Genomic DNA, 230,686 nt, shown 5'->3' on the forward strand with positions numbered 1-230,686 from the left:
GGTCGTAGAACGGCCGGGCGTTGGCGCGCAGCCACATCGCGACCGGGTCGAACGCGTCGGACATCGCGACCGTCGAGACGGGCAGCCCCTCCGGGACGGCCCCGATCGACTGCTGCATCATCGCCCGCACCGAGTCGACGGCGGGCGGCGAGGTGTCGTACACGTCGAGGCCGATGGCGAGGTACGGCGCCCCGAGCGCGGGCTGGACCCAGGCCCGGCGCAACGAACGCACGGCCGGGGTGAGATGCGCGTTCTGGGTGATCAGGGCGTAGAACTGCGGGATCTCGATGCCGGGTTCGGAGAGCCGGAGCGGGCCCGCGGGCTGGCGTTCCAGGCCGGTGGCGATCCGGCGCAGATCGAGCCAGGGGATGCCGAGGCCGCCACCGGGAGCGTGCGGATTCAGCCAGAGACCGAAGTGGTCGGGGTAGAGGGTGCGGGCCACGTCCAGGCTGTCGACGACCTCGTACGAGCGGTTCCAGCCGCTGGCCGACAGCTCCTGGGCGGAGGTGACACAGGGCGCGTAACCGAAGCCGTCCACCTGCATGTTGCCGTACTGGGCGTCCGGGGAGCCGGACTGGCCGTGCCAGAGGAGCATCCACACCTGGCCGGACGAGGGGGTCGCGAGCGCGCGAAGGAGCGCCTCGTAGGCGTCGTAACGCCCGGGCGTCACCTGGCGCAGCATGTGCTCGACCTGCCCGGCCGCGGCCGTGCCCGACGCGCTCACCCTTCAACCGCCCCTTCGCGAACAAATCACGACGAACTCATCCAATACGCCTCAGGCGTCGGTGAGAACGTGCGTCAACACCTCGACCGGGCCATGAAACCAGCTTATGCGGCGAACGTCCTCCGCCGGGGGACGCCGTCGCGTGCTCCTTTCCGTCACGACGGACGGCCGTTCAGTGACCTGCCTGGTAGAAGGGCCGGACCTGGGCGCGCATCCAGTCGCCCACCGGGTCCTGGGTCACGTCGAGGAGGACCAGGTTCACCGGGATGTTCATCGGGACGCGGCCGAGGGCCCGGCCGAGGGCGTCGAGGGGGAGGGTGCGGGCCTCGCCCTCCCACAGGGAGAGTTCGACGCCGATGAACATGACCGGGGCGTCGCCCTCGATGCTGGCCAGGCAGCGGCGGGCGCTCAGCACGACGCCGGTGCCGGCGAACTCGGCGGAGGCCGCGGCGAGGAAGTCCACCGGGTCCTCCTGCCAGTCCGGTTCGAAGAGCCGCACCCGGCCGCCGCTCGCCGGTCCGTCCAGCGGGGTCCGCCCGGCCCGGCAGAGTTCGGCGACGGCGATCGGCGGCAGGGGCACGCCGACCACGCCGTCCGGGTTCACCGCGATGCCGACCTGCGGCGGGAGTCCGCGGGCGAACTCCGCGGCGGGCGCGATGGTGAACGACATGTGGCCGCCGGTGACCTGCCGGAACTGCTCCTCCGAGCTGAAGACGGGCACGTACACCTGGCCTTCGAGCTCCATCGTGGGCAGATCGAGCGGGCCGCTGTCGGGGCCGCCGCCGCTGGGCAGCGGCACCCAGACGAAGCTGCGGCCGAGCACCTCGACGATGCGGGCGCCCGCCGAGGCGGCTCCGCCCATGCCGAGGGCGGCGGACAGCACCTCCTCCAGCTCGTTGCCGGGCCAGCCGCCGTGCGGATGGGGGTGTGCCTGTGCCGGGAAGTCCATCTGTCTCTACCGCCTGCTTCGAACCACTGTTCCGGCTGGAAAGGTTAATGGGACGACACGGCCGGTCAGTGGCCGAAGTCGATCCTGCGCAGCACGTCGGCCGCCTCCCGGTCGATGAGGACCGCGGAACCGCAGCCCTCGGGAACGTCACCGCGCTCCACGGAGCGCAGCAGCCGGGCGACCGCGCCGCGGTGGCGGGCGAACGCGTAGCGCGAGACGCCCCGGCCGCGCTCGCGCTGGCCGTCCAGCGCGGTGTCCGGCGTGACGTCGAGCAGCAGCAGGTGCAGCGCGCCTCCCCGGCGGCGCGCCGCGCGGCCGAGCCAGCGGCGCACCCAGGCCTGGGTGCCGCAGTCGTGCACGACGACTCCGCCGTCGCCGCGCAGCGCCCGGCGCAGGCCGGCGTAGTGCGCGAGGCGGACCAGGGGGCGGTAGACCGCGTACGGCAGCAGGCGGGCCATCCGGCCGTCCCAACGGTCGCGGGTGTCCTGCGAGTCGACGCGCGTGCCCTCGACCGCCCGCCGCATCAGGGTCGACTTGCCGCTGCCGGGCAGTCCGGTGACCACGACGAGGTCGCGGGTGCCGAAGCGCAGACCGTGCGGGCTGTGCCCGGCACGGTCCCTCAGGTCTCGGACGACGGCCGCCGGGAGCGGGCCGCACGCCTCCCGGGCCGGTGCGCCGGTCTGCTCGGGCAGCGCGAGACCCGAGGTCGTCGCGTACACCGTGGTCCTGTTCACCGTGGCCGTCCTCCCCTTGGATGTGGAGTCCCATCCCCGTCGAGTGTAAAGAGAAGGTAATGCGCGGCGCTTCCCGTTTCGGTGCGCGGACTGCCACAGCACGGTTACAGATGCGGACTGCCCTGATCGGACGGGGCGTGCAATGATGGCCGCGCCAACTGCATACCGGCCGCTTGAATCCGCGCGGGAGAGTCCTGGGTACGTGTACCCGGGCGCCGAAGGAGCAAGTCCCTCCCTTGAATCTCTCAGGCCCCGTTACCGCGCGGGCGAGGCACATCTGAAAAGCGGGCCGCTCTCCGTGGCTCCACCCAAGGTGCAAATCAGGACCACCGTTTCGCGGGGTCGTGATGAACCTCTCAGGTTCCGATGACAGATGGGGAGGAACGACCTCGCCGTCATGCCTTGGGAGCCCCACCGATGAGCAGCACCACCCCCCGCCTCACCGCGCTCGACGCCCTGCACCGCTCGCTGGGCGCGACGATGACCGACTTCGCCGGCTGGGACATGCCGCTGCGCTACGGCTCGGAGCGCGACGAGCACCTCGCCGTCCGCACGAAGGCCGGCCTCTTCGACCTCTCGCACATGGGCGAGATCACCGTCACCGGCCCGCAGGCCGCCGAGCTCCTCGCCTTCGCGCTGGTCGGCAACATCGCCACCGTGGGCGTCGGCCGTGCCCGCTACACGATGATCTGCCAGGAGGACGGCGGCATCCTGGACGACCTGATCGTCTACCGGCTCGCCGAGCACGAGTTCATGGTCGTAGCGAACGCCTCCAACGCCCAGGTGGTGCTGGACGCGCTGACCGCACGCGCCGCCGGTTTCGACGCGGTGGTGCGCGACGACCGTGACGCGTACGCCCTGATCGCCGTGCAGGGACCCGAGTCCCCCGGCATCCTCGCGTCGCTCACCGACGCGGACCTGGACGGCCTGAAGTACTACGCGGGGCTGCCGGGCACCGTCGCCGGTGTGCCGGCGCTGATCGCCCGCACCGGCTACACGGGCGAGGACGGTTTCGAACTGTTCGTCGCGCCCTCCGACGCCGAGAAGGTGTGGCAGGCGCTGACCGACGCGGGCACCCCCGTCGGGCTGATCCCGTGCGGCCTGTCCTGCCGCGACACGCTGCGCCTGGAGGCGGGCATGCCGCTGTACGGGCACGAGCTGACGACCTCGCTGACCCCCTTCGACGCCGGCCTCGGACGGGTCGTGAAGTTCGAGAAGGAGGGCGACTTCGTGGGACGCGCCGCGCTCCAGGAGGCCGCCGAGGGCGCCGAGCAGAACCCGCCGCGGGTCCTGGTCGGCCTCGTCGCCGAGGGGCGTCGCGTGCCGCGCGCCGGGTACCCGGTGGTCTCCGGCGGCCAGGTCGTCGGAGAGATCACCTCGGGCGCCCCGTCGCCCACGCTGGGCAAGCCGATCGCGATGGCGTACGTCGACGCCGCGCACGCCGCGCCGGGCACCACCGGTGTCGGTGTGGACATCCGGGGCACCCACGAGCCCTACGAGGTCGTGGCGCTGCCCTTCTACAAGCGCCGGAAGTGACACTGGTCCGCACCGGCAGGCCGTGACACCGGCCCGCACGGACCACGGGCGTCGCGGCTCTCCGCGGCGCCGGACGGCACCCCCGGACGGGCTCGTCCGGGTGACGGACTCCCCCTTTCATCAGCACTCCCCCGCGTACAGGAGAATTCAGGCCATGAGCAACCCCCAGCAGCTCCGCTACAGCAAGGAGCACGAGTGGCTGTCCGTCGCCGAGGACGGCGTCGCGACCGTGGGCATCACCGAGTTCGCGGCCAACGCGCTCGGCGATGTCGTCTACGCCCAGCTTCCCGAGGTCGGTGACACGGTGACCGCGGGCGAGTCCTGCGGCGAGCTGGAGTCGACCAAGTCGGTCAGCGACCTGTACTCCCCCGTGGGCGGCGAGGTCGTCGAGGCCAACCAGGACGTGGTGGACGACCCGTCGCTGGTGAACTCGGCCCCCTTCGAGGGCGGCTGGCTGTTCAAGGTCCGCGTCGCCGACGAGCCCGAGGACCTGATGTCCGCCGACGAGTACGCCGCCTTCACCGCCGGCTGAGGAGTCACCGCATGTCGCTTCTGAACACCCCCCTGCACGAGCTGGACCCGGACGTCGCGGCCGCCGTCGACGCCGAGCTGCACCGCCAGCAGTCCACCCTGGAGATGATCGCCTCGGAGAACTTCGCTCCGGTCGCGGTCATGGAGGCCCAGGGCTCGGTCCTGACGAACAAGTACGCCGAGGGCTACCCCGGCCGCCGCTACTACGGCGGCTGCGAGCACGTCGACGTGGTCGAGCAGATCGCCATCGACCGGGTGAAGGCCCTGTTCGGCGCCGAGCACGCCAACGTGCAGCCGCACTCGGGCGCCCAGGCCAACGCGGCGGCGATGTTCGCGCTGCTCAAGCCGGGCGACACGATCATGGGTCTGAACCTCGCGCACGGCGGGCACCTCACCCACGGCATGAAGATCAACTTCTCCGGCAAGCTCTACGACGTGGTCGCCTACCACGTGGACGACGAGACCGGCCAGGTCGACATGGCCGAGGTCGAGCGCCTCGCCAAGGAGTCGCGTCCGAAGCTGATCGTCGCCGGCTGGTCCGCGTACCCGCGTCAGCTCGACTTCGCGGAGTTCCGCCGGATCGCCGACGAGGTCGGCGCGTACCTCATGGTCGACATGGCGCACTTCGCCGGCCTGGTGGCCGCGGGCCTGCACCCGAACCCGGTGCCGCACGCCCACGTCGTCACGACGACCACCCACAAGACCCTCGGCGGCCCCCGCGGCGGCGTGATCCTCTCGACGGCCGAGCTGGCCAAGAAGATCAACTCCGCGGTCTTCCCGGGTCAGCAGGGCGGTCCGCTGGAGCACGTGATCGCGGCCAAGGCCGTCTCCTTCAAGGTCGCCGCCACCGACGACTTCAAGGAGCGCCAGCAGCGCACGCTGGACGGCGCGCGCATCCTGGCCGAGCGCCTGGTACAGGACGACGCGAAGGCCGTGGGCGTGGACGTGCTGTCCGGCGGCACCGACGTGCACCTGGTCCTCGTCGACCTGCGCAACTCCGCGCTGGACGGGCAGCAGGCCGAGGACCGGCTCCACGAGGTCGGCATCACGGTCAACCGCAACGCCGTCCCGAACGACCCGCGCCCGCCGATGGTCACCTCCGGGCTGCGCATCGGCACGCCGGCGCTCGCCACCCGCGGGTTCACGACCGAGGACTTCACCGAGGTCGCCGACGTCATCGCCGAGGCGCTGAAGCCGGCCTACGACGCCGAGGCCCTCAAGGCCCGGGTGTCCGCTCTGGCCGACAAGCACCCGCTGTACCCCGGCCTGAAGTAGTTTCGTACGCTTCAGGCCGTACGTTTTTGTTCGTACGTTTTCACGGCGTACGGTTTTTGTTCGTACGGTTCGTTCCGTACGGGCGTCCGGGGCACCGCGCACACTGGAAGCAGCGCGGTGCCCCGTCCCATGCAGTCCCGCACCACCCCCGCCGGACAACGGCGTCCGGCGAAACCACCAAGGAGTTCCCCGTGGCCATCTCGGTCTTCGACCTGTTCTCGATCGGTATCGGCCCGTCCAGCTCCCACACGGTGGGCCCGATGCGCGCCGCACGCATGTTCGCCCGGCGGCTGCGCAACGAGGAGCTGCTGGCCCCGGTGACCTCGATACGCGCCGAGCTGTACGGCTCGCTGGGCGCGACCGGCCACGGGCACGGCACGCCCAAGGCGGTGCTGCTCGGCCTGGAGGGAGCCTCGCCGCGCACGGTCGACGTGGAGGGCGCCGACGACCGCGTGGAGCAGATCAAGGCGTCCGGCCGGCTCAGCCTGCTCGGCGAGCACGAGATCGACTTCTCCTTCGACGACGACCTGATCCTGCACCGCCGCAAGGCCCTGCCGTACCACGCGAACGGCATGACGATCTTCGCCTACGACGCCGCGGGCGACCTCGTCCTGGAGAAGACGTACTACTCGGTCGGCGGCGGCTTCGTGGTCGACGAGGACGCCGTCGGCGAGGACCGCATCAAGCTCGACGACACCGTCCTGAAGTACCCGTTCCGCACGGGTGACGAGCTGCTGCGGCTGACGAAGGAGACCGGCCTGTCGATCTCCGCGCTGATGCTGGAGAACGAGCGGGCCTGGCGCACCGAGGACGAGATCCGCGAGGGGCTCCTCGCCATCTGGCGCGTCATGCAGGCGTGCGTCTCGCGCGGCATGGCCCGCGAGGGCATCCTGCCGGGCGGCCTCAAGGTCCGCCGGCGCGCCGCCCACTCGGCCCGCCAGCTCCGCGCCGAGGGTGATCCGCTGGCCCACGCGATGGAGTGGATCACCCTCTACGCGATGGCGGTCAACGAGGAGAACGCCGCGGGCGGCCGGGTGGTGACCGCCCCGACCAACGGCGCGGCCGGCATCATCCCGGCGGTGCTGCACTACTACATCAACTTCGTGCCGGGCGCCGACGAGGAGGGCGTCGTGCGGTTCCTCCTCGCGGCGGGTGCCATCGGCATGCTCTTCAAGGAGAACGCGTCCATCTCCGGCGCCGAGGTCGGCTGCCAGGGCGAGGTCGGCTCGGCCTGCTCGATGGCGGCCGGCGCGCTCGCCGAGGTGCTCGGCGGCAGCCCCGAGCAGGTGGAGAACGCCGCCGAGATCGGCATGGAGCACAACCTCGGCCTGACCTGCGACCCGGTCGGCGGTCTGGTGCAGATCCCCTGCATCGAGCGCAACGGCATGGCCGCCGTGAAGGCCGTGACCGCCGCGAAGATGGCGATGCGCGGCGACGGCTCCCACAAGGTCTCCCTCGACAAGGTCATCAAGACCATGAAGGAGACCGGCGCCGACATGAGCGTGAAGTACAAGGAGACGGCCCGGGGCGGGCTCGCGGTGAACATCATCGAGTGCTGATCGCGTACGCCGGGTGCGGGTCGCTCCTCCGTGCGAGGGTGACACGGGTGAAGTCGGGGAACTCGAAGGGCAGTTGTTCCCCACGAAACCCGGGCACCACTCTGTGTGGCCCGCCCCCTGCACGGAGGCTCCCCCCATGCTGCGAGGCATCGACGTCAGCGCCTACCAGTCGTCCGCGTACGGAACCGACGGTCTGTCGTTCGTCTTCATCAAGGCGACCGAAGGCCGCTCGTACGTCAACCCGAAGCTCGCCGCCCAGGTGAAGACGGCCCGCGACGCCGAGTGCGTCGTGGGCTTCTACCACTTCCTGTGGCCCGGCGACATCACCGCCCAGGCCGAGTACTTCGTCGGCAAGGCCCCCGAGAAGGCGGGCGACCTGCTCGCCGTCGACTGGGAGACCACCGGCGAGGGCACCCACGCGAGCAACGCGGAGAAGGACCGCTTCATCCGCAAGGTCAAGGAGCTGCGCCCGCACCACCGGGTGGTGCTCTACACGAACCGGAACTTCTGGCTGAACATCGACACCACCTCGTACGCCGGCGACGGTCTCTGGATCGCCGACTACGTCTCCGCGGGAAAGCCCCGCATCAAGGCGAAGTGGCGCTTCCACCAGTACACGTCCGACCCGGTGGACAAGAATGTGGCGGACTTCGCGAGCAAGACCGCGCTGCGCACCTGGGCCGGCGGGGCGTAGCCGAGCGGAAGGAAGAGAGCGGACACATGGGCGGGACGGTCGCTGCGGTCAGCAGCAACGGGACGTACTCCTTCACCAAGCCGAACCGGACGGGCGTCACACTCCTCGCCGGGCTCGGCGTGGAGGGCGACGTGCACGCCGGGACGACGGTCAAGCACCGGTTCCGGATGCTGAAGGACCCGTCGCAGGTGAACCTTCGCCAGGTGCACCTCATCCACGAGGAGCTGTTCGACGAGGTGCGCGCGGCGGGTTTCGAGGTCACCGCCGGTCAGCTCGGGGAGAACGTCACCACCCGGGGCGTCGACCTGCTCGGGCTGCCCACCGGGACGCGGCTGCACCTGGGGGCGGAGGCCGTCGTCGAGGTGACCGGGCTGCGCAATCCCTGCGCCCAGATCGACACCTTCCGAAAGGGCCTCATGAAGCAGGTCGTCGGGCGGGACGAGGACGGGACGGTCCGCTTCAAGGCGGGGATCATGAGCGTCGTCCTCACCGGCGGGCCGGTGCGGCCCGGCGACTCCGTGACGGTGGAGCTGCCGGTCGGGCCGCACCGGCCCCTGGAGATCGTCTGACCTCCGGCCCGTGCCGGTGGCGCGGGTCAGCCGCGGAAGTCCGCCGGACGCTCCCGGGGCGCCTCGGCCAGGGCCTTCGTGACGGCGTCGACGCCCTCCTGGAGGCCGTAGACGGGCGTGCCGGGCTGCTGGCGCCAGGAGTCGTCCAGGCCGCCCGCGTCGACGGTGTCGAAGCCGATCTCGTCGATCAGGTCGCGCACCCGCTGCTTGGCCGCGGCGTCGTCACCGGCCACCGGGAGCGCCAAGCGGTCCGGTGCGCCGGCCGGGCGGGCGCGGTCCAGGATGTCCTGGGCGTAGGTGCCGTTGAAGGCCTTCACGACCGTGTGGCCGATCTGCTGCGCGGTCCAGCGGCTCTCGGTGAGACCGTCGTCCTCGATCGCGTCGATCCGGCCGTCGCGCTGCTGGGGGTAGTAGTTGCCCGTGTCGATGACGGCGACGCCCTCGGCGGCTCCGTCCAGGATGCCGTCGGGCAGGTTCGGGACCGCCTTGAGCGGGACCGTGACGACGACGATCTCGGCGCCGCGTGCCGCCTCCTCGACCGTGACGGGGGTCGCCCCGGTCTCCTCGGCGAGCGCGGTGAGCGTCTGGGGGCCGCGGGAGTTGGCGACGGACACGTCGTGCCCGGCGGCGGTGAACCGCCGGGTGAGGTTGCCGCCGATGTTGCCCGCGCCGATGATGCCGATCTTCATGAGAGACAGACCCTTCCGGGGTTGATGCTCCTGATGGGGATCAGCAACCCCGGGGACGGATGCCCTATTCCGGGCTGTGCGGCATCCGGGTGAAGAGGCCGAAAACACCACGCTCTCCGGCTGCTTCGGACCGCACCGAGGACGGCCCGCCGGGGCGGGTGACGCCGAAGGGGCGCCCGCCGGGATGACCGGTGGGCGCCCCTTCGGGGAGCGTCACTTGTTCAGGTGGACCCAGAACTCGTCGAACGAGAGGAGCTTGTCGCCGTTGAGGTCGCGGGCCGCGATGATGACCTCGGCCACCGACTCGGTGACGTTCCAGTCGCCGCCCTGGGCGAGCGCGGTCTTGAACTCGGCCGCCGTGATGAATCCATCACTGTCCGTGTCGATCCGCTCGAACTGCTTGCGTGCTTCCTCGATGTCGGCCACCCGGTCCGCCCCTTCGTCGTGCATCACTGCGTGCGTCACTGCGTTGTGTACGGAGGTCAGATTAACGGTCCGCGCGGGCCCGTAGTGCGGCGACCACCCAGGCGGACTCCGCCCGGTGCGCCGACGGTGAGGAGGCCGGTGCCGTCGTCGGTCAAGTCTGCGAGTCTGGGCCTTCCAATGGGTGGAGACTCAAGCGTCGAGGGGGCGGTCGTGGCCGGCACCGCACACGGGCTGGGGACCGTCGTGGCCGCCGCGGCACGGGGGATCTTCCCACCGCCCGACGGCTCCGTCACGGTCGTGCCGCAGCAGTGCGCGCGCGACGCCGGGGTCCTCGCCTTCACCGCGCACTCCGTGGTCTTCACGGACGAGGACGAGGGCTGGGTGCGCGCGACGCTGGCCGCCGTCGGCTGCGATCCGCTCGCCGCGGCCATGAACCCCCGGTTCCTCGCGGCGCTCATGGAGCGGACGGGACGCGCGCACGACACCGTCGACGTGATGTCCGTCGCCGCCCCGCTGTCCGGTCCGCCGCCCCTCGTCCTCACGGAACTGTCCGGTTCCGGCCATCCACGGGTCGCCGCCGCGCTCGGGCGGCGGGACGGTGTACGGGCCTGGGCGGCGGACGGCGGGACGGTCGTCCTCGGACACGGCGTCGGGGGCCGCCTGGAGGCCTCGGTCGAGGTGGCCGAGGACGTACGGCACCGGGGGCTGGGGCGGGCGCTCGCGACGGCGGCGCGGCACCTCACCGGCGAGCCGGTGTGGGCGCAGGTGGCGGCGGGGAACGCCCGCAGTCTGCGGGCGTTCCAGGCGGCCGGTTTCCGTCCCGTCGGGGCGGAGGCGCTGCTCACCGCGGTCTGAGCGGGCACCCGGGCGGGGGCGCCGGCTCCGGCGGTGCCGGGGGACGTGGGTCAGTGCCAGGGCTCGTAGTACGGATTGCTCTGGCAGTCGCTCATGATCTCGGTCCGGGTCCGCTTGTCGACCGGGCAGACGCCGACGACGTACTGGCGGGCGATACCGCCGGGGAAGGCCACCTCGTCCTGGCCGGCCCGGCGATGGGTGTCGCCGATGGTCTTGTTCACGTCGACGCCGCCGGGAGCGTCGATGTAGTAGTTGAAGCCCGCCGTGTTCCCGGCCTTGTAGAGATCGTGGTCGTACGTCGCCGCCACGTACGGCGAGGGCTGGTCGGCGCGGGTGTACTGCTCGATGTCGTACTGGCCGCCGACGACGTCCTTCGGATAGAAGCCCTGCTCGAAGACGGTCGCCGGGCCCCGGGAGTCGCTGCGGTACAGGGTGTCGCAGGTCCTGCGCCAGACCGGCTCCGGCGTGATGCGCCCGACGTCCACCCGCCGGTCGGCGGCGGCCTTGACCGGGTCGGTGAACTGGGGGCAGCTCGGGGCCGCGGCCCGGGTGGCGGGGGCGGCCGGGGCGGCGGGCGTCGCGGCGGTCGTCGCGAGGACGGCCCCGAGGGACAGGACGACGGCGGCGGCCCGCCGCCGCGGGCGATGGATGATCATGGGGAGCACGATCTCCGTTCCGCGGGGGCGGGCCGTGGACCGTCACCCGTACGACGGCGTGTCAGCTCAAGCGGGTCAACAGGCGCCGTTCTAGCGGAAGATGCCGGTGTGGCCGAGCGAGTAGCGGCCGGGCTGGGGGTACACGGCGAGTCCGTGCGGGCCGCTGCCGACGGGGATGCGGGCGAGCTGCACACCGGTGCGGGTGTCGATCGCGTACACCTCGGCGTTGTAGCGGCCGGAGAGCCACAGGACCTTGCCGTCCGCCGAGACGCCGCCCATGTCCGGGCTGCCGCCGTCCGGCAGGCGCCACTTCTTGGTGAGCCGGTTCTGGGTGAAGTCGAAGATCGAGATGGTGCCTTCACCGCGGTTGGAGATGTACATCTCGCGGGAGTCGCGGCTGACGTAGAGACCGTGGGCACCCTTGCCGGTGTGCAGCAGCGTCGGCTCGGTGAACTTGTCGCCGTCCAGGACCCACACCCCGTCGGCCATCATGTCGGCGATGTAGAACTTCTTGCCGTCCGGGGAGATCTTCACGTCCTGCGGCATCGCCCCCTGGAACGGCAGCTTCTGCTGGGCGACCACCTTCATCTTCTCGGTGTCGACCTTCAGCAGTTCGCCGCTGAACTCGCAGGACACGATGAAGTACCTGCCGTCCGGGGAGAAGTCGGCGTGGTTGACGCCGTAGCAGCTGACCGGCTCCGTCTTGACGCGCTTCATCGTGTGCGCGTCGCGGAACACCAGCTCGCGGTCGAGCGAGGCCATCACGATGGCGTACTTGCCGTTGGGCGTGAAGTACAGGTTGTACGGGTCGTGCACGTCGACCGGCTTGCCGGCCTTCCCCGTCTTCGGGTCGATGGGCGTGAGGCTGTTGCCCTTGTCGTTGTTGACCCACAGGGTCTTCATGTCCCAGGAGGGGACGACGTGTTGGGGCTGGACCCCGACCTTGATCGTCTCGATGACCTCGTACGTCTTCGGGTCGATGACCGTGACCGTGTTGGACTCGGTGTTCGGCACGTACACCCGGGACGGGAAGTCCTTGACCACCGGGGAGAGCCGGCCCGGGCGGTCCGCCGCGTAGACGTCCGTCGGGTCCAGCAGCGGGGGCATGCCGGGCAGGCCCTCGGGCGTCTTCTTCTTCACCGGGGCGGGCTGGACGGCGGCCTTCGTGCCGAGGGCCTCGTCGGCGTGCTTCCCGCCGGAGACGCCGCAGCCCGCGAGGGCGGCCAGCGCGGCGAGGGCGGCACCGGCGGCCAGCACGCCCCGCAGGGAGGAGTGCACGGGGGTGCGCAGGGGGGAGCGCGGGAGGGAGGGGGGCGTCGTCAGCATCAGCTCAGCAACTCCGTTGTGGTGACCGGGCGCAGGCCGCGCCGGTCGAGCTCGTGCAGGAGGTCGGGGAGGGCGGCGACCGTGTCGGCGTAGCCGAAGTGCAGGCTCACCACGGAGCCGGGGCGGACCGTCGCCAGGACGTTCCGGGTGACCGCGGCGGCCCCCGGCGACGTGAAGTCGAGGGAGTCGACGTCGTAGGAGAGGGTGTGCGGGTAGCCGGCGTCCTGCGCGAGGCGCTGGACCAGGGCGGAGGCCCGCGGGCTGCGGGAGGGCCGGAACCAGGTGCCGATCGAGCCGGTCAGCCGCTTCAGCCGGTCCGCGCAGCCGCGGATCTCGGCGGCCGCCTCCGTCTGCGACATCGCGTTGATGTCGAGGTGGTGGAGGGTGTGGTTGCCGAGGTCGTGGCCGCCGTCGAGGATGCGGCGGGCCATGCCGGGGTGCTCGTCGAGCCAGGTGCCCACGGCGAGGACGGTGACGCGGACGCCGGCCTTCTCGGCCTCGCCGAGCACCGACGTGGCGATGGCGGGGTCGCCCTGGCCGTGGAAGGTGAGGGCGACTTTCGGGGGGTTCGTGCGGGGGCCGTGGGTGATCTCGGAGGGCTGGGCGGGGAAGCGGCGGGGGGCGGGGGCGGGGGGTACGACGGGTGCGCTCGGCGCGGCGGGGGGTGTGGGGGGTGTTGTGTGGGGCCGGCCCCGTGCGGCGTCTGGGGTCGCGGGGGCGGCGCAGCCTGCAGTGAGGGTTCCTGCGGTGAGGGTTCCTGCGGTGAGCGCTAGTCCCGTGAGCAGGGCCGCGCGCCGGGGTGGAGCGGGTGCGGGGTCTTCGGCGGGCGTGGTCACCGGACCATTTAAGGGTGAATCACCCCGGAAACCGACGATTGGTCCGTCTGCGGGCGGCTGCGCGCCGGGCGTTCCGGGTGCCTCCGGCTTCGGCACCGGCTCCAGCTCCGGCCCCTGCCTCGGCTCCTGCCTCGGCTACGGCTCCGGTCCGGTGGGTGGGTGGGGCGGGGCCGTGCCGGTACATCCGCCCGTCGCCGTTGCATCAGACGTGGGTCGAGAGCCGGGAGCTGCTCGATCCGGGCGTAAGCGACGGGCATCTGATGTACCGGCACGGCCCCTCACGCCGGATGCCGTCTGCGGGCAGTACGTGGCTGAGGAGAATTCTCAAGGGCTCGGGAAATTCAGCCCCTCCGGCGCTCGGGAAATTCAGCCCCTCCGGCCCTCGGGAAATTCAGCCCCTCCGGCGATTGAGGAGCGGGGTCTGGGGCGGAGCCCCAGGGATGGGAAGGGTAGGGGCGGAGGGGGCGAAAGAAGGGTGTGGGGCGGACCGGAGGGGGGATCGGGTGGAGGATTCGAGGAGGCGGCGGGGCCAACATCCCCTGGTTTTGGATCAATCCGGTCGGTCTGCGATAGTCAGCGATGCGACCTCCACCCATTGACCCGGGCCATGGTTGTCGTCGGCACCGCGGATCACACCCCATTCGTTCCGCGGAGCCCCGAAGCCCCGGCTGCCCAGCGGCCGGGGTTTCCGCGTACGAGGGCCGGGCTAGCGGTCGGCGACGCGCATCTCGAACCAGGTGGTCTTGCCGCGGGGCAGGAGATCGACGCCCCAGCGGTCGGAGAGCTTGTCGACGAGGAAGAGACCGCGCCCGCTCAGGTCCAGCTCCTGGACCGGCAGGAGGCAGGGAAGGCCGCGGGAGGGATCACGCACCTCCACGCGGATCCAGCCGCGACGGCGGCGCATCCGGAGTCCGAAATGGCGGGCGCCGGTGTGCCGCACGGCGTTGCCCACGAGTTCGGAGACGAGTAAGACCGCGTCCTCGGTCATCTTCGGCGAGAGGCCCCAGTGCCGCAGCACCACGACCTGGGTGAGCCGCCGCGCGGACGCCGCGGACTCCGGACGGGACGGCAACTGCACCTCGGTCTCGGTGGGATTTCCGAACAACTCCAGTGCCCTGAGCGCCCGTTCGTCCTCGACCGCAGGTGTCCAGCGTGCCGCGGTCGCACTCCCGTGCCGCCGCGGCTGTTCGATACCCTCCAGCCCCGCCATGCCCCCATCATGGCTGCCCGGACCTCGCTTGGGGGCCGTTCCGGAGGAATACGCCCCCCGGAACGGGACATTCCGACACGGCTGATCGGCATATGCCCATGGCATTTCGGAGGGGTGGACACCCCATCTGACCTGCACGCGAAGGGCAGTTGGAGGCAATACCCGGCGACCGCCGACAAGGTGCGCTTAAGGTTGCCTTAAGGCTGGCATAAAACGCTCCATCGGGGGACGCCGGGTAAGACACCGCGTCAACTGCAAGTGGATCAGCGGAATTTCCGGGGTGACGTTCGCCCTCCGGTCAGAGGAACTTCGCCTTGCCCGGACCCTCCTCGACGAAGCTCCGCATCCCGCGCTCCCGGTCCTCCGTCGCGAACAGGCCCGCGAACCAGTTCCGTTCGATGGCGAGTCCGGTCTCCAGGTCCGTCTCCAGGCCCGCGTCGACGGACTCCTTGGCGGCGCGCAGCGCGATCGCCGGGCCCTGCGCGAGCCGGGCCGCCCACGCGTGGGCGGCCGTGTAGACCTCGGCCGCGGGGACGACCCGGTCGACGAGGCCGAGGGTGAGCGCCTCGTCGGCCTTGACCATGCGACCGGTGAAGATGAGGTCCTTGGCCCGGGAGGGTCCGATCAGCCGGGACAGGCGCTGGGTGCCGCCGGCGCCGGGAATGACGCCGAGCAGGATCTCCGGCTGGCCCAGCTTCGCGTTCTCCCCGGCGATGCGGTAGTCGGCGCAGAGGGCGAGCTCGCAGCCGCCGCCCAGCGCGTAGCCGGTGACGGCGGCGACGACCGGCTTGGGGATGCGGGCGACGGCGGTGAAGGAGTCCTGCAGGGCCCGGGACCGGACGACCATCGCGGCGTGGTCCATGGCCTGCATCTCCTTGATGTCCGCGCCGGCCGCGAACACCTTCTCCCCGCCGTAGAGCACGACGGCACGGACGTCCGTGCGGGTCGCGGCCTCCTCGGCGAGCTCCTTGAGACGGTCCTGCGTCGCGACGTCCAGGGCGTTCATGGGCGGGCGGTCCAGGCGGATGGTGCCCACGCCTTCGGCCACTTCGAGATGCACAGTCATGCAAGCAGGTTAGTGGCGGTTAACGCCGACGGGCCGGGTGTGCTGGGTCACAGCACACCCGGCCCGCCGAAGACCGGTTACTTGGTCCAGTCCGACCAGGACATGTTCCAGCCGTTGTAGCCGTTGTCCGGGGCGACCGTCTTGTCGTGCGAGTTCTTGACCACGACCACGTCACCGGTGATCGAGTTGTCGAAGAACCAGGCTGCCGCCACCTTGCCGTCGTAGCCGCCGCGCACGTCGCGCAGGCCGATGCAGCCGTGGCTGGCGTTGTAGTTGCCGAAGGCGTCGCCGCCCCAGTAGTTGCCGTGGATGAACGTGCCCGAGTTGGTCAGGCGCTGGGCGTGCGGCACGTCCTTGATGTCGTACTCGCCGCCGTAGCCGACCGTCTCGCCGTTCATGCGCGTCACCTTGAGGCGCTCGCTGATGACCATCTTGCCGTTCCAGGTGTCGTAGCCCGGCTTGCCCGTGGTGACGGGGATGGTCCTGAGGACCTTGCCGTCCCGCTTGACGGTCATCTTGTGGGTCTTGACGTCGACGGTGCTGACCTGGCTGCGGCCGATCGTGAACTTCACGGTCTTGGCCTGCTTGCCGTAGACGCCGGGGCGGCCTTCGACGCCGTCGAGGTCGAAGGTGACGGTGACCTTCGTGCCGGCCGCCCAGTACTCCTCGGGACGGAAGTCGAGGCGGTCGTTGCCGAACCAGTGGCCCTGGACGTCGACCGCGGGCTCCGTCTTGATCCTGATGGCCTTCTCGACGTCGCCCGGGTGCGTGATGCCCCGGGTGAAGCGGACCGAGAAGGGCATCCCGACGCCGACCTTGGAGCCGTCCTCCGGCGTGTAGATGCCGACGAACGTGTTCTTCGGGGTCAGCGTGGTGAACGCCGACTCCTCGGCGGCCTCACGGCCACCGGAGTCCTTGGCCACCGCGTGGACCGTGTACTTGGTGGCCGCGGCCAGGTGCGACGCCGGCGTCCAGGTGGCGCCCCCGTCGGTGATGCTTCCCTTGACAGCGTTTCCCTTGGTGTCCTCGACGCGGACCTCGGTCAGCTTGCCCTTGGCGGCGGTGACCTTGAGCGCACCGCTCGTCTCCACGTCGCCCGCGCCGTCCTTGGGCGCGATCTTCACCACGGCCTGCGAGACCTTGGTGTCGGCCGTGCCGCTCGATCCCTTGCCCTTGCCGTCGCCCGAACCGGCCTCCCGGTCCGAGCCTCCTCCCCCGCCGCACGCGGTCACCGCGAGCAGCAGGACTCCCAGCAGCAGGGCCAGGACTCCCTTGCTCCGGTGGGTCCGTGCGCCAACCGACGCCCCCGATATCGGTCGCCCGTTCAAGTCGTTCTCCCCTCGCACGGCCTGATCAGGCCCGCACTCCAGCGCGTCCCACGCGCGTATCGCGCTAATTAATCACACGGCCTGGAGCGATGGCTCCCCGGGAATGTCACTGTTCAGTCCCAACTTCGGCCGTGCGGGGCGCCGCTGGAGTCCATCGTGCGCATACCCGCACAGGGGCTCACTTCACCGCCGGAAGCCCGCCTTCCACTCTTTCCAGTTCATGTTCCAGCCGCCGAGCCCGTTGTCGGCCGCGACCTGCTTGTCGTTGCTGTGCACGACCTCGACGACGTCGCCGACGAGGCTGCGGTCGAAGAACCAGCCCGCGGGGGTGTCGGAACCGCCTCCCTTGACGTCCCGCAGGCCCACGCAGCCGTGGCTGACGTTGGTGTGCCCGAAGGCGTCCGGCGCCCAGTAGTTGCCGTGCAGGAACGTCCCGGAGTCGGTGAGGCGCATCGCGTGCGGGACGTCCGGGATGTTGTACTCGCCGCCGAAACCGACCGTGCGGCTGTTCATCCGGGTCACCTCGAGCATCTCGGTGACGACCATCTTCCCGTTGTACGTGGTCGTCCTGGGCGCCCCCGCGGTGATCGGCACCGTGGCGAGCAGGGCGCCGTCGCGGCGGACCTGCATGGTGTGCGCGCGGGCGTCGACGAGGGAGACCTGACTGCGGCCGACGGTGAAGGCGAAGGTCTTCGACTGGAGTCCGTAGACGCCGGGTGCCGCCTCCACGTCGCGCAGGCGCAGGTCGACGGTGACCTTCGTGCCGGGCTTCCAGTACGTCTCGGGGCGGAAGTCGACGCGGTCCTTGCCGAACCAGTGCGGGCGGATCTCGACGGCCGGGCTCGCCTCCACCCGGATGGCCCGCTCGACGGCGGCCCGGTTCTCGATCTCCCGGTTGAACTCCAGGGAGACGATCATTCCGGTGCCGACGGTGGACCGGTTCTCCGGGGTGACATAGCCGATGAAGCGCTCGTCGGGGACCTCCGTGGTGAAGGTGGTGTGCCGGGCCGAGCGGCGTCCGTGCCCGTCCAGAGCCACCGCGTCGATGGTGTACTTGGCGGCGAGCGCGAGCCGCGGGTCGTCCGGTTTCCAGGACAGGCCGTCGTCGGAGATCCGCCCGGACACCGGGGACTCCTGGGCGTCCTGGGACTTGACGACCCTCACGGACTCCAGGCGACCGCCGGGCACCCGTACCGTGAGGGGCTGCCGCGGGCGGACCCCCTTGGCGGTGTCGTCGGGCGTGATGTGGATGACGTCCTCGGGCGAGCGGGGTTTGCCGAACGCCTCACCGATCCCTTTCGAGATCCCGTCGGAGGAGCAGCCGGCGGCTCCGGCCAGCAGACCGGCCCAGGTCAGTACGGCGGCCAGCGCGGCCCCTGCGCGCCGCGCGCGCGTCGGTACGTGGTTCACAAGGGACCCAACGACGGCGCCCCGCCGGGGAAACGTGAGTGCGAGCCACGCGGTGGGCAGAACAGTGGGGAGGACGACGCGACAAGGAGCTGCGGCCGGGACGCCGTACGCCCCTTTTCGTTGCGTTCCACGAGCCGCGGGAGGCTGATCGGTGTCGAGCGCACCCGAGCAGGAGGCAGTCCACCAGGGACATGCCGCTGAACTGCCCATGCAGACCGCCACGGAACCGGCGGGGCGGTCCACAGCCGTGCCCGCGACCACGGAGCCGGAACCGGCCGCTCCCGCGCCGAACGGTGCCCGGCGCCCGAAGGCGACCGCCGTCTCCGTGTGGCCGGGTGCCCCGACTCCGCTCGGCGCACGCTTCCGGGTCGGCCCGGACGGCACCACCGGCACCAACTTCGCGCTGTGGGCGGGCGGGGCGGAGGCCGTCGACCTGTGTCTCTTCGACGAGGCGGGCTCCGAGACGCGCGTCCCGCTCACCGAACTCACCCACGAGATCTGGCACGGCTTCGTCCCCGGCGTGCTCCCCGGCCGCCGCTACGGCTTCCGGGTGCACGGCCGCTGGGACCCGTGGACCGGCGCCCGCTGGAACCCGGCGAAGCTGCTCCTCGACCCGTACGCGCGCGCGGTGGACGGCGACTTCACGCTGCCTCCCGAGGTGTACGGGCACGTCCGGGACTGGCCGCAACAGCACGTCGCCGACACCGTGCGCGACGACCGGGACTCGGCGCCGTTCGTCCCCAAGGGCGTCGTCGTGCAGGACGACGACGACTGGGCCGACGACCACCGCCCGAAGACCCCCTGGGCCGACTCGGTGATCTACGAGCTGCACGTCCGCGGATTCACCCGTCTGCACCCCGGAATCCCCGAGGAACTGCGCGGCACCTACGCGGGACTCGCGCATCCGGCCGCGATCGAGCACCTGGTGAGGCTCGGGGTGACGGCGGTGGAGCTGCTGCCAGTGCACCAGTTCGCCCACGAGGACCATCTGCTGCGCCGGGGCCTGAAGAACTACTGGGGCTACAACTCGATCGGCTACTTCGCCCCGCACGCGGGCTACGCGGCCTCCGGGACGACGGGCCAGCAGGTCGGCGAGTTCAAGCGGATGGTGCGCGCGCTGCACGCGGCCGGCATCGAGGTCATCCTCGACGTGGTCTACAACCACACCGCGGAGGCGGGCGAGCTGGGCCCGATGCTGTCGCTGCGCGGCATCGACAACCGCGGCTACTACCGGCTCCAGTCCGACGCCCGCCGTTACGCCGACTACACGGGCTGCGGCAACACCCTGCACGTCGTGCAGCCGCAGGTGCTGCGGCTGATCACGGACTCGCTGCGGTACTGGGTGACCGAGATGGGCGTCGACGGCTTCCGTTTCGACCTCGCGGCCGCGCTCGCCCGGTCCATGCACGACGTCGACATGCTGTCGCCGTTCCTCGCCGTCATCGCGCAGGACCCGGTGCTGCGCCGGGTCAAGCTGATCGCCGAGCCGTGGGACGTGGGCTCGGGCGGCTACCAGGTGGGTGCCTTCCCGCCGCTGTGGACGGAGTGGAACGACCGCTACCGCAACGCCGTACGGGACTTCTGGCGCGGTGCCCTGCCCGACGTGCGGGACCTGGGGTACCGGCTGTCCGGGTCGAGCGACCTGTACGCCTGGGGCGGCCGGCGCCCGTACGCGTCGGTGAACTTCGTGACCGCGCACGACGGTTTCACCCTGCGGGACATGGTGTCCTACGAGCGCAAGCACAACGAGGCGAACGGCGAGGGCAACCGGGACGGCACGGACGACAACCGCGCCTGGAACGGCGGGGTGGAGGGCGAGAGCGCGGACGAGGGCCTCCAGGCGCTGCGGCGGCAGCAGTTGAGGAACCTGCTGACCACCCTGCTGCTGTCGACCGGTGTCCCGATGCTGGTCGCCGGCGACGAGTTCGGGCGGACCCAGCGGGGCAACAACAACGCGTACTGCCAGGACAACGAGATCAGCTGGGTCGACTGGACGCAGTTGGAGGACCCCGGCTGGCGGGCGCTGTTCGAGCTGACGTCCCGGCTGATCGCGCTGCGGCACGAGCATCCGGTGCTGCGCCGGCGGGCGTTCTTCTCCGGGCGGGCCCATTCGGCCGACGGGCTGCGGGACCTGGCCTGGTTCACCGCGCGGGGCACCGAGATGACGGAACGCGACTGGTACGCGCCCGCCGCGACGGTCGGGATGTACCTGTCCGGGCGGGACATCCCGGGCCGGGACGCGCTGGGCGTCCCGGTGACCGACGACAGTTTCCTCGCCGTGCTGCACGCCGGGGACCGGCCGGCCTCCTTCGAACTGCCGGGGCTGCCGTGGGCCGCTCGCTACGAGGTGGTCGTGGACACCTCGCGGGAGGAGCAGGGCGAGGCGCCCGGTGTCGTGCACCGGGCGGGGACGGCGATCACGGTGCCGGGGCGGTCGGTGCTGCTGCTGAAGGTGTGCTGAGGGTGCGCAGAGGAGCGCGTGCCGGAGCGGCGGGGCCGTCTCGGGCCGGGCCCCGTCAGCCGAGGATGCCCCGGTCGTAGGCCCGGGCGACCGCTGCCGCGCGGTCCTTGACGCCGAGCTTGTTGTACAGGTGGGTGAGGTGCGTCTTGACGGTGGCCTCGCTGATGAACAGCACCCGGGCGATCTCGCGGTTGGAGGTGCCCCGGGCGACCAGCGCCAGCACCTCGCGTTCGCGGGCGGAGAGGGACTCGGCGGGCGCGGGGGCGCGCACCGCGGACACCAGACGGGAGGCGACCGCCGGGGACAGCACGGTGCGGCCCTCCGCCGCCGCGCGGACGGCGGTGAACAGCTCGTCGCGGGGCGCGTCCTTGAGGAGGTAGCCGGTCGCGCCCGCCTCGATGGCGGGCAGGGTGTCGGAGTCGGTGTCGTACGTCGTCAGGACGAGGACCTTGGCGCGGGCGCCGCGGCGGGTGAGTTCGGCGATGGCCTCGACGCCGTTGCCGCCGGGCATCCGCAGGTCCATCAGGACGACGTCCGGGTCGAGGGACGCGGCGAGCGCCACCGCCTCCACCCCGTCCGAGGCCTCGCCGAGCACCGTGAAGCCGGGGGCGGACTCGAACATGCCGCGCAGTCCGTCGCGTACGACGGGATGGTCGTCGACGAGGAGGAGGGTGATCACGGCGTCGGAGCGGCGGGCCGCGGGGTCATCGGTCATGGCGCACCAACGGTACGCGAGCGGAGACCGCCGTGCCGTGTCCCGGCTCGGACTCGACGGTGAGGGAGCCGGCGATGCGTTCGGCGCGGGCGCGCATGCCGTCGAGGCCGAACCCTCCGGTGCCGGTGCGGGCGGGGACGGCGAGCGGGTCGAAGCCGTGTCCGTCGTCGCGGACGTCGAGGGTGACCTCGTCGACCATGAAGCTGAGGGTCACCCCGACCCGGCCGGCGCGGGCGTGCCGGGAGGCGTTCGAGAGGGCTTCCTGAGCGATCCGCAGGAGGGTCGCCGAGACCTCGTCGTGGAGCTGCTCGGCGACGCCGGTGACGGTGAACTCGGCCCGGACGTCGTTGCGTTCGCCCCATTCGGCGACGGTCTTCTTCAGCGCCTCGGGCAGGCCGTCGTCGGCCAGGGCCACGGGGGCGAGGTTCTGCACGGAGCGGCGGGCCTCGCCGAGGCTGTGCCGGGCGAGGTCGGCGGCGCGGGTCACGTGGTCGCGGGCGGCGGCCGGGTCCGGGGTGCCGGAGACGACCTGGAGCTGGGCGATGATGCCGGTCAGGCCCTGCGCGATGGTGTCGTGGATCTCGGCGGCGAGCCGGCGGCGCTCGTCCGCGACTCCGGCCTCCCGCGCCTGGACGAGGAGTTGGGCGTGCAGGGCGGCGTTCTCGTCGAGGGCCTGCTGCAACGCGGTGTTCGTGCGCTCCAGTTCGGCGATGGTGGCGGCCTGGACGAGGGCCCGCTCGTTCTCCTTGGCGTTGAGGTGGCCCATGATCGCGGCGAGGGTGACGTTGACGGCGAGCAGCCCGCCGAACACGGCCCAGCCGACGGCGCCGTGCGGCGGCAGCCCGCCGGACTGCGATCCGGCCACCACGACGACCGCGGCGATCACCCCCACCCGCACCGTGCGGCGGGGCAGCAGCCGCTCGACGTCGAAGTAGGAGGCGGCCGCGTAGAAGGCGTAGAACGGGTTGGTCAGGGCGAGGACGAAGGCGATGGCCCAGCGGATCCAGAAGTAGCCGATGCTGGCGGGGGTCGGGCCGGGTCTGCTGCGCATCGCCCGGATCCACCAGAGCTGGAGGGCCAGCGCGGCGAGCACCAGCGGTACGCCCACGTACCAGTCCGTGCTGTTCATGCCGACGACGCCGGCCGTCGCCACGGAGAGGACGACGGCGACGCCGAGCAGGCCGAGGGGGCCGTAGCGGTGGAAGCTGGCCCAGCGTTCCTCCACGGTCCGTGCCGCGGCGGCCGCGCTGTCCTGTCGCGGTGCGCTCGTCATGCGTTCAGTCTGCACGGCTTGGAGGTCCGTCACGGTCACTCCCAGCGGAACCAGCGCGCGGCCCCGGCCGACAGCAGCACCGTCCAGGCGACGAGGACGCCCAGGTGGGACCAGCCCGGCCAGTGCCCCGCGGCGGCCTGGTTCAGGGCCTGGGCGGCGGCGCCGAACGGCGTGTACCCGACGATCCGGGCGAGGGTGTCCGGCATGGCCTGCACCGGCAGCCAGACACCGGCGCAGAACATCATCGGGAAGAACACCGCGGACCCGATCGCGCCCGCGATCTTCGTCGTGCGGGACACGGCGGAGACCACCGCGCCGAGCGCGAGGGCGGCCAGGACGGCGAGGACCAGCGCGAGGAGGTAGCCGCCGGCCTGCCGGGGCAGGGTCACGTCGAAGACGAGGCGGCCGACGGTGAGCGCGAGCAGGGCGGAGACGAGTGCCGCGCCGCCGAACACCAGCATCTGCGCGGACAGCAGCGCGGCGGGCCGTACGGGGGTGGTCGACATGCGGCGCAGGATGCCGCGCTCGCGGTAGCCGGTCAGGGACTGCGGCATCGACTGGAGACAGCCCACGATCAGACCGAGCAGGACGGCGACGGGGACGTAGGCGTCGATGGGGCGCAGGCCGCCGAAGGAGGGGTCGGGCTGCCGGAAGGAGGGGATCGAGCCGAGGATCGCCAGCAGGAGGGTGGGGAAGAGCAGGATCCAGAAGATGGCGCCGGGTTCGCGGCGGAAGAGCCGGATCTCGGTCCGGACGACGGCGGTGTTCAGTCCGCCGCGGATACCGGATCGCAGGTCCGCGCGGGTGCCGGGGCGGGCGAGTGCGGTGCTCATGCTGCTGCCTCCGTCAGGTCCAGGAACGCGTCGTCCAGGGTGGCGTCGGTGACGCGGAGTTGGTGGGCGGTGATGCGGTGGCGGGCGAGGAGGGTGATCACGGCGTTCACCGTCTCGTCGGTGCCGGACAGGGTGATCCGGCCGTCCTTGTCCTCCACGGAGGCGAGCGCGGGCAGCGCGGCGAGGTCCCGCTCGTCCAGCGGCGCCGACGGCGTGAAGCTGATGACGGTCGAGCCGTTCGAGCGGCGGATCAGCCCGGCCGGGGTGTCCAGCGCGGCGACCCGGCCCTTGTCGATGACCGCGATCCGGTCGCAGAGCCGCTGGGCCTCCTCCATGAAGTGGGTGACGAGGAGGACGGTGACGCCCTGCGCGCGGATGTCCTCGATGAGTTCCCAGGTGTCGCGGCGGGCCCGCGGGTCGAGCCCGGTGGTCAGCTCGTCGAGGACGACGACGCGCGGGTTGCCGATGAGCGCGAGCGCGATGAACAGGCGCTGTTTCTGGCCACCGGAGAGTTTGCCGAACCCGGTGGTGAGCCGGTCGGTGAGGCCGAGGCGTTCGGCGAGCGGGCGCCAGTCGGCGGGGTGCGGATAGAAGGCGGCGTACAGCTCCAGTGCCTCGCGCACGGTGAGCTTGGCCTGGAGTTCGCTCTGCTGGAGCTGGGCGCCGAGGACGCGGCTGGTGGCCTCGCGGTCGGCGAAGGGGTCGAGCCCGGTGACCCGGACCCGGCCGGCGTCCGGGACCCGCAGGCCCTCGACGCACTCGACGGTGGTGGTCTTGCCGGCGCCGTTCGGGCCGAGGATCCCGAAGATCTCGCCCTCCTCGACGGTGAAGGAGACACCGTCGACGACGGCCCGGCCGCCGTAGGACTTGCGCAGTCCGCTCACTTCGATGACTGACATGCTCCGAGCCTCCCGCCCGGACCCCGGCCGGCACATCGGCCATCGCGCTCGAAGCGGCATCAGCCGATCGGTTGATGCGGCACTACGACCCGGGCGCGGGACCCTGGCCTCGGGCCGGGCCGTCCGGGGCGTGGGCGCACGTGCCGTGTCCGGGCGTGAGCGGACCCCGGGGGCCCGGAGGGCACGGACGCCGAGAGTCCGGATCGTTCCGGTGCGGCCAAAACTCGGTGGGCACTGTCAGTGCCACTCCGTAGGCTCGCCCGTGATGGGAACCACAGATGCAGTCACCACGGACCTGCCCGACCGATCGACCGTGCGCAGCCTGCTGCGCCTGTGGCCGTATGTGCGGCCGGTGCGGACCCGGCTGTTCGTCGCGGCGTTCGTCGCGGTGGTGGCGTCCTGTCTCGCGCTCCTGTTCCCGCTGGTCCTGAAGTGGATGGTGGACGGCCCGATCTCCGGCCGTGACCCCGCCGGCGTCTGGCTCGGGGCGTTGTGGCTGCTGCTCCTCGGCATCGCCGAGGCCGTCCTGTTCGGGCTGCGGCGGTGGCTGGTGGCCCGGCCGCTGGCGGGCGTCGAGGCGTCGATGCGGGCCGATCTGTACCGGCACCTGCAGCGGCTCCCGGTCGCCTTCCACGACCGCTGGGCGTCGGGCCAGCTGCTGTCCCGGGGGACCACGGACCTGATGCTGGTCCGCATGTTCCTGGCGTTCCCGCTGACGTTCCTGCTGGTGAACTCGGTGACGATCCTCGCGGGCGTCTCGATCATGCTGGTCCAGCAATGGACCCTGGGGCTCGTGCTGCTGGCCCCGGCGATCCCGGTGATGATCGTCTGCTGGCTCTTCGAGCGGCGCTACTCGGAGGTGGCGCGGAAGGCGCAGGACCAGGTCGGTGACCTCACGACGGTGGTCGAGGAGAGCGTGCTCGGCATCCGGATCATCAAGGGGTTCGGGCGGCACCGGAGCCAGGCCCGCGCGTTCCGCGACCTGTCCGGGACACTGCGGGGCACGGAACTGGCCAAGGCCCGGCTGCTCGCGTCGATCTGGGCCGTGATCGTCACCCTGCCGGAGCTGGCCATCGGCGCCGCCCTGGTGCTCGGCACGGTCCAGGTCGCCGACGGCGACCTGTCCGCCGGAACGCTGGTCGCCTTCCTGTCCACCGCGCTCGCGCTCCGCTGGCCCGTCGACTCCATCGGTTTCCTCCTCGCGATGAGCCAGGAGGCGGCGACGGCGACCGAGCGCTACTTCGAGGTGATGGACGCGGAACCGGAGTCGTCGCTCACGCCCGCGCCGAGCGCGCGAACAGCCGCCGTCGGGACCGCGGGAGGCCCCTCCCCCTCCACGGAACGGGCGGGAAGGCCCTCCGTCTCCGCCGAGCCGGACCAGGGCCCGGCACACGCGCCGGAGCCGGCTCCCGCCGCCGGCGGGCGGGACACCTCGGCCCCCGCCAAGGCACCGGCCACCGCACCCACACCCACACCCGCCGTCGCCGTCGCGACACAGGACGTCCCCGTCCCGGTCGGCACGCCGGTCATCTCGCCCGCGCCGGAATCGGGTTCAGCACCTGGCCCGGCACCGGCGGACGTCCGCGTCGGGCGCGGAGGGGTCCCCGGACCCGCGCACGCACCGGTCACCGTGCCGGTGGCGGGCGGCGGCGCGGAACCGGCGCACGGTTCCGGGACCCCGCTCGCAGAGGGCGGGCTCCGGTTCGAGGGGGTCGCGTTCCGGTATCCGGACGCCGCCGCGGACGCCCCGCCGGTCCTCGCCCGCGTCGACCTGCACATCCGGTCCGGCGAGAGCATGGCTCTGGTGGGATCGACCGGGTCGGGCAAGACGACGCTCACCGCGCTCGTCCCCCGGTTGCACGAGGTGACCTCGGGACGGATCACCCTGGACGGCCGGGACGTCACCGGCATGCCCCGCGAGGAGCTGCGCGAACTCGTCGCCGTCGCCTTCGAGGAGCCCACCCTCTTCTCGGCCACCGTCGGCGAGAACGTGCTCATGGGGGCCGCGGACACCGCCGGCCAGGACGAGCTGGACCGCGCCCTCGCCGTCGCGCAGGCCGACTTCGCGCACTCGCTGCCCGAGGGCACCGCGACACAGGTCGGGGAGCAGGGGCTCAGCCTCTCCGGCGGCCAGCGCCAGCGCCTCGCACTGGCGCGGGCGGTGGTCGGAAGACCCCGCTTCCTGGTCCTCGACGACCCGCTGTCGGCCCTGGACGTGCACACGGAGGCGGCTGTCGAGGCGGCCCTGCGCCGGGTGCTGGCGGAGACGACCGCGCTGATCGTGGCGCACCGCCCGTCCACGGTCCTGCTGGCCGACCGCGTCGCGCTGCTCTCCGGCGGCCGGATCACCGCGGTCGGCACCCATCACGAACTGCTGCGCACGAACGCCGAGTACGCCCACCTGATGTCGGGCGCAGAGGAGGACGACCGATGACCGCGGCGCCCACGACCACCGCTCCGGACCGGGAACCGGACGGAGCGCCGGACGAGGCACCGGACGACGGACCGCTCGCGGTACGGACGGGCCGGCGGACCGAGCCGCACCAGGACCCGTTCGACCGCGACACGCTGCCCACTCCCCCGGGTGCGACGGCGGCGCTGCTGCGGTCGCTGCTCGTGCCGCTGCGGACCCGGGTGGTCGTGACGACGGTCCTGCTGCTGCTCCAGCAGGCGGCTGTGCAGGCCGGGCCGCTGCTCGTCGCGTACGCCATCGACCGCGCCGTCCCGGCGTTCCGGCACGACGACCACGGGCCGCTGATCGCCGTCGGCGTCGCCTACCTGCTGTGTTCGGCGCTCTCCGGCGGACTCCAGTGGGCGTTCATCATCGCCTCGGCCCGGGTCAACCAGGACGTGCTGCTCGATCTGCGCGGCCGGATCTTCCGGCACGCCCAGGCGCTCAGCGTCGACTTCCACGAGCGCTACACCTCGGGCCGGCTGATCTCGCGCTCCACGACGGACGTCGAGTCGCTGCGCGAACTGCTGAGCGAGGGGCTCCAGGAACTCGTCACGGTCATCCTGTCGTTCGTCTACATCTCGGCGATGCTGCTCTGGCTGGACGCGGGCCTCGGGGCGGTCGCGGTGGCCTCCTTCGTCCCGCTGTACCTGCTCATCCGCCGCTACCAGCGGCGGGCGGGCAGGATCTTCGCCGTCCGGTCGACCACGATCGCCTCGGTGATCGTGAAGTTCGCGGAGACGATGAACGGCATCCGGCCGGTCCGCGCGTTCCGGCGCGAGGCGGCCAACGACGACGCTTTCCGGGTGCTCAACGAACGGCACGAGAAGACGAACGGCGACGCCCTGCTGGAGATGGCCCGCTATGTCGTCGGCTCCCGTCTCGTCGCCAACACGGCGGTCGCGGGCATCGTGCTGTGGGGCGCGTACCGGGTGGCGTCGGGTTCGCTGGCGCTCGGCGTGCTCGCCGCGGCGGTCCTCTATCTGCGCCGGCTGTACGACCCCATCGACCGCCTCGGCATGTTCCTGAACTCCTACCAGTCGGCGGCGGCCTCGCTGGAGAAGATCGCCGGTCTGCTGGCCCAGACGCCGTCGGTGCCGGAGCCGTCCGTGCCGCGCCCGCTGCCCGCGCTCGCCTCCGAACACCCGGGCCGCGAGGTCGCCTTCGACGAGGTCCGCTTCGCGTACCGCACGGGTGGCGAGGTCCTGCCGACGTTCTCGCTGGCACTCCCGGCGGGGCAGACCGTGGCCGTGGTCGGTTCGACCGGCGCGGGCAAGTCGACGCTGGCGAAGCTGCTGGCCCGGTTCTACGACCCGACCGAGGGGCGGGTCCTGCTCGACGGTGTCGACCTGCGCGAGCTGTCGGTGCCCGAGCTGCGGCGCGGGGTGGTGATGGTGACGCAGGAGGCCTTCCTCTTCTCCGGCACGGTCGCCGAGAACATCGCGATCGGGCGCCCCGAGGCGTCCCGCGAGGAGATCGAGCAGGCCGCGAAGGCCATCGGGGCGCACGAGTTCATCAGCGAGCTGCCCGACGGCTACGACACGGACGTCCGCAAGCGGGGCGGCCGGATCTCGGCCGGGCAGCGTCAACTGGTCGCCTTCGCGCGGGCGTTGCTCGCCGACCCGGCAGTGCTGATCCTCGACGAGGCGACCAGTTCGCTGGACGTGCCGGGTGAACGGGCGGTGCAGCGCGCCATGTCGACGGTGCTGCGGGGCCGTACGGCCGTGGTCGTCGCGCACCGGCTGTCGACCGTGGAGATCGCCGACCGGGTGCTGGTGATGGAGCACGGGCGGATCGTCGAGGACGGCTCGCCCGCCGAACTCGTCGCGGGCACCGGGCGGTTCGCCGATCTGCACCGGGCGTGGCGCGACAGTCTCGTATGACGGCGGACCTGCGGGCCGAGGGGGACGGATGATCGACGCGTACGCGGATCCGGGGACACCGGAACGGCGGGGCGGCTGGCGGTACCTGTGGTGGCTGGTCGTCCGCCAGGCGGGCCGCTCGGCCACCGGGGCGGTGATCGCGACGGTGTGGATGGGGCTCCTGGCCCTGACGCCGTATCTGCTGTCGCGGGCGATCGACGACGGTCTGGAGCCGGGTGACGGGACGGCGCTGGCCGGCTGGACGGCGGCGGTGCTGGGCGCCGGGGTGTTCAACGCGTGGCTGGGTGTCGTCCGGCACCGCACGATGACCAAGGTCCGGATGGACGGCAACTTCCGGACGGTCAAGGTGGTGGTGGAGCACGCGGTCCGGCTGGGGGCGGCGCTGCCGCGGCAGGTCGGGGCCGGTGAGGTCGTGACGATCGGCGTGGGTGACGTGCAGACGATCAGCATGTCGCTGACCGTCGTCGGGCCCGGGGTCGCCTCGGTCGTGACGTACGGGGTGGTGGCCGCGCTGCTGCTGTCCGTGTCGGTGACGCTGTCGGTGGCGATCCTGCTCGGGGTGCCGCTGATCGCGCTGCTCGTCGGGCCGCTGATGGGCCGCCTCCAGGGCACCGAGACGGACTACCGGGAGCGGCAGGCCGTGCTGACGGCGCGGATCGGCGATCTGGCGGGCGGTCTGCGCGTCCTCAACGGGCTGGGCGGGAAGGCGCTGTTCGCGGACGCGTTCCGTCGCGACTCGCGGCACCTGCGCGACCAGGGCTACCGCGTCGGCGCGGTGACGAGCTGGATCCAGGCTCTCGGTCTCGGGCTGCCGTCCCTGTTCCTGGCCGTGGTGACCTGGCTCGCGGCCCGGCTCGCCGCGCAGGGCGCCATCAGCATCGGTGAACTGGTGTCGGTGTACGGCTATGTCGCGGTGCTGGTCCTGCCGGTGTACTTCTTCATCGAGGCCGGCTACCAGCTCTCCCGGGGCGTGGTCGCCGCGCGGCGGGTCGTACGGTTCCTGTCCCTGGAGCCCGACCGCGCTCCCGCGGACGCGCTGGACGCCCCGGTGTCCCCGGCCGTGCTGCACGATCCCGCGTCCGGGGTGCGCGTCGTGCCGGGACGGCTGACGGTCCTGGTGGGGGCGCGGTCCGCGGAGTCGGAGGCCGTGCTGGACCGGCTCGGCCGGTACGCGCCGTCGGACGTCACCTGGGGCGGTGTCCGGCTGGACGAGGTCGCGCTGGATCAGGTGCGGGAGCGGATCCTGGTGGCGGACAACGAGGCCGACCTGTTCGCGGGCACGCTGCGCGAACTGGTCGGCGGGCGCCGGGACCGCGCCGAGGACGTGATCGCGCGGGCGGTGCGCGCGGCCTCCGCCGACGACATCGTCCTCGGGCTGCCGGAGGGGCTCGGCTCGGCCGTCGACGCGGGCGGCCGCAGCCTGTCCGGCGGCCAGCGGCAGCGGGTGAGGCTGGTGCGGGCCCTGCTCGCCGATCCGGAGGTGCTGCTCGCCGCGGAACCGACCTCGGCGCTCGACGCGCACACGGAGGCGGCCGTCGCGCGACGCCTGCGGGCCGAACGGTCCGACCGCACCACGGTGGTGACCAGTACCTCGCCGCTCGTGCTGGACCGCGCGGACACCGTCTGTTTCCTGGTGGACGGCAAGGTGGCGGCCACCGGGACCCATCGCGAACTCCTCGGCGCGGAGCCGGGATACCGGGCGCTGGTGGCCCGCGACCTGGCGGCGGACGACGGATCGCAAGCGGCCGGGGACCGGGCCGACGCCGTGCGGGCGGACGGGGCCGCGGGACGGGTCCCCGGCGTGAGGGAGCGGGGCGCGACGCCGGCCGGCACCGCATGCGGGGGCGCCGGAGAGACCGAGGGAGTCGTTCGATGAGCACCCACCTGCCCGTCGCGGGACGGGCCGACGTGCGGCGGGCCACGGTCCGGCTGATCCGCGAGGACGGCAGGGTCTTCGCGGCGGTCCTCGCGCTGAACGCGCTGGCCGCCGTGACCGGCCTGGTGGGGCCCTGGCTGCTCGGCCGGATCATCGACGACGTGCGGCGCGGCGGCGGGGTGGAGGTGGTGGACGGTCCGGCGCTCGTGATCCTCGTGGCCTCGCTCGCCCAGGTGCTGCTGGCACGCTGGGCCCGCCTGGCCGGGTACCGGTTCGGGGAGCGGACGCTCGCGCGGGTGCGGGAGGAGTTCGTGGAGCGGACGCTGACCCTGCCCGCCTCGGTCGTCGAGCGGGCCGGCACCGGGGATCTGACGGCGCGCGGCACCGCCGACGTGACCCTGGTCGGAAACACGCTGCGCGACGCGATCCCCCAGCTGCTGATCTCCGGCGCGCAGGCGCTGTTCATCCTGGTCGCCGTGTTCGCCATCGACCCGCTGCTCGGCGGCTGCGCGGTGCTGGGGCTCGCCGGCATCTGGGCGGCGCTGCGCTGGTATCTGCGCCGGGCGCGCACCGCCTACCTCGCCGAGGGTGCGGCCACCTCGCAGATCGCGGAGATCCTCGCGGCCACGGCGTCGGGTGCGCGCACGGTGGAGGCGTTCGGGCTCGGGGAGCGCCGGATCCGGGCGGGCCGGGACGCGCTGGAGGAGTCGCGCCGCAGCCGGATGCGGACGCTGTTCCTGCGCAGCGTGTTCTTCCCGGCGGTGGAGGTCTCGTACGTCCTGCCGGTGGTCGCCGTGCTGCTGGTGGGCGGCGCGCTGCACGCGCGGGGCGTCCTGAGCCTCGGGACGGTGGTCGCGGCGACGCTGTATCTGCGCCAACTCGTCGAGCCGCTCGACACGATGCTCAACCAGGTCGAGCAACTGCAGAGCAGCAGTGCCTCGTTCGCCCGGGTGGAGGGGCTCGCCGGTGCTCCGCGGGCGGTGCGGTCGGGTGCGCCGGCTCCGGCGGACGACCGGATCGACGTCGCCGGTGTGCGGTACGCGTACGACCGCGGGGGCGAGGTGCTGCGCGGGGTGGACCTGACGGTGCGGCCCGGGGAACGGCTGGCGGTGGTGGGTCCCTCGGGTGCGGGGAAGTCCACGCTGAGCCGGCTGCTGGCGGGTGTGGACGCGCCGGGCAGCGGGACGGTGACGGTCGGCGGGGTGCCGGTCGTCGCTCTCGACCCGGAGCAGTTGCGCCGGCAGGTCGTCCTGGTCACCCAGGAGCACCACGTGTTCCTGGGCACGGTCCGGGACAACCTGCTGATCGCCGAACCGGCGGCCGGGGAGGCCGCGTTGTGGGCGGCGCTCACCGCGGTCGGCGCCGAGGACTGGGCCGGGGAGCTGCCGGACGGGCTGGACACGGAGCTGGGTCCCGAGGCGGTCCCGGTGGACGGTTCGCGCGCGCAGCAACTGGCGCTGGCCCGCGTGGTCCTCGCCGATCCGCACACCCTGATCCTCGACGAGGCGACGGCGCTGCTCGACCCGGCGACCGCGCGGCACACGGAGCGTGCGCTGGCCGCCGTGCTGGAGGGCAGGACCGTGATCGCCATCGCGCACCGGCTGCACACCGCGCACGACGCCGACCGGGTGGCGGTGATGGAGGACGGGCGGCCGACCGAGCTGGGCACGCACGACGAACTGGTGGCGGCCGAGGGGGCGTACGCGGCGCTGTGGCACTCGTGGCACGGGGACGGGCGGGACGCCGCCGGTCACTGACGGGGCGCGTGCGGCGTACGGGCGCGTGAACTCCGTGTCGCGCGGGGCGGAAGTCCGTCCCACGGTCCGACGGACAGTCCGTATACCGAACATGACGAACCGGACAACGAACCGTTTCCGGCCAAAGTGCTGACGCGGTCCTGACAGAAAGCGTCATCCCCTGCCACTCTTCCCACGGCTGCTTCACAGCAACCCCACAGCTCCGTCAGCTGTGACGCGCCGGCACGACCCCATTGCACCTGGTTCCGCGTAAAGCCCAGTTCTGCCCGGACGGGTCTTCCTTCGTCCGGTCTCCCCTGGCCGCGCGACCCGCGGCCACGCAGAAGGAGTCAGTGTTGAGTAGCAGCTCCTCCCACAGACGCACCTCCCACACCACCAAGCGCCGCGTCGCCGGTGTCGCCCTCGTCGGCGTCACCGCCCTGCTGGCCGCGGCCGTCCAGTCGGGCGCCGCGAACGCCGCCCCCGAGCAGGCACCTCGGACCGGCAAGATCAATCCTGGTGCCGTCGCCATGAAGCTCACCGCCTCGCAGCGCGCCGAGCTGATACGCGACGCCAACACCGCCAAGGCCGCCACCGCCAAGGACCTGGGACTCGGCGCCGACGAGAGCCTCGTCGCCCGCGACGTCATCAAGGACCACGACGGCACCGTCCACACCCGCTACGAGCGGACGTACGAAGGGCTGCCGGTCCTCGGCGGAGACCTGGTCGTCGACACGGCCAAGTCCGGGAAGACCGGGCACGTCTACCGGGCGACGAAGGCCTCCCTCAAGGTCTCCACGCTCAAGCCCGCGATCGCCGCCGCGACGGCCGAGAAGCAGGCGCTGTCCGCCGCCCGGGCCGCCGGCTCCAAGAGCACGGACGCCGACCGCGCGCCCCGCAAGGTGATCTGGGCGGCGAGCGGCAAGCCGACCCTCGCCTACGAGACGGTCGTCGGCGGCCTCCAGGACGACGGCACCCCGAACGAGCTGCACGTCATCACCGACGCGGCCACCGGCAAGAAGCTCTACGAGTGGCAGGGCATCAAGACCGGTATCGGCAACACCCAGTACAGCGGTCAGGTGAGCCTGACGACCACGCAGTCGGGCTCCAACTACACGCTGACCGACGGCGCGCGCGGCGGCCACAAGACGTACAACCTGAACCACGGGACGTCGGGCACCGGCACGCTGTTCTCCCAGACGAGCGACACCTGGGGCAACGGCACCACCTCGAACGCCGCGACGGCCGGCGCCGACGCGCACTACGGCGCCGCCGAGACGTGGGACTTCTACAAGAACACGTTCGGCCGCAGCGGCATCAAGAACAACGGGGTGGGCGCCTACTCCCGGGCCCACTACGGCAACTCGTACGTGAACGCGTTCTGGGACGACAGCTGCTTCTGCATGACCTACGGCGACGGCTCCGGCAACGCCGACCCGCTCACCGCGCTGGACGTCGCGGGCCACGAGATGAGCCACGGTGTCACCTCCAACACCGCGGGCCTCAACTACTCCGGCGAGTCCGGCGGCCTGAACGAGGCGACCTCCGACATCTTCGGCACCGGCGTCGAGTTCTACGCGAACAACTCGACCGATGTGGGCGACTACCTCATCGGCGAGAAGATCGACATCAACGGCGACGGCACGCCGCTGCGCTACATGGACAAGCCCAGCAAGGACGGCGGCTCCAAGGACTCCTGGTACTCGGGAGTCGGCAACGTCGACGTGCACTACTCGTCGGGTGTCGCCAACCACTTCTTCTACCTGCTGAGCGAGGGCAGCGGCGCCAAGGTCATCAACGGCGTCAGCTACAACTCGCCGACGTCCGACGGGCTTCCGGTCACCGGCATCGGCCGGGACAAGGCGCTGCAGATCTGGTACCGCGCGCTCACCACCAAGTTCACCTCGACCACCAACTACGCGGCGGCCCGCACCGGCACGCTCGCGGCGGCGGGTGAGCTGTACGGCACGACCAGCGCCGAGTACACGGCGGTGGCGAACGCCTGGGCGGCCGTGAACGTCGGGACGCGTCCCGGCGGTGGCGGCGGTGGCGGTACGTCGTTCGAGAACACGGCCGACGTATCGATTCCGGACAACGGCGCGGCGGTCACGTCGTCCGTCACGGTCAGCGGCCGGACCGGCAACGCCCCGTCGAACCTCGCGGTCGCGGTCGACATCGTGCACACCTGGCGCGGTGACCTGGTGATCGATCTGGTCGCCCCGGACGGCTCCACGTACCGTCTGAAGAACTTCAGTTCGTCCGACTCGGCGGACAACGTGAACACGACCTACACGGTCAACGCGTCCTCCGAAGTCGCCAACGGGACCTGGAAGTTGAAGGTCCAGGACCAGGCGGCCCAGGACACCGGCTACATCAACAGCTGGAAGCTGACCTTCCCGTAGACCGCTGACGGGCCGCGCGAGGCAGCGCGGAACCCCACGAGACAGGACGCCGCCCCGGAGGTTCGACTCCCCGGGGCGGCGCCCTCTTTTACCCGTGCGGGAGTTTGCTTTGACCTTGCCTTGAGGGGGAGTTGAGCGTCACCCGTACCCCCTCAGTGTTCACCTGATCGACGATTTTCGGCCAAGGTCTTTAGGCCCTCCTGACATGTACGCGCCCTGAGTGGCACGCTTCCACCGCACGGCTCACCCGCACCGCAACTTCACAATCGTCCGTCCGGCATCCCCAAGCCGTTCGGACGCCCCCACGAGAAGGAGCTTGCGTGACCCCCCTCTACGCGCGTCACAAGCGCACCACTCTGGCCATCGCCACCGCTGTCGCCGCCGGAGCCCTGCTCGCCACCGGTATGACCACCGGTGCCGCCGCCCAGACCGCGGCGCTTCCCACCGGCAAGACCACCCCCCTCGCCGGCTCGCCCGTCCAGCTCTCCTCCTCCGCACGCACCGCGCTCATCCAGAAGGCCGACGCCGCCACGGCGGAGACGGCCCAGGAGATAGGTCTCGGCGCCAAGGAGAAGCTGGTCGTCAGAGACGTCGTCAAGGACGCCGACGGCACCGTCCACACGCGGTACGAGCGCACGTACAACGGACTTCCGGTTCTCGGCGGCGACCTCGTCGTGCACGAGACCAAGGCGGGGAAGACCGAAGGCGTCACCAAGGCGACGAAGGCGGCCATCAAGGTCTCCTCGCTCAAGGCGGCGGTCACCACCGCCAAGGCCGAGAAGCAGGCCCTCACCGCCGCCAAGGACGCCGGCTCGGACAAGACCGCGGCCGACCAGGCTCCCCGCAAGGTGATCTGGGCCGCCACCGGCAAGCCGACCCTCGCCTACGAGACCGTCGTCGGCGGCCTCCAGGACGACGGCACCCCGAACGAGCTGCACGTCATCACCGACGCGGCCACCGGCAAGAAGCTCTACGAGTACCAGGGCATCGAGACCGGTACCGGCAAGAGCCTCTACTCGGGCACGGTCACGCTCAGCACCACGCTGTCGGGTTCGACGTACAACCTGACGGACGGCACGCGCGGCGGCCACAAGACCTACAACCTCAAGCACGGCACGTCCGGCACCGGCACGCTGTTCACCGACGCCGACGACGTGTGGGGCACCGGCGCCGCGTCCAGCTCCACCACGGACCAGACCGCCGCCGCGGACGCCGCCTACGGCGCCCAGGAGACGTGGGACTTCTACAAGAACACGTTCGGCCGCAGCGGCATCAAGAACAACGGCGTCGGCGCCTACTCCCGCGTGCACTACGGCAACTCGTACGTGAACGCGTTCTGGGACGACAGCTGCTTCTGCATGACGTACGGCGACGGCTCGGGCAACACGCACCCGCTGACCTCGCTGGACGTGGCGGGTCACGAGATGAGCCACGGTGTCACCTCCAACACCGCGGGTCTCAACTACTCGGGTGAGTCCGGCGGCCTGAACGAGGCGACCTCCGACATCTTCGGAACGGGCGTCGAGTTCTACGCGGCGAACTCCACCGACGTGGGCGACTACCTCATCGGCGAGAAGATCAACATCAACGGCGACGGCACGCCGCTGCGCTACATGGACAAGCCGAGCAAGGACGGCGGCTCGAAGGACTCCTGGTCCTCCACCGTCGGCAACCTCGACGTGCACTACTCGTCGGGTGTCGCCAACCACTTCTTCTACCTCCTCTCGGAGGGCAGCGGCGCCAAGACGATCAACGGGGTCAGCTACAACTCCCCGACGTCCAACGGCACCACGGTCACGGGCATCGGCCGGGCCAAGGCGCTGCAGATCTGGTACAAGGCGCTGACGACGTACATGACGTCGACGACCAAGTACGCGGGCGCCCGCACGGCCACGCTCTCCGCGGCGTCGGCCCTGTACGGCTCCACCAGCACGGAGTACAAGACGGTCGCGGCCGCCTGGTCCGCCGTGAACGTCAACTAGCGCACCGGCAGATCGAACGAGGCGGCACCCGGGGCGAGGACTCCCCCGGGTGCCGCCTTACTCTTGCCCCCATGCCCTACACGTACGAGGACGTGGGCGCGACCCGCGAGGACCGCTGCCCCCCGGGCTTCCACCGCATGCACGTACGCTCCCGGATCGGCGAGGGCGAGGCCGTCTTCCGCCGCGCCTCCGAGGCCCTGATGACCTGGGAGATGCACCGCACCATGGGCGTCGGCATGGTCTCCGACGCCGACCGGGCGGCACCCGGCGTGGACGTCACGGTCGCCATCGGCCCGATCAAGGCTCCCTGCCGCGTGGTCTGGACGGCCGAGGAACCCCGGCGCACCGCCTGGGCCTACGGCACGCTCACCGGCCATCCCGAATGCGGCGAGGAGGCCTTCGTGGTCTCCCGCACCGGCGACGGCACCGTCTGGCTGACGGTCACGGCGTTCAGCCGCGCGGTCAAGTGGTACGCCCGGGCCGGCGGAGCCGCGACCCGAGGCCTGCAGCACGCCTACGCGCAGCGTTGCGGAAAGGTGCTGCGCCGGCTGTGCGAGGGGCTCGACAGCTGAACCCCGCCCCGGCCGCCCGGACCCCGCGACCGGACGCGGTCCGCCGGGGCTCCGGCGGGCCCGTGACGCCCCCGGCTCAGCGCATCAGCAGCCCCGCGCCCTCGCCCGGCTCCTCCGACGGCACGGCCACCAGGCCCAGTTCCGCGCCGGAGGCCAGCAGCCGGTGCGCCGGCAGGATGCGGACCGTGTAGCCGAACGGACCGGTGCGGTCGAGGGACAGCGGGCCCTCGTACACCCAGCGTCCCTCCAGGTCGGAACCGCCGGCCGGCTTCAGCGGGACGCACACGGCGTCCGCGATCCGGTCGTCCGTGCCGACGCGGCCCGCGACGGCCTGGACCTCCACGTCGTCCGGGGAGAGATCGCCGAGCCCCACGCGGACGCGCAGCGACAGGCTGGCGCCCAGTTCCGCGGTCGTGGTGGCCGAGGTCGCCTCCAGATGGTCGACCGTCACCTGCGGCCAGGCGGAACGGACCCGGGCCTTCCAGCCGGCCAGCTCGCGTGCCGCGTCCGCGGTGAGTGAGCGGTGGGCGTGCGCCGCGGGGGCGTACAGCCGCTCCACGTACTCGCGGACCATCCGGCCGGCCAGCACCTTCGGCCCGAGATGGGTCAGCGTCTGGCGGACCATCTCGATCCACCGGTCGGGCAGACCGTGCCCACCGCGGTCGTAGAACCGGGGGGCGACCCGCTGTTCGAGCAGCTCGTACAGCGCGTTGGCCTCCAGCTCGTCACGGCGGTCGTCGTCGGTCGCGGTGCCGTCCGCGGTGGGGATCGCCCAGCCGAAGTCGGGCCGGAACCACTCGTCCCACCAGCCGTCCAGGACCGAGAGGTTGAGACAGCCGTTGAGCGCCGCCTTCATCCCGCTCGTGCCGCACGCCTCCAGCGGGCGCAGCGGGTTGTTGAGCCAGATGTCGCAGCCCGGGTAGAGCTTCTGCGCCATCGCCATGCCGTAGTCGGGCAGGAACACGATCCGGTGCCGCACCCGGGGGTCGTCGGCGAACCGGACCAGCTCCTGGATCAGCCGCTTCCCGCCGTCGTCGGCGGGGTGCGCCTTGCCGGCGACGACGATCTGGACGGGCCGCTCGGGGTGCAGCAGCAGGTCCATGAGCCGGTCCCGGTCGCGCAGCATGAGCGTCAGACGTTTGTACGAAGGGACACGGCGCGCGAAGCCGATGGTGAGGACGTCCGGGTCCAGCACCCCGTCGATCCAGCCGAGTTCCGCGGTACCGGCGCCGCGCTGGCGCCAGGACGCCTGGAGCCGCTCGCGCACCTCCTGCACGAGCTGCTCCCGCAGCACCCGGCGCAGGTCCCAGATCTCCTGGTCGGCGATCTCGGCGACCGCGTCCCACCGGTCCGAGCCGCCGACGGTCAGCGCGTCCTCGGTGCGCTGCGCGCCGATCTGCCGGGCGCCGAGCCGGAAGACCTCGGGGGCCACCCAGGTCGGCGCGTGCACGCCGTTGGTGACGGAGGTGATCGGCACCTCCTCGGCGTCGAACCCGGGCCAGAGTCCGGAGAACATCTCCCGGCTGACCTGGCCGTGCAGCAGGGAGACCCCGTTGGCGCGCTGGCCGAGGCGCAGGCCCATCACGGCCATGTTGAACAGGTTCGGCTCACCGCCGGGGTAGGTCTCCATGCCGAGGGCGAGGATCCGCTCCACGTCGATGCGCGGGAGTTCCGCGTCGGCACCGAAGTGGCGGGCGACCAGCTCGCGGTCGAAGCGGTCGATGCCCGCGGGGACCGGGGTGTGGGTGGTGAAGACCGTGCCGGCCCGGACCGCCTCCAGGGCGGAGGCGAAGTCCAGCCCGGCGTCGCCGAGTTCGGCGATCCGTTCCAGCCCGAGGAATCCGGCGTGGCCCTCGTTCGTGTGGAACACCTCGGGCGGCGCGTGCCCGGTCAGCCGGCAGTACGTCCGGACCGCACGCACCCCTCCTATGCCGAGGAGCATCTCCTGGAGGAGCCGGTGCTCACTGCCGCCGCCGTACAGCCGGTCGGTGACACCGCGTTCGCCGAGGTCGTTCTCCTCGACGTCGGAGTCGAGCATGAGCAGCGGTACGCGGCCGACCTGGGCGAGCCAGATCCGGGCGTGCAGCGCGCGGCCGCCGGGCAGGGCGAGGGAGACCTGGGCGGCGGTGCCGTCCTCCTCGCGCAGCGGGACGACGGGCAGTTCGTTGGGGTCGAGGACCGGATACTGCTCCTGCTGCCAGCCCTCGCGGGACAGGGACTGGCGGAAGTAGCCGTGCCGGTAGAGCAGGCCCACCCCGATGAGCGGGACGCCCAGGTCGCTGGCCGCCTTGAGATGGTCGCCCGCGAGGATGCCGAGGCCGCCCGAGTACTGCGGGAGGGCCGCGGTGATGCCGAACTCGGGCGAGAAGTAGCCGACGGCGGCGGGCAGGTCGGAGGTCTGCGTCTGGTACCAGCGGTCGCCGGTCATGTAGTCCCGCAGGTCGTCGGAGACCTCGGCGAGGCGGCGCAGGAAGCGGCTGTCCTCGGTGAGCTCCGTGAGCCGGGCGGCCGACACGCTGCCCAGCAGTCGTACGGGGTCGCCGTCGGAGGCTGCCCAGCGCTCCGGGTCGACGGACTGGAAGAGGTCACGGGTCTCGGCATGCCAGGACCAGCGGAGGTTGCGTGCCAGGTCACTGAGGGGGTGAAGGGGTTCGGGGAGCACTGGTCGGACGGTGAATCTGCGGATCGCCTTCACGGATTCCACCTTCACGGAGGACGTACGCGGCAGAGGACCGCACGGCGTTGTGCGGCCTTCGTCACCCACGACGGTAGCGGCGGGGGTGCCTTCGCGACACGGCGCATCGCGGCACGCCCCCGGATCCGTCCGACTGTGTGACATCGGCGGAAACTCGCCGCAACCTTCACGGGGCCTCCCTGTTCGGTATGGCCGATTCCGCCCTCCTGGGCGGCCTTGTGGTGCTTCGCCCCGTCGGGAGAGGCTCGCCAGGTGACGTACGGCCGGGTCCTGTCCGCGAGGGCGGCCCCGGACCCCGTACGTCGATGTGAGGAGGGGAACAGCAGTCATGGCACGGACGAGGAAGTGGCGGCTGCGCTGGGGGGCGGGTCTCACCGCCGTCGCGACGGCCGCGGTGCTTTCGGCCATCGCCCCACCGGACCGGGCGTTCGCCGAGGGGCGGGTCCTCGGAGCGGGGGATCCCGGCTCCGTCAGCGGGAGCTACATCGTGACGCTGACGAGCGGTACACGCGCTCCGTCGGCGGCGGGCGCGGACATCGCCGAGCAATACGGGGCGAGAATCAGCCACACCTATGGCACGGCGCTCAACGGCTTCGCCGTACGCGTCGACGAGAGACGGGCCCGGCGGCTCGCCGCCGATCCCCGGGTGGCCTCCGTCGTCCAGGACACCCGGGTGGCCCTCGAAGGCACCCGGACGTACCCGCCCTCGTGGGGCCTGGACCGGATCGACCAGCGGAACCGGCCGCTCGACGGGCGGTACACGCCCTCCGGGCCGGCGGGCGCGGGCGTGACGGCGTACGTCATCGACACCGGCATCCGGATCACCCACCGGGACTTCGGCGGCCGGGCGAGCTACGGATGGGACTTCGTGGACGGCGACCGGACGGCGCGTGACGGCAACGGCCACGGCACCCATGTGGCCGCGACCGTCGTCGGCCGCCGGTACGGCGTCGCCAAGAAGGCGAGGGTCGTCGCCGTCCGTGTCCTGGACGACCGGGGGGCGGGCACCACGGCTCAGGTCATCGCCGGGATCGACTGGGTCACCCGGCACGCCCGGAAGCCGGCCGTGGCCAACCTCAGTCTCGACGGGTACGGCAACGCCCAGCTGGACGCGGCCGTCCGCAACTCCATCGCCTCCGGCGTGACCTACACCGTCGCGGCGGGCAACGACGGCCGGCCGGCCGCGCGCTACTCCCCCGCGCGGGTCACCCAGGCGCTCACGGTCGGTGCGAGCGACCGGACCGACGCGCGGGCGCGGTTCTCCAACACCGGTCCGGCGGTGGACCTGTTCGCGCCGGGGGTGGCAATCACGTCAGCTTCGTACACGAGCGACACGGGGAAAGTGGCCTATTCCGGCACCTCGATGGCGAGCCCTCATGTCGCGGGCGCCGCCGCCCTGTATCTGTCCGGCCATCCGCGGGCCACTCCGGCTCAGGTCGCGAAGGCGCTGATGAAACAGGCCGTTCCGGGGAAGTTGTCAGGTGTCGGCCCCGGTTCACCGAACAAACTGCTGAACGTCGGGTGACGGCGGCGGGATGCTGGTACAACCAGGGTGATTCGGCCACACCGCACCGGCCTCGCCTGCCCGGGACGAGGCCGGTCTTGTGTGTAGACATACGCGTGAGTAGTTAACAAAGTGCCGGAATGCTCACCCGCATAGGGTGGGAAGGCTCCTCCGGTACACCTCGCAGGTCCACCTCCCCACACCCCCATCCGCCCACCCACGTTGACGCGGACAGGAGCGGTCATGCCCGCCACGCACCACTCGTCGCCACCCCCGACGACCACCTCCGAGAAGCCCCGAAAGCGCAAGACCGAACCCCGTCCCCGCACCGAGGAGAAACCCGTCGCCGCCTCCGAGGCCGCCGGCCCCGCCACCGAGGACGCGGCCACGCCCGTCGTCCCGGACAGCACGGTCCAGGACACCACGGTCCAGGACACCGTCGCCCCGGTGCCGGCGGCGTCCGCCGCCCGCACCTCCTCCCCTCGGGCGTCCGCCCCGCGCAAGGCCGCCGCCTCCGCGTCGGGCGCACCGGCCAAAAAGTCGGGCACACCGGCCAAGAAGAAGAGCAGGTCCGCCGTCCCGGCGACCCGGGTGGGCGACTCTCCCGTGACCGCCCCGCTCGCCCCGGTGACGGCCGTCGGGCGCATCCCCGTCCTCGACGTCCGGCCGATGGTGCTGGGCGGCCGCCGGCCCGCGAAGGCGGTGACCGGCGAGGAGTTCGAGGTCTCGGCCACGGTGTTCCGCGAGGGCCACGACGCGGTCGCCGCGAACGTCGTCCTGTACGACCCCGAGGGCCGCCCCGGTCCCTGGTCGCCGATGCGCGAGCTGGCTCCCGGCACGGACCGCTGGGGCGCCCGTGTGAGCGCCGGCCGGGAGGGCCGCTGGACGTACACGGTGGAGGCGTGGGGCGACCCCGTCACCACCTGGCGGCACCACGCGGGGATCAAGATCCCGGCCGGTCAGGACACGGAGCTGGTGCTGGAGGAGGGCGCACGGCTGTACGAGCGGGCCGCCGCCGGCATCCCGAAGGGGACGAAGGGCAAGCGCGCCCGGGACACGGTCCTCGCCGCCGTCGACGCGCTGCGCGACCCCGACCGTCCCGTCGCCACCCGGCTCGCCGCCGCGCTCACCCCCGAGGTGGACGAGGTGCTGGCCCGTCATCCGCTGCGCGACCTGCTGACGTCGTCCGAGCCGTTGCCGTTGCTGGTGGAGCGGGAGCGGGCGTTGTACGGCTCCTGGTACGAGTTCTTCCCGCGCTCGGAGTCCGGGCAGTTGGATCCGCCGGTGCACGGCACGTTCCGCACCGCGGCCGAACGGCTGCCCGCCATCGCGGAGATGGGCTTCGACGTCGTCTACCTCCCGCCGATCCATCCCATCGGCACCACCTTCCGCAAGGGTCCCGACAACACCCTGTCCGCCGCCCCCGAGGACGTCGGCGTGCCCTGGGCGATCGGCTCCCCCGAGGGCGGCCACGACGCGATCCACCCCGACCTGGGCACCCTGGAGGACTTCGACGCCTTCGTGGCCCGGGCCGCCTCGCTGAACCTGGAGATCGCGCTCGACTTCGCGCTCCAGTGCTCGCCGGACCACCCGTGGGTGGAGAAGCACCCGGAGTGGTTCCACCACCGCTCCGACGGCACGATCGCCTACGCGGAGAACCCGCCGAAGAAGTACCAGGACATCTATCCGATCGCGTTCGACAAGGACATGCCGGGCCTGGTCACCGAGACGGTGCGGGTGCTGCGGCACTGGATGGACCACGGCGTCCGCATCTTCCGCGTCGACAACCCGCACACCAAGCCCGTCGTCTTCTGGGAGCGGGTCATCGCGGAGATCAACGCGACCGACCCCGACGTGATCTTCCTGGCCGAGGCGTTCACCCGGCCCGCGATGATGCGCACGCTGGGGGCGGCCGGTTTCCAGCAGTCGTACACCTACTTCACGTGGCGCAACACCAAGCAGGAGCTGACGGAGTACCTCACGGAGCTGTCCGGTGAGGCGGCCGCGCACATGCGGCCCAACTTCTTCGTCAACACCCCTGACATCCTGCACGAGTTCCTCCAGCACGGCGGCCGGCCGGCCTTCGAGCTGCGGGCCGTGCTCGCCGCGACCCTGTCCCCCACCTGGGGCATCTACAGCGGCTTCGAGCTCTGCGAGAACGTCGCGCTGCGGGCCGGGAGCGAGGAGTACCTCCACTCGGAGAAGTACCAACTGCGCCCGCGTGACTGGGAGTCGGCGGAGCGCGAGGGCCGGAGCATCGCACCGCTGGTGACGCTGCTCAACGCGGTCCGCCGGCGCAGCCCCGCCCTGCGCCAACTGCGTGACCTGCACTTCCACCACGCCGACCAGGACGCGGTGATCGCCTACTCGAAGTCCGTCAGTGACGCACGTGGTTCGAACACGGTTGTGGTGGTGGCGAACCTCGATCCCCGCCACACCCAGGAGGCCACGGTCTCGTTGGACATGCCGACGCTCGGCCTGGACTGGCACGCGTCCGTGCCGGTGCGCGACGAGCTCACCGGCGAGACCTACAACTGGGGCAGGACCAACTATGTGCGCCTGGAGCCCGGGCACCGGCCCGCGCACGTCTTCACCGTCCTGCGACCGTCCTCACCGCTGATCGGAGGGTCACCCACCACATGATCGTCAATGAGCCCGTCCCGGATACGTTCGAGGACACCCCGGCCAAGGACCGCGATCCCGAGTGGTTCAAGCGCGCCGTCTTCTACGAGGTCCTGGTGCGCTCGTTCCAGGACAGCAACGGCGACGGCGTCGGAGACCTCAAAGGCCTCACCGCCAAACTCGACTACCTGCAATGGCTGGGCGTCGACTGCCTGTGGCTGCCCCCCTTCTTCAAATCCCCCCTGCGCGACGGCGGCTACGACGTCTCCGACTACACCGCCGTCCTGCCCGAGTTCGGCGACCTCGCCGACTTCGTGGAGTTCGTCGACGCCGCCCACCAACGCGGCATGCGCGTCATCATCGACTTCGTCATGAACCACACCAGCGACCAGCACCCGTGGTTCCAGGAGTCCCGCGCCAACCCCGACGGCCCCTACGGCGACTACTACGTCTGGGCCGACGACGACAAGCAGTACCAGGACGCCCGGATCATCTTCGTCGACACCGAAGCCTCCAACTGGACCTTCGACCCGGTCCGCAAGCAGTACTTCTGGCACCGCTTCTTCTCCCACCAGCCCGACCTCAACTACGAGAACCCGAAGGTCCAGGAGGAGATCATCTCCGCGCTGCGGTTCTGGCTGGACCTGGGGATCGACGGGTTCCGGCTGGACGCGGTCCCGTACCTGTACCAGGTCGAGGGAACCAACTGCGAAAACCTTCCTGCGACCCATCAGTTCCTCAAGCGGGTCCGCAAGGAGATCGACACGCACTATCCGGACACGGTGCTGCTGGCGGAGGCGAACCAGTGGCCCGAGGACGTCGTCGACTACCTCGGCGACTTCCCCTCCGGCGGCGACGAGTGCCACATGGCGTTCCACTTCCCCGTCATGCCCCGCATCTTCATGGCCGTGCGCCGTGAGTCCCGCTACCCCGTCTCGGAGATCCTCGCCAAGACGCCGGCGATCCCGAGCAACTGCCAGTGGGGCATCTTCCTGCGCAACCACGACGAGCTCACCCTCGAAATGGTCACGGACGAAGAACGCGACTACATGTACGCCGAATACGCCAAGGACCCGCGCATGCGGGCCAACATCGGCATCCGCCGCCGCCTGGCCCCCCTGCTCGACAACGACCGCAACCAGATCGAACTCTTCACCGCCCTGCTGCTCTCCCTGCCCGGCAGCCCGATCCTCTACTACGGGGACGAGATCGGCATGGGCGACAACATCTGGCTCGGCGACCGCGACGCCGTGCGCACCCCCATGCAGTGGACCCCCGACCGCAACGCCGGATTCTCCTCCAGCGACCCCGGCCGCCTCTTCCTGCCCACGATCATGGACCCCGTCTACGGCTACCAGGTCACCAACGTCGAAGCGTCGATGTCCTCGCCCTCCTCGCTGCTGCACTGGACCCGCCGCATGATCGAGATCCGCAAACAGAACCCCGCCTTCGGACTCGGCTCCTACACCGAACTCCAGTCCTCGAACCCCGCCGTGTTCGCCTTCCTGCGCGAGGCCCCCTCCAACGAGGACGGAACGGACGACCTCGTCCTGTGCGTCCACAACTTCTCCCGCTTCGCCCAGCCCACCGAACTCGACCTCCGCGAGTTCACCGGCCGCCACCCCGTCGAACTCATCGGCGGCGTCCGCTTCCCCGCCATCGGCGAACTCCCCTACCTGCTCACCCTCGCCGGACACGGCTTCTACTGGTTCCGGCTGCGGACGGACGCGGTCTAGAAGCTGCGGGCGGGGCGGTTTCCACCGCCCCGCCCGGGGCACCCATCAGGAACACCCCCGACTCGCCCGGTATCCGGGAACCCGGGCACTGGGGAAAGGACGCGACGCCCATGTCGGAAGCCGTAACCCACTCCGCCCCGGCCCCGCTCGCACGCCCCGAGTTGCTCGCGTCGCTCGATCCACTGCTGCGGGAATGGCTGCCCCGGCAGCGCTGGTTCGCGGGCAAGGGGCGTCCGGTGACCGGGTTCTCGCTGGTGGCCGCGGTCGAACTGCTGCCGCCCACGTCCCCGTTGGGCCTGATCCATCTGCTGGTGCGCGCTCATCAGCCGCTCACCGCCGCGCACGGCGCGTCCCCGCAGCCCGGGGACTGCTACCAACTGCTCATCGGTGTCCGCGACGTGCTGCCGCCGCATCTGGCGCCCGCGCTGATCGGCCACCTGGAGGACGGGCCGCTGGCCGGCCGCACGGTGTACGAGGCGCTGTACGACCCGCGCCCCGCCGGTGTCCTCCTGGAGGCCCTGCGCAGCGGTGCCCGCGTCGGCGACCTGCGCTTCGAGCGCGACCTCCGCCAGGAGATACGTGAGGACCTCGTTCCGCGCCTGGTCACGGCGGAACAGTCCAACTCCTCGATCGTGTACGGAGATACGTTCATCCTGAAGGTGCTGCGCCGGATCGTTCCGGGGGTCAATCCCGACCTGGAACTCCCGCTGGCGCTGGCCCGCGAGGACTGCGCACGGGTCCCGGCGCCCGCGGCCTGGATGCTCGCGGACCTGGACGCCGAGACGTATGTGCTCGGTGTCCTCCAGCCCTTCGTGCAGGGCGCGACGGACGGCTGGGAGCTGGCGCTGCGCGAGCTGGCCAAGGGCGAGGACTTCACCGCCGAGGCACGGGCGCTCGGCCGGGCCACCGCCGAGGTCCACACGTCGCTCGCCCGCGCCCTGCCCACCGTGACCCTGGGCCACCGCCAGATGGCGCCGCTCGTCGACACGATGACCGAGCGCCTGGCGGCCGCCGCACAGGCGGTCCCGGCCCTGCGGCCCTACGCGCCCGGCCTGCGCACCGCGTTCGAGGCGCTGGCGGACCTGTCCGCGGAGGGCCACACCTGGACCGCGCAGCGCATCCACGGCGATCTGCATCTCGGCCAGTGCCTGCGCTCACCCGACGGGGAGTGGTCCCTCATCGACTTCGAGGGCGAGCCGTCCAAACCCCTCGCCGAACGCCGGATGCCGCAGCCCCCCGCCCGCGACATCGCGGGCATGCTGCGCTCCTTCGACTACGCGGCCCACTCGCTCCCCCCGGCCGCCGGCTCGTCGCGGACGGAGGGCACCTCCGAGCCGCCGGCCTCCGGATGGGCCGACGCCTGCCGGGCCGCGTACTGCGCCGGCTACGCCGAGGTCTCCGGACTCGACCCGCGCACGGATCCCGTCCTGCTGCGCGCCTTCGAGACGGACAAGGCGGTGTACGAGGTCGTGTACGAGGCCCGGCACCGCCCGGACTGGCTGCCGGTTCCGCTGGCGGCGGTGCGGCGGCTCGCCGCGTCGTCCTGAACACCCCTGTGCGTGACTCCGTTCCCCCTGCCGAGGAGGCCCCTCCCGTGACGCCCCGCCCCCCGTCCGACGACAGTCCGAAGAAGAACGGCTCGAAGAAGCCGGATGCCGGGAAGAAGACGGCGGCCGGGAAAGCGGTGTCCGGGAAGACCGGCACCGGCAAGAAGTCCTCCGCCACCAAGGGCTCGAAGAAGGGCGTGAGCGCGGTGGCGAGGATCCCGGACTCCGCGCTCCCCGAGAGCGGCCCCGACCTGCCGGCCGCCGCTTCGGACTCCCTCGACGCCGGCCGCGGCCTGCCGGACAGTGGTCCCGCTCTCCCGGCGGAGCCCCCCGGCTCCGGCTCCGGCTCCGGCTCCGGGGACGCGGTTCCCGTCTTCGCCGGGCTCGACGCGAGCGACCGTGACCGGCTGCTCAGCGGCACGCACCACAATCCGCACGGGGTGCTGGGGGCGCACCCGCTGCCGGGCGGCGTGGCCTTCCGGGTGTTCCGCCCGTACGCGCTCGGCGTCACCGTCGTCACCCCGGACCTGCGGGCCGAACTCCAGGACGACGGCGGCGGGTTCTTCTCCGGACTGCTGCCGCTGCGGGCGGTCCCGGAGGCGTACCGGCTGCTCGTGACGTACGAGGACACGGTGGTGGAGGCCGAGGACGCGTACCGCTTCCTTCCCTCGCTCGGCGAGCTGGACCTGCACCTGATAGGCGAGGGCCGGCACGAGGAACTGTGGAAGGCGCTCGGCGCGGAGCCGATGGAACAGCAGGACGTCGCCGGAACACGGTTCACGGTGTGGGCCCCGAACGCGCAGGGGGTCCGGGTCGCCGGCGCCTTCAACTTCTGGGACGGCACGGGGCATCCGATGCGCTCGCTCGGTGCCACCGGGGTGTGGGAGCTGTTCGTGCCCGGGGTCGGTGAGGGCGAGCTGTACAAGTTCGACATCACGCGTCCCGACGGGTCCCACACGCTGCGCGCCGACCCGATGGCCCGCCGTACGGAGGAGCCGCCCAGGACCTCCTCGGTCGTGCACGCGTCGCACCACGTCTGGCAGGACGCCCGGTGGCTGGAGAAGAGGTCCGAACGGCCCGCCCACGAGGCTCCGTTCTCCGTGTACGAGGTCCATCTTCCGTCCTGGCGCCCCGGGTTGTCCTACCGCCAGCTGGCGGACCAGCTTCCCGCGTACGTCGCCGACCTGGGCTTCACGCACGTCGAGCTGATGCCCATAGCCGAGCATCCCTTCGGCGGTTCGTGGGGCTACCAGGTGACCGGCTTCTACGCGCCGACCGCGCGGCTGGGCACCCCGGACGACTTCAAGTACCTCGTCGACGCGCTGCACCAGGCCGGCATCGGCGTCCTGATGGACTGGGTGCCGGCGCACTTCCCGCGCGACGACTGGGCGCTCGCCGCCTTCGACGGACGCCCGCTGTACGAGCACGCCGACCCGCAGCGCGCCGACCATCCGGACTGGGGAACCCTGGAGTTCGACTACGGCCGGCGCGAGGTCCGCAACTTCCTCGTCGCCAACGCCACCTACTGGTGCGAGGAGTTCCACATCGACGGCCTCCGCGTCGACGCGGTGGCCTCCATGCTCTACCTCGACTACTCCCGCGAACCCGGCCAGTGGAGCCCCAACGAGCACGGCGGGCGGGAGAACCTGGACGCGGTGGCGTTCCTCCAGGAGATGAACGCCACCGTCTACCGCCGCAACCCGGGTGTCGTCACCGTGGCCGAGGAGTCGACGGCCTGGGACGGGGTCACCCGGGCCACCCACCACACCGGTCCCGGCGGCTTCGGCGGGCTGGGCTTCGGGCTGAAGTGGAACATGGGCTGGATGCACGACTCGCTGGACTACGTGGCCCACGAGCCGGTCCACCGGAAGTACCACCACAACGAGATGACGTTCTCGATGGTGTACGCCTACAGCGAGAACTACGTGCTGCCGATCTCGCACGACGAGGTCGTCCACGGCAAACGCTCGCTCGTCTCCAAGATGCCCGGCGACTGGTGGCAGCAGCGCGCCACTCTGCGCGCCTATCTGGCCTTCATGTGGGCCCACCCCGGCAAGCAACTCCTCTTCATGGGGCAGGAGTTCGCGCAGGGAGCGGAGTGGTCCGAGGTGCACGGGCCGGACTGGTGGCTCCTCGACCCGGCGTACGGCGCCGAGGCCGATCACCGCGGGGTGCGCGACCTGGTCCGGGACCTCAACACGGTCTACCGCGACGACCCGGCCCTGTGGGAGCGGGACACCGATCCGTCCGGGTTCGCCTGGGTCACCGGTGACTCCGCCGACGACAACGTGTTCGCGTTCCTGCGGCACGCCGCCGACGGCACCCCCCTGCTCGCCGTCTCGCACTTCTCCCCCGCCGTGCGCCACAACTACCGCCTCGGCGTCCCCGAGGACATCCCCGCCTGGCACGAGGTCCTCAACACCGACACGCTGCGCTACGGCGGCAGCGACGTCACCAACCCGCACCCGGTCAAGCCGGAGCCCACGGCCTGGCACGGCCGCCCGGCCAGCATCCAGCTGACCCTGCCGCCGCTCTCGACGGTGTGGCTGCGGCCGGCCTGACCGAACGCGGCGCGGCCCCCGGCGGTGTGACCGCCGGGGGCCGCGCCGTGCGGTGCCCCGGATGCGCCCGGTACTCGGTCCGGTCGGGCGCTCACTCCAGCCCGGCGTCCCGGAGCGAGGTGGGCAGCTCGCCCGTGTGCAGGATGCCCAGGGACTGGGTGGCCCGGGTCAGCGCCACGTACAGGTCGCTCGTGCCGTACGACGCGGGGTCGACCACCAGCACGGAGTCGAACTCCAGCCCCTTGGCCTGCCGGGGGTCGAGGAGGACCACCGTGCGGGTCAGGTCCGGCTCCTCGCCCGCCGTGATCCCGTCCAGCCGCCCGGCGAGCGCGGTGTGCAGGGCGCGCGGCGCGATCACCGCGAGCCGCCCCTCGGCCGGGGTCAGTTCGCCGACCGCCTTGGCCACGGCGCCGGGCAGGTCGTCGCCGGCGTCGCGGGCCCAGGGCCGCACCCCGGTGGAGCGGACGGAGCGGGGCGGTTCGAATCCGGGACGCTCGGACCGCAGCACCCCGGCGGCGACGTCCATGATCTCGGACGGTGTGCGGTAGTTGACGCCCAGCCGGGTGTGCTCCCAGCGGTCCCCGACGTACGGGGAGAGGATCTCCTCCCAGGAGCCGACGCCCGCCGCCTCCGCGGTCTGCGCGGGGTCGCCCACGAGGGTCATCGAACGGGTGGGGGTGCGCCGCATCAGCAGCCGCCACGCCATCGGCGACAGCTCCTGCGCCTCGTCGACGATGATGTGCCCGAAGGCCCAGGTCCGGTCGGCGGCGGCCCGTTCCGCGGCGCTGCGGTGGTCGTCCTCCTCGTGCCGTTCGGCCATCCGCTCGGCGTCGATGATGTTGTGCGCGGACAGGACCTCGGAGTCCTCCTCCTCCTTGTCCTCGAACTCGTACGTCCGCGAGGCGTAGGAGACGTCCAGCACGCCCTGGGCGTACGCGATCTGGGTGCGGCGCTCCTGGTCGGCGAGGGCCCGGGTGATCCGGTCGTCCTCTCCCAGCAGTTCGGCGGCCTCGTCGAGGAGGGGGACGTCCGCGGCGGTCCAGTCGTCGGGTCCGGTGACCGGGCGGCGGATCGCCGCGGCGTCCTCGTCCGTGACGTGGCCGCGCGGATCGGCCAGCAGGTCGGCGACGAGCCGCTGCGGGGTCAGCCTCGGCCACAACTGGTCGATGGCCGACCACACTTCGGGGTTCTCGGCGAGTTCGTCCCGGATCTGGGTGATGTCGCTCGGGTCGAGCAGGTTGGAGCCGTCGAAGGGGTCCGTGCCGATGCGTTCGGCGAGCATGTCGGTGAGGGTGTTGAGGATGTGCCCCTCGAAGTGCTCGCGGGCCACGTTGTGCGGCAGGTCCGCGGCGCGGGTGCGGTCCCGGGCGACCTGGACGAGACCCGCGTCGAGCATCAGGATGTCCCGGTCGTGCTCGATGGCGATCACCGGGTCGGGAAGCGCCTGGCGGTCCCGGACCGCGCCGGCGAGGACCTCCGCCATCGCGGCGCGGCCCTTCACCGCGGCGGCCTCGGGGGTGTCGGCGGCGGTCGCGTGGACACCGGGGAAGAGTTCGCCGACGGTCGAGAGCAGGACGCCGGTCTCGCCGAGCGAGGGCAGCACCTCGCCGATGTAGCCGAGGAAGGCGGGGTTGGGACCGACGATGAGGACGGCCCGCTTCGCGAGCAGTTCGCGGTGTTCGTAGAGCAGGTAGGCGGCACGGTGCAGGGCGACGGCCGTCTTGCCGGTGCCGGGGCCGCCCTCGACGACCATGACGCCCCGGTGCGGGGCGCGGATGATCCGGTCCTGTTCGGCCTGGATGGTCTGCACGATGTCGCTCATCCGGCCGGTGCGGGCCGAGTTGAGCGCGGCGAGCAGTACGGCGTCACCGGTCGGGTCCTCGTGTCCGGTGCGCTCGCGGTCGCCGAGGTCGAGGATCTCGTCGTGCAGGTCGGTGACGTGCCGCCCGTCGGTGGTGATGTGCCGCCGGCGGCGCAGGCCCATGGGGGTGTGGCCGGTGGCCAGGTAGAAGGGGCGGGCGACGGGGGCCCGCCAGTCGATGAGGATCGGGGTGCGCTCGGTGTCGTCGGCGCGGATGCCGATGCGGCCGATGTGGTGACTGACCGCGGGGGTGGACGCGCCCTGTTCCGGGGACAGGTCGATCCGGCCGAAGCAGAGCGAGCCGTCCACGGCGTTCAGCGCGGCGAGGAGACCCGAGCGCTCGGCGACCAGGACGTCCCGTTCGAGGCGGGCCTGCATGGGCGTGTTGCCCTGGGCGAGGGCGTCCTCGACGGAGGCCTCGGTGACACCGCGCAGGGCGTCCACGCGCGCGTACAACCCGTCGATGAATTCCTGCTCGTGCCGCAGTTCATCATCGGGGAATTCTGTGTGTGAGCCCTTGTTTGACAATTCCGCTCCCGCCCGGATACACTCTGCATCGTGAACTTCTTTGTGACTTGAGGTTCCGAAGTCGCAAAGCATTGAATATACGCAAAAGAATCCCCCGGGCGCAATTGCCCAGGGGATTTTCTGTGTTCCGGGTGGGATGTGCCGACGGGCTCAGAGCGCGTCGGACACCTCCTGGAGCAGGCGCCGCTTCGCGCGGGCGCCCACCATCGACTTCACCGGTTCCCCGTCACGGAAAACCATGAACGTCGGCATCGAGAGCACTCCATAGGCGAGTGTCGTCTCCGGATTGGTGTCCACGTCCAGCTGGACGACGCGGAACCGGTCGCCCTCCTCGAAGGCCAGCTCGCTCAGCACCGGACCCATCTGCCGGCACGGCGGGCACCAGTCGGCGGTGAACTCCACCAGCACGGGCAGATCCGCCCCGATCACCTCCGCCGCGAAGTCCTCGTCCGTCACCTCGGTCACGCCTGCCGCTCTGATCATCGCGTCCGCCCTCCCAGCTCGCATACGGGTTCCGGACCGCCCGGAACCAGCGCGTCGGCCGCCAGCTCGTCACGGGCCCGCTCGGCCCGCGTCAGCTGTTCGCCGACCTGTGCCCGCACCGACCGCAGCTCGCCGATCAGTGCGTCGAGCTCGCCGAGCTTGCGGCGGTAGACCTCCAGGGAGGCGGGGCACGCGTCGCCCTCGGGGTGCCCGGCCCGCAGACACTCCACGAAGGGCCGCGTCTCCTCCAGGTCGAACCCGAAGTCCTGGAGCGTCCTGATCTGCCGGAGCAGTTTCAGGTCGTCCTCGCCGTACGTCCGGTACCCGTTCTCGCCGCGCCGCGCGGGCAGCAGCCCCCGCGACTCGTAGTAGCGCAGGGTCCGTGTGGTCGTCCCGGCCCGCGTCGCCAGCTCGCCGATTCGCATGACCCGACGGTAATCCTTGACGCCGACGTCAAGGCAAGCCCTCGTGGGCGGGCCGCCCGGCGTCAGGGGGCGGCGGGTGGCAGCAGCGGTTTCCGGTCCACCGGGGACGACAGGACGATCGACGTCGTCGTCCGCCCCAGCGCGGAGGCCTGTTCCAGGACGGCCTCCAGATGGAGGGTGTCCTCGACGGCGGCCTTCAGGATCCAGCAGTCCTCGCCGACGACGTGGTGGGCCTCGATGATCTCGGGCCGGGCCAGCAGTTCCCGGGTCCGCGGGTGCCCGAGCGTGTAGCCGCCGTGCGGGTTGACGCGGATGAAGGCCTGGATGCCGTAGCCGAGGCGGGACGCGGACACGTGGGCGGCGTAACCGGTGACCGCGCCCGAGCTCTCCAGTCTGCGGACCCGCTCCGCGACCGCCGCCGGGCTGAGCATCACGCGGCGGCCCAGCTCGCTGAGCTTGATGCGGCCGTCGCGCTGGAGCAGTTCCAGGATCTGCCGGTCCAGCGCGTCGAAGCCCACCGGCGTTCCGGTGGCGGCGGCGCGCGCCTGCCGTGGTTCTTTCGGTGTGACCGCCGGATCTCCCACGTCTCCCCCTTCAAGCGTTCCCCCCGGGACGGGAGAATTATGACCACGGACGGAGCGACGGCGGTCGACCGGTCCCCGGCGCCCGGTACGCGGCCATTGACGCAGGGCGCGTGGCCGCTTGGCACTTGGCACTTGGCACTTGGTGAACTGCGGAACGGGAATGCGGAGGCGGCATGCGGGAGATCTGTGTCATCGGCGGGAACCGGTATTTCGGAAAGCGCCTCATCGGCCGGCTGACGGCCGCGGGAGACCGGGTCACCGTCGTCAATCGCGGCTCGTCGGCACCGCCCGCCGGGACGGTCCATCTGATCGCCGACCGCGACGACGAGGACTCCCTGGAGAAGGCCCTCGGGTCACGGACGTTCGACGTCGTCGTCGACCAGGTCTGCTACACCCCGCGGCAGGCGGAGATCGCGCGCCGGGTCTTCGCCGGGCGCACCGGCCGGTACGTGATGACGTCCACCGTCGAGGTGTACGAGGACGAGGACACGGCGGCCCCGGTGGGCGAGGGCGCCGTGGATCCCCGCCGAGTCGCCGTGGACCACGACCTCCCCTGGGACGACCCGGAGTTCCTCGACGCGCACTACGGCGAGGGCAAGCGGCAGGCCGAGGCGGTGTTCGCGGCCGACCCGGACTTTCCCCATGTGGCCGTGCGCGTCGCCCATGTCCTCGGGGGTGACGACGACTTCACCGGCCGTGTGGACCACTACGCCGAGCGGATCCGCACCGGCGAGGCGATCGCCGTGCCGCCCGTCAACCGGCCGGCGACCTACATCCACGTCGAGGAGATCGCCGACTTCCTGTTCTGGACCGTCGGGGAGACCTTCACCGGCCCGGTCAACGCCGCCTCCCACGGGTCGCTGACCACACGGGAGCTGTGCGACGCGATCGCCGCGCACCTCCCGGACGGGAAGGTGCTCCTGCGGGCCGTGGAGGCGGGCGAGGTCTCCCCCTTCTCCTTCAGCCGTTCCTACGGCATGGACAACTCCCGCGCCACGGAGCTCGGTTTCGCCTTCGGCGACGCGCGGGAGTGGCTCGCGCGGGCCGTCGCGGAGACCCTCGGCACGGGCGACTGACCCGCCGCGGGCTCCTCGGCGGCCGTCCGGTCGACGCGAGCGCCCCGGCGGCGAGGGGGTCACACCATGACGCCGGCCGACTCCTCGATCTCCAGGAGCGAGGCGCTCTGCCGTTCCGCCTCGAAGGCCCGGTGTCCCCCGCGCAGGCCGAACAGGCGTTTGGCCAGGGCGATGTAGAGGACGGCGAGGATGTTCAGGACCAGGGTGGCGATCTTCAGCCAGCTGATGTGCTCGGTGAGTTCGTAGACCTCCAGGGGGAGGAACGCGGCGGTGGCGACCACCGTGAGGTACTCCGCCCAGCGTTTGGCGTACCAGAGGCCGACCGCCTCGACGATCTCGATCAGGGCGTAGACGAGCAGCAGGACCGCCACCAGCAGCAGCGTGGAGTGCTTGTAGCCGAACGTCTTCTGGATCGTGCCGACCACCGGCGAGTGGTCGAGGTCGTAGTGGAAGTGCCGGAACACGGGCCGCAGGACGTCCAGGTACTCGTCGAAGAGCCGGCGCACCGCGTCCTGGCTGTTGCTGAACCTCCACACGGCCACGGCGACCAGCACGATGAACACGCCGCGCACCGCCCGCTCGATCGCCAGGAAGCGCAGGATGAAGAGGTCGCGCAGCACCTTGCCGCGCGGCACGAGCGGCGCCTCGGCGGCGGGGCCCGAGCCGTGCGGGTCGCCGAGCGCGAAGTCGCCGCAGCGCAGGCAGCGCCAGGCCTCGCCGAGCCCCGTGTCGGCCCGCAGCCGCTCCCGCAGCGCCCCCTCGACGGGCGCGTACGTCACATGCCCGCGCCGCGCACAGGTACGCCGGTCCCAGTCGATCTTCATGCTCGCCGTCCTCCACAGAACGTGCCGTGCCGTGCCGGTCTGTCCGGCACGGCACGCTAGTGCACGGTGTACGAGACGACAGCCCGGGGGCCGCGGTTCCGGAGCGACGGGGTCAGCGGCCCGCGCGCCCCGCCAAGGCGGTCGCGTCCGGCGACTCGGCGAGGTCGACTCCGGCACCGTCCTCGACATCGACATCGACATCGACATCGACATCGACTCCGACTCCGACTCCGGCTCCGGCTCCGGCTCCGGCTCCGGCTCCGGCTCCGGCTCCGGCTTCGGCTCCGGCTCCGGCTCCGGCTCCGGCTCCGGCTCCATCCTCGGCTTCGGCTTCGGCAGGTGCTGCGGAATCCGCGCCGGTCTCCGTGCCCGTGCCCGCGTTGCCGTGCTCCCCCGACCCGGTGCCCGGCTCGGAGCCGGTCTCGGCGTCGGTCTCGGCGTCGGTCTCGGCGTCGGTCTTCGCGTCGGTCTCCGGGTGTCCCTTGCGGGGCAGCAGCACGGCGACCAGGACCGTGCCGACGCCGAGGATCAGTGCGCCGACGAGGCTGGTGTGCGCCACCGCGTCCGAGAAGGACGAGCCGACCGCGTCGGTCATCTGCCGGGCGCCGTCGGCGAGTTGACCGGCCTGCGCCTTCAGCTGGGCGGCCTGCCCGGCGTCCGTCGTGTGGGCCGCCTGCTCGCCGAGCTGACGGGCCTTGTCGCCGATGCCCTGGGCGACGGCGTATCCGGCGCCCACCGAGTCCTGGGCGGTGGACAGCGCGTCCGCCGGCAGCTTGCTGCCCGCCGTCGCGTCCGTGAGGTGCGCGGAGTACGAGCCCGCCAGCACCGAGCCGAGGATCGCGATGCCGAGCGAGCCGCCGAGTTCCAGCGAGGTGTCGTTGACCGCGCCGCCGACGCCCAGTTCCGCCTCGGGGAACGCGCCCATGATGGCGTCCGTGCAGGGCGACAGGGCGAGCCCGATGGCGAGGCCGAGGATGACGAGCGGCAGGACGAAGTCGCCGTACGACGAGGCGGCGTCGACCCGGGTGAGGAGAGCGAGGGCCGCCGTCCCGCCGACCATGCCGGCGGTGACCGTGATCCTCATGCCGACGCGCGGGGTGAGGTAGCCGGTGAGTGCCGAGCCCACGAAGACGGCTCCGGCCAGCGGCAGCATCCGTACGCCGGTGTCCAGGGCGTCGTAGCCGAGGACGAACTGGAGGTGCTGGGTCAGGTAGTAGAAGGCGCCGAAGACGGCCAGGAAGAAGAGGGCGACGGCGAGGTTCGAGCCGGCGAAGCGGCGCTGCGTGAAGCGTCGTACGTCGATGACGGGGCGCGGGTGGCGCAGCTCCCACAGGACGAACAGGAGCAGGCCCGCGCCGGCGACCACGGCGGCGGAGACGGCCTTCACTCCCCAGCCGAAGTGGGGCCCCTCGATGATCATGTAGACGAGGGAGCCGATCCAGACCACGGAGAGCAGACCGCCGACGTAGTCGATGCGGTGGCGGTGCGCGGCGCGGGACGGCGGGACGAGGACGAGGGCGCCGACGATGGCGAGGACGGCGATCGGCACGTTGATGAGGAACGTCGACGACCAGCCGTGGTGCTCCAGGAGGGCGCCGGCGACCAGCGGTCCGGCGGCGATGGCGAGTCCGGCGGTGGCCGTCCACAGGACGATCGCCTTGGCCCGCTCGGCGCGCGGGAAGGTCGCGGCGAGCAGGGAGAGCGTCGCGGGCATGATCAGCGCGGCGCCGACACCCATCACGGCGCGGGCGGCGATGACGCCCGTGGAGCTGTCGACGAGCGATCCCGCGACCGCGCCGCCGCCGAAGACGACCAGTCCGAGGACGAGCGCGCCACGGCGGCTGTACTTGTCGCCGATCGCGCCGAGCAGCAGCATCAGCGCGGCGTAGGGCACCGTGTAGCCGTCGATGACCCATTGCAGGTCGGCGCTGGACAGGCCGAGGTCCTGGGTCATGTCCGGGGCCGCGACGGTGAGGGCGGTGTTCGCCATCACGATGATCAGCAGGCTCAGGCAGAGCACGAGCAGTGCCCACCAGCGCCGGGCATAGGGCCGGTCCATCCTCTCGACCGGTTCGTTCATGACGAGACGCATGGCCACGGTCGCCCTCCTCCATCGTCCGGAACGGGGATCGGCCCGCGCCGGGACTTGCACAGTGGCGTGCAATTACACAACCATGTGCAATGTACGAGGTTGCACAGCGCTGTGCAAATCAGGAGGTGGAGCCATGACGACCGCAGAACCTGAGGGCGCCCGGGAGCCGGGCAGAATGGCAGCCATGACCACGGGTAACCCGAGCCGCGCCGATGTGAACCGCCGCCGCATCCTCGATGTCGCGCTGGCCGAGCTGCTGCGCGACCCCGACGCGTCCATGGACCAGATCGCCAAGGCGGCGGGCGTCGTACGGCGCACGGTGTACGGACACTTCCCCAGCCGGGAGGCGCTGGTCGGCACGCTGACCGACGAGGCGGTGGCCGCCGTGGCCGCGGCGCACGCGGCGGGCCGTGAGGGGGTCGCGGACCCGGCGGAGTCCCTGGCCCGCTCGACGCTCGCCGTGTGGGAGATCGCCGACCGGTACCGGCTGCTGGTCGCGCTCGCCCAGCGGAGCGTCACCATGCAGGGCATCCGCGAGCGGCTCACGCCGGTCCGCGAGGCCTGCGCGGAGATCCTCCGGCGCGGCCTGGAGGAGGGCGTGTTCGTGTCGCCGCTGCCGCCGCACGCGCTGGCGTACGTGCACGAGCAGACGCTGTTCGCGCTCATGGAGGCGGTGAACGACGGGCTGCTGGCAGCACAGGAGGCGGGCCGCTCCGCCGCGGTCACCATGCTGGCCGCGGCGGGCGTACCCGCCTCACGCGCCACCGCGCTGGTGGCGGAGCTGAGCGACTGAACGGGCCGGGGTCAGGGGTCCCGTCCCGTCCGTCGCCCGGCCCGGAACCGGCCTGCCGGGCCCGCGGGGGGGGGTGCGGCCCGGCCGGCCGGCGTCTGGCGGACCGGCGTGCGCCGGTCCGGTGGGGGGTGGTGGTGTCCGCGCCGGAGGTCCGGCGTGGGCCGGTCCCGGGCGGAGCGCTCTACGCCTTGGCCAGTTCCTTCTCGCCGCCCTGTTCCGGTACGTCCGGCGCGTCGGCGGCGTCATCGGCCGTACCCGACTCGTCGAGCAGGGTCTTCTCGTCGAAGGGCAGCCGCCCTGCGAGGACCTCGGCGACCCGCTCCTTGTCGATCTCGTTCGTCCAGGTGCCGATCAGGACCGTCGCCACGGCGTTGCCCGCGAAGTTGGTCAGCGCGCGCGCCTCGCTCATGAAGCGGTCGATGCCGACGATCAGGCCGACCCCGTCCACCAGGGCGGGCTTGTGCGACTGGAGGCCTCCGGCCAGCGTGGCGAGACCCGCGCCGCTGACGCCCGCGGCGCCCTTGGAGGCGACGAGGAGGAAGAGCAGCAGCGGGATCTGCTCCCCGATCGACATCGGCGTGCCCATCGCGTCGGCGATGTACAGCGACGCCATGGTCATGTAGATCATCGTGCCGTCGAGGTTGAAGGAGTAACCGGTCGGGACGGTGATGCCGACGACCGACTTGCCGACGCCCAGGTGCTCCAGCTTCGCGATGAGGCGCGGCAGGGCGGACTCGGAGGAGGACGTGGACAGGATCAGCAGGAACTCGCGGCCCAGGTACTTGAGGAACGTGAAGATGTTCAGGCCCGTCACCACCCGCAGCACCGTGCCGAGCACGAGGAACACGAAGAGGAAGCAGGTGACGTAGAAGCCGAGCATCAGCACGGCGAGGCTCTTCAGCGCGTCGACGCCGGCGGAGCCGGTGACGGCGGCGATGGCACCGAAGGCGCCGAGCGGGGCGGCCCACATGACCATCGCGAGGATGCGGAAGACGAGCCGCTGGATGTGTTCGATGCCGCGCAGCACGGGCTGCCCGGCCGACCCCATCGCCTGCAGGGCGAAGCCGGTGAGGAGCGCGACGAGCAGGGTCTGCAGGACCTGGCCCTCGGTGAACGCCGAGACCATGGTGGTCGGGATGATCGAGAGCACGAAGTCCACCGGCGGCAGCGCCTCCGCCGACACCTGGCCCTGGCCCGCCTCCTTGACCGCGTCGGTCATCGCGAGGCTGCTGCCCGGGTCCAGGATGTTGCCGACGACCAGGCCGATGGCGAGCGCGACCAGGGACATCACCAGGAAGTAGCCGAGCGCGATCCCGCCGACGGCGCCGACCTTCGCGGCCTTCCGTACCGAACCGATGCCCAGCACGATCGTGCAGAAGATGATCGGCGAGATCATCATCTTGATCAGGTTCACGAAGCCGGTGCCGATGGGCTTGAGCTCGACCGCGAAGTCGGGGGCGATCAGGCCCACGGCGATACCGAGGATCACGGCGCCGATCACGGCGAGGTACAGATAGTGCGTGCGGTCCCGTTTGGCGGCGGGTGCGGCAGGTGCCGTCTGCGATGTGCTGGCCACGGCTGCCCTCCTTGACGACGTCATCGGCATCATCCGGCGTGCGGCTCACGTCCGGCGGTACCCGGCGTGCGGCTCACGTCCGGGGGTCCGGGGGCGTGGGCTCCCGGGGGGATGAGGGGACTATCTCCCGGCGTGTGAGGGCGGTCACCCTTCCGTTCATTGAGTTCACGCCGCGCCGCCGGGCGATTTCACGCCGCGCGGACCGCGCGGGGCCTGCCCGGTGGAGCACCCGCGCGGGCGAGGCACACTGAACGGCATGCGCCTTCCCCGCGTCCCGCGACCCCGCAGCCTCGCCGGCCAGCTCTTCGGCATGCAGGCCGTGCTGATCGCGGTCCTCGTCGCCGGATACGCGCTGTTCACGTACGTCAGCGACCGCAGCCAGGCCGAGGAGGCCGCGGGCCGGCAGGCCATGGCGGTCGCCCGCTCCGTCGCGGACGCCCCGTCGGTCCACGAGGCCATCGGCACCGCCCACCCGACCGAGCGGCTCCAGCCGTACGCCCTCCAGGTGCAGCGGGACACCGAGGTCGACTTCGTCACGATCATGGATCCGCGGGGCATCCGCTGGACCCATCCCGACGAGACCCTGATAGGACGGCACTTCCTCGGGCACATCGGCCCGGCCCTCGCCGGCCGCTCCTTCACGGAGACGTACACGGGCAGCCTCGGCCCCTCCGTGCGCGCCGTCACCCCGATCCGGGTCGACGGCGGGACCATCGGCCTGGTCAGCGCCGGCATCAAGGTGGAGGCGATCACCAAGCGTGTCCAGGACCAGGTCACGGCACTCATCGGGGTCGCGGCGGGCGCGCTGCTGCTCGGCGGCATCGGAACGTACGTCATCAACGCCCGGCTCCGGCGCTCCACCCACGGGATGAACGCGGGCGAGCTGAGCCGTATGCACGACTACCACCAGGCCGCGCTGCACGCGGTGCGCGAGGGTCTGTTGATGCTGGACGGGCAGTTCCGGGTGGCGCTGATGAACGACGGCGGCCGGGAACTGCTCGGCGTCACGGACGAGGTGGTCGGCCACTCGGTCGCCGGCCTCGGGCTGCCCGCGCCGCTCACCGGCGCGCTGCTGTCGGCGGAGTCCCGTGTGGACGAAGTGCATCTGACGGACACCCGGGTCCTCGTGGTGAACACCTCGCCGGTGTCCGGCGGGGAGCGCCGGGGCACCGTGGTGACGTTGCGCGACGTGACCGAACTCCAGTCACTGACGGGCGAGTTGGACTCGGAGCGGGGCTTCACCCAGGCTCTGCGCTCGCAGGCGCACGAGGCGGCGAACCGGCTGCACACGATGGTCTCGCTGATCGAGCTGGGCCGCGCCGAGGAGGCCGTCGACTTCGCCACCGCGGAGCTGGAGCTGGCGCAGGCCCTCACCGACGAGGTGGTCTCCGCGGTCAGCGAACCCGTCCTCGCGGCGCTGCTGCTGGGCAAGGCGGCCCAGGCGAACGAGCGCGGGGTGGAGCTGGTGGTCTCCGAGGACAGCGGCATCGACGACGGGCTGCTCCCGGCCTCGCTCTCCGCCCGCGACCTGGTCACGGTCCTCGGCAATCTGATCGACAACGCGATGGACGCCGCGCAGGGCACGACCCGCGCACGGGTCACGGTGACGGCGTTCACGGACGACGCGGTGCTCGTCCTGCGGGTCGCCGACACCGGTTCGGGGGTGGACCCCGCCCACGCCGAGCAGGTCTTCCAGCGCGGCTGGTCCACGAAACCGGCGGGCCCCGCGGGCCGCGGTCTCGGCCTGGCCCTGGTCCGCCAGACGGTCCTGCGCCACGCGGGCACCCTCACGGTCCGGGAAGCACCGGGCGGCGGAGGGGAGTTCGAGGCCCACCTCCCCCTGCCGACCGCACCCACCGACCCGGGCACGGGCGCCGTCGCGACCCCGCCCGCCGAGGTGGGCACGGGTACCGTCCCGGCTGCGCCGCCCCACGCCGGCACGGGCGCTGTCCCGGACCCGCCCGCCCATACAGGCGTGGGCCCCGTCCCGGTCGCGCCCGCCGACACGGAGAGGGATTCCGTCCCGGGCCAGGACCCGGAGCCGGGCCCGCACCTGGTCCCGGAGTCAGGACCGCCCGCCCCGGAACCCGGCTCCGTGCCGCATCAGTCCATCCACCCCGGCCGGCCGACGCGGTCCGCCCTGCACGGAGGCGACGTATGACCGATCCGATCCGGGTGCTCGTGGTCGAGGACGATCCCGTGGCCGCCGACGCGCACCTCATGTACGTGGGGCGGGTGCCCGGCTTCACGGCTGTCGGCAAGGCGTACACGGGAGCCGAGGCGCGTCGCGCGCTGGACCGTACGCCGGTGGACCTGCTGCTGCTCGACCTGCACCTGCCGGACGGGCACGGTCTCCAGCTCGCCCGTTCGCTGCGGGCCGCCGGGTACCACGCCGACGTGATAGCGGTGACGTCCGCGCGGGACCTGGCGGTCGTACGGGAGGGTGTGTCGCTCGGGGTCGTGCAGTACGTGCTGAAGCCGTTCACCTTCGCGACCCTGCGCGACCGGCTCGTCCGGTACGCCGAGTTCCGCGCCGCGGCCGGTGAGGCGAGCGGCCAGGACGAGGTGGACCGGGCGCTGGCGGCCCTGCGCGCGCCCGGGCCCGCGGCGCTGCCCAAGGGGCTGAGCGCGCCGACCCTGGAGCGCGTGACCGTCACCCTGCGGGACTGCGCCGACGGCCTGACGGCGGCCAAGGTCGCCGAGGCCGTCGGCATCTCCCGGATCACGGCCCGCCGCTACCTGGAACACCTGGTGGAGGCGGGCCGGGCCGCCCGCGCCCCGCAGTACGGGACGGTGGGGCGGCCGGAGTTGCAGTACCGGTGGGTGAAGAAGGGCTGACGAGCCGGAACCTCGTCTCCGCGGGCCCGTCAGCCCGCTACCGCCTCAGCCGTTCGGCAGGATCACGGCGCGCCCGTTGATCTTCCCGGCGTGCAGCCGCTCGTACGCGAGGGGCGCCTCGTCGAGCGAGTACGTCTCGGTGTGGACGGAGACGGCGCCGGCCCGGGCGAGGTCGAGGACCTCGATGAGTTCACCGCGGGAGCCCCAGTAGGGCGCGGTGACGGACACCTCGAAGGGCAGCGAGCCGAACCCGACGGGCAGGGCGCCGCCGCCGATGCCGACGATGCTGATGTCGCCCTCGACGGCGGCGACGGCACCGGCGGTGCGGACGGTCGGCTCGGCGCCGACGAAGTCGAAGACGGCCTGGGCGCCGAGACCGCCGGTGAGTTCGCGGACCTTCGCGGCCGCTCCGGCGTCGGAGAGCACGGCCTCGTGGGCGCCCACCGTGCGGGCGAGCGCGAGCTTGTCCTCGCTGACGTCGAGGGCGATCACCCGGGCGGCCGTCATCGCGCGCAGCAGCTGGATGGCGACGTGCCCGAGGCCGCCGGTGCCGATGACCACCGCGGTCGAGCCGGGCGTCAGCTTCGGCAGGGACCGCTTGATCGCGTGGTACGGGGTGAGGCCGGCGTCGGTGAGCGGGACGGCCGCGACCGGGTCGAGGCCGTCGGTCGGTACGAGGTGCCGGGGGTCGTCGACGAGGAGGTACTCGGCCATCGCGCCGGGGGCTCCGAGTCCCGGCGGGCGGATGCCGAGTTCGTCGGCGCGCAGGCAGTAGTTCTCCTTGCCCTCCGCGCACTTGGCGCAGATGCCGCAGCCCCACGGTCCGTAGACGGCGACCTCGTCGCCCACCGCGACCCCGCTCACGCCGTCGCCGAGTGCGGCGACCGTGCCGGCGCCCTCGTGCCCGAGGGTCAGCGGCAGGGCGTACGGGAAGTTCTCGGCGGGCCAGCTCATGACGGCGATGTCCGAGTGACAGACACCGGCGGCGGTGACCTTCAACAGGACCTGTCCCGGGCCGGGTTCGGGATCGGGGACGGTGACCACCTCGGGGGCGGCGCCGATGGTGCGGTACTGGAGTGCCTTCATGTCGTTTCTGCTCCTCTCGAACGGCTGGGTGCGGCTCAGACGGCGGTGTAGGCGCCGTCGACCAGGTGGTAGCTGCCGTGGACGAAGGAGGCGCGGTCGGACAGCAGGAAGACGATCAGCTCGGCGACCTCCTCGGGGCGGCCGAGCCGTCCCGCCGGGTGGAGTCCGACGAGTCCGTCGTACTGCGCCCGGTCCATGCCCTGGAGCAGGGGGGTCTCGATGAAGCCGGGGCCGACCGCGTTGATCCGGATGCCCGAGGAGGCGTACTCGGCGGCGGCCGTCTGCGTCAGCCCGATCACGCCGTGCTTGGCGGCGACGTACGCGGAGGATCCGGCGGAGCCGACCGAGCCGAGGATGGAGGAGACGTTCACGACGGCACCGCCGCCGGCCGCCTGGAGGGCGGGGATCTCGTGGCGCAGCGAGAAGAAGACGCCGTCGAGGTTGGTGCGGACGACGCGGTTGTACGCGTCGATGTCGTACGCGCCGGTCGGGACGACGGGGCCGGCCACGCCGGCGTTGTTCACGGCGAGGTGGAGCGCGCCGAAGGTGTCGACGGCGAAGGCGACGGCGGCCTCGACCGACTCGGGGCGGGTCACGTCGACGGCGACGGCGGCGGCCTTGATGCCCTCGGCGCGCAGGTCGGCGGCGGCCTGCTCGGCGCCCTCTTCGTTGTGGTCGGCGATGACGACGGAGGCGCCGCCGAGGCCGAGCCGGCGGGCGGTGGCGAGGCCGATGCCGGACGCGGCGCCGGTGACGAGGGCGGTGCGGCCGGAGAACTCGGTGGCGGCGTCGGCGAGGCCGGCCGGGGTGGAGGCGGGGGTGGTGCTCATGGTGCTGGTCACTTTCCTGATCCGGGGTGGGTGGCGTGGGAGGCGGCCAGTGCGGCTTCTCCCATCAGCGCGTCGTAGGCCTGCTCCACCAGGGAGGCCAGGTCGGCGGCGGCCGAGTCGGTGGGGGCCGTGGCGTCGCGCGCCCAGGCGCGCAGCGCGGCGGTGAGGACACCGGCGGCGGCGTCGACGACGACGGCCGGGCGCAGGTCCCGTACCTCGTCGGTGCCGAGCCGGGCGGCGATGATGCGGATCGACTCCTCCTGGGCGTCGACCCGGATGCGCTCGTAGGCGGCGAAGAGCGCGGGTTCGGTGTCCACCAGGGCGAGCAGCCGGCGCATGTCGGGGCGCAGGTGCCGGGCCGGGTCCGTCTGGTCGGCGAGCCAGTCGGCGACGGCGCGGCGGTACGCGAGGAGCGGCGGTTCGGCGGCGGGCCGGGCGCGCAGGCAGGCGTTGATGCGGTCGCCGTCGCCGCGGACGAAGTCGAGGGCCGCGTCCTCCTTGCCGACGAAGTGGCGGCTGAAGGTGCGGCGGGTGACGTCGGCGCGGTCGGCCACGGCGGAGACGGTCACGCTCTCCAGACCCTGGTCGAGGATCAGCTCGATCGCGGCCGTGGCGAGGGTGTCGCGGGTGCGGCGGGCCTTGCGCCGTCGCCGGTCCTCGACGTCCGCCCCGGCGGGCGCGGTGCCCGGGGTCGCCGTCGGCTCCGTTGCCTCGATGTCTCCCATGCCGTCGACCGTACACCCGAAAATGTCTCAGTGGGACATGAGACGCAGTGGGACATGAGTCTCATGGGGACGCCGGGCTGGACCTGATCGTCGGGGAGCTTCGCGGCCCTGGCGGGCCACCACCGGGGCCCTGACGGGGCGGGAGCGGGGCCGGGGTGGGGCCGGGGTGGGGCCCGGGCGGGGCCGGGGCCGGCCTCCGCGGACAACAACGTTGTCATGTTGGTGACTTGGGCTGTTGCACGGCCATTGACCCCCGATCCGGCGCCCCCTTACGTTCACCGGCAGACAACTCGGCCCTCAATGACGTAGGCCCTGCAGGAGGTCGTGCCCGTGCGCCCCACCGCCGCCCCCGTACTTCTCGCCACGCTCCTCGTCGCGACGACCCTCACCGCGTGCGGGTCGGGATCGGGAAGCGATCCGGACACCGTGAAGGTGTCGTTCAAACAGTCCACGGACAACTCGGTCCGGGTGATGGACACCTACCTGGGCGAGATGAAGAAGCAGTTCGAGAAGGCGAACCCCGGGAAGAAGGTCGAACTCGTCCCGATCAAGGCCCCGGACTCCGAGTACTACACGAAGCTCCAGCAGATGCTGAGGTCGCCGAAGACCGCCCCGGACCTGGTCTACGAGGACACCTTCCTCATCAACTCGGACATCACCAGCGGGTACTTGAAGCCGCTGGATCCCTATCTGGACAAGTGGTCCGACTGGGGCCAGTTCATCGACACCGCGAAGGCGGCGGCCAAGGCGCAGGACGGGAAGACGTACGGCGTCCCGGACGGCACGGACACCCGCGGCCTCTGGTTCGACAAGGGTGTCTTCGCGAAGGCGGGGCTGCCCGCCGACTGGCAGCCGAAGACCTGGGACGACGTCCTCGACGCGGCCCGCACCATCAAGAAGAAGGTCCCCGGCGCCACCCCGCTGAACGTCTACACCGGCAAACCCGCAGGTGAGGCGGCCACCATGCAGGGCTTCGAGATGCTGCTCTACGGCACGGGCGACGGCACGGCGGACCCGCTGTACGACACCGCGTCGAAGAAGTGGGTCGCCGGCAGCCAGGCCTTCAAGGACGCGCTCACGTTCGTGGAGACGGTCTACAAGGAGAAGCTCGGCCCCGACGTCACCGACGCCCTCGACCCGAACTTCGCCACCAGCGTCCGCGGCGACCTGCTGCCGGGCGGCAAGCTCGGCATCGACCTCGACGGCAGCTGGCTCCCTCAGGACTGGCTGAAGGGCTCCGGACACGAGTGGCCCGCATGGTCGCGCAAGCTCGGCCTCGCCCACATGCCCACCCAGCACGGCCAGGCCCCCGGCAAGGTGAGCATGTCCGGCGGCTGGACCTGGTCGATCCCGTCCAAGGCCGGCAACCCCGCCCTGGCCTTCGAGTTCATCAAGACGATGCAGACGAAGGCGAACGCCCAGAAGTGGTACATCGCCAACTCCGGCATCGCGGTCCGCAAGGACGTCGCCGCCGACCCGGCCTACACCCAGGCGCAGCCCGGCATCAAGTTCTTCACCGACCTCGTCGCCAGCACGCACTACCGGCCCGCCTACCCGGCGTACCCGAAGGTGTCGACCGCCATCCAGGAGGCGATGGAGAGCGTCACGACCGGGGACAGTTCCGTCGACAAGGCGGCGAGCACCTACGACGAGGAGCTGAAGTCGGCCACCGACGACCAGGTGACCCGCAAGTGAGTGTCACGACGAAGGCGGCACCCCCACCGCTCCGCCGGCCGGCCCCGAAGGTCGCCTCCCCTCACCGGGGAGGCCTCCTCCGCTCCGCCGGCCGGGCCCTGCCGCTCACCCCCGCGGTCGTCCTGCTGCTCCTCTTCCTCGCCGGCCCGATCGTCTACTGCGCCTACATCGCCTTCACGGACCTGCAGTTGACGGGTCAGGCGCACTCCTCGTTCGTCGGGTTCGACAACTTCAGGGAGGCGTTCCGCGACGACGCGTTCCTCAACGCCGTATGGCTGACGCTGGTGTTCACGGTCCTGTCGTCGCTGGTCGGGCAGAACACCCTGGGCCTCGCGCTCGCCGCACTGATGCAGCGGGCGTCGAAGCCGGTGCGCACGCTGGTCGGGGCGGTCGTCATCACCGCGTGGGTGCTGCCCGAGGTGGTCGCGGGTTTCCTGCTCTACGCCTTCTTCCGCCGCGAGGGCACCCTGAACGCCATCCTGGACTGGCTGCATCTCCCGTCCCAGAACTGGATGTTCACGCTGCCGATCCTCGCCGTGTCGTTCGCGAACGTGTGGCGGGGCACGGCCTTCTCGATGCTGGTCTACTCGGCGGCCCTGAACGAGATCCCGAAGGAGATCACGGAGGCCGCGGAGGTGGACGGCGCGGGCGGCTGGCGGCGGATGTGGCACATCACCCTGCCGATGATCCGCCGCTCGATCGGCACCAACCTGATGCTCAACACCCTGCAGACGCTGTCGGTGTTCGGGCTGATCTGGGTGATGACGCGGGGCGGCCCGGGCGACCGCAGCCAGACCCTGCCCCTGTTCATGTACGAGCAGGCCTTCCAGAACAGCATGATCGGGTACGGCACGGCGGTGGCCCTGCTGCTCCTGGTGGTGGGCTCGCTGTTCTCGCTGGTGTACATGCGGCTGCTGCGGACGGAGGTGTGACATGGCCGTCCTGACCCGCAGCGTACGGCCGAGGTCCCGCCGGTCGGCCCGGCGGCTGGCCGCGGACGCCGGACTCCTGGTGGTGACGGCCGCGTTCGCGCTGCCGCTCGCGTGGGTGGTGCTGTCGTCGCTGGACGCGCACGCCGACCTCAGGGTGAAGGTGCCGGACGGGGTGACCCTGTCGAACTTCGACGCCGTCATGACGTCGGACATCACCTTCACCCCCCTGCTGAACAGCCTGATCCTCTGCGGTGGCGGCACCCTGCTGACGGTGGTGTGCGCGGCGCTCGCGGCCTACCCGCTGTCCCGCTTCCGGTCGCGGCTCAACCGGCCCTTCCTGCTGACCGTCCTGTTCGCGACGAGCCTGCCGATCACCGCGATCATGGTGCCGGTGTACGCCCTGTTCGTACAGGTGAACCTCATCGACACCATGCAGGGCACGATCTTCTTCTTCGCCGCCTCCCAACTGCCGTTCGCCATCTGGCTGATGAAGAACTTCATGGACGGCGTCCCGAAGGAACTGGAGGAGGCGGCCTGGACGGACGGGGCGTCCTCCCTGCAGTCCCTGATCCGGATCGTGCTGCCCCTGATGGGCCCGGGGGTGGCGGTGGTGACGGTCTTCTCGTTCGTGATGATGTGGGGGAACTTCTTCGTCCCGTTCATGCTGCTGCTCACCCCGGACCAGATGCCGGCGTCGGTCAGCATCAACGAGTTCTTCGGCAACCGGGGCACGGTGGTCTACGGGCAGCTCGCGGCGTTCTCCGTCATCTACTCGACGCCCGTGATCCTGCTGTACGTCCTGGTGGCCCGACGGCTGGGCGGGGGGTTCGCGCTCGGCGGCGCCGTGAAGGGATGACACTCGTCGGACCGCCCGTACGAGGCACACCGGCCGGAACCGTAGGTTCCTACGATCCGTGATTGTGGCCGAACAGACCGTAGTCAGAGCGGTCCGGGGCCCATACCTTGTGCGCGTGCACCGACCGCAGGCCCAACAGCCCACCCCGCCCTTCAACGCCCTCGCCGCCCGCAGACTGCGGGCGGCGCTCGGCATGGGGCCCGAACACGTCGCCTACGGACTGCGAGCCTCCTACGGGCTGCCGTACGCGACACCCGATCTCATCACCGCGTGGGAGCGCGGCACCATGGCACCGAGCAGCCCGGAACTCACCGCCCTCGCCGGGGTGTTGTGGTGCTCACCGGGTGAACTCATCGGCGCCCCGCGCACCTTGCGCGAACACCGCGTCGCCCGCGACCTCGCCCAGGAGGACGTCGCGCGGGCCGTCGGACTCGAACTCCTCGCCTACCAGCGGATGGAGGACTCCGGCACCTGGCGCGGCACCGAGCGCCAGTCGACCGCGCTCGCCGACGCGCTCGAACTGTCGCTGCCCGACTTCGTCACCGTGACGGGCCGCGACGGCAAGCTCGCCGACCTGCTGCGCAGCGCGGTCACCACGCGCTGGCAGGCGTACGTACGGCCGGTCGCCAAGACCGTGCCCCTGGACCGGCAGCTCCTGGAGGACACACTGCAGGAGCTGCACACCGACTACCAGGGGCAGATGGTCGCCACGCTCAGCTGGAGCTCGGGGCCGGCCGCGGCCGACTCCGGCGAGTCGGGGCGGGACTACCTCGACCGGATCGTCGACCACTTCTGGTCGACGATCCGCGCGAACACGTACTGACACGAACACGTATCGGCACGTACCGACACGTAGCGACACGTGCTGACGCGTACCGACACATCGGAACGACGCGCCGTGCGCCACGAGCCGCACGCGACGGGCCACGCGCCACGGCCACAAGCCGCGCGCCGCCCGCCCCGCGGGATCCGATCCGATCCCCCGGCGGGGACTAGAACACCGACTCGGCCTCGTCCATGCGGTCCTTGGGGACCGTCTTCAGCTCGGTCGTCGCGTCCGCGAGCGGCACCATCTCGACGTCCGTACCGCGCAGCGCGGTCATCCGGCCGAACGCTCCGCTGTGCGCGGCCTCCACGGCGTGCCAGCCGAAGCGGGTGGCGAGCACACGGTCGTACGCGGTCGGAGTGCCGCCGCGCTGGATGTGGCCGAGGATGACCGGCTTGGCCTCCTTGCCGAGGCGCCGCTCCAGTTCGTACGCGAGGGCCGTGCCGATGCCCTGGAAGCGCTCGTGGCCGAACTTGTCGATCGCGCCGTGGCCGTAGTCCATGGTGCCCTCGGCGGGGTGGGCGCCCTCAGCGACGCAGATGACGGCGAACCGCTTGCCGCGCGCGAAGCGCTCCTCGACCATCGCGACCAGGTCGGAGGGGTCGAAGGGGCGCTCGGGCAGGCAGATGCCGTGGGCGCCGGCCGCCATGCCGGACTCCAGGGCGATCCAGCCGGCGTGCCGGCCCATGACCTCGACGACCATCACGCGCTGGTGCGACTCGGCGGTCGTCTTCAGCCGGTCCATGGCCTCGGTGGCGACGCCGACGGCGGTGTCGAAGCCGAAGGTGCGGTCCGTCGCGGAGATGTCGTTGTCGATCGTCTTCGGGACGCCAACCACGGGCAGACCCGCGTCCGACAGCATCCGCGCGGCGGTGAGGGTGCCCTCGCCGCCGATCGGGATGAGGACGTCGATGCCGAACTCGCGCGCCATGTCCTGCGCGTTCTCGCAGGCCTCGCGGAGCCGGTCGCGCTGGAGCCGGGAGGAGCCGAGAATGGTGCCGCCACGGGCGAGGATGCCGCTGACCGCGTTGAGGTCGAGCGTGCGGTAGTGGCCGTCGAGGAGGCCGGCGTAGCCGTCCTCGAAGCCGATGACCTCGTCGCCGAAGTTGGTGACCGCTCGGTGCACGACCGACCGGATCACTGCGTTCAGGCCAGGGCAGTCGCCGCCTGCGGTGAGAACTCCGATGCGCATCGTGCTGTGTCTCCTGCTCGCTGCTGGTACGTGTGAGCCAGTCCGATTGTTCCACGCCCCGGGGGGCGCCGCCGATCCCCCCGGCCCCACGGAGGCCGTGCGGGCGCCCGGTCCGGCTCGACCAGGGCGTTTGTACGGGCGGGCGCCTTAGCCAGCGCCAGAGGTATTGTCAAGAGGGTTCTGCTCACGTTGGTGGGCCCCTTTGCGAGCCCAGCGCACCGCCTGGCGCCGAGACGGATGGAGAGCACGCGTGACGCGCAGCGTGTACGTGACCGGGATCGATCGCGGCGACGGCCGCCAGGTCGTCGAGCTGGGGGTCATGGAGCTCCTGACGCGCCAGGTCGACCGCGTGGGCGTCTTCCGTCCGCTCGTGCACGACGGTCCGGACCGCCTCTTCGAACTGCTGCGGGCCCGCTACCGCCTCGCACAGGACCCGGCGACGGTCTACGGCATGGACTACCACGAGGCGTCCGCGCTCCAGGCCGAGCAGGGCACCGACGAGCTGGTGTCCACGCTCGTCGACCGCTTCCACCTGGTCGCCCGCGACTACGACGTCGTCCTCGTCCTCGGCACGGACTTCGCCGCCACCCAGCTCCCCGACGAGCTGGCGCTGAACGCCCGGCTGGCGAACGAGTTCGCCGCCTCCGTGATCCCCGTCGTCGGCGGCCGGGGCCAGACCGCCGAGTCGGTGCGCGCCGAGACCCGCAACGCCTACCGCGCGTACGACGGGCTGGGCTGCGACGTCCTCGCGATGGTCGTGAACCGGGTGGAGCCGGAGGTCAGGACCGAGGTCCTGGAGCGGCTCGGCACCCGCCTGCCGGTGCCCTGCTACGTGCTGCCCGACGAGCCCGCGCTGTCCGCGCCGACCGTCGCGCAGATCACCCAGGCACTCGGCGGCGAGGTGCTCCTCGGCGACGACGCCGGACTGTCGCGGGACGCCCTCGACTTCGTGTTCGGCGGCGCGATGCTGCCGAACTTCCTGCGGGCCCTGACTCCGGGATGTCTCGTCGTCACCCCCGGCGACCGCGCCGACCTGGTGATCGGCGCCCTGGCCGCGCACAGCGCCGGCACCCCGCCGATCGCCGGCATCCTGCTCACCCTGAACGAGCACCCCAGCGACGAGATCCTCACGCTGGCGACGCGCCTCGCGCCCGGCACCCCGGTGGTCTCGGTGGCCGGCACCTCCTTCCCGACCGCGACCGAGCTGTTCTCACTGGAGGGCAAGCTGAACGCGGCCACCCCCCGCAAGGCGGAGACCGCGCTCGGCCTGTTCGAGCGGTACGTGGACACCTCGGACCTGCTGAAGCGGGTGTCCGCGCCGAGCAGCGACCGGCTCACCCCGATGATGTTCGAGCACAAGCTGCTGGAGCAGGCCCGCTCCGACCGGCGCCGTGTCGTGCTGCCGGAGGGCACCGAGGAGCGTGTCCTGCACGCCGCCGAGGTGCTGCTGCGCCGGGGTGTCTGCGACCTGACGCTGCTCGGTCCGGCCGAGCAGATCCGCAAGAAGGCCGCCGACCTCGGCATCGACCTCACCGCGGCCCAGCTCATCGACCCGCAGACCTCCGACCTGCGGCACTCCTTCGCGGAGAGGTACGCCGAGCTGCGCGCCCACAAGGGCGTCACCGTGGAGCTGGCGTACGACGTCGTCGCGGACGTCAACTACTTCGGCACGCTGATGGTGCAGCAGGGCCTCGCCGACGGCATGGTGTCGGGGGCCGTGCACTCGACGGCCGCGACCATCCGGCCCGCCTTCGAGATCATCAAGACCCGGCCCGACTCGAAGATCGTCTCGTCCGTGTTCTTCATGTGCCTCGCCGACAAGGTCCTCGTCTACGGCGACTGCGCGGTGAACCCCGACCCCGACGCCGAACAGCTCTGCGACATCGCCATCCAGTCGGCGGCCACCGCCGAGCAGTTCGGCGTGGAGGCGCGGATCGCGATGCTGTCGTACTCGACGGGCACCTCGGGCACGGGCGCCGACGTCGACAAGGTGCGCGAGGCGACGGACCTGGTGCGGCTGCGCCGCGGCGACCTGCGGATCGAGGGACCGATCCAGTACGACGCCGCCGTGGAGCCGTCGGTCGCGGCGACCAAGCTGCCGGAGTCCGAGGTCGCGGGCCAGGCGTCCGTACTGATCTTCCCGGACCTCAACACCGGCAACAACACGTACAAGGCCGTGCAGCGCTCCGCCGGCGCGATCGCGGTCGGCCCGGTGCTCCAGGGACTGCGCAAGCCCGTCAACGACCTGTCGCGCGGTGCGCTCGTCCAGGACATCGTCAACACCGTCGCCATCACGGCGATCCAGGCCCAGACCCCCGACCAGAAGGCTCCCGCGCAGTGACTGCCGAACCGTCCCCCGCCCCCGCCGCGTGCGGCGAGGCCCGCCCGGCCTCCTCGGCCACGCGTGTCCTCGTCCTCAACTCCGGCTCCTCGTCGGTGAAGTACCAGCTCCTCGACATGCGGGACAGCTCCCGGCTCGCCGTCGGCCTGGTGGAACGCATCGGCGAGGGCACCTCGCGGCTCCGGCACACCGCGCTCACCACGGGCGAGACCCGTGAGTCGGCGGCCGAGTTCGCCGACCACGAGGCCGCGTTGAAGGCGGTGGCCGCGGAGCTGGCGAGCGACGGGCTCGGCCTGGACTCCCCCGAACTCGCCGCGATCGGCCACCGCGTGGTGCACGGCGGCAGGACGTTCACGGAGCCGACGGTCGTCGACGACGCGGTCCTCGCGGAGATCGAGCGGCTGATCCCGGTGGCGCCGCTGCACAATCCGGCGAACCTCACCGGCATCCGCACCGCGATGGCGCTGCGTCCCGACCTGCCGCAGGTCGCGGTCTTCGACACCGCGTTCCACACGACGATGCCGGAGTCCGCGGCGCGCTACGCGATCGACGTACAGACCGCCGACGAGCACCGCATCCGCCGCTACGGCTTCCACGGCACCTCGCACGCCTACGTGTCGCGGGCGACGGCCGAACTGCTCGGCAAGGCGCCCGAGGAGGTCAACGTCATCGTGCTGCACCTGGGCAACGGCGCGTCGGCGTCGGCGGTCCGGGGCGGCCGCTGCGTCGACACCTCGATGGGCCTCACGCCGCTGGAGGGGCTGGTGATGGGGACCCGGTCGGGCGACGTGGATCCGGCCGTCATCTTCCATTTGAAGCGTGTTGGGAACATGTCCACGGACGAGATCGACACTCTTCTCAACAAGAAGAGCGGTCTGATCGGCCTGTGCGGCGACAACGACATGCGGGAGATCCGCCGCCGTGTCGACGAGGGCGACGAGCAGGCGCGGCTCGCCTTCGACATCTACATCCACCGCCTGAAGAAGTACATCGGCGCCTACTACGCGGTGCTCGGCCGGGTGGACGCCATCGCCTTCACCGCCGGTGTCGGCGAGAACGCGGCGCCGGTCCGGGAGGCCGCGATCGCGGGCCTGGAGGAGCTGGGGCTCGTGGTCGACGGCGACCTGAACGCCGTACGCGGGGACGAGGCGCGACTTATTTCGCCGCCCTACGCGCGGGTAGCGGTCGCCGTGGTGCCGACGGACGAGGAACTGGAGATCGCCACACAGACGTATGCGCTGGTCGGAGAGGGTGCTTCCTGAGCGGGCCGCAAGGCCACGCCTGAGCGGCCGCCCGCCCATTTGTATCTTCCGCCAGACGGAATATTCCGCAGCGAAACAAACCGATAGGATCGCCCCATGCGCCGTTCGAAAATCGTCTGTACTCTCGGCCCCGCGGTCGACTCCCACGAGAAGCTGGTCGCGCTGATCCAGGCCGGCATGAACGTGGCCCGATTCAACTTCAGCCACGGCACCCAGGCAGAGCACCAGGGGCGGTACGACCGGGTCCGGGCCGCAGCGGCCGAGACCGGCGTCGCCATCGGCGTGCTCGCCGACCTCCAGGGCCCGAAGATCCGCCTGGAGACCTTCGCCGAAGGCCCCGTCGAACTGCAGCGCGGTGACGAGTTCGTCATCACGACCGAGGACGTCCCCGGCGACCGCCACATCTGCGGCACGACCTACAAGGGCCTGCCCGGCGACGTCTCGCACGGCGACCAGATCCTCATCAACGACGGCAACGTCGAGCTGCGGGTCGTCGAGATCGACGGCCCCCGGGTCAAGACGGTCGTCATCGAGGGCGGCGTGATCTCCGACCACAAGGGCATCAACCTGCCCGGCGCGGCCGTGAACGTGCCGGCGCTGTCGGAGAAGGACATCGAGGACCTGCGCTTCGCCCTGCGGATGGGCTGCGACATGGTCGCCCTGTCCTTCGTACGCGACGCCGACGACGTGAACGACGTCCACAAGGTGATGGACGAGGAGGGCCGCCGGGTCCCCGTCATCGCCAAGGTGGAGAAGCCGCAGGCGGTCGAGAACATGGAGGGCGTCGTCACGGCGTTCGACGCCGTCATGGTGGCCCGCGGCGACCTGGCCGTCGAGTACCCGCTGGAGAAGGTCCCGATGGTGCAGAAGCGCCTCGTGGAGCTGTGCCGCCGCAACGCCAAGCCGGTGATCGTCGCGACCCAGATGATGGAGTCGATGATCACCAACTCCCGTCCCACGCGCGCCGAGGCGTCCGACGTCGCGAACGCGATCCTGGACGGCGCGGACGCGGTCATGCTGTCCGCCGAGTCCAGCGTGGGCGCGTACCCGATCGAGACCGTGAAGACGATGTCGAAGATCGTCGTCGCGGCCGAGGAGGAACTGCTCTCCAAGGGTCTGCAGCCGCTGGTCCCGGGCAAGAAGCCGCGTACGCAGGGTGGTTCGGTCGCCCGTGCCGCCTGCGAGATCGCCGACTTCCTCGGCGGCAAGGGCCTGGTGGCGTTCACGGAGTCCGGCGACACCGCGCGCCGCCTCTCCCGCTACCGCGCCGCGCAGCCGATCCTGGCGTTCACCACGGACGAGGGCACGCGCAACCAGCTGTCGCTGAGCTGGGGCGTCGAGTCGCACGTCGTGCCGTTCGTGAACAGCACCGACGAGATGGTCGAGCTGGTCGACCGCGAGCTGCGCAAGCTCAAGCGGTTCAACGAGGGCGACGTCGTCGTGATGACCGCCGGTTCGCCCCCCGGCGTCCCCGGCACCACCAACATGGTCCGGGTGCACCACCTGGGCGAGGTCGACCACGCCTGACCCCGCCTCCGCACAAAACGCCGAGGGCGCCCCCTGTCGGACAGGGGGCGCCCTCGGCGTCTTGTGCGGCTCGCGCGGCTCCCGGACGGGTTCCGAACGGGTTCCGGACGACTCAGCCGGTCGTGTACTGGTGCAGTCCGGGGATGGTCAGGGTGCCGCCGAACTGGCCCGCCTGGACGACCTTCACCTTGGTGAAGTAGATCAGCGGGATGTTCAGCGGCGGAGGGTTGTCCGGGTCGAACGTGATCGGGATCAGACCGAGCAGATTCCCGGAGATGCTCTCCGTGTACATGATCGTCTTGCCGTCGCGGATGGTGGACGTCGAACCCTTGGCGGCCTGCACGTGGTACGTCTTGCCGGCCTGCTTGTCGTCCACCGTCTGGTGCAGGTCCCCGATGTCCGTGCCGTCGGAGATGACGTACTTGAGGACCTTCTTGACCGTGCCGTCGGCGGTCCTCACCTTGACGACGCCCTGGTAGTCGGCGCCCTTGAGGAGCAGGGAGCTGGCGTTGAGGTACCACGGGTCGTCGGGCAGGGTGACCGGGTTGTCGACGCCGCCCTCGTCGTCGGTGGCGACCGGACAGTCCTTGGGATCCGTCGTGGAGCTCGCGGAGGGACTGGGCGTCACCCCGGCGTCCTCGGCGGCCTTCTTGACGGCGTCGGTGGTGTCCTTCGCCGCCTCGGAGGCCGTGTCGGTGGTGTCCTTGAGGGTGTCCTTGACCGTGTCGGTGACCTTGTCGGTCGTGTCCTTCACGGTGCCGGAGGAGCTCTTGTCGTCGGGCGAGGCGGTCGTGCCGGCCCCGTCACCCTTCTCGTCGCCCGCGGAGGCCGACGCGGAGGGAGCAGGGGTGGCGCTCTCCTTCTCGTCGGGCGTCAGGATGTCCTTGATGGCGTCGCCGATCCCCAGGGGGTCGAGCGGGTTCTTCGTCTTGGACGCCGTGGGGGCCGGAGTGGCGGCGCTGTCGGCCGACTTGTCCGACGTGCTCGGTGCGGAGGACGACGCGGAGGGGGTGGGTTCGGCCTTGTCGTCGGAACCTGAATCCGGCGAAGAGGTCTTGCCCGAGTCCGTGGAGTCCTGCGCGTCCGAGGACGCGGAGGGGGTCGGTGTGGCCGTGCCGGACGACTCGCTCGCACTGGCCGAGGGGCTCGGCGACGCCGATTCCGACGCGTCCTTCTTGTCGTCGGCGCCGGTGACGGCCTCGACGCACGCCTGGTACTCGTCGGCCGTCAGGCTCTTGGCCGTGGAGTGGTCGTCCGCCTGGGCGAGTGTCGGCGTGAGGCCCATTCCCATGAGGACCGCGGTCGGCATCGCGGCTATGGCTATCGCCTTGCCGGCGGGCACGTGGAACCTGGTGAACAGCGGCTTCCTGGGGGCCGCGTGGCGCGGCCCGGTTCTCACACGGGACTCGTCCACCTCAGTCCCGTGGGTCACCTTGTCAGCCGGCACTGTGCCTCCCGTTCGCCCCGTTGCTCGGGCTCGTTCCTGACAGATCGTTCGGGTCGTCCACAGCGTTCGCGGTCACGGCGGGTCCGGCCGGCTCGGCCGCCACGCCCTGCGGCACGTCCCGCTCGGCGAAGGAAGCCGGCGCGGCGTACGCCTCGTCGGGTTCACCCGGAACCCAGGAGACGGCCATGGCACCGCCGATCAGGGCGAAGAGGAAGCCGACCAGGAAGCCGCCCAGGTTGGACACCGGGATGGACACCAGGGCGAGGAGGATCGCCGCGACTCCGGCGAACGTCCGGACGTGCTTCTGGAACCAGAGACTGATCCCGAGCACCACGAGGAGCACGCCGATGATGAGGGAACCGGCGCCCGCGGTGGTGGACATCGCCAGCGTCAGGTGCCCGAGCTGAAGCTTCGCGTACGGGAAGTACGCGATGGGGACACCGCCGAGCACGATGAACAGGCCGGCCCAGAACGGGCGGTCGCCCCTCCATGTACGGAAGTTCCGCCGGAACACCTGGAGGTAGTGCTCGTCGTTCTGGCCGGGCGCGGCAGGAGTCTCGGCGCTCATGGAAAACAGCTCCCTGGAACGGCTTTGCTGTGAGAAGTACACATGTTCGCTCCGCCTATGCGTGCGGAGCGGGGCGGGCGAAGCGGCCGAGGCCCCTGTCGCCCGCCCCAGGCGTGCCTAGTAGCACTCCTTGACGCCCTTGGCGACCGACATCTTCAGGCCGCTGAGCTTGAACGTGCCCGCCGTGGTGGCCCACGCCGTCTGCTTCACGTCCGTCAGGGTGGCCGAGTCGGCCTGCTGGGCGAACCCGTACGGGTTGGCCGTCTCGCCGCTCTTGAGCCCCGGGCCCTTGCTGGCGTCCTTGGCGGCAACACCGATGTCGATGCCGCGGAACGTCGCGTTGGCCTGGAGGTCCTCGACGTCGATGTACAGGTTGTCCGCCTCGACCGGCGTGTCACCGCCGCCGGCCTTCAGCACGAGGCTGACGGAACCGAGCAGCGGGATGTCCGGGGTGACGACGGACTGGCACATGTTGGTGATCTTGGCGTTCTTGAACGCCGAGACCGCGACGGGGTGAGCCGTCTTGTTGCCGTCGAGGGTGTAACCCGAGTCGATGGCTCCGTACTGCGAGAAGCCCGTACCGTCGAGCCGGTCAGCAGACACCTTGAACGACTGACCGGAAACGCTGAACGACGCGGCGAGGGCGCCCTGCGCGAGGGCGACACCTATCGCTGCCGTGGCGGCCACCGAAGGCACCATCACGACCGCGAACCGCTTCCATCTGGTCCCGCCACGCACCTGGGACTCCATATTTCCTCCTTCTCGGACGTACATCTCCTGGCCCTGACTGCCCCTTTCGGCGGCTCAGCCGGGCAGGGATGGGAGAAGTGCTACGTCCTCGGGAAGGAGAGCGCCTGTACCCGGAGGTGCGACTGCACCCGAATCACCGGCGATCACCCCCGAGCGACAACCACTGGTCGCGCCTGACACACATCACGCACAACCTGCTGGACAGGCTCCACCGGACGGCGGAGACCCCCCTGCCCAAGAGCCGACAGCACTGCCTTCGGCTCTACTCGGTGGGGACCCAGGGAATCCGCTGCCCCGACTGGCGGGCGGGGTACGGGAATGGACCGAGCGTCGCCGATCGTGGTCCATTCTCGCCGCCCGCACAAGGGGGTTCGTTACTCGCTAGTAACGGCGGGATAACCGAAGGACGACCGGCCGGTGTCGGTCAGCGACTCAGGGTGCCCTCTAAGGGGGTCACAGAGTGGTTGATTGGCGGACGGAACCAGACAGTTCAACGCCCTCGACTTACTCGGAGTAACAGCGGCCGCGTTTACCAAGTTTTGGTAAAGCGCGGCCACTTGCCCCTCTGTCGGCCAATGTTTCACGCGGGCATCACAGGCCCTGACGTTTAGGGACTGGTCAGAACAGGGCCCTCGCGAGGGCCCTGCGCGCCGCGATCACGCGGGGGTCGTCGCCTCCGACGACCTCGAAGAGTTCGAGCAACCGCACCCGTACGGCGTCCCGGTCGTCGCCCGCCGTCACGCGCACGGTGTCGATGAGCCGCCCGAAGGCGTCCTCGACGTGGCCGCCCACCAGGTCCAGGTCGGCGCCCGCGATCTGCGCGGCGACGTCACCCGGCTTCTCGGCGGCGTCCTTGCGCACCTGCTGAGGGTCGAGGCCCTGCACCCGCTGGAGCAACTCGGCCTGGGCGAGTCCCAGTTTGGCCTCGGTGTTGGCCGGGTCGTCGCTCAGGACGTTCCGGTACGCCTGCACGGCGCCGCCGAAGTCGCCCGCGTCCAGCGCCTGTACGGCGGCCTCCAGCAGGGCGTCGTAGGGCCCGGCGGGCATCTCCGGGGCCTCGGGGGCGCTGCCGGGCTCCGCGTCGCCGTCGACCGTCAGGCCGGTCAGACCGAACCGCTCCTCGGCGACCTGGACGAGCTGGTCCAGCGTCCCGCGGATCTGCGCCTCGGCGGCAGCCCCCTGGAAGAGCGGCAGCGCCTGGCCGGCGACCACCGCGAAAACGGCCGGGATCCCCTGGACCCCGAACTGCTGCATCAGCATCTGATTGGCGTCGACGTCGATCTTGGCGAGCAGGAACCGGCCGTTGTACTCGACGGCCAGCCGCTCCAGGAGCGGGCTGAGCTGCTTGCAGGGCTCGCACCACTCGGCCCAGAAGTCGATGACGACCGGCACCTCGGTGGAACGCTGCAGGACCTCGCGCTCGAATCCCGCCTCGTCGACGTCGATGACGAGGCTCGCGGGAGTGACGGCCCCGCCTCCGCCGCCCTGGCGGGCCGCGTCGGCGCGCGCCTGCTCCGCCTTCGCCTTGGCCTCCTGGGCCGCCTTCACCGCGGCGAGGTCGACGACTCCGCTCATGGACATGTTCCGTGGCTGCATGAGTACATCCTCCCCCTTCCTCGCGCACGTGTGAAAAGCCGTGTGAAAAGCATGCTGAAAGCCGGTCCCCGTCCGGCCTGTTCGGCGCCGGGTCCCCACCTGGCGCCCTGTGCGGTTGTCGCCGCGTTCGAGCTTTCGCTACGAGTCGTAGCGTAACTGTCCCGGGGCACGCCTGTCCGCCGTCCCCCGGTGATCTCCCTCACGGCTTCACACAACCGCCGGATATCGCCGGTGAGGCGGCCGGATATGGTCACTGACATGCACGGTCACCCCCCGGCCGCCCGGACGGGCCGCCCCCGCAGCGCCGCCGCGGACGCCGCGATCCTGGAGGCGACCCGTGCGGTCCTGGTCGAACTGGGCTGGTCCAAACTGACGTTGGGGGACGTGGCGACCCGTGCCGGCGTCGCCAAGACGACCCTCTACCGTCGCTGGGCGGGCAAGAACGAACTCGTCGTCGACGCCGTGGCCGTCCTCTTCGACGAGCTGGAGCTGCCCGACCGGGGCAGCCTGGCCGCCGACATCGAGGGCGTCGTGCTGCAGTTCGCGGCGATCCTGGACCGCCCGGAGGCCAAGACGGCGCTGATGGCGGTGGTGGCGGAGTCCACCCGCGACGAGCCGCTGCGCGAACGCATCAGGACGTCCATCGTGGACCGGCAGAAGCGCCTGGTCATGGAAGGCCGCGCTCGCGCCCAGGCCCGCGGCGAACTGCCTCCGGAGACGGACCCGGGCACCGCGTCCCGCACCGCCGACCTGATCTTCGACGTGGTCGCCGGGGCGGTCGTGCACCGCACCCTGGTCAGCGCGGAACCGGCGGACGCGGAGTGGGTGCGCTCGTTCACCCGCGTCCTGCTCCTCGGCCTGACGGGCGCGAGCGCCGAGGACTGAACCCGCGGGGCGCCGCCGGTGGCCGCCCGCGCGGGAGGCCCTCGGGCACGCACGCGCGGACGCCGAGCGCGGCACGGGCGCGCGGACGCACGTGGGCGTACGCCTGAGCGCCGTTCACGGCGGGGCGCTCGGGAACGGCGGCGGGAACTCCACCCGCGAGCGGAGCGAGGGCCCCGCTCGCGGAGCGACGCCCGGCACCCCGGCGAGGGCCGGGGAACCGGGCGGGTACGGCGGACGGGGCCGCGGGCGGTCGTGCGGGCGGTGGTGGGCGCTAGAAGCCCGCCGGCTCCGTGTACACCCCCCACTCGTCGCGCAGGACGCCGCAGATCTCGCCCAGGGTCGCCTCGGCGCGGACCGCCTCCAGCATGGGGGCGATCATGTTGGAGCCGTCGCGGGCGGCGGCGAGCATGGCGGCCAGCGCGCCGCGCACGGCAGCCTCGTCACGGTTCTGCTTGCGCGCGCCCAGCTCCCGCACCTGCTCGCGCTCCACCTCGTGGCTGACCCGCAGGATCTCCAGGTCGCCGGTGACGGAGCCGTGGAGGACGTTCACGCCGACGACGCGCTTGTCGCCCTTCTCCACCGACCGCTGGTACTGGAACGCCGACTCGGCGATCTCCCCGGTGAACCAGCCGTCCTCGATGCCGCGCAGGATGCCCGAGGTGATGGGGCCGATGGGGTGCCGGCCGTCGGGGTGCGCGCGCAGTCCGCGCTCCCTGATCTGCTCGAAGATCTTCTCGGCGTCGGCCTCGATGCGGTCGGTGAGCTGCTCGACGTACCAGGAACCGCCCAGCGGGTCGGCGACATTGGCGACGCCGGTCTCCTCCATGAGCACCTGCTGCGTGCGCAGGGCGATCTCCGCGGCCTGCTCGGAGGGCAGCGCGAGCGTCTCGTCCAGCGCGTTGGTGTGCAGCGAGTTCGTGCCGCCGAGGACCGCGGCGAGCGCCTCGACGGCCGTCCGCACGACGTTGTTGTACGGCTGCTGGGCCGTCAGCGAGACACCGGCGGTCTGCGTGTGGAAGCGCAGCCACTGCGCCTTCTCGGTCTTCGCGCCGTACACGTCGCGCATCCAGCGGGCCCAGATCCGGCGGGCCGCCCGGAACTTGGCGATCTCCTCGAAGAAGTCGACGTGGGCGTCGAAGAAGAAGGAGAGTCCGGGGGCGAAGACGTCCACGTCCAGCCCTCGGGAGAGTCCCAGCTCCACATAGCCGAAGCCGTCCGCCAGGGTGTAGGCGAGCTCCTGCGCGGCCGTCGCGCCCGCCTCCCGGATGTGGTACCCGGACACGGAGAGCGGCTTGTAGGCGGGGATCTTCTCGGCGCAGTGCTCCATCAGGTCGCCGATGAGGCGCAGATGCGGCTCGGGCTGGAAGAGCCACTCCTTCTGCGCGATGTACTCCTTGAAGATGTCGGTCTGGAGCGTGCCGTTCAGCACGGCCGGGTCGATGCCCTGGCGCTCCGCGGCGACGAGGTACATGCAGAAGACCGGCACGGCGGGCCCGCTGATCGTCATCGACGTCGTGACGTCACCGAGCGGGATGTCCCCGAAGAGGACCTCCATGTCGGCGGCCGAGTCGATGGCGACACCGCAGTGCCCGACCTCACCGAGCGAGCGGCGGTCGTCGGAGTCGCGGCCCATCAGCGTCGGCATGTCGAACGCGACGGACAGACCTCCTCCGCCGTTGGCGAGGATCTTCTTGTAGCGCTCGTTGGTCTGCTCGGCGTTGCCGAATCCGGCGAACTGCCGGATCGTCCACGTCCGCCCCCGGTAGCCGGTGGCGTACAGCCCGCGCGTGTACGGGTACTCGCCGGGCCATCCGATCCGCTCGAAGCCCTCGTAGTGGTCCCCGGGCCGGGGACCGTACACCGGCTCCACGGCGTCGCCGGAGAGCGTGGTGAAGTCGGCCTCGCGCTTGCGCGAGGCGTCGTAGCGGGCCTGCCAGCGTCGGCGGCCTTCCTCGATGGCGTCAGCGTCCATACTCTCGAATTTACTAGGACGTCCTAGTAAATGTCGATGGCAAACCGCCGTACGATCCCGTACGGCGGTGCCGATCCGGTGTGGATCAGGGGTGGATCAGGCCTTGGCGACCGCGGGAGCGCCCTCGGCGACCCGCGACTCCAGCTCGTGACTGATCCTGCGCTCCACGAAGAACGCGGCCGTGGGAATCGTCCCCGCCAGCAGCACCCAGAGCTGCTTGCCCACCGGCCACTTCGCCTTCGAACCCAGGTCGAACGCGAAGATCAGGTACACGACGTACAGCCAGCCGTGCGCGATGGCGACGACACGGGTGAAGTCGGCGGCACCGTCGACGCCCAGGCCGTACTTGGCGATCATGCCGAGGCACAGCAGAACCAGCAGCACACCGGTGACGTAGGCCATGACGCGGTAGCGGGTCAGCACGCTCTTCTTCATGGCTACGAGGGTAACCACCCCATTTGCGCGATCTTCGCGCGCCCCCGCACATCCCCCGGAGGACCCGACGCCGACGCCCCGGACCCGGACTCGGACTCGGACCGGGACCGCCCTACTCGTCCTTGAAGTCGTGCGCGGCCACCCGCAGCGGCCGCAGCATCGCGAAGATCTCCGCGCACTCCTCCGCGTCGTACGCGCCCAGACCGAAGTCCATCCCCATCAGGTCACGCGTCGCCGCGTCGCACACCTCGCGGCCCTTCTCCGTGATCGAGGCGAGCGTGCCGCGTCCGTCGTTCGGATTCGGCCGCTTGTCCACCAGCCCCGACCGCACCAGCCGGTCCACCGTGTTGGTGACGGACGTCGGATGGACCATCAGCCGCTCGCCGATCTTCGACATCGGCAGCTCGCCCGCCTTGGAGAACGTGAGCAGCACCAGCGCCTCGTACCGCGCGAACGTCAGCCCGTAGGGCCTGACCACCGCGTCCACCTCGGCCAGCAGGATCTGGTGCGCGCGCATGATCGAGGTGATCGCGGCCATCGACGGCACGGACCCCCAGCGCTGTTGCCAGTGCTCGTCGGCACGGGCGATGGGATCAAAGGCAAGACTGAGCGGCTTCGACACGCCAAAGACCTTACCGGCCGGTCACATTGTGGTCAGCCCCGTCTCGCGTTTCGGTCCTCTCCCCCACGACGACCGGGATCCGCGCCCCCTCCGGCGGCCCGCCCGTCCCCTGTTCCACCGCTCGCTCGGCACGCCGCGCCGCCACCGCCAGCAGCACGCACAGCACCGTCCCGAGCACCCCCGCGCCCACGACCGTGGCCCGCACCCCGGCGAACTGCGCCACCGCCCCCGACAGCGCCATCCCCAGCCCCTGGACCGTCATCAGCCCGGCCGTGTTCAGCGTCATCGCCCGCCCGAGCAGCTCCTCCGGCACCGACCGCACGAACCACTGGTCCAGGCCCAGCGTGTACGCGGACCCCGCGCCCGCGACGACCAGCAGCGCCAGCGACCAGCCGAGCCCCGGCCGCAGCGCGTAGCCCAGGTACGGCAGCGACGTCACACACACCAGCGGCAACGTGATCCGGTGCCGCGTCGCCGGCCGCAGCCGCGACCCCGCGAACAGTTCCCCCGCGATCGTCCCCACCGGCAAGGCGCACATCAGCAGGCCCAGACCCGTCGACCCCACCCCCAGCCCCGCCGCGTACGGCGCGGCCAGCGCCTCCGGTGCCACCACGAACATCGGCGGCACCCAGAACAGCAGGAGCAGGGCCCGCACCCGACGGTCCGCCAGCACCAGCCGGGCGCCCCGCAAGGAGTCCCGCACCAGCGCCTGCCCGCCGGTCACCCGCGCCGGCCTGCGCCGTGTCCCGAACCGCAGGCACACCGCGGACGCCAGGAACGTACCGACCGTCACCAGCAGCGCGTGCCGCGGCGACACCACCGTCAGCAGCAGACCACCGAGGCCGAACCCGGTCAGCAGGGCGCTCTGCGACACGATCCGCAGCAGCGAACGGCCCAGCACGAACAGCTCCCCGTCACCGAGGACATCGGCCAGCGTGGCCGTCCGGGTCCCCTGGAACACCGGAGCCACCACCGCCAGTGCCGCCCGCATCGTCAGCAGCACCGCGATCGGCGCGCCCGGCACCACCATCACCGCCACGCACCCGGCGCACACCAGGTCGCACACCACCAGCACCCGCCGCGCCGGAAAGCGGTCCGCGACCCCCGCGAGCAGCGTCCCGCCGACGAGATACGGCAGAAAGCCCAGCGCGAACGTCAGCGCGCTCAGCAGCGGAGACCTCGTCAGGTCGTAGACCAGGACGGACAGCGCGATCTCGCTGACCACAAGACCCAGCAGCGAGAGCGCGTGCGCGGCGAACACGGCACGGAACTCGCGCACGGCGAAGACCGGGCCGTATCCGGTGGGGGCGGCGGGCGAGGCGGCGTGCCCCCCGGCGGCTTCCGGTGCCTTCGCCGTCGCGGGTGGGGTCGATGTGTCGGACATGTGCGGCAGCGTGCCCGCGCGGGAGCCGCCGACGTAGAGTTTCGGTCCCAGCCGAATCTTCCGGAGCCGCCCTGTGCCGTCACTCCTGCACTTCGGGGAGGACGACCTCCTCAACTGCCGCTTCGCGATCTCTCCCCTCTGGGAGACCCAGGAGGCCGTCCGCACCCTCAACAGGCCCGCGCGGCACGGCTATCACGCGCACTGGCTGCGCCGCATCCGCACCGCGGCCGCCGGGCTCGACCTCACCCCGCTCTGGCTCCTGATGCCCCGCAGCGGCTACTCCCCCGACTGGCTCGGCCCGCCCCCCATCGGCCCCGCCGCCACCTTCGACGAGGAGATCGCCGCCGTCCGCGCCGCCGACCCCGCCGTCGCCCGCGGGGAAACCGCGCGCTCCCTCGCCGACACCCCCGGCGCCCTCACCTCCCCGCACGGCCGCGCCCTCCTCGCCGACCCCGCCCGCACCGTCACCCGTCTCACGGACCTGCTCGAAGAGGCCTGGCACACCCTCGTCGCGCCCGACTGGCCCCGCCTGCGCGCCCTGCTGGAGGCCGACATCGCCTTCCACTCGCGGCGCCTCGCCCACGTCGGCCTCGGCGGACTCCTTCCGGAGATCGACCGCCGGCTCGGCTGGCGCGCCCACACCCTCACCATCGAGGGGGGAGGCCGCCACGAGCGCCACCTCGCCGGACAGGGGCTCGTCCTCATGCCCAGCGTCTTCTCCTGGCCCGACGTGATCAGCGGCTTCGAACCGCCCTGGCAGCCCACCCTCGCCTACCCCGCCCGCGGCATCGGCGGCCTCTGGGCCGAGCCCACCGGCAGCACCTCGGACGCACTCGTACGCCTCCTCGGCCGGGGCCGCGCGGCCGTCCTCACCGCTCTCGACGAACCCGCCACCACCACGGCCCTCGCCCACCGGCTGCGCCTCGCCCCGTCCTCCGTCTCCGCTCACCTCACCGCCCTGCGCGACACCGGCCTCCTCGTCTCGCGCCGCTACGGTCACCAGGTGCTCTACGAGCGGACGCCGCTCGGGACCGCGCTGGCCTCGGGGGGAGGGTGAGGGCGCAGAGCAGGAGCGGGCGGCCGGTCAGTGTCCGGACCCGCGGGCCAGCTCCAACGCGTACTCCGGCCACCACTGTCCGGCCGCCGGCCCGCCCTCGCACTCCCCGTCCGATTCACCGGGCCTTTTGATCCACAGATAGGCGTCCAGGGCCGGTTCGCCGGTGGTCGTGGCGGGGCGGGTGCCGAGGGCGCGGCCGGGCGGATTGCACCAGGCACCCGGGAGAGGACCCTCGCCGTTGCGGCTGGTGTCGACGACGAAGTGCTTCCCGCCGAGTCTTTCCGAGAGCTCCGCGCCGTACGTCCTGTTCACGGCGTCCGTCTGGAAGTTCGCGACGTTCAGCGAGAAACCGTCGGCGTTCGCGACGCCCGCGCGCACGAGGGGTTCGACGAGTCTGCCGGAGTCGCGGATCCACTCCGGGTTGCCGGCGTCCACGTAGACCTTGGTGCGGGGCTGGCGCTTGAGCCGGTCGACGGCGTCGCTGAGCAGTTGGGTGCGTTCGTCGCGGTACGCGCCGGGTGTGCAGCCGTCGACGAGGTGGGCGATCGCGTCGGGTTCGAGGACGACCAGGGCCCGGCTGCCGGCGAGGGCGTCGGCGAACTGTCCGATCCACCGCCGATAGGCGTCGGCGTCCGCCGCACCGCCCGCCGAGTGCCGGCCGCAGTCCCGGTGGGGGATGTTGTAGGCCACGAACAGCGCCGTGCGGTCCTGCCGCGCGGCCGCCGTGGTGGCCGCCCGGACGGCCGGGCCCGGGTCGGCCTCGCCGGTGGGCCACACGGCGACGGGTTCGCCGGCGATCCGCTGGAGCAGCGCGGCGTCCTCGGTGCGGCCCTGGCGTCGCCAGAGCCGGACCTGCGCCGCCGCGGGGCCTTCCGGGTCGACCCAGAAGGGGGAGGTCCCGGTGTCGGCCGGCCGCGTCGTCGCGGCGACGGCGGTCCCGTCGCCGCCGGGTGCCGGCGAACAACCGGCGGTGAGGCCGAGCCCCGCGAGGGCCGCGAAGGCCGCGAAGACGCGGTTCAGCCGGGTCCGGTGACCGCCGCTCACCCGACCCGCACCCACTTCGCCTCGGAGGGCGTCCCCTGGGCGTCCGTCACGAAGAGCATGTACCACCCCGGCGGGACCAGTGCCGGATCCTTCGGCACCTCGACGGTCACGGAGTTCGTGGTCTTCGTCAGCCCGAGTTCGATGGACCGCTGCTCGACGTCCGTGGTGTGGGTGACGGCGCTGGGGCGCATCAGGCGGGCCTTGGTGACGCGTTCCGGATGGTCCGTGGCGAAGGTCGCCCGCCCGTCCCGGTCCGGCGCGGCCGGCCCCTCCCCCAGTACCGGCCGGTTCTTCCCGTTCCGGTGCAGCGCGGGCGGGGTGTAGATCTCCATGCGCTGCTCGAAGTGGCCGAGTTTGGTGTTCCGCCGGTCGTCGAAGAGCGGGTCGGAGCCGAAGGTGGCGACGCGGCCGTCGGGCAGGAGCAGGGCCTCGGAGTGGTAGTTGCGGCCCACGGTCGGCGACGCGGCCTCGCGGAAGGTGTTGGCCTTGGGGTCGTAGAACTGGGCCTTGAGGATGTTGCTGGCGCTGCGGCCTCGGTAGTCCTGGGAGCCGTTGGTGGTGAAGACGGTGTCGTCGGGCATGATCACGCTGTTCAGGTAGCGGGTGCCCTGCGGGAGGTCGGGTCCGTCCTGGAAGGCGGGGTTGTCCTTCTTCAGGTCGACGACGGCGGTGCGCGGGGTGGACCTCCTCGATTCCCCGACGCCTCCTCCGCCGAGGATCATGACCTTCTGGTCCTGCGCGGGCGGCAGCAGGAGCGAGGCGGAGGTCTCGGTCTCGTCGGCGTCCCTTAGTCCTGGCACCTTTTCGAAGGTGTTCGTCCGCAGGTCCCAGAGGCCGGCGTCGCGGCCCTGGCCGGCCGGGCCGTATCCGGCGTTGGAGGCCGGGTAGAAGAGTTTGCCGCCCCGGGTGAGGAAGAGGGCGGGGTAGGTGGGGAAGTAGCGCTTGGGGCCCGGGGTCCACTTCTTGGTGCGGGGGTCGTAGATCTCGTTGTCGCCGGGGTCGATGGTTCCGACGTCGTCGAGGCCGGAGACGGCGAGGACGCGTCCGTCGTCGAGTCCGACGAGGGTGGGGTACCAGCGCGCCTTGTCCATCGGGTCGACGGGGATGTACTTCTCGGCCCTGGGGTCGAACTCGTAGGCGGCCCTGATGCCTTGGAAGTCCTGCTTGTCGAGGGTGATCTTCTCGGAGAGGCCGTAGGTGTTGGCGGCGTCCTCTCCGTGCAGGCCGGCGATCTCGTACTGGGCCTCGGTGTCGGTGACCGCCCGGGGACCCTTCTCCGTGGCTTCGACGAAGACGCGCGCCTCGCCGGCGGTGACGGTGGTCCGCCACGGTTGCATGACGCCGGCCCGGTCGTAGGTGGCGGTCTGGTCGCGCCGGGCCCTCGGGACGGTGACGTCGGACCGGCTGACGTACGTGACGCCCGTGGGTGAGCGGAAGACGGTGCCCTTCTTGAGGACGACGGCCTTGTCGGGGTTCTCGTTCTTCACGCGCATGCCGCCGCCGGCCCGCCGGACCTCGCCGTCGAGCTGTTCGTAGCGGGCGGTTCCGCCGGCCACGAGCATGCGTCCGTCGGGGAGTTGGGCATGGCCGGAGCAGAAGAAGTCGTCCGGGGTGGGGATCTTCTTGAAGGTGTCGTTCTTCGGGTCCCACAGGACGGTGTCGAAGGACCCCTTGTCGAACTTCTTCTGCTCGTTGCCGGAGCCGGCGACGATGAGCACTTTCCCGGTGTGGAGCAGCGCGGCGTGAATGGCGTTCGTGCGGTAGGCGCGGGGGATGTCGATCTGGGTCCAGGAGCCGTAGGTGGCCTGGTAGGAGGGCCGGGAGATCGTGTAGGCGTGGTAGGTCTCACCGGCGAGGCCGAGGGCGGCGGGGGCGTTGAGTCCGGCCAGGACGGCGATCCCGGTGATGCCGAGGAGCCGCTTCCGCGTCTTCTTCGAGGGCTGGCGGGCCATGGCCTAGGTACCTCCTGGGGTGGAGCCGGTCGCCGGGGCGGGGGTGCGGGCGGCGAGGGCCGGTTCCTTGGGCAGCGGGACGCGGGTGGCGGCGGACCGCGGCTGCCGCCGGGACCGGCGTTCCTCGCGGAGGGTGGCGATCCAGACCGCGACGGGTGCCAGGGAGAGGGCCGTGGCGAGGAGGGCCCAGGTCCGCATGGCCGCGTGGGTGTGGCCGAGGACGGCGGAGGCGCCGAGGGAGACGGCGAGGAGCGCGGCCCAGCCGAGGTGGACGCGGAAGGTGCGCAGCCGGTCGGGGCTGGTGTCGCCGCCCTTGGGTGTGACGACGAAGCGGCTGGGGCGGCGGGTGACGGCGTCGGCCAGCGCTTTGAGGTAGACGGGGGCGGAGAGCGCGGACATGGCCATGCCGGCGAGGCCGCCGGAGCCCTCCGGTTCGTGGGGGGAGACGTTGTGACGCCGGTTCCAGAGGTAGAGGGCGATCCGGAGGGCGGCGGCGTCGCTGTAGAGCATGAGCCACAGGGAGGCGCTGACCTGGGTTCCGGAGGCTCCGAACCAGAGGAAGAGGACGCAGCTGATGACGCCGAGGAGCCAGTTGACGGCGGTCATCGGGTAGTAGACGAGCATCATCGTGTAGGAGAAGAGGCGGCCGGCCGGCATCGTGAGGACGGCCTTCCCGTACTGCTTGAAGAGGGTGTCGTAGGTGCCGCGGGACCAGCGCATCTGCTGGGTGAAGAAGTCGGTCCAGGAGGCGGGGCCCTCGCCGACGGCGAGCACGTCGGGGGTGTAGACGGACCGCCAGTGGCGGCCGGTCCGGGGGTTGCGGTGGCGGTGCAGTTCGAACCCGGTGGCCATGTCCTCGGTGATGGAGTCCTGGAGTCCGCCGATCTGGCGGAGGGCCGCGATGCGTACGACGTTGTTGGTACCGACGAACATGGGTGAGCGGTAGCGGTTGGCCGCGCGCTGGATCAGGGCGTGGAAGAGGAACTGCTGGGACTCGGCGGCCTTGGTGACGGGGTGCTCGTAGTTTCCGTAGACCTGGGGGCCGACGACGAAGGCGACGTCGGGGTCGCGGAAGTAGCCCATCATCCGGTCGAGGAATCCGGGCAGTGGGGTGTGGTCGGCGTCGACGGAGGCGAAGTACTCGTAGGCGTGGCCGTGGAGGGTGAGCCAGGCGTTGTAGTTGCCGTGTTTGGTGCCGGCCCGGTGGGCGCCGTGCGGGCGGTTCCATTCGGGGATGCCGTGGCGGGTGAAGTGGCGGACGCCGAGTTCGGCGCAGAGGGCCCTGGCCCGGTCGTCGTCGCCCTCGTCGAGGAGCCAGACGTGGAGGAGTCCCGTGTGGGTGACGCGCAGGGCGCCTTCGAGGGTGGCGCGGACGGTGGCGAGGGGTTCCTTGCCGGGAACGTAGGTGGTGAGGAAGGCCACCCGGGTTCCCTCCTCGGGGACGAGGGGGACGGGGTCGCGGGCGACGAGGGTGGCGTGGGCGATGCTCACGACGTTGACCACCATGAAGAGTTCGATGAGGCCGATGGCGACGAGCATCGTCGTGTCGAGGCCGACCAGCCAGGTCTCCCCGTTCTCGCGTTCGACCCAGTGGGTGGGCCAGAGGAGGTAGACGAGGAGCGCGGCCGTGAGGGCCGGCGCGAGGGTCATCAGGAGGAGAGCGCGTATTCGGTGGGGCTCGCGTGACAGGAGCTTGGTGTACTGCACCTGCTGGGCCGTGCCGGCGGGGTCGGTCAGGGGTCCGGCGAGTCGGCTGTAGGTGTCGTAGTCGTAGCCCTCGGGCCGCACGCGCCCTCCTGTGGTCGAGGTGGCCTGACTGGCCGTTATCCACACACAAGGTGAGTTTTGGCCGGGTGTCGAACGGGGTGCGTCCGATGGGGTGCGCGGCGCGGGCGGCCGGGTGGTCTTTGGCGCGGACGTACGAGAACCCCGGTCCTGGGGAACGGGGTTCTCGGGTGCCGAGGTGAGGCGCTGTCAGGCGGACAGGTGCCGTTCGATGGTCTCGACCTTGCTGGTGAGTCCGTCGGTGACGCCGGGTCGGATGTCGGCCTTGAGGACGAGGGAGACGCGCGGCGCGCGTTCTTCGACGACGGCGACGGCGCGTCTGACGACGGCCATGACCTCGTCCCAGTCGCCCTCGACGGAGGTGAACATCGCGTCGGTGCGGTGGGGGAGGCCGGACTCGCGGACGACGCGGACGGCGTCGGCGACGTACTCCCCGACGTCCTCACCGACGCCGAGCGGTGTCACGGAGAAGGCGACGATCATGCGTTGACGACCCCTTCCTGACGGGCGCGGGAGGCGATGACCGCGCTCTCGGCCTCGTGCCTGAGCTTGCGCTCGGCGAAGAAGCCGCCGGTGGGGAGGACGGAAAGGACGAAGTAGAGGGCGGCGACGCCGACGCTCCAGCGGGCGCGGTACCAGGCGAACACCCAGAAGACCACGTAGAGGACGAAGAGGACACCGTGGATCGCGCCCATGACGGGGACGGCGTTGAAGTCCGTGGTCCGCTTCAGCACCGAGCAGACGAGCAGCAGCAGGAAGGAGACGGCTTCGGGGGCCGAGACCAGGCGGAGGCGGCGGAGTGCGGTGGCGGTCTTTATGTCCACGGGTCACCTTCGGTGGGAGTTTCGCTGGCGGGTGACGCTGCTTTGTGAACGCAAGCACAAGCGTCGTGCCCATTGTGGCATCCGGGGGCGGGCGGCCGGTCCGAGGGTCCGGGTGGGTGTTCGGACGGGAGTCCGGCGATCCCTCCGGGGCCGCTCGGGGGTGGGATCCTCCCGGAGACTCTGTCGGCGGCGGCACGCTGGGGCTACCGTCGCTTCGTGGCGATGTTTCGACTTCAAGGCAGCAAGGTGCTGGCCGTCGATGTGACCGGGGACGCCGTGAAGGCGAAGAACGGCTCGATGGTCGCGTACGACGGCCAGATGGCCTTCAAGAAGCTGAGCGGGGGCGGTGAGGGGGTCCGGGGGATGGTCACCCGCCGCCTGACCGGCGAGCAGATGACGGTGATGGAGGTGAGGGGGCACGGGACGTGCTGGTTCGCGGACCGCGCCTCGGAGATCAATCTGGTGGGGCTTCAGGGCGACAAGCTGTACGTCGAGTCGAGCAATCTGCTGGCGACGGACGCGGGCCTGCGCACGGGGACGACGTTCACCGGTCTGCGGGGCGCGTCGCAGGGCAACGGGTTGTTCACGACGACGGTCGAGGGGCACGGCCAGGCGGCGATCACCTCGGACGGGCCGGCGGTGGTGCTGCGGGTGAGCGCGCAGTATCCGCTGACGGTGGACCCGGGCGCGTACATCGCGCATCAGGGGACCGTGCGGCAGTCGCTGCAGTCGGGTGTGACGTTCCGCACGCTGCTCGGCGAGGGCGGCGGCGAGGCGTTCCAGATGCGCTTCGAGGGCGACGGTCTGGTGTACGTGCAGCCCAGTGAGCGGAACACGATCGCGGGGGATGTGTGAGATGCCGTTCCGCGAGGTGAACTCGAAGGTGGTCGAGGCGACGGTCGTGCCGGGGCAGCGGCTGTTCAGCCAGCGGGGCGCGATGCTGGCGTACCGCGGCGAGGTGTCGTTCACGCCGAACGTCCAGGGTGGCCAGGGCGGTGTGATGTCGATGATCGGCCGCCGCCTGGCGAACGAGGCGACTCCGCTGATGACGGTGGAGGGGTCGGGCACGGTGCTGTTCGGGCACGGCGGTCATCACGTGCAGGTGATCGAGTTGTCCGGGGACACCTTGTACGTGGAGGCGGACCGGTTGCTGGCGTTCGACGGCGCGTTGCAGCAGGGGACGATGTTCCTGGGCTCGCAGGGCGGTGTGATGGGGATGGTCCGGGGCCAGGTGACGGGTCAGGGGCTGTTCACGACGACGTTGAAGGGGCACGGCGCGGTGGCGGTGATGGCGCACGGCGGCGTGTTCGAGGTGCCGATCACTCCCCAGCGTCCGGTGCACGTGGATCCGCAGGCGTACGTGGCGCATCACGGGGACGTGCGGAACAAGCTGTCGACGGCGCTGGGCTGGCGGGACATGGTGGGGCGCGGTTCGGGTGAGGCGTTCCAGCTGGAGCTGAGCGGCAGCGGTTCGGTGTTCGTGCAGGCCTCGGAGGAGAAACTGTGAGCGGGTACGGAGTCCCGGGCGGCCCGGTGATCCACGATCCGATGTCGCTGCCGGTCGACGACAACGTGAACAACTACACCTTCTGCGTGGAACTCAAGGGGAGCCAGTGGTTCCTGCAGAAGGGCAAGATGATCGCCTACTACGGGACGATGGAGTTCAACGGGATCGGGCACGGCCGTCTGGACCGTCTGGTGCGTACGTCGTTCCATTCGCCTCTGCACGCGAGCGACTGGGTCGTGGCGGAGGGTTCGGGCAAGATGCTGCTCGCCGACCGGGCCTTCGACGTGAATTCGTACGACCTGGACGACGGCAACCTGACCATTCGCTCTGGCAACTTGCTCGCTTTTCAGCCAAGTCTCGCGCTGAAGCAGTCGATCGTGCCGGGCTTTCTGACACTGATCGGAACAGGCAAGTTCGTGGCCGCGTCGAACGGCCCGGTGGTGTTCATGGAACCCCCGATCCGGGTGGACCCGCAGGCCCTCGTCGGATGGGCGGACTGCCCCTCCCCGTGCCACCACTACGACCATGGGTACATGACAGGCGTGATGGGCGGTCTACGTGCGACGACGGGCCTCGGCGGGGCGTCCGGCGAGGAGCACCAGTTCGAGTTCGTGGGGGCGGGTACGGTGCTGCTCCAGTCGACCGAGATCCTGATGGCGGAGCAGGCGACGGGGGCGGTCCCGCAGCAGGCCGGAGTGCCGGGTGCGGGCGGGGTCCAAGGTCAGCACGGGCAGCAGTCCGGGGCACCGCGCCTTCCCGGACAGCTAGGAGACCTCCAGCGTCGCTTCGGGCTGTGAGCGGTAGTCTGCGGAGTGTGACATCGAACGCGTGCGCACCGTCACACCACCCTTACTAGTTCGCCTTTCAACATTTTAGGTAGACTTCATTTATGGAGACCGAGACGGCCACGCGCTGGCTGACCGATGCGGAGCAGTGCGCCTGGCGCACCCACCTGGAGGTCAACAGGCTGTTGACGTACCAGCTCGAAAGGGATCTTCAGCCGTTCGGGCTGACGATGAACGACTACGAGATTCTGGTGAACCTCTCCGAGTCGGAGGGCGACCGTATGCGGATGAGTGACCTGGCGTCCGCCACCCTCCAGTCCAAGAGCCGCCTCTCGCACCAGGTCACGCGGATGGAGAGCGCCGACCTGGTGCGCCGCGAGAACTGCGAGTCCGACCGGCGGGGGCTGTACGCGGTCCTCACCGAGCACGGCATGGAGACCATGAAGAAGGTCTCCCCGCACCACGTCGCCTCGGTGCGCAGGCACTTCATCGACCTGCTGTCGCCCGAGGCGCTGGAGGACCTGCACAAGTCGCTGCGGCCGATCGCCGAGCACCTGCGCGGACAGCGCGGCAAGCCGTAGTACTCCCGCCGGGGAGCAGGGAACAGGGCCGCAGCGCACTCGTCACGAGTGCGCTGCGGCTTTTTCCGTGGGACGCCTCGAGCACACCGCAGGAACCCGCGGGCAGGCCCCGACGGTCCGCGGTGTCCGGCCCTCAGGGAGCCGTGCGCGGCAGCCTGAGCACGAACAGCGCTCCGCCGGAGGGCGCCTCGCCGAGGGTGAGGGTTCCGCCGTGCCGTACGGCCACGTCCCGGGCGATCGCGAGGCCGAGGCCGGCGCCGCCGTCGTCCCGGCTGCGGGCGTCGTCGAGGCGTACGAACCGCTCGAAGACCCGCTCCCGCTGACCGGCGGGCACGCCGTCACCGTCGTCGGCGACGCTCAGCTCCGCCCACCGGCCGTCGGCCCGCACCCGCACCTCGACCCGGTCCCGGGCATGGCGCCGGGCGTTGTCCAGGAGGTTGGCCAGCACCCGCGCCACCTGACCGCGGGACCCCGGCACCTGGACCCCGTCCTCGGCCGTCACGGAGATCCCGGTCCTGCGTTCGGCCTCCTCGGCCGCGAGGGCGCCCAGGTCGAAGCGTCCGTCGGCGGGCTGCTCCCCCGCGTCCAGCCGGGCGAGCAGCAGCAGGTCCGCGGCGAGCCGCTGCAGCCGTACGGTGTCCTCGACCGCGCCCGCCACGTCGAGCAGTTCCGGATGGGCGGCGCCCACTTCCAGCTGGGTGCGCAACGAGGCGATGGGGCTGCGCAGTTCGTGCGAGGCGTCGGCGACGAACCGGCGCTGCCGTTCCACCGACTCCTCCAGCGCGGACAGCGTCTCGTTGGTGGTCCGGGCGAGCCGGGCGACCTCGTCGTGCGAGTCCGGGACGGGTACACGGCGGGCGAGGTCCTGGGAGGCGGTGATGGCGGCCATCTCGCCGCGGATGCCCTCGACGGGCCGCAGTGCGCGCCGGGTCACCCGCCAGGTCACCGCGGCGACCGTGCCGAGGAGGAGGGGGAGGCCGATCAGCATGGAGGTGAGGGCCGTGCGGACGGCGCCCTGTTCGGCCGCGAGGGGTGCGCCGGCCCAGACGGTGAGGGTGACGTCCTGCGGTGTGGTGACCTCGACGGCGGCGAACCGGTAGTCCGCGGGGTCACCGTCGACGGTGGCGGTGCCCTGGCTGGTCTGCACGTCCTCGGAGATCTGCCCGACGGCGGGATCGTCGTCGTCCCCGCCGCTGTCGTCGCCGCTCCCCTTGCCCTTCCCGCTGTCGCTGTCGTCGCTGTCGTCGCTGTCCTCGTCGCTTCCGGCGCTCCTGCCACTGCCCTTGCCGCCGCTGTTCCCGCTGCCGCTGTCCCGGCCCCGCCCGCGGCCGCCGCCCCCGCCGCTGTCGTCGTCCTCGGCGTCGTCGTCCGTCGCGCTCGCCGAGGGAGAGGGGCGCGGGGAGGCGGAGGCGGACGAGGAGGCGGACGGGGAGGGTGCGGGGACCGGCCGGACGGCGGTGACCCCGGTGCCGCTGACGCGCTCCAGGTCGTCGCTCGCGGCGACGAGGCGTCCCTCCTCGTCGGCGACCTGGACGGGGTGTTCCTCGGCGTCGCCGAGTTCCAGGTCCTTGTAGGCGATACCAGCGGCGAGCTGCGAGGCCACGTGGCGGGCCGCCGTGTCCGCCTGGGCGTTCGCCTGGCCGACGAGGTCCGCGCGCAGCGAGAGGAGCACGGCGGCGCCCGCGACGACCAGCACGACGGCGACGACCAGGGTGGCCCCGAGGGTCGCCTTGGCCCGTACGGAACCGAACAGCCGCCTCACCGCGCTTCCAGGCGGTATCCGGCGCCGCGTACGGTCCGGATGAGTTCGGCGCCGAGCTTGCGGCGCAGCGCGCTGACGTACACCTCGACGATGTTGGGGTCGCCGTCGTAGGCGAAGTCCCAGACGTGTTCGAGGATGTCGGCCTTGGAGACGACCTCGCCGGCCCGCAGGACGAGGTGTTCGAGGACCGAGAACTCCTTGGTGGTGAGGGCGACTTCGTCCCCGTCGCGCAGCACGCGGCGGGCGGCGGTGTCGACGCGGATCGGGCCGAGGACGTGCACGGGGGACGCTCCGGCCTGTCCGCGGCGGCGCAGCAGCGCCTTGATCCGGGCGACGAGGACCACGTACGAGAACGGCTTCGTCAGGTAGTCGTCGGCGCCGGTGTCGAGCCCCTCGGCCTCGTCGTACTCGCCGTCCTTGGCGGTGAGCATCAGGATCGGGACGTCGTGTCCGCCGGCGCGGAGCGCGGCGCACACGCGGTAGCCGTTCATGCCGGGCAGCATGATGTCGAGGACGACGAGGTCGTAACCTCCCCCCGCGGCCAGGTGCAGGCCTTCCAGGCCGTCGTGCACGACGTCCACGGCGTAGCCCTCGGCCCGCAGGCCCCCGGCCAGCGACAGGGCGAGCCGCTTCTCGTCCTCCACGATCAACAGGCGCATGGAGACAGGGTCGCAAACCGAAGCTGAAGACGGCTTCAGGTTCCTTCAGGCTGCCTTCAGCGTCCGTCCCGCAGATTGGTCCACGTCGTCCCGGCCGCACCGCTTGTGGCGGAGCGTCCGGGACGGGACAGCGTGAACCAGTGGACTTCGGGAGGGCTTTCCATGAAGCGCAACATCGTCATCGCCACGGTCGCGGCCGCGGCTCTGATCGCCGGGGGCACGGCGACGTCCCTCGCCGTCACGGGCGACGGCACGACGGCGCCCACGACGCGGTCGAGCGGACAGCCGGGGGCGGACGACCGCCGGGACGACAAGGCCGTCGAGGGAACGAACGGGGCGGGCGGCAAGGCGGTGACGGCGCAGGACGCCATCGCCCGCGCCCTGGAGCACACTCCGGGTACCGCCGTCGGCGCCGAACTGGACGACGAGAACGGTGCCGTGGTCTGGGAGGTCGAGGTCGTCGGCCGCGACGGCACCTGGCACGACGTACGGGTCTCCCCCGCCGCCGGTACGGTGCTCGGTTCCCGGACCGAGCACGAGGACGACGCGGCCCGGGTGCGCGCCGCGCTGGACGGGACGTCCGTCTCGGCCGCCGAGGCCGCCCGGGCCGCCGCCGCCAAGGGCAGGGTCACGGAGATCGACCTCGACGTGGATCGCGGGACGCCCGCATGGAAGGTGGAGACCCTGACGTCGAACGGCGTCGAGCAGGAGTGGCGGGTCGGCCTCGACACGGCCCGGATCACCGCCGACCACAGGTCGGACGACCGCGCTGACGACCGGAGCGACGACCGGGCCGCTCACGACGCCGACGACGACCGTACGGGCGCCACGCACGAGCGCGGCTCGGACGACGGGGCGGCCAGCGGTTCGGACGACGGCGCCGGGCACACCGGGCGCGAGCGTCACGGCGCCGGACACGGCTCGGACGACGGCCCGGAGCATCACGGACGCCACGGCTCGGACGACAGCTCGGACGACGACTCAGGCCACGGCTCGGACGACGACTGACCGGAGGGCCGGGGATCGGCCGGGCCGGGCGGGGGCGATGTACACGGGATCGCCCCCGCCCGGCCCTGCCGGTTGTCCGACGACCGTCCCGCGCCCGGCCGGTCAGAGGCGGCTTGGTTCGGCGTCCTCCGGGGTGGCCTCTCCCCCGGCCGCCGACGTCCTGGATGTCGGGCGTACCGCGGGTGCCGCGGGTGCTGTCGTAGGTGCCGCGCGCAGTGAGACGAGCGCCGCCGTCAGGGACACCGCCCCCGAGATCGCGAAGCACCAGCCCAGGGACACCTGGCCCACCAGCAGGCCCACCCCGGCCGCGCCGCCCGAACTCCCCGCGTTCACCGCGGTGTTGACCCAGGCGCCCGCCTGGGTACGGAAGCCCGGTGGGGCGGCTGCGTCCGCGATCAGATAGGACGTGGTGAGGGCCGGGGCGACGAAGAAGCCCGCGCAGGCGACGGCCACGGTCAGGGTGCCGAGGTCCGGAGCGAACGCGGCGGCGAGCAGGGCGAGGCCCAGGCCGCCGGCCGTCAGGGGCAGTCGAGCACCCGGCGACAGCCGCCAGTCGACGGCGCCGTTGAGCAGCCCGCCGAGGGCGCTGCCCAGCGACAGGGCGGCGAGCACCCACGCCACCGTGTCGGCCCCGTGGTGGTGTTGTTCGGCGAACGCCAGGACCAGGAGGTCGACGGCGCCGAGGGACAGGCCGACACCGAGCGCGACGACGACGGGCTGGGCCAGGGCCCGGCCGCCCCGCCATCGGCGTTCGTCGCGGCCCGCCCCGGCCTTGGCCGGACGGACCCCCGCGACGGCCGGGGACAGCACGAACGCCAGGGTTCCCGCCCAGACCAGCAGGGCGCTCAGCACGACGGCGGCGGCGGGCGGCGCCCACTGGACGACCGCGCCGACGAGCAGCGGCCCGGAGACGAAGAGGACCTCCTCCAGGACGCCGTCGAGGCTGTACGCGCGCTGCAACAGCCTCTCGTCGGGGACGAGTCGGCTCCACACCGTGCGCATCGTGGGGCCGAGGGGCGGGGTGCAGGTACCCGCGGCGACGGCCAGCGCGCCGATGACGAGAGCCGGTGCGCCGGGTCGCCACGCGGTCGCCGCGAAGGCGGTGAGCAGGCCCGCGTACAGCGAGGCCATGGGGATCAGGGCGCGGCGGGCGCCGTGCCGGTCGATGAGGGCCGCCCGGGCGGGCGAGAGGAACACGCCGGCCGCGCCGAACAGGGCCATGACGGTGCCGGCCACGGCGTACGAGCCCGTGGCGCGGGTGGTGCTGAGCATCATGGCCAGCGAGACGAGACCGTACGAGAGACGACCGGTCAGGGCGGCGGCGAAGGTGCGGCGGGCGTGCGGGATGCGGAAGAGCGCGGCGTACGAAGGCCGCGGGGATGACCCGGACATGGGTGTGGTTCCTCAGCTGCGAGGCGGGAAAGGGGACGCCGGAGTGCCGCGACGCCGCAGCCTCGGTGCTGCCGGTGCGTCGCGGGCCTGGGCGGGCCCTATGCCATGAGGAGGAACATGCGCTCAACGTAACAGCGGGCGCGGGGAGTCGGCCAGGGGGTTCCCGGCCGCGCCGCGTCATGGGGCGGGCGCCGCGGGATGTCCCGCCGGGCGGGCGCGAGGTGCCCGCCCCGAGCGGGGTTCAGCTCTCCGTGAGGCCCTCGACGAGGGTGTCCGCCGCGCGGTAGGGGTCCAGTTCACCGGCGACGATGCGTTCGGCGAGGGCGCTGAGGCGGCGGTCTCCGTGCAGGTCGCCGATGCGCCGGCGCAGGGTCGTGACGGCGATCGTCTCGACCTCCTGGGACGCCCGGGCGAGCCGGCGTTCGGCGAGGACCCCGTGCTCCTCCATCCACGCCCGGTGCTTCTCCAGGGCCTCGACCACCTCGTCGATGCCCTCCGAGCGGGCGGCGACCGTCTTGACGATCGGGGGGCGCCAGGCACCCGGGCCGCGGGACTCACCGAGGCCGAGCATGTGGTTCAGCTCGCGTGCGGTGGCGTCGGCGCCGTCACGGTCGGCCTTGTTGACGACGTAGACGTCGCCGATCTCCAGGATTCCGGCCTTGGCGGCCTGGATGCCGTCGCCCATGCCGGGGGCCAGCAGGACGACCGAGGTGTCGGCCTGACGGGCGATCTCGACCTCCGACTGACCGACGCCGACGGTCTCCACGAGGATCACGTCGCAGCCCGCCGCGTCGAGGACCCGGATCGCCTGCGGGGCCGACCAGGCGAGTCCGCCGAGGTGGCCGCGGGTGGCCATGGAGCGGATGTAGACGCCCGGGTCGGAGGAGTGGTCGGACATGCGGACGCGGTCGCCGAGGAGCGCGCCGCCGGAGAACGGCGAGGACGGGTCGACGGCGAGCACACCGACCCGCTTGCCCTGCCGCCGGTAGGCGGTCACCAGCGCCGACGTCGACGTGGACTTGCCGACGCCGGGCGATCCGGTGAGCCCCACCACGTAGGCGTTGCCGGTGAGCGGGGCCAGGGCCGCCATGACCTCACGGAGCTGCGGTGCCGCGCCCTCCACCAGGGAGATCAGCCGGGCCACCGCCCGCGGTCGCCCTTCTCTGGCCTGGGACACCAGCGAGGAGACGTCCTGCATCACAGCTCCGTTCACGAGAGATCAGGGTGGAACGCGTGTCAGGCCTTGGCTACCCGCACGATCAGCGCGTCACCCTGACCGCCGCCTCCGCACAGGGCGGCCGCGCCGACGCCGCCGCCGCGCCGCTTCAGTTCGAGGGCGAGGTGCAGGACGAGACGGGCGCCGGACATGCCGATCGGGTGGCCGAGGGCGATGGCGCCGCCGTTCACGTTCACCTTGTCGGTGGTGACCCCGAGGTCCTTCATCGACTGCACCGCGACCGCCGCGAACGCTTCGTTGATCTCGATCAGATCGAGGTCACCGGCCTCCAGGCCCTCCTTCTTCAGGGCGTGCAGGATCGCGTTCGAGGGCTGCGACTGGAGGGAGTTGTCCGGGCCCGCCACGTTGCCGTGGGCGCCGATCTCGGCGATCCACTCCAGGCCCAGCTCCAGCGCCTTGGCCTTGCTCATCACGACCACGGCGGCGGCGCCGTCCGAGATCTGGGAGGCGCTGCCGGCGGTGATGGTGCCGTCCTTGGTGAAGGCGGGACGCAGCCGGCCGAGGGACTCGGCGGTGGTCTCGGCGCGGATGCCCTCGTCCTTGCTGAAGACGACGGGCTCGCCCTTGCGCTGCGGGATCTCCACGGGGGTGATCTCGGCCTCGAAGATGCCGTTCTTCTGGGCGGCCGCGGCGCGCTGGTGGGACAGGGCGGCGATCTCGTCCTGCTCGGGGCGCTGGATGCCGAGGCGGGTGTTGTGCTTCTCGGTGGACTCGCCCATCGCGATGTTCTCGAAGGCGTCGGTCAGCCCGTCGTACGCCATGGCGTCGAGCATCTCGACGGCGCCGTACTTGTATCCCTCGCGGGACTTCGGGAGCAGGTGCGGGGCGTTCGTCATGGATTCCTGGCCGCCCGCGACGACGACGTCGAACTCGCCGGCGCGGATCAGCTGGTCCGCGAGGGCGATGGCGTCGAGGCCCGAGAGGCACACCTTGTTGATGGTGAGGGCCGGGACGCTCATGGGGATGCCCGCCTTGACGGCGGCCTGGCGTGCCGGGATCTGCCCTGCCCCGGCCTGGAGCACCTGGCCCATGATCACGTACTGCACCTGGTCGCCGCCGATGCCCGCACGGTCGAGGGCGGCCTTGATCGCGAATCCTCCGAGGTCGGCCCCGGAGAAGGACTTCAGCGAGCCCAGCAACCGTCCCATGGGCGTCCGGGCGCCCGCGACGATCACGGAGGTCGTGCTGTTCGTTCCAGACATGAGGTGCGATCCCCTTACCGGCTTGCACAGCCGAGGAGTGAACGAGGGTTTACTGAGAATGTACTGAGCGGTAGGCCATGCGTCATCCGGCCCGCAGTGTGATCGCGCGCACGTTGCGTAACCACGCCAGGGGCGCTGCACTGGCAGCATGCTGACGCGAATCGACCACATCGGGATCGCCTGTTTCGACCTCGACACGACTGTCGAGTTCTACCGTGCGACGTACGGCTTCGAGGTGTTCCACACCGAGGTCAACGAGGAGCAGGGCGTCCGGGAGGCCATGCTCAAGATCAACGAGACGTCCGACGGGGGTGCCTCCTACCTCCAGTTGCTGGAACCGACCCGGGAGGATTCGGCCGTCGGGAAGTGGCTGGCGAAGAACGGCGAGGGCGTGCACCACATCGCCTTCGGCACCGCGGATGTCGACGGCGACGCCGCCGATATCCGGAACAAGGGCGTCCGAGTGCTGTACGACGAGCCCCGGACCGGATCGATGGGGTCCCGGATCACCTTCCTCCACCCCAAGGATTGTCATGGAGTCCTGACAGAACTGGTCACTTCGGCGACGGTTGAGTCACCTGAGCACTGACCTCCGTATATCTGGGCCGGTAGGGTTGGGGGCGGCCGTCGCCTTCACGGGGGACGGCCGGGGTCCTGTCCGCCTTCGGGCGTGCGGGACCAAGGGCCGGGGTCCAGGTTTCGGGGGGCGAGCGTCGGGGCAGCAGCCCGTGCTCCGCCGTTGATCTGACACCATTCCCCGGGGGCCCCGTTCAGCGGATGGACGGAGCTCGTTCGGAAAGACTTTCGACCAGGGGACGGATGGGACCGCGCAGTGCGGGGCTACGAACGCCAGGAGCGAGAGCCGGCGGCTGACGTCGACCACCTCTCTCGGTTCGAGGCCGAGATGGAACGGCTGAAGACCGAGCGGGAGAAGGCCGTCCAGCACGCCGAGGATCTCGGCTATCAGGTCGAGGTGCTGCGCGCCAAGCTGCACGAGGCGCGCCGCAGTCTGGCGACCCGTCCTGCCTACGACGGGGCGGACATCGGCTATCAGGCCGAACAGCTGCTCCGTAACGCCCAGATGCAGGCCGACCAGCTGCGGACGGACGCCGAGCGGGAGATCAGCCAGGCCCGCGCGCAGACGCAGCGCATCCTCCAGGAGCACGCCGAGCAGGCCGCCCGGCTCCAGGCCGAGTTGCACCAGGAGGCGGTCACCCGCCGCCAGCAGCTCGACCAGGAACTCGCCGAGCGCCGCCAGACCGTCGAGTCGCACGTCAACGAGAACGTCGCGTGGGCCGAGCAGTTGCGGGCCCGTTCCGAGTCGCAGGCCCGCCGGCTCCTGGAGGAGTCGCGCGCGGAGGCCGAGCAGGCGCTGGCCGCCGCCCGCGCCGAGGCCGAGCGCGTCGCCTCGGAGGCCCGTCAGCGACTCACGACCGACGCCGAGGCCGCCCGCACCGAGGCGGAGGCGCTGCTGCGCCGGGCCCGTACGGACGCCGAGCGGCTGCTGAACGCGGCGTCGACGCAGGCGCAGGAGGCCACCGACCACGCCGAGCAGCTGCGCAGCTCCACGGCGAGCGAGTCGGACAACGCCCGCAGGCAGGCCACCGAGCTGAGCCGGGCCGCCGAGCAGCGGATGAGCTCCGCCGAGACGCGGCTTCGCGAGGCGCAGTCCGAGGCGGACAAGGTGCTGTCCGAGGCCAAGGAGGCGGCCGCCAAGACGCTGTCCGCCGCCGAGTCGGCCAACGAGCAGCGCACACGGACGGCGAAGGAACAGGTCGCCCGGCTGGTCAGCGAGGCGACGAAGGAGGCCGAGTCCACCAAGGCGGAGGCCGAGCAGCTCGTCGAGGACGCGCGGACGAAGGCCGAGACGATCGTCGCGGAGGCCGAGGAGAGCGCGCGCAGCCTCACGGCCGAGGAGACCGCCTCGCAGCTCGCGAAGGCCGCCCGGACCGCCGAGGACGTCCTGAACAAGGCGTCCGAGGAGGCCAAGCGGACGACGAAGGCGGCGTCCGAGGAGGCCGAGCGGATCCGCACGGAGGCGGAGACCGAGGCCGACCGGCTGCGGGCCGAGGCGCACGACATCGCCGAGGAGCTCAAGGGCACGGCGAAGGACGACACCAAGGAGTACCGCGCCAAGACGGTCGAACTGCAGGAGGAGGCGCGGCGGCTGCGCGGTGACGCCGAGCAGCTGCGGTCCGACGCGGTCGCCGAGGGCGAGCGCATCCGTGCGGAGGCCCGGCGCGAGGCCGTCCAGCAGATCGAGGAGGCGGCGCGGACCGCCGAGGAGCTGCTCGCCAAGGCGAAGGCCGACGCGGACGAGCTGCGGCAGGCCGCCACGGCGGACAGCGAGAAGGTCCGTACCGAGGCGATCGAGCGGGCGACCGGGCTGCGCCGGCAGGCCGAGGAGACGCTGGAGCGGACCCGCGCGGAGGCCGAGCGGCACCGTGCGGACGCCGTCGAGCAGGCCGAGACGATCACCGCGGACGCGGAGCGGGCCGCCGAGCGGCAGCGTGAGGAGACGGAGCGGGCCATAGAGGCCCGCCAGGCCGAGGCCGCCGAGGGTCTCGCGCGGCTGCACACGGAGGCCGAGGAACGGCTGACGGCCGCCGAGCAGGCGCTGACGGACGCGCGTGCCGAGGCCGAGCGGATCCGCCGGGAGGCGGTCGAGGAGACGGAGCGGCTGCGGTCGGAGGCCGCGGAGCGGATCCGGACCCTCCAGGCGCAGGCCGAGGCGGAGGCCGAGCGGCTGCGCGACGAGGCGGCGGCGGACGCGTCGGCGTCCCGTGCCGAGGGCGAGACCGTCGCCGTGCGGCTGCGGTCCGAGGCGGCCGCGGAGGCCGAGCGGCTGAAGTCGGAGGCGCAGGAGAGCGCGGACCGGGTACGGACCGAGGCGCAGGCCGCGGCCGAGCGACTGGCCGCCGAGGGTGCCGAGACGCTGGCCGCCGCGCAGGAGGAGGCCGCACGGCGGCGCCGCGAGGCCGAGGAGACCCTCGGTTCGGCGCGCCAGGAGGCCGACCAGGAGCGCGAGCGGGCCCGCGAGCAGAGCGAGGAACTGCTCGCCTCGGCGCGCAAGCGCGTCGAGGAGGCCCAGACCGAGGCCGTACGGCTGGTCGAGGAGGCCGACCGGCGGGCGAACGAGATGGTCTCCAGCGCCGAGCAGACCGCGCAGCAGGTGCGGGACGCGGTGGCGGGGCTGCACGAGCAGGCCCAGGAGGAGATCACCGGGCTGCGGTCGGCCGCGGAGCACGTGGCGGAGCGCACGCGCACGGAGGCGCAGGAGGAGGCGGACCGGGTCCGCGCCGACGCGTACGCCGAGCGGGAGCGGGCTTCGGAGGACGCGTCGCGGCTGCGGCGGGAGGCCGCCGAGGAGACGGGGGCGGCCAGCGCGCTCGCGGAGCGCACGGTGGCCGAGGCGATCGCCGAGGCGGAGCGGCTGCGGTCGGACGCCTCGGAGCACGCGCAGCGGGTGCGGACGGAGGCGTCCGACGCCATCGCCAACGCGGAGCAGGACGCCTCGCGGACGCGTGCGGACGCCCGGGAGGACGCGAACCGGATCCGTTCGGACGCGGCGACGCAGGCGGACACCCTCATCACCGAGGCGGCGTCGGAGGCCGAGCGGCTGCAGACGGAGACCGCGGCGGAGGCCGAGCGGGTCCGCACCGAGTCGGTCACCAAGGCGGAGCGGCTCATCGAGGACGCGACCGGTGACGCGGAGCGGCTGCGTGCGGAGGCCGCGGAGACGGTCGGTTCCGCGCAGCAGCACGCCGAGCGGGTGCGGTCGGAGGCGGAGCGGGTCAGGGCGCGGGCGGCGGAGGAGGCCGAGCGGGTCACGTCGTCGGCGCGCGAGGAGGCCGAGCGGACCCTCGACGAGGCCCGGCAGGAGGCCAACAAGCGGCGCTCCGAGGCCGCCGAGCAGGTCGACACGCTCATCTCCGAGACGGCGTCCGAGGCGGACAAGTTGCTCGCGGAGGCCCAGCAGAGCGCGCAGAAGACGACGGCGGACGCCGAGTCGCAGGCCGACACGATGGTCGGTGTGGCGCGGGGCGAGGCCGAGCGGCTCGTCTCGGAGGCGACCGTCGAGGGCAACACCCTGGTGGAGCGGTCGCGGACGGACGCGGACGAGCTGCTGGTCGGCGCGCGCCGGGACGCCACCGCGATCCGGGAGCGGGCGGAGGAGCTGCGCGACCGCATCACCTCGGAGATCGAGGAGCTGCACGAGCGGGCCCGCCGTGAGTCGGCCGAGGCGATGAAGAACGCGGGCGACCGGTGCGACGCGCTCATCAAGGCCGCCGAGGACCAGCTCGCGGAGTCGGAGGCGAAGGCCAAGGACCTGGTGTCCGAGGCCAACTCCGAGGCCAGCAAGGTGCGGATCGCGGCGGTGCGGAAGGCGGAGGGTCTCCTGAAGGAGGCCGAGCAGAAGAAGACGTCCGTCATCGCCGAGGCCGAGAAGATCAGGTCCGAGGCCATCCAGGAGGCCAAGGCGGCCGTCGAGGAGGGCAAGCGGGACCTGGAGGTGCTGGTGCGCCGGCGGGAGGACATCAACGCGGAGATCTCCCGTGTCCAGGACGTCCTGGAGGCGTTGGAGTCCTTCGAGGCACCGGGCGGCAAGGACGGTGGCGTCAAGGCGGGTGCGACGGTGGGTGCGCCCCGATCGGGTGGCAAGTCGTCGGAGAGCTAGCCAGAACCACCCATTCCATGCTTTGGGCGGACCTTTGGTACGGGGTCTGGCAAGCCATCCGGCAGCTAGCCACCCAAAAGGAGTGTCATTCTCCAGATCAAACACGTATCCGCTCGATGACACACCGCTTTGACCCCTAGGATTCCACCTATCACCTCACCGGTCTCATTCGACAGGAACCCCATGAGCGACACTTCCCCCTACGGCTTCGAGCTTGTGCGGCGTGGGTACGACCGCGCTCAGGTGGACGAACGCATTTCGAAGCTCGTCTCCGACCGTGACAGCGCTCTGGCCCGTATCACCGCCCTTGAAAAGCGCATCGAGGAGCTCCACCTCGAGACGCAGAACGCCCAGGCCCAGGTCAGCGACGCCGAGCCGTCGTACGCCGGTCTCGGCGCGCGTGTCGAGAAGATCCTCCGCCTCGCCGAGGAGGAGGCCAAGGACCTGCGCGAGGAGGCCCGTCGCGCGTCCGAGCAGCACCGCGAGCTCGCCGAGTCGGCAGCTCAGCAGGTGCGCAACGACGCAGAATCGTTCGCTGCGGACCGCAAGTCCAAGGCGGAGGACGAGGGCGTCCGGATCGTCGAGAAGGCCAAGAGCGAGGCCTCGCAGCTGCGTGGCGAGGCGCAGAAGGACGCTCAGTCGAAGCGGGAGGAGGCGGACGCCCTCTTCGAGGAGACCCGCGCCAAGGCCGCCCAGGCCGCCGCGGACTTCGAGACGAACCTCGCCAAGCGCCGTGAGCAGTCGGAGCGTGACCTGGCGTCGCGTCAGGCCAAGGCCGAGAAGCGTCTCGCGGAGATCGAGCACCGCGCGGAGCAGCTCCGCCTGGAGGCCGAGAAGCTGCGTACGGACGCCGAGCGCCGCGCCCGTCAGACGGTGGAGACGGCCCAGCGTCAGGCCGAGGACATCGTCGCCGACGCGAACGCGAAGGCCGACCGCATCCGTTCGGAGTCCGAGCGCGAGCTGGCCGCCCTGACCAACCGCCGCGACTCGATCAACGCGCAGCTCACGAACGTCCGCGAGATGCTCGCGACGCTCACGGGCGCCGCGGTGGCCGCCGCGAGCACGCCGGCCGAGGACGAGCCGATCTCGCGTGGGGTTCCGGCGCAGCAGTCCCGGTAAGCACGCGGTACCGACATCACCGGTACGACACCAGGGCCCGCTCCCTCACCGAGGGTGCGGGCCTTGTCGTACGGTCCGTCAGGTCGGCCGGTGCGTGCGGCCCTCGGGCGGACGCGGTTCTCGGGTGGCAGCCGCCGGGGGGCCGTCTTAGCGTGGCCGCATGATCGAGCTCGAGGGGCTGACCAAGCGGTACGGCGACAAGGTGGCGGTGAACAACCTGACCTTCGCCGTGAGACCGGGCATCGTGACCGGCTTCCTCGGCCCGAACGGTGCGGGCAAGTCCACGACGATGCGGATGATGCTGGGGCTCGACCGGCCCACCTCGGGCGACGTACGGGTCGACGGGCAGCACTACGACCGGTTGAAGGACCCCCTGAAGTACATCGGGGCGCTGCTCGACGCGAAGGCCATGCACGGCGGCCGCAGTGCCTTCAACCACCTGCTCTGTCTCGCTCAGAGCAACGGCATCCCGACGGCCCGGGTCCACGAGGTCCTCGACACCGTCGGTCTCACCGGGGTCGCGAAGAAGAAGGCGAAGGGGTTCTCGCTGGGCATGGGCCAGCGGCTCGGCATCGCGGGCGCGCTCCTCGGCGATCCGCGGATCCTGATGTTCGACGAGCCGGTCAACGGTCTCGACCCCGAGGGCATCCACTGGATCCGCAACCTGATGAAGTCCCTCGCCACCCAGGGCCGTACGGTCTTCGTCTCCTCCCACCTGATGAGCGAGATGGCGCTGACCGCGGACCACCTCGTCGTCATCGGGCAGGGCAGGCTCCTCGCCGACACCTCGATGGCCGACTTCATCCGGCAGAACTCGCGTTCCTTCGTACGGATCCGCACCCCGCAGCGGGAGCGGCTGCTCGACGTGCTGCACGGCGCGGGCGTCACCGTCGTCGAGACCGGCGGCGGTCCCCTCGAAGTGGACGGCGGGGACTCGGAGCAGATCGGCGAGCTGGCCGCCCGGCACCAGATCACGCTGCACGAACTGAGCCCGCAGCAGGCGTCTCTGGAGGAGGCGTTCATGCAGCTGACGGCGGAGTCGGTGGAGTACCACGCGCACTCCGACGCTCCCGGACCGCAGCACCCGCTCGGGCCGCCCGGCGGATTCGGGGCGGGGGACCCGCAGGACCCGCGCGGCGTTCCGGCGCCGCCACCCGGCCCGCAGACGTCACCGACCCCGCCCCCGGCCCCGCAGTGGGGCAGCGACTGGAAGAAGGGCTGACATGGCGGCCACCCAGGTCCTCAGGTCCGAGTGGACGAAGATCCGGTCCGTGTCGTCCACGGTGTGGACGCTGAGTCTCGCGGCGGTCGTCACGATCGCGCTGGGATTCCTCATCTCGCTGCTGTCGAAGAACGAGTTCGACAACATGAGTACGCGGGACCAGCTGACCTTCGACCCGACCTTCATCAGCTTCGCGGGCATGACCCTCGGTCAGCTCGCGATGATCGTCTTCGGGGTGCTGGTGGTCGGCAACGAGTACAGCACCGGCATGATCCGCACCTCGCTCGCCGCGGTCCCGCAGCGCGGCACGTTCCTGTTCAGCAAGGTCGCGGTGGCGACCGGTCTCGCCCTCGCCGTCGGCATGGTCACCAGCTTCATCACGTTCTTCCTGGGCCAGGCCGCCCTCGGTTCACACAAGGCGACGATCGGCGACCCGGGTGTGCTGCGCGCGGTGCTCGGCGGCGGGCTCTACATGACGCTCATCGCGATGTTCTCGATGGGTGTCGCGGCGATGCTGCGCAGTCCGATGCTCTCGCTCGGCATCCTGATGCCGTTCTTCTTCCTGATCTCCAACATCCTGGGCGCGGTGTCGGCGACGAAGAAGGTCGGCCGGTACCTCCCCGACCAGGCCGGCAGCAGGATCCTGCGGGTGGTCACACCGCTCGACGACACTCCCTACGGCCCCTGGGGCGGCCTCGGCATCATGGTCCTGTGGGTGGCCCTGGCGCTGATCGGCGGATACACGCTGCTCAAGAAGCGGGACGCGTAGACCCGAACTTCTCGATCGCGGCCGGAGTGACCGGGGTGAAGAAGTTGACCAGGTTGCCGTCGGGGTCGCGGAACAGCAGCGAGCGGTTGCCCCACGGCAGAGTGGTGGGCTCGTTGACGAAGTCGGTGACGAAGCCCCTCAGGTTCGCGTACACCCGGTCCACGTCGTCGACCAGGAACTCGATGATCGCGCTGTGGTTGTCGGCGGGGCGGGAGGAGCCCGGCGCGAACAGCGGGACGGTGGCCGTGCCCGCGATGGCGAGGGTGGCGCCGGGGGTCGTCAGTTCGGCGAACTGCTCGGTGGACCAGGTCGCCGGCAGGCCGGTGACCTTCTCGTAGAACGCGACGAGGCGGGCGACGTCGTCGGTGATGACGCGGAGCGATACGAGGTTCATGACGTTCTCCTGGGATCGGTGTGCCGTGCCCTGCGCACGCTAGCCCCGATACCGGACAGAATCCGTCCACTATCGGGGCTAGGCTCGGAGCATGTCCCGACCCACCGGCCGTGTGCTCACCCTCCTGGAGCTGCTCCAGTCGGGCGGCACCCGGACGATCGCCGACCTCGCGGAACGGCTCGGCGTCGACGGCCGGACCGTGCGGCGTTACGTGGACCATCTGATCGACCTGGACGTGCCGGTCGAAGCCGTGCGCGGCCGCTACGGCGGTTATCGGCTCGGCCCCGGCCACCGGCTGCCGCCGCTCATGCTCGGCGAGGACGAGGCGGTCGCCGTCCTGCTCGGCCTGGTCGCGGGCCGGCGCACGGGGCTGACGACGGCGACCGCCACCGCGGGCGAGACCGCAGCGGCGAAGATCCGGCGGGTGCTGCCCCGCCCGCTGGCCGCCCGGGTCGACGCGGTCCTGGAGGCCCTCGCCTTCACGGAGCCGGCCGGCGAGTCCGCCGCCCCGGACGCGGGGATCCTGCTCACGCTGGCCGACGCGGTCCGCCACCGCCGTCCGGTGGCGATCCGGTACACCGACCGGGAGGGCCGGCGCGGCGACCGCACCCTGCATCCGCAGGGCGTCGTGGCGCACGCGGGCCGCTGGTACGTCACCGGCCGGGACCCCGGGATCGGGGAGGACCGGACCTTCCGGCTGGACCGTGTCGCCGACGCGCGCCTGCTGCCCGGGTCGTTCGAGGCGATCGAGGGCCCCGATCCGGCGCGGCGGGTGCTGTCGGGGTTCGCCACGGCCCCCTACCGCCATGAGGTGACGCTGCGGATCCGCGGCACGGCCGAGCAGATCCGCACGCGCCTCCCGGCGAGCGTCGCGAGCGTGACGGCTCTTCCGGGCACCGGGCCGCCCTCCCCCGCCCCGGAACCCGCCGACGCCCGCGAACCCGATCGGTCCGACACGTCAGAGGCGTCCGAGGCGTCCGACGGTCCGCCCTGGCTGCGGGTGGAGGTACGGGCCGAGCGGCTCGACTGGCTGCCGCCGGTGCTCGCCGCGCTCGATCTGCCGTTCGTCGTCGAGCGTCCCGACGAGCTGCGCGAGCTGGTCGTCGCGCTCGCGGACCGGTTCGCGCGCCGCGCCCGCCGGTCCTGAAGGGCCGGGCGAACGGCGCCCCTACGCGGGTCCGGTCCCGTCGCCGTCGGGCCGGGACCCGGTCAGGCCGTCGAACTCCGTCCAGCCCTCCCAGTGCCACACGTCCTTGTCGAGGTCCGGTTGCAGCGGCACGAACCGGCCCAGCTCGAAGTCGCCGGCCTCCAGGTCGAACCAGCGCTCGTCGGCGACCTCGGTGCCGAGGCCGACCGTCCGGGCGGTCAGCCGGACCAGGAGCTTCACGCCGTGCGAGCCCTCCAGGTCCTTGCCCTGGATCCGCCGGAACGGCAGCTCCGCCACCGGCGCCTCGACCGGTATCCACACGGTGAAGGGCGCCCCGCGCTCCACCGCGAGCCAGCTGCGCTCCTCGGCCGGCTCGCCCTGCGCGTCCAGCACCTTCAGCCACTGCTTGTAGATGACGAGGCTGCCGTCGTGCGGGGAGCGTTCGAGATAGCGCAGGTGCGCGCGGGCCCGCAGGTCGACGACCGAGAGGTTGTCGAAGCGGTTGTAGAACCGGACGGCGATGATCGCGTCGTCGCTGTTCGCGTTGGTCCGCGAGTAGCCCGGGAAGTCGGCGGTCCATGCGTGCGAGATGCTGGCCCGCCGCCGCCAGACGAAGGGCCGCAGCGCGAACATCTTGATCAGGACGATGCCGAGCAGCACGGCGGGCACCAGCGCGCCGGTGACGGAGGCGACCGTGGCGAGCATCTGGTGCGCGGTGCTGTCCGGTTCGGGTTCGAGGTTGTCGGTGCCGACGCAGGCGCGCAGCACGGTGAGGCTGAGGTCCAGGAGCGCCTCCTCGTTCGAGAACCGGTCCGCCATGGAGCGCGGCGAGTGCTCGGTGAGCGTCCACGCCGTCGCGACGAGCACGGAGAGCCCGGCCAGGGCGCCGAGGGTCATCAGGAGCAGGGCGTGGACGGTGCGGCCCGCGATCCACCAACGAACGGACGTGCGGTAGCGCGGATGTGTACGGGTGTCGGCGGGCCGTCCCGGCCACCGCACCTCGCGTCCCATGAGCCTCAACTTGCTTCCCCCATAACCGACTTCGGGTCCCCTCGTACAATGGGGACGGCATGATTCCCGGTGCCGGTTCGCACCAACCCCGCTTCGTCGGGGAGACCGGGCCCCGTCCCGGGTAGACATCGCGTGAAAGGCTGTGCCCGTATTCGCGCGACCACCCCCCGAAGGGCGTCACCGTGACGACGAAGGACCGAAGCCTTGAGGCGCTGGGCCTGGACGACGTGCCCGCGAAGAAACCCCTCACCTATCCCGGCCGGCCCACCACCGAGCCGTCGCTGCTGACCGGCGGTGAGCTGCTGCAGCTGGACGTGCGGCCGCTGCGGCTCGGCGAGTGGTGGGTGGAGGAGCGACAGGAGCAGCAGCGCCTCGACGAGGCCCTCGCCGATCTGGGGCAGGTCGGCACCGGCCGCCGGCACCCGGTGATCGCGGTGGGGTCGAACGCCTCCCCCGGGCAGGTCGCGCACAAGCTGACCCGGCTCGGCATCCCGGCGACGGTACCGATGGTCCCTGTGCGGGTGCACGGCATCGGCGTGGGCTGCTCGGGGCACATCAGCCCGGCGGGCTACGTGGCGGGGACGCCGTACGTCGACCGGGCGGCCGAGACGACGCTGGTGGTGACCTGGCTGGACTCGACGCAGCTCAAGGCGGTCGACGACACCGAGTTCCCGGACTACCGGCGGGCGATACTCCCGGGCGACGCGTTCGCGATGACGATGCCGTCCGGGGAGCGCCTCGGCGGCGCGTACATCTACTTCAGCGCGCACGGTGTGCTCGCCGACCCGGACAGCGGGCGGCCCCGGCCGGGCGGCGGCGACCAGTCCGCGCTGCTGGCCTCCCTGCTCGCCTCCTCGGCACGGCTGCGCGATCTGCTCGGCCCGGACCCCGCCGCCTGGGTGCGGAGTGCGGGCGCCGACAAGGCGCTGCGCGAGCGGGGCACGCTGATCTTCGGCGAGGAGGGCTGGGTGCTGCCGCAGACCGACTTCCTGCCGTACGTGGACGATTCGGCCGAGCTGCGGCTGTACGACGACCTGCCGCCACTGGCGGACTCGCTGCCGCCGGGCCCCTGACGATCCGGCCACCGATCAGGAGGCGCCGGTTCCCCTTTCCCGGCCGACCAGGGACGACGGGTACCTGACAGGACAGCCGTGCGAAATCGGCGCTCCTCCTGGATCTTTACCCCTCCGACCAGCACGGTTTTACTCTCTCTTGAGTGGAACCGTCGGGGCCCGGATATCCTCCTAAGCCTTACGGGGGCGTGCGCCCCGCCGTCCTGAACCTTTCGATGGGTGCGGAGCATGATCGAGGCAGTCGGCCTGACGAAGCGCTATGGCGCCAAGACGGCCGTGTACAACCTTTCCTTCCAGGTGCGGCCGGGTGCCGTCACCGGCTTCCTCGGGCCCAACGGCTCCGGCAAGTCGACGACGATGCGGATGATCCTCGGTCTCGACAACCCCAGCTCCGGGCAGGTGACGATCGGCGGCTTCCCCTACCGCAAGCTGCCCAACGCCCCCCGCCAGGTCGGCGCGCTCCTCGACGCCAAGGCCGTGCACGGTGGCCGGCACGCACGCAACCACCTGCTGTGCCTGGCCCAGCTGTCGGGCATCCCGGCCCGCCGGGTGGACGAGGTGCTCGGCGTCGTCGGTCTCCAGGACGTGGCCAGGAAGCGCTCCAAGGGGTTCTCGCTCGGTATGGGCCAGCGCCTCGGCATCGCCGCCGCGCTCCTCGGCGACCCCCAGGTGCTGCTCTTCGACGAACCGGTCAACGGTCTCGACCCCGAGGGCATCCTCTGGGTGCGCAACCTGATGAAGTCCCTCGCGGCGGAGGGCCGTACGGTCTTCGTCTCCTCGCACCTGATGAGCGAGATGGCGCTGACCGCCGACCACCTCATCGTGATCGGCCGCGGCCAGCTCCTCGCCGACTCGAACATCAAGGACTTCATCTCCCACAACTCGGCCGACTTCGCCCGGGTGCGCACGCCGGACACCGAGCCGCAGCAGCGCGAGAAGCTGACCGCCGCGCTCACCGAGGCCGGCGGCCAGGTGCTGCCCGAGCAGGACGGCGCGCTGCGCATCACCGGTCTGCCGCTCGCCCGCATCAGCGACGTGGCGCACTCCGCCGACGTCCGCCTGTGGGAGCTGTCGCCGCACCAGGCCTCGCTGGAGGAGGCGTACATGCGGATGACGCAGGGCGCCGTCGACTACCGCTCGACCATCGACCAGAAGGCCGGACTCCAGCAGCAGCTCCCGCCCGGCGCCGTACCGCAGCCGCAGCCGCCCGTGGCGGGCCAGGGCCAGCCCGGCTGGTACGCCCCGCCGCCGCCCCAGCACGGCGGGCAGCCGCCCTTCGCGATGCCCCAGGGACAGCCGCAGGCCGGCCCGTACGCAGCCCCTGTCGCGGGCCACGGTCCGTACGGCGCCCCGGCCGCCCCCGGTGCCGCGGACGCCAACCCGTACGCCGCTCCGCAGGCCCCCGCGGGGGCCCCGGCTCCCGCCGCAGCACCGGCCCCCGCGCCCGCCGCCGACCTGACCAAGCCCGAGGACGCCCGATGAGCACGCCCCAGCCCCCGATGCCGCAGCAGACCGCCGCTGCCCCCGAATGGCACCCGGCGCCCGGCACGTCGTACACCTCGCCGATCCCCGTCACCCGCACCCACCTCGGGCACGCGCTCAACTCCGAGTGGACGAAGATCAAGTCGGTGCGCTCCACGCTGTGGACGCTCGGCATCTTCCTGCTGCTGGTGATCGGCATCGGCTTCCTGGTCGCCGCGCAGACCACGAACGAGGACTTCGGCGACGTGCCGTACACGATCCCGGCGTTCTTCGGCCTGATGCTCGGACAGATCTGCCTGATCACGCTGGGCGTGCTGGTCGTCTCGTCCGAGTACGGCACCGGCATGATCCGCACGACGTTCACGGCTTCGCCGCAGCGGCACCGGGTGCTCGCCGCGAAGCTGATCATCTTCTTCGCGGTGGCCTTCGTCGTCTCGGCCTTCGCGATCGGGCTGGTCGGCCTCATCACCGAGGGGATGCACAGCGGACCGTCCCCGGTGCCGTGGGGCGGCACCGTCGTGATGGGCGCGCTGTACGTGTCCCTGCTCGGTGTCCTGGCGCTCGCGGTGGGCTCGATGCTCCGTCACTCGGCGGGCGCGATCACCACCATGCTCGGCGTCGTGCTGGTCCCCGCGATCATGCCGGCGTTCCTGATGATGTCCGAGAGCATGCGCACCCTCGGCGAGAAGATGCAGGAGTACAACGCCCCGAACGCCCTCGCCCGGATCTTCCAGATCGACCGGGAGAGCGGCCACGGCGGCGCGCAGCTCGGCCTGCTCGCCGGAGTGACGGCGGCCGCCATCATCGGCGCCTTCGTCCTCCTGGACCGCCGGGACGTGTGACGCCCACGGCCCCACGGGAACCTGAAGTCGCCTAGAACCTGGGCGCGTTACGGGACCGCTGCACCCGCGAGGTGCGGCGGTCCTTCGCGTTCCAGCAGGCCTTGTGCCAGTGCCGCCGCTCGTCGACGCCCGAGTGCTCGGGCCACGCCACCACGTGCGGCACCCCGGAGGGGATCAGCTGGTCGCAGCCGGGGCAGCGGTAGGTCTTGCCCTGCGCGCTCGCGCCCGCCACATGGCGCACGCTCCACTCCTCGCCCTGCCAGCTCTCCGTGGACTGCCAGCCGCCGTAGCGGTCCGACGGGTCCGCCTCGGCGCTCGTGCCGGACGGGCCGGCGTCCTTCGGACGGTTGCGACGCGGGGACAAGGGACACCTCACGGAGCTATACAGGGAGCAGGGGCCACGTCCAGCCTACGCGGCGCACCCAGGGGTAGGCGTACAGCGCAGACCCGCACAGATGCCCCATCGGACGGCCCATTTCCCAGACAATCCGCAAATCTTGCCGCCAGGCCGTGACTTCGGCACGTGTCAGGAGGTTATGCCGGGTGGGGGAGCTCCCTGTCGGAGCCGAGGAAGCAGGAATGTTCGATGCACGTAGGAAGTTTTGTACTCGCCGCCCAGTTCCCGGGACAGGGCCAGGGAGAGGCCCTGCATCGCGCGGTGCGGTCGGCCGAGGTCGCCGAGGAGGCCGGTCTCGACGCGGTCTGGCTGGCCGAACACCACTTCGTGCCGTACGGGACGTGCCCGTCGGCCGTCACGCTCGCCGCGTATCTGCTGGGCCGCACGAACCGCATCCGGGTCGGCACCGCCGTCAGCGTGCTGCCCACCGCGCACCCCGTGGCGCTCGGCGAACAGGCCGCACTGCTGCACCTGACGTCCGGCGGACGGTTCTCGCTGGGCGTCGGCCGCGGCGGCCCCTGGGTCGACCTGGAGGTGTTCGGAGCGGGCCTGGCGGCGTACGAACAGGGGTTCCCGGAGTCCCTCGATCTGCTGATGCGCTGGCTGCGCGAACCGTCCGTGGCGAGCACCTCCGAGCGGTTCCCGTTCCGTGAAGTCCCCGTCGTCCCCCGCCCGTCCGAGGCGCTGTGCGAGACCGCGGGGCCCGAGGTCGTGGTGGCCTGCACCTCCCCGGCGAGCGTGCGGCTCGCCGCCGAGCGCGGGCTTCCGATGCTTCTCGGCATGCACGTCGGGGACGAGGAGAAGGCCGAAATGGTCGGGCTGTGGCGCACGCACGCACGCGCCGCGGGCCGTTCCGGGGACGAGATCCACACCGCCGCCCATGTGTCCGCCGGCGTCTGCCAGATCGCCGATCGCCGCACCGACGCCGTGGAGACGCTCGTGAAGGCGATGCCGGGCTGGCTGAAGCAGGGGCTGGACGCCCATGTGACGGTCGACGGCCGCGCCCGTTCGATGCGCGACCCGGTGGCGTACACCGAACTGCTCTGCGGGCTGCACCCGGTGGGCACACCCCGGCTGTGCGCGGACCGGCTCGCGGCCACCTCGGAGCGGACCGGCATCTCGCGGTTCGCCCTTCTCGTCGAGGGCTCGGGCGACCTGGCGGCGACCGAGGAGAACGTACGCCGGCTCGGGGCCGAGGTCCTCCCGAACCTCGGATGACCGGTCAGGGTCCGGTCCGACGGACCGGACACCCGGTGAGCTTGCCGCCCCGGTACCAGAGCACCTCCCGCGGACGGAACGGCAAGCCGAGCGGAGTCAGCGCATCAGCAGTCCCGGAACTCCGGCGACTGATTGAGCAGTTGACTGCGGACCGAGGTGAAGCGTGCCAGCGTGTCGTCCACTGCGTCGTCCAGCGGGAACACCGCCACCCGGTGGCAGTTCTGGAAGGCCAGCCGCACTCCGAAGTGCCGCTGCAGCGCGCCGCGTATCGCGTCACTCGCGAGCGCACGCAGCAGCTGGCCACGCGCCTGCTCGTCCGGCGGGGGCGTCTGGTTGTCGGCGAAGTTGCCGCCGTCGACCTTCAGCTGGGCCACCAGGGAGCTGATCATCTCCCACGCATAGGGCAGGGAGGTCCGGACGCAGTCGACGAAGTCAGCTTCGTCGACCTCGCCTCGCTCGGCCTGTTGGAGTAGGGCCGGTGAGACGTCGAGCGACATGGGTTCTCCTCTCGCACCCCCAGACCTCGGGGGTTGCCGGACAGGGATGGGGAGTTGACGATGCCGGACACGCTGAGTACACGCGTCACGACCTCCCGCTTATACGGTAAGCAACGCCAGGTGGCGGCACCAGGAGAATGGGCACATAGCGAACCGTCAGTAGGCCGACAATCAGCCACCCCCGAACGCGGAGGCTTCAGGATCAATGGGATGGCCCACCCGGGCCCGACCGGCCTGAACCAGGCGATCGCGAGAACAAAAGGCGCGAACCGCGCGTTCCGGGTCGATCGGTGGTGCGAGTGGGGCGGGAGAATCGCGTGCACCACCGCCGGTCGAGTAGCGTTGCCGACCATGCGTCTCGTCATTGCCCGCTGTTCCGTGGACTACGCGGGCCGGCTCACGGCCCATCTCCCGTCGGCCCCGCGCCTCATCCTCGTGAAGGCGGACGGAAGCGTCTCGATCCACGCGGACGACCGGGCCTACAAGCCCCTCAACTGGATGTCTCCGCCCTGCACGCTGAAGGAGGGCTCCGGCGACGAGGAGGGCACCTGGACCGTCGTCAACAAGGCGGGCGAGAAGCTCATCATCACGATGGAGGAGGTCCTCCACGACTCCTCGCACGAACTCGGTGTCGACCCCGGTCTGATCAAGGACGGCGTGGAAGCGCACCTCCAGGAGCTGCTCGCCGACCGCATCGAGACGCTCGGCGAGGGCTACTCCCTCATCCGCCGCGAGTACATGACGGCTATCGGCCCGGTCGACATCCTGTGCCGGGACGCCGACGGCGCGACGGTCGCCGTGGAGATCAAGCGGCGCGGCGAGATCGACGGCGTGGAGCAACTCACGCGCTATCTGGAGCTGTTGAACCGCGACCCGCACCTCGCGCCGGTCCGCGGAATCTTCGCCGCCCAGGAGATCAAGCCGCAGGCCCGCGTCCTCGCGACCGACCGCGGCATCGGCTGCACGGTCCTGGACTACAACGCCCTGCGCGGTATCGAGGACGACAAGCTGCGCCTGTTCTGATCCGCACGCCGCCTCGCGGGGCACACCCCGCGCACCGGCCGTACGCACGACGAGGGAGGGCCGGGTCCGTCACAGGACCCGGCCCTCCCTCGTGTCGTACGGCTCGCGGTCAGATCACCGCGCCGCTGGGCGAACCCGCGGCGCCGCTCGCCGGTCCGCTGCTCTCCGGCACCCCGGCCGACGTGCTCGCGGGCGCGCCGCTCGTCACGGGGCCGCTCGCGGAGTCGGAGGTGGAGGGCTCGGTCGACTCGTCCGGCGGGGTGGTCGAATCCGTGGGCGAGGTGGAGGGCGACGGCGAGCCGCTCGGCGTCTTCGAAGGTGAGGCCGGGGGAGTCTTGGACGGCGTCTTCGAGGGCGACTTGCTCGGCGACTTCGACGGCTTGCCCGACGTGTGGGTGCCGGTCGGGTCGTCGGAGGGCCCGCCCGTGGCCGTGGCGGTGGGCGTCGGGTCGTCCGTCGTGCCGTACGTCCCGTCGGGCCCGGGGTCGGTGGGCGGGGCCGGGGTGCCGGCGGTGGGGCTCGAGTCGCCGGCCTTCTTCGCCTTGTCGGCGCCGAGGCTGTCGTCCTCGCTGCCCTGACTGGCCGACGGGTTGACGCCGACCTTCTCGGACGGGGTGTCGCTGTCGTGGTTCGAGGTCGCGCCGAGGGTGACGACGGTGCCGAGGACGGCGACGAGGAGCGCACCGGCTCCCGCGGCGACCAGGTTGCGGCGGGTGCCGGTGACGAGGCGCCCGGCGACGCTCTGGCGCTTGTCCGCCGGGAAGCCCGGGTCGGCGGGGTGGGCGAGCACCGTCACGGTGCCGCCGGAGGTGTCGACGACCGTCGGGAACGGCGTCGGGACGCCGCCGGGCGGCGACATCGACTCCTCGTGCCGGGCGTCCGGCACCTCCTCCCCCGCGGTGCGTCCGCCGAGGGCGTACGGGGTTCCGGAGCGGTCGGCGACCAGGGCGAGGGCGCGGCGGCCGGCGGTGGTGCCGCGCTTGTCGGCCAGGGCGCCGCGCAGGCCTATGGACGCCTCCAGCTCGGCGCGGGCCCGGTCCAGCTGGCCGCCGCAGAGCGCGAGGATGCCCAACTCGTGGTGGAAGTAGGCCTGTTCCCCGACCTCTCCGGAAAGCCGGGATGCCTCGGCGCCGGAGCGCAGGGCGCGTTCCCAGGCGCTCCAGTGCAGCCCGGCGGCGAAGGCGGGGCCGGCCGTGCGGGCCAGTCGGACGGCGGGGGTCTCGTCCTCGTCGTCGAGCGGGGCGGTGGTGCCGGGCACGAGGCAGGTGAGTGCGGCGAGCACGGCGTCGGCCTCGGCGGAGACCCGCTCCGGGGTGACCGAGGGGTGCCCGGCCCACCAGGTGTAGTGCTGGGCCGCGGCGAGGGCCTGTTCCTCGAGGCCGTCCGCGTATCCGGAGGCCTCCAGCTGCGCCTGCACGCCGGCGGCGAGCCGGTAGCGGGAGCCGACCGGGGAGATCAGCGCGCAGCCCGCGAGTTCGGCGAGCGCGGCGTCGGCGTGGGTGTCGCCCACGAGGGCGGGCAGGTGCGCCTGGTGGGGCACCTCGCCGCCGAGCGCGACGGCGAAGCGCAGGGTGGCGCGGGCCGACTCGCTGAGCCGGGACGCGAGCAGCGCGGCCGGTGCGGCCCCTTCGGCGAGGGAGGGCAGCGGCACGTCGTGGCCGTCGCCGGCCGCTTCGAAGGTCGCGTCGTCCGGGACCTCCTGGAAGACGCCGTACTCGTCGAGGGCGTCCTCGCCGGCCTGCAGCCGGTCGCGCTGGCGCAGCAGGGCGCCGGCCTGCATGAAGCGCAGGGGCAGTCCCTCGGACTCGAACCAGAGGTCGCCCGCCCAGTTCGACTCCTCCTCGGTCAGGACGCGTCCGACGGAGCGTTCGAGGAGTTCGAGGCCGCCGCTGCGGTCGAGTCCGCCGAGGACGACCTCTTCGAGGAGGGCCTCGCCGGAGGGTGCCGGGACGTCGGGGGTGGCGGCGACGACGAAGGCGCACTCGGGGGTGGCGTCGAGGAGTTCGTCGAGGGCGCTGCCGCCGATCTCGATGTCGTCGACGACCACGACGGCTCCGACGTCGCGGACGAGGCGGAGCAGTTCGTCACGGTCGGGGCGGTACCGCGGGGCGTCGTAGACGGCCGCGAAGAGGTCGTGGAGCAGGTCCGCCGCGGTGCGGCGGTGGCCGCAGAGCCGGACGACGCCGTCGGGGGCGAGGTCCGCGCAGTCGTCGGCGACGGCGTCGAGCAGGACGGTGCGGCCGGCGCCCGAAGGGCCGGTGAGCCGTACGGAACGGCCGCGGGCGAGGAGGCGTACGAGCCGCTCGCGTTCCTCCTGGCGTTCCAGGAGGGGCAGCCGGGGCTGCGCGGGGCCGGGCGGCACGGGCGGGCGGGCGGCGCGGGCCAGTTCGGCGCGTGCGGCGGTGCCGTGCTTCACCGGCGGCTGGGGCCGCTCGTGCGGCGGGCAGTTCTCGATCTCGCTGCCGTCGACGGGGTTGACCGTGAGCAGGAAGTCGCCCGAGACGAGCTGGACCGTGCGGACGAGGGCGGGTGCGTGCTGGCCCAGGTCGGTGGCGAGCGGGTCGCGCGGCGGGCGCGGGCGAGGCGCCTGGCCGTCGTCGTCATGGCCGTACTCTTCGGGTCCCCGGTTGGTCGGGTCCATGTTCCAAGCCCCCCAAAAGCGTCGTGTGCCAAGCCCTCCCGGCCGTGCTGCACACCGCGCTGTCGCTTCTGGTCCGGTGCCCGCTCGTAGGGTTTCAGGCGGCGGGCAGCCGAACCCTAAACCTTCGCACAGTATCTACGAACAGGCGGGGTACCGCGCCGTCCGAACCGTCACAGCTTCGTGAGGATTGTGCACGGGATGCGTCTCCCCCGCCGGTCAGGGCGCGGACGCGGTCGCGCGCGCTGCGCGGTGAGGTGCTCGCCCGGGTCAGACGCGGGGCAGGGACTCGACCCCGATACCACCCTCGATCGCCAGGATCCGGTGCAGCCGGGTGGCCACCAGCAGGCGCTGCATCTGCGGTGGGACCCCGCGCAGCACGAGCCGTCTGCCGCACCGCCCGGCGCGTCGGTGGGCCCCCATGATGACACCGAGCCCGGTGGCGTCCCAGGAGTCCAGCTCGGACAGGTCCAGCACGAGGTCGCCGACTCCGTCGTCGACGGCCGTGTGCAGGACCGTGCGGGCGTCCGCCGCGCTGCGTACGTCGAGGCGGCCCCCGACGACCAGCTCGGCGTGGTCGCCCCTGATGTACATATGCGCTCCCCGAGAATGCGTCTCGTAACTCCGCGTGTGTCTGTTACCGCGTCTTCGCGTCTGTATGTTGTGCACCGTCTGACTGCCTGAGGGCCGCAGAGGTTGCCGTCTGTAAGCGAACCGATACCGAATTCACCTCATGGGGTGACACCCGAGAGGCGCGTGCGGTTTCGTGCCGAATGCGGCGACGGGGTCGTCCGTCGCCGCGGTGATCGTTCAGTGCTTGTAGAAGCCCTGCCCGCTCTTGCGCCCGATGTCACCGGCGTCAACCATCCGGCGCATCAGCTCAGGCGGTGCGAACTTCTCGTCCTGGGTCTCGGTGTAGATGTTGCCGGTGGCGTGCAGCAGGATGTCGACGCCCGTGAGGTCGGCCGTGGCGAGGGGTCCCATCGCGTGGCCGAAGCCCAGCCGGCAGGCGAGGTCGATGTCCTCGGCGGTGGCCACGCCCGACTCGTACAGCTTGGTCGCCTCGACGACGAGGGCCGAGATGAGACGGGTGGTCACGAAGCCGGCGACGTCACGGTTGACCACGATGCAGGTCTTGCCGACCGACTCGCTGAACTCCCGTGCGGTGGCGAGTGTTTCGTCGCTCGTCTTGTACCCGCGGACCAGTTCGACGAGCTGCATCATCGGCACCGGCGAGAAGAAGTGCACGCCGACGACGCGTTCCGGGCGCTCGGTGGCCGCCGCGATCTTGGTGATCGGGATGGCGGAGGTGTTCGAGGCGAGCACGGTGTCCGGGCGCACGATCTTGTCGAGGGCCCGGAAGATCTCGTGCTTGACCTCGAGCTTCTCGAAGACGGCCTCGACGACGATGTCCGCGTCGGACGCCGCGTCCAGATCGGTGGTCGCGGTGATGCGCGCCAGCGCCGCCTCGGCGTCGGCCGCCTCCAGCTTGCCCTTGCTCACGAACTTGTCGTACGAGGCCTTGATCCCGTCGAGGCCACGGCCGAGCGCCTCGTCGGTGACATCGCGCAGGACGACGTCCCAGCCCGCCTGCGCGGAGACCTGGGCGATGCCGGACCCCATGAGTCCGGCTCCGATGACGGCGAGCTTCCGTGCCACTCCGACTCCCTCAACACGCTGAATGAGTTGCTCTCCCGGCGGACCCTAGCGCCCGGGTGCGCCTGTGTGACCGGTAAGTAACGCGCGTCACGTCTCATCTGACGGACATCACACCGGCACGGGTCATTCGACCGCCCGTACGGCGTAGTTGAGCACCTTGGGGCTCAACAGGTCCTCCATGTCGTCGAGGAGCAGAAGCACCTCGCGTGACACTTCGTCCGGATTCCGGCCGGCCATCATCTCCCGGCCGATGACCGACATGACGGTCTGGTGCACCCAGTTGATCTGACCGGCGACGAGGCCGGGCAGCGGGTCCCCGGGAGACGCGCCGACGTCCTCGCGCAGCGCCTCCTCCAGGTTGACGAGGATCTCCTGACCGATCGCCCACAGCCGCGAGCGGAGCGCGGCCGCCTCCTGGATGACCTCCATGAAGCGGGCGTACCCGGTCATCAGGCCGAGCCGCGGGGACACCGCCTCGACCTCGTCGCGCAGTTCGCGCAGGACGGCGGCGGCGGCCGACTCACCCTTCGCCCGGGCGCGGACCCAGCCGGCGAGGCGGTCGACGACGCCCCGCGAGCGGTCGAGGAAGAGGTCCTCCTTGGCCGGGAAGTAGTTGTAGACGGTGTTCACCGAGACGTCCGCGGCGTCCGCGATCTCCGCGACGGTCACCGCGTCGAAGCCCCGCTCCAGGAACAGGCCCGTGGCGACGTCGGAGATGTACTGCCGCGTCTGCCGCTTCTTCCGCTCCCTGAGTCCTTCCGCCATGTCCGCATCGTAGCTTTCGCTGGGCCGACTGAATTCTTGGAGTCATTGCAAAATTTAAGAGACTCTGTTTTTCTGGCGGCATGGCAATCATCAGTACGGCCGGGCTGGCGCGCACCTTCTCGACCAAGCGGGGACCGGTGGAGGCGGTGCGCGGCATCGACCTCACGGTGCGGCCCGGCGAGATCCTCGGCCTCCTCGGACCCAACGGCGCGGGCAAGACCACCACGCTCCGGATGCTCACCACCCTGCTCGCCCCGACCGGCGGTGCCGCGACCGTCGCGGGCTGCGACCTCGCCGGCGACCCCGCGGGCGTGCGCCGCGCCTGCGGCTACGTCGCCCAGTCGGGCGGCGTCGACCCGCACGTCACCGTGCGGGAGGAACTCGTCACCCAGGGACGGCTGTACCGGCTGCCCCGGCCGCGCGCGGTCGAGCGGGCCGACGAACTGGCCCACGAACTCGGTCTCGCCGGCCTCATGGACCGCCGCACCTCCGCCCTCTCCGGCGGGCAGCGACGCCGACTGGACATCGCGCTCGGGCTCACCCACCGGCCCGTGGTGCTCTTCCTCGACGAGCCGACGACCGGACTCGACCCCGGCAGCCGCGCCGACCTCTGGGACCTCGTGCGCGGGCTGCGCGACACCCACGGCACCACGGTCTTCCTGACCACCCACTACCTCGACGAGGCGGACGCGCTCGCCGACCGGCTGGTGATCGTCGACCGGGGTGTGGTCGTCGCCGACGGCACGCCCGGCGCGCTGAAGCGGGCGCACGGCGGCTCCCCCGACGCGACCCTCCAGGACACCTTCCTCGCCATCACCGGACGCGGCCCCGACCCGGCCGACGCCACGCCCGTGGCCGTCTGACACCGCCCCGCAGCCGACCGCCCCGCCGAACAGGACCGAGGACCGATGCTTCTCCACGACACCGCGCTGATCTTCGGGCGCTACGCCCGCCAGACCCTGCGCTCCCGCTTCGCGATGCTCTTCGGCGTCCTGATGCCGTTGCTGTACCTGCTCTTCTTCGGACCGCTCCTGACCGGTCTGCCCCTTGCCTCCCGGGGCACCTCCTGGCAGGTCCTCGTCCCCGGCCTGCTGCTCCAACTCGGCCTGTTCGGGGCCGCGTTCGCCGGGTTCTCGATCATCATCGAGAAGAACCTCGGCATCGTGGAACGGATGCGGGTCACCCCCGTGAGCCGTCTCGCGCTGCTACTGGGCCGGGTGCTGCGCGACGCCGCCGTCTTCGTCCTCCAAGGGGTTCTGCTGGTCCTCGCGGCCCTGGTGATGGGACTGCGCGCGCCGCTCGCCGGCATCCTGATCGGCTTCGCCTTCGTCGCCCTGCTGACCGTCTCGCTCGCCTCGCTGTCGTACGCCCTCGCCCTGAAGGTCAGCACGCCGCAGGAGTTCGGGCCCACGGTGAACGCGCTGACCATGCCGTCCATGCTGCTGTCCGGCCTGATGCTGCCGATGGCGCTGGCCCCCGGCTGGCTGGACGTGCTCTCGCACTTCATGCCGTTCCGCTATCTGGTGGACGCGGTACGGGACGCGTACGTCGGCTCCTACGCCACCGCGCACATGCTGTACGGCGTCCTGGTGGCCCTGGGTCTCGCCGCACTCGCCGTGACAGTGGGCACACGCGTCTTCCGCAGGACCGGGGCGTAACTAGGCTGACCCCATGGTCAATCTCACGCGCATCTACACCCGGACCGGCGACCAGGGCACCACCGCCCTCGGCGACATGAGCAGGGTCGCCAAGACCGACCTGCGGATCTCGGCGTACGCCGACGCCAACGAGGCGAACGCGGTGATCGGCACGGCCATCGCGCTGGGCGGCCTGGAGGCCGAGGTCGTCGAGGTCCTCACCCGGGTCCAGAACGACCTGTTCGACGTGGGCGCGGACCTCTCGACCCCGGTGGTCGAGGACCCGCAGTTCCCGCCGCTGCGGGTGGAGCAGTTCTACGTCGACAAGCTGGAGGCGGACTGCGACCGCTTCAACGAGCGGCTGGAGAAGCTCCGTTCCTTCATCCTGCCCGGCGGCGCCGCGGGCGCGGCCCTGCTGCACCAGGCGTGCACGGTCGTCCGCCGCGCCGAGCGTTCCACCTGGGCGGCGCTGGAGGTCCACGGGGAGGCGATGAACCCGCTCACCGCCACCTACCTCAACCGCCTCTCGGACCTCCTGTTCATCCTCGCGCGCACGGCCAACAAGGACACCGGTGACGTCCTGTGGGTCCCGGGCGGAGAGCGCTAGCACCCGAGCCGCACCGCAGCAGACCCCTCGCCCGGAGGAACGGCGAGGGGTCGCCTGCGATCTCCGACGGAGGTCGGGCCGGACCTTTTTTGCCGGTCGCGAAGGGGCCTCCGGCAGCCGTGCCCCGTGGCATCGCCCCGCGGCGCCGGACGGCCGAGCGTGCACGTCAGCCCACCTGCCGGCCCCACCGGGCACCGGGCGCCGGGCCCAAGCGGCCGTCCTTCCGGGGTAGTTGAGGGATCACCCCCGGCACATTGCACTGGTCCAGACCTATTGACCCGTGGTCCAGACCTTTCTATTCTCGCCGCACTGCGCTTAGCCATGCCCACGACACCCCCGGCCGAGGGGGCGCGAGGGCGGCGGGAGCGCGAGCGCGCGCACGCCCACCGGGCTGAGCACGGTCGCGGTTCCCCCGCTCGTCACGGCGCCACCGAGGCACCAGACGAAAGAGGAGAGGCATCCATGCGCTTCCGGCAGAGAGCCAGACACAGAACCGTGGCGGGGCTCACCACCCTGCTCCTCCCCCTCGCCGCACTCGTCGGCCTCGCGGGTCCCGCACAGGCGGCCACCAGCGCCACCGCGACGTACACCAAGACCCAGGACTGGGGGACGGGGTTCGGCGGCCAGTGGACCGTCAAGAACACCGGTACCGCCGCCATCAGTTCGTGGGCCATCGAGTGGGACTTCCCCACCGGCACGTCCGTCACCTCGGCCTGGGACGCGGACGTCACCCACTCCGGGAACCACTGGACCGCCAAGAACAAGTCCTACAACGGCACCCTCGCCGCGGGCGCCTCCCTCTCCTTCGGCTTCAACGGCGCAGGCTCCGGCTCGCCCACCAACTGCACGCTGAACGGCGGCAGTTGTGACGGCGGCCCCACCGTCCCCGGTGACAGCGCACCCTCCGCGCCCGGCACGCCCACCTCTTCGGCCGTCACCGACACCTCGGTGAAGCTCTCCTGGAGCGCGGCCACCGACGACAAGGGCGTCAAGAACTACGACGTCCTGCGCGGCGGCACCAAGGTCGCGACCGTGACGACCACCTCGTACACGGACACCGGCCTGACCGCCGGCACCGACTACTCGTACACGGTCCAGGCCCGTGACACCGCCGACCAGACCGGTCCGGTCAGCGGCGCGGTCTCCGTGCACACCACCGGCGGCGGCACCACTCCCCCGCCCACCGGCAACGCCGTCAAGCTCGGCTACTTCACCGAGTGGGGCATCTACGGCCGCAACTACAACGTCAAGAACCTGGTGACGTCCGGCTCGGCCGCCAAGATCACGCACATCAACTACGCCTTCGGCAACGTCACCGGCGGCAAGTGCGCGATCGGCGACTCCTACGCCGACTACGACAAGGCCTTCACCGCCGACCAGTCGGTCAGCGGCGTCGCCGACACCTGGGACCAGCCGCTGCGCGGCAACTTCAACCAGCTGCGCGAGCTGAAGGCCAAGTACCCGAACATCAAGGTGCTGTGGTCCTTCGGCGGCTGGACCTGGTCCGGCGGCTTCGGTGACGCGGCCAAGAACCCGGCGGCCTTCGCTCAGTCCTGCTACGACCTGGTCGAGGACCCGCGCTGGGCCGATGTCTTCGACGGCATCGACATCGACTGGGAGTACCCGAACGCCTGTGGCCTGACCTGCGACACCAGCGGTGCCGCGGCCTACAAGAACGTCATGCAGGCGCTGCGCGCCAAGTTCGGCACGAACAACCTGGTCACCGCCGCCACCACGGCCGACGGCACCTCGGGCGGAAAGATCGACGCCGCCGACTACGCGGGCGCCGCGCAGTACGTCGACTGGTACAACGTGATGACGTACGACTTCTTCGGCGCGTTCGACGCGGACGGCCCGACCGCCCCGCACTCCCCGCTCACCTCGTACAGCGGCATCCCGCAGGCCGGCTTCACCACGGCCGACGCGATCGCCAAGTTCAAGTCCAAGGGCGTGCCGGCCAGCAAGCTGCTGATCGGCATCGGCTTCTACGGGCGCGGCTGGACCGGCGTCACCCAGGACGCCCCGGGCGGCACCGCCACCGGTCCCGCACCGGGCACGTACGAGCCGGGCAACGAGGACTACAAGGTCCTCAAGACGTCCTGCCCCGTCACCGGCACCATCGCCGGCACGGCGTACGCGCACTGCGGCAGCAACTGGTGGTCGTACGACACCCCGTCGACCATCGCCGGCAAGATGTCGTGGGCCAAGACCCAGGGTCTGGGCGGCGCGTTCTTCTGGGAGTTCAGCGGCGACACCAGCAACGGTGAACTCGTCAGCGCCATCAACAGCGGCCTGAGCTGACCCCCGCACCACCTCGCACGAAAGCCGCGGGCAGACCTCCGGGTCTGTCCGCGGCTTTCTTTTCCGGCGGCCCGAGCGGCACCGACCGGGCGGGTGTACGGGGAGGGCAGGTGTCGGGTCAGGCGACGTTCACGCGCTGGCCGGGCGGGGCCGCCTCCAGCCACGCGAGGAAGCCGGTGAGCGCGTCCTCGCTCATCGCCAGTTCGAGTCGCGTACCGCGGTGGAGACAGGTCAGGATGATCGCGTCGGAGAGCAGCGCGAGTTCTTCCTCGCCCTCGGCGGCCCGGCGGCCGGCCACCTCGATCGCCGAGCGTTCGAGAACACGACGCGGCCGGGGGGCGTAGGAGAAGACGCGGTACCACTCGACGCGGTCGCTGTTGTAGCGGGCGACTCCGTAACTCCAGCCCTTGCCCCCGGCGTCACCCTTCTCGGGGACGTCCCAGCGCAGGCTGCAGTCGAACGTTCCGCCGGAACGCTGGATCAGCCGGCGGCGGAGGCCGAAGACGAACAGCCCCACCACCACGAGCGCCACCACGATTCCGCACACAGTCAGAGCGAGGACCATCGACACCGACCTCCTCGTCTCCTAGGTAACGGAAAAGAAAAAACTTCCGGATTTGCCTCAGCCGCGGCCAGGGCCGGAGTGATCCGGTCCCAGCCGCGGCTGAGGCAAAGCTTCACACAGTGCGGCCCCAGCGCCTAAGGGCCTGGGGTCGCACGGTCGTCAGCGCGTCGACACCGCACGCAGGCGGACGTCCGCGCGACGCTCGGCGGACGCGTCGGCGTCCGACTTCGCGCGCTCGAGCGCCCGCTCCGCACGCTGGACATCGATCTCGTCCGACAGCTCGGCGATCTCGGCCAGCAGCGACAGCTTGTTGTCGGCGAACGAGATGAAACCCCCGTGCACCGCCGCGATGACCGTTCCGCCATCGCTCGTACGAATGGTCACCGGGCCCGACTCCAGCACACCGAGAAGCGGCTGGTGACCGGGCATGACGCCGATGTCGCCGGACGCGGTACGCGCGACGACCAGGGTGGCCTCGCCGGACCAGACACTGCGGTCCGCGGCGACGAGCTCGACGTGCAGCTCAGCAGCCAAGGTGGGCTCCTCGGGTCACCACCCGGCGTTGCTGCCGGGTGTTGGGTCAAAGTCTAGTAGGCGAACGGAGGGGGACGGACCGCGCCCCACGAGGCGCGGCCCCTCCCACCTCATTCAGAACACGAGGTTCAGGAAACGCCGAGTTCCTTGGCGTTGGCCTTGAGGTCCTCGATACCACCGCAGAGGAAGAACGCCTGCTCCGGGAAGTGGTCGTACTCGCCGTCGATGATCGCGTTGAAGGCCACGATCGACTCGTCCAGCGGGACGTCCGACCCGTCGACGCCGGTGAACTGCTTGGCGACGTGGGTGTTCTGGGACAGGAAGCGCTCCACACGACGGGCACGGTGGACGGTGAGCTTGTCCTCTTCGCCCAGCTCGTCGATACCGAGGATCGCGATGATGTCCTGGAGGTCCTTGTACTTCTGGAGGACCGACTTCACCCGCATGGCGGCGGCGTAGTGGTCCGCCGCGATGTAGCGCGGGTCCAGGATGCGGGACGTGGAGTCCAGCGGGTCCACGGCCGGGTAGATGCCCTTCTCGGAGATCGGACGGGAGAGAACCGTCGTCGCGTCGAGGTGGGCGAACGTGGTGGCCGGGGCCGGGTCGGTCAGGTCGTCCGCGGGGACGTAGATCGCCTGCATCGAGGTGATCGAGTGACCACGGGTCGAGGTGATGCGCTCCTGGAGGAGACCCATCTCGTCGGCCAGGTTCGGCTGGTAGCCCACCGCGGAGGGCATACGGCCGAGCAGGGTCGAGACCTCGGAACCGGCCTGCGTGAAGCGGAAGATGTTGTCGATGAAGAACAGCACGTCCTGCTTCTGCACATCGCGGAAGTACTCCGCCATGGTCAGACCCGCGAGGGCCACGCGCAGACGGGTGCCCGGGGGCTCGTCCATCTGACCGAAGACAAGCGCGGTCTTGTCGATGACGCCCGACTCGGACATCTCCTCGATGAGGTCGTTGCCCTCACGGGTGCGCTCGCCGACACCGGCGAACACGGAGACACCGTCGTGGTTGTTGGCGACGCGGTAGATCATCTCCTGGATGAGCACCGTCTTGCCGACACCGGCACCACCGAACAGACCGATCTTTCCACCCTTGACGTACGGGGTGAGGAGGTCGATGACCTTGACGCCGGTCTCGAACATCTCGGTCTTCGACTCGAGCTCGTCGAAGCGCGGGGCCTTGCGGTGGATGGACCAGCGCTCGCCCGAGTACTTCTCGTCGCTGTTCAGCACCTCGCCGAGGGTGTTGAACACCTTGCCCTTGGTGAAGTCGCCGACGGGGACCGTGATGCCGGTACCCGTGTCGGTGACCGCGGCCTGGCGGACCAGACCGTCGGTGGGCTGCATGGAGATCGTGCGGACCAGGCCGTCACCCAGGTGCTGGGCGACTTCCAGGGTCAGCGTCTTCTTCTCGCCGGCGTTGGCCGGGTCGGCCACCTCGACGTGAAGGGCGTTGTAGATGTCCGGCATCGCGTCGACGGGGAACTCCACGTCGACGACCGGGCCGATGACCCGGGCGACGCGGCCCGTGGCAACGGCCGTCTCAGAAGTCGTCGTCATTACTTGTCACTCCCCGCGGTCGCGTCGGCAAGGGCTGCGGAGCCACCGACGATCTCGCTGATTTCCTGGGTGATTTCGGCCTGGCGGGCCGCATTGGCAAGTCGGGAGAGCGTGGTGATCAGGTCTCCCGCGTTGTCGGTCGCCGACTTCATCGCGCGGCGCGTGGCGGCGTGCTTGGAGGCAGCCGACTGGAGCAGCGCGTTGTAGATACGGCTCTCGACGTAGCGCGGCAGCAGGGCGTCAAGGACGTCCTCCGCCGACGGCTCGAACTCGAACAGCGGAAGGATCTCGCCCTTGGGCGCTTCCTCCGCGACCTCTTCGAGGCGGAGCGGCAGCAACCGGCTGTCGACAGCCGACTGCGTCATCATCGAGACGAACTCGGTGTAGACGATGTGGAGTTCGTCCACGCCGCCGTCCGCCGTCTCCTTCTCGATGGCCTCGATGAGCGGACCCGCGACCTTCTTCGCGTCCGCGTAGGTGGGCTCGTCGGTGAACCCCGACCACGACTCCACGACCTTGCGCTCGCGGAAGTTGTAGTGGGCCAGACCGCGGCGGCCGACGATGAAGGTGTCGACCTCCTTGCCCTCGCCCTCGAGGCGCGCCGTCAACTGCTCGGCGGCCTTGATGGCGTTGGAGTTGAAGGCGCCGGCCAGTCCGCGGTCGCTCGTGAGGAGCAGCACCGCGGAACGGGTCGCCGTCTCCGCCTCCGTGGTCAGCGGGTGCTTGGTGTTCGAACCGGTACCGACCGCCGTGACCGCGCGCGTGAGCTCGGTCGCGTACGGCGCGGAGGCCGCCACCTTGCGCTGCGCCTTGACGACACGCGAGGCGGCGATCATCTCCATCGCCTTGGTGATCTTCTTGGTCGCGGTGACGGATCGGATGCGACGCTTGTAGACCCGGAGCTGGGCTCCCATGAGTCAGGTCCCTTCCTTACGTCACTTGGCCGCGGCCGGAGCGTCCTCGCCGAGAAGCTTCCCGTCCGAGGTCTCGAACTGCTTCTTGAAGTCCGCGATGGAGTCCGCGACGGCGGTGAGCGTGTCGTCCGACATCTTGCCGCCCTCCTTGATGGAGGTCATGAGGCCCTGCTCCTTGCGGTGCAGGTACTCCAGGAGCTCCTTCTCGAAGCGGCGGACGTCCTCGACCGGAACGTCGTCCATCTTGCCGGTGGTGCCGGCCCAGACGGAGACGACCTGGTCCTCGGTCGGCATCGGCTGGTACTGAGCCTGCTTGAGCAGCTCGACCAGACGCTGACCGCGCTCCAGCTGCGACTTCGACGCGGCGTCCAGGTCGGAACCGAAGGCGGCGAACGCCTCCAGCTCGCGGTACTGGGCGAGGTCGAGGCGAAGCCGGCCGGAGACCTGCTTCATCGCCTTGTGCTGGGCGGAGCCACCGACGCGGGAGACCGAGATACCGACGTTCAGGGCCGGACGCTGGCCGGCGTTGAACAGGTCGGACTCCAGGAAGCACTGGCCGTCGGTGATGGAGATGACGTTGGTCGGGATGAACGCCGACACGTCGTTCGCCTTGGTCTCGACGATCGGCAGACCGGTCATCGAACCGGCGCCCAGGTCGTCGGAGAGCTTCGCGCAGCGCTCCAGCAGACGGGAGTGCAGGTAGAAGACGTCACCGGGGTAGGCCTCGCGCCCCGGCGGGCGGCGGAGCAGCAGGGACACGGCGCGGTAGGCGTCGGCCTGCTTCGAGAGGTCGTCGAAGATGATGAGGACGTGCTTGCCCTCGTACATCCACTGCTGGCCGATGGCCGAACCGGTGTACGGCGCCAGGTACTTGAAGCCGGCCGGGTCGGACGCCGGGGCGGCGACGATGGTCGTGTACTCCAGGGCGCCGGCCTCTTCGAGCGCACCACGCACGGAGGCGATGGTGGAACCCTTCTGACCGATGGCGACGTAGATGCAGCGGACCTGCTTCTTCGTGTCGCCCGAGCGCCAGTTGTCACGCTGGTTGATGATCGTGTCGACGGCCAGGGCGGTCTTGCCGGTCTGGCGGTCGCCGATGATCAGCTGACGCTGGCCACGGCCGATCGGGGTCATCGCGTCGACGGCCTTGTAGCCCGTCTCCATCGGCTCGTGCACCGACTTGCGGACCATGACGCCCGGAGCCTGCAGCTCGAGGGCGCGTCGTCCGGACGTCTCGATCTCGCCGAGGCCGTCGATCGGGTTGCCGAGCGGGTCGACGACGCGGCCGAGGTAACCCTCGCCCACGGCGACGGACAGCACCTCACCGGTGCGCTGCACCGGCTGGCCCTCCTCGACACCGCTGAACTCGCCGAGGACGACCGCACCGATCTCGCGCTCTTCCAGGTTGAGCGCGAGGCCGAGAGTTCCGTCCTCGAACTTCAGCAGCTCGTTCGCCATGGCCGAGGGGAGACCCTCGATCTTGGCGATACCGTCGCCGGCGACGGTGACCGTACCGACCTCCTCGCGCGAGGCCGCGTCCGGCTTGTACGACTGGACAAAGTTCTCCAGCGCATCCCGGATCTCCTCCGGCCGGATCGTGAGCTCCGCCATCTGGGTTCCCTGCTCTCCTTGTTGGGCCCGAAGTTTCACTTGGGGGGATGGGGACTCCCCCCTGAAAGAGGTGAATCCTCTGCACGGCCCAACATGGGCCGTAATTGCGTCCTGCTTATGGGCTTGCTAGCTCGCCATACGGCGAGTGGCGTCCTCGAGACGGTCCGCGATCGAACCGTTGATGACCTCGTCACCGACCTGCACCCGGATCCCGCCGAGGACATCGGGGTCCACGTCGAGGTTCAGGTGCATCGGGCGGCCGTAGAGCTTCGCCAGCGCGGCGCCGAGGCGCTGCTTCTGGCCGTCACTCAGCGGCACCGCCGAGGTGACCACGGCGACCATGCGGTTGCGGCGCTCGGCGGCGAGCTTGGACAGGGAGTCGAGTCCCGCTTCCAGGCTACGTCCGCGCGGCGCGGTCACAAGGCGCGTCACGAGACGCTCGGTCGTCACGTTGGCCCGGCCGCCGAGCAGGCTGCGCAGCAGCTGGCTCTTGGCCGCCGTGGTGGCGGCCCGGTCGGTCAGCGCGGCGCGCAGCTCGGTGTTCGAGGAGACGATCCGGCCGAAGCGGAACAGCTCGTCCTCGACATCGTCGAGCGCGCCCGTCCGCTGGGCCGCCGTGAGGTCGGCGGTCGCGGCGATCTCCTCGAGCGCGTCCACCAGGTCGCGGGGCTGCGACCAGCGGGAACGCACCATGCCGGTGACCAGGTCGGCGGTGGTACCGCTCACCTGGGCGCCCAGCAGGCGCTGGACCAGCTCGGCCTTGGCCTCGGCGGGCTGCGCCGGGTCGGTGAGGACCCGACGCAGCGACACCTCGCGGTGGAGCAGCGCGGTGACCGCGGCCAGCTCGTCGGCGAGCTGCGCCGCGTCCACGGACGTGGAGTCCGTCAGCGCGTCGAGACGCTCACGTGCGGCTGCGGTTGCCTCGCGGCTCGCTCCGTGCGCTGTCATCGAGCCGCCTCGGCCTTCTCCTCAAGCTCGGAGAGGAAACGGTCGATGACACGGCTCTGGCGGGCGTGGTCCTCGAGGGACTCGCCGACCAGCTTGCCGGCCAGGTCGGTGGCCAGGTGGCCGACGTCCTGACGCAGCGCCTGCGACGCGGCCTTGCGGTCCGCCTCGATCTGCGTGTGACCGGCGGCGATGATCTCTTCGCGCTGCCGCTGGCCTTCCGCGCGCATCTCGGTGATGAGCGTGGCGCCCTGCTCCTGTGCCTCCTGGCGCAGGCGCGCGGCCTCGTGACGGGCCTCGGCGAGCTGAGCCTTGTACTGCTCAAGAACGCTCTGGGCCTCGGTCTGAGCGGCCTCGGCCTTTTCGATACCGCCCTCGATGGCCTCGCGACGCTGCTCCAGAACCTTGTTGATGTTCGGGAGGAGCTTCCAGGCCAGGAAGCCGAAGACGATGACGAAGGCGAGCAGGCCGATGACAAGCTCGGGAATCGGCGGGACGAGGGGGTTTTCCGTCTCCTCGGCCGCCAGAATGAGCAGCTGGCTCATGTCAGTGCCTTTCGTCTAGTGGGCTGTCGTGGATCCGAAGATCACTTGCCGTAGACGAACGGCATGACCAGACCGATGAGGGCGAGCGCCTCACAGAAGGCGAAGCCGAGGATCTGGTTGGCGCGGATCAGACCGGCGGCCTCGGGCTGACGGGCGAGGGCCTGGGTGCCGTTACCGAAGATGATGCCGACGCCGACGCCGGGGCCGATGGCCGCGAGGCCGTAACCGATCGAGCCGAGCGAGCCGGAGACAGCGGCAAGGGTCTGGGACATGCCAGTTCTTCCTTTTCTTTACGGACCGGTGGGGGTTGGCCACCGGACGACTGCGGGGTCGAGAGGGGAGGCGCTCAGTGGTTCTCGGCCAGTGCGCCCTGGATGTAGGTGCAGGTCAGCAGGACGAAGACGTAGGCCTGCAGGGCCTGGATGAACAGCTCGAACGCGGTCATGACGAGGGTCATGATGAACGAGACGCCCGCGTACGCGATGCCGATGCCGTTGAGCAGGTACCAGCTGGCGATGGTGAACAGCAGCAGCAGCGTGTGGCCCGCGAACATGTTCGCGAACAGTCGCACCGCGTGCGTGAACGGGCGGACGAGCAGGTTCGAGAAGAACTCGATGACCATGGCGAGCGGCAGAACCGGGCCGAGCGACTTGTCGTATCCGGTGACGTTCTTGAAGAAGCCCACGAAGCCGTGCCGCTTGAAGGTCAGCGAGACCCACAGGACATAGACGATCAGGGCCAGCACCAGCGGGTACGAGATGATCGCGGTGACCGGGAACTGGGCGAGCGGAATGATCGACCAGAGGTTCATCATCCAGACGAAGAAGAACAGCGAGACGATCAGCGGAACGTACTTCTCGCCTTCCTTCTTGCCGATCGTCTCGTAGACGACGCCACGGCGGACGAAGTCGTAGCCCGCCTCGGCGATCATCTGCAGCTTGCCCGGGACGACCTTCGGCTTACGGAAGGCGGCCCAGAAGAAGCCGACGATGACGATCGAACCGAGCAGCGCCAGGAGCATCGTCTTGTTGAAGTAGACGTTGCTGTCACCGTCGCCCCAGAGGGGCTCGAACAGGAACGAGTGCAGGCCGGGAGCCGGGAAGCCACAGCCGTCGAAGATGTGGCAGTCGGTCTCGAAGGCGAGCACCTGCGTCGGGTCAGCACTCACCGCGGGCTCCTTCAGCGTGGCGCATAGGTACGGCAACCTCGTTGTGTCGGCGCGGCGCACAGCCGCGGTTCGGCACTGGACTGGTGTTACGGATGTGGGGGCGGCTGTGGGGCATCAAGCCTCGCGATTGAGCAGGCGTCAGCTCAGATGCCCGCGCCCGCGATGCCGCAGTTGGCACCGGACGATAGCAGGATCTCTTACGCGCACTTATCCCGGCCCTACCGTTCACGACGAGTGCCCTGTCTTCTCGGGCTTGTCGCCCTTCGAGGACTCGGGTTCGACGTAGAGGATCTTGGCCTTCATGTGGGCACGCGCCTGTGCGCCGATCCACGCGAGCGTGGTGACGACCAGGGTGAGCGCGAAGGACTTGGGGTTGAACAACGACGTGTTCTTGAACGCGGCGACGAAGATGAACAGCAGAAGAATCTGCGCCGTGTAGAGCAAGAGACCCATCGCCTGGAACAGGTGCGGAAGCGATTTGGCGGTGCGCTGCAGAACGTAGAGACCGAGCCCCATGAAGAGGATCACGACCAGCGTCGCGACGACCGCCCCGACCGCTCCCTTGCCGCCGGCGACCACACCACTGACCGCGGCGGCAATCGCGCCGACGGCAGCTGTGGGTACAGCGGCTTGAAGGAGAATCCGGGCGTCATTGGACGGCATGGCGGCAACTCCGCTTGCTCAGGGGGGCAGGGTGTCGTCATGGACGAGCGTAGTCCCGGGTGGAGAGAGAACCTCACGCCAAGGGACCGTCGCACTAGGGTCCTTCGGCTGTGTCCCGGGTTCTCGTGAACCGTATCACAAACTATTTGATGAGGTCTTTACCTGGTTGGTGTGCTCACTGTCACACATGAGAGTGACAGTGCGCGTCTGCGCACCCAAGGGGTCAACTTGTCTGGTATTGGGGCTCTTTGCTCCCCCACGACTTGGTCACGCGTTAGTCAGATTCTTACCTTCACGTCAGCGCGACGACTCGGCCTCACGCCGGTCCAGGAGTCCCGAACGGGCACCAATTGCCGTTGCCCCGTTGACTCCTGAGACTCCGGCGACCGCGGCGGCACGGTGTTCACGCGCCTCGTCCGGCCCGTCCGTGACGGCCGTCTCGTGCATCACGGGCGCCCCGTCCACGGCGGCCGCGGCGGCGGCCCTGCGCCGGCGGTAGCGCGGCGGCAGGAGGTGCTCCGCCCAGCGCGGGGCACGCGGTGTGAAGCGCGGCAGCAGGAGCAGCACCAGACCGACCGCGCTGAGTGCCGCGATGGCCAGCACGCTCCACATGGCCCCGGAGTTGACCGAGTAGGCGAGAGCGCCGAACGAGATCAGCGCCGACCAGAAGTACATGATCAGCACAGCGCGGCTGTGCGAGTGGCCGACCTCCAGGAGGCGGTGGTGCAGGTGCCCGCGGTCCGCCGCGAACGGCGACTGTCCGCGCCAGGTGCGCCGCACGATGGCGAGCACGAGGTCGGCGGCCGGGATCGCGATGATCGTCAGCGGCAGCAGCAGCGGGATGAACACGGGAACCGTCTGGTGGACGGTGTTGCGCTCGGAACCGGAGAAGAGGTTCATCACGTCGGGGTCGATCTGCCCCGTGATGGAGATCGCGCCGGCGGCCAGCACCAGCCCGATGAGCATCGAGCCGGAGTCGCCCATGAAGATCCGCGCGGGATGCATGTTGTGCGGCAGGAAGCCCAGGCACATGCCCATCAGGATCGCCGCGAACAGCGTCGCCGGGGCGGCCGCCTCGATGCCGTACGAGTACCAGATCCGGTAGGCGTACAGGAAGAACGCGGCGGACGCGATGCACACCACACCGGCGGCCAGTCCGTCGAGGCCGTCCACGAAGTTGACCGCGTTGATCGTGATGACGACGAGCGCCACCGTCAGCAGCGTGCCCTGCCACTGGGTCAGCGCGACCAGGCCGACGCCCGGGATCGGCAGCCACAGGATCGTCAGACCCTGCACCACCATCACACCGGCGGCGATCATCTGGCCGCCCAGCTTGATCAGGGCGTCGATCTCGAACTTGTCGTCCAGCACGCCGATCAGCCAGATCAGCGCGGCTCCGGAGAGCAGGGCACGCGGTTCGTTCGAGTTGGCGAAGACCTCGTTGAGGTTCGTCAGGTGGTCCGCGACCAGCAGACCGGCGCACAGGCCGAAGAACATCGCGATGCCGCCGAGCCGCGGCGTGGGTTCACGGTGCACGTCGCGCGCACGGATTTCCGGCATGGCTCCGGCCACGATCGCGAACTTCCGTACCGGCCCTGTCAGCAGATACGTCACCGCGGCCGTGATGCAGAGCGTCAGCAGGTATTCACGCACGGGCTTCCCCACAGGTCTCGCTGGCCATCACAGCCCCACACCCTAGCGATGCACGCATATGGTTGGGGACTTCCGGGTAGCGACGATGGTTGCACGAGTGGCTGTGCACCTGTGCACATGTACCCGCGGTCAGTCCGGATATGGGGGAAATCTTCCGGTCAGCTCCCGCACTTCTTCACGGGCCCGCCTGGCCTCGATCTCGTCCCGCAGCACCCCGGCGAACAGGACCGCGACCCGCGCGGCCTCCGCCTCGCCCATTCCCTGGGTGGTCAGCGCCGCGGTGCCCAGCCGCAGGCCACGGGCGTCGCCGTGGGGCAGCGCACACGTGTCGAGGACCATACCGGCGGCGGCGAGCCGGCCACGCGCCGTGCGCCCGTCGACACCGAGCGGCGCCGGATCCACCGTGACGAGGTGGGTGTCGGTGCCACCGGTGGTGACGGCGAGCCCCTCCGCGTCCAGTCCGGCGGCCAGCACCCGCGCGTTGGCGACCACCTGATGGGCGTACGCCGTGAACGCCGGGGTCGCCGCCTCGCCGAACGCGACGGCCTTCGCCGCGATGGTGTGCATCTGCGCGCCGCCCTGGGTGAACGGGAAGACCGCCCGGTCCACCCGCTCGGCCAGCTCGCTCCCGCACAGGATCATGCCGCCACGCGGCCCCCGGAGCACCTTGTGCGTCGTCGCGCACACCACGTCGGCGTACGGCACCGGATTGGGCGCCGCTCCCCCGGCGACGAGCCCGATGGGGTGGGCGGCGTCCGCGATCAGATAGGCGCCGGCCTCGTCGGCGACCTCGCGGAAGAAGGCGTGGTCGATGTGCCGGGGGTAGGAGATCGATCCGCAGACGACGGCCTTGGGGCGGTGGGCGCGGGCCAGCGCGCGCACCTCCTCGTGGTCGATGAGCCCGGTCTCCGCCTCGACCCCGTATCCGACGAAGTCGAACCAGCGTCCGGAGAAGTTCGCGGGCGAGCCGTGGGTGAGGTGACCGCCGGAGCGCAGGCCCATCGCCAGCACGGTGTCACCGGGGCGCAGCAGGGCGGCGTACGCGGCGAGGACGGCCGAACTCCCGGAGTGGGACTGGACGTTGGCGTGGTCGGCGCCGAACAGGGCCTTGGCGCGGTCGACGGCGACGCGTTCGGCGACGTCGACGAGTTCGCAGCCGCCGTGGTGGCGGGCGCCGGGGTATCCCTCGGCGTACTTGTTCGCCATCGGGGAGCCGAGCGCGGCCAGCACGGCGGGCGAGGTGAAGTTCTCGGCGGCGATCAGCTGGAGGGTCGTGGACTGCCGGTCCAGCTCACCGCGCAGGATCTCCGCCATCTCGGGGTCCTGGCGCAGGAGGACATCCGCTTCGGGCATCTGGGTGACCGGCATGGTGGACTCCGGACTCGGCGGGGACGCGCGCTACGTCCAATGTAGGACCGCGGGCCCCGCGACGCCTGATGTCCGTCTCCCGGGACGCCCGATGTCAGGTCCGGGCGCGTACCCCCGTCAGCGCGGTGACGACCGGGTCGAGCGCCTCGTTGATCTCGTCGCCGATGGACCGGAAGAACGGCAGCGGCGCCCCGTAGGGGTCGAAGACCTCGTCCGCCTCCGCCGTCGGGGCCAGCAGCCAGCCGCGCAGGGCGGCGGCGGCGCGCACCAGGGCGACGGCGCGTTCGACGACGCCGTGCTCCAGGGGCGGCAGGGTCGCCGGGTCTATGGCGCGGACGAGGCGGGTGAACTCCTTCAGGGTGAAGGTGCGCAGGCCCGCCGAGTGCCCCATGGAGATGACCTGCGCGCGGTGGTCGCGGGTGGCCGTCAGGACGAGGTCGGCGCGGATGACGTGGTCGTCGAGCAGTTCACGCCCGACGAAGCCGGAGGGGTCCGCGCCGAAGTCGGCGAGGACGGTCGCCGCGTTGGCCTCCATGGGCGCGCCCTCGTGGCCCCAGGTACCGGCGCTCTCCACGATGAGGCCGCCCCACCGGGGGTCGCCGAGCCGGTCCGCGAGGGCATGCCGGGTCAGCCGCTCGGTGATGGGCGAGCGGCACACGTTGCCGGTGCTGACGTGGAGGATGCGGAAGGACTCCCTGGGGGACCCGTCGGTCCCCGTGATCCCCGTGCCTATGCCACGCATGGGGGTTCCCCCTGGTCGTGCGGAGCGGGGGGCCGGGAGGAGGCAGGGGCGGTCAATTCGCCACCTCGAGGTCGGGTACGACCTTCCGGAGCTCCTCCGCCGACAGGGCGCCCGCGCGCAGCAGCACCGGGACCTTGCCGGTCACGTCGACGATCGAGGAGGGCACGTTGCCCGGGGTGGGGCCGCCGTCCAGGTAGACCGAGATGGAGTCCCCGAGCATGTCCTGCGCGGCGTCACAGGTCTCCGGGGAGGGGTGGCCCGTGAGGTTGGCGGAGGAGACGGCCATCGGGCCGACCTCGGTGAGCAGCTCGATGGCGACGGGGTGCAGCGGCATGCGGATCGCCACCGTGCCGCGGGTGTCGCCGAGGTCCCACTGGAGGGACGGCTGGTGCTTGGCGACGAGCGTGAGGGCACCGGGCCAGAACGCGTCGACGAGTTCCCAGGCCATCTCGGAGAAGTCCGTGACGAGGCCGTGCAGGGTGTTCGGGGAGCCGATGAGGACGGGGGTGGGCATGTTGCGGCCCCGTCCCTTGGCGTCGAGGAGGTCGGCCACGGCCTCGGAGGTGAACGCGTCGGCGCCGACGCCGTAGACGGTGTCCGTCGGGAGGACCACCAGTTCGCCACGGCGGACGGCGGACGCTGCCTCGCGCAGACCGGTGGTGCGGTCGGTCGCGTCGTTGGTGTCGTATCGCCGTGCCATTTAGCGGGCCTCCTCGTACACGTACTGCTGGTGGGGAAACGGGGGGAACACGATGCGTGCGCGTGCCCTGTCGCCGGGCGCCGGGACGCGGTGGGCCGGGCTCACGGCATCGCCTTGCGGGCGGTCGCGAAGCGGGGCCGGTTGTTGAGGTCGGGGTGGTCGGCCGCGTCGGCCCAGCCCCGCTCCTCGGTGAAGATCCACGGAACCTGTCCGCCCTGGGTGTCGGCGTGCTCGACGACGACGACGCCTCCGGGGCGCAGCAGCCGGTGCGCGGTGCGCTCGATGCCGCGGATGAGGTCGAGTCCGTCCTCCCCCGAGAACAGGGCGAGTTCGGGGTCGTGGTCGCGGGCCTCCGGCTGCACGTACTCCCACTCGGTGAGCGGGATGTACGGAGGGTTGGAGATCACCAGGTCCACCTGGCCGTCGAGGTCCGGGAAGGCCTCCAGGGCGTCTCCCTGGCGCAGGTCGACCCTGGACCCCTCGACGTTCTTGCGCGTCCACCTGAGGGCGTCCTCGGACAGCTCCACGGCGTGCACACGGGAGCGCGGGACCTCCTGCGCGAGGGCGAGCGCGATGGCGCCCGATCCGGTGCACAGGTCGACGATCAGCGGTTCGACGACGTCCATCGCGCGGACGGCGTCTATGGCCCAGCCGACGACCGACTCGGTCTCCGGCCGGGGCACGAACACACCGGGCCCCACCTGGAGTTCGAGGTAGCGGAAGTAGGCGCGCCCGGTGATGTGCTGGAGCGGTTCACGCGCCTCGCGGCGCGCGATGACCTCCCAGTAGCGGGCGTCGAAGTCCACGTCCTTGACGGTGTGCAGCTCGCCCCGCTTCACGCCGTGCACGAAGGCGGCGAGTTCCTCCGCGTCGTTGCGCGGCGAGGGCACGCCGGCGTCGGCCAGCCGCTGGGTGGCCTGGGCGACTTCCGCGAGCAGCACGCTGCGGGAGTTCGGGGGTCGACCCCCAAAATGTTGCTGCACGCTGGTCCTCCGGGGCTGAGCTGTTGTCGTGGGCTGCTTACGCGGCGGCGAGCTTGGCTGCCGAGTCCGCGTCGACGCAGGCCTGGATCATCGCGTCGAGGTCGCCGTCCAGGACCTGGTCCAAGTTGTACGCCTTGAAGCCGACGCGGTGGTCCGAGATGCGATTCTCCGGGAAGTTGTACGTACGGATCTTCTCGGAACGGTCGACGGTGCGGACCTGGCTGCGGCGGACGTCCGCGGCCTCCCGTTCCGCTTCTTCCTGGGCCGCCGCGAGGAGCCTGGAGCGCAGGATACGCATCGCCTGCTCCTTGTTCTGCAGCTGGCTCTTCTCGTTCTGGCAGGAAGCGACGACTCCGGTGGGAATGTGCGTGATGCGCACGGCGGAGTCGGTGGTGTTGACGGACTGGCCGCCGGGGCCGGAGGAGCGGTAGACGTCGATCCGCAGGTCGTTCGCGTGGATCTCGACATCGACCTCCTCGGCCTCGGGGGTGACGAGCACGCCGGCGGCGGAGGTGTGGATGCGGCCCTGCGACTCGGTGGAGGGCACGCGCTGCACGCGGTGCACGCCGCCCTCGTACTTGAGGCGGGCCCAGACGCCCTGGCCGGGCTCGGTGGCACCCTGGCCGCCCTTGGTCTTCACGGCGACCTGGACGTCCTTGTAGCCGCCGAGCTCGGACTCGGTGGAGTCGATGATCTCGGTCTTCCAGCCGATGCGCTCGGCGTAGCGGAGGTACATGCGCAGGAGGTCACCGGCGAACAGGGCGGACTCGTCGCCGCCGGCGCCCGCCTTGATCTCCAGGATGACGTCCTTGTCGTCGCTCGGGTCGCGCGGGACCAGGAGCAGGCGGAGCTTCTCGGTGAGCTCCTCGCGCTGCTTCTCCAGGTCCTTGACCTCGGCGACGAAGTCGGGGTCGTCGGCGGCGAACTCCTTCGCCGTGCCGATGTCGTCCCCGGTCTGCTTCCAGGAGCGGTACGTCGCGACGATCGGGGTCAGCTCGGCGTAGCGCTTGTTGAGCTTGCGCGCGTTGGCCTGGTCGGCGTGGACCGACGGGTCAGCGAGCTTCTTCTCCAGATCGGCGTGCTCACCGATCAGTTCCTCGACCGCCTCGAACATCTCCGGCTCCAATGGACTGTCCCCGTCATGGGCTCGGGGACGTGGGGTACGGCATGGGGGGCCCCTGTTTCCGGCGTGGCCGGAACCCGGGGAAAGGGCTGCACCGCAAAGCGCCGGTCCCGGCGCCCCCGTGCCGGGGACGCCGAAGACCGGCGCTGTGGGCTCGCTACTTGTTGGCAGCGGCAGCCTTGCCGAAGCGGGCCTCGAAGCGGGCCACGCGGCCACCGGTGTCGAGGATCTTCTGCTTGCCCGTGTAGAACGGGTGGCACTCGGAGCAGACCTCGGCACGGATGGTGCCGGAGTCGATGGTGCTCCGGGTGGTGAACGACGCGCCACAGGTGCAGCTGACCTGCGTCTCGACGTACTCGGGGTGGATGTCGCGCTTCAAGGTGTCTCCTAGTTTCGGGAGGGCTCCGGGTCGCCGCCGCGGGATGCGGGTGCGTGAACCGGGGCCGACGTACCAGTCTGCCAGCACTGGCCGTATCCCCCAAAACCGGGGGACGCGATGATCTATTCCCCCGGGCGCCGCGGGGCCGGCCCCGGCCCCGTGAGCAGGGGCGGAGCGGCGCCGGGCGGCCTCCCGGGCGGCGTCAGCCGGAGCTGACGACGTTCTTCGCGGAGCCGGTGGCGGTGCCCTCGGTGGCCGACTTCGGGATCGGCTGGTCGTCCTTGAGCGCCTTCCAGACCTGCGCCGCCTTGTCCTTGTCGACCAGGACGCGGTTGGCGTCGGCGCTGTCGTACTGGACCGGCATCGTCACCATGTTCATGTGCGACGAGCTGATGCCCTTGAGTCCGTTGGCGAAGGACGCGAGGTCGGTGACCGAACCGATGTCGGAGTCGGTGGTGACCGTCTTGGTGGCGGTGTCGGCCAGGTCGTAGAGCTTCTTCGGGCTGGACAGCACGCCAAGGTGCTTGACCTGGTTGACCAGGGCCTTGATGAAGGCCTGCTGGAGCTGGATGCGGCCCAGGTCGGAGCCGTCGCCGACGCCGTGGCGGGTGCGCACCAGGCCGAGCGCCTGCTCACCGTCGAGGGTGTGCGTGCCGGCCGTCAGGTGCAGGTGGCTGTCGGGGTCCTTGATGCTCTTGGTCGTGGTGACCTTGACGCCGCCGAGGTCGTCGATGAGCTTCTGGAAGCCGGTGAAGTCGACCTCGACGTAGTGGTCCATGCGGATGCCGCTGACGGACTCGACGGTCTTCACGGCGCAGGTGGCGCCGCCGGTGGAGTACGCGGAGTTGAACATCACGCCGGAGGCCGCGTCGTGGGCGGTGCCCTTGGCGTCGGTGCAGGACGGCCGGTCGACCAGGGTGTCGCGCGGGATGGAGACCACGCTGGCCTTCTTGTGGCCCTTGTACACGTGGATGATCATCGCGGTGTCGGAGCGGGCGCTGCCGTCGTCGGTGCCGCCGCCCAGCTTCTTGTTGCCGCCGGCACGGGTGTCCGAGCCGAGGACCAGGATGTTCTCGGAGCCGTTGTCGACCTTCGTGGGCCGGTCGCTGCCGAGCGCCTGGTTGATGTCGACGCTCTTGATGTTGCCGTTGAGCTTGAAGTACAGGTAGCCGGCTCCGGTGCCGCCGAGCACCACGATGCCCGCGGCGCTCCAGGCCGTGATGAGCAGGGCCTTGCTCCGTGTGCTGCGCGCCTTGCGGCGGCGGCCCTTCGTGCCCCGGCGCGGGGCGCTCGTGCCCGGTTCTCCCGGTATCTCGGGCTCCGGTGTGCTCTCGGCAGGCATGTGCTCCTCAGTCCCTTTGCGGTCGGTTACCCCCTGCTTTCAGGGCTAGGCCCATCTGGTCGTGACGAGGCGTACCGCTCCATGGTCACTCCGTACGGTCAGACGGGGAAACTCGGGAAAGGGTTGCACAACGCTCTGTGTCCATCATGTGGCTCGATGGACACAGAGCGTCACCGGCGAGACCGGGCAAAAACCCGCCCACCTGCGATTTCAGCCGAAGATGTCGTACTGATCGAAACCGGTGCCGAGCGAGACCCTTGTGGCAAAGATCTCGCTGGTGGCCTTTCCGGTCCCCGGGTACAGGTAGAGCGTGCCGCCGGAGCTGCGGGCCAGGAAGTCGGCCTTGCCGTCGCCGGTCACGTCCCCGACGGCGTCGAAGGCGTCGTAGGTGCTCCAGGTGCGCACCTTGATGCGGCTGGAGAACGCGCCGCTACCGGTCCTGCCGGTCCCCTTGTAGAGGTAGATGTACGAGCCGGACTTGCTGCGCGCGATCAGGTCGGCCTTGCCGTCACCGGTGAAGTCCCCATGTCCGCGCACGGAGTTGTACTGGCTCCAGCCGGTGCCGACCTGCACCCGCGAGGAGAAGGTGCCGTTGCCCTTGCCGGGGTACTCCCACATCGTTCCGGAGGAGTCGACGGAGAGCATGTCGGGCAGGCCGTCGCCGGTGAGGTCGCCGGGCGCGATGACGCGCAGGCGGGTCCCCCAGCCGCTGAAGATCCTGTCGGTGGACCACTTGCCGGTCGCGGGCAGGAAGTGGGACCAGAAGACGTCGCCGCTGGCGCTGTCGCGGACCACGAGGTCCTGGTAGCCGTCCCGGTTCAGGTCGGTCTGGAGCACGACGTTGACGCCGTTCCAGTCGCCCCAGGAGACGCGGGTGGCGAGCGAGGTGCCCTTGGAGTCCTTCTGGTAGCCCTTCTTGCTGGAAGCGCTGCGCAGCCACACGTCGGCCTTGCTGTCGCCGCTGAGGTTGGTGTCCTCGACGTGCGGCCAGGCGGCGCCGACGTAGGTGCTGACCTTCGAGAAGACGCTGTACGCGCCCTTCGCGACGCAGTCCTTGACGCCCCAGGAGACGACGCCCACGATGCGGCTGTTGACGATCAGCGGACCGCCGGAGTCGCCGTTGCAGGCGGTGGTGGTGCCCGTGTCGGTACCGGTCGCCTTGGTGCCCGCGCAGACCATGTGGCCCGCGACGAACTCACCGGCGTAGGCGCTCTTGCAGGTGGTGTCCGAGTTGACCGGCAGCGTGGCCGTCTTCAGCGTCTCGGAGATGTCCTGGGTGGTGGAGGTGGTGCGGCCCCAGCCGTAGAGCGTCGCCTTGGTGGCGGAGGCGTAGGAGGCAGTGTCGCCGGACGTCGTCATGCGGATCGGCTTGGCGGTGACGGGGCTCGCCAGCGTGATGACCGCGATGTCGTTGTCGAAGGTCGTCGAGTTGTACGACGCGTGGTTCCACTGCCGCCAGGGAGCGCTGACCGTGGCCCCCTGCGGCAGGGTGCTGCCGCTCGCCAGCTGGGAGGTGCCGGTGATGACGGCGCCGTTGGCCTTCCAGTCGTATCCCTTGACGCAGTGCGCGGCGGTGAGGATCTTCGTCGGCGACACGACGGATCCGCCGCAGAAGAAGCCGAGGTCCTTGGCCTCGTCGTAGTACCAGAGCTGGGCCATGAACGGGGCCGTGCTGATACTGGTCGTGGTGCCGCCGATGATCTTCGGGTCGACCGTCGCCGCGTTCGTGTCGGCGCTCAGGGACGCCTTCTGCGCCGTACGCCCCGCGGTGTCGTCACCGGCGACGGCGCCCGCCACGCGCTTCTCCAGCTCGGCCAGGGACGGCGTCGAGTGGGCGGGCCGCACGGTCGGTGTGGGCGGCGTCGAGCCGGGCGCGGCGTTCGCGGACGACATCAGGAGCGCGCCCGCGACGGCGGCGGCGAGGCCGGCTGCGGCGACCGGGACGGCTATCCGTATGCGGCGTCTGTGACGACCGCCTCCAGACATGGGTGTGTCCACTCAAGTCCCCCCTCAGAGTCAAGAGTTCAGATCTGCTTCAGCAGACGTTCAAGGGCGCGATCGTACAGGTGTCCCCATCAGCGCAAAGGGCCGCCCCCGTCACTCGCGTGACGGGGGCGGCCCTGGTGCTACTGGCCCGGAGGACCTCAGTCGTTGCCGTTGCCCGGCGACGGCGTGGTCTTCTGGATCTGGAGCAGGAACTCGGCGTTCGACTTCGTCTGCTTCATCTTGTCGAGCAGCAGCTCGATCGCCTGCTGCTGGTCGAGCGCGTGGAGCACGCGGCGCAGCTTCCAGGTGATGGCGAGCTCGTCGCTGCCGAGCAGGATCTCTTCCTTACGGGTACCGGACGCGTCGACGTCCACCGCGGGGAAGATGCGCTTGTCGGCGAGCTTGCGGTCGAGCTTGAGCTCGGCGTTGCCGGTGCCCTTGAACTCCTCGAAGATGACCTCGTCCATGCGCGAGCCGGTGTCGACGAGCGCGGTGGCCAGGATCGTCAGCGAACCGCCGTCCTCGATGTTGCGCGCCGCACCGAAGAAGCGCTTCGGCGGGTAGAGCGCGGTCGAGTCGACACCACCGGACAGGATGCGGCCGGAGGCCGGGGCGGCCAGGTTGTACGCACGGCCCAGACGGGTGATCGAGTCCAGCAGCACGACGACGTCGTGGCCCAGCTCCACCAGACGCTTGGCACGCTCGATGGCGAGCTCGGCGACCGTGGTGTGGTCCTCGGCGGGACGGTCGAAGGTCGAGGAGATGACCTCGCCCTTCACCGACCGCTGCATGTCGGTGACCTCTTCCGGACGCTCGTCGACCAGGACGACCATCAGGTGGCACTCGGGGTTGTTGACGGTGATCGCGTTGGCGATCGCCTGCAGGATCATGGTCTTGCCGGTCTTCGGCGGGGCCACGATCAGACCGCGCTGGCCCTTGCCGATCGGCGCGACGAGGTCGATGATCCGCGTCGTCAGCACGCCCGGGTCCGTCTCCAGACGGAGGCGGTCCTGCGGGTAGAGCGGCGTCAGCTTGTTGAACTCCGGGCGCCCGCGGCCGGATTCGGCCGCCATGCCGTTCGCGGAGTCCAGGCGGACCAGCGCGTTGAACTTCTCGCGGCGCTCGCCGTCCTTGGGCTGACGGACGGCACCGGTGACGTGGTCACCCTTGCGCAGACCGTTCTTGCGGACCTGGGCGAGGGAGACGTACACGTCGTTGGGGCCGGGGAGGTAACCCGACGTCCGGATGAACGCGTAGTTGTCGAGGATGTCGAGGATGCCCGCGACGGGGATCAGCACGTCGTCGTCGGCGACCTGAGGCTCGGCGATCTCGTCGCGTCCACGACGCCCACGGCGGTCGCGGTAGCGTCCGCGCCGGCCGCGGCGTCCGCCGTCGAAGTCGTCGTCGTCCTGCGGGCCGTTGTCACGCGGGCCGTTGTCACGCTGCTGCTGGCGGTCCTGACGGCCGCCGCCCTGCTGCTGACGGTCGCGGTCCTGACGGTCCTGGCGGTCCTGGCGCTGTCCGCCACCCTGCTGCTGACGGTCCTGGCCGCCCTGGCCACCCTGGCCGCCCTGCTGCTCGTCGCCCTTGCCGCCACGGCGGTCGCGGTCACGGCCGCCCCGGTCGCGGTCACGGCGGTCGCGGCGCTCACGTCGGCCCTCGGCGCCGTCGGCGTCGACCTGGGTCTGCGTGTCGCCCTTCGCCTCGGCGACGACCGTCTCGGGGCTGCCCGCCTCGGCGGTGGCACGGCGACGGCGGCGCTCGGCGGGGGCGTCCTCACCCGCACGCTCGGCGTCGCCCGAACGGGCGGGGCCGCCGGCCGGCTGGCCGGGAATCTCGATCTGCTGCTGGGACACGGCCTTCTCGGCCGCGACCTTCTCCGCCTTCTTCTCGGCCGGAGCGTCGGCCTCGTCACCCGTACGCGCCTTCGAGGTGGCGCGACGCTTCGGCTTGGTCTCGGTGGCCACGTCGGCGGATGCCGCCTTGGCCGGAGCACCGCCTCCCGCCTGCGCCTCCTTGATGACCTCGATCAGCTGGCTCTTGCGCATACGCGCCGTGCCCCTGATCCCGAGGCCGGATGCGACCTGCTGCAGCTCGGCCAGCACCATGCCGTCGAGGCCGGTACCGCGGCGTCGCCTGGAGCCGGCACCGGTGGCAGGCGCGGAGGCGTCCGTGGCGGGCGCGGCAGCGGTCTCCTCGACACGTGCGCCCATCAGATCGGTGGTGTCGCTCACGAAGGGTCCTTCCCTGGAGCGGACGTCGGCCTGTCTGGCTCGGCGACCGGTTGTGCTGTCCGGCTTTGGTCCTTGCTGTGTGGACCGTGCCGGGGCGGTGGTCCGCCAAAGCGGCGGAAGACATATCTGGTGATGACGATTCCCGGGCCGAGGCACTGAATTGCGGTGTCATCGGCATGGTCACGCCGGTTCCGGAGCGTGCTCAGCACTGCTCAGCGCATAGCACCCAATGCAAGGCACAAAGCAGTTTGGGAGGCTCCCGGAAGAATGGGTGTCCCGGACGGGGACGCGAAGCACCTCGCCATGGTGGGGTCGGGTGCAGACTTGAGGTTAACACTACCGGATCCAACAAACATTCCCCCTCTCGAAATCCGGCAACCGTGCGTCGTCAACTGACACCGACGGGTGCGAGCGGCAGCACGCACGCCCCCTGGGCGTCGAGGTCCAATCGGTTCGCGGCCCACCCCTGACCTGCGAGATCAGCGACCTTGTCGGCCGCGGCGCGGTCCGCGAGAGCGAGCACCGTGGGGCCCGCTCCGGAGATCACCGCGGGGATTCCGTCGGCGCGCAGACGGTCGACGAGCGCGGCGCTCTCCGGCATAGCGGGGGCCCGGTAATCCTGGTGCAGCCGGTCCTCGGTCGCGGGCAGCAGCAATTCGGGACGCCGGGTCAGTGCCTCGACGAGCAGTGCGGCGCGGCCCGCGTTGGCGGCGGCGTCGACATGCGGCACGGTGCGCGGAAGCAGACCCCGCGCGGTCTCCGTGAGCACGGGCTTTCCCGGTACGAAAACCACCGGAACGATGGAATCGGCGGGCTCCATCCTGATCGCCCGGGCCGCGCCGGACTCCATCCAGGAGAGCGTGAAACCGCCGAGCAGACAGGCCGCGACGTTGTCGGGGTGTCCCTCGATCTCGGTCGCGAGCTCGAGGAGCGCGGTGTCGTCGAGCCGGCTGTCCCCGCCTATCGTCACCGCGCGGGCGGCGACGATGCCGGCGCAGATGGCGGCGGAGGAGGAGCCCAGACCGCGGCCGTGCGGGATGCGGTTGGCGCAGACGATCTCCAGACCGCGCGGCTGGCCGCCCAGCAGGTCGAAGGCGGTGCGCAGGGAGCGGACGAGGAGATGACTCTCGTCGCGCGGCAGCGTCTCACTGCCCTCACCTGCGATGTCGATGTGCAACCCGGAGTCGGCCACCCGGACGACGACGTCGTCGTAGAGCCCCAGTGACAGGCCGAAGGCGTCGAAGCCCGGGCCGAGGTTGGCACTGGTGGCGGGGACGCGCACCCGGACGGCGGCGGCGCGGAACGCTGGACCGGCCATCGCTCGATGACTCTCCTTGAGCTGCGTGATGTACGAGATGTTCGATGAACTGCGGGAGGAACTGCGGCAGACGGGCACGAGGACCCGGAGGCCGCAGGGACGTCACGGCGCCGCGGCATATGCGGCGGGCGGGTTCGGTACAGCCTATCGAAGGAAGGTTCTGTGGCGACATAGGGCGCACGGGAGGCGCACGATGCGTGTCGTAAGCCCCCTGTGCACCCCCCGTCGGTTCGCCACGGGAACGGCCCTCGAAGCGGCCGGTTTTCATCGGCTTCTGACGCTTTTCCGCCCGCTTCCCCCGCCGTCACCACCCCGTCGGGCGTGGTCGGCGGGGCCGTGGGCCCCGCCTGGCGGGTTTACGCCTGGCGGCTTTACGCCAGACGGGATCGCCCGCGTTACGCCAGTCCGAGCCGCTCCGCCGCCGTCGCCGCGTCCACCGGGACGGTGACGGGCTGCGGAGCACCCGCGACCGCCCAGTCGGGGTCCTTCAGACCGTTGCCCGTGACGGTGCAGACGATGCGCTGCCCCGGGTCGACCTTGCCCTGCTCGGCCGCCTTCAGCAGCCCGGCGACCGACGCGGCGGACGCGGGCTCCACGAAGACACCCTCCTGCGCGGCCAACAGCCGGTAGGCGCGCAGGATCTCACGGTCCGTCACCTCGTCGATGAAGCCGCCCGACTCGTCCCGCGCGGCCAGCGCGAACTTCCACGAGGCCGGGTTGCCGATCCGGATCGCGGTGGCGATCGTCGACGGGTCCTTGACGACCTCGCCGCGCACGATGGGCGCGGAGCCGGACGCCTGGAACCCCCACATGCGCGGGGTGCGACGGGCGATGCCGTCGGTGGCGTACTCGGTGTACCCCTTCCAGTACGCGGTGATGTTGCCCGCGTTGCCCACCGGAAGGACGTGGATGTCGGGCGCGTCGCCGAGCATGTCCACGATCTCGAAGGCGGCGGTCTTCTGGCCCTCGATACGCACCGGGTTCACCGAATTGACCAGCGCCACCGGGTAGTTGTCGGACAGCGAGCGCGCCAGCGTCAGACAGTCGTCGAAGTTGCCGTCGACCTGGAGGATCTTGGCGCCGTGCACGAGGGCCTGGCCCATCTTGCCGAGCGCGATCTTGCCCTGCGGCACGAGGACGGCACAGACCATCCCGGCGCGCACGGCGTAGGCGGCGGCGCTCGCCGACGTGTTGCCGGTGGAGGCGCAGATGACCGCCTTCGCGCCCTCCTCCTTCGCGCGCGTGATCGCCATGGTCATCCCGCGGTCCTTGAAGGACCCGGTCGGGTTGGCGCCCTCCACCTTGAGGTGGACCTCGCAGCCCGTGCGCTCGGAGAGCACCTGCGCGGGCACGAGCGGCGTACCGCCCTCGCGGAGCGACACGACGGCCGTGCTGTCGGATACCGGCAGCCGGTCCCGGTACTCCTCGATGATTCCGCGCCACTGGTGGGTCATTGCTGGTTACTCTCCTTCAACCCGCATGATGCTGGCGACGCCCCGCACGGTGTCGAGGCCGCGCAACGCCTCGACGGTCCCGTCGAGGGACGCGTCGGACGCACGATGGGTGACGACGACGAGGGATGCCTCGCCGTCCTTGCCGGACTGGCGCACGGTGTCGATGGACACCCCGTGCTCGGCGAAGACGGTGGCCACCTGGGCGAGGACACCCGGCTTGTCGGCCACGTCGAGGCTGATGTGGTAGCGCGTCACGACCTCGCCCATGGGCGAGACGGGCAGCTGGGTGTACGCCGAGTCGCCGGGCCCGGTCGCACCGCCGAGCCGGTTGCGGCAGACGGCCACCAGGTCGCCGAGGACCGCGGAGGCGGTCGGGGCGCCGCCCGCGCCCGGCCCGTAGAACATCAGCTGGCCGGCGGCCTCGGCCTCGACGAACACGGCGTTGTACGCGCCGCGCACGGAGGCGAGCGGGTGGGTCAGCGGGATCATCGCGGGGTGCACGCGTGCCGTGACGGACCCGCCGTCGGCGGCCCGCTCGCAGATGGCGAGCAGTTTGATGGTGCAGCCCATCCCCCGCGCCGAGGCGAAGTCGGAGGCGGTGACCTCGGTCATGCCCTCGCGGTAGACGTCGTCGAGGCGCACACGCGTGTGGAAGGCGATCCCGGCGAGGATGGCGGCCTTGGCCGCGGCGTCGAAGCCCTCGACGTCGGCGGTCGGGTCGGCCTCGGCGTACCCGAGGGCGGTGGCCTCGTCGAGGGCCTCCTGGTAGCCGGCCCCCGTCGAGTCCATCTTGTCGAGGATGAAGTTGGTCGTGCCGTTGACGATGCCCATCACGCGGTTGATCTTGTCGCCGGCGAGGGACTCGCGCAGCGGGCGGATCAGCGGGATGGCACCGGCGACGGCGGCCTCGTAGTAGAGGTCCCGGCCGTTCTCCTCCGCGGCCGCGTGCAGCGCCGCGCCGTCCTGCGCGAGCAGCGCCTTGTTCGCGGAGACGACGGAGGCACCGTGCTCGAACGCGGTGGTGATGAGCGCCCGGGCGGGCTCGATCCCGCCGATGACCTCGACGACCACGTCGATGTCGCCGCGTTTGACGAGGGCGGTCGCGTCCGTGGTGACCAGCGCGGGGTCGATGCCCTCGCGCACCTTGGACGGGCGGCGGACGGCCACGCCCGCCAGCTCGACGGGGGCACCGATCCGGGCGGCGAGGTCGTCGGCGTGCGTCGTCATGATGCGCGCCACCTCTGAGCCGACAACCCCGCAGCCCAGCAGCGCCACCTTCAGCGGACGCGTACGCATCATCCGACCTCGTTTCCTCATACCGTCTTCGGTTGGACCAGTCTCACTCACCGGACGGGAGTTTCTACCCTTCGTCCGGATCGTGAGACGTCTATTTCATTTTTCTGGTAGGTGGTGACAGGAGATCTTCCACCCGGTTCATCCGGTCAGCCGACGTCGAGACGCAGCAGGTCGTCCTCCGTCTCGCGGCGCACGATCACCCGGGCCGCACCGTCCTTCACGGCCACGACCGGCGGACGCGGCGCGTGGTTGTAGTTGCTGGCCATCGACCGGCAGTACGCGCCGGTCGCCGGCACCGCGATGAGGTCGCCCGGCGCCAGGTCGGCCGGCAGGAACGCGTCCTTCACCACGATGTCGCCGCTCTCGCAGTGCTTGCCGACGACCCGCGCGAGCATCGGCTCGGCGTCCGAGGTGCGCGAGACGAGCGCCACGCTGTACTCGGCGTCGTAGAGCGCGGTCCGGATGTTGTCGGACATGCCGCCGTCGACGGAGACGTACGTCCGCAGCCCTTCGAGCGGCTTGATCGTGCCGACCTCGTACAGCGTGAACGCGGTGGGCCCGACGATGGCCCGCCCCGGCTCGACGGAAATACGCGGAGTGCTGAGCCGCGCCGCCTCACACTCCCGAGTGACGATCTCCCCCAGCGCCTTGGCGATCTCGTGCGGCTCCCGGGGGTCGTCGTCGCTGGTGTACGCGATGCCGAGACCGCCGCCGAGGTCGATCTCGGGCAGCTCGACGCCGTGTTCGTCACGGACGGCGGCCAGCAGTCCGACGACCCGCCGCGCGGCGACCTCGAAGCCGGCCATGTCGAAGATCTGCGAGCCGATGTGCGAGTGGATCCCGACAAGCTCGAGACCGTCGAGCGTCAGCGCCCGCCGTACGGCCTCGGCCGCCTGCCCGTCGGCGAGCGCGATGCCGAACTTCTGGTCCTCGTGCGCGGTGGCGATGAACTCGTGCGTGTGCGCCTCGACGCCGACGGTGACCCGGATCTGCACCCGCTGCCGCCTGCCCAGCGACTGCGCGATGTGCGCGACCCGCACGATCTCCTGGAAGGAGTCGAGCACGATCCGCCCGACACCGGCCTCGACGGCCGCGTGGATCTCCGCGGTCGACTTGTTGTTGCCGTGGAAGGCGATGCGGTCGGCGGGCATCCCGGCGGACAGCGCGGTCGCCAGCTCACCCCCGGAGCAGACGTCCAGGTTGAGCCCCTCCTCGTGCAGCCACCGCACGACGGCACGCGACAGGAAGGCCTTGCCCGCGTAGAACACGTCGGCGTCGTGACCGAACGCGGTACGCCACGCCCGCGCCCGCTCCCGGAAGTCCGCCTCGTCGACGAAGTACGCCGGCGTGCCGAACTCCTCGGCGAGCGCGGTGACTTCGAGCCCGCCGACGGTCACGACCCCGTCCTCCGTACGACGGACGGTGTGCGACCACACCTTCGGGTCGAGGACGTTGAGGTCGGCCGGCGGAGCGCTGTAGTGCCCCTCGGAGAAGACGTCGGCGTGACGGGGCCCGGCGGGGTGTGCGGAACGGCTCATGTCGGTAGGGCTTTCTGCTTCAGAGATATTCGGGTGCGCTGATGCCGAGCAGGGACAGGCCACCGGCCAGCACCGTCCCGGCGGCTTCGGCGAGCGCGAGCCGGGCGCGGTGGGCGGCCGAGGGTTTCTCGTCCCCGAGCGGCAGCACGAGGTGCTGGAACAGAAGAAGGGAGTCGGCGACCCCGACAAGGTGCCGGGCGAGCCGGTCGGGCGCCCGGTGCGCGGCGGCGAGCCGGAGGGTGTGGGGGTACTCGGCGAGAACGGAGAGGAGGTCGGCGCCTCCGCGGGCGGTGTCATCGAGACGGCCGGACGGGTCGCCGTCGCCGTCGCCGTCGCCGCGAACCTCGCCCCCGGCCCGTACGTCACCACTCATGCGGACGCCGAACCCGAGGGCGCCGGCGTTCCGTCGGAGGGCACGGCAGCGGGCGTGCGCGTAGCGGACCCGGAAGAGGGGGTTGCTCTCGCGCTGGAGAAGGTGATCGGCGCTGATCCGGGGCCGGTCGTGGGACGCCGGGTACAGCAGCGCCCAGCGGGCGGCGTCGGCACCGAGCGGGGCGGGATCCTCCGGAGCGGGCACGGGCCGCAGATTCACCGGCTCGCCGTGCCGCACCTCGGCCCGTCCACCCTGGGTGGCGACGATCCGTACGAGCGTGTCGGCGACGACCTCGGCACGCGTGTCATAGGGGACGCGCAACTCGACGACCTGCCCGGCGAGACTGTCGCCGTACCCGTACCGCTCGCCCCGGTTCAGCACCTCGTCCACCAGAGCGGCGGCGGCTCCACCCCCGAGGGTGATGTTGAGGAAGCCGGGCCCGGTGACGGTCACCTCGGCGACACCGGGTTCGTCACCGATGTGCGGCCGCAGGATCTCGGCGACATCGAGCGCCGGCAGCCCGGCAGGCCCCGCGAGCCGCAGGGCGACGTTGGTCGCATAGTCCCCGCATCCCCCGGGCCCGGGCGGACCCACCCCGACACTGCCCGGCACGGAAACGCTCAGCTCCCCCCCATCGACAGCACGACGCACCGCGCGCAGCACGGTACGGGAGAGCTCGACGGGGGTCACGGGACAAGCCTAGGGGAGAAGGGGGGTGGGTTTGCGACCCGGTTTGGCGGATCGTCCGGGATGTGGACGGGGGCTGTAGCGGGGCGCGAGGGGGTGGGGGCCTGGGGGGGGTGGGGCGGGCTGGGTTCTCCACTGGCGCGGCGACGGCTACGGCTGAGGAGGAGAAGGGGAGCGAGAAGGGGAAGGACGGAAGCGGGCGAGAGGGCGACGAGGAGGGGACCCGTCGAGGGGGGCATGGAGGGGGGTGCGATGAGGAGGGGACCCGCCGAGGGGAGTAATCGAGGGGGTGCGATGTGGAGGTGGCCCTCGTGGGGGTCATGGAGGGGCTCCTGGGGGAGCGCCCCGAGTTGAGATTGCGGGCGTGAGCTCGTCGACGCTCATCGAGTGCGACGCGCAGGAGCCCATCGAGCTGGCCCTGCTCCCCGACCTGAACCTCTTTCACCGCACCGCACCGCACCGGGACCGCACCGCGCTGCCCTGAGCCGCGTGAATACGGATACCGACCGAGGCCGGGGTTGTCGGTGTCGGGGCCGTCAGTACCCGCTACGACCGGCGCGTTCGGCCCGTTCGACATCTTCGCCGGCGTCGGCGCTGCCACCGAGCCCGTCACCGTCACCGCCGATCGCCTGCCCGCGCTCCACCAACTGCTTGACGAGCCGCACGAGTTCGGAGGGCTCGAAGGGCTTGGCGAGGAAGGCGTCGACTCCGACGTCGAGGCCGCTCTCGACCTCGTACTGGGTACAGGCGCTGACGATGGCGAGCGGAAGGTTCCGCGTGCGGGGGTCGGCGCGGAGGCGGGCGGCGGTGCGCAGTCCGTCGAGGCGGGGCATCACGACGTCGAGGGTGACGACATCGGGCCGAACCTGGTGGACGACGTCCAGACATTCGGCACCGTCAGCGGCGGTCACGACCTCGAGACCCTCCAGTTCGAGGTTGACCCTGATCAGCTGCCGGATGACCTTGTTGTCGTCCACAACAAGCACCCGGCCGGACGCGCCTGGCACAGCTCGAGAGTAGGTCCGGCCGAGCCGCCGCGTCCGGGTTTTCCCCACTTCCACCCCGTGCGGGCCCGACCACGCTCCGCGAACGGCCGCCTCTCCCCCGCCCGCGTCGACGCGACCCGGCCGACCCCCCAAAACCGGTGGCGATCACCCCTGAAAGAGCTGGTAGGGTTCTACCCGTCGCCGCACAAAGTGCCCGACACGCCCCCGTAGCTCAGGGGATAGAGCAACGGCCTCCGGAGCCGTGTGCGCAGGTTCGAATCCTGCCGGGGGCACCCCTTATGAGGTGCCCAAAGACCCCGTCACCAGCGGAAACGCTGAGGCCGGGGTCTTCGCGTATGTGCAGGCGGATGCAGCCCGAAGCGGCTCCATGTCAGGGTCTGTGGACGAGGCGTGGACGGGATCTTGGGGCATCGCCGCAGGTGAGGCCGAAGGATTAGAGGGCCCCTGGACCGGTGCCGAGGGTCTCGCGAGCGGACGAACCGACCGCTCGTGCTCACACGTGGTGAGGGCGGTACACCTTGTTGCCCTCAGATCCGGAGCACACGGTTTGTGCGGGCCACTGCTTACCCAACACCGAGTAGCGCGGACGGGACCCACAGCACCCCCGAGAAATCGGTGCCGACTTGAACGCTCACGTCCCGCCGACTGCGCCTCGCTTGCCGAGGACACGGACAGGCACCGCCCACTGCGGATGGACAGCCGCACCCCCCTGCCGTGCGTCGAACAAATTACCGGTGTATTCGGCCCCACCCCCTGGCGACCCTCGCCGCCGGTCTGGACAACTGAAGCCCAGGCTGCAAGTCACGGGCCCCACTCGCGAACGAGGCCATGGTCAAGAACTCTTCAATGCGCAAGAATCTGCAGACGTCTGGCTTGTGTCACTGGAGTCCACAGCAGGGGGGACTATGGCCGTCGATGAGCAGAGGATCGCTAGATTCCTCAGCCGGAGCGAACTGCGCACCAAGATCGCTAACGTCCTTCGGGGCGCAGGCTTCAAAATCGTATGGGTGCACGAAGAGGCCGAGGGGAAGCGCTGGTCTCTTTTCCTGAAACTCCCCCAACGCTTGAGGGACCTCTTTGGAACTGCGCGAGAGGTCCTAGTATGGGTGGTTGAATCCTCTGAGTTTCAGGCCAGAACTGTAACGCAAGCAGAGCAAATCATCAGCGAAGAGCGACCTCGACTCTGCGAGGATTTCGCGATCATCGTAACTCTAGACTCCGCAACGATGCGCCACGTGTCGGAGACTGCAGAAACTCTCGACACAATTTTCCTCGGATTCGACGCAGGAGACTTCTCCTCTTACTCGCCGCACGGGCCATCCAACTTCATCGAAGCCATGCAGCGCAGGCTCTACGTGCGAGATCTATATGACCTACCGTCGGCTGTCACAAGAGCCGAGGACTTTTTTGGCCGTCGCGGAATGGTAAGCGAGATCGCAACGAGTTTGCGACGCGGAGGCCGACACGTAGGACTATTCGGCCTGCGTAAGATCGGCAAGACTTCCATGCTCTACAAGCTTCGTTCAACCCTGCAAACAACTGGCGATTCTTACGTCGGGCATGTCGACATCGAGCGAATCGACGCCATCCAACCTTCGGCTGAAAATCTGCTATGGAGCCTCGGAGAGTCGATCTTCGATTCTCACCGCCACATTCGGAATATCTCCACGCTGCAGCTTTTTGGAAAGTATAGGCTATTTTCGTCGATCCCGAACCAGAGTGCAGTCTTCGAGCTATTCGATCACGACATTAGGGAGATCGTCGAAAAAACGAGCCGCTCAATCGTCATGATGCTGGACGAGATCGAGCTACTCTCGCCAACCGCCCCGGGATCCGAATGGGGTTCTTCCTTCGTGCGGATCTGGCGTCTCCTACGTGGATTGGATCAACAGTTCCCCAACCGCCTAAGCTATTTTGTCACCGGAACCAACCCTAGCGCATTCGAGGTAAGCAATATCGGAGGACGCGAGAACCCGGTATACAACTACTTTAAGGTGCAATACCTGCGCCCATTGGCAAAAGATGAGGTAGATTCCCTTCTAGTTACGCTCGGACACAAAATGGGACTCAGTTGGGAAACTGCAGCGGTGGAGAGGCTCGCAAATGCTACTGGCGGACATCCGGCTTTGGTTAGGTCGCTAGGCTCGATCATTCACTCCACCCGCCCTGATGGCGACGTAAAATTTAGTGTCACGCAGGCTGATGTTGCATCCGCCATCGACAGATTTCTCGTAGAGAAGAGTTCCCTACTCAGTCAGATCGTCGCAATCCTGGAGGAGCAGTACAAAGATGAGTACTACCTTCTGGAACTGCTGACCCATGGAAAGATCGGAGAATTTAGAGAATGCGTGACAGCGTTCCCTAAGGACGCAGCCCACTTGGTGGGTTACGGGATTTGCGTGAGACCTGAAAGCTGCACAGCTCTAGAGATTGAGATTCTGCAGACATTCCTACAGAAACAAAAGGAGAGCAGAGCCGCATCGACGACTAAGCACCTGTCCCCCGGGTCCAAAGTTGACGGCTATGACGTCATTTCTTCGATTGGTTCTCCAGGAGGATTCGCGAAGGTCTACGAGGCTCGTATGTCCACCAACGGCGAAAAAGTTGCCCTAAAGGTGTTCGACAATGGCCTACTCAGTGCTCTGCAGCGTGAAATCGAGCCTCTTCAAGAAATTGACCACCCTAATGTCGTGCGCGTAATTGACCATGGGAAGAGCGAAGACGGCACTGTCTACATGGCAATGGAGCTGCTACACGGAAAGCCTCTTAGGTACTTCTGCACAAGGTCCACCAGGGCTAGCGAAAGCGATTGCATGGAGTGGTTGAGAGATATCCTGTCAGCGATGAGGGAATTTCACCCAGATGATGTCCTGGTACAGCAGCTTCGACGGCACAACGAAATCAGCGCCCGCGATCTCATCCGCCTTGAGGAAGCCAGGCACGGTTTCATTCACCGGGACGTCAAGCCGGAGAATGTCATCATTACGGAACGCGGGGCGGTTCTGATTGACTTCAACATCTCTGTGCGGGCCTCGGAACAGATTCTGACACGTAGTGCCACTCCTGGATATCATCCGCCAGACGGCTTGGGAGTCACGTGGGACGTTGACGTCGATCTCTATCAACTCGGAGTGACGATGCTGCAGGCTGCTCTTGGTTCTGAATATTTCGAAGGGGCAGCAGACGACCTACGCCTGGCCGCCAAGGAAGAACTGTCGAAGAACCTCTCAAGAATCCTACTAAAAATGACAAACCCGGCTCGAGGGGAGCGATTTACAAGCGCCGCCCAAGCATGGATGGAAGTCAGCAGGCAACTACAGTGACCTTTCGGCGTCGCAGCAGGTAGGGCTCACGTGAGAGAGGCCCCGGAAAAGTTGCCCGGGGCCTCAGTGGGGTGTGCAGGGTGCCTCACTCGTATTCGCGCAACAGGTCCTCGATGCGCCGGTTGGCGACGTCCTGCCGCCCGTCGAGGCACTTCGCATAGCGAGTCAGCAGGACTTCGACACTGTTGCCGGCGCGCTCGGCAACCTCTGTCGGGTCGACCCCCGCGTTGAGCCACGTCGACAAAGCCGAGTGCCGCAGATCGTACGGCCGACTCGCGAGCGGCGAGGCCGCGACGGACGGCGGGAGCGCGATGAGGCGGGCTTCCTGCCACACGCGGTAGTACGTCGAGGACGGGACGACCGAGCCCTTCTCGCTGAAGAAGAGCCGTCCGTCGTCCGCCGTGCCGAAGGTGGCCAGGTGGTCGCGGAATGCTGCGACGAGGTGGGGCGGGATGGGCACCCGTCGGACGTCCTCAACCGGCCGGTTCTTCAGGCCGCGGTCGTCGTGGGTCTCCCCCGAGTCGGTCCACTGCTTGCCGACCGACGGACGAGTCCGATGGAGCAGTGCCGATCCCCAGCCCTGTTCGGGGAGCTTTAGGTCTGTCTCGACAAGGCCAATCGCTTCCGCCGGCCGGAGACCGCCGAAGTACATCGCAGCGAAGAGACCGACCAGGCGCCGACCACGGGCCCGCCGGTAGCCGCCCACGTAGGAGACGGCCGTCAGAAGATTCCGGGCCTGCTCGGGGTTCGCGACGACGCGAGGGTCGACCTGGTTGGAGACCTTCGGCTTCTGCCAGCGAACGGCCGTGATCGGGTTCTCACTCAGCTCCCCCAGATCGACGGCATAGTTCGCGGCATTGACGAGGGTCCGCCGCTTGCGCCGCACGGTTTCGGCTGCCGCGGCCGTGCCGTCGAGCTTGAGTTTCAGCGAGTCCAGCACCGCACGGGCCGTGGCCGGTTCGGCGAGATCGGCCAGCGGTCGCGATGCCTTCGACACCCAGTGAAGGACGTTCCGCACGTCGGCCGGGACATCTCGGTCATCAGGCCCCGGCAGGACGAAGGCCCAGTTGCGGAGCGCCTGGCGAATGGCCTGATCGGACGGCCGTCCAGCCCGCTCGTCGAGGAGCTCCACGGTCACACTGGTGAGCGATTCGTTGATGCCGTTGCGTGTGTTGGGGGCAGCGTGGGGCCATTTCATGGCGAGGTACCGGAGGGCGAAGTCGTACCAGGACACGGCCGACTTCTTCGGTTCCATCGAGTCCGGAAGCCCGGATGCCCTGTCGAACTCCTCGCCGTCGCGCATCGCCCGCATCAGCTTCGAGCGGTAGTGGTCGGCGAGTGCCTTCGTGCGGAACGAGTCGGAGAAGACGTTGCGCGCCACAGACCACCGCACGCCGTACGAGGGCATTTTCGTATCGCGCTTCCGTACGGCCCAGACCTTCACGTCGAGAGACTTCACGCCGCGGCCTCCAGCTCTCGCAGCCACGTGGAGAAGTCACTCCGCCATACCCGGAGCTCCCCGTTGGGCAGCTTGAACGCAGCCGGCCCGTGCCCCAGCTCACGCCAGCGGTAGAACGTCCGGCGAGAGACCCCGCCCAGCTCGTTCAGGACCTGGCGCACGGTCATCAGCTCATCGTGCTGCGGGCTCACGTCGGTTCTCCTTCCGTACCAAGGGCGGGTTCGAGCGATGCGGAGAGCCAGGCTTCGGCGGAGGACAGGCCGATTCCGGCAAAGACCCAGTGCGAAAGAACGAGAGTCGTGTCCGGCTCGTCCTCGGTGATCACTGCGGCTTGGGCGCGGCGCCATTCGGCGCGGGCGGTGCGGAGGGCGCCGAGGGTGGTGGAGTAGCGGCGGGACTTGGTGGAGAAATGGCCGCGGAAGCCGAGCATGTGGGCCCAGGCCCGGAGCCGGAGATCCTCTAACTCCTTGCGGGCGCCGAGCGTCCAGGCCGTTCGGATCAGACGGCGGGCGTGGTCGCTGATATCGAGTTGGGCGAGTTCGGCGACGAGCTTCAGCGGGCGGTCGAGCGCTCCCGTCGCGGTCTCGGCACCCTTGGTGGCGTACTTCGCAATGTACGAGGCGACGGCCCGCTCGGTCAGCTCCTGGCCGCCGTCGAAGTCGGCGGAACGGATCGCGCGCACATCGATCTGCTTGCCGAAGGCGAACGCGTGCGGGCGTCCGTCTACGACGGGGCCATCGACTCGGGAGTGAGCGGCAGCGGCGCCGATCGCGTCCGTGAGCAGTTCAGCGGTAGCCCAGTCCGGAGGCGGGGTGTCGCCACCCTCAGGACCGTCTATGCGGATGACGGCGTGGAAGTGGACCGCGCCACGCTTCTGGTATTCGGCGACCTTGGCGAAGGAGACCCGGGCGAAGTCCGCGAAGTCCCGCTGGGTGAGGCCGGCCCGCTTGGCTATCTCCCGGCGGAGGTAGATGGAGAAGCGCCGCCAGAGCATTCCGGCGTGCGCGTTCCACAGGACGGCGCCCTCGTAGTCGTACGTCGTCGGGTCCAGGGGTGTGCCGAGCGATTCGTCGTCGGCGTCGTGCAGGAGACCGCAGCGACAGGCTCGGACGGTGCCGCGGCGGTCCATGGGCCGGTTGTGGACGGGGCCGAAGCCGGGAGCGGTGAAGGTGGCGAACACCTTCGGGTGACTCCGGCAGGAGTGCCCTTGCCGCCCCGCAGTCCGGCGGTGATCAGGTGGAAGGTGTCCCGGCGGTAGGTCTCCGCGCAGGCCGGGCAACGGGTCGCCCGGCGGTTGTTGCAGCGTACGAGAAGGTTGCCGGCCGGGAGTGAGGCCGAGTCGAGGCGGTGGAGAACGCGGCCGATCTCGCCGGTTCGGGTGTCGGCCGCGTGCTCGACGCGGTGGCCGTCCAAGCGCACAGGTTGTGTACAACCGCCGATGCTGCGGAGTTGTTTGACGAGGGCGGGCATGCCGCCCAGGGAGACGAGCGCGCCCAGTTCTTCGACTGGGGGCGGGACGCGTCCGGTAGTAATGGGAACTGTCCTTTCGGTTTCGGTCGGGAGGTCCGCGCCTGCCGGGGCGACGGGATGCTTGGCGGTATCGAGGCCGCCCCGGCAGGCTGGTCAGCGCTTGGGCGCGTTGTTGAGCAGGGAGCGCAGCACCAGGGCCGCGATGGAGACGGCGACGGCCGTGATGGCGACCGTGGCCAGGAGCGCGGTCAGCACGACGCCGACGACGAGGACTGCGGCAACGGCGCTCGCCCCACTGCCGACGAGGGGCGAGACCGGGCGGCCGACGGACGCAATCGGGGCGTGGGCGCAGGAGCAGGCCGCCGGGGCGTGGTGGTGCTCGGCCGGTCGAGCCAGCGTCTGCGCGATCGGCAGCGGAGCCGCGTCGGGCATTTTCGGGCGCAGCAGCATGGTGGTTCTCCTTTCAGTGACGAGTGCCGTCGACGACGTCGACCCCGGAGCGGGTGCCGGTTTCGATGGCCGGGGCGAGGAAGGTCTGAGAGAGCAGGAAGCCGAACAGGGCGATCACGACGGCCACCCACATCCGGACGCCGAGGAACTTGATCGCGGCCCAGGTGATGGCGCCGAGGACGAGGACGAGAGGCAGGCTGAGGGTCACGGCGGTCTCCTCAGCGGCCCGAGCAGCGGTGGGTGCGGGCCGCCAGTTCGGCGGCGGCGCGGCTGTCGTAGTCGGTCGAGAAGCCACAGCGCGGTGCCGTGCAGGCAGCGGTGTGCTTCTCGCGGCCCCGGCCGTCGTAGTACGTGGCGACCTGGACGGGACCGATGCGGATCACTCGGCGGAAGCGGGGGTTGGCGGGCATCAGGGCAGCTCCTTCGGGATCTCGTGGTTCTCGCCGGTGAAGTCGGCGACGTGGTCGAGCAGCCACCGCCGGATCTCCTCGCCCTCGATGTCGTCGGCGACGAGGATCACGGGTTCGGCGGTGAGCATTGCTTCGGTGAGGCGGTTCTGACGGATCAGCTCGGCGGCGCGGTTGAGCGCGCGGAGCGTGGACGGGCGCATGGGCGGAACTTCTCCTGAGGTCAGGTGAGTTGGGCGGCGATGGCTTCGGCGAGCGGGCCCGGGACGCCGAGGCGGGCTCGCAGGGTGTCCGTGTCGATGGGCACCCCGGTTCGGGTGCGGTGCTCGGCGGCGACCTTTCGTGCGTGGTCGACGAGCGCGGCCGGAAGCCGGTCTGTCGGCGGAGCGGAGAGCGCGGGCCGCGGAACAGCGGGGGCAGGCCGGGATACGGCGGCTGGGGTCTGCCCCCGTTGCGCCGCATCGGCCGTCGAGGCGTCGTGCGGTTCCGGCGTGCCCGGAGTCGGACCGGTGGGGCTGTGCGCGAGCAGCGTGCCGCCGAGGAAGGCGACCGCCGGCCACCCGGCCACGGTGATCCGGAGCCATGAGGGAACGTGGTCGAGGTCGAGGAGCCCGGCCGTGGCGATGTTGGCGCCGAGGCTGGCGGCGAGCGCGACGAGGAACCAGGCCCATCCGGAGGCTTTGGCGTCGCCGGTTCGCAGTCGCTTCCAGGCGGCCACCAACAGCAGGTCCACGCTCACCGGGTAGGCCCACGCCTTCCAGCCGTCCTGCCCGGCGGCGACCGCCAGGTCATGGAGGTGGGCGAAGGATAGGGCCGCGGCGATGAGCGCTTGGATCAGTACGGCGTCCACGCGGGCCGTAAGGGTGCGCGACGAGGAGTGCTCGGCCACCCTGATCACGTCCTCTCGTTCGGTTTCGGGCATGGCGGGGGTAGGGACTTGGCGCGAGCCGGTCGCGCCGGCCGTTGGGGCAGGCGAGTCAGCCGGTCGCCGGACGCGGTTCGGTCACCGCGATCGGAGAGGGGGCGGACGAGGTGAGAGAGCGCGGACGGAACGGAGACAGGGCCGGTACGTCGGGTACGAGGTCGGCCGCCTCGCGGCAGATGGCTGCGGCGTCGGTCAGCGACAGGTAGGGGGTGCGCATGCGCGCCCATCCGCCGGAGGTGTCACCGGCCACGGACAGGCCGGGCCGTTCCGCCGGAATGGTAGAGGCGACGCCGACCGCTTCGGGGGCGATGTCACCGAGGGCCATCTTCGCCGAGGCTTCGTCGTTGACGCGGTGGCAGACGCGTCCGCTGAGTTGGGCGCGCAGCATGGTCGCTCCCTTGCCCAGCTCGGCGCCGAAACGCTGTCCGCAGATCTCCAGGTAGATGCCCGCGGCCCGCCCGAGCTGGGCGAGTCGGATCAGCTGGGTCACCATCTCGTCGCGCCGTTCCTCGTCCTTGCGGCTCGCCACGAGGAAGAGTTCGGCCACCTCGTCGACGAACAGCACGATGGCCGACGGCCGTTCGTCGTCCGGCAGCCCCCACACGTCGGAGGTGAGCTCTTCGTCCGGCGTGCCGGGCGCGATGCCCTGCCGGGCCTTGATCAGGTCGTAACGGTCCTCCATTTCCTTGACGAGGACGGGCAGCAGCTCGGCGGCCTCGTCGGAGTCGGTGGCCAACGCCGACAGCCGCGGAGCGAACGGCGCGAGCTCCACTCCCCGCTTGCAGTCGATGCCGACCAGCGCGACCGGCTGAACGGCGAGTCCCGTCAGCAGGTTGCGGAGGAACATCGACTTCCCCGACAAAGTCGCGCCGAGGACGAGTTCGTGAGGAACGGACCGGTAGTCGCGGACGAACACGGTCGCGTCCTCCCGCAGAGCCACCGGCACGGCGAGAAGATCACCTCCCGCACGGCGCGGCATCTTCACGTCGCGCAGCACGTCGAACCCGACCAACCGCAGCTCGACCACGCCGGGCTTGATCTCGCGGACATGGACGGCGTGAACGCCCCAGGCGTGCCGCAGCCGCTCGGACGAGGCAGCCACGTCCGCCGGCTCCTGGCCGGGAGCGAGCCGAAGCCGGACCCGCAGCCCCGTGGAAGTGGGACGGATCAGCCCCCGGCGCGGCGGCACCGGTCGAACCTCACGGCGCATGGTGGCTCGCACGGCCAGCGCCCGCAGCCGGGACGGCTGAACCGTCAGCCCGCACGCGTCCATGGTCGAGCCGTACGAGCCGACCAGTCGGGCCACCGACGAGGGCAGCCCGACCGTGGCCCAGTAGACCGAGGGGTGTGCCTTCCGGGCGTAGACCGCTCCGCCCAATAAGGCGAGGGGTCCACCCAGCTCGGCCAGCGTCATGAGCTCGGACACGAGATCAGTTCTCCTGTCCGACGGGGAAGGTTCCCGGGACCACCGCGGCCGCCCGGTAGGCGATGCCGTGGCGGGCCTGGCCGCTGAAGACGCTCTCCCAGGGACGGGCGACGAGGCCGGGCAGGGAGACCGGAGCTCCGACGGCCAGGCCGTCCGTGATCCCGCTCTCCGGGACGGTCACCGCGATGAGCGACGACTCCCCCTCGTCGATGTAGACGACGCCGACCTTCATCAGCGCTTCCCCGCTCACAGCGTCCTTGGCGATCTCGCCCGTCTGCCGGTCCTTGACCTTCGGCTCAGGCGCCTCCGTCAGCAGGATCGTCGCGGACGAGGTCTCGACTCGGATTGCACGCACAGAACTTCTCCTTCGTAGACACCCGCCAGACGACCTGACAGGTTGACTTAGCAAGTTCGAAGTTAAGGAAGCCAGGTTGACTTGTCAAGTGGCTTCAGTGGCCTACCGCCGAAGTCATCGAGCATCAAATGCCCTGCCTTTTAGGCTAGTTGGGCTCAGCCGAGCCGGTACGTGTCTTCAAGTTCCTGCCGATCAGCAGGAAGCAGAACGTCCGTGACCTGCAAAGCCTGCCCAGCGACGTCGCACGCGACGACCAACACGCTGAGCACCGGCTCCCCTTGAGGCATCGCCAAGAGGTCAGCCTCTTCCCTGCTGGGCAGCCGGGCCGAGACGCGCTCGGTTACGTGGTCGAAGCGCACCTTCTTGCGCGCTTCCAGGTGAGCACGCTGCCCTTCACGCAGTGGAGACGGGACGGAAAGCTCGGTCCCTTCGACCAGGCCGGCCGAGAAGTAGGACGAGGAGAGCTCAACCGGCTCGCCGTCCCGTTCCACTAGAAGCCGCCGAACCAGGACCCTTGTCTGCTTGGGCACGCCGAGGAGGGACGCGACCCTCGGCGGTACGGGGACCTGATCGACCTGGACGAACCGACCCTGGACCGAGGATTCGTCGCGCTCCAGCGCGTCACGTCCCCGCTGATCCTTCTGCTCTACGACTTCCGGCCGCCCGCGAACGATAGTGCCGAACCCCTGCCGGGACTCAAGCCAGCCATCCCGCTTCAGCAGCTCCAGCGCGCGAACGACGGTGGGCCGGGACATCCCGAAGGCCTGGACCAGCTGATTTTCACTCGGGACCCGACTCCCCGGCGGATACGTACCGTCCTCGATGCGTCCCTGGAGCGTCTGCGCCAGCCGCACATACTTGGGTGCAGCCACCTCGTACGCCATAGCCCCGCCTAGTGAGAATCCGCCAAGTCAACCTGTCAACCAGCCTACTCACGTGAGTGGGTACTGAACACCCACTGACACACGGGCGCCATAGGCCAGGGCCGACTTCACGGCTTCCAGGCATCGTCGATCTGAAACCACACGACGGTCCCACCGAAGCGACTGGGGCCGGCCGCCCAGGAGTCCGCCAGCACGTTCACCAGGCAGAGCCCACGGCCGTGCGCGTCATTGGCACTGGGACTGCGGAGCCGGACATCCGCCGGGAAGCCCGGGTTGTGGACGTCAACCCGCAGAGACTCCCTCAGACGCGACCACTCGACCCGAACCCGCCACGGTTCTTCGGATTCCCCGTACAGGATCGCGTTCGTCACCAGCTCGGAGAGCATCAGCACGCAGTCGTCGATCGGACAGGCCAGGTTGTACGGGGCGGTGAACTTCCGGAACCACCGCCTGGCCCGAGCCACGGACTCGGGCACGGGATAGAGGGTCATACCCCCGATCGGCTTCGGTCCGGCAACCGCGGCTTCGGACTCTTCACGCGCATCCGCCATGAGCGCCACTACTCCCTACCGGTGCCGTCACAGTCGAGACAGCGCCGCTTCGACGTAGCACGCACGCGAGCATCAGCAGCGGAGAGCGCCAGGGAGGAGCGGGAACCAACGTGCTTCCACCCTCGCCCCCGGCATCCATGGCAGACCGCTTCCGGCGAGACCTGCCGTAACTCCCCGCACTCCTGACTCACGCCCGTGCCCCCTTCCGGTCAAGTGGCCTTAGCCACTTACTGGATAGTGGCATTAGCCACTCGAAGCCACAAGCGGTTCACAGAGAGAAGGCCGACTTTCTAGCTGATCGGGTAGCCCTGCTCGAACGCCCAACGCCCAGGCGGGTACGTGGCCTCGGCGAACTCAAGGGGTCGATCCTGCATGTCGTACACCACGTGGTGGACGATCAGGACAGCTGCACCGGGCTCAAGTTCGAGATCGGCAGCCTCGTCCTCGGTCGCCAGCCGGGCGCACATCCGGTCTTCGGCATAGCTGCCCTGGCGGCCCGTGACGCTCTCGACGTACATGAGCGTCCCCTCCTGAATCCGGTCAGGATCGCAGAGCTTGGGTGCCCGGTTACCAACATCGGCACCGAACCACGAGGTGGAGATGGTGATGGGGCCCGACTCGTTCTTGGTGACGCGACGACGGTGAACGGCCCGGGTCCCAGCCGCCAGACTCAGCGCCTCAGCCACGTAGTCGGGAGCCTCCAGCCAGCCGGCGGAGGTAATGACCGCGTACTCGCCCGGCGTGTAGATCTTGCCGGTCTGCTTGGCCCGACCGTAGAGCTCCCGAGCCCGCCGATTCACCGCGAGGCCCCGTACGTAAGTCCCCGACCCCTGCCGCTTCTCCACCAGCCCCTGATGACTCAGAGCCTCCAGCGACCGGGCCGCCGTAGGACGTGAAACACTCCAGTCCGCGGCCAGTTGACGTTCCGACGGGACCTCGTCGCCAGGCCTCAAGTCGCCTCGCAGAATCTGATCGCGGATATGGTGCGCGATCTGGAGGTACTTGGGCTGGGTCTCTTCGATCTGCGGCATCGGAGCCCCTCCCTAAGTGGCTATGACCAGTAGCCACTATAGGGTGAGTGGCCAGCGTGGGAACCCGTACGCTGCCAGGGTGACCCGCTTGATCGTGGCAGCCGGAGGAGGGGGCGACGCCGTCGCCGCCGCAATGCTCGACGCAGCCCTCTACGGGGGTGACGACAGCCCGGCGATGATCCTCACCTACGCATGGGACCGCCTCCTGATCGACCCGGTGCCAGGCCCCCGAGGGCCGGAGAACTTCACGGGCCTACGTCCCTTCACACGAAGCGTCTGGACCGTCCCGGCCGACGCGAAGCCCGTCGCCCCCGCCGGCTCGACCCTCCCTCGCCTGGCAGCCGAACTTCCCCACACCTTCGCCCTGATCGACCCCATGCACGGCGCCGAGAGCATCACACGCCAGCTCGAAGAGTTCATCGAGCACCTGGCCCCCGAGTCCATCGACCTCCTGGACGTGGGCGGCGACATCCTCGCCAAGGGCGACGAACCCACCCTGCGCAGCCCGCTGGGCGACGCCCTCACACTCGCCGCGTGCTGCCAAGTCAACGCGCCCGTAAGGCTCCTGGTCGCCGGTCCCGGCTTGGACGGAGAGCTCCCGGCCGAGCTCCTGGCCGACCGAATGGGCCCGCCAACGCTGACGCTCACGGCTGAGCACGTCGAACCGATCAGCTCGGTCCTGGAGTGGCACCCGTCCGAGGCGACGGCGATGCTCGCAGCCACAGCCCGCGGAGTGCGCGGCCTCTGCGAGGTCAGAGACGCCGGCCTGCCGGTCCCGCTCACCGACGAAGGCCCCACCGTCCACGAAGCAGACCTGGACGAGACCCTCAGCCGCAACGCACTCGCACGCGCCATCCTCGCAACGGAAACCCTCTCCGAGGCAGAGCAGTACAGCCGCGAGATCTGCGGGTACTCGGAGATCGACTACGAGCGCAACAAGGCTAGTTGGCTCGGCAGCCAGCCGGAACAGAAGCTCGACCCGGAAACCGTGCTCAGCCAACTCGACCAGTTCGAGGCCAAGGCCCGCGACCGCGGCATCACGCACACGACGTTCCGCAGGATCACCGAAGCCCTCGGCCTCAACGGCAAGCAGCGCCAGGACCTCAGGGCCCTTCTGCTCAGCAGCCGTCCAGACCAGTACGAAGCCCCGCTGTGGCGCATCACGTGAGAGATGATCACAGACTTATGGCTGCCGCCGCCCTACCCGATCCCCGATCAACGCTCACTCGAACCAACTGGGCCGCGCTCCACCATGCTTACGGAACGGCCACAGATGCACCCGAGATCCTGACCGCGCTACTGGATACAGACCAGGGTGTGAGAACCAAAGCGCTGGACAACTTGTTAGGCATCCTGCACCACCAGGGCACGATCTACGAGGCGACGGTACCCACAGCTCAGTACGTGGCCGCGATCCTGCCCGATCCTCGAACAACGCTTTCGGTCGACAAGACCCACCGATCCTTCCCCGGATGCATACGCGCCGATCTGCTGGCTTGGCTCGGATCAGTCGCCGACTCGGTAACCGACGCGGTTGATGAGGTAGGCCAACGACTCGGGTTCCCTCTCGACGATCACCCGCCCGCCGTGGCCATGCGGGAGATACGACCGCTCCTGCTGTCGGCTGTTCTCCCCTACGTCGACGACAGCGACCGTGCCGTGCGCGAAGGGGCTATCGCAGCATGCATCCCGCTCCTCGACGACGTCCGGTTGCTGCACCATCGAGCAGCACTGGTGCCCCTGATCCGCCAGGTGCTCGGAACCAGCGAGCTCTGGCAACGCCGTGAACGGGCCATCGATGCTCTCGACGCATGGGGCGAAAGCTCCGCAGGGCTTGAAGGCCAGCGGAACCCCTTCCTGTTCTGCGACACGGACCTATCACCAGGCAGCACCCCATGGCCTTCAGTCGCGAGCGACGTCGAAGATCTACCTTTCTGACACGACCGGACCATGATCATCATGGCTCTGTCAGCTGTTGAGTAACAACCTTCTTTACGGGTTCAAGGCGGCTCGCTCCGCTCCCCGCGCGCGGCCCGACCCCCGGCCGGGCCTGCGCTCCTGTCTCCGCCCCGCTCCAGCCCGGCCGGCGCCCGTGCCGCGCTCTCAGCAGCCAGCTTCCATCGGGGCCCGTAGCGGCTGTAATCCACACGTTTTGATCACACCTTCAAGATCATCTGAAACGATGCCGTCATGACGCAGACTGCACCCGCACTTCCCGAATTGACCATTCACTCCAACGAGGTCTTTACGTCAAATCTGGAACCGAACCCTGAATTCATCACTCTGAACGACTGGTCGATTCCCGTCAGCTTTTTTGTTGGTAGAAACGGGAGCGGAAAATCGAAAACGGCTCACGCCATTGCCCGCAGATTGGGGGCGGAAGCACGAATTCTATCCACCGACAGACTTGCCGGACTGATGTCATACTCGGTATACCAATGGGGGTCGACGCCCAGCGCAATGAAGGGAATCCCCATCGGAGAGACCGAGCGTCAGAATATGACGAACACCATGCGAGACAAGGGCATGGGAAATGACGAACTGTATACACTAAAGGAGGAGCCTGAGGTATGGCTACGCGTCGCAGCGTTCCTCCGCCGAGCACTTGGAAGGGTAATCGAACTTCGAGAAAGTGCAGGATTCCTCGATCCGTATGTTCGGGTTGGAAATGTCGAGTATTCACTGCTTCGCGAAGAAGGGCACGGTCTCAGGGAACTTGTCATCTTGCTCGCTGCCGCATACCGCCAGGACTGGCAGCTCTTGATTGTGGATGAACCCGAACTCCACTTGCACCCATCCATGGCTCGACTTTGGGTTACTGAGCTCAGTATGGAATGCGAACGATCTGGCAGACGAGCAATTATTGTTACACACGAACCCACTCTACTTAAACCGAAGAGCGCGGACGATTTGGCCGCCATTTGGCACTTCAGTGCCGGACAAACCCCAACGCAGCTCTCACTGCATGTACTCGGCGCACAGAAAGATCGTGTAACCGCTTCTTTGCAGGGTAATCCGCAACTGGTGAGTCAGCTTGTTTTTTCACCTCGGCCGGTTTTGGTTGAAGGGCCACACGATGTCGCAGCATTCACGGTATCCCTTGGACGCACCCAACCCCCTGAAGTTGTGGCGCAAACCGACCTTGTAGAGTGCGGCGGGAGCGGGGCAGTTGCGCTTTGGTTTGAGGTGTGCACGAAGGTCGGCTTGGATGTAAAAGCGGTGGCTGACCTCGATGCATGCTTTGCTCCTGAAGTACGGCGGGCAATGGATGCCATCGCCAACGTGACCGAGGGCTACCGTAATGAGCTGGCCATTGATCCGCCTACCACCATGAACGCACTCAAGCAGCTGATCGCGGCCATGGATGCCGCAAAGGTGAATAACGACCCAAAAAGTCGGGGAGCATGGTTGGCGTCAGCTGTTCCAGAAAACTCAGGGAACTCCGTCAGAAAGGCTAAACTGCTCGAAATTTGGCGAAGCGCAGGCCTATGGCTGCATCCTCAAGGGACCTTGGAGGATGTCCTGTCGATTGAAAACAAGGGTGTCGATCAAGCCAGAATGGCCGCTCAAAAGGAAGGAGATATCGACGAGGTCACCAACTGGTGCGCCTACTCGCTTGACCTGATGGGTGACGTCTTCATTCTTCTCGAGGCAGCCGTCGAGAGGATTGCACACTCAGTAATGGAGAGCCAGCGCCTAGAACCGGAAATTGCGCTCAACAGTCCGGTAGGGCCCTCATCTGAGAATGATTCGAGAATCGTCACCGTAGAATGTGTATCTGAAGGACGTCACCGCCTAACCGTCCACGCCCCTAGGGAGTTCGCCGGGTATTGGGTTGAATTTTCTAGAGATACGCCGTCATCCCAACTAAACCTTCAGGCTCCTCGCGAGGGCAACAGGGCATGAATTCACGCTCGGCATCGATATTGCAGCAGCATTGATCTGAGGGTTCCAGGCCCCACCGTTCGTTGTCACGGGCAGGCCGGCGCAGCTCGTTCTGGTCGACGACATTGACAGCGTGGCTAAGGACGGAGGAGGTGCCGCGAGGCACACGCGCGCCTGATCGGTTGGCGCGCCCGCCGTCGTGGCTGACTGTCTTTGGCTGAGGTTCCAGACGGCGCGCATCGAGGGTGCCAGCCGTCAGGCGCGCGGAAAGGCTGGGCCGTCTCGACTGTAGGGTCACTGACGGCGTGTTTCGACACAAGGCCATCACAACGACGCAGACAAAGGTATGCAACTCAGGGGACCAGGGTCCTCCTCCGCTTACGTAGACGCGCGAAGGAAGTTCCGCCGCAGCGAGATCTTGCAAAATCCCGGACTGGCCGGATTCGAGAAGTTCGGATGGAGGGGTCTGATGTCTGCAGGGGTCGACCCGGTCGTCAGTGCGCGAATGTCCCGAATCCGAGGGCGCGACACCGCACCCGAGATGAAAGTGCGTCGGGAATTGCATCGGCGCGGTCTTCGGTACCGGGTGAACTTCAAGCCCGTGCCCACGCTGCGGCGGACGGTCGACATCGCCTTCACAAGGCAACGAGTCGCTGTCCTGATCGACGGGTGCTTCTGGCATGGCTGTCCGGAACACTTTCGGCCGGCAAAGGGGGATCGGAGGGAGTTTTGGGCGGCCAAGATCGCTGAGAATCAACGCCGTGATCAGGACTCCACCAAGGCCTTCACGTTGGCTGGATGGACCGTACTTCGTTATTGGGAGCACGCTGACCCTGTCGAGGTAGCCGACAAGGTCGAGGACGAAGTGATCAAACGGTCCGTGAGCTGGCAGTCGCCTTCCGAGAGACCGTGTAGGTGACCTGCTCGCATCGTGCTCTCAAGATGGTGGCTAGCGAGAGCGCGAGGTGCCAATCGTCGTCTAGCAGCGGTGCGGTGTTGGGCTTGGTGACGGCGATGGTGATCAATTGTGACTCGGATTCCGCCCGGCGTAGACAGGCGTGCCAGACCATCCCCTGCAGTGCGCTCATCGGGCCCCAGGTGATGAAGGCCGACTCACTATTGGGGCCATCGGCGAGGCAACGCATCGGCTTCACGTCGAGTGTCTGCGCGCGAAGCGTCCATCCCGAACCCATGGCCAACCGAACGACCGACTGCGGTCCCGGGTACTCGCGTGTCGTTATCTGGGCCATCGGCCCGACACCTTCGAGCGCCCGACGGTACTGCTTCGCCGGTCCGTCCTTGATCCAGGGGCGTATCTTCTCCGTGGGCATGAACCTAGCGAGTCGTCCGCCGATCTTGGGATCCTTGACGAACCGGTCGTACATCTCCGTGGCTGCGGGCGAAGAGATCTCCTCCCACCGCACGGCGTCGAAATGCCGGGCTAGCTCAGCGAAGATCTCCAAGCGGATCGGTTCCGGAAGGCTCGCCATCAGCCCCCCTCGACTGGCGGGAACTCCAAACGAACGCTGTCGTCGGCTCCCCCGAGGTCACCCACGTCGGCCATCCATTGGTCCAGGAGTCCCTTCACCCTCAAGTCCTCGAACTCGAACTGGTTCCGTCCGACTGATACCTGCTCGATCTCGCCCTCGGACACCTGTTCTCGCATGTCATACACCTCGGCCAGCCGCCGGATGTCGCTGACGAAGTCCAGTACCTCCACGTGCGTCTTTCCCTTGCGAAGGCGGAGTCCGCGGCCAAGCTGCTGCACGAAGATGCGTCGACTGTGGGTCACCCGGGCGAAACAGAGAATGTTGACGTCGGGCACGTCGACGCCCTCGTTGAGTATGTCCACGGCGACGAGGATGGGCACTTCTCCTGTACGGAAGTTGAGCAGTCGTGCCCGCCGCTCCCGTGTCTTCAGCCTGGCGTGCAGCGTCTCGGACCGCTCCCAGCCGGGCCGTCGGGCAAGCAGGTCGCGCATCCGCTCGGCGTGCTCGATCGTCTGGCAAAAGACGATGGCCCGCGGGTTCGTGGTCTGGTCCCAGACCTTCTCGAGGTGTCCCCGAACTGACTCGTCCCGCTCGGGGATGAAGAGACGCTTGTTCAAGTCCTTGATGGAGTAGCCGTGCTCGGAGGAATGGCGGACGAAGTCCCAGTCGATGTTGTCGGCGAACACGCGGTACTTCACGTCAGCGAGGTAACCCAGCCTCATGCCCTCCGAGATGGACACCCGCTCGACTGGTTCGCCGAAGGTCCGCTCAATGTCGTACCGGTCGCCTCGCCAGGGCGTGGCCGTCACACCCATCCGTTTGGCCTTGGGCAGCAGACCCATCATGGTGGCATAGTTCCCGGTCTCCCCCACGTGGTGCGCCTCATCCACGATCACCAGCTCGGGAGCGTAGCCGGATTGGATGTAGTCACGTGCCGTGTTCGATACGCCGAAGGTGACGCCTGGCAGGGAATCGGGTTTCGAATCGCCGTGCAGCAGACGGGTCGGTACCTCCTTGGGAACGTCCCGCCACATCGCCCGTTCGAGTTGCTCCACAAGGTCGATCATGTGCGCGGTGACCAGCACCTTGGCCCCTGGATTACCAAGGAGGAATCGTCGCAGCAACCTGCCGGCGACGACCGTCTTGCCAAGGCCCGTAGCGAGGTAGATGAGCGCCTCGCCGCTGTCCTCTAGGGCGGCCCAGGCCGCTTCCACGGCGCGGTCCTGATACGGATGGAGGTCGAACGGCGTGACACGCTCCGGAGCGCGATCGTAGATCATCGCCAGCCGTTGGCCGTCCCAGAGGGTCACATTGACTCCGACGCCCCTTAGCGCGTCCGCCCGCTCCTTAGCCTTCTGAGTGAACAGTCGATTGGTGACCACCACCGCTCGGTGGATCGCGTAATGCCGCATCGCCGCGTGGGTTTCGTCCACGGCATCGCGATCCACATTGCCCGACTTCTTCCATTTCGACTGGAAGATCCAATCCTCACCGTTGAGTCGGCCGAGGAGATCAGCACCCTTATCCCCGGGACCATCGATGTTGACCACATCCGTGAACGAGATCAGGCCGAGCAACCGCTCCAGCTGGCGCGTGAAGCCCTTCGGGCCTTCCTCGACAAGGAAGGCCGGCTCCAGGAATGATCTGTTCATGCCTGGACGATCTCCGCGTCCAGTAGGTCCGCGGTAAGGAGCAGGCGGGACAGTTCCAAGGTGTTCTGCAGAGGCGGGCCCGTCACCATCCGCTTAAGGTCTGTGAGGAAGGCACTAACACGGGCCACTTGGTCCGCCTGCGTCTCCTCACCGAGCGCAGCGTACGTGGTGCGGAACAATCCGCCGTCCAGGACCAGTTCGGGACCGCTCGTAACGAGGTCGAGGACGCCCTCGACTCCCAGGTAACGCGCGAACTCGCCGTTCTCCACCGCTGCCTTCCAATCGACGTCCGGTGCCACCGCGATGGCGTACGACTCGGCGGCCCGTTTCGACTGACCGGACAGGGCGGACCAAAACGTGGCCGCGTCCTTCGAGGTGAGGTCGGCGAGCCGATCTCGCAAGCCCTCCAGCAGCATCTCCGCGCGACTGCGCACCGCGCTGGAGTCCACCCGCCGGTCCGGGAACTGCTCGAGGATCGAGGTCACCAACCCGTCGATGGAACCCGATACGGAGTACACGCTCTTCAACTGCGATGCCGCGCAAACGAGCGCGACGTTCAGTGGGGACCATCCGTACCGCGCGATCAGCGTGGTACCGGAATCCACGTAGATCTCTACCTCTCCAGCTACGATCCGAACCACGGCCGGCTGCCGCTGACCGTCCTTGAGCAGTTCGACTCCGGAGGTGACGTAGACGCGAAGGACCGCCTGAGCGGTACCAAGGCGAACTTCGCGGTCAGTGTCGGGAAGCAGCGTCGCGTGCTCCCTGTACCTCGCGAAGCGCTGCTCCTCTGTCTCCGGCCGTGTCTCTGCGGCTGGCTCCGGCTGCTTCTGGTCTTGGGACGGTGAGGGGCCGTGGCCGTCGTCCGCAGCCGTCCCTAGATGTCCAAGCCCCTCTCCCTTGAGCCAGTCATCCTCGTCGGAGGGCGGTGCTGGCTCCGGCGGTGGCCCATTCTTGACCCGATCATGATCGGCTGCGGCCTCGTACCATTTATCGTCGGTCTGATACTCCGGATCACCACTGCGGAACTTCTGTGCCCATCTCTTCGCCTCATTATGGATGGCGGTATTGCCGTTGCCCGGCATGAGATAACGGAGACCCGGCTTGTTCTCCCGGTAGGCGTTGAAGAACCGACTCATCGGAGAGTCGTTCTCGCGATTGAACAGGCGCTTGGCCAGCTGTGGACGCAAGGGCAGGTGGCCTCGAACCTTCTCGACCATGTATCGCCATTCCGGCGACGACGTGTCGAAATTTGTCTTGCGGACGTTGACCGGCGCATGGTCGAGATGGATCTCGCCTACGATGCGACCCATACCGAGTTCGATCGGATACTCCAGCTCAATGTCTCCGTCTGGCCCCTCCCAGTCGAACAGAGACCTATCCCTTGTCGTGATCGCGCGCCCGCTCCGCAGAAACGTCAGCCCGAAGTCGGACTTATCAGCGAACCTCTGCACGCCCAGCCAGCCCACGATCCGGCGCTCTCGCTCCTGGATTTCAGTGCTCTCACATTCGACGCACCGGTCGTACCTTGAGGTGTACCAGCGCCCACAGTTCATACAGGCGAAGGCGTTGGTGAGGGGCACGTGGATTTGTTTCGCGGCAGGCGCCTCCGCAGCCTTGTACATGACCGACCGGGTCGGGTCCCAGATACACGGCACCAGTGGGGGCACCTGGCGAGAGTTGACGTACAGGCGCTGGTTCAAACCGCCCATCAACTGCGCACCCGAATGAGGGCCGTCGGGATCACGCAGCATGTACGTGTAGATCCGCCCTAGGTTCTTGCTGACCTCCCTTATCGAACTCGACGACTTCAACTTGACGACTACGTCCTCGCGGAGGTTCGTCACCGAGACGAGAGTGCCGTGCTCGTCCGGATCCTTCCGCTCGTAACGAAGGGGAACCTCGTACGACGACCGTCGCTGCATCTCTCTAAGATCGATGGTGGCGGTGATCCATTGGTCGTCGCCACGCCGTCCCGACCGGACCTCCGTTACCGTGCCGAGGCGGGCCGTGGCGATGTTGAAGCCCATGCCGAACAGGCCGAGGCTGCCGAACCGTTGCTTACCCGAGGTGCCGGCGCTCAGGGCGTACCGCAACTCCGCCGGAGACATCCCCCGGCCGTTGTCGCTCACTACGACCTTGGCACCGCGGTTCACCTTGCTGGCCGTGGGCAGGGTGACGTCTATTCGAGGTTCCAGGGTTTCATCGACACGGGTGGCCTCGACGAGCTCGTCGAGACAGTTGTCGATCAACTCACATAGACACTGGTGAAGTTGGAGGTCGACCTCCGCGATCATCTCCAAGATCCGGGGAGAGGGCGTCAGGTTGAGAGTGCCGGGTCGCGTCTCCGTCTCCGTCATGCTTCGGTTCCCTCCGCGCGTAGTGCGGCATGGACACTGTCGGCCACGACCCGCGCCAACTCAACCGGGACTGCGTTGCCGAGCTGGCGCATCGCCTTGCCCCAAGGGCCGTGCAGCTCGTAGTCGTCTGGGAAGGTTTGCAAGCGGGCACTTTCCCTGACCGTGAAGTAGCGGATGGAGCCATCCGCCTCACGCAGCATGTTCTCGCCGCCGGGAACCCCGTGACGCCCTGCTTTCAGCGTCTTCGCCGGCCAGTCCACGGGACTACCGGTGTGACCAGGGTAGGAACGAGCGCCCAGTTGAAGGACATGGTTGAGGACCCCCGCAGTACCTGTCACCGTTGGCTCGGGAAGACCAGCCAGCGCGTCGCGTATGGTGCGCCAGCGCGCTTGGACCTCGTCCGGCTGCAGCTCCTCAGGTATGGGGACGTTAGGCCGTTCCGGACGCTTCGCCTTGGGCACTTCATGTTCTTGCCAGTACTCACCAGTCGTCCACTGCGCATGCAGGAGAGCGCGTCTCGAGTGTGTGACATGCGGGAAGTCCCAGGTCACGTCCAGGTCGTTGCGGAAACCGACCAGGAAGACACGTTGGCGCTGCTGCGGCACTCCGTAGTCCGCCGCGTTGGCGAAGGCGGGGGTGACCCGATAGGCCAACTCTTGGTTACTGACGCTCTTGCCTGCCGCCCGGAGCCGCAGCAAGTGATCCCCCCACAGTTCGTCGGGCTTCGCGGCGAGAAGGGGCAGTGAAAGCCTTGCCTGGATGTACTGGAAATAGTCGGCGAACCTCGGACGCGCCAGGCCCCTCACGTTCTCGATGATGAACGCGCGGGGCCTCAGCTGGGCGATCGCCTCCGCCGTGGCCGGGAACATGTCACGTTCGTCGTCGTCCGCCTTGCCGCGGCCTCCAATGGAGAACGGCTGGCACGGCGGGCCGCCGGCGACAAGATCCACCTCGTCGGTGATCCGGGACCAGTTGAAGTCCCGCACGTCGCCCTCTTCGACGTGCCAGTTCGCGACGAGCTCGTTCCCCCGGGCCTGGTTCTGTCGCACCGTGTCGCAGGCCCATTTGTCCAACTCCAGGGTCGCCAGCGGGTCGAACCCGGCCTCCTGACAACCTAGTGCGAGCCCTCCAGCGCCAGCGAACAACTCCACGCTCGCGAGCCGAGCGTGCGTGTTCCTCATCAACAGGAGGGAGGGGTGGCGAGCGGTAACGCTCGCAGGAACGAACGCAGTCTCAGACATGCACTTCTTTCCGACCATAGCTGTAGTCCGAATGTCATGATGCCGCACGGCCCAACGACCTCGCCAGGACTTGCAAGTCTCCTGATCACCTTTCGGACTGTGATCGCCTGGAGCCAACGCCGAGGCGACCTCGGCGAGTTGGCTGGAGACCCGGCACGCCCAGTCGCCTTCGCGCCGCCCGTGGCCTTTCACCAACCTGGCCGGCGTCTGCCGCGCCTGGTGCGAAAAGTCAACGACTTCACCAGTGGCGCCGACGGCGTAGTTCGGCGTGCCGCACAGGGCTACAACCCGACCTCGGATGCCCGGCATCGACGGTGCCTAGTTGCACCCACTTTCGCCGAGCACCGCTGGCGGCCATGGAACCCGGGTGATGCCGAGAAGCCTGCTCGGCGCCGTCACCTCTGGAGCGAGAGCGTCGCGTTCCGCAGGACGCGTCTACGGACAGTGCTTGGACGCCACAGCATCCTTCCCGCCGCGTACGGGAAAGCACTTCAGATGTCAACCGTTCATGCGACGGGCGCGAACGGACAGGATATGCCCGCTAGTGCGCGTGCGCCACGACCGGGTGCCAGACTCAGCAATCACTACGGGTCCGCCCGCAACGCCGACAACGATCGGTGCCCTACTCATCGCAGAGTGGGGAGCTGCTGCGCGCGTAGGAGCACAGGCAGACCCCTAAGCCTCACGAAGGACGTCGCAGCGTAGCGTCGCCACGCTGTGTCTCGGTCCGTAGTTTCGAGGCGAACGTCATTGTCAAGTCAGCACCCCCTGTTTGTCAGTGGTTGTCACTATGGTGTCCACGATCAATCTTTGAGTGGGCACGTGAGTCTCCTCCTCGCGCGCCAGCTCCAGGGCAAGGAGCGGAAAATGAGTGATGCGCGCATCGAGGCCGCCTGGAAGCGGTTCCAGGAGAGGCTGGACTCCGCTCGTCCTCACGAGGTCGCCCAGGAGTTGCGTGACCTCTTCGTCCCCGAAAACGTTGTTGAGGAACTGCTCCGGCGGCACGAGCTCGAGACCACGAGGATCGCCAGTCTGAAAGAGCCTCTGGGGTTGGGCCGTCCCGACGCGCTGCCCTGGTACACGGGTCCCCGCGCGGGGGACAAGAATTGGCCGGCCTTCGAGGCGAGGGTGCGTCGCTCGCTCGGCCCGGACGCCACGACCAAGCTCGACGAGGCGTCGACGCGGGTCGTAGCGATGCTCGACCACCCTGCGACGCCTACGTTCCGGTCGCGCGGACTTGTAGTCGGGCACGTCCAGTCCGGTAAGACGAGCAACTTCACGGCGGTGGCCTGCAAAGCGGCGGACCGCGGCTACCGGATGTTCATCGTGCTGTCCGGAATCCATAATTCGCTCCGCCGCCAGACCCAGACTCGACTGATCCGCGACGTCGTCAACCTCAACCCGCCGCTGTGGCACCAGATCACCAGCCCTGAGCGAGACTTCGTGCCACCACCGAACGCCCAATCGTTCCTGGCCTCGAAAGACCAGCGGCTCCTATTGGTGGTCAAGAAGAACGCGATCGTCCTGCGCAAGCTGCGCGATTGGCTCGAGCAGGCCCAGGAGCAGTTGGGCAACTGTCCGACCCTGATCATCGACGACGAAGCGGACCAGGCGACCCTGGCGACGCGCAAGATCAACCCGCTGATCAGGGACGTGATCACGCGCCTTCCCAAGGTCTGCTACGTGGGCTATACGGCCACTCCCTTCGCGAATCTGCTGACCGATCCGCGCGACCATGAGGACTTCTATCCGCGCGACTTCATCCTGAGCCTGCAGCGTGGCGAGACCTACCAGGGGCCCGAGACGTTGTTCGGTCGGCATCCCGTCGATGGAGAGGACCCGGAGGAGGTCCCCGGCGGCCTCGACATGATCAGGACGATCCCGGCGGTCGAGCTGGACGACCTGCGGCCGAAGAAGGCGACGGCGGCGGCGCAATTCGAGCCTGCGATCACCGATTCGCTGCGCCGGGCCACACTGTGGTTCTGGATCGCCACGGCCGTGCGTCAGTTGCGCGGCCAGCGCAATGAGCACTCCTCGATGCTGATCCACGCACACTCCGACACGCGAGTGCACGACTCTTACCGGGCACCGCTGCAGGATTTGCGTAGAGAGGTCACGGAAGGCCTGGCGGACGGCCAACCCGCGCTGCTCGGTGAGCTGCGACGTCTGTGGGCCGACGAGTCGGAGCGCGTCGACAACACGCGGTTCGGCGTCGCACGCCCGAGCTTCGAGGAAATCGTTCAGGAGTTGGGGGAGGTGGTCGACTCCACGAAGATCGTGATGGACCATTACCGCAGCAACGACCGCCTCGACTACGACTCCGGCCCGGTGAACGTCATCGCCGTGGGCGGCAACACGCTCTCCCGCGGACTCACGTTGGAAGGGCTCGTCGTCAGCTTCTTCGTACGCTCCTCGAACGTCTACGACACGCTCCTACAGATGGGCCGCTGGTTCGGTTACCGCCCCGGCTACGAGGACCTACCGCGCGTCTTCATGCCCGACGAGATCCGACGCTGGTTCGTGCACCTGGCCACGGTCGAGGAGGAGATGCGTAAAGAGATCGACCGTTATCTCACGGAGCACAAGTCCCCGCTCGAACTGGCCGTCCGCATCCGTTGCCACCCCAAAATGCGGGTCACAGCGCCGTCCAAGGCCGGTGCCGCGGTGCGCAGCGCCGCAGCGTATGGCGGACAGTTGGTCGAGTCCCACTACTTCCCCTGCACTCCGGAGCAGGATGTCCAGGACTGGCACAACACGAACGCGAAGGCCGTGAGGAGCCTCCTCGACGCCGCCTACACCGAGGGGCGGGCTGACCTGGGCGTCAAGAGCGGCCGGGCGTTGTGGCGGGATGTCCCGCTCAGCTCGGTAATGGACTTCCTGAACGGCTACGCCTTCCATCCGAAGTCCGTGGAGGCCTCGCGCAGTCTTATGCGGCAGTACATCGAACGCCGCAGCCAGTCCGGTGCCTTGGTTTCGTGGAACGTGGGCGTTGTGGGCAACGCCGTCCAAGACGAGGCACATACTGTCTCGCTCCCCGGAAACATCTCGGTCGGCCCCGTGACTCGTACGCGCACCAAGGGCAGCGCCGAAGACGACGTCGCCGACATCAAGACACTCACCGGTTCTCGTGACGAGGCGCTGGATCTGAGGATCCCCGCTGGCGAGGCTCAGATGAACCGGAGCCGACTCCAGGAACTCAGGGTGCAGCAGCAACCTGAGCGGGGCCTCGTTTTGCTGTACCCGATCAATGCCAAGTCGCAGGTGCCGGTCCGGACGAAGGACGGCGTGACGGCCGAGGTCGAAGGCCGCGCCCCCTTGAACGCCCCCGGCGAAGTCGTGTGGGGCGCGGCCATCGTCTTCCCCCGCCCGAGTCAGGTCGGCACCGACTTGGCCGTCGAGTACGACTATCTTGCCGCAGACCTCCGCGAGGTGTTCCCCTCGGCCAGCGAGGACGAGGACGAGGACGTGTCCGTGCTGGAGCAAGACCTCGACAACGATGCGGAGGACGGCCGGTGAACGCATCGACGAGTGGCTCAGCGCCCTCAGACCGCATACGCAAGCTGCTCGAGCGGCTGTGGGATCAGCTCGACGAGCGGTCGACGACCGAACCGGCGGCGCTCATGCTCACCGCAGAGCTGGAGATCCGCACACCATGCGGACGCGTTCGGCTCGGACGCGATGCCGAAGGCATGCGACACCTGCTCGTGCCGATCGCGCCGACGGACCGGCTGGAGGACGACCGTCGCAGCGCTGGGGTCCATCTGACCGGGCGGGTACTTCTCGTCGAAGACCTGCCCGTGCGCTTCGCTGACCTCCACTGCCGGAGGGCAGATCTGTCCGGGGTGTTCACCGGACTCGTCGCCGACGTCTGCGCACGGATCGCCGCCGAGCCGGCGGCACGGCCGTACCGCATCGCCCAAACTCTCAACGGCTGGCGTCTGCTGTTCGGCGGCGAGGCGGTGCGCTGGACGGTGCCACGGCTCGCCGGCTTGTTCGCCGAACTCCTGATCCTGGAGCGGCTACTCGACATCCGCCCCGACGCCGTCGAAGCCTGGCAGGGTCCCACCGGTGGCGCACAGGACTTCCGTAGCAACCGCTATGCGATCGAGGTCAAGGCGTCGAGCGGCATCGCTGGCCGAATCGTCCACGTCCACGGCGTCGACCAGCTGGAGGAACCCGCAGGTGGAGCTGTCGACCTCGCCTGGTTCCGTATAGCGGAATCTCACGGGTCCTCGGCCCGATCGGTGCAAGACCTGATCGCGGCGTGTCACACGAAGACTGACCGCGTGGACGTGCTCGACGCGCGCCTGACCGCGCTGGGTCTGAAAGCCGCCTCACCCGGTGTTGCGGCCGACGTCCGCTTCGAGGCGGTGGAGGAACGTTGGCACGAGGTGGACCAGAGATTTCCCAAGATCGTACCGGCGAGCTTCGCCGACGGGACTGTGCCCGTTGGCGTCAGCGGCGTCGAATATCTCGTCGATCTTGACAGCGTCCCAATGCGAGCCGATCAGGCCCTCGCGCTCGACAGACTGGCGAAGGACCTGTGACCAACGCAAACTCGCCCACCTGGTACTCCCAGCCCTTCCGCGCTGACGGCGGCATTACGGCAGAGGGGCTGCTGGGCCAACTCGGCCGCCCTCAGCTTTCGCGGCTGACCATGCTCGTGCGCGAAGCCGCGCAGAACTCCTGGGACGCACGCTACGCCGACCAGGAGGAGATCCGATTCAGCTTCGACCTCAGGAACGTCGGTGCCGCACACATAGGCGAGTGGCGCAGGCTGTTCGCGACCGGCGTGCCGCAGACCGGGGACATCGGCGGTGCGTTCAAACGCCTGTCACAGGCCCCGTCGATCCGCTGCCTGGTCGTGTCCGATCGCGGGACCAGAGGTCTAGGCGGTCCCACCCGATCAGACACGGGCCAGAGCGATCGACGCGAATGGCTGCGGTTCGTGCTGAACAGCGGCGACCGCGAGGGCACCGACCTGCAGGACACATCCGGCGGCACCTTCGGATACGGCAAGGGGGCTTTCTTCCTCGCCTCCAAAGTCGGGTGCACGTTCGTCTACACGCGATTCCGCGAAGACAACGGCGCCCTGAGATCACGCTTCATCGGCGTCGCGATCCGCAAGTCCTTCTGGGAAGGCGGCGCCCGCTACACCGGGCGTCACTGGTGGGGTGATCCCGCGACGGATCACTGCGAGCCGCTACTCGACGCAACGGCCGACGCCGCGGCGCGCAACCTTGGCCTACCCGGATTTGGCACCGACGAGACCGGCACGACCATCGTCATCGTCGAGCCGGACCTGACAGACCCCACCCTGCCGAATACGGACGTCTCCGAAGAAATGGACTTCAACACTGCTGGCAACTACTTGGCCGAAGCATCGGCCTGGAACCTCTGGCCCATCATGCTCGAGGGCAGGGCACAGCGCATGACGGTGTCAGTCACCGCCAACGGCGTCGACATACCCGTGCCCGGTCCCGACGACGACGTCACATTGGCCTTCTTCGCGGACGCCTACCGCAAGGCCGCCGCTGGCGGCGGAGAAGTTCTCAGCTGTCTCAAGCCAAAAAAGGACCTTGGCGCCTTCGCCTCCGAGTACACCTACGCCGCCACCGTGGTCTCCCCAGCCGCTAGGGATCTAGGCCTGGAGGGTGCCCCTCACCACATCTGTCTGCTCCGGGGACCCGAGCTCGTGACCAGGTACTACGCAGGACCCGAGAGGCCCAACCCGCACGTCGGTTACGCCGGGGTCTTCAAAGTCGCAGATGACCTGGACCCCGTGTTCGCCCGCTCCGAACCGCCCACCCACGACGCGTGGGCCTATCAGGAGCTGAAAGGCCCGGAGGCCACGTTCGTGAGGACTCTGGGGCGCCGTCTAAAGGAACGTTGCGACACCATCAGCGGCGCCACCGGCAAGCGGGCGTTCAAGGTCGGTGACTACGCCGTGGGCAACGTCGCCCAGCGGCTCGGTCACCTCCTCGCCGGCCCCGGCGGCACCGGCACCGCCATCATTGACGTCTCCCCCCGACCAGGGACCTCCTTCGCCGCCGGACCGACGCGAGAGGCTCACGAGGACCCACAGGCGCCGCACCAAACAGGGGCTTCCGGCGCGGCCTGGGACTCACCCCGTGAGACGGAAGCTGACGCCGCCCGCCCCCACGACCCGGAAGCAAAGCCAAGCCAGCCGGGACGCACCACCGCAACCCGGAGGCCGACCCTTCTTTCGACACCTCGCTACGAAGTCCTCGCCGGCCGCCCGGTGCTCGTGCAACAGGTCCGGCTCCATGGGTCAGGACGCAACGAGGGACACGCCAGCGTCGTCCTCGCCGATGGGGGCACCGAGGACGTCACTCCGGCCGGGGCCGACTCGCCGACGATCCACGGCTGGCGGACCACTGACGGATCCGTCGTCCTGGGCGATGTCTTCTACCACTCCGGCAATCCGACCGACGTCGAGCTCATTGTCAACGCCGTCCCGGACGTCGTCGTCGAGATCAATGTGACGGGGCAGGCATGAGCGTTCACGCGTGGCCCTACCGCCGGCCGGTCGACCGCGTAGAGGCGCAGCCGTGGCGTACTCATGAGGAGACCGGGGAGCGGCTGCCAGCTGCGCTGCCGACCTGGGACTACGGCACCGACCTCAAGCTGTACCGGGTCGTGCACCTCGACGTGGACGGCATACGCGCCGATTGCGGACTCCCCGAAGACGCCCCCCTGTATATGTGCGTCCGCTATTGGCCCTCAACGTCGCAGATTCGATACTCGGGCTTCGAGGTCGCGTTCGCCGGACACACGCGGCAGACCGTCGTGGTCGTGGAGATGGTCGCCGAGGGAGCCAATCTGGGCGGCTATCTGACTATCGAGACCCTGGTTGCGCTTGCAGAGGACATAGACACCAACGAGCCCTTCGTCCCACGCCGAGCGGGCTCGATCCTGTGGAACGACCAAGCACGTGTCCATCTGGAGGGCGCCGGCGGCCTGCTTCCCACGGCGCCGGTCTCCTTCAGAGAGGCGCAGCTGCCACCCGACGCCGCCTGGTACGTGAGCATGGATGGCGGAGACTGGCATCAAGCAGCCATGGGAAGCCTGCTCGTCCTCCTGAACACCGACAACCCAATGATCCAGAAGGCACTCGAAGCGGACAAGGACGAGGCCGCGACCCTGTTGTGGGACACGCTGGGTGTCGATGTCGTAACCGACCTAGTGGGACGCGCCTTGGACGACGATGCCTTCGACGAGGTCCAGGACCCGTCCGAGATTGACGGAGATCTGACGATGGCTGGTCTGGTCCGCGCCCTCGTCCGAACGTATCTCGCCCAGCCGACCGAGACCGCCTCCGTGGCGATCAAGCGCCTTAGAGATCAACGTCGTGGCGACCCGTCGAAGTTCCGTGCCCAAGTCCAGTCTGGCGTCGGATTCCCCAGAGGGGCCAACCGATGAGCGTTCTCTACCCAAGGCTGCTACCCGGGGAAGCCGACAGGCTCTTCGAGGAACTGCACGAGCACCACCCCGGCACCCACACCCGTATGGTCGCGAACCACTCGCCCCGTTCAGTCTTCGCTGCCACCGGTGGTCGACGCGTCACCCGAGGGGAGCTCGACGACCTGCGCCGTACCATCGTGGCAGCTGCCGAGGAGCAGGGTTTCCCTAAGCCTCCAACCGCTGCCCAGCGGAACGCCTTCGATCAGCGCACTGCGAGGATCCTGCACGAACAGGGCTTCATGGTGCCCGGTGAGGCCGCTCAGCGGCCGGTGTGGGCATTCCTCGCGTTGGTGCTCCTGCCCGACGTCTGCGTATGGCGGTGGCCGCTCAAGCCTGGCCGGGGCTACTCCGCCGATCGTTTCAAGGGACTGGACCTAACCCGACACGCCCTGGGTCGCCTCTGGACGCGCGCCCACGTTCTGCATGACCCAAAGCTGCCGGAACCTTACGAACTGGTCGAGGCTCTCGGCGAGGAGGCTGCTGACCAGATCATGACGAGACGTCGATCTGTCGCAGCCTCACCAGCCCTGGTCCGAGCAGTCGTACGGGGGCACAGGGACGAGCGGGCCCTGAACGAGGTCGGAATGTCGGAACGCGACGTACTTCGCCAGAGTCTCATGCGGCTTCTTCGTCTCCTGGCCTTCGTCAGCGTTGATGCCATCCCAGAGGCTGAGCTCGATCACCTCGTCCGCCGGCTCAGAGCGGAGACACGAAACGCGCTGCGCAGTCGATGAGATGGCAAAGCAAGTGATCGTCTAGCTGGCCTCTGCTAACGGCGACGGTCATCTTCCAGCAGACAACCTCTGACGCCCAGACGCTCCGTGGGACTTCTGAGCCAGATGGTTAGCGGCACTGCGCCATGGACCATCCGTGGACCGAAGTAGACCCCTGCGCCGTCAGCACGGCCTTGACCAGGGGGAACACGTGAGACTCAAGCCCCCTCCGGAGCCGTGTGCGCAGGTTCGAATCCTGCCGGGGGCACCGGAAAATTAGGCCCTGACCAGCGGAAACGCCGGTCAGGGCCTTTCTTGTGCATGCCAAAACGCACACGGCCTACTTGGCCGTGCCCACTCAACCCCTCATTGCCCTGATCAGGGGTTTTCCACGGCCGAGCGGACGAAATCCAAACTGTCCGATCCCGCGAAATTAACTCCTGCGGGACATACGTGGGCCAGAAAGCCGCACGGTGGATCCATCACCCTCAGGAGGCCGCTTTGACCTGCATGTTTACCGAGCGGGACAGCCAAAGGGAAACGGAGAAACAGGCCGTTGCACTTTCCCTGACCCGATTCGGCACAGTCCCGCGAAGGCGTTCCCGCCCGCCCAACAACAGTATGCCCCCATGTCCGACTTACACGAAGGAACGATGATTCCTATAAGCGTCGATCGTTGGGACGCCCCATGCGGGCCTCACTCATGGAGCGGATGACGTGCTCCCTTCCTCCTTCGTTACGGCTACCGGAAGCACGTACTCACCGGCGAGACGCGCCAAGTGCAGCGCGAGGGGCCGGGCGAGCGGCGGATAGTCGTCTTGGTAGCGCAGCTGGTGCGTGAGCGTCGCCCACTCCGCCGGCCGGTCAGGCAGGTCCCCTTCACGCCCCGAGTCCGCCAGCGCCTTCTCCGACAGGCAACCGAGCACGGTGATCTCCAGCTGTCCGGGGTTCCAGGCAGTCTTCCCGGGTGCTGTCCGGCCCTGTGCCGTGGGCGCCAGTTTCATGAGGCCCTTCGGTAGTTTCGCCGCTGTGTGCGGCTTCGCGGTCGTACTCGCGAAGACACGGCTCTCCGTCTCCGTCGTCCCCCACACGCCCTCGGTGAAGCCGACGCTGCCCTTGGCGTCGTGGGCGTACCACTCCGCCACTTCCTCCCGCGCGTTGGCGTCCCGTACGAGCACCACCCGCAGGTCGTCGCCGTAGAGCGTGTGGCGCTGGGCGGGTTCAGTGCCGAAGCCGAGCATGTCGCGGGCCAGTTCACCGTTGCGCAGGCCGGGCCAGCACTGGCGCAGATTGCCGGCGTCCGCCAGCAGGAGCGTCGGGCGGTCGCGGAGTTGGAAAAGCAGTGCGCGGATCTGCCGCTCGGTGTCCCGCTGCCTGTGCTGCTCCACGCCCGGGCGGGCACCGGGCCGGCCCCCTCCATCGCCACCCGTATCAGCCTGCCTCTCCTTCTCGGTCTCCGCCACTGGCTCCGTTGCCTGGGAGAGCAACAGCAACAGCTTCGGGTACGGCACCCATTCGGCGCGCTCGGCGTCCCACCCCTCGATGACGCCCGGTCCTTCGTCCCCGAGGCGGACCCGCACCGCGACAAGCCGATGGACGGGGCGCCGCGTGGGCCCCTTCCTGGTGTGGCGTACGAGCCAGAGCGCCACGTACTGGAGGTCGCCAGGAACTCCGGCCCCCACTCGATGGGCGGGCGGACTGATCGCGCCGAGCTGCCGAAAGGCGTCCAGCCAGGTCCACTTGGCCCGGTGCTCCAGGCCGCTGTCGGTGTCGTCGGGCAGGTTGACGAACTGGCTCAGCCGGTCCTGCCGCGCCCAGGCGATGCGCAGCGCATGCTTGGGATCGGAGTCGGGGACGGCGGCGAAGCGCTCCTTACCGGCGATCTCCATGATCACGACTCCGGCCGCGTCGGGACGCGCAACCACTCGGTCCGCCACAAGTCGGCAGCGCCCTTCGACGGCTTCGGCCAGCCGGACGGCCCTGGGGCGCCCGCGCTCCCGGGAGACCGGCAGGGCGTCGGCCAGGGCCCCCGCGGGCTGGGCGTGTACGCAAATGTCGACCCCCTCGCCCCGCCACCGCCAGGTGTCGTCGTCGGCCGACCCCTCGCTCTCCCCGGGAGGGAAGCCGATGAGCTTGGGCAGTTCCGCGAGCAGAGCGGCACGGGTTTCCGGGGATTGCCAGAAGACGTCGATCTCCAGGGGACGGCCGTTGAGTGCGCGTGCCAGCGCCGCCCGCCGCTGCAGGGCCAGTTGCGTGTCCCGGACGCCCGGACCACGTCCGGCTCCCGAACTAGGCAGCAATGAGGGGGTGTTGCTCCGGGTGACCCGTGTGAGGTCGGGGACCCGGGTCAGCATGGGGCGCAGCCCTTCCTCGACCCAGGCGTCCAGATCCGCCCGCTCCCGTGCCATCAGCCCCGGTCCCACCTCATGCGGGCCGATCGACGGGTGGTAGACGATGCCGGCGGCCACGTCCCCGGACCCGTTGATCCAGCGTTCCGGGTGGGAGAAAAGCGCCTCCGGCTGCGGGTAGTTGCGTACGATGTCCAGCTCGGGCAGGAGTGGTGCGGGGCTGTGGTGGCGCCAGGCCAGTTCTTTCAGCCGCCGGTCGTAGCCGAGGGTGTTCACCATCAACCGGTGGCTCCGGTCCGGCCCTCCCGGCCATGGCAGCGGAGCGTCGAGCAGAACGGTTGCGCCGCCGAGCTGGTGGGGGCGTACGTCCAGCTGGGTGGCCCACCGGCGTACTTGCGAGGACACATGGACGCGGAACCGTGGGGCGAACGGCACGGTGTGGACGGTGATGTTGAGGCAAGCCGAGTAGTACCAGGTCTGTCCGCGGCGCTCGTATCGCTGTGGCGGCCAGGAGACGAGTCGCGCGCCGTTGCCCGAGCTCTCGACGCGAAAGTGGAGTGTGGTGCCCCCGGTAGGGAACGTCCGGGCGGCAAGCCGGAAGGCGACCCACTCGGGCAGCAGGCTGTAGAGCCGTGCGGCGGGTTCGGCTGTTCCGCCCGCCGAGGTCACGGTCTCGGTGAGGTCGACCGATTCGGCCTCCCAATATGGCAGTTGGATGGCCTCGGCCGGGTCGTCGGAGCGGAGCCTCTCCTCCAGGTCGGCGCCTTCGGTGTCGTCCTCCTCCCGGTACATGCCCGCCGCCCAGGTGCCGATCACCGGGGCCAGCACCTCTGGCGGGACGGCTTCCCGTGCGTAGAGCCATGGCAGGCGGCCGTCCGTTCCGGCGTTGCGGCCGGTCGCGATGACGCCGGGGGCCATCGCCTGGAGCAGGGAGCTGAGCCTGCGTACGGGGAGCCGATCGGGGCGGACGGAGCCCGTGCCGGCCTCGGCGTGCATCCTGGTGAGCTCGGTGTGCAACTCCTCGCCGAGCCGCAGCACACTCATCTCCTCCAGCCACGGTCCATGGAGCGGGTCGGGTTCGTAGGCCGCGTTGCGAATGGCGTGATACACGAAATTTCCTCCTGGAAGCCGGAGTTCGGCGCTTATGGTTGGGCCGGGGCGGGAGCATGGGCGAGCAGACGGGTGAGCATGCGCCGGAGGGGTTCGTACAGGGCGTGGGCGATGAACTGCTCCTCCGCGCTCTTCGTGTCGCCCTCGAAGTACGGGTCCAGCACGTCGAGCACGCTGTGCAGCAGGCTGGACTTGGGGGTGTCGGCCTGCGGTGGTACGGCCCCGCGGTTCGGGGCGAAGGCGGCGTCGACGAAGACCACCCGGGCCGGTACACCGCCGCGCACCAGCCGCCCGATCACCTGCCACATCAGGACCAGCATGTCCCAGGTGACCTGCTCCCTCACCTCGTCGTCGAGGCGGCTCCACGCCATCGAGCGGGCGAGTACCTGGTACCAGCGTGAACGGGCGAGGCGGCGGACCTCGTCGGCACCTTCCTCGACGGTGGCCTGTCTCCGTACCCAGGTGTCGAAGTCACCGCCGGTGACGGCGCGGACGATCCAGTCGTTGACGGCGTGGACAGCCAGGGACAGGTCCTCGGGGTGCGGATTGGGCCGTGCCAGGAAGTAGACCGTGCCGATGGCCGCCTCGTCGTCGTCGTTGAGAATGTTGTGGCCTCGCTCCACGGCCAGCAGGGGCGCCACGAGGATGTTCGCGTCGAGGTCCTTCAGGTGTTCGACGTCGCCCCGGCGCAGTGACCGGGCACGGTAGGCGGACGGCGCCTCGTCCTCCGGGGCGATCTCCTCGTCGTCCGAGACCAGGCACAGCACGCTGTCGCGCCAACGGGAGTTGAGGTTGTGCAGGGTGTCGGCCACGATGCGCGCCTCGGCGTAGCTGCCGACCAGCAGGAGGATCTGGTCGCGCTTCCCCGGGCGAAGGGAGAGCAGCTCGCGCTCCAGCGGGCCTCCTTCGGGGGCGTCGTACTCCCCGGCGCCGAGGTGGGTGGCGATGCGGCGCAGCTTCTCGGGGCGGTCGTCCGGGTGGGTTCCCGACAGGCGCAGCTTCTCGTCACCGTCGTCGATGAACTCGAAGCGCATCAGGCTCTCGTTCGCGATGCGTTCGGTCACCTCGGCCGGCGGCTCGATGATCACGCCGACCGGGACGCAGACGTGGTAGCGGCTGGACGCGCCCGCCCAACTGCTGCCGGACATGAGCAGCAGATGGGCGCCGGGCCTGCCGTCGACGGAGGCGAGGTGGGGCATGGCGCGCAGCAGTTCACGTCCGACACCGCTGCAGCGGAAGAAGGTCAGCTCGCCGCTGCGGACTCCGCCCTTGTCCTCGCCCGGGACCCGGAACTGGAAGCCGAGTACGTTGCCCATCGGGGCCTCGGGCACCATCGGGCCGTAGTCGAGCGGCCGACGGTACATCGTGTTGTAGCCCAGGCTGAGGGCGGCCTCGACGCGGGGCCACATGGCGTTGATCATGGCGAGCCGGGGTTCCAGGGCGCTGAGCAGCAGCGTGAACTCGAAGCGTTCGGCGAGCTCCCTGTGCCACTGCTCAGGTGTCTGGGGCGCTGGCTTGGGCTTCCGGCGGCGGCCTCGCCCCTGCTGCCGTTCCTCCTCCGCGCGCTGCCACTCGTCGTACTTCTCCTTGTACGTCTGCTGCCGGGCGGCCATGTACTGCGGGTCGATGTGGAAGACCTCGTCCATGACCTCGGCCAGGTGGCGCCGGGTGTTCTCCGGGTTCCCGGTGTGGAGGAGTTCGTTGAGGAGGGCGGTCAGCTCGCTGAAGTCCTCCTCCGTCCTGCGGCGGCGGTCGCCGAAGGGGTTGTCCCGAAAGGCGTCCAGAAGCTTGCCGAGAGCCTGTCTCGGGGCGTGGTTCCGGTGTTCCGGCCCGCTGCCGTCGGGGAGTTCGTAGCGCTCGTCGAGCAGTCCGAGCTGCAGCGTCCAGGCGCTGAAGTAGCCCGTCCGCACCCACCTGCGCAGGTCATACCTGGCGACGAGCATCGCGTACAGCCGGTCGGTGGCCGATCCGGCGGTGTTGAGGGCGGCGGCGAAGGTCTCCACGTCCCGTTCGGAGAGCTGGGTGCGCCCGCTGGCCGCGAGTTCCCGGATCTTGTGCCGGCTCAGCTGGTCGATGAGGCCCTTGTCCTCGTCGCTGGCGAGGACGACGGCGGGTGCGAAGGTCTGGTCGAACTGCATCTGCACACGGTCGGCCTCGTCGATGATCACGAGGTCGCTGCGGCGGCAGGCGAGTTCGAGGTAGCGGATGCGCTCGCCGTTCTGGGGGCGGGGCGGTGAGGCGTCAATCAGTCCGGCCGGCGTGGCCACCCAGATCAGGGCGCCGACCAAGGTGCGGGCTCCGTGGTACCGGGGGCAGACGGACCAGTACGGGCAGCTCGTCGCGTTCTTCTGCCATTCGGAGGCCCGGCCGCCACCTTTGTCGCGCCTGGGGTCCGACGGTGGCCGGAGCCTGGAGCAGGGTGCCTCACCGAAGGCGAGCGGCTCGGTGGACGAAGTGGCGCCCTGCCGCCTGACGTTGAGCACGCAGGAGGTCCCGAGGTAGGCGAAGGCAGGGTCGTCGTGGGCGAGCAGACGGTGCTCGCCCCGGCCCGCCAGCCGACGGTGCAGCCGCTGGGCGTGCCGCTCCCGGCCGGAGGACCCGAGCACGGGTGCGGCGGCGCCGTCGGTGTAGAGACCGTAGAGCCGGACGAGCTTCAGCACCTCCGCGACGTCGGTGACCACGATGGTGGTGCGCCTGCCGAGCTTGGCGAGATGGACGGCGATGATGTCGCGCAGCGTGCTCTTGCCCGCGCCGACGATGCCGAGCAGGTGCTGGATCCCGTCGACCGTGAACGTGAAGTCCTCGTCCTTGCCGGCCTTGTGGAATGTGCCGTTCTCCTTGGTGGACAGGTCAAAGTCCCGCAGCCGCTTCAGCCAGCGCGGCGGCCTTCCCTCGCCGACACGGGCGTGCGTAGCGTCCATCTCCGCCGCAGTGCGCTCCAGGCTCTTCCTGGTGAAGACCAGGGGCTCTCCCGCGCCAGCCGGTTCCAGGTTCATGTCGTGGGCTACGAGGGGGGTGTGGGGGACGGACGGCAGGTCGACGACGGCCAGGGTGCGGCTGACGGGGAAAGCGTGCGGGCCCTGGCCCGCGACCGGCATGCGTTTGCCCGCCAGCGGCGGTACGACACGCAGCAGTTGCTCGTAGACGGAGAAGCGGTCACTGGCGAGAGAGAGGTCGCGGCGGGTGGCGGGCGACTCGGTGTCCGGTACGTCATAGCCTCGCACCCTGGGGTCGAACAGCTGGTAGTTCTCCAGCGCCTCGCGCCAGGTACGGCCCCTGCGCAGTGTCCACAGCGAGTACCGGGCAACACGCAACGTCCGCGCGGTGTCCGGCGGCAGCCGCGCTTCGTGTGCCTCAGCGAACCCGTATCCACTGAACAGTACCCAGGCACTGCCCGCGGGACTGCCCGGCATCAGCTTCTGCTGGAGGTACAGGCCGAGTTCCACCTGGCAGAGGGTTTCCAGGGCTGCCTTGGGGACGGCCGGCCCAAGGAACGCCTTGAGAGCGCCGAGCACGTCGGCAAGCGGCGGGGTGATGCTACGCATCGTTCTTCTCCTCTCTCCGTGCCCGACCCAGGTCGGGCACGAGGTTCACGGGTGTGGTGAGCACCAGCCGGTCCCGCAGAAGCGCGGGAAGGGCGTCGGTGAAGGCCCCCCGGTAGCCTTCCCGTCCGGCGAGCGCGTCCGGGACCACGACGAGGGTGCGGTCCACGAGGGGCGCGCTGTCGGTGAGATATGCGGCGAGGAGGGCCGGCTGCAGGCGGTCATACACCTGGATGTCGACGATTCCGGCACCGGTGTCCCTCAACCGGTAGGCGGACAGGGGCCCCGACACGGGCTCATGGTCGATCCCAGCGCGATCCAGCGCGTCCAGCGCGGCCTCTTCGGTCCGGTACGGCAGTGCGAGGAACGTCCGCAGCGAACGGCGCAGGATCCACGTCTGTTCCGGATCGCGGATCAGTTCCGGAGGGTCGTCGCGCGGGCATTCCTCCCCCTCGCACCAGATGTCCGCGTCGGTGGCAGACGGCCCGGGTACGGGCACGGCCCGGTCCTTGGGCAGCACGGGGAGCCCACACGCGGGACAGCGCAGGAAGTCGCCGTCGACAAGCAGGGATTCGGGCAGCGGCCCGTAGAGGTCCTTGACACGGCTCCAGACGGCCGTGCTCCAGCCGGACCTGAAGCGGTCCTGCCGGTGGACCACCGGGTGACGGGCCAGGAAGCTCCGGCACTGCCGGTAGCACTCGCCCGTTCCGCACCGCGCTTCCAGGTCGCCCAGAAGCGCGCGGGCTTGCGCCGCCACGCCCCCGTCCGGCCCGTGCGAGGCGACTTCTAGGCACGACCGCGTCGGCATCCGGCCGACCGGGTGCACCAGCGTCGCGCCCGGGGTGACCAGGGAGGCGGGAACCGCGAAGAGCGGATCGCCCGCCGGCTTGGTCCGGCACCACTCCCACAACTCCGGAAGGCTCCTCGGCGGTACCTCCCCGACGCCGAGGCAGTGCATTACCGTGCGGTCCAGCGCACGCTGGGCGACGCCGGGATAGGGCAGAGCGAACGAGCGCAGGCCCTGAACCTCGGCGAGGGCAGCCACCATGCGGGCAAGTTCACGGAAGAGTTCGCTTCCCGCGCCCTCAGAATCCTCCCCGGTGTCCGGCCGGTCGGCCCGGCTCGCCGCCCCCGCCCTCATGCCGCGGCCTCGGTGGCGGCCGACACCGAGCACCAGCGGGCCACTTCGCACCGCTGGCAGGAGCGTCCGGGCACGGCCGTGTAGCGGTCGTCCCCGTGCCAGTCGGCCACCATCGTCCGCAGGACTCCCTCAGCTGCGGTCCGGTTGACGGAGGCGAAGGGGTCGATGATCTCCAGGTGGGCACCGCCGGGGCGGAGCACCTCAAGCTCGACCCGGGCACGGGACGGAGCGCCGCCCAGGTCACCGCGGCCGATCAGCACGACCGCCAGGGCCAGTTGGGGGTAGAGCTCCAGCAGGGGGCGGTTGGACCGCCGGTCGGCAGCGGAGGTCTTGGTCTCGCGCCATACCCATGAACCAGCGTCCCGGTAGAGCAAGTCGGGTGCGGCGATCACCACCACATCGGCGACGGTGTCGTGCCGCACCACCCGGGGCTCGGTCCGCACGTCCGTCCCGTCCCCCACGTACCGCAGCGGGCAGACCGCAGCGTGCCGCCGCAACAGGAGTGCGCCGAGCGTACGTTCGTGAGCGGGCAGGTCGAATCCGTCCGGTACCCACTCCTCGGGAACCTCGACCGTGCACGGTCGAGGTGATCCGTGGCCGTGCCTGTCGGCGAGGTAGGCGTGCAGGGCCCGACCACGCTCGGCCGTCACCTCTCGCTCGACGGAGTCCGCCGTGGGCAGGTGCAACCGGCGCATGTGGTCGCGGGCCGGGCAGACCCGGTAGTTACGCCCGTTGGTCACTGACCATGTGCGGCGGGGCCTGTTCGACGACTCAATGCCCAACAATCCAGGCGCCGCGCGCAGGGCCGGGCAGACCGACAGGTAGGCGCATTCGCCGCAGGCCGAACCGGGACGATATTCCCGCCCGTCCAGTACGCCGGCCAGGGCGTCGGGGCCGTGCTCTCGGTACCGGGCGAGCGCCTGCGCCCGGCTGCCGCCGAAAAGCTCCCGCGTACGGCCGTCGAAGAGCGCGAACTCCACGATCCGTACGTGCTCCGGCGGCGGCCCGGGAGTGCCCTCGGCCAGCACCAGGGCGACGGCGGCGATGAACCCGTCGGGCGGTAGATCCCGGTTCAGGCGGTGCACGGGCAGCCGGAGTTCACGGTAGGCGCCGTCGGCGGAGGCCAGGCAGCGGCCCCACACCGTGAAGCGGTACTCCTGGGCGTTCCGCGAGTCGGGACCGGGCGGCCGGTAGCGGTACGTCCACGGCTCGGGGACCTCGTTCAGGGGGAGTTCCGGATCGGCGGGGAAGGCCGCCTCGTACGCCTTCACACCATGGTCCGACCATGTCCTCAAGCCGTCATGCAAGGGTGCGGTACGCGTCCGGGGCAGGCTGCCGGAGGGCCGGAAGCGGGCGTCGCAGGCGGCCATGAAGGGGCCGAGAGTGAAGTTTTCCAACCGCTCGCGGCGGCGCGGTACGGGGTCGGCGGTGTGGTAGCCGCGGGTCTTGAGAGCGTCAGCGGCAGGGCACCGGAATTCGCCTCCTTTGAACATTCCGGCGGATACCGTGATGACTTCCGAGGTGCGGGTCACCCCGTCGGGGGGCAGCCACGGCTGTGACATTTTCTGCTCCATTTCTGTACGGACGAAGGAAAAGCGGGGTTGCCATGCGGGAGATCGAGGAGATCGGCAATGTGGAAAAGCGCTACGAGGTGCTGGACATGGTCGGTGACGGCGGCCAGGGCGACCTTTTCGTCGGCCGTGACCGCACGAGCGGGGCGAGGGTGGCGCTGAAGCTCCAGAAGGCCCGTGACCTCGGTCCCGAGAGCGACTTCTCCTGGGCGGGCAGGAAGCTTCTCGACGAGGGCTCCCGCATGATGATGCTGTCTGGAATTCAGGCCATTCCAGAAATCATCGCCACTGGGACACACCGAGGACGCCGATGCCTGATAATGGAGTTCGTCGAGGGACGCCAACTGCAGGACGCCCTGTTGGCGGCCCGGCCTGTCAGGTATCTCGGGACCGTCGCGTCTGTCATTGGCCAGCTGTGCGAAATTCTCCGAGAAGTACACGACCGGAATCTGGTGCACTGCGACCTCAAACCCGAGAACGTCATCGTGCAACCGGACGGCCGTCTCCGGCTCATCGACATGGGCCACGCGATCATGGCGGGTGAGAAGACATCCCACGAGCGCGGCACGCGCGGTTGGGCCTCCCCCGAGCAGTCCGACGCGTGCCCGGAAGGTCTCACGCGGCGGGCGGATATCTTCGGGCTTGGCTGCATCCTGCTGGAGATGACCGTCATGCGGCTGCCCTACGGCGGGCTGGAGGAGCGGGCGGAACCGGGCGGCCCAGTACTGCCGGCTGACAAACTCGCCGAACTCCCCCCGGAGTTCGCCTCCCTCGCGCTGTGGATGGTCCGGTGGGAGGCGGAGGAGCGCCCGGCGGATGTCCGTGAGGTGTTCGACCAACTCCGCCCACACCTGCCCCTGTTGGGCTCGCTGCGTCCGCCGAGGCGGCTGCGCCCCGACCCGACCGAGTACTACCGCACGCATCCGCCTCGGCTGTGACGATGATCCGGAAGTCGCCGGCCGGGCGGGTCACCTCAACCCTTCCAGCAACTCCCGGACCTCGTGTACGCCTTCGCCGCCCATCAGTTCGCGCAGCACGATGACTCTCTCCAACTCCCGTACCGCTGTGTCGGTTTCACCGGCGGACACCAGGACGTCCGCGAAGAGCATCCGCGTCTTGTCCTCGTTGGGCCAGTTCTCCTGTTCGCGATAGATGTCGCAGGCCCGCCGGTACAGGGAGATGGCCTCGTCCCGCTCGGCGCGGGCCAGATGGACCTTGGCCAGGGTGAACAACACGTCGGCCAGTCCGCTGCGCTCCACCGTGCGCTCGACCACACCCAGGGCGTCGGCGCACCGACGGAGCGCCTGCGCATGCTCGCCCCGGTCGTGGTGAAGCGCGCCGAGGGCGTTCAGGGCGGCGGCCTCCCCGACCGGATCGGACACCTCCCGGCACAACTCCAGTGCCTGGCACAGCGCTTCCTCCGCCCCCGTCCGGTCGCCCTGCTTGCGCAGGGTGATCCCGAGCCGGTGCAGCGAACGGGCAAGACTCAGCCGGCCTGCCTCACTGTGGTCCTCCTTGCTGAGCCGGACGGCACGGCGCAGGTGGCCCACGGCCATGTCGTACTCGCCGAACCGCCACTGTGTCCCTGCCAGCATCCGGTGGACCATGGCGCAATCGACCGGGGTGGCGGCGGATTCGGTGGCGTCGACGGCGTGCAGGAGGTTCCTCCGCGCGTCGCCGAGGAGGTGTCGGCGCCACTGATAGGTAACCAGGGCCATCGAAAGCAGCCATGTGTACCGTTCGATGCCCTGGTCGATGGCTAATCGGATGCCTCGCTGAACAGTGGCGTACTCCTCGTCCAGGTACGCCATCGCCTGCCCCGGTTCCGCGGGATCGGTGACCGTGACCCCGTCGGGCTCGCCGATGGGCAGGGCCCGCTCTCGGTCGAGCACCCGGTCGCAGGCGCGGACGTTGTGCAACTGGTGTTCCAGCACCTGCCGTACGGTCGCCCGCTCGATGTCCGTCGTCTCTTCGTCCGCCGCCGGCCACGCGTGCCGACGGGCGAAGGCTCGCACGAGGTCGTGCAGCCCGTACCGGTCGCCCTGGCGCTCCACCAGGTTCGCCGCCACGAGCTCCATCAAGGCCCGGTGGGTGCGCGCCCCTTCGCCCGCCGCCCTTCCCAGGTCCATCACCGCCTCCCAGGAGGCTGTGGGCCCAGGGTGAACGGCGAGCTGCCACAGCAGCAGCCGGGCTTCCTCACCGAGCACGCGTACGGAACAGTTCAGCGCCGCGCGGACCGACAGTTCGTGCTCCGGCATGTGCAGGGTGTCCAGCCTCGCCCGCTCCCGCTCCTCCTCCATGTCCCGCACCAGGGCGGGGAGGGTACGCAGCGGACGCGCACCACCTTCCAGGAGGTGAGCCACCACGGTGAGCGCCAACGGCAGCCGTCCGCAGAGGTGGACCAGTTGACTGAAAGCCCGTGCGTGCTTCGCCCGGTCCTCGACCGACACCTTCTCTTGGAGCACCTCCAAGGCATCCGCCTCTTGCAGCGGCTCCATCTTGCGAAACAGCACCTTTCGCTCGGACTGCAGGCGCAACAGGTCGTTGCGGCTGGTGATGATCACGGCGCAGGTGCCGTCTCCGGGGAGCAGCGGCAGCACCTGCTGGGCGTTGCGCGCGTCGTCCAGGACGATGAGTACCGACCGGTGGGCCAGTGCCGACCGCAGCGCATTTCTCTTGCTTTCCGGTCCGGTCACAGTGGTGTAGGGCGGCAGCACGGCCAGGAACCCATCCAGGACTTCGTCCGGTTCGGCGGGCCGCACGTCTCCGTCGGCGAACCCGTTCAGTCCGGCGTGGAGCACCCCGTCGGGGAACCGCTCCTGAAGCCGACGGGCGAGGTGGTTGGCCACCGTGCTCTTCCCGACACCCGCCATACCGCTGATGAGAACCAAGGCCAGATTGCCGGCGTCCTGTTCCTCGCACACGGCGTCCACGAGGCTGCGGATCAGTTCGTCTTGGCCGACCGGCCTGCGACTGCTTCCGGGCAACTGGTCAGGGACAGGCGGCAGGAGCGTCCCACCGGGCCGGTGGGCAACTCCCCGAACCTGGTCGATGGCGCTCCGCAAGTCGGCGTCCGGGGTTCCGTTGCGCTTCGTCCACGCGTTGATGAGCCGTTCACGCCGACGCTGCGGCAGGTCGCCGTGGGCGAGCAGGTAGAACCGGAAGACCTGGGGCAGTTCCGGTGTGCGCTCGAACCACTTCTCCGTCTCCTCACGGAGCCACTTCTCCTCCCTGGATTTGTAGGCGGCGTCCATCCGAGCGTGCACGGCGGCCATCAACTCGGCCCGCAACGCCTCCCGGCGCAGTTGAAAGCCGCTCTCGGTCAACCCGCGCAGCGGTTCGCCGCCGTCCCACTCCTCCAGGGCCGCGCCAAGTAGCTCGAACCGCTCCGGATGGTTCAGCCCTGCGGCCCTCGCCACCCGGTCGCGGAAGCGGAGCAGGTCGACGCCGCCCTCCGGCGCGCGGAGCGTGCAGTAACCCGACTTGCCGCCATGGGGCACGACCTCCAGGCCAAGTCGCTTCCGCAGGTCGGAGACAGCACGGTCCACCAGGCTGCGGGTGTTCTCCTCGCCCTCCCAGAGGACTTCGGCGATCTCCTTCCTGGTGCATCGGCAACCCGCTGATGTCACCAGAAGCGCGAACAGGCCGGCTGCCTTCGAACCGCCGCAGACCCTTCCATCGCCGTCCCCTTCGACTCTTACCGGGCCCAGCACGTACCCCTCCATCGCCCTTCCCCTCTCCGCACCGGAAGCAGTGTTCCGGGCCTCCGATGGCGCCCCCTTCATCTCTACGTTGCGATGTGCCGCTTCACACGCACTTGCTCCTTCACGCCCCCGGGCCTCAGTTTTCCCTCAGTTTCCGCTCCACGGCCTCCTCCCGTCCCCGTGCACGATGGCACCAGCCGCTCGCAGAAACGCGAAGCGGCAGCGTAGTCATCCATCGACCCATCAGAAAGGAACCGCAGGTCTTATGAACAACCGACAGCGAAACCGTCGGGCGAGCCGTCTGCGCAAGTCCCCCGACTGGCCGCCGACCCGGCGTCAGCGGGCGGCCGACCGGACCGAGGGCACCACACCGGCGACCCCGCAGGCCGAAGCACCGGACGTCTCTCCCTCCGAGACCGCCTGAGCTCCACAGCTCATGGGTGGGTGCCCGTCCCGGGCGGGCACCCACCCACTGCGGCCCCACCCCTCTGAACTACTCCGCCCGGCGAGCTCGCGGCCCTTCCGCACTGTCACACGCTCGTGGTCAAAGGCGGCGATTCCCGGTCGACAAGACCGGCACCGGCGGCTCTTCAGCCCGTCCAGCACATCGACATCTCCGGCGCCTTCAGTACCTTCGGCATCTTCAGCCCAGAGAAAGGACATTTACTGATGCATCTACCATCCACCAGTATGTTCGCCTCGGTGAGGCGGCACTTCGACGGCCCCCGAGTCCGCGACTCGGTCCTCGTGACCGTTCCCTCAGCCATCGAGGGGGCTGAGCCGGTCCGGCTGACCGCTGCCGAGACACACGAAGCCTTGTACGGGCCGGGCTCCGACCCGCAGTTCGCCGCCGAGGTCTGGAAGGAGGTACTCAGCACCGCGCTGCGTGACCTCGCTCCACACGGCACCGGCAAGCTCCTGGCGATCTGGCTGGCTCTGCCCCGGTTGACCGGGACGGTCTACCGCGTCTGTACGCGCCTGCGTGCCAATCGGTCGGACGTGGAAGCCGAGATGGTCCTGGCCCTCTTGGAGGAACTGGCGGCCCCGGACGCCGCGAGCCGCCTCTCCGGCTCCTCCCTGATCCACGCAGCACGCGCCAGGGCGTGGTGCTTCGCCCGAGACGGCCTGCGGGAGCTCCCCTCCAGCCATATCGAGCGCATCGCGCAGGATCACGCGCTCAACGCGTCCGACGGGGAGGCGGACGCCACGGCGCAGCAGTGCCTGGACGTGCGGGTGGACCGTCCGGACGGCCCGGACGGGCTGCACGCCCCGCTGCGCTTCCGGGTGCGCCCGGAGCATCTGCGCAAGGGTGCCCTCGCCGACACCGACGACGGGACGAGGGACCGTTCGACGCACCACGCCCCCCGGAAGAACCGACGGTCCGAGCGCCGCGCGGGCACCCGGCCGGTCCGCCCTGCGGGGAGGCGAGCATGAAGGACCCGACAGAGGGCCGACTCAGTTTCTCCGAGATGTTCGACCTGCCCGTGACAGTGGACCTGCGGACGGCGTGCCGAGCGTTCGGGATCGGTTCGACGACCGCTTACCGGCTGATCCGCGAGGGCGAGTTCCCCTGCTCCATCCGCCGCGTCGGACGCAGGTACAGGATTCCGACCAACGAGCTGATGCGCGCCCTGGGGATCGAGGACCACGCTCTGTACAGCGTGGACCTGAAACTGGACACAGACGGCCCGAGCGCCGACTTCCGATAAGGAAGAAGTGGAGCCCCGTGTGCCCACCACCGTGTAGCCCCGTGGCTGATACCAAGGGGCTGCACGGCCTTGCTTCTCCCCACACTGCCCGGTCCGTCACTCGATGGCGCCTACTGAGTCGCCAGGCCCGGATGATCGTGTGCCATGGCAAAGTCGCATGGTTGGCCTGAGGTTAGACCTCAGCGCCGGCTGTGACAGAGGGTTCGGGTTCCGTACACGGAGGAAGACCTCCGTGTACTCACCGAAGATCGAAGGCAAGGCGGTCGTATCCTCAGTCCCGGGGACGCGCAATGAGTCGAGAACGAGGACTCCACAAAGCATGAGCAGCAGGCCGATAGGCACGACGCATCGTCAGAAGCAGCGTCGAAATGACTTCTCACCGCACGGACGATGATCGAGCCAGCGAACCCTTCACAGAACCGCCGGTAAGAGACGTGTGTCCGTCCCGTGACAGGCTCCACGTCATGCACTCCGAGAAACAGATCGATGCCACCATGCCACACCTGAGCAGCCTAGGAAACTGCAGCTCAGACGCCCTTTGCGGCAGGTTCCAGCGCCGCCACGCACTCCACATGATGCGTCATCGAGAAGGCATCGACCGACCCGCACCACACACCCGCTCAGTTCTTCGACACCAGTTTCCGATGGACGAGTCGGGGTGCGCGCCCGGACGCGTGTGCGTCGTGTGCACCGTCAACCGCCTCGCCGGAATCAGGCGCCTGCGAGCGCTACTCGTATTCGCGCAGGAGCCTGTCGATGCGCTGGTTGGCGATCTCCTGCCGCCCGTACAGACACTTGGCGTACGTGGTCATGAGCACCTCGACGCTGTTACCGGCGCGCTCGGCCACCTCGGTCGGGTCGACGCCGGCGTTGAGCCAGGTGGACAGTGCCGAGTGGCGCAGATCGTAAGGGCGGGCCGCGAGCAGAGAGCACACCAGATCCGGCGGAAGGCCGAGTTCACGGGCCTCGTGCCAGGCACGGTCGTAGGTACTGGACCCGACGATGCCGCCGCGCTCATTGAAGAACAGCCGCCCGTCGTCCGCGACGCCGAAGGTGTCGATGCTCTCCCGCCAGAGGGCTACCAGTTCGGGCGGTAGCGGTACAGGTCGGGTGTCGTCGGCTGGACGGCCCTTGAGTCCACGTTCGTCGTGGGCCCTTCCGGTGTCGGTCCACCGCTTGCCCGCCTGCGGCAGTGTGCGGTGCACGATCACCTGGCCCCAGCCCTCAGCAGGCAGCACGCAGTTGGCAAAGACACCCCGACCGCTTCGGCGGGGCGCAGCCCGGCGTAGTGCATCCCGGCGAACAGCCCGACCAGCCGCCGCCCACGAGCCCGCCGGTAACCGCCGACGTAGGAGACCGCGCACAGCAGGGAACGCGCCTGGCCGGGGTTGGCGACCACCCGCGGGTCGACCTGGTCGACGGTCTCAGCCACGCTCCACTTGATGGGAGCGAGCGGATCAGCGGGCAACTTGCGCTGCTCGACGGCGTACCGCACGGCGTTGACCAGGACCCTGTGCTTGTGCCGCTGCGTCTCGGCCGCCGCCACCGCGCCGTCCTGATTGAGCCGCAGCGCTGTCAGCAGGGACCGCATCACGGCCGGATCCGTCAGATCGGCCAGCGGACGTGAGGCTCCTTCCACCCAGCGCAGGGCCAACCGGACGTCAGTCGGCATCTGACGCGGCCCCGGGCGGGGGACGACGAACGCCCAGCCCCGCATCGCCCGCCACAGCAATTCATCGCTCGGACGGCCCCGCACGTCCCGGAGCATCGCCCGGGTGATAGCGCACAGTGCGTCGTTGGTCTCGTCCCGGGTCTTCGCCGCGATCAGCGGCCACCTCATCTCCATATACTCCAGAGCAAAGGCATACCAGCTGACCCCAACCGCGCGGCCCCGAGACAAGCTACGACTGATCCCCGCGGGGGACTCATCCGCAATGCTTTGTCGAACGGCACGAAGGAGCGCGGTGCCCAGGTCATCGGCCAGCGCCCTGATATCCGTCGCACCCGCCGTGCGTCGGCCAGCCACGGCCCTTCCTCCACGTTTCCGGCCGGGGACGCCGCGGGCCTGCGATTTCGAGTTCCTCATGACGTCCACCACCTCCCTGACATGTGAACGTCTCGGATGCCCATATCAAGCCCGGCAGCAAGAACGCCCCCTGGAGTCTCGTCGTACGCCCAAACCCAGATTCGTGCTCGCGTCGGACCAGCACCGCGACGGCTGTCTCTGCCAGCCCCATCCAACCCAGGGAGGATGCGAGGTAGGATAGGTAGCATGAGTGAGGCTACCGGCAAGTACTCGATCACTATGCCGCGCGATATCGCCGAAGCCGCCAGGGCCCGCGGCGGCCCCTCCGGACTGTCCGCTTACGTCGCCGCAGCCGTCGCTCGCCAGATCGAGCGGGACAACCTCAACGAACTCATCACGGTGGCAGAGGCCGAACACGGCCCCATCACCGACGAAGAGGTTCAGGCTCTGCGCGACCAACTCCACCAAGCCCGAGAGCAGCAGACCCAAAGCGGGGCCAACGCCGCGTGACCCCCTCCCCCGCCGCCCCCGGCGGCACCCTGGTCCTCGACAGCGAAGGGCTGGCCAAGGCCGTCCTGCGCGACCGCACCGTCACCGGCTGGCTCGCCCTCGCCCGCGCCGACGACCTACGGGTCATCACTTCCGCAGCCACCCTCGTGGAAGTGATCCACCCACGGATCAATCGCCCAGCCCTGGAATGGACCCTGTCCCACCTGGTCATCGAACCGGTCACCGAGCCCATCGCCCGTCACGCCGCCGCCCTCCTCGCCGACGCCGGCCTACACGGCCACAAGTACGCCATCGACGCCATGCTCAGCGCCACCGCCCTCGCCGCACCCCGCCCCGTCACAATCCTCACCTCCGACCCGGAGGACCTCACCGCGCTGTGCGGCGGAGGCGCCACGATCATCAAGATCTGATGCGTCCACGGGCTGTCTGTCGCTGCTGACGCTTTCGCTCGCACCCGCAGCCGCTCATCGGTGCCCGCACGTGTAGTAGGCGCAGCGGGTGGCCAGAGCCTGGGCGGACGGGCAGTGGCGGGGGACAGTTGTGACGCGGTAGGCACTGCGCCAGCCCGCACCCGCCATGGGTCACGTCCGCCGAGGTGGTGTATTGACGGCCACTCGGTGATCTCGTTTTGCGGCTAGGCGGTGAGTTCGCTCCGGACGACGGGCTCGTCGGTTTGTGACTCGATCGGGTGGAGGCGGGCCTTGGCGAGGATTTCGAGTCCCATGTAGCGGCGGGCCTCGGTCCATTCATCGTTCTGCTCGGCCAGGACCGCGCCGACCAGGCGGATCAGGGCGGTGCGGTCAGGGGAGATGCCGACCACGTCGGTGCGTCAGCGGAACTCCTTGTTGAGTCGTTTCTGCGGGTTGCTCGACCAGATCTGCCGCCAGCTCTCGCGCGGGAACGCCGTGAACACCGTGAACGCCAGGACGTCGTGCTGGGCGGCATCCAAGTGGTGGCTGCTTTGGGGAACTTGACCTCCAGAGCGTCCAGGACGTGCCGCATCTGGGCCTTCACGGCGTCGGTGTCGGGTTGTTCGAAGACGGTCCGCAGCAGGGTGGTGACCCAGGGCTGGGCCGACTTGGGGACCTGGCTCAGCAAAGCGCGAGCGTAGTGGGTGCGGCATCGCTGCCAGCTCGCACCGGGCAGGGTGGCGCCGATCACGTTGACCAGGCCGGCATGGGCGTCGGAGACGACCAGTCGGACGCCTGGCAGGCCGCGGGCGACGAGGGAGCGCAGGAAGGCGAGCCAGCCGGCGCCGTCCTCTGCCTGCGAAAACGCACGGGAACTGGACGGCCTCCATGGCCGTAACCACTCGACCCCTCATAGCCCTGATCAGGGATTTTCCATGGCTGGGCGGACGAAATCCCAACTGTACGATCCCACGAAATTGATTCCTGCGGGAAATATACAGGAGGGAAAGCCGCACGGCGGATCCGTCACTCTCAGGGAGGGGTACTTTGACCTGCGTTTTTTGCCAGGCGGGACGGCCAGAAGGGACACGGAGAAACAGGCCGTTTGCACTTTCCCGGACCAGATTCGGCACAGTCTCGCGAAGGCGTTCTCGCCCGCCCGACAGCAGTACGCCCCCATGTCTGCTGCGTCCGCTGACCGCCCAGCCGCGCACCATTTGCGGTCATAACCGGAGCCAGGGGAGCGACCAGGGTCCCGCCTTGGCGCGGTCGGGTGCGCCTCAGCGGTCCTCCACGATGAAGCAGGTCCGTTCATAGAGCTCGTCGAACGTGATGACTTCGACGTCCTTGATAGGTCGCCTGTACTGCTCGAAGGAGGTGATCTTCTCCGGGTTCGTCGCGCTCCGGTCAGTGACCTCGCTGAGGTTTCCGATGACCAGCACCTGTCGGGGCGGGCGATGGAGGTTTCGATGTCGGTCGGGGCACCGGCGTCCCGATAGAGCCTGTGCAGTTCGCCGGTGACCAGCCGTAGGTCCTTGTGGGCGGTCTTCTGCCCCTGTGCCACGGCGCCGACAACGTCCTTGGAGACCTGGTGACGTCCGGGGGCCGGTACGGCGCGCAGGCCACGCCGCCCTCACCAGCGGACGCTACACAGCCGACGACCTCCTACGCCTGGTCGAAGAGCCTCGGCTACGACATCCTCACCGTCTGGGTGGCCGCCCCGCCCCACACCTGTTGAAGGCCGAGGCGGTCACCGCCGAGCACTACGCCTTCTGCCCGGACAACATCCAGGGCCACCACGAAACCCTTCGCACCTACGCGGCCAAGGCAGTCCTGGACCGCCACGTCTGGCACTTCTGGTGGGACTGACGGCACGCGGCCAGGCGCGCCGTCAACCGACCGGAGCGGCGCGTCACGTCCACTCGTCGGCCTGCTCCTCTGCCTGCCTTAGCACCCGCTCGACAGCCGCCTGGAGTTGGTCGGACGGGTAGCCGTGCCTGCGCAGCAGCCGCAGCACACGGGCCACGACGCGGTCCCGAGCCTGGTTCTTCAGGCGCCAGTCGACCGTGGTGACACTCCTGACCTGGCCGTACAGCTCGCGCGCGAGCCGGACCAGGACCGCCGCCCCCATCATGTCGGTCACGAGCGGGTCGACCACGAGCGCGTCGTAGAAGGCGAGTTCGTCCTCGGTCAGTTCCAGCCGCTGCGCCCGCGCACGGTCGTCGGACACCTCGCGGGCCAGGGCGACCAGGGACGCCATGACCTCGGCGGCCGTCACCAGGCCGTTGGCGTAGCGGTCCACGGCCTGCCGCGTCCTCGCGGTGAGGGCCTCCTGGCGGACGACGTTGTCCGGGTGCGCCTGCCGGATGTCCCTGACCAGCGTGCGGTGCAGCGCCTCGACGGCGAGGTGCGGGCGCCGGCTCGCCCGGAGCCGGTCCAGTAGCCCGTCGTCCGGGCGGGAGAGGTCCGCTCCGGCCAGGCCGGCGGCGGCGTACAGGTCGGCCGGGGCGCCGGTGTCGTCGGCGGACCCGGCCAGCTTCTCCCGCGCGGTCCACACGGCCTCGAAGAAGCGGATGTCCACGAGCAGGTCCCGCACCCCGGCGTCCGCCGGGCAAAGCGAGAACGCACCACGCAGCAGGTCCACGTGCCGCGTGAACCGGTCGCCGCGCAGGGCCGTTCCCGGCCGCGTGCCGGGCTCGGGGGCGGCGAGGTGGTCCAGTACCGCCGTCACGGCCTCCCGGTACGTGTCCGGGCCGCTCCCGTCGCGGATCTCCCGCCACGGGCAGCTGGCCAGGACGTCCAGGAGCCGCCGGTGGTTGTCCCGTACTGCGTCCACCGCGTGCGCGACGTCCGTGACGGGTGCGCCGTCGTCCCCGTCCTGCCGAGTGGCGTCGGCCAGCACCTCGGCGAGTTGCGAGCCGACGCCTTGGTAGTCCACGACCAGGCCGGACGGTTTGCCGTCCCACGTGCGGTTCACCAGGGTGACGGCCTCCAGCAGCGCGGGGCCGCGCATCCGCTGGTCCAGGTAGAGGGTGTGCAGCGGCGGGGCGTCGAAGCCTGTCAGCCACAGCGACCGGACGATGACCAGTTCCAGTTCGTCGTCGGGGTCCACGATCCGCCGCTGGATCGTCCTCAGCCCCTCCGGGGTACGGACGTGGTCCGCGATCTCGGCGGAGTCCCCGATGTGGCCCGTGACGGCCGCCCGGACCCGCCCGCCGGTGTCGGACAGCAGCCCCGTCCGGGGGTCCCGGCCGCCGGTCCACTCCGGCCGCAGCCGCGCGAACGCTTCGAACAGCCGCGCCGCCGCCAGCCGTGACGAGGTCACCACCATGCCCTTGCCGGGCCGGCCGGTGAGTTTGGCCATCTCGGTGCGCCGCACATCCCAGTGCGCGAGGACGTCCCGAGCCAGCGCCTCGGTCCTCGCGGGAGAAGCGGCCAAGTCAGCGGCATCGGGAACGAAACCGACGTCGAGGTCGAAGTCCACGTCCTCGGGCGGCGTCCGGATCGGGCGCGACTCGTAGAAAACGGGCACGGTCGCGCCGTCGTCCACTGCCTGCGCCAAGTCGTAGGTGTGGATGGTGTCGCCGAACACGGCGTGGGTGCGCCCGTTCCGGTCGTCGGCCAGGGTGGCGGTGAACGCGATGAAGGTGGCGTTCGGAAGCGCCTCGCGCAGGTTGAGGGCGTGCAGGGCACTCTGTCCGCGGTGGGCTTCGTCGACCACGACGATGACGTCGCGGCGTGCGGACACCAGCGGATGGCGGGCACCCGCGTCACGTTCCTCGTGGGTGAGGCGGAACTTCTGCACGGTCGCGAATACGACACCGCTGTGGGCGTGGCGCCGCAGCAACTGCCGCAGCTGCGTGCTGTCCTGGGCCCATTCGACGCCGCCGCCGATCGCCGCCAGCAGGGTACAGCTGGCGGTGAAGGTCGCGTAGAGCCGGTTGCCGAGGTCGACACGGTCGGTGAGGACGACGAACATCGGGTGCGGCAGTTCGGGCGCCCGCGCGGCCTTGCCGACGTAGAACAGCATCTCCTGGCTCCGGCCCGCGCCCTGCGCGTGCCGGACGACCCCTGCCTTGCCGTCCGTCGCGACGGCAGTCTCGGTGGCGCGGACCGCCGCGTTGACGGCGAAGAACTGGTGGGCCCTGGCGAGGGTGACGGTGTCCACCGCGCCCGTCCGGCGCGCGGAGTACGACAGGAAGTTGGCCACTAGATCAAGGAGCCGGGCGGGTTCGAAGGCGCCGAGCAGCATCCGCTCCAAGGCGCGCCCGTCCTGCCGCTCCCTCCGGCGCAGCAGCGCGCCGTCGGGGTCGGCGTGCCAGGGCGCCATGTGGTCCCAGGCAGTGAACGGGGTGCCCATCCGGGCGGTCGTGCCGTCGGAGACGAGGGTCACCAGGACGTTCGCGAACGTGCCCGTCTCCTTCAGATCGCGGCGGTAGCCCTGGATCCGGTCGTACGCGTCGCGGGCGCCGTCCCGGCCGCCGGTCCGCTTCAGCTCGACGGCCGCGAGGGGCAGGCCGTTGACGTACAGCACGATGTCGAAGACGACAACGCGGTCCTGGGCGCTACGGACCTTGACCTGGCGGGCGGCAAGCAGATCGTTCGCGTATGGGTCGGAGAAATCGACCGGCCGAACCACCGTGTGCCGTTCCGCGTCGCCGGCCGCGTCCGAGTACGGGACGCCGACGCCGCTGACCAGCCGCTGGTGGAACCTGTGGCTCTCGCGGAGGTCGTTCCCAGTGGCCCGTTCCAGCAGTTGGGCGACCGCGTCGTCCACGGACCGCTCGGGCAGGTGCGGGTAGCGCCGCCCGATCGCCTCGCTCAGGCGCGGACGCAGGACCAGGTCGTCCCAGTCGATCCGCTCCCCGGAGGACGGACCGAGTTCGGCCCCGTCGACCGGCCGCCAGCCGTACTCGCCGAGCAGTTCGAGGGTGTGCCCTTCCAGCTCCCGCTCGGTCGGCCCTGCGGTGCCCGCGCCGTGCTCGCTCATCCTGCCTCCCCCACCGCGCGGGCCGCGTCCCCGACCCGCAACCGGCCGGAGACCAGCCCGGGGAGCAGGGTGTCACGCAGTGCTGCGAGGGTACGGTTCTCGGCCGCGGTCTGCGCCGCGCTCGCGTGCAGGGCGTCCAGTCTCGCGGACAGCCCGGCCCGCTCGCCCTCGGTCGGAAGGAGAAGGGGCCAGCCGGGCATGTCCCCTAGCGGAAGCCGGTCCACACTGGTGCCGTGGAGGGTACGGCGGCCGATCTCGTCCTGGAACGCGGGGCTGAGGTAGGCGTGCAGGAGCAGCGCGCCGCCCGCCGCAGGGGTCTTCGCCCGTAGGAGTGCCATCCGGCGGCCCAGGCACGCGCGGACACCGGGCGGCATGAGCGCCGCGTGGCCGAGCCGGGTCTCGTACGAGAACAGCACGTCGCCGGCCCGTGGTCTGACGCGCCGGGTCCAGCTGGCGAAGTCCTCCTCGGACAGGTGGGCGGAGGCAGCCAGGTCCAGGCGGCCGACGTCCAGGCTGCTGATGCTGAGGAACCAAGGGCCGGATGCGGTCTTCACCGGCGTGGCATGCGGCCCGTCGTGCAGTTCCGCGACCTGGCCCAACCGCTGCGGGGGGCCCAACGACGCCGCCGCGAACGAGGCGCCGGCCAGCTCAAGGCAGGTTTCGGCCGTGCGCTCGTTGGCGGCGATCTTGTCGTCCAGTGCCCCGAGGACATCGGCAACGGCCCGCTGCTCCGGCAGCGGCCGGGCGGGGACCGGGAGATCGCCGAGGATGTCCGGGGTGACGTGCGGAACCCCCGTGGTCACGGCACGCGAACGGATCAGCGCCACCATGCCCGGGTCCAGGAGGCAGTAGTAGAGGAACCTGATGTCCGCCCGGTCCGGGTCCACCCGTATCCGCGCTTGGGCCGGCGACAAGACGTACCGGTCATGGATTCCGGCGGGCACAATTCCCACCTGACCGAGCGTACCGCGCTGGGTGAGGACGAGGTCGCCCGGAACGGCGAGGTGGCGGGCGAGTGCGCCGTCCGCGCGGTCGGCCGGGACGTAGACGAGACCGGCCGACGAGAAGTACCCGCCGCCAGCCAGGTTCTGGCCGCGGACGACCGGGACCCCCTCCGGGACGAAGTCCCGCTTTCCGAGGCGGGCACCGAGCGGTCCGCCGACGAGGCCGTCCGGCACGGCGAAGTCCTTCAGGGGCCGCATGCGGACGGCCGTCACGACACTCTCCGCAACTGCGCGTCGACGGCCTTCGCCAGTCGCTCGGACTCGGCGAACTGCTCGCGCAGCAGGGCGGTCAGTCGGGCGACTCTCGCGTCCGGCGGCTCGGCGTCCGGGTCCGCCGCGGCCTCGGCCGTGCCGACGTACCGGCCTGGGGTTAGGACGAAGTCCTGCTCGGCGATGGCGGACAGGGGCACGCTCGCGCAGAAGCCCGGCTGGTCCTCGTACGTGCCGGCGCCGGGCTCGCCGCGCCAGGCACGGACCCGGTCGCCGATACGGACGATCTCCTCGTCGGTCAGCCCCCGCAGGGTGCGGTCCGCCATGAACCCCAGTTCCCGGGCATCGACGAACAGCACCTCGCCGCCACGTTCCCGCGCCCAGCCCGAGCCCCGCCCCTTGCCATCGGTGAGGAGCCACACGCACGCCGGGATGGCGGTGGTGCGGAACAGCTGGCCCGGTAGCGCGATCACGCAGGCCACCAGGTCCGCTTCAAGCATCGCCCGGCGGATGTCCCCCTCACCGGACTGCCTGCTGCTCATTGACCCGTTGGCGAGCACCACGCCCGCCCGCCCGCCCGGGGCGAGCTTGCTCACCGTGTGCTGGAGCCACGCGTAGTTCGCGTTGTTGACCGGCGGGGTGCCGTAGACCCAGCGCCGGTCCATCGCCAGGAAGTCGCCGCCCCAGTCGGAGAGGTTGAACGGCGGGGCGGCCAGCGCGACCTGTGCCTTGAGGTCCGGGTACCGGTCGTCGCGGAAGACGTCGGCCGGCCCGATGCCGAGACCGGCCTCGATCCCGTGGACGGCCAGGTTCATGTGGGCCAGCCGCCAGGTGGTGGCGTTCCGCTCCTGACCGTAGAACGCCACGTTCAGCCAGTCACCGCCGTGGGTTCTGACCGAGTGCGCCGTCTGGACGAACATGCCGCCGGAGCCGCACGCCGGGTCGTACACCCGCTCGCCCTCCCGCGGTCCGAGAACTTCCACCAGCAGCCGGACGACACTGGCCGGGGTGAAGAAGTCACCGCCCCTGCGCCCCTCAGAGGCGGCAAACCGGGCGAGGAAGAACTCGTAGACCTCGCCCACGACGTCCGGGGCGCCGGGCCCGCCGGCCTGTTCCTGGAACACCACGCGGTCGAGCAGCTCCACGAGGTCGGCCAGGCGCCGCCCGTCCACACTGCTGTCGCCATAGATCTTCGGGAGGGTCCCGAGCAGGGCCGGGTTGTAGCCCTCAATCGCGCGCATCGCGGAGTCGATCGCCTCGCCGATGCCAGCCCCGCCCCCTGTACCCCGCGCCAGGTCCACGACGCTCTCCCAACGGGCGGCCGGGGGCACGTAGTAGACGCCGGAGCCCGTGTACTCACGGCGCTCCTCCAGAGTCGCAAGCAGTCCGGCCTCCTCCCATCCGCCTTCCGCGCGCAGTTCGGCCTCCAGCTGCCGCCGCCGCTCGGCCATCGCCGCAGACACGTACTTCAGGAAGACCAGGCCCAGCACGAAGTGCTTGTAGGCGGCGGCGTCCAAGCTGCCGCGCAGCTTGTCGGCGGCACGCCAGAGGATGTCTTTCATCTCCTCCGGGGACCGCTTCTTCCGTGGCGGCACAGCTGCCTCGCTTCTCTCGTGTTCGACTTCGTGCTTCCCCCATGGGACCACCGGCTACCGGCTCGGCCGCCGCCGCAACGCCAGCGCGCCGTCGGCGACCCCGGCGGCGAGCCGCTCGGCCAGCGCGTCCAGCGCGTCCAGTTGGCGCCGCACCTCGGCGCGGTGCCGGTCGGTCTCGGCGAGGACGGCCTCCAGTTCGGTGATCTCCTCGGGCGGCAGCTGCGGCAGGTCCATGTCTCGTACGCTCACCCGCCGCACCAGCGAACCGCTGCTGCGCTGCTGGTTCCTGGGCGCGGCCAGCAGCCGGGCCAGCGGGTGCGGGCCGATCCACAGACCGCCGGCCGGGCCGCCCGTCGCCCGCTGCTGCTGCTGGTGCTGCGCGTACGCGGTGATCCGCAGGCCCTGCACCGGCGCCAGCAGGACGCAGCCGCCCACGTCGTCCACATGGGTGCGCACCCCGTGCTCGGTGAGCAGCAGGACGTCGCCACGCTCGGTCACCGCCGCCTGCGGGTAGCCGGCCAGCGCCTCCGGCGCGATACGCCGCCGACCGATCGGCAGTGTGCCCAGCATCTCCTCCCGGCCGATGACGACCAGGCCCTCGTCGGCGATGTCCTCGGAGTGGATGCGGTGCCCCGGGAGCAGCTTCAACTGCCCGGCCCGCACGTGCTCGTCGAGCCGGCGGTGCGGCACCGGGTTCTCCCGCTTGGCGATGCCCAAGCCGCCGATCCACTCCCGCAGGTCGGGCAGCGCCGCCGCCGCCTCTCGGCGGGCGTCCAGGGACGCCCCGAAGTGGTCGAGTCCCGGCTCGGGGGAGGCCAGTCGGTGGGCGGGCAGCAGGGACCGGCCGTCCAGCAGCTGCTCCCCGCGCGGGCTCGCGGCCGTCACCGGGATGTCACGGACCTCTTCGGACGCCGGGAGGTCCGCCGTGCTCAGCGCGTCGGTGACGAACTCGGCCCAGCGCTGCCCCAGCCCCGTCCGCAGCGCGATCCGGTCGCCGTCCACGACCCGCGTCAGGCCGCGCTCGGCTGGCCCTGCGTCCCGGCGCAGGACCAGCAGGGCGAGTTCCGCACCGGTGCGGAACGGATGGATGCGGCGCGGGAGTTGGACGATGCCGGCCACCGCGTCCTCCATGAGGAGGTGCTCCCGCAGCCGGACGTTCGGGCTGCGGACGCCCGTCCTGCGACGGGCCAGCGTCCACGACGGCACGACCACGTACGCGGTGCCACCGGGCCCGAGCAGCCCCAGCGCCTCGACGGCCCGGCTCAGCGGCCCGTCCTCGTCCGTCTCGCGCTCGCCCGCCACATAGGGCGGGTCGACGACGACGACGTCGGCCGCCGTGCGCCCGCCGGCCCGCAGCGCCGCGACGTCGGCGTACAGGTCGACGCCCCGCACACCGTGCGCCAGCAGACGGTGGCCCAGCAGTTCACGGCGCAGCCCGTCCGCCTCCATCGCGGTGATCCGGTCGTGCCGACCGCGGTCGAGGGCGAAGAGCAGGTCTCCCGTGCCAGCGTGCAGGTTGATCACGGAGGGGCGGGCACATTCGGCCTCGCGACGGCGGACCAGCGCACCGATCAGCTCCGCCACCACCGCCGGAGTGGCGTCCATGGCCAGGTCGGATTCGAGCCGGCCGGCCAAGCCGAGCACCGCGTCGGCGGCGGCGCCCGGTGTCTCGGTACCGTCCAACAGCTCTTCCACCGCTTGTTCGAGCTGTCCACCCGCGGCCGGAGCCCGCCGGTTACCCGCTGCCGTATCCGCGATCAGCGACAGGGCGGACCTGATCAGCGTCTCCGCCGAGATGCCGTCGTGCTTCAACGCGACCAACCGCCGCAACCGGAGAGCCTCCCGGAACCGGTCTCCGTACGTCGGCATACGTCCGTCCTCCCGCCGTTCCGCGTCGGGGACGGGCCGGGTGTCCAGCCACTCGGCGACTTCCTCCGCGTCGAACAGCGGCTTGTTCTCGGTGCCGCCCATCGCAGCCGGAAAGGACGCGTGCCGACGGCGCCAGTTGCTCACGGTGGGGCGGCCCACGCTGGTGAGTTCCTTGATCTCGCCGAGTGTCACCGGCTTGAACCGGTTCTGGTTCGTGCGCGTCCGCTGGTTCCCCTGGCTCACAGCCGAATCTCCTCCTCTCCGGACAACACTCGTTCCTTGCGGGCCAGCACCTGCGGCACTTGGCCGAACTTCTCGTGCAGCGCGGCCGTCTCGGGGCTGACGTAGCCCATCAACGTGAGCGCGGCGGCGAAGCGGTCCTCCAACTCCATGTGGAAGACGCGCTCGTGGTGGGCGACCCGATTCCGCAGCTTCAGAAGTCTCTTCAACTCCACGTGCAGTTCATCGCGGCGGACACCGTGCGCTCGAAAGAGGTGCTGAAGCGACGCGTTCCACAGCTGCATCTCGTAGTGGCGCCCTTCGCCTCTGGCGAAGAGGCCAACCCAGAAGCCGAACGACAACTGCGCCACGACGTCACAGGGAGCATCCGGCTGGCGCATCGTGCGCAGCTTGTCCCGGGCATCGGCGATGTTGCCCTGGCCGACCTGGTGCAGTCGGATGCGCCGGTCGTTCCACCAGTCGTCCCGGCGATACTTTCCCGCGAGCTGCCGGTGGACGGCGTTGCGGTAGCAGATCTCCAGATCCCGCAAGATGCTGTGTAAAGCCCGGCTGACCTCGGCGTCCCACGCATACAGGCGCAGCGCCACCGTGACATCGCCCCCGCATACCGCGAGGAACGGCTGAAAGCGCTCCGCCGACATGGCCCATACCAGTTCCTGCTCGTCACTCCGCATCACTGCGCCCCCTGTGTCCGACGCAGATGGCAGATAGCTGTGCTAAATTTTTCTGCGTATGCCTTGGAACTTCTGTCACTGCACCTGGTTGCACACAGCCCGAGGCAAGAATCATGATCTGGCTCCCTGCCCCGAGGTCCGCCCGCAGCGATCAGGCGGACTCCGGGGCATAGCTGTATCCCGGGACACAGTCGTTGAGGTTGGGCAACGTTCACCACTTCGACCAAGGCCAACGCTAGCAGCGCCGCCACCGCCGGTGCCATGTTTACAGATACCCAGACCTGAGAAGCCCACTTCTCAGCAGCAGCTCGCTACGGGCGAGCAGCAACAGACCCGTAAGCGCTAGCCCTCCCGTACAGCCGGGCGAGGGGCTGGCAGGGTTATCTGGGCCGCGGTCAGCAGCAGCAAGCTGCTGCACCATGCCCCTCCTCTCACATCGAGGGGGAAGGACTACCGGCCCATGCCCCGCTCGCCAGCTGACCGCGAAGTTCAGCGGCGTGCTGGTGATCGTGGACCAGGCCACCTCCATCGGAGCCCTACCGCTCACCGTCGCCCGCGACGCACGCTGCAAGGTCGCCTACATGCCCGGACTCGCCATGTGCCGGATCGCCGACCTCTACCCGGGCGAGGCGGAAACCGACGCCAAGGACACTGCGGTGATCGCGGACGCTGCCCGCACCATGCCGCACACCCTGCGCTCGCTGGAACCGACCGACGAGATCACTGTGCTCATCGGCTTCGACCAGGACCTCGCGGCCGAGGCCACCCGCAACCGGATACGCGGCCTGCTCACCCAGCTTCACCCCGGCCTGGAACGCGTCCTCGACCCCGGCCTGGACCACCCCGCAGTGACCTGGCCGCTGAAACGCTATGACTCCACGGCCGCACTACGGAAGGCCGGCCGCCGCAGACTCGTCGAAGCCGTCCGGCCCAAGGCCCCGCGCGTGGCCCAGCAATTGATCAACGATGTCCTCGACGCACGGGACGAGCAGACCGTCGTGGTCCTGGGGACCGGCACCCTCGACGTCGTGGGGCCTTCCTGGCCCGCCCGCTCACGGCCGTCCACAAACAACGCCGGGCCCTGGAAACCCAGATCAATGCCCTGCTGGAGGACCACTGCCTTTCCAAGGTCCTGACCTTGATGCCGGGGGGCACGGTCTGGACCACCGCCACCTTGCTGGTCACCGTCGGCGACGGCACCAGCTTCCCCACCGCCGCCCACCTCGCTTCCTACGCCGGCCTTGCCCCGACAACCAAGTCATCGGGGACCTCGATCCACGGCGAACACGCCCCTAGAGACGCAACCGACAGCCAGCACAACCGCATGCCCTCAGGGCACGCGGACGATAACTGGCGGGACATATCCGCCGGAGGCCACTCGCCCGACACCACGGGGGAGGGCCTCCCGCCGAGCCCGGCGCACAACCGGCCCACTTGGCTTGCCCGCGCGCTCCGAACTGCCTCCCTGTTCGATTGAGGGGCGCACCACACACCCCTACGCTCGTCCGAAGAGTCGTGACCTACGTCACGCTGCATGGATCGACCACCACAGGGAAGGATCCGGACAAGGCGAGCGAATAAGCTATTTCATTTCTGTGGGACATGCGCGGGGCGGCGGACCCGACGGGGCGTCAGTTAGGCCGCTGACCTGGGGAAACGCCCGGGATTCCCACGTCCTCCGGAACCGTGTGCGCAGGTTCGACTCCTGCAGGATGTGCCCTCCCTAAGGTTCCAAAGCCCCGTCACCAGCGGAACAGTTGCGCCCACGTGTCCCCCTCTCTACGACACTGCACGCCGTATGCCACCCTGAGCGGCCCTGCCTCGGCGCCCCTCTGGCGTGTGCGTGGAAGAGGCTTGAAGCAGATGCGCAGCTCAGCCCTGTTAGTGGCAACGGCCCGTGCCTAGGGCCGCCCCCTTGCCCATCTCCAGCAGAGCGGCGGTGACGCGCCCTCTTGCGGGGCCGCGGATCGGCTGAACGGGCAGGTCGAGGGTGCCGTGGGGTGGTGGATCGCGGTCGGATAGCGTCCCCCGCCAAGAGTGATCGACAGGGAGGGGGCCGGTTGTGAAGGTGGGCTGGCGAAGAATGGTTGCCGCGAGTGCGGCGATGGCTGTGGGCGGGGCACTCATGTCGGCTTGTAGGCCGGTCGCAGATACGGGGGAAGGGCGAACCGCAAGCAGCGCTGAGCGTTCCGGTGAGGGGGATTTCGGGTCCACGGCGCTGTCGTTCGCGTACGTCGGCGACTCCGGCGAAGACGAAACCATCAATCAGACCCTGCAGATCACGAACGATCTGCCGACATCCGTGGTCCCCCTGCTCTCGTTCAAGGCACTGGACAAGCATGATCGTGTGCTGCGTGGGGTGAAGGTGAGCACGATCTACGGAAGCGACCGAGGGGAACTGGTGGCTCCGTACGGAGCGAGCTTGGACATCCTGCGGTTTTCAGGTCCAGGTCAACACGACGTGGCGGACGTCCGTGTGACAGTCAGGCGCATGACCGTCGCTTCCATTCCAGCCGGGCGGCACCCCGTGACGACGCAGGCGCTGGACGGCCGCGGGCACGAGATCACCAGGTTCGAGCGTTTCTCGGCAGTCAAGTTGACCAACGAGGACGGCATCCCCGTCTCGGTGCGGATCGCCTACGTGGTGTGGGACCAGCCGCCTAAGGGCGTCACGCAACAAGCCGTCGAGGTCACCGCGATCGGCGGCCTGACGAAGGTGCCGGCCCACGGCACAGCGATCGTCCACGTGCGTGGGAAGGCTGCTACCGCGGTGGCACGCAACTCCTATGGCCCGGCCGTGAGCATCAAGGCGTACAACTCGCAGTAGCCGCTGAAGGCTTGGGGCGACCGCCTCCGGGAGGCCGCCCCAAGCCTTCACGATCCTGAGTGACGGCGCCTCTGGCGCCATCCCCTGTCCGGAGGATCCGGGATCCCGTCCATCGGCCATCCGCTCTCACCCCGCAGAACATTCGTCCCACGGTTCGCCGCATCCGGGCGCCGCATAGACAGTTCCGTAGAGCGGTCAAGCCTGACTTTCACGCTGTCGCCCACTCGCTCAGCGGTCTCCCAGCTCGCCCTCCGCGTCGAGCAAGGGAGACAGAGCGGAGCAGCGAAGGTCGTGCGGGCGACAGGCGGCGGGTCGGCCGAGAGTGGACCGCGCCTTTCGTGGCGCGCCGGCGCGGTCTCCGCCGGCCTCTCACCGTTCGATCCGCTCGGGTGCCCGGGCATACGAGCGCCCCGACCGTCACAGTCGTCCGTCTTCGTCCTCACCCCCTCCCCCAACCGGAACATCACGCCCCGAGGTGTGGCACGGGTAAGGATTGGTATCGAACGGCAACCCTTTGGGGGTTGCGTTCGTCTAGTACGGCATGAAGATCTCGTTCTTGATCCATAACGCCTATGGGATAGGAGGCACGATCAGTACCACCTTCAATCTGGCCGCTGCGTTGGCGGAGCGGCACAGTGTGGAGGTTGTTTCGGTCTTGCGGACGCGGGAGCGTCCGAGCCTCGTGTTGGATCACCGGGTCTCGTTGCGTGGGCTGGTCGATCTGCGGGAGGAGAAGGAGCATCCGCTGCATCTGCGGCCCGCGCGGGTGTTTCCGGACTCGGAGCGGCGGTACGGGCAGTACAGCGAGCTGACCGATCAGCGCATCGCGGCGTTCCTGGACAAGGTCGACGCCGATGTCGTCGTGGGGACGCGGCCCGGGCTCAACGTGCATCTCGCCCTCCAGGGTCCCGAGCGGGTCGTTCGGGTCGGGCAGGAGCACCTCACGCTCGACAGTCATTCGCCCGAGCTGCGCACGGTCCTCCGGGGTGCCTATCGGCGGCTCGACGCGCTCACCACCGTCACCTCCGCCGACGCCGCCTCCTACGCGCGCAAGATGCGGTTGCCCGGGGTGCGGGTCGAGTCGCTCCCCAACAGCGTCCCCGACCCTGAACTGCCGCCCTCCGACGGGACGTCGAAGGTGGTCGTGGCCGCCGGCCGGCTGGTCCGGGTGAAGCGGTACGACCTGCTCGTTCAGGCGTTCGCCCATGTGGTCGCTGAACGTCCCGACTGGCAGCTGCGTATCTACGGCAAGGGTCAGGAACACGCCCGGCTGCGGGAGATCATCACCGACCTCGGGCTCGTCAACAACGTGTTCCTCATGGGGGCGGTGCCCCACATGGAAGGGGAATGGGTGAAGGCGTCGATCGGTGCGGCCTCCTCCAGTTTCGAGGCCTTCGGCATGACGATCGTCGAGGCGATGCGCAACGGTCTGCCCGTCGTGAGCACCGACTGTCCGCACGGTCCCGGCGAGATCATCCGCGACGGTGTCGACGGCCGGCTGGTTCCGGTCGGGGACCCGAAGGCCCTCGGCGCGGCCCTGCTGGAGCTCGTGAACGACGACGAGAGACGCCGGCGTATGGGCCAGGCCGCCCGGGAGAACTCCCGCCGCTTCGCGCCCGAGCCCGTGGTCGAGCAGGCCGAGCGGTTCTTCACCGAGGTGCTGGCCGCGAAGCGGGAGGGACGGCCTGCCGAGCCGCGCCGTGACGGGCTCTACCAGAGCCTCGTGGCCCGGCGTTTCGCCTTCCGCGACGCCCGTGACGCCCGGAAGAACAAGGGCATGAACAGCAGTATGAGCAGCGATGACGACTTGAGCCGGAAGGTGGAGCTATGACCACGTCGATCGAGCCGGAGCCCCGCGTCGGGTGCACGGTGGACGCCGACGGACGGATCACCTTCGGTGTGCGGCTGCCTTCGGCCGGCCGTCCCCGACTGCTCCTGCAGCCGCGGCCCAAGAAGGGACAGCCGGAGAAGGCGCCGCACGTGCTCGACCTGGAGCCTTCCGGGAACGGACGTCTTGTGGGCGTCCTGGACGACAACACGGCGCTCGCCGAGGGGCGTTGGGACGTCTATCTCCTCGACGAGCCGGACGGGGAGCGGCAGCGGCTGCGCCCGGGGCCGAGGGACCTGCGGGTGCTCGTCGACGGTGGCGCCCGGGACCGGTCCTCACCCGTCGAGGTGCGGGTGCCGTATGTGACCAAGTCCGGCTATCTCTCGGTCCGCACGTGGGTGCGGGCCGCGCACGCCGAGGCCGACCGGATCGTGGTCACCGACGACGGGACGATCGACGTCACGGGCCGGCTGCACGGAGCGGCGTTCGGCGCCGGTGCCGTCGTACGTATGCGGGTGCGCGGGACCGACACGGTCCGCAAGGTCGAACCGCGCGTCGAGGACGACGGGCTCGGTTTCTCCTTCACGGTCGGCTGCGACGAGTTGGCCGGTCCCGTGTCCGGCGACGGGGTCTGGGACGTGCACGTACGGCCGGCCGCCTCCGCGCCGGCTGTCCGGGTCGGGCGCCTTCTCGACGACGTCGCCGACCGCAAGGAGGTCTTCGTCTACCCGTCCGCCGAGGTCGACGGATGCGAGGTCAGGCCGTACTACACCATGGACAACGACCTGTCGGTGGAAGTGGCCCGGATCGCACGGACCGCGGGGACGGCAGGGACGGCAGGGATCGCGCGGACCCAGGCCGCCTGACGCCCGCGCCCGGCTGCGACACCCATGTCCGTGCTTCACGTCTCGGATTGATGTCCGTGATGGACGTCTGCGCTTGATGTCCGTGCTGATACTCGTGACCGGGATCACTTATTTCGACAGTCGGCGCTCCCTATTCTTCGGCGGAGCGCTGCGCTACCGATTTCCGCGCCTTTTGCGTGAGTCCCACGTCACGTTTTGCATATGCGTTCGGCATATGTGTGAGCGCTCGGCCAATACCGAGTTCGACACATCGCGTGCCCGCCTCAACAGGCGCCCACCTGGGACTCGACGCTGTTGGTTCAGAATTCAATTGCGCCCGATCGCCCGTCGGTGCCAATTCTCCGGCGCCGGTAATTGAGCGCATGCTTTCGTGACCTTTCGCACAAATACAGGGGGTACGTCTAGGCAAATTCGGACTTTTCGCCGAGTGTTGTGGCGGGATTTTCTCCCACCCCCCACAGCGAAGGCAGGCGAACCCATGCGCAATTCTTCCGACGTTCCCGTGCAGCCTCACGCCGTCTCCGCCGCGGAGCTCGTTCCGGGTGACCTTCTCGCCCTGTCCGAGAGCGATGTGGCGCGGGACGAGTGGTACGTGGTGATGCACACGCTTCCCGAGACGCCGCACACGATCCGCGTGACCCTGCGGCCGCCGCTCGGGGGAAGAGACCACGACCACGTCTTCGACCGGGGGCACCAAGTGACCGTGGCCTGTCGGCGGATGGACGTCGCGGGCATTCCCGAGATCGCCTCGGCCGACCTCGAGGGCGTGGAGTTCCGCGACGGTGACCGGGTCACGTCGCTGCGCGTCGTCGACCCCGCCGCCGTCGAGGTGTCGTACACCCGGCGCTGGGGCCGCTGGCACCGGGATCTGGAGGACCGGGGCGCGGAGCCCATCTCCGACGCGGGGCTGCGCGAGGAGGTCGGACGGGCCGTCGAGAGCGGTCACGTCGTACGGCACGTCCCGCGTCCGCGTCGTACCGTCGCCGGCGGAGTGGTGCCCCGGCGGGTCGTCGTCACCGGGGTCGGCGCGGTGACCCCGCTCGGCGTCGGCGTGGGGGAGCTGTGGCAGGGACTGGTCGACGGGCGGTGCGGGATAACGGAGTTGGCCGACGAGGAGTTCGACGGCCTGCCGGTACGGATCGCCGGCCGCGTGCCCGTCGACCCCGCCGAACTGCTGCCGAGGCCCCAGGCGCGGCGGATGAACCGGGCCGCGCAGTTCGCGGTGCTCGCCGCGCGCGAGGCGTGGCGCGACGGCGGCTTCGACGAGGCGGGGACGGTGGAGAGCGGTCTCGATCCCGAGCGGGTCGGCGTCAGCGTCGGCGCGATCATCGGGGACGCCTCCGTGCTCGTCGGCGGTGACCGCACGCTGCGGGACAAGGGACCGCGTGCGGTGTCGCCGCTCACCACCCCGATGACCGTGCCGTCGCAGCCCGCGTCCCAGGTGTCGCTGGCGCTGCGGATCACCGGCGAGGCCCGCACGGTGACGAGCGCGTGCGCCTCCGGCACCGAGGCCATCGGACAGGCCATCGACCGCATCCGCTACGGGCGGGTCGACGTGGCGCTCGCCGGGGGTGCGGAGGCCGTGATCACACCGGCGATCATGGCCTCGTTCGCCTCGATGCGCGCGCTGTCCACCCACGAGCTGGGGGCGGTCAGTCCGTCCCGGCCATTCGCCAAGGACCGCGACGGCTTCGTGAACGGCGAGGGCGCGGGCTTCCTGCTCCTGGAGTCGGAGGAGCACGCGCGGGCCCGGGGCGCGCGGATCTACTGCGAGGCCGCCGGCTGGGGGCTGTCGGCCGACGCCCACCACATGGCCGCGCCGGACCCGTCCGGCGGCGGGGTCGCCCTCGCGCTCCGGCGCGCGGTGCGGGACGCGGGCGGCCACGCCGTCGACGTCGTGCACGTCAACGCGCACGCCACCGCCACCACCGAGGGCGATCTCGCCGAGGCGACCGCGGTGCGGGCCGTGCTGGGCGGGGACGTTCCGGTGACCGCGCTCAAGGGGCACCTCGGGCATCTGCAGGGCGCGGCGGGCGGGGTCGAGGCGGTCGCCACCGTCCTCACGCTCCACCACGGGCTCATCCCGCCGACCATCGGGTGCGAGGAGCAGGACGAGGCCATCGGGCTGGACGTGGTGACCGAGTCCCCGCGGTCCCTGCTCGCACGGGGCGACCTGGCGCTCAGCAACTCGTTCGGGTTCGGCGGCCACAACGCGGTGCTGGCGCTGCGCCGCACGGCCTGAGCGGAGCGACGCGGGCTCCGTGCGCGGGTGGCACCGCTCGCGCGCGGACGGCCCTCATCGCCGACAACGGCGGCCCGGCGGACGGGTTCGCCCACCGGTGGCAGCGGACGTGCACATCCCACCCTGCAGATCCCACCTTGCACATCCCGACGTGCACATCCCAGCGAATCCATCGCGGTAGTACGCCGGCCCGGGCCCCGCCCCGACCGGACACCTCCGGGGCTGCCCCGGAGCCCGGGCGCCTCCGCGCGGAGCCCTACGCCGACGCCTTCTTCCTCGCCGCGGTCGTCTTCTTCGCCGACGTCTTCTTCGCGGCGGCGGTCTTCTTGGCCGCCGTCCGGGAGCCCGTCGAGCTCCCGGAGGACTTGGCCGAGCTGCCCGTGGAAGTCTTGGCCGCCGTCTTGGTGGTCGACTTGGTGGTCGACTTCCGGGCCGGGGTCTTCTTCGTCGCGGCCTTCGCTGCGGTCTTCGCCGCGGTCTTCTTTGCCGTCGTCTTCTTCGCCGTGGACGTCGACTTCTTGCCGCCGACCTCCTTGGGTGCCGTACGGGCCGACCTGCGGCTTCCCGACCTGCCGGCCGGCAGCGGGTGCACCTCGGCGTCCCCGTCGCCCTCGCCGTCCGCGTCCCGGGACTGCTTGGCGGCGCTCACGCTCTTCTCCAGGGCGGCCATCAGGTCGAGCACCTTGCCGCCGTCCTTCTCCGCGGGGGCCGCCGGAGCCTCGTGGCCCTCGGCCTTGGCGGTGATGAGTTCCTCGACGGCCTCGCGGTAGTCGTCGTGCAGGGTGTCGAGGTCGACCCCGCCGAGCGTGTCCATCAGGGCGTCGGCCAGGTCGAGTTCCTTGTCGCGGACGGTGACGCCGTCGTCCGGGGCCACGTCGTCGGTCGCGCGGATCTCGTCCGGCCAGAGCAGGCCGTGCATGGCGATCACGTCGTCGACGACGCGCAGCATGCCGAGCCGCTCGCGGCCGCGCAGCGCGAACTTGGCCACGGCCACCTTCTTGCTGCGCTTGAGGGCCTCGCGGAGCAGGACGTACGGCTTGGTCGCCGGGACGCCGTTCGCGGAGAGGTAGTACGCCGTGTCCATCTGGAGCGGGTCGATGCGGTCGGCCGGCACGAAGGCCACGATCTCGATCGTCCGGGCGGTCGGCAGGGGCAGGGCGGCGAGGTCCTCGTCCGTGATCGGGATCAGGGTGCCGTCGGCCTCCTCGTAGGCCTTGCCGATCTCCGAGGTCTCGACCTCGGTGTCCTCCAGCTCGCACACCTTGCGGTAGCGGATGCGGCCGCCGTCGTCGAGGTGGATCTGGCGGAAGGAGATCGAGTGGCTCTCCGTGGCGTTCATGAGCTTGATGGGGATGCTGACCAGGCCGAAGGAGATCGCGCCGTTCCATATGGATCGCACGTGCCGCACCCTTCCGATCACCGTGAGCCGTTTTTGTGCCGTTTTCGTGGGATTCTCATCGTATGACGCCGATCACGGAGGTGGAGGGGCGAAGGCTCACGCTGAGCAACCTGGAGAAGGTGCTGTATCCGGCCACCGGGTTCACCAAGGGCGAGGTGCTGCACTACTACGCCACGGTGGCGGACGTGCTTCTCCCCCACCTGCGCGACCGGCCCGTCTCCTTTCTGCGCTATCCCGACGGACCCGACGGGCAGGTGTTCTTCACCAAGAACGTGCCGCCCGGTACGCCCGGCTGGGTCAGGACCGCCGAGGTGCCCCGCACCGAGGGGCCGGCCCGCATGGTCCTCCTCCAGGACCTGGCGTCGCTGATGTGGGCGGCGAACCTCGTGACGGAGTTCCACACGCCGCAGTGGACGATCGGTACGCCCGGGGTCGCCGACCGGATCGTGTTCGACCTCGACCCGGGGGCGCCGGCGTCGGTCGTGGACTGCTGCGAGGTCGCGCTGTGGCTGCGCGAGCGGCTGGCCGCGGACGGGTTCGAGGCGTACGCGAAGTCGTCCGGGTCGAAGGGGCTGCACCTGCTGGCCGCCGTCGCGCCGACGCCGTCCGACGAGGTCAGCGACTACGCGAAGGATCTGGCCGTGGAGGCGGAGAAGGCACTGCCCCGGCTGGTCGTGCACCGGATGACGAAGAGCCTGCGGCCCGGCAAGGTGTTCGTCGACTGGAGTCAGAACGCGGGCCGGAAGACGACGGCCACGCCCTACACGCTGCGGGCGCGGGACGAGCCGACGGTGTCGGCACCCGTGACCTGGGACGAGGTCGAGGAGTGCCGGAAGCCGGCGGCCCTGGTGTTCCGGGCGCAGGATGTCACGGAGCGCGTGGCACGGTTCGGCGACCTGATGGCACCGCTGCTCGACCCGGAGCACAGGCACCCGCTGCCCTGAGCGGAAGTGGTGGCCGCAGCGGCAGCAGCGGCAGCAACGGGAACGGGAGCGGCGGCGACAGCGGCCTCGGCCTCGGCCTCGGCCTCGGGGGCCCGGCCCGCCTCCGCCCCGCTCACACCCGCAGCCAGGTGTGACGGTCCCGGGCCATCGCGTGCAGCGCCTCCACGTCGGCCGGTTTGAGGACCCCGCCGACCCGGGCGAGACCGGCCAGGTCGGTGGCGCGCAGGACGCGGATCCGCCGCGGTGGGGCCAGGACGTCGAGCCGGCCCGCGTCGACCACCGCGAGGACGGCGTGGACCTGGGCGGTCAGGGCGTGCGAGGCGCGGTCGGCGTCCGCGCGGACGCGGCGGAGCAGCGGCTGGGGTTCGCCGCGGCCGACGGTGACCATCGGGTCGGCGACCAGGACGCGTCGTCCACGGGCGTGCAGGGCACGCACGCAGAAGAGTCCGGCGGGCCCGACGACCAGGTGGTGGACGCGGTCGCCGCCCGGCAGCGGGAGCGAGTGCAGGGTGTGCCAGCCGCCGCCTTCCAGGGAGTCCAGGGCCGCGCCGACGGCCTGTTCGGCCGCGAGTGCCCGGCGGCGCGGGTCGGGGCGCAGGCGGTGCGGCGGGCCGGGGTCGCGGTCGAGGTCGACGACCAGGGCCTCGCCGGGCCGGTTCGGCGCGAGGTCGTCGTCCGGGTGGAGGGTCAGCCGGGCCAGCTCGGCCGGGGTCGGGACAGGGGGCGGGCCGACCGTCACGGGGCCGGTGAGGAAGGGGCCCAGTGCGTGCAGGACGTCGTCGCGGCGGTCCTCGCTGAGCAGGTTGACCCGGGCCGCCTCACGGTCGTACCAGGCGACGTTCCTTCCGTCGGTCCCGCACACGTACAGGCGGTCCTGTCCGTGGCGCCGGGCCGGTACGACGCGCAGTCGGTTCATGCCCATCACCCCCGTCCATGGGAACAGGCGGGGTGCTCCAGGGACAAGAACCCGGTTACCTTTGAGGGGAGTTGGGGGAGTTGGGTGGGAGGCGCCGTTGCGGGGTCGCAGAAAGCATCCGGATGTTCCGGCTCCGGACAGCCCGTGGAGCGAGATCGTGCCGGGGCTGTGGATGGGCGGGCACCAGTTCGCGGGACGGGCCGGACCGGCCGAGGCCGTGGTCGTACGGGACGAGTTCGACCTGGTCCTGACGCTGTTGCGGCTGCCGGGGCACGGGCCCGACCCGGGCGTCGAGCACCATGTGTGGGCGATACCCGACGGGCCGCTGGACGGGACGCAGCTGACGGGAGTCATGCGGCTCGCGCGGGCGGCGGACGACGCGCTGGAGGACGGGCGGCGGGTGCTGGTCCGCTGCTATCACGGGTACAACCGGTCGGGGCTGGTCGTCGCGCACGCGCTCGTCCTCGCCGGGCACTCCGCCGACGACGCGATCCGGCTGATCAGGGCCCGGCGCTCGCCGTGGGCGTTGCACAACCAGCTCTTCGTGGAGTACCTGCGGGCCGGGCTCACCACGGCGCGGCTTCTCGAGGAGCTCGCGGAGTAGCGGCGCTCACGGGATCGGCGGTGCGCCCGGGGCGGGCGGCGGGCCGTCGCGGGGATCCGCCCGTCGACGGCGCAGGGGTGCCTCGGGGCCCGGGTGAACAAAAAGGACTTCCGTATGAATAAGGTGTACGGGGCGACCGGCCGTCCCGGGTCGTGCCCGGACGTCCGGGGCGGGTCCGTCGAGGACGGCCGCCGCCCCGACGGCAGCATTCTCTTCGTCGGCCAGGTGGGGCAGCGGCGCGCCCGCGCCCCCGGACGGTCGGCCCGGACGCAGGAGCGCAGTGATCGACAGCCGCCTCGCGCGTACGGCCTCCGGGCCGGCGCGTGCCGTTCTCGGGACCGCGGTCACCGTCGTGCTGGCGGTCGCCCTGACGGCCTGCGGGGACTCCGGGGACCTGCGCGGCGCGGGTGCGACACCGACCGCCGTGGGTCCGAGCAGGCTGTGGCCGCAGCTCGCGCCCGCCTCGACGCCCGCGATCGACTACGGGGAGGCGGACACCGAGACCGTCAAGGGCGTCACCGCGCCCGGTGACGACATCCACAAGGTCGATCCGGTCGCCGTGGTGCGCGCCGAGGTGGCCGCCCATCCGGACGACTACACCGGACCGCACGCGCCGTACGCGGAGACCGTCAAGCAGCTCGACGACTGCGGTGAGCGCGGGGCGCAGGGGAAGAAGTGCCCGATCCTCCAGGCGTACTACCGCGACCTGACCGGGGACGGCAAGGACGACCTGGTGCTCGGCATCCGCTTCCCGAAGGACCAGCTGGCGGTACGCGTCTACACGTTCCTGCACCACAGGCTGGTGGAGGTCATGGGGACCTCGGACAGCGTGGTCAGCGTGGAGCTGGCCGGCCGGGACGTGATCATCCGGTCGCCGTCGACGCTGCCCGGCTACGAGTTCCGTACGGTCTGGTCCTGGGATCCGCACCAGAACGCGATGCTGGCGACGCGCGACGAGATCCTGCGGGTCGGCCCGCCGACGCCGCGGGGCTCGCACGCCCCGCCGCCGCCCCTCGTCCCCTCCCCCGCGCACTCCCCCGGGCCCTCCCCGTCGGCCTCGCCGTCCGCGAGTCCGGCCGTGGGTCCGTCCGCGAGCGGTTCATGAGCCCCCGGCTGCGGCTGCCGGACTGGACGGCCACGCTGACGTGGAAGGCGGCCGCGTTCATCGCGGTGATGTGCTGCGGGCTCGCCGCCCTGCTC

187 protein-coding genes, 1 tRNA gene, 6 pseudogenes and 2 riboswitches (2 of these 196 cut by a window edge) are annotated in these 230,686 nt (G+C 70.1%); of the genes and pseudogenes, 81 read left to right on the top strand and 113 right to left on the bottom strand.

What is annotated here, in order from left to right; all coding sequences use genetic code 11:
• The 3 genes from OG406_RS13235 to OG406_RS13245 form a co-directional block, all read right to left on the bottom strand.
• On the bottom strand, nucleotides 1–724 hold the 5' portion of the coding sequence (locus OG406_RS13235; protein WP_164369032.1) for an enhanced serine sensitivity protein SseB C-terminal domain-containing protein. 77 nt of this gene lie to the left of the window's left edge; only the first 724 of its 801 coding nucleotides appear in the window; it begins with the start codon at nucleotides 722–724; its stop codon lies beyond the left edge, outside the window.
• 172 nt (nucleotides 725–896) lie between these two features.
• Complete coding sequence (locus OG406_RS13240) at nucleotides 897–1,673, bottom strand: enhanced serine sensitivity protein SseB (protein WP_081219545.1); 777 nt, start codon at nucleotides 1,671–1,673, stop codon at nucleotides 897–899.
• Nucleotides 1,674–1,738: 65 nt separating this feature from the next.
• A complete protein-coding gene (locus OG406_RS13245; RefSeq protein ID WP_266846686.1) occupies nucleotides 1,739–2,407 on the bottom strand; it encodes an AAA family ATPase in 669 nt (222 codons plus the stop codon).
• A gap of 174 nt (nucleotides 2,408–2,581) precedes the next feature.
• Nucleotides 2,582–2,678, top strand: a riboswitch (glycine riboswitch).
• A riboswitch (glycine riboswitch) is annotated at nucleotides 2,679–2,790 on the top strand.
• 34 nt (nucleotides 2,791–2,824) lie between these two features.
• Between OG406_RS13245 and gcvT the strand changes: the two genes are divergently transcribed.
• The 6 genes from gcvT (at nucleotide 2,825) to OG406_RS13275 (ending at nucleotide 8,571) form a co-directional block, all read left to right on the top strand.
• Nucleotides 2,825–3,943 (top strand): glycine cleavage system aminomethyltransferase GcvT, encoded by a 1,119-nt coding sequence (gcvT, locus tag OG406_RS13250; protein WP_329185862.1) that lies wholly within the window; start codon nucleotides 2,825–2,827, stop codon nucleotides 3,941–3,943.
• 154 nt (nucleotides 3,944–4,097) lie between these two features.
• Entirely contained in the window at nucleotides 4,098–4,475 is a 378-nt protein-coding gene (gene gcvH / locus OG406_RS13255; protein WP_081219542.1) for a glycine cleavage system protein GcvH, read from the top strand.
• 11 nt (nucleotides 4,476–4,486) lie between these two features.
• A complete protein-coding gene (glyA, locus tag OG406_RS13260; RefSeq protein WP_329185865.1) occupies nucleotides 4,487–5,749 on the top strand; it encodes a serine hydroxymethyltransferase in 1,263 nt (420 codons plus the stop codon).
• A gap of 191 nt (nucleotides 5,750–5,940) precedes the next feature.
• Entirely contained in the window at nucleotides 5,941–7,308 is a 1,368-nt protein-coding gene (locus tag OG406_RS13265; RefSeq protein ID WP_164369036.1) for an L-serine ammonia-lyase, read from the top strand.
• A gap of 136 nt (nucleotides 7,309–7,444) precedes the next feature.
• Entirely contained in the window at nucleotides 7,445–8,002 is a 558-nt protein-coding gene (locus OG406_RS13270) for a glycoside hydrolase family 25 protein (RefSeq protein ID WP_266846691.1), read from the top strand.
• Between the two features lie 26 nt (nucleotides 8,003–8,028).
• Nucleotides 8,029–8,571 carry an MOSC domain-containing protein gene (locus tag OG406_RS13275; RefSeq protein ID WP_164369038.1) on the top strand — a complete coding sequence of 181 codons (543 nt, stop codon included), beginning with the start codon at nucleotides 8,029–8,031 and terminating at the stop codon, nucleotides 8,569–8,571.
• A 26-nt stretch (nucleotides 8,572–8,597) separates the two neighbouring features.
• On the opposite strand, the gene OG406_RS13280 is transcribed toward OG406_RS13275, so the two are convergent.
• Complete coding sequence (locus tag OG406_RS13280; protein ID WP_323178175.1) at nucleotides 8,598–9,371, bottom strand: NADPH-dependent F420 reductase; 774 nt, start codon at nucleotides 9,369–9,371, stop codon at nucleotides 8,598–8,600.
• A 102-nt stretch (nucleotides 9,372–9,473) separates the two neighbouring features.
• Entirely contained in the window at nucleotides 9,474–9,686 is a 213-nt protein-coding gene (locus OG406_RS13285; RefSeq protein ID WP_081221829.1) for an EF-hand domain-containing protein, read from the bottom strand.
• 210 nt (nucleotides 9,687–9,896) lie between these two features.
• Here OG406_RS13285 and OG406_RS13290 point away from each other — a divergent pair, with 210 nt between their 5' ends.
• The gene (locus tag OG406_RS13290) at nucleotides 9,897–10,541 is read left to right on the top strand and encodes a GNAT family N-acetyltransferase (protein ID WP_329185869.1); all 645 of its coding nucleotides are present in this window, start codon (nucleotides 9,897–9,899) and stop codon (nucleotides 10,539–10,541) included.
• A 50-nt stretch (nucleotides 10,542–10,591) separates the two neighbouring features.
• Here the strand turns inward: OG406_RS13290 and OG406_RS13295 are convergent, their stop codons facing one another.
• From OG406_RS13295 to OG406_RS13325, 7 genes are all read right to left on the bottom strand, one after another.
• Complete coding sequence (locus OG406_RS13295; RefSeq protein WP_329185870.1) at nucleotides 10,592–11,197, bottom strand: ADP-ribosyltransferase; 606 nt, start codon at nucleotides 11,195–11,197, stop codon at nucleotides 10,592–10,594.
• Nucleotides 11,198–11,287: 90 nt separating this feature from the next.
• The gene (locus OG406_RS13300) at nucleotides 11,288–12,523 is read right to left on the bottom strand and encodes a YncE family protein (protein WP_329185872.1); all 1,236 of its coding nucleotides are present in this window, start codon (nucleotides 12,521–12,523) and stop codon (nucleotides 11,288–11,290) included.
• On the bottom strand, nucleotides 12,523–13,359 hold the full coding sequence (locus tag OG406_RS13305) for a polysaccharide deacetylase family protein (protein WP_326842294.1): 837 nt from the start codon (nucleotides 13,357–13,359) through the stop codon (nucleotides 12,523–12,525). Before OG406_RS13305 ends, OG406_RS13300 begins: the two co-directional genes overlap by 1 nt.
• Nucleotides 13,360–14,065: 706 nt before the next feature.
• Complete coding sequence (locus tag OG406_RS13310) at nucleotides 14,066–14,674, bottom strand: ATP-binding protein (RefSeq protein ID WP_329185874.1); 609 nt, start codon at nucleotides 14,672–14,674, stop codon at nucleotides 14,066–14,068.
• A 193-nt stretch (nucleotides 14,675–14,867) separates the two neighbouring features.
• Nucleotides 14,868–15,635 carry an enoyl-CoA hydratase/isomerase family protein gene (locus OG406_RS13315; RefSeq protein ID WP_164369045.1) on the bottom strand — a complete coding sequence of 256 codons (768 nt, stop codon included), beginning with the start codon at nucleotides 15,633–15,635 and terminating at the stop codon, nucleotides 14,868–14,870.
• 77 nt (nucleotides 15,636–15,712) lie between these two features.
• Nucleotides 15,713–16,963, bottom strand: a complete 1,251-nt coding sequence (locus tag OG406_RS13320; protein WP_267048595.1) for a L,D-transpeptidase — start codon at nucleotides 16,961–16,963, stop codon at nucleotides 15,713–15,715.
• A 183-nt stretch (nucleotides 16,964–17,146) separates the two neighbouring features.
• Nucleotides 17,147–18,373, bottom strand: coding sequence for a L,D-transpeptidase (locus OG406_RS13325; RefSeq protein WP_267048594.1), 1,227 nt, complete (start codon nucleotides 18,371–18,373; stop codon nucleotides 17,147–17,149).
• Between the two features lie 151 nt (nucleotides 18,374–18,524).
• On the opposite strand from OG406_RS13325, the gene glgX reads away from it, so the two are divergent.
• Nucleotides 18,525–20,834 (top strand): glycogen debranching protein GlgX, encoded by a 2,310-nt coding sequence (glgX, locus tag OG406_RS13330; RefSeq protein WP_443067078.1) that lies wholly within the window; start codon nucleotides 18,525–18,527, stop codon nucleotides 20,832–20,834.
• 55 nt (nucleotides 20,835–20,889) lie between these two features.
• Here glgX and OG406_RS13335 read toward each other — a convergent pair whose 3' ends face one another.
• From OG406_RS13335 to OG406_RS13350, 4 genes are read right to left on the bottom strand one after another with little or no spacing between them, the layout of a single operon-like run.
• Entirely contained in the window at nucleotides 20,890–21,549 is a 660-nt protein-coding gene (locus OG406_RS13335) for a response regulator transcription factor (RefSeq protein WP_329185877.1), read from the bottom strand.
• The gene (locus OG406_RS13340; RefSeq protein WP_164369049.1) at nucleotides 21,539–22,822 is read right to left on the bottom strand and encodes a sensor histidine kinase; all 1,284 of its coding nucleotides are present in this window, start codon (nucleotides 22,820–22,822) and stop codon (nucleotides 21,539–21,541) included. Before OG406_RS13340 ends, OG406_RS13335 begins: the two co-directional genes overlap by 11 nt.
• A 35-nt stretch (nucleotides 22,823–22,857) precedes the next feature.
• Nucleotides 22,858–23,592, bottom strand: a complete 735-nt coding sequence (locus tag OG406_RS13345) for an ABC transporter permease (protein ID WP_081221825.1) — start codon at nucleotides 23,590–23,592, stop codon at nucleotides 22,858–22,860.
• A gap of 59 nt (nucleotides 23,593–23,651) precedes the next feature.
• Nucleotides 23,652–24,554 (bottom strand): ABC transporter ATP-binding protein, encoded by a 903-nt coding sequence (locus OG406_RS13350; RefSeq protein ID WP_081219527.1) that lies wholly within the window; start codon nucleotides 24,552–24,554, stop codon nucleotides 23,652–23,654.
• A 265-nt stretch (nucleotides 24,555–24,819) separates the two neighbouring features.
• Between OG406_RS13350 and OG406_RS13355 the strand changes: the two genes are divergently transcribed.
• The 7 genes from OG406_RS13355 (at nucleotide 24,820) to OG406_RS13385 (ending at nucleotide 37,457) form a co-directional block, all read left to right on the top strand.
• Nucleotides 24,820–26,988, top strand: coding sequence for an ABC transporter transmembrane domain-containing protein (locus tag OG406_RS13355; RefSeq protein WP_329185880.1), 2,169 nt, complete (start codon nucleotides 24,820–24,822; stop codon nucleotides 26,986–26,988).
• Nucleotides 26,985–28,889, top strand: a complete 1,905-nt coding sequence (locus tag OG406_RS13360) for an ABC transporter ATP-binding protein (protein ID WP_329185882.1) — start codon at nucleotides 26,985–26,987, stop codon at nucleotides 28,887–28,889. Before OG406_RS13355 ends, OG406_RS13360 begins: the two co-directional genes overlap by 4 nt.
• A gap of 28 nt (nucleotides 28,890–28,917) precedes the next feature.
• Nucleotides 28,918–30,765 (top strand): ABC transporter ATP-binding protein, encoded by a 1,848-nt coding sequence (locus tag OG406_RS13365; protein ID WP_329185883.1) that lies wholly within the window; start codon nucleotides 28,918–28,920, stop codon nucleotides 30,763–30,765.
• Nucleotides 30,762–32,522, top strand: a complete 1,761-nt coding sequence (locus tag OG406_RS13370; protein ID WP_329185884.1) for an ABC transporter ATP-binding protein — start codon at nucleotides 30,762–30,764, stop codon at nucleotides 32,520–32,522. The genes OG406_RS13365 and OG406_RS13370 overlap by 4 nt, the downstream gene beginning before the upstream one ends.
• A gap of 335 nt (nucleotides 32,523–32,857) precedes the next feature.
• Nucleotides 32,858–34,903, top strand: coding sequence for a M4 family metallopeptidase (locus tag OG406_RS13375; protein ID WP_266616706.1), 2,046 nt, complete (start codon nucleotides 32,858–32,860; stop codon nucleotides 34,901–34,903).
• 320 nt (nucleotides 34,904–35,223) lie between these two features.
• The gene (locus OG406_RS13380) at nucleotides 35,224–36,885 is read left to right on the top strand and encodes a M4 family metallopeptidase (protein ID WP_267048589.1); all 1,662 of its coding nucleotides are present in this window, start codon (nucleotides 35,224–35,226) and stop codon (nucleotides 36,883–36,885) included.
• A 71-nt stretch (nucleotides 36,886–36,956) separates the two neighbouring features.
• The gene (locus OG406_RS13385) at nucleotides 36,957–37,457 is read left to right on the top strand and encodes a DUF1990 family protein (RefSeq protein ID WP_081219521.1); all 501 of its coding nucleotides are present in this window, start codon (nucleotides 36,957–36,959) and stop codon (nucleotides 37,455–37,457) included.
• Between the two features lie 76 nt (nucleotides 37,458–37,533).
• On the opposite strand, the gene OG406_RS13390 is transcribed toward OG406_RS13385, so the two are convergent.
• Nucleotides 37,534–40,152, bottom strand: coding sequence for a glycosyltransferase family 1 protein (locus OG406_RS13390; protein WP_267048588.1), 2,619 nt, complete (start codon nucleotides 40,150–40,152; stop codon nucleotides 37,534–37,536).
• 328 nt (nucleotides 40,153–40,480) lie between these two features.
• On the opposite strand from OG406_RS13390, the gene OG406_RS13395 reads away from it, so the two are divergent.
• The 5 genes from OG406_RS13395 to glgB all read left to right on the top strand — a co-directional run bounded on the left by OG406_RS13395 (nucleotide 40,481) and on the right by glgB (nucleotide 50,122).
• Nucleotides 40,481–41,677, top strand: coding sequence for a S8 family peptidase (locus OG406_RS13395; protein WP_266846720.1), 1,197 nt, complete (start codon nucleotides 40,481–40,483; stop codon nucleotides 41,675–41,677).
• 648 nt (nucleotides 41,678–42,325) lie between these two features.
• Nucleotides 42,326–44,299: an alpha-1,4-glucan--maltose-1-phosphate maltosyltransferase gene (locus OG406_RS13400; protein WP_329190781.1), complete on the top strand. Its 1,974-nt coding sequence runs from the start codon at nucleotides 42,326–42,328 to the stop codon at nucleotides 44,297–44,299.
• A complete protein-coding gene (gene treS, locus OG406_RS13405) occupies nucleotides 44,296–46,014 on the top strand; it encodes a maltose alpha-D-glucosyltransferase (RefSeq protein ID WP_329185885.1) in 1,719 nt (572 codons plus the stop codon). Before OG406_RS13400 ends, treS begins: the two co-directional genes overlap by 4 nt.
• Before the next feature lie 110 nt (nucleotides 46,015–46,124).
• On the top strand, nucleotides 46,125–47,561 hold the full coding sequence (locus tag OG406_RS13410; RefSeq protein ID WP_329185887.1) for a maltokinase N-terminal cap-like domain-containing protein: 1,437 nt from the start codon (nucleotides 46,125–46,127) through the stop codon (nucleotides 47,559–47,561).
• A 47-nt stretch (nucleotides 47,562–47,608) separates the two neighbouring features.
• On the top strand, nucleotides 47,609–50,122 hold the full coding sequence (glgB, locus tag OG406_RS13415; protein ID WP_329185889.1) for a 1,4-alpha-glucan branching enzyme: 2,514 nt from the start codon (nucleotides 47,609–47,611) through the stop codon (nucleotides 50,120–50,122).
• 91 nt (nucleotides 50,123–50,213) lie between these two features.
• Here the strand turns inward: glgB and OG406_RS13420 are convergent, their stop codons facing one another.
• The 4 genes from OG406_RS13420 to OG406_RS13435 all read right to left on the bottom strand — a co-directional run bounded on the left by OG406_RS13420 (nucleotide 50,214) and on the right by OG406_RS13435 (nucleotide 54,003).
• Nucleotides 50,214–52,469 (bottom strand): HelD family protein, encoded by a 2,256-nt coding sequence (locus OG406_RS13420; protein WP_267050011.1) that lies wholly within the window; start codon nucleotides 52,467–52,469, stop codon nucleotides 50,214–50,216.
• Nucleotides 52,470–52,661: 192 nt separating this feature from the next.
• Complete coding sequence (locus OG406_RS13425) at nucleotides 52,662–52,994, bottom strand: thioredoxin family protein (RefSeq protein WP_164371746.1); 333 nt, start codon at nucleotides 52,992–52,994, stop codon at nucleotides 52,662–52,664.
• Nucleotides 52,991–53,419: a MerR family transcriptional regulator gene (locus OG406_RS13430; RefSeq protein WP_081219515.1), complete on the bottom strand. Its 429-nt coding sequence runs from the start codon at nucleotides 53,417–53,419 to the stop codon at nucleotides 52,991–52,993. The genes OG406_RS13425 and OG406_RS13430 overlap by 4 nt, the downstream gene beginning before the upstream one ends.
• A gap of 62 nt (nucleotides 53,420–53,481) precedes the next feature.
• On the bottom strand, nucleotides 53,482–54,003 hold the full coding sequence (locus OG406_RS13435; RefSeq protein ID WP_266616690.1) for an Lrp/AsnC family transcriptional regulator: 522 nt from the start codon (nucleotides 54,001–54,003) through the stop codon (nucleotides 53,482–53,484).
• Nucleotides 54,004–54,176: 173 nt separating this feature from the next.
• On the opposite strand from OG406_RS13435, the gene OG406_RS13440 reads away from it, so the two are divergent.
• Nucleotides 54,177–55,079: an NAD-dependent epimerase/dehydratase family protein gene (locus OG406_RS13440; RefSeq protein WP_329185892.1), complete on the top strand. Its 903-nt coding sequence runs from the start codon at nucleotides 54,177–54,179 to the stop codon at nucleotides 55,077–55,079.
• A 59-nt stretch (nucleotides 55,080–55,138) separates the two neighbouring features.
• On the opposite strand, the gene OG406_RS13445 is transcribed toward OG406_RS13440, so the two are convergent.
• Together OG406_RS13445 and OG406_RS13450 are read right to left on the bottom strand one after the other, a co-directional pair.
• Nucleotides 55,139–55,903 (bottom strand): DUF2127 domain-containing protein, encoded by a 765-nt coding sequence (locus tag OG406_RS13445; protein WP_164371749.1) that lies wholly within the window; start codon nucleotides 55,901–55,903, stop codon nucleotides 55,139–55,141.
• 439 nt (nucleotides 55,904–56,342) lie between these two features.
• Nucleotides 56,343–57,995 (bottom strand): annotated as a pseudogene (locus OG406_RS13450) (MFS transporter); the annotation flags it as partial.
• Nucleotides 57,996–58,179: 184 nt separating this feature from the next.
• On the opposite strand from OG406_RS13450, the gene OG406_RS13455 reads away from it, so the two are divergent.
• Nucleotides 58,180–58,788, top strand: coding sequence for a TetR/AcrR family transcriptional regulator (locus OG406_RS13455; protein WP_164371750.1), 609 nt, complete (start codon nucleotides 58,180–58,182; stop codon nucleotides 58,786–58,788).
• Between the two features lie 181 nt (nucleotides 58,789–58,969).
• On the opposite strand, the gene OG406_RS13460 is transcribed toward OG406_RS13455, so the two are convergent.
• Nucleotides 58,970–60,388 carry a cation:dicarboxylate symporter family transporter gene (locus tag OG406_RS13460; protein ID WP_393528107.1) on the bottom strand — a complete coding sequence of 473 codons (1,419 nt, stop codon included), beginning with the start codon at nucleotides 60,386–60,388 and terminating at the stop codon, nucleotides 58,970–58,972.
• Between the two features lie 232 nt (nucleotides 60,389–60,620).
• Here OG406_RS13460 and OG406_RS13465 point away from each other — a divergent pair, with 232 nt between their 5' ends.
• Nucleotides 60,621–62,525 carry an ATP-binding protein gene (locus OG406_RS13465; RefSeq protein ID WP_329185896.1) on the top strand — a complete coding sequence of 635 codons (1,905 nt, stop codon included), beginning with the start codon at nucleotides 60,621–60,623 and terminating at the stop codon, nucleotides 62,523–62,525.
• Nucleotides 62,522–63,202, top strand: coding sequence for a response regulator (locus tag OG406_RS13470; protein WP_329185897.1), 681 nt, complete (start codon nucleotides 62,522–62,524; stop codon nucleotides 63,200–63,202). Before OG406_RS13465 ends, OG406_RS13470 begins: the two co-directional genes overlap by 4 nt.
• A gap of 45 nt (nucleotides 63,203–63,247) precedes the next feature.
• Here the strand turns inward: OG406_RS13470 and OG406_RS13475 are convergent, their stop codons facing one another.
• Genes OG406_RS13475 through OG406_RS13485 form a run of 3 tightly spaced genes read right to left on the bottom strand, consistent with a single transcriptional unit; the run spans nucleotide 63,248 to nucleotide 65,843 of the window.
• A complete protein-coding gene (locus OG406_RS13475) occupies nucleotides 63,248–64,288 on the bottom strand; it encodes an NAD(P)-dependent alcohol dehydrogenase (protein ID WP_329185899.1) in 1,041 nt (346 codons plus the stop codon).
• A gap of 35 nt (nucleotides 64,289–64,323) precedes the next feature.
• The gene (locus tag OG406_RS13480) at nucleotides 64,324–65,118 is read right to left on the bottom strand and encodes an SDR family NAD(P)-dependent oxidoreductase (protein ID WP_164371754.1); all 795 of its coding nucleotides are present in this window, start codon (nucleotides 65,116–65,118) and stop codon (nucleotides 64,324–64,326) included.
• Between the two features lie 8 nt (nucleotides 65,119–65,126).
• The gene (locus OG406_RS13485) at nucleotides 65,127–65,843 is read right to left on the bottom strand and encodes a TetR/AcrR family transcriptional regulator (RefSeq protein ID WP_266616679.1); all 717 of its coding nucleotides are present in this window, start codon (nucleotides 65,841–65,843) and stop codon (nucleotides 65,127–65,129) included.
• Nucleotides 65,844–66,167: 324 nt separating this feature from the next.
• Here OG406_RS13485 and OG406_RS13490 point away from each other — a divergent pair, with 324 nt between their 5' ends.
• From OG406_RS13490 to OG406_RS13505, 4 genes are all read left to right on the top strand, one after another.
• A complete protein-coding gene (locus OG406_RS13490) occupies nucleotides 66,168–67,538 on the top strand; it encodes an extracellular solute-binding protein (protein WP_329185903.1) in 1,371 nt (456 codons plus the stop codon).
• Nucleotides 67,535–68,470: a carbohydrate ABC transporter permease gene (locus OG406_RS13495; protein ID WP_164371757.1), complete on the top strand. Its 936-nt coding sequence runs from the start codon at nucleotides 67,535–67,537 to the stop codon at nucleotides 68,468–68,470. The genes OG406_RS13490 and OG406_RS13495 overlap by 4 nt, the downstream gene beginning before the upstream one ends.
• Nucleotide 68,471: 1 nt before the next feature.
• The gene (locus tag OG406_RS13500) at nucleotides 68,472–69,326 is read left to right on the top strand and encodes a carbohydrate ABC transporter permease (RefSeq protein WP_329185904.1); all 855 of its coding nucleotides are present in this window, start codon (nucleotides 68,472–68,474) and stop codon (nucleotides 69,324–69,326) included.
• Nucleotides 69,327–69,435: 109 nt separating this feature from the next.
• Complete coding sequence (locus OG406_RS13505) at nucleotides 69,436–70,149, top strand: helix-turn-helix domain-containing protein (protein WP_382753536.1); 714 nt, start codon at nucleotides 69,436–69,438, stop codon at nucleotides 70,147–70,149.
• A 169-nt stretch (nucleotides 70,150–70,318) separates the two neighbouring features.
• Here OG406_RS13505 and OG406_RS13510 read toward each other — a convergent pair whose 3' ends face one another.
• Nucleotides 70,319–71,344, bottom strand: a complete 1,026-nt coding sequence (locus OG406_RS13510; protein ID WP_081219504.1) for an ATP-dependent 6-phosphofructokinase — start codon at nucleotides 71,342–71,344, stop codon at nucleotides 70,319–70,321.
• Nucleotides 71,345–71,594: 250 nt separating this feature from the next.
• On the opposite strand from OG406_RS13510, the gene pta reads away from it, so the two are divergent.
• The 3 genes from pta (at nucleotide 71,595) to pyk (ending at nucleotide 76,474) form a co-directional block, all read left to right on the top strand.
• Nucleotides 71,595–73,685, top strand: coding sequence for a phosphate acetyltransferase (gene pta, locus OG406_RS13515; RefSeq protein ID WP_164371760.1), 2,091 nt, complete (start codon nucleotides 71,595–71,597; stop codon nucleotides 73,683–73,685).
• Nucleotides 73,682–74,947: an acetate kinase gene (locus OG406_RS13520; RefSeq protein ID WP_329185907.1), complete on the top strand. Its 1,266-nt coding sequence runs from the start codon at nucleotides 73,682–73,684 to the stop codon at nucleotides 74,945–74,947. The genes pta and OG406_RS13520 overlap by 4 nt, the downstream gene beginning before the upstream one ends.
• Nucleotides 74,948–75,043: 96 nt before the next feature.
• Nucleotides 75,044–76,474, top strand: a complete 1,431-nt coding sequence (pyk, locus tag OG406_RS13525; RefSeq protein ID WP_081219501.1) for a pyruvate kinase — start codon at nucleotides 75,044–75,046, stop codon at nucleotides 76,472–76,474.
• Nucleotides 76,475–76,586: 112 nt separating this feature from the next.
• On the opposite strand, the gene OG406_RS13530 is transcribed toward pyk, so the two are convergent.
• The 4 genes from OG406_RS13530 to OG406_RS13545 all read right to left on the bottom strand — a co-directional run bounded on the left by OG406_RS13530 (nucleotide 76,587) and on the right by OG406_RS13545 (nucleotide 80,835).
• On the bottom strand, nucleotides 76,587–77,921 hold the full coding sequence (locus tag OG406_RS13530; RefSeq protein WP_266846744.1) for a hypothetical protein: 1,335 nt from the start codon (nucleotides 77,919–77,921) through the stop codon (nucleotides 76,587–76,589).
• Nucleotides 77,911–78,489: a DUF6114 domain-containing protein gene (locus tag OG406_RS13535; protein ID WP_266846746.1), complete on the bottom strand. Its 579-nt coding sequence runs from the start codon at nucleotides 78,487–78,489 to the stop codon at nucleotides 77,911–77,913. The genes OG406_RS13530 and OG406_RS13535 overlap by 11 nt, the downstream gene beginning before the upstream one ends.
• 117 nt (nucleotides 78,490–78,606) lie before the next feature.
• Nucleotides 78,607–79,239, bottom strand: coding sequence for a DUF6230 family protein (locus tag OG406_RS13540; protein ID WP_081219498.1), 633 nt, complete (start codon nucleotides 79,237–79,239; stop codon nucleotides 78,607–78,609).
• Between the two features lie 618 nt (nucleotides 79,240–79,857).
• A complete protein-coding gene (locus OG406_RS13545) occupies nucleotides 79,858–80,835 on the bottom strand; it encodes a tetratricopeptide repeat protein (protein WP_164371764.1) in 978 nt (325 codons plus the stop codon).
• Between the two features lie 258 nt (nucleotides 80,836–81,093).
• Here OG406_RS13545 and OG406_RS13550 point away from each other — a divergent pair, with 258 nt between their 5' ends.
• Nucleotides 81,094–81,720 (top strand): TetR/AcrR family transcriptional regulator, encoded by a 627-nt coding sequence (locus OG406_RS13550; RefSeq protein WP_329185914.1) that lies wholly within the window; start codon nucleotides 81,094–81,096, stop codon nucleotides 81,718–81,720.
• Nucleotides 81,721–81,991: 271 nt separating this feature from the next.
• Here the strand turns inward: OG406_RS13550 and OG406_RS13555 are convergent, their stop codons facing one another.
• The 4 genes from OG406_RS13555 to OG406_RS13570 all read right to left on the bottom strand — a co-directional run bounded on the left by OG406_RS13555 (nucleotide 81,992) and on the right by OG406_RS13570 (nucleotide 86,133).
• The gene (locus OG406_RS13555) at nucleotides 81,992–83,692 is read right to left on the bottom strand and encodes an acyl-CoA mutase large subunit family protein (RefSeq protein ID WP_267048579.1); all 1,701 of its coding nucleotides are present in this window, start codon (nucleotides 83,690–83,692) and stop codon (nucleotides 81,992–81,994) included.
• Nucleotides 83,693–83,788: 96 nt separating this feature from the next.
• The gene (locus OG406_RS13560) at nucleotides 83,789–84,127 is read right to left on the bottom strand and encodes a DUF3817 domain-containing protein (protein ID WP_081219495.1); all 339 of its coding nucleotides are present in this window, start codon (nucleotides 84,125–84,127) and stop codon (nucleotides 83,789–83,791) included.
• A 112-nt stretch (nucleotides 84,128–84,239) separates the two neighbouring features.
• Nucleotides 84,240–84,749 (bottom strand): MarR family winged helix-turn-helix transcriptional regulator, encoded by a 510-nt coding sequence (locus OG406_RS13565; protein ID WP_081219494.1) that lies wholly within the window; start codon nucleotides 84,747–84,749, stop codon nucleotides 84,240–84,242.
• Between the two features lie 10 nt (nucleotides 84,750–84,759).
• Nucleotides 84,760–86,133 carry an MFS transporter gene (locus tag OG406_RS13570; protein ID WP_329185919.1) on the bottom strand — a complete coding sequence of 458 codons (1,374 nt, stop codon included), beginning with the start codon at nucleotides 86,131–86,133 and terminating at the stop codon, nucleotides 84,760–84,762.
• Between the two features lie 73 nt (nucleotides 86,134–86,206).
• On the opposite strand from OG406_RS13570, the gene OG406_RS13575 reads away from it, so the two are divergent.
• On the top strand, nucleotides 86,207–87,190 hold the full coding sequence (locus OG406_RS13575) for an ArsR/SmtB family transcription factor (protein WP_266616653.1): 984 nt from the start codon (nucleotides 86,207–86,209) through the stop codon (nucleotides 87,188–87,190).
• A 27-nt stretch (nucleotides 87,191–87,217) separates the two neighbouring features.
• Here OG406_RS13575 and OG406_RS13580 read toward each other — a convergent pair whose 3' ends face one another.
• The 5 genes from OG406_RS13580 to OG406_RS13600 all read right to left on the bottom strand — a co-directional run bounded on the left by OG406_RS13580 (nucleotide 87,218) and on the right by OG406_RS13600 (nucleotide 92,795).
• Nucleotides 87,218–88,210 carry a glycoside hydrolase family 6 protein gene (locus OG406_RS13580; protein ID WP_329190784.1) on the bottom strand — a complete coding sequence of 331 codons (993 nt, stop codon included), beginning with the start codon at nucleotides 88,208–88,210 and terminating at the stop codon, nucleotides 87,218–87,220.
• A gap of 20 nt (nucleotides 88,211–88,230) precedes the next feature.
• Nucleotides 88,231–90,186, bottom strand: a complete 1,956-nt coding sequence (locus OG406_RS13585; RefSeq protein ID WP_329185922.1) for a kelch motif-containing protein — start codon at nucleotides 90,184–90,186, stop codon at nucleotides 88,231–88,233.
• A 3-nt stretch (nucleotides 90,187–90,189) separates the two neighbouring features.
• The gene (locus OG406_RS13590) at nucleotides 90,190–91,974 is read right to left on the bottom strand and encodes a glycosyltransferase family 2 protein (RefSeq protein WP_329185924.1); all 1,785 of its coding nucleotides are present in this window, start codon (nucleotides 91,972–91,974) and stop codon (nucleotides 90,190–90,192) included.
• A gap of 186 nt (nucleotides 91,975–92,160) precedes the next feature.
• A complete protein-coding gene (locus OG406_RS13595; protein ID WP_329185925.1) occupies nucleotides 92,161–92,454 on the bottom strand; it encodes an MTH1187 family thiamine-binding protein in 294 nt (97 codons plus the stop codon).
• Nucleotides 92,451–92,795: a DUF3817 domain-containing protein gene (locus OG406_RS13600; RefSeq protein WP_164371771.1), complete on the bottom strand. Its 345-nt coding sequence runs from the start codon at nucleotides 92,793–92,795 to the stop codon at nucleotides 92,451–92,453. The genes OG406_RS13595 and OG406_RS13600 overlap by 4 nt, the downstream gene beginning before the upstream one ends.
• A 222-nt stretch (nucleotides 92,796–93,017) precedes the next feature.
• On the opposite strand from OG406_RS13600, the gene OG406_RS13605 reads away from it, so the two are divergent.
• The 4 genes from OG406_RS13605 to OG406_RS13620 all read left to right on the top strand — a co-directional run bounded on the left by OG406_RS13605 (nucleotide 93,018) and on the right by OG406_RS13620 (nucleotide 95,668).
• The gene (locus OG406_RS13605; RefSeq protein WP_329190786.1) at nucleotides 93,018–93,650 is read left to right on the top strand and encodes an AIM24 family protein; all 633 of its coding nucleotides are present in this window, start codon (nucleotides 93,018–93,020) and stop codon (nucleotides 93,648–93,650) included.
• Nucleotide 93,651: 1 nt separating this feature from the next.
• Entirely contained in the window at nucleotides 93,652–94,302 is a 651-nt protein-coding gene (locus OG406_RS13610; RefSeq protein ID WP_164371854.1) for an AIM24 family protein, read from the top strand.
• Nucleotides 94,299–95,099, top strand: coding sequence for an AIM24 family protein (locus OG406_RS13615; protein WP_329185928.1), 801 nt, complete (start codon nucleotides 94,299–94,301; stop codon nucleotides 95,097–95,099). The genes OG406_RS13610 and OG406_RS13615 overlap by 4 nt, the downstream gene beginning before the upstream one ends.
• A 92-nt stretch (nucleotides 95,100–95,191) precedes the next feature.
• The gene (locus tag OG406_RS13620; RefSeq protein ID WP_081219486.1) at nucleotides 95,192–95,668 is read left to right on the top strand and encodes a MarR family winged helix-turn-helix transcriptional regulator; all 477 of its coding nucleotides are present in this window, start codon (nucleotides 95,192–95,194) and stop codon (nucleotides 95,666–95,668) included.
• Between the two features lie 133 nt (nucleotides 95,669–95,801).
• On the opposite strand, the pseudogene OG406_RS13625 reads toward OG406_RS13620, so the two are convergent.
• Nucleotides 95,802–96,869 (bottom strand): annotated as a pseudogene (locus OG406_RS13625) (sensor histidine kinase); the annotation flags it as partial.
• Between the two features lie 557 nt (nucleotides 96,870–97,426).
• Entirely contained in the window at nucleotides 97,427–98,089 is a 663-nt protein-coding gene (locus tag OG406_RS13630) for a response regulator transcription factor (protein WP_164371774.1), read from the bottom strand.
• Nucleotides 98,090–98,251: 162 nt separating this feature from the next.
• On the opposite strand from OG406_RS13630, the gene OG406_RS13635 reads away from it, so the two are divergent.
• Nucleotides 98,252–99,097 carry a PepSY domain-containing protein gene (locus OG406_RS13635; RefSeq protein WP_327408923.1) on the top strand — a complete coding sequence of 282 codons (846 nt, stop codon included), beginning with the start codon at nucleotides 98,252–98,254 and terminating at the stop codon, nucleotides 99,095–99,097.
• A 102-nt stretch (nucleotides 99,098–99,199) separates the two neighbouring features.
• On the opposite strand, the gene OG406_RS13640 is transcribed toward OG406_RS13635, so the two are convergent.
• The 3 genes from OG406_RS13640 to OG406_RS13650 all read right to left on the bottom strand — a co-directional run bounded on the left by OG406_RS13640 (nucleotide 99,200) and on the right by OG406_RS13650 (nucleotide 102,928).
• The gene (locus OG406_RS13640) at nucleotides 99,200–100,489 is read right to left on the bottom strand and encodes an MFS transporter (protein WP_327408924.1); all 1,290 of its coding nucleotides are present in this window, start codon (nucleotides 100,487–100,489) and stop codon (nucleotides 99,200–99,202) included.
• A gap of 241 nt (nucleotides 100,490–100,730) precedes the next feature.
• A complete protein-coding gene (gene meaB / locus OG406_RS13645) occupies nucleotides 100,731–101,687 on the bottom strand; it encodes a methylmalonyl Co-A mutase-associated GTPase MeaB (RefSeq protein ID WP_081219480.1) in 957 nt (318 codons plus the stop codon).
• 38 nt (nucleotides 101,688–101,725) lie between these two features.
• The gene (locus OG406_RS13650) at nucleotides 101,726–102,928 is read right to left on the bottom strand and encodes an acetyl-CoA C-acetyltransferase (protein WP_267048571.1); all 1,203 of its coding nucleotides are present in this window, start codon (nucleotides 102,926–102,928) and stop codon (nucleotides 101,726–101,728) included.
• A gap of 148 nt (nucleotides 102,929–103,076) precedes the next feature.
• On the opposite strand from OG406_RS13650, the gene mce reads away from it, so the two are divergent.
• The 5 genes from mce to OG406_RS13675 all read left to right on the top strand — a co-directional run bounded on the left by mce (nucleotide 103,077) and on the right by OG406_RS13675 (nucleotide 110,716).
• Nucleotides 103,077–103,517, top strand: coding sequence for a methylmalonyl-CoA epimerase (mce, locus tag OG406_RS13655; protein ID WP_081219478.1), 441 nt, complete (start codon nucleotides 103,077–103,079; stop codon nucleotides 103,515–103,517).
• A gap of 243 nt (nucleotides 103,518–103,760) precedes the next feature.
• A complete protein-coding gene (scy, locus tag OG406_RS13660; protein WP_164371778.1) occupies nucleotides 103,761–107,606 on the top strand; it encodes a polarized growth protein Scy in 3,846 nt (1,281 codons plus the stop codon).
• A gap of 183 nt (nucleotides 107,607–107,789) precedes the next feature.
• Nucleotides 107,790–108,725 carry a cellulose-binding protein gene (locus OG406_RS13665; RefSeq protein WP_164371779.1) on the top strand — a complete coding sequence of 312 codons (936 nt, stop codon included), beginning with the start codon at nucleotides 107,790–107,792 and terminating at the stop codon, nucleotides 108,723–108,725.
• 160 nt (nucleotides 108,726–108,885) lie between these two features.
• Nucleotides 108,886–109,947 carry an ABC transporter ATP-binding protein gene (locus OG406_RS13670; protein ID WP_329185937.1) on the top strand — a complete coding sequence of 354 codons (1,062 nt, stop codon included), beginning with the start codon at nucleotides 108,886–108,888 and terminating at the stop codon, nucleotides 109,945–109,947.
• Between the two features lies 1 nt (nucleotide 109,948).
• A complete protein-coding gene (locus tag OG406_RS13675; RefSeq protein ID WP_164371781.1) occupies nucleotides 109,949–110,716 on the top strand; it encodes an ABC transporter permease in 768 nt (255 codons plus the stop codon).
• Here the strand turns inward: OG406_RS13675 and OG406_RS13680 are convergent.
• Entirely contained in the window at nucleotides 110,697–111,110 is a 414-nt protein-coding gene (locus OG406_RS13680) for a VOC family protein (protein ID WP_267048569.1), read from the bottom strand. The two genes, OG406_RS13675 and OG406_RS13680, sit on opposite strands and share 20 nt — an antisense overlap.
• 91 nt (nucleotides 111,111–111,201) lie before the next feature.
• On the opposite strand from OG406_RS13680, the gene OG406_RS13685 reads away from it, so the two are divergent.
• Nucleotides 111,202–112,257: a helix-turn-helix transcriptional regulator gene (locus OG406_RS13685; protein ID WP_329185938.1), complete on the top strand. Its 1,056-nt coding sequence runs from the start codon at nucleotides 111,202–111,204 to the stop codon at nucleotides 112,255–112,257.
• Between the two features lie 21 nt (nucleotides 112,258–112,278).
• Here the strand turns inward: OG406_RS13685 and OG406_RS13690 are convergent, their stop codons facing one another.
• Entirely contained in the window at nucleotides 112,279–113,268 is a 990-nt protein-coding gene (locus tag OG406_RS13690) for a hypothetical protein (protein ID WP_164371784.1), read from the bottom strand.
• A gap of 182 nt (nucleotides 113,269–113,450) precedes the next feature.
• On the opposite strand from OG406_RS13690, the gene OG406_RS13695 reads away from it, so the two are divergent.
• The 3 genes from OG406_RS13695 to OG406_RS13705 all read left to right on the top strand — a co-directional run bounded on the left by OG406_RS13695 (nucleotide 113,451) and on the right by OG406_RS13705 (nucleotide 116,665).
• Nucleotides 113,451–114,341, top strand: coding sequence for a hypothetical protein (locus OG406_RS13695; RefSeq protein WP_164371785.1), 891 nt, complete (start codon nucleotides 113,451–113,453; stop codon nucleotides 114,339–114,341).
• A gap of 228 nt (nucleotides 114,342–114,569) precedes the next feature.
• Nucleotides 114,570–115,823: an ABC transporter ATP-binding protein gene (locus OG406_RS13700; RefSeq protein WP_266846778.1), complete on the top strand. Its 1,254-nt coding sequence runs from the start codon at nucleotides 114,570–114,572 to the stop codon at nucleotides 115,821–115,823.
• Nucleotides 115,820–116,665, top strand: a complete 846-nt coding sequence (locus OG406_RS13705) for an ABC transporter permease (protein WP_164371787.1) — start codon at nucleotides 115,820–115,822, stop codon at nucleotides 116,663–116,665. Before OG406_RS13700 ends, OG406_RS13705 begins: the two co-directional genes overlap by 4 nt.
• A 31-nt stretch (nucleotides 116,666–116,696) precedes the next feature.
• Here OG406_RS13705 and OG406_RS13710 read toward each other — a convergent pair whose 3' ends face one another.
• Nucleotides 116,697–117,029, bottom strand: a complete 333-nt coding sequence (locus OG406_RS13710) for an ATP/GTP-binding protein (RefSeq protein ID WP_329185942.1) — start codon at nucleotides 117,027–117,029, stop codon at nucleotides 116,697–116,699.
• A gap of 222 nt (nucleotides 117,030–117,251) precedes the next feature.
• Here OG406_RS13710 and OG406_RS13715 point away from each other — a divergent pair, with 222 nt between their 5' ends.
• Nucleotides 117,252–118,280: an LLM class flavin-dependent oxidoreductase gene (locus OG406_RS13715; protein WP_164371789.1), complete on the top strand. Its 1,029-nt coding sequence runs from the start codon at nucleotides 117,252–117,254 to the stop codon at nucleotides 118,278–118,280.
• Between the two features lie 104 nt (nucleotides 118,281–118,384).
• Here the strand turns inward: OG406_RS13715 and OG406_RS13720 are convergent, their stop codons facing one another.
• Nucleotides 118,385–118,777: an SCO5389 family protein gene (locus tag OG406_RS13720; RefSeq protein WP_081219465.1), complete on the bottom strand. Its 393-nt coding sequence runs from the start codon at nucleotides 118,775–118,777 to the stop codon at nucleotides 118,385–118,387.
• A gap of 351 nt (nucleotides 118,778–119,128) precedes the next feature.
• Between OG406_RS13720 and nucS the strand changes: the two genes are divergently transcribed.
• Entirely contained in the window at nucleotides 119,129–119,800 is a 672-nt protein-coding gene (gene nucS, locus OG406_RS13725) for an endonuclease NucS (protein ID WP_164371790.1), read from the top strand.
• 109 nt (nucleotides 119,801–119,909) lie between these two features.
• Here the strand turns inward: nucS and OG406_RS13730 are convergent, their stop codons facing one another.
• From OG406_RS13730 to OG406_RS13745, 4 genes are all read right to left on the bottom strand, one after another.
• Nucleotides 119,910–122,441: an ATP-binding protein gene (locus OG406_RS13730; protein WP_329185944.1), complete on the bottom strand. Its 2,532-nt coding sequence runs from the start codon at nucleotides 122,439–122,441 to the stop codon at nucleotides 119,910–119,912.
• 267 nt (nucleotides 122,442–122,708) lie between these two features.
• Nucleotides 122,709–123,032, bottom strand: a complete 324-nt coding sequence (locus OG406_RS13735; protein ID WP_053753244.1) for an STAS domain-containing protein — start codon at nucleotides 123,030–123,032, stop codon at nucleotides 122,709–122,711.
• Between the two features lie 216 nt (nucleotides 123,033–123,248).
• The gene (locus OG406_RS13740) at nucleotides 123,249–124,097 is read right to left on the bottom strand and encodes a 3-hydroxyacyl-CoA dehydrogenase family protein (RefSeq protein ID WP_164371792.1); all 849 of its coding nucleotides are present in this window, start codon (nucleotides 124,095–124,097) and stop codon (nucleotides 123,249–123,251) included.
• A 123-nt stretch (nucleotides 124,098–124,220) separates the two neighbouring features.
• Entirely contained in the window at nucleotides 124,221–124,862 is a 642-nt protein-coding gene (locus tag OG406_RS13745) for a TetR/AcrR family transcriptional regulator (protein ID WP_266846785.1), read from the bottom strand.
• Between the two features lie 161 nt (nucleotides 124,863–125,023).
• Here OG406_RS13745 and OG406_RS13750 point away from each other — a divergent pair.
• The 4 genes and pseudogenes from OG406_RS13750 to OG406_RS13765 all read left to right on the top strand — a co-directional run.
• A pseudogene (locus OG406_RS13750) lies at nucleotides 125,024–125,725 on the top strand (ABC transporter ATP-binding protein); the annotation flags it as partial.
• A 45-nt stretch (nucleotides 125,726–125,770) separates the two neighbouring features.
• Nucleotides 125,771–126,520 (top strand): ABC transporter permease, encoded by a 750-nt coding sequence (locus tag OG406_RS13755; RefSeq protein ID WP_164371795.1) that lies wholly within the window; start codon nucleotides 125,771–125,773, stop codon nucleotides 126,518–126,520.
• Nucleotides 126,521–126,533: 13 nt separating this feature from the next.
• Nucleotides 126,534–127,106 carry a cob(I)yrinic acid a,c-diamide adenosyltransferase gene (locus tag OG406_RS13760; protein ID WP_164371796.1) on the top strand — a complete coding sequence of 191 codons (573 nt, stop codon included), beginning with the start codon at nucleotides 126,534–126,536 and terminating at the stop codon, nucleotides 127,104–127,106.
• A 462-nt stretch (nucleotides 127,107–127,568) separates the two neighbouring features.
• Entirely contained in the window at nucleotides 127,569–129,407 is a 1,839-nt protein-coding gene (locus tag OG406_RS13765) for a glycoside hydrolase family 18 chitinase (protein ID WP_164371797.1), read from the top strand.
• A 118-nt stretch (nucleotides 129,408–129,525) separates the two neighbouring features.
• On the opposite strand, the gene OG406_RS13770 is transcribed toward OG406_RS13765, so the two are convergent.
• From OG406_RS13770 to OG406_RS13895, 26 genes are all read right to left on the bottom strand, one after another.
• Complete coding sequence (locus OG406_RS13770; RefSeq protein ID WP_081219456.1) at nucleotides 129,526–129,972, bottom strand: DUF2550 domain-containing protein; 447 nt, start codon at nucleotides 129,970–129,972, stop codon at nucleotides 129,526–129,528.
• Nucleotides 129,973–130,131: 159 nt separating this feature from the next.
• The gene (locus tag OG406_RS13775; protein WP_081219455.1) at nucleotides 130,132–130,506 is read right to left on the bottom strand and encodes a F0F1 ATP synthase subunit epsilon; all 375 of its coding nucleotides are present in this window, start codon (nucleotides 130,504–130,506) and stop codon (nucleotides 130,132–130,134) included.
• Nucleotides 130,507–130,634: 128 nt separating this feature from the next.
• Entirely contained in the window at nucleotides 130,635–132,071 is a 1,437-nt protein-coding gene (atpD, locus tag OG406_RS13780) for a F0F1 ATP synthase subunit beta (protein ID WP_164371798.1), read from the bottom strand.
• On the bottom strand, nucleotides 132,071–132,985 hold the full coding sequence (locus OG406_RS13785; protein WP_164371799.1) for a F0F1 ATP synthase subunit gamma: 915 nt from the start codon (nucleotides 132,983–132,985) through the stop codon (nucleotides 132,071–132,073). Before OG406_RS13785 ends, atpD begins: the two co-directional genes overlap by 1 nt.
• 21 nt (nucleotides 132,986–133,006) lie before the next feature.
• Nucleotides 133,007–134,596 (bottom strand): F0F1 ATP synthase subunit alpha, encoded by a 1,590-nt coding sequence (atpA, locus tag OG406_RS13790; RefSeq protein WP_081219452.1) that lies wholly within the window; start codon nucleotides 134,594–134,596, stop codon nucleotides 133,007–133,009.
• A gap of 126 nt (nucleotides 134,597–134,722) precedes the next feature.
• A complete protein-coding gene (locus OG406_RS13795) occupies nucleotides 134,723–135,544 on the bottom strand; it encodes a F0F1 ATP synthase subunit delta (protein WP_329185951.1) in 822 nt (273 codons plus the stop codon).
• Complete coding sequence (locus OG406_RS13800; protein ID WP_164371801.1) at nucleotides 135,541–136,086, bottom strand: F0F1 ATP synthase subunit B; 546 nt, start codon at nucleotides 136,084–136,086, stop codon at nucleotides 135,541–135,543. The genes OG406_RS13795 and OG406_RS13800 overlap by 4 nt, the downstream gene beginning before the upstream one ends.
• Before the next feature lie 41 nt (nucleotides 136,087–136,127).
• Nucleotides 136,128–136,358 carry an ATP synthase F0 subunit C gene (gene atpE / locus OG406_RS13805; protein ID WP_024884520.1) on the bottom strand — a complete coding sequence of 77 codons (231 nt, stop codon included), beginning with the start codon at nucleotides 136,356–136,358 and terminating at the stop codon, nucleotides 136,128–136,130.
• Nucleotides 136,359–136,432: 74 nt separating this feature from the next.
• On the bottom strand, nucleotides 136,433–137,254 hold the full coding sequence (gene atpB, locus OG406_RS13810; protein ID WP_081219449.1) for a F0F1 ATP synthase subunit A: 822 nt from the start codon (nucleotides 137,252–137,254) through the stop codon (nucleotides 136,433–136,435).
• A gap of 225 nt (nucleotides 137,255–137,479) precedes the next feature.
• The gene (locus OG406_RS13815) at nucleotides 137,480–137,917 is read right to left on the bottom strand and encodes a hypothetical protein (RefSeq protein ID WP_081219448.1); all 438 of its coding nucleotides are present in this window, start codon (nucleotides 137,915–137,917) and stop codon (nucleotides 137,480–137,482) included.
• Between the two features lie 297 nt (nucleotides 137,918–138,214).
• Nucleotides 138,215–139,570, bottom strand: coding sequence for an MraY family glycosyltransferase (locus OG406_RS13820; protein WP_164371802.1), 1,356 nt, complete (start codon nucleotides 139,568–139,570; stop codon nucleotides 138,215–138,217).
• A gap of 129 nt (nucleotides 139,571–139,699) precedes the next feature.
• Nucleotides 139,700–140,938 (bottom strand): serine hydroxymethyltransferase, encoded by a 1,239-nt coding sequence (gene glyA, locus OG406_RS13825; RefSeq protein ID WP_164371803.1) that lies wholly within the window; start codon nucleotides 140,936–140,938, stop codon nucleotides 139,700–139,702.
• A gap of 94 nt (nucleotides 140,939–141,032) precedes the next feature.
• Nucleotides 141,033–141,680, bottom strand: a complete 648-nt coding sequence (locus OG406_RS13830) for an arsenate reductase/protein-tyrosine-phosphatase family protein (protein WP_081219445.1) — start codon at nucleotides 141,678–141,680, stop codon at nucleotides 141,033–141,035.
• A 52-nt stretch (nucleotides 141,681–141,732) separates the two neighbouring features.
• On the bottom strand, nucleotides 141,733–142,380 hold the full coding sequence (locus OG406_RS13835; protein ID WP_081219444.1) for an L-threonylcarbamoyladenylate synthase: 648 nt from the start codon (nucleotides 142,378–142,380) through the stop codon (nucleotides 141,733–141,735).
• Nucleotides 142,381–142,481: 101 nt separating this feature from the next.
• Nucleotides 142,482–143,321 carry a peptide chain release factor N(5)-glutamine methyltransferase gene (prmC, locus tag OG406_RS13840; RefSeq protein WP_327408933.1) on the bottom strand — a complete coding sequence of 280 codons (840 nt, stop codon included), beginning with the start codon at nucleotides 143,319–143,321 and terminating at the stop codon, nucleotides 142,482–142,484.
• Between the two features lie 79 nt (nucleotides 143,322–143,400).
• Entirely contained in the window at nucleotides 143,401–144,477 is a 1,077-nt protein-coding gene (gene prfA / locus OG406_RS13845) for a peptide chain release factor 1 (protein ID WP_081219442.1), read from the bottom strand.
• A gap of 166 nt (nucleotides 144,478–144,643) precedes the next feature.
• Nucleotides 144,644–144,865 (bottom strand): 50S ribosomal protein L31, encoded by a 222-nt coding sequence (gene rpmE / locus OG406_RS13850; RefSeq protein ID WP_081219441.1) that lies wholly within the window; start codon nucleotides 144,863–144,865, stop codon nucleotides 144,644–144,646.
• A gap of 202 nt (nucleotides 144,866–145,067) precedes the next feature.
• The gene (locus OG406_RS13855) at nucleotides 145,068–146,207 is read right to left on the bottom strand and encodes an LCP family protein (RefSeq protein WP_164371804.1); all 1,140 of its coding nucleotides are present in this window, start codon (nucleotides 146,205–146,207) and stop codon (nucleotides 145,068–145,070) included.
• Between the two features lie 210 nt (nucleotides 146,208–146,417).
• Nucleotides 146,418–148,193: a trypsin-like serine protease gene (locus OG406_RS13860; RefSeq protein WP_329185957.1), complete on the bottom strand. Its 1,776-nt coding sequence runs from the start codon at nucleotides 148,191–148,193 to the stop codon at nucleotides 146,418–146,420.
• Nucleotides 148,194–148,351: 158 nt separating this feature from the next.
• Nucleotides 148,352–150,427 (bottom strand): transcription termination factor Rho, encoded by a 2,076-nt coding sequence (rho, locus tag OG406_RS13865; protein WP_267048560.1) that lies wholly within the window; start codon nucleotides 150,425–150,427, stop codon nucleotides 148,352–148,354.
• Between the two features lie 388 nt (nucleotides 150,428–150,815).
• Nucleotides 150,816–151,745, bottom strand: coding sequence for a homoserine kinase (gene thrB, locus OG406_RS13870; RefSeq protein ID WP_164371807.1), 930 nt, complete (start codon nucleotides 151,743–151,745; stop codon nucleotides 150,816–150,818).
• A gap of 395 nt (nucleotides 151,746–152,140) precedes the next feature.
• A complete protein-coding gene (gene thrC / locus OG406_RS13875) occupies nucleotides 152,141–153,199 on the bottom strand; it encodes a threonine synthase (RefSeq protein ID WP_081219436.1) in 1,059 nt (352 codons plus the stop codon).
• 6 nt (nucleotides 153,200–153,205) lie between these two features.
• Nucleotides 153,206–154,498, bottom strand: coding sequence for a homoserine dehydrogenase (locus OG406_RS13880; RefSeq protein WP_081219435.1), 1,293 nt, complete (start codon nucleotides 154,496–154,498; stop codon nucleotides 153,206–153,208).
• 143 nt (nucleotides 154,499–154,641) lie between these two features.
• Nucleotides 154,642–156,033, bottom strand: a complete 1,392-nt coding sequence (lysA, locus tag OG406_RS13885; protein WP_164371808.1) for a diaminopimelate decarboxylase — start codon at nucleotides 156,031–156,033, stop codon at nucleotides 154,642–154,644.
• A 19-nt stretch (nucleotides 156,034–156,052) separates the two neighbouring features.
• On the bottom strand, nucleotides 156,053–157,096 hold the full coding sequence (gene nrtL, locus OG406_RS13890; protein ID WP_329185961.1) for an ArgS-related anticodon-binding protein NrtL: 1,044 nt from the start codon (nucleotides 157,094–157,096) through the stop codon (nucleotides 156,053–156,055).
• A 533-nt stretch (nucleotides 157,097–157,629) separates the two neighbouring features.
• Entirely contained in the window at nucleotides 157,630–158,148 is a 519-nt protein-coding gene (locus OG406_RS13895) for a response regulator (protein WP_329185963.1), read from the bottom strand.
• Nucleotides 158,149–158,300: 152 nt separating this feature from the next.
• On the opposite strand from OG406_RS13895, the gene OG406_RS13900 reads away from it, so the two are divergent.
• Both OG406_RS13900 and OG406_RS13905 read left to right on the top strand, forming a co-directional pair.
• Nucleotides 158,301–158,372 (top strand) — tRNA-Arg (locus tag OG406_RS13900).
• 633 nt (nucleotides 158,373–159,005) lie between these two features.
• A complete protein-coding gene (locus tag OG406_RS13905; RefSeq protein ID WP_329185965.1) occupies nucleotides 159,006–161,423 on the top strand; it encodes a serine/threonine-protein kinase in 2,418 nt (805 codons plus the stop codon).
• A gap of 85 nt (nucleotides 161,424–161,508) precedes the next feature.
• On the opposite strand, the gene OG406_RS13910 is transcribed toward OG406_RS13905, so the two are convergent.
• The 13 genes and pseudogenes from OG406_RS13910 to OG406_RS13970 all read right to left on the bottom strand — a co-directional run bounded on the left by OG406_RS13910 (nucleotide 161,509) and on the right by OG406_RS13970 (nucleotide 170,381).
• Nucleotides 161,509–162,882, bottom strand: a complete 1,374-nt coding sequence (locus OG406_RS13910) for a tyrosine-type recombinase/integrase (protein WP_329185967.1) — start codon at nucleotides 162,880–162,882, stop codon at nucleotides 161,509–161,511.
• Nucleotides 162,879–163,049 (bottom strand): helix-turn-helix transcriptional regulator, encoded by a 171-nt coding sequence (locus OG406_RS13915; RefSeq protein WP_028805806.1) that lies wholly within the window; start codon nucleotides 163,047–163,049, stop codon nucleotides 162,879–162,881. Before OG406_RS13915 ends, OG406_RS13910 begins: the two co-directional genes overlap by 4 nt.
• A gap of 119 nt (nucleotides 163,050–163,168) precedes the next feature.
• Nucleotides 163,169–164,352: pseudogene (locus OG406_RS13920) on the bottom strand (replication initiator); the annotation flags it as partial.
• Nucleotides 164,353–164,505: 153 nt separating this feature from the next.
• Nucleotides 164,506–164,802 carry a SpdD protein gene (locus OG406_RS13925; protein WP_329185968.1) on the bottom strand — a complete coding sequence of 99 codons (297 nt, stop codon included), beginning with the start codon at nucleotides 164,800–164,802 and terminating at the stop codon, nucleotides 164,506–164,508.
• 13 nt (nucleotides 164,803–164,815) lie between these two features.
• Nucleotides 164,816–165,010, bottom strand: coding sequence for a hypothetical protein (locus OG406_RS13930; RefSeq protein WP_329185970.1), 195 nt, complete (start codon nucleotides 165,008–165,010; stop codon nucleotides 164,816–164,818).
• A 10-nt stretch (nucleotides 165,011–165,020) separates the two neighbouring features.
• A complete protein-coding gene (locus OG406_RS13935) occupies nucleotides 165,021–165,212 on the bottom strand; it encodes a mobile element transfer protein (RefSeq protein WP_151472302.1) in 192 nt (63 codons plus the stop codon).
• The gene (locus OG406_RS13940) at nucleotides 165,212–165,412 is read right to left on the bottom strand and encodes a hypothetical protein (protein WP_329185974.1); all 201 of its coding nucleotides are present in this window, start codon (nucleotides 165,410–165,412) and stop codon (nucleotides 165,212–165,214) included. The genes OG406_RS13935 and OG406_RS13940 overlap by 1 nt, the downstream gene beginning before the upstream one ends.
• Nucleotides 165,413–165,432: 20 nt before the next feature.
• The gene (locus tag OG406_RS13945) at nucleotides 165,433–166,131 is read right to left on the bottom strand and encodes a DUF2637 domain-containing protein (RefSeq protein ID WP_329185976.1); all 699 of its coding nucleotides are present in this window, start codon (nucleotides 166,129–166,131) and stop codon (nucleotides 165,433–165,435) included.
• 55 nt (nucleotides 166,132–166,186) lie between these two features.
• On the bottom strand, nucleotides 166,187–167,560 hold the full coding sequence (locus tag OG406_RS13950) for an FtsK/SpoIIIE domain-containing protein (RefSeq protein WP_329185978.1): 1,374 nt from the start codon (nucleotides 167,558–167,560) through the stop codon (nucleotides 166,187–166,189).
• Between the two features lie 4 nt (nucleotides 167,561–167,564).
• Nucleotides 167,565–167,915, bottom strand: a complete 351-nt coding sequence (locus OG406_RS13955) for an SCO3933 family regulatory protein (RefSeq protein ID WP_329185980.1) — start codon at nucleotides 167,913–167,915, stop codon at nucleotides 167,565–167,567.
• Between the two features lie 155 nt (nucleotides 167,916–168,070).
• The gene (locus tag OG406_RS13960) at nucleotides 168,071–168,799 is read right to left on the bottom strand and encodes a GntR family transcriptional regulator (RefSeq protein ID WP_329185981.1); all 729 of its coding nucleotides are present in this window, start codon (nucleotides 168,797–168,799) and stop codon (nucleotides 168,071–168,073) included.
• A 107-nt stretch (nucleotides 168,800–168,906) separates the two neighbouring features.
• Complete coding sequence (locus OG406_RS13965; protein WP_329185983.1) at nucleotides 168,907–169,350, bottom strand: ATP-binding protein; 444 nt, start codon at nucleotides 169,348–169,350, stop codon at nucleotides 168,907–168,909.
• A 290-nt stretch (nucleotides 169,351–169,640) separates the two neighbouring features.
• Nucleotides 169,641–170,381 carry a GntR family transcriptional regulator gene (locus OG406_RS13970; RefSeq protein ID WP_329185985.1) on the bottom strand — a complete coding sequence of 247 codons (741 nt, stop codon included), beginning with the start codon at nucleotides 170,379–170,381 and terminating at the stop codon, nucleotides 169,641–169,643.
• A 79-nt stretch (nucleotides 170,382–170,460) separates the two neighbouring features.
• Between OG406_RS13970 and OG406_RS13975 the strand changes: the two genes are divergently transcribed.
• From OG406_RS13975 to OG406_RS13990, 4 genes are all read left to right on the top strand, one after another.
• Nucleotides 170,461–171,549 carry a DUF1152 domain-containing protein gene (locus OG406_RS13975; protein ID WP_329185986.1) on the top strand — a complete coding sequence of 363 codons (1,089 nt, stop codon included), beginning with the start codon at nucleotides 170,461–170,463 and terminating at the stop codon, nucleotides 171,547–171,549.
• A 149-nt stretch (nucleotides 171,550–171,698) separates the two neighbouring features.
• Nucleotides 171,699–172,319 (top strand): hypothetical protein, encoded by a 621-nt coding sequence (locus OG406_RS13980; protein WP_329185988.1) that lies wholly within the window; start codon nucleotides 171,699–171,701, stop codon nucleotides 172,317–172,319.
• Between the two features lie 252 nt (nucleotides 172,320–172,571).
• A complete protein-coding gene (locus OG406_RS13985) occupies nucleotides 172,572–174,287 on the top strand; it encodes an ATP-dependent nuclease (protein WP_329185989.1) in 1,716 nt (571 codons plus the stop codon).
• Between the two features lie 484 nt (nucleotides 174,288–174,771).
• Nucleotides 174,772–175,185, top strand: a complete 414-nt coding sequence (locus tag OG406_RS13990) for a very short patch repair endonuclease (protein WP_329190793.1) — start codon at nucleotides 174,772–174,774, stop codon at nucleotides 175,183–175,185.
• On the opposite strand, the gene OG406_RS13995 is transcribed toward OG406_RS13990, so the two are convergent.
• From OG406_RS13995 to OG406_RS14010, 4 genes are read right to left on the bottom strand one after another with little or no spacing between them, the layout of a single operon-like run.
• On the bottom strand, nucleotides 175,136–175,756 hold the full coding sequence (locus OG406_RS13995; RefSeq protein WP_329185990.1) for a hypothetical protein: 621 nt from the start codon (nucleotides 175,754–175,756) through the stop codon (nucleotides 175,136–175,138). The two genes, OG406_RS13990 and OG406_RS13995, sit on opposite strands and share 50 nt — an antisense overlap.
• A complete protein-coding gene (locus tag OG406_RS14000; protein WP_329185992.1) occupies nucleotides 175,756–177,408 on the bottom strand; it encodes a helicase-related protein in 1,653 nt (550 codons plus the stop codon). The genes OG406_RS13995 and OG406_RS14000 overlap by 1 nt, the downstream gene beginning before the upstream one ends.
• The gene (locus OG406_RS14005) at nucleotides 177,405–179,768 is read right to left on the bottom strand and encodes an ATP-binding protein (protein ID WP_329185994.1); all 2,364 of its coding nucleotides are present in this window, start codon (nucleotides 179,766–179,768) and stop codon (nucleotides 177,405–177,407) included. The genes OG406_RS14000 and OG406_RS14005 overlap by 4 nt, the downstream gene beginning before the upstream one ends.
• A complete protein-coding gene (locus OG406_RS14010) occupies nucleotides 179,765–180,919 on the bottom strand; it encodes a DNA cytosine methyltransferase (RefSeq protein WP_329185996.1) in 1,155 nt (384 codons plus the stop codon). The genes OG406_RS14005 and OG406_RS14010 overlap by 4 nt, the downstream gene beginning before the upstream one ends.
• Before the next feature lie 957 nt (nucleotides 180,920–181,876).
• Between OG406_RS14010 and OG406_RS14015 the strand changes: the two genes are divergently transcribed.
• Genes OG406_RS14015 through OG406_RS14035 form a run of 5 tightly spaced genes read left to right on the top strand, consistent with a single transcriptional unit; the run spans nucleotide 181,877 to nucleotide 189,228 of the window.
• Nucleotides 181,877–184,525, top strand: coding sequence for a Z1 domain-containing protein (locus OG406_RS14015; protein WP_329185997.1), 2,649 nt, complete (start codon nucleotides 181,877–181,879; stop codon nucleotides 184,523–184,525).
• Nucleotides 184,522–185,556 carry a PD-(D/E)XK motif protein gene (locus OG406_RS14020; RefSeq protein ID WP_329185998.1) on the top strand — a complete coding sequence of 345 codons (1,035 nt, stop codon included), beginning with the start codon at nucleotides 184,522–184,524 and terminating at the stop codon, nucleotides 185,554–185,556. Before OG406_RS14015 ends, OG406_RS14020 begins: the two co-directional genes overlap by 4 nt.
• On the top strand, nucleotides 185,553–187,529 hold the full coding sequence (locus OG406_RS14025; protein WP_329186000.1) for a hypothetical protein: 1,977 nt from the start codon (nucleotides 185,553–185,555) through the stop codon (nucleotides 187,527–187,529). Before OG406_RS14020 ends, OG406_RS14025 begins: the two co-directional genes overlap by 4 nt.
• On the top strand, nucleotides 187,526–188,452 hold the full coding sequence (locus OG406_RS14030; RefSeq protein WP_329186002.1) for a hypothetical protein: 927 nt from the start codon (nucleotides 187,526–187,528) through the stop codon (nucleotides 188,450–188,452). Before OG406_RS14025 ends, OG406_RS14030 begins: the two co-directional genes overlap by 4 nt.
• Nucleotides 188,449–189,228 carry a DUF6339 family protein gene (locus OG406_RS14035; RefSeq protein WP_329186004.1) on the top strand — a complete coding sequence of 260 codons (780 nt, stop codon included), beginning with the start codon at nucleotides 188,449–188,451 and terminating at the stop codon, nucleotides 189,226–189,228. The genes OG406_RS14030 and OG406_RS14035 overlap by 4 nt, the downstream gene beginning before the upstream one ends.
• Nucleotides 189,229–189,908: 680 nt before the next feature.
• Here OG406_RS14035 and OG406_RS14040 read toward each other — a convergent pair.
• The 4 genes from OG406_RS14040 to OG406_RS14055 are packed head-to-tail and all read right to left on the bottom strand — an operon-like array spanning nucleotide 189,909 to nucleotide 198,643.
• Nucleotides 189,909–192,665 carry a pPIWI_RE module domain-containing protein gene (locus OG406_RS14040; RefSeq protein WP_329186006.1) on the bottom strand — a complete coding sequence of 919 codons (2,757 nt, stop codon included), beginning with the start codon at nucleotides 192,663–192,665 and terminating at the stop codon, nucleotides 189,909–189,911.
• Between the two features lie 32 nt (nucleotides 192,666–192,697).
• Nucleotides 192,698–196,210, bottom strand: coding sequence for a hypothetical protein (locus tag OG406_RS14045; RefSeq protein ID WP_329186007.1), 3,513 nt, complete (start codon nucleotides 196,208–196,210; stop codon nucleotides 192,698–192,700).
• Nucleotides 196,203–197,348 (bottom strand): hypothetical protein, encoded by a 1,146-nt coding sequence (locus OG406_RS14050; protein ID WP_443067079.1) that lies wholly within the window; start codon nucleotides 197,346–197,348, stop codon nucleotides 196,203–196,205. The genes OG406_RS14045 and OG406_RS14050 overlap by 8 nt, the downstream gene beginning before the upstream one ends.
• Complete coding sequence (locus tag OG406_RS14055) at nucleotides 197,345–198,643, bottom strand: PD-(D/E)XK nuclease family protein (protein ID WP_329186011.1); 1,299 nt, start codon at nucleotides 198,641–198,643, stop codon at nucleotides 197,345–197,347. Before OG406_RS14055 ends, OG406_RS14050 begins: the two co-directional genes overlap by 4 nt.
• A gap of 311 nt (nucleotides 198,644–198,954) precedes the next feature.
• On the opposite strand from OG406_RS14055, the gene OG406_RS14060 reads away from it, so the two are divergent.
• Complete coding sequence (locus tag OG406_RS14060) at nucleotides 198,955–199,857, top strand: serine/threonine protein kinase (RefSeq protein ID WP_329186013.1); 903 nt, start codon at nucleotides 198,955–198,957, stop codon at nucleotides 199,855–199,857.
• A 30-nt stretch (nucleotides 199,858–199,887) separates the two neighbouring features.
• Here OG406_RS14060 and OG406_RS14065 read toward each other — a convergent pair whose 3' ends face one another.
• Nucleotides 199,888–202,644 (bottom strand): AfsR/SARP family transcriptional regulator, encoded by a 2,757-nt coding sequence (locus OG406_RS14065; RefSeq protein WP_329186014.1) that lies wholly within the window; start codon nucleotides 202,642–202,644, stop codon nucleotides 199,888–199,890.
• Between the two features lie 244 nt (nucleotides 202,645–202,888).
• On the opposite strand from OG406_RS14065, the gene OG406_RS14070 reads away from it, so the two are divergent.
• The 3 genes from OG406_RS14070 to OG406_RS14080 all read left to right on the top strand — a co-directional run bounded on the left by OG406_RS14070 (nucleotide 202,889) and on the right by OG406_RS14080 (nucleotide 204,332).
• Nucleotides 202,889–203,047 (top strand): hypothetical protein, encoded by a 159-nt coding sequence (locus OG406_RS14070; protein WP_329186016.1) that lies wholly within the window; start codon nucleotides 202,889–202,891, stop codon nucleotides 203,045–203,047.
• A 266-nt stretch (nucleotides 203,048–203,313) separates the two neighbouring features.
• Entirely contained in the window at nucleotides 203,314–204,057 is a 744-nt protein-coding gene (locus tag OG406_RS14075; RefSeq protein ID WP_329186017.1) for a hypothetical protein, read from the top strand.
• Nucleotides 204,054–204,332 carry a helix-turn-helix domain-containing protein gene (locus OG406_RS14080; RefSeq protein WP_329186018.1) on the top strand — a complete coding sequence of 93 codons (279 nt, stop codon included), beginning with the start codon at nucleotides 204,054–204,056 and terminating at the stop codon, nucleotides 204,330–204,332. Before OG406_RS14075 ends, OG406_RS14080 begins: the two co-directional genes overlap by 4 nt.
• Nucleotides 204,333–205,060: 728 nt before the next feature.
• On the opposite strand, the gene OG406_RS14085 is transcribed toward OG406_RS14080, so the two are convergent.
• Nucleotides 205,061–205,570, bottom strand: coding sequence for a hypothetical protein (locus OG406_RS14085; protein ID WP_329186019.1), 510 nt, complete (start codon nucleotides 205,568–205,570; stop codon nucleotides 205,061–205,063).
• The gene (locus tag OG406_RS14090; RefSeq protein WP_329186020.1) at nucleotides 205,540–206,172 is read right to left on the bottom strand and encodes a hypothetical protein; all 633 of its coding nucleotides are present in this window, start codon (nucleotides 206,170–206,172) and stop codon (nucleotides 205,540–205,542) included. Before OG406_RS14090 ends, OG406_RS14085 begins: the two co-directional genes overlap by 31 nt.
• 432 nt (nucleotides 206,173–206,604) lie before the next feature.
• Between OG406_RS14090 and OG406_RS14095 the strand changes: the two genes are divergently transcribed.
• Together OG406_RS14095 and OG406_RS14100 are read left to right on the top strand one after the other, a co-directional pair.
• Entirely contained in the window at nucleotides 206,605–206,868 is a 264-nt protein-coding gene (locus OG406_RS14095; protein WP_329186022.1) for a CopG family transcriptional regulator, read from the top strand.
• Nucleotides 206,865–207,278 carry a PIN domain-containing protein gene (locus OG406_RS14100; RefSeq protein WP_329186023.1) on the top strand — a complete coding sequence of 138 codons (414 nt, stop codon included), beginning with the start codon at nucleotides 206,865–206,867 and terminating at the stop codon, nucleotides 207,276–207,278. The genes OG406_RS14095 and OG406_RS14100 overlap by 4 nt, the downstream gene beginning before the upstream one ends.
• A gap of 224 nt (nucleotides 207,279–207,502) precedes the next feature.
• Here the strand turns inward: OG406_RS14100 and OG406_RS14105 are convergent.
• Together OG406_RS14105 and OG406_RS14110 are read right to left on the bottom strand one after the other, a co-directional pair.
• Nucleotides 207,503–208,140: pseudogene (locus tag OG406_RS14105) on the bottom strand (transposase); the annotation flags it as partial.
• 418 nt (nucleotides 208,141–208,558) lie between these two features.
• A complete protein-coding gene (locus OG406_RS14110; RefSeq protein ID WP_329186025.1) occupies nucleotides 208,559–208,720 on the bottom strand; it encodes a hypothetical protein in 162 nt (53 codons plus the stop codon).
• Between the two features lie 149 nt (nucleotides 208,721–208,869).
• On the opposite strand from OG406_RS14110, the gene OG406_RS14115 reads away from it, so the two are divergent.
• The gene (locus tag OG406_RS14115; protein ID WP_329186026.1) at nucleotides 208,870–209,016 is read left to right on the top strand and encodes a hypothetical protein; all 147 of its coding nucleotides are present in this window, start codon (nucleotides 208,870–208,872) and stop codon (nucleotides 209,014–209,016) included.
• On the top strand, nucleotides 209,013–209,147 hold the full coding sequence (locus OG406_RS14120; protein WP_329186028.1) for a DUF4253 domain-containing protein: 135 nt from the start codon (nucleotides 209,013–209,015) through the stop codon (nucleotides 209,145–209,147). The genes OG406_RS14115 and OG406_RS14120 overlap by 4 nt, the downstream gene beginning before the upstream one ends.
• 43 nt (nucleotides 209,148–209,190) lie before the next feature.
• On the opposite strand, the gene OG406_RS14125 is transcribed toward OG406_RS14120, so the two are convergent.
• The 5 genes from OG406_RS14125 to OG406_RS14145 all read right to left on the bottom strand — a co-directional run bounded on the left by OG406_RS14125 (nucleotide 209,191) and on the right by OG406_RS14145 (nucleotide 217,860).
• Nucleotides 209,191–212,268 (bottom strand): type I restriction endonuclease subunit R, encoded by a 3,078-nt coding sequence (locus OG406_RS14125; protein WP_329186030.1) that lies wholly within the window; start codon nucleotides 212,266–212,268, stop codon nucleotides 209,191–209,193.
• Nucleotides 212,265–213,485: a hypothetical protein gene (locus OG406_RS14130; RefSeq protein ID WP_329186032.1), complete on the bottom strand. Its 1,221-nt coding sequence runs from the start codon at nucleotides 213,483–213,485 to the stop codon at nucleotides 212,265–212,267. Before OG406_RS14130 ends, OG406_RS14125 begins: the two co-directional genes overlap by 4 nt.
• Nucleotides 213,482–215,044, bottom strand: a complete 1,563-nt coding sequence (locus OG406_RS14135) for a type I restriction-modification system subunit M (RefSeq protein WP_329186034.1) — start codon at nucleotides 215,042–215,044, stop codon at nucleotides 213,482–213,484. Before OG406_RS14135 ends, OG406_RS14130 begins: the two co-directional genes overlap by 4 nt.
• Before the next feature lie 87 nt (nucleotides 215,045–215,131).
• Nucleotides 215,132–217,189 (bottom strand): helix-turn-helix transcriptional regulator, encoded by a 2,058-nt coding sequence (locus OG406_RS14140; protein ID WP_329186035.1) that lies wholly within the window; start codon nucleotides 217,187–217,189, stop codon nucleotides 215,132–215,134.
• Entirely contained in the window at nucleotides 217,186–217,860 is a 675-nt protein-coding gene (locus tag OG406_RS14145; protein WP_329186037.1) for a hypothetical protein, read from the bottom strand. Before OG406_RS14145 ends, OG406_RS14140 begins: the two co-directional genes overlap by 4 nt.
• A gap of 473 nt (nucleotides 217,861–218,333) precedes the next feature.
• On the opposite strand from OG406_RS14145, the pseudogene OG406_RS14150 reads away from it, so the two are divergent.
• The 5 genes and pseudogenes from OG406_RS14150 to OG406_RS14170 all read left to right on the top strand — a co-directional run.
• Nucleotides 218,334–219,157 (top strand): annotated as a pseudogene (locus OG406_RS14150) (IS110 family transposase); the annotation flags it as partial.
• A gap of 786 nt (nucleotides 219,158–219,943) precedes the next feature.
• Complete coding sequence (locus OG406_RS14155; protein ID WP_329186039.1) at nucleotides 219,944–220,687, top strand: hypothetical protein; 744 nt, start codon at nucleotides 219,944–219,946, stop codon at nucleotides 220,685–220,687.
• Nucleotides 220,688–221,228: 541 nt separating this feature from the next.
• Nucleotides 221,229–222,518 (top strand): glycosyltransferase family 4 protein, encoded by a 1,290-nt coding sequence (locus tag OG406_RS14160; protein WP_329186041.1) that lies wholly within the window; start codon nucleotides 221,229–221,231, stop codon nucleotides 222,516–222,518.
• Nucleotides 222,515–223,381 carry a transferase gene (locus OG406_RS14165; RefSeq protein ID WP_329186042.1) on the top strand — a complete coding sequence of 289 codons (867 nt, stop codon included), beginning with the start codon at nucleotides 222,515–222,517 and terminating at the stop codon, nucleotides 223,379–223,381. The genes OG406_RS14160 and OG406_RS14165 overlap by 4 nt, the downstream gene beginning before the upstream one ends.
• A 478-nt stretch (nucleotides 223,382–223,859) precedes the next feature.
• Nucleotides 223,860–225,623, top strand: coding sequence for a beta-ketoacyl-[acyl-carrier-protein] synthase family protein (locus OG406_RS14170; RefSeq protein WP_329186043.1), 1,764 nt, complete (start codon nucleotides 223,860–223,862; stop codon nucleotides 225,621–225,623).
• 256 nt (nucleotides 225,624–225,879) lie between these two features.
• On the opposite strand, the gene ku is transcribed toward OG406_RS14170, so the two are convergent.
• A complete protein-coding gene (gene ku, locus OG406_RS14175; protein WP_329186044.1) occupies nucleotides 225,880–227,022 on the bottom strand; it encodes a non-homologous end joining protein Ku in 1,143 nt (380 codons plus the stop codon).
• A 62-nt stretch (nucleotides 227,023–227,084) separates the two neighbouring features.
• Between ku and ligD the strand changes: the two genes are divergently transcribed.
• Nucleotides 227,085–227,966 (top strand): non-homologous end-joining DNA ligase, encoded by an 882-nt coding sequence (gene ligD, locus OG406_RS14180; RefSeq protein WP_329186046.1) that lies wholly within the window; start codon nucleotides 227,085–227,087, stop codon nucleotides 227,964–227,966.
• Nucleotides 227,967–228,078: 112 nt separating this feature from the next.
• Here ligD and OG406_RS14185 read toward each other — a convergent pair whose 3' ends face one another.
• The gene (locus OG406_RS14185; protein WP_329186047.1) at nucleotides 228,079–228,882 is read right to left on the bottom strand and encodes a nuclease-related domain-containing protein; all 804 of its coding nucleotides are present in this window, start codon (nucleotides 228,880–228,882) and stop codon (nucleotides 228,079–228,081) included.
• A 97-nt stretch (nucleotides 228,883–228,979) separates the two neighbouring features.
• On the opposite strand from OG406_RS14185, the gene OG406_RS14190 reads away from it, so the two are divergent.
• The 3 genes from OG406_RS14190 to OG406_RS14200 all read left to right on the top strand — a co-directional run.
• Nucleotides 228,980–229,486, top strand: coding sequence for a protein-tyrosine phosphatase family protein (locus OG406_RS14190; protein WP_164371817.1), 507 nt, complete (start codon nucleotides 228,980–228,982; stop codon nucleotides 229,484–229,486).
• Between the two features lie 280 nt (nucleotides 229,487–229,766).
• Complete coding sequence (locus OG406_RS14195) at nucleotides 229,767–230,591, top strand: hypothetical protein (RefSeq protein WP_329186050.1); 825 nt, start codon at nucleotides 229,767–229,769, stop codon at nucleotides 230,589–230,591.
• A protein-coding gene (locus OG406_RS14200) for a sensor histidine kinase (protein ID WP_164371818.1) crosses the window boundary here: on the top strand, nucleotides 230,588–230,686 show its 5' portion. The gene runs 1,185 nt beyond the window's last position; only the first 99 of its 1,284 coding nucleotides appear in the window; its start codon is at nucleotides 230,588–230,590; its stop codon lies off the right edge, out of view. The genes OG406_RS14195 and OG406_RS14200 overlap by 4 nt, the downstream gene beginning before the upstream one ends.

The sequence above is a fragment of the Streptomyces sp. NBC_01428 genome (genome assembly GCF_036231965.1).
Classification (GTDB): domain Bacteria; phylum Actinomycetota; class Actinomycetes; order Streptomycetales; family Streptomycetaceae; genus Streptomyces.

Coding starts and splice junctions, on each gene's coding strand:
- pyk (WP_081219501.1), top strand. CDS start 75,044: ATGCGCCGTTCGAAAATCGTCTGTACTCTCGGCCCCGCGGTCGACTCC.
- OG406_RS13470 (WP_329185897.1), top strand. CDS start 62,522: ATGACCGATCCGATCCGGGTGCTCGTGGTCGAGGACGATCCCGTGGCC.
- OG406_RS13945 (WP_329185976.1), bottom strand. CDS start 166,131: ATGCCCGAAACCGAACGAGAGGACGTGATCAGGGTGGCCGAGCACTCC.
- OG406_RS13545 (WP_164371764.1), bottom strand. CDS start 80,835: ATGCAGCCACGGAACATGTCCATGAGCGGAGTCGTCGACCTCGCCGCG.
- mce (WP_081219478.1), top strand. CDS start 103,077: ATGCTGACGCGAATCGACCACATCGGGATCGCCTGTTTCGACCTCGAC.
- OG406_RS13855 (WP_164371804.1), bottom strand. CDS start 146,207: ATGCCTGCCGAGAGCACACCGGAGCCCGAGATACCGGGAGAACCGGGC.
- OG406_RS13550 (WP_329185914.1), top strand. CDS start 81,094: ATGCACGGTCACCCCCCGGCCGCCCGGACGGGCCGCCCCCGCAGCGCC.
- OG406_RS13765 (WP_164371797.1), top strand. CDS start 127,569: ATGCGCTTCCGGCAGAGAGCCAGACACAGAACCGTGGCGGGGCTCACC.
- OG406_RS13925 (WP_329185968.1), bottom strand. CDS start 164,802: ATGCTGCTGCGCCCGAAAATGCCCGACGCGGCTCCGCTGCCGATCGCG.
- OG406_RS14155 (WP_329186039.1), top strand. CDS start 219,944: ATGGTTGCCGCGAGTGCGGCGATGGCTGTGGGCGGGGCACTCATGTCG.
- OG406_RS14160 (WP_329186041.1), top strand. CDS start 221,229: ATGAAGATCTCGTTCTTGATCCATAACGCCTATGGGATAGGAGGCACG.
- OG406_RS14050 (WP_443067079.1), bottom strand. CDS start 197,348: ATGAGGGCGGGGGCGGCGAGCCGGGCCGACCGGCCGGACACCGGGGAG.
- OG406_RS13560 (WP_081219495.1), bottom strand. CDS start 84,127: ATGAAGAAGAGCGTGCTGACCCGCTACCGCGTCATGGCCTACGTCACC.
- OG406_RS13745 (WP_266846785.1), bottom strand. CDS start 124,862: ATGGCGGAAGGACTCAGGGAGCGGAAGAAGCGGCAGACGCGGCAGTAC.
- OG406_RS13400 (WP_329190781.1), top strand. CDS start 42,326: ATGGTGCTGGGCGGCCGCCGGCCCGCGAAGGCGGTGACCGGCGAGGAG.
- OG406_RS13715 (WP_164371789.1), top strand. CDS start 117,252: ATGCACGTAGGAAGTTTTGTACTCGCCGCCCAGTTCCCGGGACAGGGC.
- nucS (WP_164371790.1), top strand. CDS start 119,129: ATGCGTCTCGTCATTGCCCGCTGTTCCGTGGACTACGCGGGCCGGCTC.
- OG406_RS13360 (WP_329185882.1), top strand. CDS start 26,985: ATGACCGCGGCGCCCACGACCACCGCTCCGGACCGGGAACCGGACGGA.
- OG406_RS13670 (WP_329185937.1), top strand. CDS start 108,886: ATGATCGAGCTCGAGGGGCTGACCAAGCGGTACGGCGACAAGGTGGCG.
- glyA (WP_164371803.1), bottom strand. CDS start 140,938: ATGCCGGTCACCCAGATGCCCGAAGCGGATGTCCTCCTGCGCCAGGAC.
- OG406_RS13570 (WP_329185919.1), bottom strand. CDS start 86,133: ATGTCCGACACATCGACCCCACCCGCGACGGCGAAGGCACCGGAAGCC.
- glyA (WP_329185865.1), top strand. CDS start 4,487: ATGTCGCTTCTGAACACCCCCCTGCACGAGCTGGACCCGGACGTCGCG.
- OG406_RS14145 (WP_329186037.1), bottom strand. CDS start 217,860: ATGCGGAGTGACGAGCAGGAACTGGTATGGGCCATGTCGGCGGAGCGC.
- meaB (WP_081219480.1), bottom strand. CDS start 101,687: ATGCAGGACGTCTCCTCGCTGGTGTCCCAGGCCAGAGAAGGGCGACCG.
- OG406_RS13800 (WP_164371801.1), bottom strand. CDS start 136,086: ATGAGCCAGCTGCTCATTCTGGCGGCCGAGGAGACGGAAAACCCCCTC.
- OG406_RS13440 (WP_329185892.1), top strand. CDS start 54,177: ATGCGGGAGATCTGTGTCATCGGCGGGAACCGGTATTTCGGAAAGCGC.
- OG406_RS14095 (WP_329186022.1), top strand. CDS start 206,605: ATGAGTGAGGCTACCGGCAAGTACTCGATCACTATGCCGCGCGATATC.
- OG406_RS13755 (WP_164371795.1), top strand. CDS start 125,771: ATGCTTCTCCACGACACCGCGCTGATCTTCGGGCGCTACGCCCGCCAG.
- OG406_RS13540 (WP_081219498.1), bottom strand. CDS start 79,239: ATGGAGTCCCAGGTGCGTGGCGGGACCAGATGGAAGCGGTTCGCGGTC.
- OG406_RS13300 (WP_329185872.1), bottom strand. CDS start 12,523: ATGCTGACGACGCCCCCCTCCCTCCCGCGCTCCCCCCTGCGCACCCCC.
- OG406_RS13240 (WP_081219545.1), bottom strand. CDS start 1,673: ATGGACTTCCCGGCACAGGCACACCCCCATCCGCACGGCGGCTGGCCC.
- OG406_RS13700 (WP_266846778.1), top strand. CDS start 114,570: ATGATCGAGGCAGTCGGCCTGACGAAGCGCTATGGCGCCAAGACGGCC.
- OG406_RS14035 (WP_329186004.1), top strand. CDS start 188,449: ATGAGCGTTCTCTACCCAAGGCTGCTACCCGGGGAAGCCGACAGGCTC.
- OG406_RS13480 (WP_164371754.1), bottom strand. CDS start 65,118: ATGAGCACCACCCCCGCCTCCACCCCGGCCGGCCTCGCCGACGCCGCC.
- OG406_RS13915 (WP_028805806.1), bottom strand. CDS start 163,049: ATGACCGTGCGCCAGGTCCTGAACGAGCTGGGCGGGGTCTCTCGCCGG.
- OG406_RS13995 (WP_329185990.1), bottom strand. CDS start 175,756: ATGGCGAGCCTTCCGGAACCGATCCGCTTGGAGATCTTCGCTGAGCTA.
- OG406_RS14005 (WP_329185994.1), bottom strand. CDS start 179,768: ATGACGGAGACGGAGACGCGACCCGGCACTCTCAACCTGACGCCCTCT.
- OG406_RS13445 (WP_164371749.1), bottom strand. CDS start 55,903: ATGAAGATCGACTGGGACCGGCGTACCTGTGCGCGGCGCGGGCATGTG.
- OG406_RS13760 (WP_164371796.1), top strand. CDS start 126,534: ATGGTCAATCTCACGCGCATCTACACCCGGACCGGCGACCAGGGCACC.
- OG406_RS13510 (WP_081219504.1), bottom strand. CDS start 71,344: ATGCGCATCGGAGTTCTCACCGCAGGCGGCGACTGCCCTGGCCTGAAC.
- OG406_RS14185 (WP_329186047.1), bottom strand. CDS start 228,882: ATGAACCGACTGCGCGTCGTACCGGCCCGGCGCCACGGACAGGACCGC.
- atpE (WP_024884520.1), bottom strand. CDS start 136,358: ATGTCCCAGACCCTTGCCGCTGTCTCCGGCTCGCTCGGCTCGATCGGT.
- OG406_RS13905 (WP_329185965.1), top strand. CDS start 159,006: ATGGCCGTCGATGAGCAGAGGATCGCTAGATTCCTCAGCCGGAGCGAA.
- OG406_RS13815 (WP_081219448.1), bottom strand. CDS start 137,917: ATGCCGTCCAATGACGCCCGGATTCTCCTTCAAGCCGCTGTACCCACA.
- OG406_RS14065 (WP_329186014.1), bottom strand. CDS start 202,644: ATGGAGGGGTACGTGCTGGGCCCGGTAAGAGTCGAAGGGGACGGCGAT.
- OG406_RS14075 (WP_329186017.1), top strand. CDS start 203,314: ATGTTCGCCTCGGTGAGGCGGCACTTCGACGGCCCCCGAGTCCGCGAC.
- thrB (WP_164371807.1), bottom strand. CDS start 151,745: ATGGCCGGTCCAGCGTTCCGCGCCGCCGCCGTCCGGGTGCGCGTCCCC.
- OG406_RS13685 (WP_329185938.1), top strand. CDS start 111,202: ATGTCCCGACCCACCGGCCGTGTGCTCACCCTCCTGGAGCTGCTCCAG.
- OG406_RS13635 (WP_327408923.1), top strand. CDS start 98,252: ATGAAGCGCAACATCGTCATCGCCACGGTCGCGGCCGCGGCTCTGATC.
- OG406_RS13620 (WP_081219486.1), top strand. CDS start 95,192: ATGGAGACCGAGACGGCCACGCGCTGGCTGACCGATGCGGAGCAGTGC.
- OG406_RS13965 (WP_329185983.1), bottom strand. CDS start 169,350: ATGGCGGATGCGCGTGAAGAGTCCGAAGCCGCGGTTGCCGGACCGAAG.
- OG406_RS13500 (WP_329185904.1), top strand. CDS start 68,472: ATGGCCGTCCTGACCCGCAGCGTACGGCCGAGGTCCCGCCGGTCGGCC.
- OG406_RS13690 (WP_164371784.1), bottom strand. CDS start 113,268: ATGGGACGCGAGGTGCGGTGGCCGGGACGGCCCGCCGACACCCGTACA.
- OG406_RS13770 (WP_081219456.1), bottom strand. CDS start 129,972: ATGGTCCTCGCTCTGACTGTGTGCGGAATCGTGGTGGCGCTCGTGGTG.
- OG406_RS13640 (WP_327408924.1), bottom strand. CDS start 100,489: ATGTCCGGGTCATCCCCGCGGCCTTCGTACGCCGCGCTCTTCCGCATC.
- OG406_RS13425 (WP_164371746.1), bottom strand. CDS start 52,994: ATGATCAGAGCGGCAGGCGTGACCGAGGTGACGGACGAGGACTTCGCG.
- OG406_RS13680 (WP_267048569.1), bottom strand. CDS start 111,110: ATGAACCTCGTATCGCTCCGCGTCATCACCGACGACGTCGCCCGCCTC.
- OG406_RS13395 (WP_266846720.1), top strand. CDS start 40,481: ATGGCACGGACGAGGAAGTGGCGGCTGCGCTGGGGGGCGGGTCTCACC.
- thrC (WP_081219436.1), bottom strand. CDS start 153,199: ATGACCCACCAGTGGCGCGGAATCATCGAGGAGTACCGGGACCGGCTG.
- OG406_RS13970 (WP_329185985.1), bottom strand. CDS start 170,381: ATGCCGCAGATCGAAGAGACCCAGCCCAAGTACCTCCAGATCGCGCAC.
- OG406_RS14165 (WP_329186042.1), top strand. CDS start 222,515: ATGACCACGTCGATCGAGCCGGAGCCCCGCGTCGGGTGCACGGTGGAC.
- OG406_RS13535 (WP_266846746.1), bottom strand. CDS start 78,489: ATGAGCGCCGAGACTCCTGCCGCGCCCGGCCAGAACGACGAGCACTAC.
- OG406_RS13370 (WP_329185884.1), top strand. CDS start 30,762: ATGAGCACCCACCTGCCCGTCGCGGGACGGGCCGACGTGCGGCGGGCC.
- OG406_RS13985 (WP_329185989.1), top strand. CDS start 172,572: ATGACGCAGACTGCACCCGCACTTCCCGAATTGACCATTCACTCCAAC.
- OG406_RS13730 (WP_329185944.1), bottom strand. CDS start 122,441: ATGGACCCGACCAACCGGGGACCCGAAGAGTACGGCCATGACGACGAC.
- OG406_RS14030 (WP_329186002.1), top strand. CDS start 187,526: ATGAGCGTTCACGCGTGGCCCTACCGCCGGCCGGTCGACCGCGTAGAG.
- OG406_RS13960 (WP_329185981.1), bottom strand. CDS start 168,799: ATGGCGTACGAGGTGGCTGCACCCAAGTATGTGCGGCTGGCGCAGACG.
- OG406_RS13460 (WP_393528107.1), bottom strand. CDS start 60,388: ATGACGTCGTCAAGGAGGGCAGCCGTGGCCAGCACATCGCAGACGGCA.
- OG406_RS13275 (WP_164369038.1), top strand. CDS start 8,029: ATGGGCGGGACGGTCGCTGCGGTCAGCAGCAACGGGACGTACTCCTTC.
- OG406_RS13705 (WP_164371787.1), top strand. CDS start 115,820: ATGAGCACGCCCCAGCCCCCGATGCCGCAGCAGACCGCCGCTGCCCCC.
- OG406_RS13735 (WP_053753244.1), bottom strand. CDS start 123,032: ATGTACATCAGGGGCGACCACGCCGAGCTGGTCGTCGGGGGCCGCCTC.
- OG406_RS13410 (WP_329185887.1), top strand. CDS start 46,125: ATGTCGGAAGCCGTAACCCACTCCGCCCCGGCCCCGCTCGCACGCCCC.
- OG406_RS14015 (WP_329185997.1), top strand. CDS start 181,877: ATGAGTGATGCGCGCATCGAGGCCGCCTGGAAGCGGTTCCAGGAGAGG.
- gcvT (WP_329185862.1), top strand. CDS start 2,825: ATGAGCAGCACCACCCCCCGCCTCACCGCGCTCGACGCCCTGCACCGC.
- OG406_RS13940 (WP_329185974.1), bottom strand. CDS start 165,412: ATGCGCCCGTCCACGCTCCGCGCGCTCAACCGCGCCGCCGAGCTGATC.
- OG406_RS14135 (WP_329186034.1), bottom strand. CDS start 215,044: ATGAAAGACATCCTCTGGCGTGCCGCCGACAAGCTGCGCGGCAGCTTG.
- ligD (WP_329186046.1), top strand. CDS start 227,085: ATGACGCCGATCACGGAGGTGGAGGGGCGAAGGCTCACGCTGAGCAAC.
- OG406_RS13605 (WP_329190786.1), top strand. CDS start 93,018: ATGTTTCGACTTCAAGGCAGCAAGGTGCTGGCCGTCGATGTGACCGGG.
- OG406_RS13795 (WP_329185951.1), bottom strand. CDS start 135,544: ATGACAGCGCACGGAGCGAGCCGCGAGGCAACCGCAGCCGCACGTGAG.
- OG406_RS13665 (WP_164371779.1), top strand. CDS start 107,790: ATGAGCGACACTTCCCCCTACGGCTTCGAGCTTGTGCGGCGTGGGTAC.
- OG406_RS13385 (WP_081219521.1), top strand. CDS start 36,957: ATGCCCTACACGTACGAGGACGTGGGCGCGACCCGCGAGGACCGCTGC.
- OG406_RS13650 (WP_267048571.1), bottom strand. CDS start 102,928: ATGTCTGGAACGAACAGCACGACCTCCGTGATCGTCGCGGGCGCCCGG.
- atpD (WP_164371798.1), bottom strand. CDS start 132,071: ATGACGACGACTTCTGAGACGGCCGTTGCCACGGGCCGCGTCGCCCGG.
- OG406_RS14090 (WP_329186020.1), bottom strand. CDS start 206,172: ATGAGGTGGCCGCTGATCGCGGCGAAGACCCGGGACGAGACCAACGAC.
- OG406_RS13340 (WP_164369049.1), bottom strand. CDS start 22,822: ATGACGAGCGCACCGCGACAGGACAGCGCGGCCGCCGCGGCACGGACC.
- OG406_RS14060 (WP_329186013.1), top strand. CDS start 198,955: ATGCGGGAGATCGAGGAGATCGGCAATGTGGAAAAGCGCTACGAGGTG.
- OG406_RS13475 (WP_329185899.1), bottom strand. CDS start 64,288: ATGAAGGCACTCCAGTACCGCACCATCGGCGCCGCCCCCGAGGTGGTC.
- lysA (WP_164371808.1), bottom strand. CDS start 156,033: ATGAGCCGTTCCGCACACCCCGCCGGGCCCCGTCACGCCGACGTCTTC.
- OG406_RS14170 (WP_329186043.1), top strand. CDS start 223,860: ATGCGCAATTCTTCCGACGTTCCCGTGCAGCCTCACGCCGTCTCCGCC.
- OG406_RS13830 (WP_081219445.1), bottom strand. CDS start 141,680: ATGCGTGGCATAGGCACGGGGATCACGGGGACCGACGGGTCCCCCAGG.
- OG406_RS13630 (WP_164371774.1), bottom strand. CDS start 98,089: ATGCGCCTGTTGATCGTGGAGGACGAGAAGCGGCTCGCCCTGTCGCTG.
- OG406_RS13595 (WP_329185925.1), bottom strand. CDS start 92,454: ATGATCGTCGCCTTCTCCGTGACACCGCTCGGCGTCGGTGAGGACGTC.
- gcvH (WP_081219542.1), top strand. CDS start 4,098: ATGAGCAACCCCCAGCAGCTCCGCTACAGCAAGGAGCACGAGTGGCTG.
- OG406_RS13355 (WP_329185880.1), top strand. CDS start 24,820: ATGGGAACCACAGATGCAGTCACCACGGACCTGCCCGACCGATCGACC.
- OG406_RS13555 (WP_267048579.1), bottom strand. CDS start 83,692: ATGGACGCTGACGCCATCGAGGAAGGCCGCCGACGCTGGCAGGCCCGC.
- OG406_RS14080 (WP_329186018.1), top strand. CDS start 204,054: ATGAAGGACCCGACAGAGGGCCGACTCAGTTTCTCCGAGATGTTCGAC.
- OG406_RS13315 (WP_164369045.1), bottom strand. CDS start 15,635: ATGACTGTGCATCTCGAAGTGGCCGAAGGCGTGGGCACCATCCGCCTG.
- OG406_RS13365 (WP_329185883.1), top strand. CDS start 28,918: ATGATCGACGCGTACGCGGATCCGGGGACACCGGAACGGCGGGGCGGC.
- OG406_RS14000 (WP_329185992.1), bottom strand. CDS start 177,408: ATGAACAGATCATTCCTGGAGCCGGCCTTCCTTGTCGAGGAAGGCCCG.
- OG406_RS13465 (WP_329185896.1), top strand. CDS start 60,621: ATGCGCCTTCCCCGCGTCCCGCGACCCCGCAGCCTCGCCGGCCAGCTC.
- OG406_RS13335 (WP_329185877.1), bottom strand. CDS start 21,549: ATGACCGATGACCCCGCGGCCCGCCGCTCCGACGCCGTGATCACCCTC.
- atpA (WP_081219452.1), bottom strand. CDS start 134,596: ATGGCGGAGCTCACGATCCGGCCGGAGGAGATCCGGGATGCGCTGGAG.
- treS (WP_329185885.1), top strand. CDS start 44,296: ATGATCGTCAATGAGCCCGTCCCGGATACGTTCGAGGACACCCCGGCC.
- prfA (WP_081219442.1), bottom strand. CDS start 144,477: ATGTTCGAGGCGGTCGAGGAACTGATCGGTGAGCACGCCGATCTGGAG.
- OG406_RS13835 (WP_081219444.1), bottom strand. CDS start 142,380: ATGGCACGGCGATACGACACCAACGACGCGACCGACCGCACCACCGGT.
- OG406_RS13860 (WP_329185957.1), bottom strand. CDS start 148,193: ATGTCTGGAGGCGGTCGTCACAGACGCCGCATACGGATAGCCGTCCCG.
- OG406_RS13990 (WP_329190793.1), top strand. CDS start 174,772: ATGTCCCGAATCCGAGGGCGCGACACCGCACCCGAGATGAAAGTGCGT.
- OG406_RS13585 (WP_329185922.1), bottom strand. CDS start 90,186: ATGGCCCGCCAGCCCTCGAAGAAGACGCGGAAGCGGCTCCTCGGCATC.
- OG406_RS13485 (WP_266616679.1), bottom strand. CDS start 65,843: ATGGGAGACATCGAGGCAACGGAGCCGACGGCGACCCCGGGCACCGCG.
- OG406_RS13270 (WP_266846691.1), top strand. CDS start 7,445: ATGCTGCGAGGCATCGACGTCAGCGCCTACCAGTCGTCCGCGTACGGA.
- OG406_RS13310 (WP_329185874.1), bottom strand. CDS start 14,674: ATGCCATGGGCATATGCCGATCAGCCGTGTCGGAATGTCCCGTTCCGG.
- OG406_RS13610 (WP_164371854.1), top strand. CDS start 93,652: ATGCCGTTCCGCGAGGTGAACTCGAAGGTGGTCGAGGCGACGGTCGTG.
- OG406_RS13430 (WP_081219515.1), bottom strand. CDS start 53,419: ATGCGAATCGGCGAGCTGGCGACGCGGGCCGGGACGACCACACGGACC.
- OG406_RS13455 (WP_164371750.1), top strand. CDS start 58,180: ATGACCACGGGTAACCCGAGCCGCGCCGATGTGAACCGCCGCCGCATC.
- OG406_RS13675 (WP_164371781.1), top strand. CDS start 109,949: ATGGCGGCCACCCAGGTCCTCAGGTCCGAGTGGACGAAGATCCGGTCC.
- OG406_RS13785 (WP_164371799.1), bottom strand. CDS start 132,985: ATGGGAGCCCAGCTCCGGGTCTACAAGCGTCGCATCCGATCCGTCACC.
- OG406_RS13935 (WP_151472302.1), bottom strand. CDS start 165,212: ATGCCCGCCAACCCCCGCTTCCGCCGAGTGATCCGCATCGGTCCCGTC.
- OG406_RS14045 (WP_329186007.1), bottom strand. CDS start 196,210: ATGCGTAGCATCACCCCGCCGCTTGCCGACGTGCTCGGCGCTCTCAAG.
- OG406_RS13295 (WP_329185870.1), bottom strand. CDS start 11,197: ATGATCATCCATCGCCCGCGGCGGCGGGCCGCCGCCGTCGTCCTGTCC.
- OG406_RS13880 (WP_081219435.1), bottom strand. CDS start 154,498: ATGATGCGTACGCGTCCGCTGAAGGTGGCGCTGCTGGGCTGCGGGGTT.
- OG406_RS13720 (WP_081219465.1), bottom strand. CDS start 118,777: ATGTCGCTCGACGTCTCACCGGCCCTACTCCAACAGGCCGAGCGAGGC.
- OG406_RS14070 (WP_329186016.1), top strand. CDS start 202,889: ATGAACAACCGACAGCGAAACCGTCGGGCGAGCCGTCTGCGCAAGTCC.
- OG406_RS13350 (WP_081219527.1), bottom strand. CDS start 24,554: ATGTCAGTCATCGAAGTGAGCGGACTGCGCAAGTCCTACGGCGGCCGG.
- OG406_RS14125 (WP_329186030.1), bottom strand. CDS start 212,268: ATGAGCGAGCACGGCGCGGGCACCGCAGGGCCGACCGAGCGGGAGCTG.